211 protein-coding genes, 5 tRNA genes, 1 other RNA gene, 1 pseudogene and 1 other annotated feature (2 of these 219 only partly in view) are annotated in these 230,686 nt (G+C 47.5%); of the genes and pseudogenes, 32 read left to right on the forward strand and 186 right to left on the reverse strand.

Going from position 1 to position 230,686, the window contains the following annotated elements; translation table 11 throughout:
• The 9 genes from BFJ94_RS10050 to BFJ94_RS10085 form a co-directional block, all read right to left on the reverse strand.
• Positions 1–163: the 5' portion of a sporulation protein Cse60 gene (locus BFJ94_RS10050; protein ID WP_120462552.1), read on the reverse strand. 38 nt of this gene lie to the left of the window's left edge; 163 of the gene's 201 nt are visible here — the first part of the coding sequence; its start codon is at positions 161–163; the stop codon falls past the left edge of the window.
• A 75-nt stretch (positions 164–238) separates the two neighbouring features.
• A complete protein-coding gene (locus BFJ94_RS10055; RefSeq protein WP_120462553.1) occupies positions 239–652 on the reverse strand; it encodes a hypothetical protein in 414 nt (137 codons plus the stop codon).
• Positions 649–1,095 (reverse strand): ASCH domain-containing protein, encoded by a 447-nt coding sequence (locus tag BFJ94_RS10060; RefSeq protein WP_120462554.1) that lies wholly within the window; start codon positions 1,093–1,095, stop codon positions 649–651. Before BFJ94_RS10060 ends, BFJ94_RS10055 begins: the two co-directional genes overlap by 4 nt.
• Before the next feature lie 11 nt (positions 1,096–1,106).
• The gene (locus tag BFJ94_RS10065; protein ID WP_120462555.1) at positions 1,107–1,424 is read right to left on the reverse strand and encodes a hypothetical protein; all 318 of its coding nucleotides are present in this window, start codon (positions 1,422–1,424) and stop codon (positions 1,107–1,109) included.
• Positions 1,425–1,435: 11 nt separating this feature from the next.
• Positions 1,436–2,011, reverse strand: coding sequence for an HNH endonuclease (locus BFJ94_RS10070; RefSeq protein ID WP_120462556.1), 576 nt, complete (start codon positions 2,009–2,011; stop codon positions 1,436–1,438).
• 84 nt (positions 2,012–2,095) lie between these two features.
• Complete coding sequence (locus BFJ94_RS25365; RefSeq protein ID WP_162944229.1) at positions 2,096–2,272, reverse strand: hypothetical protein; 177 nt, start codon at positions 2,270–2,272, stop codon at positions 2,096–2,098.
• Between the two features lie 15 nt (positions 2,273–2,287).
• Positions 2,288–2,614, reverse strand: a complete 327-nt coding sequence (locus BFJ94_RS10075; RefSeq protein ID WP_120462557.1) for a hypothetical protein — start codon at positions 2,612–2,614, stop codon at positions 2,288–2,290.
• A 220-nt stretch (positions 2,615–2,834) separates the two neighbouring features.
• Positions 2,835–3,206: a hypothetical protein gene (locus tag BFJ94_RS10080; RefSeq protein WP_120462558.1), complete on the reverse strand. Its 372-nt coding sequence runs from the start codon at positions 3,204–3,206 to the stop codon at positions 2,835–2,837.
• A 121-nt stretch (positions 3,207–3,327) separates the two neighbouring features.
• Positions 3,328–3,555 (reverse strand): hypothetical protein, encoded by a 228-nt coding sequence (locus BFJ94_RS10085; protein WP_120462559.1) that lies wholly within the window; start codon positions 3,553–3,555, stop codon positions 3,328–3,330.
• A gap of 143 nt (positions 3,556–3,698) precedes the next feature.
• On the opposite strand from BFJ94_RS10085, the gene BFJ94_RS10090 reads away from it, so the two are divergent.
• Positions 3,699–3,920, forward strand: a complete 222-nt coding sequence (locus BFJ94_RS10090) for a helix-turn-helix domain-containing protein (protein ID WP_120462560.1) — start codon at positions 3,699–3,701, stop codon at positions 3,918–3,920.
• Between the two features lie 212 nt (positions 3,921–4,132).
• Here BFJ94_RS10090 and BFJ94_RS10100 read toward each other — a convergent pair whose 3' ends face one another.
• The 21 genes from BFJ94_RS10100 to BFJ94_RS10190 form a co-directional block, all read right to left on the reverse strand.
• Positions 4,133–5,887 (reverse strand): DEAD/DEAH box helicase, encoded by a 1,755-nt coding sequence (locus tag BFJ94_RS10100; protein WP_120462562.1) that lies wholly within the window; start codon positions 5,885–5,887, stop codon positions 4,133–4,135.
• A gap of 11 nt (positions 5,888–5,898) precedes the next feature.
• Positions 5,899–6,261, reverse strand: coding sequence for a hypothetical protein (locus BFJ94_RS10105; protein WP_120462563.1), 363 nt, complete (start codon positions 6,259–6,261; stop codon positions 5,899–5,901).
• A 3-nt stretch (positions 6,262–6,264) separates the two neighbouring features.
• Complete coding sequence (locus BFJ94_RS10110) at positions 6,265–6,570, reverse strand: hypothetical protein (protein WP_240431904.1); 306 nt, start codon at positions 6,568–6,570, stop codon at positions 6,265–6,267.
• On the reverse strand, positions 6,509–7,039 hold the full coding sequence (locus tag BFJ94_RS10115) for a DUF1064 domain-containing protein (RefSeq protein ID WP_120462565.1): 531 nt from the start codon (positions 7,037–7,039) through the stop codon (positions 6,509–6,511). Before BFJ94_RS10115 ends, BFJ94_RS10110 begins: the two co-directional genes overlap by 62 nt.
• 4 nt (positions 7,040–7,043) lie before the next feature.
• Positions 7,044–8,144, reverse strand: a complete 1,101-nt coding sequence (gene dnaN, locus BFJ94_RS10120; RefSeq protein ID WP_120462566.1) for a DNA polymerase III subunit beta — start codon at positions 8,142–8,144, stop codon at positions 7,044–7,046.
• On the reverse strand, positions 8,125–8,247 hold the full coding sequence (locus BFJ94_RS26070) for a hypothetical protein (protein WP_268238146.1): 123 nt from the start codon (positions 8,245–8,247) through the stop codon (positions 8,125–8,127). Before BFJ94_RS26070 ends, dnaN begins: the two co-directional genes overlap by 20 nt.
• A 4-nt stretch (positions 8,248–8,251) precedes the next feature.
• Positions 8,252–9,199 carry a primosomal protein DnaI gene (dnaI, locus tag BFJ94_RS10125; RefSeq protein WP_120462567.1) on the reverse strand — a complete coding sequence of 316 codons (948 nt, stop codon included), beginning with the start codon at positions 9,197–9,199 and terminating at the stop codon, positions 8,252–8,254.
• 6 nt (positions 9,200–9,205) lie between these two features.
• Positions 9,206–10,294: a replication protein gene (locus BFJ94_RS10130; RefSeq protein WP_120462568.1), complete on the reverse strand. Its 1,089-nt coding sequence runs from the start codon at positions 10,292–10,294 to the stop codon at positions 9,206–9,208.
• 5 nt (positions 10,295–10,299) lie between these two features.
• A complete protein-coding gene (locus tag BFJ94_RS26300; protein ID WP_120462569.1) occupies positions 10,300–10,632 on the reverse strand; it encodes a LexA family protein in 333 nt (110 codons plus the stop codon).
• Between the two features lie 14 nt (positions 10,633–10,646).
• Positions 10,647–11,003: a hypothetical protein gene (locus BFJ94_RS10140; protein WP_120465176.1), complete on the reverse strand. Its 357-nt coding sequence runs from the start codon at positions 11,001–11,003 to the stop codon at positions 10,647–10,649.
• A gap of 62 nt (positions 11,004–11,065) precedes the next feature.
• Positions 11,066–11,503 carry a single-stranded DNA-binding protein gene (ssb, locus tag BFJ94_RS10145; RefSeq protein ID WP_120462570.1) on the reverse strand — a complete coding sequence of 146 codons (438 nt, stop codon included), beginning with the start codon at positions 11,501–11,503 and terminating at the stop codon, positions 11,066–11,068.
• A 14-nt stretch (positions 11,504–11,517) separates the two neighbouring features.
• On the reverse strand, positions 11,518–12,552 hold the full coding sequence (locus BFJ94_RS10150) for a hypothetical protein (protein WP_120462571.1): 1,035 nt from the start codon (positions 12,550–12,552) through the stop codon (positions 11,518–11,520).
• A complete protein-coding gene (locus tag BFJ94_RS10155; protein WP_120462572.1) occupies positions 12,549–12,887 on the reverse strand; it encodes a hypothetical protein in 339 nt (112 codons plus the stop codon). The genes BFJ94_RS10150 and BFJ94_RS10155 overlap by 4 nt, the downstream gene beginning before the upstream one ends.
• A complete protein-coding gene (locus BFJ94_RS10160; protein WP_120462573.1) occupies positions 12,880–14,424 on the reverse strand; it encodes an AAA family ATPase in 1,545 nt (514 codons plus the stop codon). Before BFJ94_RS10160 ends, BFJ94_RS10155 begins: the two co-directional genes overlap by 8 nt.
• Positions 14,425–14,503: 79 nt before the next feature.
• Positions 14,504–14,704: a hypothetical protein gene (locus BFJ94_RS10165; RefSeq protein WP_120462574.1), complete on the reverse strand. Its 201-nt coding sequence runs from the start codon at positions 14,702–14,704 to the stop codon at positions 14,504–14,506.
• Positions 14,705–14,719: 15 nt separating this feature from the next.
• The gene (locus BFJ94_RS25370; protein ID WP_162944231.1) at positions 14,720–14,884 is read right to left on the reverse strand and encodes a hypothetical protein; all 165 of its coding nucleotides are present in this window, start codon (positions 14,882–14,884) and stop codon (positions 14,720–14,722) included.
• A complete protein-coding gene (locus tag BFJ94_RS10170; RefSeq protein ID WP_120462575.1) occupies positions 14,881–15,096 on the reverse strand; it encodes a KTSC domain-containing protein in 216 nt (71 codons plus the stop codon). Before BFJ94_RS10170 ends, BFJ94_RS25370 begins: the two co-directional genes overlap by 4 nt.
• Before the next feature lies 1 nt (position 15,097).
• On the reverse strand, positions 15,098–15,520 hold the full coding sequence (locus BFJ94_RS10175; protein WP_120462576.1) for an ORF6C domain-containing protein: 423 nt from the start codon (positions 15,518–15,520) through the stop codon (positions 15,098–15,100).
• Positions 15,507–16,631 (reverse strand): ParB N-terminal domain-containing protein, encoded by a 1,125-nt coding sequence (locus BFJ94_RS10180; RefSeq protein WP_439116393.1) that lies wholly within the window; start codon positions 16,629–16,631, stop codon positions 15,507–15,509. Before BFJ94_RS10180 ends, BFJ94_RS10175 begins: the two co-directional genes overlap by 14 nt.
• Positions 16,615–16,935, reverse strand: coding sequence for a helix-turn-helix domain-containing protein (locus tag BFJ94_RS10185; protein ID WP_120462578.1), 321 nt, complete (start codon positions 16,933–16,935; stop codon positions 16,615–16,617). The genes BFJ94_RS10180 and BFJ94_RS10185 overlap by 17 nt, the downstream gene beginning before the upstream one ends.
• Positions 16,936–17,001: 66 nt before the next feature.
• Positions 17,002–17,187 (reverse strand): helix-turn-helix domain-containing protein, encoded by a 186-nt coding sequence (locus BFJ94_RS10190; protein WP_120462579.1) that lies wholly within the window; start codon positions 17,185–17,187, stop codon positions 17,002–17,004.
• A gap of 217 nt (positions 17,188–17,404) precedes the next feature.
• On the opposite strand from BFJ94_RS10190, the gene BFJ94_RS10195 reads away from it, so the two are divergent.
• From BFJ94_RS10195 to BFJ94_RS10215, 5 genes are all read left to right on the forward strand, one after another.
• A complete protein-coding gene (locus BFJ94_RS10195) occupies positions 17,405–17,842 on the forward strand; it encodes a helix-turn-helix domain-containing protein (protein ID WP_120462580.1) in 438 nt (145 codons plus the stop codon).
• Positions 17,843–17,860: 18 nt separating this feature from the next.
• A complete protein-coding gene (locus BFJ94_RS10200) occupies positions 17,861–18,271 on the forward strand; it encodes an ImmA/IrrE family metallo-endopeptidase (RefSeq protein ID WP_120462581.1) in 411 nt (136 codons plus the stop codon).
• Between the two features lie 75 nt (positions 18,272–18,346).
• Positions 18,347–19,648 carry a tyrosine-type recombinase/integrase gene (locus BFJ94_RS10205; protein WP_120462582.1) on the forward strand — a complete coding sequence of 434 codons (1,302 nt, stop codon included), beginning with the start codon at positions 18,347–18,349 and terminating at the stop codon, positions 19,646–19,648.
• A gap of 113 nt (positions 19,649–19,761) precedes the next feature.
• The gene (locus tag BFJ94_RS10210) at positions 19,762–20,934 is read left to right on the forward strand and encodes a tyrosine-type recombinase/integrase (protein ID WP_240431905.1); all 1,173 of its coding nucleotides are present in this window, start codon (positions 19,762–19,764) and stop codon (positions 20,932–20,934) included.
• Between the two features lie 195 nt (positions 20,935–21,129).
• Positions 21,130–21,444 (forward strand): hypothetical protein, encoded by a 315-nt coding sequence (locus BFJ94_RS10215; protein ID WP_120462584.1) that lies wholly within the window; start codon positions 21,130–21,132, stop codon positions 21,442–21,444.
• Between the two features lie 54 nt (positions 21,445–21,498).
• Here the strand turns inward: BFJ94_RS10215 and BFJ94_RS10220 are convergent, their stop codons facing one another.
• From BFJ94_RS10220 to BFJ94_RS10250, 7 genes are all read right to left on the reverse strand, one after another.
• Positions 21,499–22,656, reverse strand: a complete 1,158-nt coding sequence (locus tag BFJ94_RS10220; protein ID WP_120462585.1) for an Ig-like domain-containing protein — start codon at positions 22,654–22,656, stop codon at positions 21,499–21,501.
• Positions 22,657–23,014: 358 nt separating this feature from the next.
• Positions 23,015–23,359, reverse strand: coding sequence for a hypothetical protein (locus BFJ94_RS10225; RefSeq protein ID WP_120462586.1), 345 nt, complete (start codon positions 23,357–23,359; stop codon positions 23,015–23,017).
• Positions 23,360–23,417: 58 nt separating this feature from the next.
• On the reverse strand, positions 23,418–24,032 hold the full coding sequence (locus BFJ94_RS10230) for a hypothetical protein (RefSeq protein WP_120462587.1): 615 nt from the start codon (positions 24,030–24,032) through the stop codon (positions 23,418–23,420).
• A 686-nt stretch (positions 24,033–24,718) separates the two neighbouring features.
• The gene (locus tag BFJ94_RS10235; protein ID WP_120462588.1) at positions 24,719–26,026 is read right to left on the reverse strand and encodes a phage portal protein; all 1,308 of its coding nucleotides are present in this window, start codon (positions 26,024–26,026) and stop codon (positions 24,719–24,721) included.
• Between the two features lie 21 nt (positions 26,027–26,047).
• Positions 26,048–27,676: a terminase large subunit gene (locus BFJ94_RS10240; RefSeq protein WP_120462589.1), complete on the reverse strand. Its 1,629-nt coding sequence runs from the start codon at positions 27,674–27,676 to the stop codon at positions 26,048–26,050.
• An 86-nt stretch (positions 27,677–27,762) separates the two neighbouring features.
• Positions 27,763–28,131, reverse strand: a complete 369-nt coding sequence (locus tag BFJ94_RS10245; protein ID WP_120462590.1) for a hypothetical protein — start codon at positions 28,129–28,131, stop codon at positions 27,763–27,765.
• 214 nt (positions 28,132–28,345) lie between these two features.
• A complete protein-coding gene (locus tag BFJ94_RS10250) occupies positions 28,346–29,800 on the reverse strand; it encodes a TOTE conflict system archaeo-eukaryotic primase domain-containing protein (protein WP_120462591.1) in 1,455 nt (484 codons plus the stop codon).
• Positions 29,801–30,246: 446 nt separating this feature from the next.
• Here BFJ94_RS10250 and BFJ94_RS10255 point away from each other — a divergent pair, with 446 nt between their 5' ends.
• The gene (locus tag BFJ94_RS10255; protein ID WP_016311143.1) at positions 30,247–31,440 is read left to right on the forward strand and encodes a transposase; all 1,194 of its coding nucleotides are present in this window, start codon (positions 30,247–30,249) and stop codon (positions 31,438–31,440) included.
• 144 nt (positions 31,441–31,584) lie between these two features.
• Here BFJ94_RS10255 and BFJ94_RS10260 read toward each other — a convergent pair whose 3' ends face one another.
• The 6 genes from BFJ94_RS10260 to BFJ94_RS10285 all read right to left on the reverse strand — a co-directional run bounded on the left by BFJ94_RS10260 (position 31,585) and on the right by BFJ94_RS10285 (position 42,145).
• Positions 31,585–32,910, reverse strand: coding sequence for a hypothetical protein (locus tag BFJ94_RS10260; protein WP_162944232.1), 1,326 nt, complete (start codon positions 32,908–32,910; stop codon positions 31,585–31,587).
• Positions 32,907–33,092, reverse strand: a complete 186-nt coding sequence (locus BFJ94_RS10265) for a hypothetical protein (protein WP_120462593.1) — start codon at positions 33,090–33,092, stop codon at positions 32,907–32,909. Before BFJ94_RS10265 ends, BFJ94_RS10260 begins: the two co-directional genes overlap by 4 nt.
• A gap of 290 nt (positions 33,093–33,382) precedes the next feature.
• Entirely contained in the window at positions 33,383–34,246 is an 864-nt protein-coding gene (locus BFJ94_RS10270) for an SU10 major capsid protein (protein WP_120462594.1), read from the reverse strand.
• A 26-nt stretch (positions 34,247–34,272) separates the two neighbouring features.
• Positions 34,273–34,686: a hypothetical protein gene (locus BFJ94_RS10275; protein WP_120462595.1), complete on the reverse strand. Its 414-nt coding sequence runs from the start codon at positions 34,684–34,686 to the stop codon at positions 34,273–34,275.
• A gap of 1,775 nt (positions 34,687–36,461) precedes the next feature.
• Entirely contained in the window at positions 36,462–41,954 is a 5,493-nt protein-coding gene (locus BFJ94_RS10280; protein ID WP_120462596.1) for an endo-beta-N-acetylglucosaminidase, read from the reverse strand.
• Positions 41,951–42,145: a hypothetical protein gene (locus tag BFJ94_RS10285; protein ID WP_120462597.1), complete on the reverse strand. Its 195-nt coding sequence runs from the start codon at positions 42,143–42,145 to the stop codon at positions 41,951–41,953. Before BFJ94_RS10285 ends, BFJ94_RS10280 begins: the two co-directional genes overlap by 4 nt.
• Positions 42,146–42,966: 821 nt before the next feature.
• Between BFJ94_RS10285 and abc-f the strand changes: the two genes are divergently transcribed.
• Together abc-f and BFJ94_RS10295 are read left to right on the forward strand one after the other, a co-directional pair.
• A complete protein-coding gene (gene abc-f / locus BFJ94_RS10290; protein ID WP_120462598.1) occupies positions 42,967–44,913 on the forward strand; it encodes a ribosomal protection-like ABC-F family protein in 1,947 nt (648 codons plus the stop codon).
• 78 nt (positions 44,914–44,991) lie between these two features.
• Positions 44,992–45,666, forward strand: a complete 675-nt coding sequence (locus BFJ94_RS10295; RefSeq protein WP_120462599.1) for a DNA-3-methyladenine glycosylase family protein — start codon at positions 44,992–44,994, stop codon at positions 45,664–45,666.
• Positions 45,667–45,680: 14 nt separating this feature from the next.
• Here the strand turns inward: BFJ94_RS10295 and BFJ94_RS25375 are convergent, their stop codons facing one another.
• Positions 45,681–45,833 carry a hypothetical protein gene (locus BFJ94_RS25375; RefSeq protein WP_162944233.1) on the reverse strand — a complete coding sequence of 51 codons (153 nt, stop codon included), beginning with the start codon at positions 45,831–45,833 and terminating at the stop codon, positions 45,681–45,683.
• Between the two features lie 355 nt (positions 45,834–46,188).
• Between BFJ94_RS25375 and BFJ94_RS10300 the strand changes: the two genes are divergently transcribed.
• Together BFJ94_RS10300 and BFJ94_RS10305 are read left to right on the forward strand one after the other, a co-directional pair.
• Positions 46,189–46,947 (forward strand): polysaccharide deacetylase family protein, encoded by a 759-nt coding sequence (locus BFJ94_RS10300; protein ID WP_120462600.1) that lies wholly within the window; start codon positions 46,189–46,191, stop codon positions 46,945–46,947.
• Between the two features lie 332 nt (positions 46,948–47,279).
• On the forward strand, positions 47,280–47,819 hold the full coding sequence (locus tag BFJ94_RS10305) for a DoxX family protein (RefSeq protein ID WP_120462601.1): 540 nt from the start codon (positions 47,280–47,282) through the stop codon (positions 47,817–47,819).
• A gap of 70 nt (positions 47,820–47,889) precedes the next feature.
• Here the strand turns inward: BFJ94_RS10305 and BFJ94_RS10310 are convergent, their stop codons facing one another.
• Positions 47,890–48,591: a PIG-L deacetylase family protein gene (locus BFJ94_RS10310; protein ID WP_120462602.1), complete on the reverse strand. Its 702-nt coding sequence runs from the start codon at positions 48,589–48,591 to the stop codon at positions 47,890–47,892.
• Between the two features lie 187 nt (positions 48,592–48,778).
• Between BFJ94_RS10310 and BFJ94_RS10315 the strand changes: the two genes are divergently transcribed.
• On the forward strand, positions 48,779–49,417 hold the full coding sequence (locus tag BFJ94_RS10315; protein ID WP_120462603.1) for a helix-turn-helix transcriptional regulator: 639 nt from the start codon (positions 48,779–48,781) through the stop codon (positions 49,415–49,417).
• A 78-nt stretch (positions 49,418–49,495) separates the two neighbouring features.
• Here BFJ94_RS10315 and BFJ94_RS10320 read toward each other — a convergent pair whose 3' ends face one another.
• The gene (locus tag BFJ94_RS10320) at positions 49,496–49,744 is read right to left on the reverse strand and encodes a YuzB family protein (protein ID WP_120465177.1); all 249 of its coding nucleotides are present in this window, start codon (positions 49,742–49,744) and stop codon (positions 49,496–49,498) included.
• A 178-nt stretch (positions 49,745–49,922) separates the two neighbouring features.
• Here BFJ94_RS10320 and BFJ94_RS10325 point away from each other — a divergent pair, with 178 nt between their 5' ends.
• Complete coding sequence (locus tag BFJ94_RS10325; protein WP_120462604.1) at positions 49,923–50,540, forward strand: superoxide dismutase; 618 nt, start codon at positions 49,923–49,925, stop codon at positions 50,538–50,540.
• 73 nt (positions 50,541–50,613) lie between these two features.
• Here BFJ94_RS10325 and BFJ94_RS10330 read toward each other — a convergent pair whose 3' ends face one another.
• Positions 50,614–51,639 carry a LacI family DNA-binding transcriptional regulator gene (locus BFJ94_RS10330; protein ID WP_120462605.1) on the reverse strand — a complete coding sequence of 342 codons (1,026 nt, stop codon included), beginning with the start codon at positions 51,637–51,639 and terminating at the stop codon, positions 50,614–50,616.
• A gap of 111 nt (positions 51,640–51,750) precedes the next feature.
• Here BFJ94_RS10330 and BFJ94_RS10335 point away from each other — a divergent pair, with 111 nt between their 5' ends.
• On the forward strand, positions 51,751–52,668 hold the full coding sequence (locus BFJ94_RS10335; RefSeq protein WP_120462606.1) for an ROK family protein: 918 nt from the start codon (positions 51,751–51,753) through the stop codon (positions 52,666–52,668).
• 49 nt (positions 52,669–52,717) lie between these two features.
• Entirely contained in the window at positions 52,718–53,662 is a 945-nt protein-coding gene (gene manA, locus BFJ94_RS10340) for a mannose-6-phosphate isomerase, class I (protein WP_120462607.1), read from the forward strand.
• Between the two features lie 74 nt (positions 53,663–53,736).
• On the opposite strand, the gene BFJ94_RS10345 is transcribed toward manA, so the two are convergent.
• The 16 genes from BFJ94_RS10345 to BFJ94_RS10420 form a co-directional block, all read right to left on the reverse strand.
• Positions 53,737–54,249, reverse strand: coding sequence for a DinB family protein (locus tag BFJ94_RS10345; RefSeq protein ID WP_120462608.1), 513 nt, complete (start codon positions 54,247–54,249; stop codon positions 53,737–53,739).
• 28 nt (positions 54,250–54,277) lie between these two features.
• On the reverse strand, positions 54,278–54,493 hold the full coding sequence (locus BFJ94_RS10350) for a DUF3006 domain-containing protein (RefSeq protein WP_120462609.1): 216 nt from the start codon (positions 54,491–54,493) through the stop codon (positions 54,278–54,280).
• 8 nt (positions 54,494–54,501) lie between these two features.
• Positions 54,502–55,437 (reverse strand): ComEC/Rec2 family competence protein, encoded by a 936-nt coding sequence (locus BFJ94_RS10355; RefSeq protein WP_120462610.1) that lies wholly within the window; start codon positions 55,435–55,437, stop codon positions 54,502–54,504.
• A 145-nt stretch (positions 55,438–55,582) separates the two neighbouring features.
• Entirely contained in the window at positions 55,583–57,802 is a 2,220-nt protein-coding gene (locus BFJ94_RS10360) for a hypothetical protein (RefSeq protein WP_120462611.1), read from the reverse strand.
• Between the two features lie 229 nt (positions 57,803–58,031).
• A tRNA-Lys gene (locus BFJ94_RS10365) sits at positions 58,032–58,104 on the reverse strand.
• Between the two features lie 171 nt (positions 58,105–58,275).
• Positions 58,276–58,348 (reverse strand) — tRNA-Lys (locus tag BFJ94_RS10370).
• 166 nt (positions 58,349–58,514) lie between these two features.
• Positions 58,515–58,600 (reverse strand) — tRNA-Leu (locus BFJ94_RS10375).
• 97 nt (positions 58,601–58,697) lie between these two features.
• A complete protein-coding gene (locus BFJ94_RS10380) occupies positions 58,698–59,138 on the reverse strand; it encodes an ASCH domain-containing protein (RefSeq protein WP_120462612.1) in 441 nt (146 codons plus the stop codon).
• Positions 59,139–59,728: 590 nt separating this feature from the next.
• Positions 59,729–59,802: transfer RNA gene (locus tag BFJ94_RS10390), tRNA-Ile, on the reverse strand.
• Between the two features lie 26 nt (positions 59,803–59,828).
• Positions 59,829–59,902: transfer RNA gene (locus BFJ94_RS10395), tRNA-Met, on the reverse strand.
• Between the two features lie 60 nt (positions 59,903–59,962).
• Positions 59,963–60,127, reverse strand: coding sequence for a hypothetical protein (locus BFJ94_RS25380; protein WP_162944234.1), 165 nt, complete (start codon positions 60,125–60,127; stop codon positions 59,963–59,965).
• 147 nt (positions 60,128–60,274) lie between these two features.
• Positions 60,275–61,762, reverse strand: a complete 1,488-nt coding sequence (locus BFJ94_RS10400; protein WP_120462614.1) for an ABC transporter substrate-binding protein — start codon at positions 61,760–61,762, stop codon at positions 60,275–60,277.
• Complete coding sequence (locus BFJ94_RS10405; RefSeq protein WP_120465178.1) at positions 61,759–62,649, reverse strand: ABC transporter ATP-binding protein; 891 nt, start codon at positions 62,647–62,649, stop codon at positions 61,759–61,761. The genes BFJ94_RS10400 and BFJ94_RS10405 overlap by 4 nt, the downstream gene beginning before the upstream one ends.
• Before the next feature lie 10 nt (positions 62,650–62,659).
• On the reverse strand, positions 62,660–65,560 hold the full coding sequence (locus tag BFJ94_RS10410) for an ABC transporter permease (RefSeq protein ID WP_120462615.1): 2,901 nt from the start codon (positions 65,558–65,560) through the stop codon (positions 62,660–62,662).
• Positions 65,560–66,672 carry an efflux RND transporter periplasmic adaptor subunit gene (locus BFJ94_RS10415; protein ID WP_120462616.1) on the reverse strand — a complete coding sequence of 371 codons (1,113 nt, stop codon included), beginning with the start codon at positions 66,670–66,672 and terminating at the stop codon, positions 65,560–65,562. The genes BFJ94_RS10410 and BFJ94_RS10415 overlap by 1 nt, the downstream gene beginning before the upstream one ends.
• On the reverse strand, positions 66,635–67,483 hold the full coding sequence (locus BFJ94_RS10420; protein ID WP_229717186.1) for an ABC transporter ATP-binding protein: 849 nt from the start codon (positions 67,481–67,483) through the stop codon (positions 66,635–66,637). The genes BFJ94_RS10415 and BFJ94_RS10420 overlap by 38 nt, the downstream gene beginning before the upstream one ends.
• A 255-nt stretch (positions 67,484–67,738) precedes the next feature.
• Between BFJ94_RS10420 and BFJ94_RS10425 the strand changes: the two genes are divergently transcribed.
• Entirely contained in the window at positions 67,739–69,325 is a 1,587-nt protein-coding gene (locus BFJ94_RS10425; RefSeq protein WP_162944235.1) for an S-layer homology domain-containing protein, read from the forward strand.
• Between the two features lie 129 nt (positions 69,326–69,454).
• On the opposite strand, the gene pyrE is transcribed toward BFJ94_RS10425, so the two are convergent.
• The 7 genes from pyrE to pyrR all read right to left on the reverse strand — a co-directional run bounded on the left by pyrE (position 69,455) and on the right by pyrR (position 78,222).
• A complete protein-coding gene (gene pyrE, locus BFJ94_RS10430; RefSeq protein ID WP_120462618.1) occupies positions 69,455–70,096 on the reverse strand; it encodes an orotate phosphoribosyltransferase in 642 nt (213 codons plus the stop codon).
• Positions 70,090–70,827, reverse strand: a complete 738-nt coding sequence (gene pyrF / locus BFJ94_RS10435; RefSeq protein ID WP_120462619.1) for an orotidine-5'-phosphate decarboxylase — start codon at positions 70,825–70,827, stop codon at positions 70,090–70,092. Before pyrF ends, pyrE begins: the two co-directional genes overlap by 7 nt.
• Positions 70,828–70,940: 113 nt before the next feature.
• Positions 70,941–74,156, reverse strand: coding sequence for a carbamoyl-phosphate synthase large subunit (gene carB / locus BFJ94_RS10440; RefSeq protein WP_120462620.1), 3,216 nt, complete (start codon positions 74,154–74,156; stop codon positions 70,941–70,943).
• A 5-nt stretch (positions 74,157–74,161) separates the two neighbouring features.
• Positions 74,162–75,295 (reverse strand): glutamine-hydrolyzing carbamoyl-phosphate synthase small subunit, encoded by a 1,134-nt coding sequence (gene carA, locus BFJ94_RS10445; protein ID WP_120462621.1) that lies wholly within the window; start codon positions 75,293–75,295, stop codon positions 74,162–74,164.
• A 95-nt stretch (positions 75,296–75,390) separates the two neighbouring features.
• Complete coding sequence (gene pyrC / locus BFJ94_RS10450; RefSeq protein ID WP_120465180.1) at positions 75,391–76,680, reverse strand: dihydroorotase; 1,290 nt, start codon at positions 76,678–76,680, stop codon at positions 75,391–75,393.
• A gap of 83 nt (positions 76,681–76,763) precedes the next feature.
• Positions 76,764–77,675 carry an aspartate carbamoyltransferase catalytic subunit gene (locus tag BFJ94_RS10455; RefSeq protein WP_120462622.1) on the reverse strand — a complete coding sequence of 304 codons (912 nt, stop codon included), beginning with the start codon at positions 77,673–77,675 and terminating at the stop codon, positions 76,764–76,766.
• A gap of 1 nt (position 77,676) precedes the next feature.
• Positions 77,677–78,222 carry a bifunctional pyr operon transcriptional regulator/uracil phosphoribosyltransferase PyrR gene (gene pyrR, locus BFJ94_RS10460; protein WP_120462623.1) on the reverse strand — a complete coding sequence of 182 codons (546 nt, stop codon included), beginning with the start codon at positions 78,220–78,222 and terminating at the stop codon, positions 77,677–77,679.
• Positions 78,223–78,719: 497 nt separating this feature from the next.
• Between pyrR and BFJ94_RS10465 the strand changes: the two genes are divergently transcribed.
• Positions 78,720–79,676: an IS30 family transposase gene (locus tag BFJ94_RS10465; RefSeq protein WP_120461597.1), complete on the forward strand. Its 957-nt coding sequence runs from the start codon at positions 78,720–78,722 to the stop codon at positions 79,674–79,676.
• Positions 79,677–79,793: 117 nt separating this feature from the next.
• Here BFJ94_RS10465 and BFJ94_RS10470 read toward each other — a convergent pair whose 3' ends face one another.
• The 3 genes from BFJ94_RS10470 to lspA all read right to left on the reverse strand — a co-directional run bounded on the left by BFJ94_RS10470 (position 79,794) and on the right by lspA (position 82,949).
• Positions 79,794–81,047, reverse strand: a complete 1,254-nt coding sequence (locus tag BFJ94_RS10470) for an LL-diaminopimelate aminotransferase (protein ID WP_120462624.1) — start codon at positions 81,045–81,047, stop codon at positions 79,794–79,796.
• Between the two features lie 469 nt (positions 81,048–81,516).
• Entirely contained in the window at positions 81,517–82,461 is a 945-nt protein-coding gene (locus BFJ94_RS10475; RefSeq protein WP_120462625.1) for an RluA family pseudouridine synthase, read from the reverse strand.
• A complete protein-coding gene (gene lspA / locus BFJ94_RS10480; protein ID WP_120462626.1) occupies positions 82,458–82,949 on the reverse strand; it encodes a signal peptidase II in 492 nt (163 codons plus the stop codon). Before lspA ends, BFJ94_RS10475 begins: the two co-directional genes overlap by 4 nt.
• A gap of 221 nt (positions 82,950–83,170) precedes the next feature.
• Between lspA and BFJ94_RS10485 the strand changes: the two genes are divergently transcribed.
• On the forward strand, positions 83,171–83,902 hold the full coding sequence (locus BFJ94_RS10485; protein ID WP_120465181.1) for a TraR/DksA C4-type zinc finger protein: 732 nt from the start codon (positions 83,171–83,173) through the stop codon (positions 83,900–83,902).
• Here the strand turns inward: BFJ94_RS10485 and BFJ94_RS10490 are convergent.
• From BFJ94_RS10490 to BFJ94_RS10675, 38 genes are all read right to left on the reverse strand, one after another.
• On the reverse strand, positions 83,889–84,197 hold the full coding sequence (locus BFJ94_RS10490) for a DUF5665 domain-containing protein (protein WP_120465182.1): 309 nt from the start codon (positions 84,195–84,197) through the stop codon (positions 83,889–83,891). The genes BFJ94_RS10485 and BFJ94_RS10490 overlap by 14 nt on opposite strands.
• 258 nt (positions 84,198–84,455) lie before the next feature.
• Positions 84,456–87,548 carry an isoleucine--tRNA ligase gene (ileS, locus tag BFJ94_RS10495; protein ID WP_120462627.1) on the reverse strand — a complete coding sequence of 1,031 codons (3,093 nt, stop codon included), beginning with the start codon at positions 87,546–87,548 and terminating at the stop codon, positions 84,456–84,458.
• A gap of 48 nt (positions 87,549–87,596) precedes the next feature.
• Positions 87,597–87,883, reverse strand: a binding site (T-box leader).
• Positions 87,884–87,980: 97 nt separating this feature from the next.
• Complete coding sequence (locus BFJ94_RS10500) at positions 87,981–88,529, reverse strand: DivIVA domain-containing protein (RefSeq protein ID WP_120462628.1); 549 nt, start codon at positions 88,527–88,529, stop codon at positions 87,981–87,983.
• 131 nt (positions 88,530–88,660) lie between these two features.
• Complete coding sequence (locus tag BFJ94_RS10505; RefSeq protein ID WP_120462629.1) at positions 88,661–89,446, reverse strand: YlmH family RNA-binding protein; 786 nt, start codon at positions 89,444–89,446, stop codon at positions 88,661–88,663.
• 6 nt (positions 89,447–89,452) lie between these two features.
• The gene (locus BFJ94_RS10510) at positions 89,453–89,734 is read right to left on the reverse strand and encodes a YggT family protein (protein WP_276145666.1); all 282 of its coding nucleotides are present in this window, start codon (positions 89,732–89,734) and stop codon (positions 89,453–89,455) included.
• Positions 89,735–89,741: 7 nt separating this feature from the next.
• Positions 89,742–90,191 carry a cell division protein SepF gene (locus tag BFJ94_RS10515; RefSeq protein WP_120462630.1) on the reverse strand — a complete coding sequence of 150 codons (450 nt, stop codon included), beginning with the start codon at positions 90,189–90,191 and terminating at the stop codon, positions 89,742–89,744.
• Positions 90,191–90,883, reverse strand: a complete 693-nt coding sequence (locus BFJ94_RS10520; protein ID WP_120462631.1) for a YggS family pyridoxal phosphate-dependent enzyme — start codon at positions 90,881–90,883, stop codon at positions 90,191–90,193. Before BFJ94_RS10520 ends, BFJ94_RS10515 begins: the two co-directional genes overlap by 1 nt.
• Before the next feature lie 7 nt (positions 90,884–90,890).
• Entirely contained in the window at positions 90,891–91,742 is an 852-nt protein-coding gene (gene pgeF / locus BFJ94_RS10525) for a peptidoglycan editing factor PgeF (RefSeq protein ID WP_120462632.1), read from the reverse strand.
• Between the two features lie 70 nt (positions 91,743–91,812).
• Complete coding sequence (locus BFJ94_RS10530; protein ID WP_120462633.1) at positions 91,813–92,148, reverse strand: YlmC/YmxH family sporulation protein; 336 nt, start codon at positions 92,146–92,148, stop codon at positions 91,813–91,815.
• A gap of 164 nt (positions 92,149–92,312) precedes the next feature.
• Complete coding sequence (sigG, locus tag BFJ94_RS10535; RefSeq protein WP_068782038.1) at positions 92,313–93,095, reverse strand: RNA polymerase sporulation sigma factor SigG; 783 nt, start codon at positions 93,093–93,095, stop codon at positions 92,313–92,315.
• Positions 93,096–93,221: 126 nt separating this feature from the next.
• Complete coding sequence (sigE, locus tag BFJ94_RS10540) at positions 93,222–93,944, reverse strand: RNA polymerase sporulation sigma factor SigE (RefSeq protein WP_120462634.1); 723 nt, start codon at positions 93,942–93,944, stop codon at positions 93,222–93,224.
• Between the two features lie 37 nt (positions 93,945–93,981).
• The gene (spoIIGA, locus tag BFJ94_RS10545; protein WP_120462635.1) at positions 93,982–94,971 is read right to left on the reverse strand and encodes a sigma-E processing peptidase SpoIIGA; all 990 of its coding nucleotides are present in this window, start codon (positions 94,969–94,971) and stop codon (positions 93,982–93,984) included.
• A gap of 316 nt (positions 94,972–95,287) precedes the next feature.
• Positions 95,288–96,397, reverse strand: coding sequence for a cell division protein FtsZ (gene ftsZ / locus BFJ94_RS10550; RefSeq protein WP_120462636.1), 1,110 nt, complete (start codon positions 96,395–96,397; stop codon positions 95,288–95,290).
• 61 nt (positions 96,398–96,458) lie between these two features.
• Positions 96,459–97,706, reverse strand: a complete 1,248-nt coding sequence (gene ftsA / locus BFJ94_RS10555; RefSeq protein WP_120462637.1) for a cell division protein FtsA — start codon at positions 97,704–97,706, stop codon at positions 96,459–96,461.
• 258 nt (positions 97,707–97,964) lie between these two features.
• A complete protein-coding gene (locus BFJ94_RS10560; RefSeq protein ID WP_120465184.1) occupies positions 97,965–98,732 on the reverse strand; it encodes a cell division protein FtsQ/DivIB in 768 nt (255 codons plus the stop codon).
• A 101-nt stretch (positions 98,733–98,833) separates the two neighbouring features.
• A complete protein-coding gene (gene murA, locus BFJ94_RS10565; protein WP_120462638.1) occupies positions 98,834–100,114 on the reverse strand; it encodes a UDP-N-acetylglucosamine 1-carboxyvinyltransferase in 1,281 nt (426 codons plus the stop codon).
• A gap of 16 nt (positions 100,115–100,130) precedes the next feature.
• Complete coding sequence (murB, locus tag BFJ94_RS10570) at positions 100,131–101,036, reverse strand: UDP-N-acetylmuramate dehydrogenase (RefSeq protein WP_120465185.1); 906 nt, start codon at positions 101,034–101,036, stop codon at positions 100,131–100,133.
• A 284-nt stretch (positions 101,037–101,320) separates the two neighbouring features.
• On the reverse strand, positions 101,321–102,439 hold the full coding sequence (gene murG, locus BFJ94_RS10575) for an undecaprenyldiphospho-muramoylpentapeptide beta-N-acetylglucosaminyltransferase (RefSeq protein WP_120462639.1): 1,119 nt from the start codon (positions 102,437–102,439) through the stop codon (positions 101,321–101,323).
• Positions 102,440–102,443: 4 nt separating this feature from the next.
• The gene (gene spoVE, locus BFJ94_RS10580; RefSeq protein ID WP_120462640.1) at positions 102,444–103,541 is read right to left on the reverse strand and encodes a stage V sporulation protein E; all 1,098 of its coding nucleotides are present in this window, start codon (positions 103,539–103,541) and stop codon (positions 102,444–102,446) included.
• 50 nt (positions 103,542–103,591) lie between these two features.
• Positions 103,592–105,016, reverse strand: coding sequence for a UDP-N-acetylmuramoyl-L-alanine--D-glutamate ligase (gene murD / locus BFJ94_RS10585; protein ID WP_120462641.1), 1,425 nt, complete (start codon positions 105,014–105,016; stop codon positions 103,592–103,594).
• Between the two features lie 2 nt (positions 105,017–105,018).
• Complete coding sequence (mraY, locus tag BFJ94_RS10590; RefSeq protein ID WP_120462642.1) at positions 105,019–105,984, reverse strand: phospho-N-acetylmuramoyl-pentapeptide-transferase; 966 nt, start codon at positions 105,982–105,984, stop codon at positions 105,019–105,021.
• 24 nt (positions 105,985–106,008) lie between these two features.
• The gene (locus BFJ94_RS10595; protein WP_120465186.1) at positions 106,009–107,403 is read right to left on the reverse strand and encodes a UDP-N-acetylmuramoyl-tripeptide--D-alanyl-D-alanine ligase; all 1,395 of its coding nucleotides are present in this window, start codon (positions 107,401–107,403) and stop codon (positions 106,009–106,011) included.
• Entirely contained in the window at positions 107,403–108,893 is a 1,491-nt protein-coding gene (locus BFJ94_RS10600) for a UDP-N-acetylmuramoyl-L-alanyl-D-glutamate--2,6-diaminopimelate ligase (protein WP_120462643.1), read from the reverse strand. The genes BFJ94_RS10595 and BFJ94_RS10600 overlap by 1 nt, the downstream gene beginning before the upstream one ends.
• An 86-nt stretch (positions 108,894–108,979) precedes the next feature.
• The gene (locus tag BFJ94_RS10605) at positions 108,980–110,947 is read right to left on the reverse strand and encodes a stage V sporulation protein D (protein WP_120462644.1); all 1,968 of its coding nucleotides are present in this window, start codon (positions 110,945–110,947) and stop codon (positions 108,980–108,982) included.
• Between the two features lie 81 nt (positions 110,948–111,028).
• Positions 111,029–113,266, reverse strand: a complete 2,238-nt coding sequence (locus tag BFJ94_RS10610; protein ID WP_120462645.1) for a penicillin-binding transpeptidase domain-containing protein — start codon at positions 113,264–113,266, stop codon at positions 111,029–111,031.
• A 24-nt stretch (positions 113,267–113,290) separates the two neighbouring features.
• Positions 113,291–113,674, reverse strand: coding sequence for a hypothetical protein (locus BFJ94_RS10615; protein WP_120462646.1), 384 nt, complete (start codon positions 113,672–113,674; stop codon positions 113,291–113,293).
• A complete protein-coding gene (gene rsmH / locus BFJ94_RS10620) occupies positions 113,675–114,658 on the reverse strand; it encodes a 16S rRNA (cytosine(1402)-N(4))-methyltransferase RsmH (protein WP_120462647.1) in 984 nt (327 codons plus the stop codon).
• A gap of 141 nt (positions 114,659–114,799) precedes the next feature.
• Positions 114,800–115,237, reverse strand: a complete 438-nt coding sequence (gene mraZ, locus BFJ94_RS10625; protein ID WP_120462648.1) for a division/cell wall cluster transcriptional repressor MraZ — start codon at positions 115,235–115,237, stop codon at positions 114,800–114,802.
• 235 nt (positions 115,238–115,472) lie between these two features.
• Positions 115,473–116,741 (reverse strand): adenosylhomocysteinase, encoded by a 1,269-nt coding sequence (locus tag BFJ94_RS10630; RefSeq protein WP_120462649.1) that lies wholly within the window; start codon positions 116,739–116,741, stop codon positions 115,473–115,475.
• A gap of 23 nt (positions 116,742–116,764) precedes the next feature.
• Positions 116,765–118,402 carry a bacillithiol biosynthesis cysteine-adding enzyme BshC gene (gene bshC / locus BFJ94_RS10635; protein ID WP_120462650.1) on the reverse strand — a complete coding sequence of 546 codons (1,638 nt, stop codon included), beginning with the start codon at positions 118,400–118,402 and terminating at the stop codon, positions 116,765–116,767.
• 147 nt (positions 118,403–118,549) lie between these two features.
• Positions 118,550–119,497: an ABC transporter ATP-binding protein gene (locus BFJ94_RS10640; RefSeq protein ID WP_120462651.1), complete on the reverse strand. Its 948-nt coding sequence runs from the start codon at positions 119,495–119,497 to the stop codon at positions 118,550–118,552.
• Positions 119,490–120,488 (reverse strand): ABC transporter ATP-binding protein, encoded by a 999-nt coding sequence (locus BFJ94_RS10645; RefSeq protein WP_120462652.1) that lies wholly within the window; start codon positions 120,486–120,488, stop codon positions 119,490–119,492. The genes BFJ94_RS10640 and BFJ94_RS10645 overlap by 8 nt, the downstream gene beginning before the upstream one ends.
• A gap of 11 nt (positions 120,489–120,499) precedes the next feature.
• Entirely contained in the window at positions 120,500–121,426 is a 927-nt protein-coding gene (locus BFJ94_RS10650) for an ABC transporter permease (RefSeq protein ID WP_162944409.1), read from the reverse strand.
• A 30-nt stretch (positions 121,427–121,456) separates the two neighbouring features.
• Positions 121,457–122,389, reverse strand: coding sequence for an ABC transporter permease (locus tag BFJ94_RS10655; RefSeq protein WP_120462654.1), 933 nt, complete (start codon positions 122,387–122,389; stop codon positions 121,457–121,459).
• A 214-nt stretch (positions 122,390–122,603) separates the two neighbouring features.
• Positions 122,604–124,301: a peptide ABC transporter substrate-binding protein gene (locus tag BFJ94_RS10660; RefSeq protein WP_120462655.1), complete on the reverse strand. Its 1,698-nt coding sequence runs from the start codon at positions 124,299–124,301 to the stop codon at positions 122,604–122,606.
• A gap of 230 nt (positions 124,302–124,531) precedes the next feature.
• Positions 124,532–124,918: a DUF3397 domain-containing protein gene (locus BFJ94_RS10665; protein WP_162944236.1), complete on the reverse strand. Its 387-nt coding sequence runs from the start codon at positions 124,916–124,918 to the stop codon at positions 124,532–124,534.
• Between the two features lie 55 nt (positions 124,919–124,973).
• On the reverse strand, positions 124,974–125,975 hold the full coding sequence (locus tag BFJ94_RS10670) for a ketopantoate reductase family protein (protein WP_120462656.1): 1,002 nt from the start codon (positions 125,973–125,975) through the stop codon (positions 124,974–124,976).
• A gap of 124 nt (positions 125,976–126,099) precedes the next feature.
• Complete coding sequence (locus BFJ94_RS10675) at positions 126,100–126,753, reverse strand: RsfA family transcriptional regulator (RefSeq protein WP_120462657.1); 654 nt, start codon at positions 126,751–126,753, stop codon at positions 126,100–126,102.
• A gap of 341 nt (positions 126,754–127,094) precedes the next feature.
• Between BFJ94_RS10675 and BFJ94_RS10680 the strand changes: the two genes are divergently transcribed.
• Both BFJ94_RS10680 and BFJ94_RS10685 read left to right on the forward strand, forming a co-directional pair.
• The gene (locus BFJ94_RS10680; protein ID WP_120462658.1) at positions 127,095–127,331 is read left to right on the forward strand and encodes a DUF2626 family protein; all 237 of its coding nucleotides are present in this window, start codon (positions 127,095–127,097) and stop codon (positions 127,329–127,331) included.
• Between the two features lie 108 nt (positions 127,332–127,439).
• Complete coding sequence (locus BFJ94_RS10685; protein WP_229716771.1) at positions 127,440–128,546, forward strand: coiled-coil domain-containing protein; 1,107 nt, start codon at positions 127,440–127,442, stop codon at positions 128,544–128,546.
• Positions 128,547–128,551: 5 nt separating this feature from the next.
• Here BFJ94_RS10685 and BFJ94_RS10690 read toward each other — a convergent pair whose 3' ends face one another.
• Entirely contained in the window at positions 128,552–129,814 is a 1,263-nt protein-coding gene (locus BFJ94_RS10690; RefSeq protein ID WP_162944237.1) for an extracellular solute-binding protein, read from the reverse strand.
• A 177-nt stretch (positions 129,815–129,991) separates the two neighbouring features.
• On the reverse strand, positions 129,992–131,323 hold the full coding sequence (locus tag BFJ94_RS10695; protein ID WP_120462660.1) for a PhoH family protein: 1,332 nt from the start codon (positions 131,321–131,323) through the stop codon (positions 129,992–129,994).
• Between the two features lie 130 nt (positions 131,324–131,453).
• Between BFJ94_RS10695 and BFJ94_RS10700 the strand changes: the two genes are divergently transcribed.
• Positions 131,454–132,134 carry a YhcN/YlaJ family sporulation lipoprotein gene (locus tag BFJ94_RS10700; protein WP_120462661.1) on the forward strand — a complete coding sequence of 227 codons (681 nt, stop codon included), beginning with the start codon at positions 131,454–131,456 and terminating at the stop codon, positions 132,132–132,134.
• Positions 132,135–132,173: 39 nt separating this feature from the next.
• Here BFJ94_RS10700 and BFJ94_RS10705 read toward each other — a convergent pair whose 3' ends face one another.
• From BFJ94_RS10705 to BFJ94_RS10730, 6 genes are all read right to left on the reverse strand, one after another.
• Positions 132,174–132,626 carry a pyridoxamine 5'-phosphate oxidase family protein gene (locus tag BFJ94_RS10705; protein ID WP_120462662.1) on the reverse strand — a complete coding sequence of 151 codons (453 nt, stop codon included), beginning with the start codon at positions 132,624–132,626 and terminating at the stop codon, positions 132,174–132,176.
• 137 nt (positions 132,627–132,763) lie between these two features.
• The gene (locus BFJ94_RS10710; protein ID WP_120462663.1) at positions 132,764–133,822 is read right to left on the reverse strand and encodes an LCP family protein; all 1,059 of its coding nucleotides are present in this window, start codon (positions 133,820–133,822) and stop codon (positions 132,764–132,766) included.
• A gap of 46 nt (positions 133,823–133,868) precedes the next feature.
• Positions 133,869–134,177, reverse strand: a complete 309-nt coding sequence (locus tag BFJ94_RS10715; protein ID WP_120462664.1) for a YlaH-like family protein — start codon at positions 134,175–134,177, stop codon at positions 133,869–133,871.
• Positions 134,178–134,221: 44 nt separating this feature from the next.
• On the reverse strand, positions 134,222–136,063 hold the full coding sequence (gene typA / locus BFJ94_RS10720; RefSeq protein ID WP_120462665.1) for a translational GTPase TypA: 1,842 nt from the start codon (positions 136,061–136,063) through the stop codon (positions 134,222–134,224).
• A gap of 206 nt (positions 136,064–136,269) precedes the next feature.
• Positions 136,270–136,764, reverse strand: a complete 495-nt coding sequence (locus tag BFJ94_RS10725) for a hypothetical protein (RefSeq protein WP_120462666.1) — start codon at positions 136,762–136,764, stop codon at positions 136,270–136,272.
• 139 nt (positions 136,765–136,903) lie between these two features.
• Positions 136,904–137,563 (reverse strand): TerC family protein, encoded by a 660-nt coding sequence (locus tag BFJ94_RS10730; protein WP_120462667.1) that lies wholly within the window; start codon positions 137,561–137,563, stop codon positions 136,904–136,906.
• Positions 137,564–137,690: 127 nt separating this feature from the next.
• On the opposite strand from BFJ94_RS10730, the gene BFJ94_RS10735 reads away from it, so the two are divergent.
• On the forward strand, positions 137,691–138,389 hold the full coding sequence (locus BFJ94_RS10735; protein ID WP_120462668.1) for a TerC family protein: 699 nt from the start codon (positions 137,691–137,693) through the stop codon (positions 138,387–138,389).
• A gap of 86 nt (positions 138,390–138,475) precedes the next feature.
• Here the strand turns inward: BFJ94_RS10735 and thiI are convergent, their stop codons facing one another.
• From thiI to BFJ94_RS10760, 5 genes are all read right to left on the reverse strand, one after another.
• The gene (gene thiI / locus BFJ94_RS10740; RefSeq protein WP_120465189.1) at positions 138,476–139,711 is read right to left on the reverse strand and encodes a tRNA uracil 4-sulfurtransferase ThiI; all 1,236 of its coding nucleotides are present in this window, start codon (positions 139,709–139,711) and stop codon (positions 138,476–138,478) included.
• Positions 139,712–139,717: 6 nt separating this feature from the next.
• Positions 139,718–140,866 carry a cysteine desulfurase family protein gene (locus tag BFJ94_RS10745; RefSeq protein WP_120462669.1) on the reverse strand — a complete coding sequence of 383 codons (1,149 nt, stop codon included), beginning with the start codon at positions 140,864–140,866 and terminating at the stop codon, positions 139,718–139,720.
• Between the two features lie 194 nt (positions 140,867–141,060).
• Positions 141,061–141,819: a lytic transglycosylase domain-containing protein gene (locus BFJ94_RS10750; protein ID WP_120462670.1), complete on the reverse strand. Its 759-nt coding sequence runs from the start codon at positions 141,817–141,819 to the stop codon at positions 141,061–141,063.
• A gap of 174 nt (positions 141,820–141,993) precedes the next feature.
• Complete coding sequence (locus tag BFJ94_RS25830) at positions 141,994–142,455, reverse strand: hypothetical protein (protein WP_229716772.1); 462 nt, start codon at positions 142,453–142,455, stop codon at positions 141,994–141,996.
• 33 nt (positions 142,456–142,488) lie between these two features.
• The gene (locus BFJ94_RS10760; RefSeq protein WP_120462671.1) at positions 142,489–142,716 is read right to left on the reverse strand and encodes a DUF1540 domain-containing protein; all 228 of its coding nucleotides are present in this window, start codon (positions 142,714–142,716) and stop codon (positions 142,489–142,491) included.
• Between the two features lie 192 nt (positions 142,717–142,908).
• Here BFJ94_RS10760 and BFJ94_RS10765 point away from each other — a divergent pair, with 192 nt between their 5' ends.
• Complete coding sequence (locus BFJ94_RS10765) at positions 142,909–144,819, forward strand: S8 family peptidase (protein WP_120462672.1); 1,911 nt, start codon at positions 142,909–142,911, stop codon at positions 144,817–144,819.
• Between the two features lie 122 nt (positions 144,820–144,941).
• On the opposite strand, the gene rnpB is transcribed toward BFJ94_RS10765, so the two are convergent.
• The 31 genes from rnpB to BFJ94_RS10915 all read right to left on the reverse strand — a co-directional run bounded on the left by rnpB (position 144,942) and on the right by BFJ94_RS10915 (position 184,654).
• Positions 144,942–145,345, reverse strand: an RNA gene (gene rnpB / locus BFJ94_RS10770) — RNase P RNA component class A.
• Between the two features lie 100 nt (positions 145,346–145,445).
• On the reverse strand, positions 145,446–146,561 hold the full coding sequence (locus BFJ94_RS10775; RefSeq protein WP_120462673.1) for a Nif3-like dinuclear metal center hexameric protein: 1,116 nt from the start codon (positions 146,559–146,561) through the stop codon (positions 145,446–145,448).
• Positions 146,537–147,295 (reverse strand): tRNA (adenine(22)-N(1))-methyltransferase, encoded by a 759-nt coding sequence (locus BFJ94_RS10780; protein ID WP_120462674.1) that lies wholly within the window; start codon positions 147,293–147,295, stop codon positions 146,537–146,539. Before BFJ94_RS10780 ends, BFJ94_RS10775 begins: the two co-directional genes overlap by 25 nt.
• Positions 147,296–147,551: 256 nt before the next feature.
• Positions 147,552–148,679 carry an RNA polymerase sigma factor RpoD gene (rpoD, locus tag BFJ94_RS10785; RefSeq protein WP_120462675.1) on the reverse strand — a complete coding sequence of 376 codons (1,128 nt, stop codon included), beginning with the start codon at positions 148,677–148,679 and terminating at the stop codon, positions 147,552–147,554.
• Between the two features lie 43 nt (positions 148,680–148,722).
• Complete coding sequence (dnaG, locus tag BFJ94_RS10790) at positions 148,723–150,543, reverse strand: DNA primase (protein WP_120462676.1); 1,821 nt, start codon at positions 150,541–150,543, stop codon at positions 148,723–148,725.
• A 151-nt stretch (positions 150,544–150,694) separates the two neighbouring features.
• Positions 150,695–151,147 carry a YaiI/YqxD family protein gene (locus tag BFJ94_RS10795; RefSeq protein WP_120462677.1) on the reverse strand — a complete coding sequence of 151 codons (453 nt, stop codon included), beginning with the start codon at positions 151,145–151,147 and terminating at the stop codon, positions 150,695–150,697.
• A gap of 21 nt (positions 151,148–151,168) precedes the next feature.
• On the reverse strand, positions 151,169–153,247 hold the full coding sequence (gene glyS / locus BFJ94_RS10800) for a glycine--tRNA ligase subunit beta (protein WP_120462678.1): 2,079 nt from the start codon (positions 153,245–153,247) through the stop codon (positions 151,169–151,171).
• On the reverse strand, positions 153,240–154,127 hold the full coding sequence (gene glyQ / locus BFJ94_RS10805; protein WP_120462679.1) for a glycine--tRNA ligase subunit alpha: 888 nt from the start codon (positions 154,125–154,127) through the stop codon (positions 153,240–153,242). The genes glyS and glyQ overlap by 8 nt, the downstream gene beginning before the upstream one ends.
• Before the next feature lie 201 nt (positions 154,128–154,328).
• The gene (locus BFJ94_RS25385; protein WP_162944238.1) at positions 154,329–154,496 is read right to left on the reverse strand and encodes a hypothetical protein; all 168 of its coding nucleotides are present in this window, start codon (positions 154,494–154,496) and stop codon (positions 154,329–154,331) included.
• 60 nt (positions 154,497–154,556) lie between these two features.
• Positions 154,557–155,306, reverse strand: coding sequence for a DNA repair protein RecO (recO, locus tag BFJ94_RS10810; RefSeq protein WP_120462680.1), 750 nt, complete (start codon positions 155,304–155,306; stop codon positions 154,557–154,559).
• A 47-nt stretch (positions 155,307–155,353) separates the two neighbouring features.
• A complete protein-coding gene (locus BFJ94_RS10815) occupies positions 155,354–155,500 on the reverse strand; it encodes a YqzL family protein (protein WP_120462681.1) in 147 nt (48 codons plus the stop codon).
• A 1,116-nt stretch (positions 155,501–156,616) separates the two neighbouring features.
• Complete coding sequence (era, locus tag BFJ94_RS10820; protein WP_120465190.1) at positions 156,617–157,519, reverse strand: GTPase Era; 903 nt, start codon at positions 157,517–157,519, stop codon at positions 156,617–156,619.
• Between the two features lie 144 nt (positions 157,520–157,663).
• The gene (locus tag BFJ94_RS10825; RefSeq protein ID WP_120462682.1) at positions 157,664–158,035 is read right to left on the reverse strand and encodes a diacylglycerol kinase family protein; all 372 of its coding nucleotides are present in this window, start codon (positions 158,033–158,035) and stop codon (positions 157,664–157,666) included.
• Positions 158,035–158,541 carry an rRNA maturation RNase YbeY gene (gene ybeY / locus BFJ94_RS10830; RefSeq protein ID WP_120462683.1) on the reverse strand — a complete coding sequence of 169 codons (507 nt, stop codon included), beginning with the start codon at positions 158,539–158,541 and terminating at the stop codon, positions 158,035–158,037. Before ybeY ends, BFJ94_RS10825 begins: the two co-directional genes overlap by 1 nt.
• Positions 158,531–160,807, reverse strand: coding sequence for an HD family phosphohydrolase (locus BFJ94_RS10835; RefSeq protein WP_120462684.1), 2,277 nt, complete (start codon positions 160,805–160,807; stop codon positions 158,531–158,533). Before BFJ94_RS10835 ends, ybeY begins: the two co-directional genes overlap by 11 nt.
• Before the next feature lie 18 nt (positions 160,808–160,825).
• Entirely contained in the window at positions 160,826–161,797 is a 972-nt protein-coding gene (locus BFJ94_RS10840; RefSeq protein WP_120462685.1) for a PhoH family protein, read from the reverse strand.
• Between the two features lie 19 nt (positions 161,798–161,816).
• Entirely contained in the window at positions 161,817–162,986 is a 1,170-nt protein-coding gene (gene yqfD, locus BFJ94_RS10845) for a sporulation protein YqfD (protein ID WP_120462686.1), read from the reverse strand.
• 4 nt (positions 162,987–162,990) lie between these two features.
• The gene (yqfC, locus tag BFJ94_RS10850) at positions 162,991–163,278 is read right to left on the reverse strand and encodes a sporulation protein YqfC (RefSeq protein ID WP_120462687.1); all 288 of its coding nucleotides are present in this window, start codon (positions 163,276–163,278) and stop codon (positions 162,991–162,993) included.
• 316 nt (positions 163,279–163,594) lie between these two features.
• Positions 163,595–164,038, reverse strand: a complete 444-nt coding sequence (locus BFJ94_RS10855; RefSeq protein ID WP_120462688.1) for a GatB/YqeY domain-containing protein — start codon at positions 164,036–164,038, stop codon at positions 163,595–163,597.
• Positions 164,039–164,053: 15 nt separating this feature from the next.
• On the reverse strand, positions 164,054–164,227 hold the full coding sequence (rpsU, locus tag BFJ94_RS10860) for a 30S ribosomal protein S21 (RefSeq protein ID WP_005547957.1): 174 nt from the start codon (positions 164,225–164,227) through the stop codon (positions 164,054–164,056).
• 233 nt (positions 164,228–164,460) lie between these two features.
• On the reverse strand, positions 164,461–164,826 hold the full coding sequence (locus tag BFJ94_RS10865) for a histidine triad nucleotide-binding protein (RefSeq protein WP_120462689.1): 366 nt from the start codon (positions 164,824–164,826) through the stop codon (positions 164,461–164,463).
• A gap of 259 nt (positions 164,827–165,085) precedes the next feature.
• A complete protein-coding gene (locus BFJ94_RS10870) occupies positions 165,086–166,234 on the reverse strand; it encodes an ABC transporter permease (RefSeq protein WP_120462690.1) in 1,149 nt (382 codons plus the stop codon).
• A complete protein-coding gene (locus BFJ94_RS10875) occupies positions 166,235–167,368 on the reverse strand; it encodes an ABC transporter permease (protein ID WP_120462691.1) in 1,134 nt (377 codons plus the stop codon).
• Between the two features lie 43 nt (positions 167,369–167,411).
• Positions 167,412–168,347: an ABC transporter ATP-binding protein gene (locus BFJ94_RS10880; protein ID WP_120462692.1), complete on the reverse strand. Its 936-nt coding sequence runs from the start codon at positions 168,345–168,347 to the stop codon at positions 167,412–167,414.
• 225 nt (positions 168,348–168,572) lie between these two features.
• Positions 168,573–169,706: a sensor histidine kinase gene (locus tag BFJ94_RS10885; protein WP_120462693.1), complete on the reverse strand. Its 1,134-nt coding sequence runs from the start codon at positions 169,704–169,706 to the stop codon at positions 168,573–168,575.
• A gap of 4 nt (positions 169,707–169,710) precedes the next feature.
• Positions 169,711–170,355: a response regulator transcription factor gene (locus tag BFJ94_RS10890; protein ID WP_120462694.1), complete on the reverse strand. Its 645-nt coding sequence runs from the start codon at positions 170,353–170,355 to the stop codon at positions 169,711–169,713.
• A 549-nt stretch (positions 170,356–170,904) separates the two neighbouring features.
• Entirely contained in the window at positions 170,905–174,363 is a 3,459-nt protein-coding gene (locus BFJ94_RS10895) for an AAA family ATPase (protein ID WP_120462695.1), read from the reverse strand.
• 3 nt (positions 174,364–174,366) lie between these two features.
• The gene (locus tag BFJ94_RS10900; RefSeq protein ID WP_120462696.1) at positions 174,367–175,545 is read right to left on the reverse strand and encodes an exonuclease SbcCD subunit D; all 1,179 of its coding nucleotides are present in this window, start codon (positions 175,543–175,545) and stop codon (positions 174,367–174,369) included.
• A 250-nt stretch (positions 175,546–175,795) separates the two neighbouring features.
• The gene (gene addA / locus BFJ94_RS10905) at positions 175,796–179,827 is read right to left on the reverse strand and encodes a helicase-exonuclease AddAB subunit AddA (RefSeq protein ID WP_120462697.1); all 4,032 of its coding nucleotides are present in this window, start codon (positions 179,825–179,827) and stop codon (positions 175,796–175,798) included.
• Positions 179,824–183,357, reverse strand: coding sequence for a helicase-exonuclease AddAB subunit AddB (gene addB, locus BFJ94_RS10910; RefSeq protein ID WP_120462698.1), 3,534 nt, complete (start codon positions 183,355–183,357; stop codon positions 179,824–179,826). The genes addA and addB overlap by 4 nt, the downstream gene beginning before the upstream one ends.
• A 247-nt stretch (positions 183,358–183,604) precedes the next feature.
• Positions 183,605–184,654 (reverse strand): 2,3-butanediol dehydrogenase, encoded by a 1,050-nt coding sequence (locus BFJ94_RS10915; protein WP_120462699.1) that lies wholly within the window; start codon positions 184,652–184,654, stop codon positions 183,605–183,607.
• A 249-nt stretch (positions 184,655–184,903) separates the two neighbouring features.
• On the opposite strand from BFJ94_RS10915, the gene BFJ94_RS10920 reads away from it, so the two are divergent.
• Complete coding sequence (locus BFJ94_RS10920; protein WP_120462700.1) at positions 184,904–185,944, forward strand: LacI family DNA-binding transcriptional regulator; 1,041 nt, start codon at positions 184,904–184,906, stop codon at positions 185,942–185,944.
• Between the two features lie 81 nt (positions 185,945–186,025).
• On the opposite strand, the gene BFJ94_RS10925 is transcribed toward BFJ94_RS10920, so the two are convergent.
• Positions 186,026–187,456 (reverse strand): aminotransferase-like domain-containing protein, encoded by a 1,431-nt coding sequence (locus tag BFJ94_RS10925; RefSeq protein ID WP_229716773.1) that lies wholly within the window; start codon positions 187,454–187,456, stop codon positions 186,026–186,028.
• A 191-nt stretch (positions 187,457–187,647) separates the two neighbouring features.
• Between BFJ94_RS10925 and BFJ94_RS10930 the strand changes: the two are divergent.
• Positions 187,648–188,507: pseudogene (locus tag BFJ94_RS10930) on the forward strand (DMT family transporter).
• 151 nt (positions 188,508–188,658) lie between these two features.
• On the opposite strand, the gene hpdA reads toward BFJ94_RS10930, so the two are convergent.
• The 8 genes from hpdA to BFJ94_RS10970 all read right to left on the reverse strand — a co-directional run bounded on the left by hpdA (position 188,659) and on the right by BFJ94_RS10970 (position 199,445).
• Positions 188,659–189,642, reverse strand: coding sequence for a 4-hydroxyphenylacetate decarboxylase activase (hpdA, locus tag BFJ94_RS10935; RefSeq protein WP_229716774.1), 984 nt, complete (start codon positions 189,640–189,642; stop codon positions 188,659–188,661).
• Between the two features lie 31 nt (positions 189,643–189,673).
• Positions 189,674–190,981 (reverse strand): MFS transporter, encoded by a 1,308-nt coding sequence (locus BFJ94_RS10940; protein WP_205571018.1) that lies wholly within the window; start codon positions 190,979–190,981, stop codon positions 189,674–189,676.
• A gap of 77 nt (positions 190,982–191,058) precedes the next feature.
• Positions 191,059–191,340, reverse strand: coding sequence for a 4-hydroxyphenylacetate decarboxylase small subunit (gene hpdC, locus BFJ94_RS10945; protein ID WP_120462702.1), 282 nt, complete (start codon positions 191,338–191,340; stop codon positions 191,059–191,061).
• Positions 191,341–191,343: 3 nt separating this feature from the next.
• Complete coding sequence (gene hpdB, locus BFJ94_RS10950) at positions 191,344–194,055, reverse strand: 4-hydroxyphenylacetate decarboxylase large subunit (RefSeq protein ID WP_120462703.1); 2,712 nt, start codon at positions 194,053–194,055, stop codon at positions 191,344–191,346.
• A 161-nt stretch (positions 194,056–194,216) separates the two neighbouring features.
• Positions 194,217–195,101, reverse strand: a complete 885-nt coding sequence (locus tag BFJ94_RS10955; RefSeq protein ID WP_120462704.1) for a response regulator — start codon at positions 195,099–195,101, stop codon at positions 194,217–194,219.
• A 10-nt stretch (positions 195,102–195,111) separates the two neighbouring features.
• Positions 195,112–197,118 carry a sensor histidine kinase gene (locus BFJ94_RS10960; RefSeq protein ID WP_120462705.1) on the reverse strand — a complete coding sequence of 669 codons (2,007 nt, stop codon included), beginning with the start codon at positions 197,116–197,118 and terminating at the stop codon, positions 195,112–195,114.
• Positions 197,119–197,127: 9 nt separating this feature from the next.
• Complete coding sequence (locus BFJ94_RS10965) at positions 197,128–197,835, reverse strand: LuxR family transcriptional regulator (protein ID WP_162944239.1); 708 nt, start codon at positions 197,833–197,835, stop codon at positions 197,128–197,130.
• A 239-nt stretch (positions 197,836–198,074) separates the two neighbouring features.
• Positions 198,075–199,445 carry a class I SAM-dependent rRNA methyltransferase gene (locus BFJ94_RS10970; RefSeq protein WP_120462707.1) on the reverse strand — a complete coding sequence of 457 codons (1,371 nt, stop codon included), beginning with the start codon at positions 199,443–199,445 and terminating at the stop codon, positions 198,075–198,077.
• Positions 199,446–199,644: 199 nt separating this feature from the next.
• Here BFJ94_RS10970 and BFJ94_RS10975 point away from each other — a divergent pair, with 199 nt between their 5' ends.
• The gene (locus BFJ94_RS10975; RefSeq protein WP_120462708.1) at positions 199,645–200,625 is read left to right on the forward strand and encodes a Na/Pi cotransporter family protein; all 981 of its coding nucleotides are present in this window, start codon (positions 199,645–199,647) and stop codon (positions 200,623–200,625) included.
• Positions 200,626–200,634: 9 nt separating this feature from the next.
• On the opposite strand, the gene BFJ94_RS10980 is transcribed toward BFJ94_RS10975, so the two are convergent.
• From BFJ94_RS10980 to BFJ94_RS11010, 7 genes are all read right to left on the reverse strand, one after another.
• Entirely contained in the window at positions 200,635–201,069 is a 435-nt protein-coding gene (locus tag BFJ94_RS10980) for an NUDIX hydrolase (protein ID WP_120462709.1), read from the reverse strand.
• Between the two features lie 124 nt (positions 201,070–201,193).
• Positions 201,194–202,534: a tRNA (N(6)-L-threonylcarbamoyladenosine(37)-C(2))-methylthiotransferase MtaB gene (gene mtaB, locus BFJ94_RS10985; RefSeq protein WP_120462710.1), complete on the reverse strand. Its 1,341-nt coding sequence runs from the start codon at positions 202,532–202,534 to the stop codon at positions 201,194–201,196.
• Between the two features lie 2 nt (positions 202,535–202,536).
• Entirely contained in the window at positions 202,537–203,301 is a 765-nt protein-coding gene (locus tag BFJ94_RS10990) for a 16S rRNA (uracil(1498)-N(3))-methyltransferase (protein WP_120462711.1), read from the reverse strand.
• Positions 203,302–203,412: 111 nt separating this feature from the next.
• Complete coding sequence (locus BFJ94_RS10995; protein WP_120462712.1) at positions 203,413–204,108, reverse strand: site-2 protease family protein; 696 nt, start codon at positions 204,106–204,108, stop codon at positions 203,413–203,415.
• 4 nt (positions 204,109–204,112) lie between these two features.
• Complete coding sequence (gene prmA, locus BFJ94_RS11000) at positions 204,113–205,081, reverse strand: 50S ribosomal protein L11 methyltransferase (RefSeq protein WP_120462713.1); 969 nt, start codon at positions 205,079–205,081, stop codon at positions 204,113–204,115.
• A 101-nt stretch (positions 205,082–205,182) separates the two neighbouring features.
• Positions 205,183–205,371, reverse strand: coding sequence for a YfhD family protein (locus BFJ94_RS11005; protein ID WP_120462714.1), 189 nt, complete (start codon positions 205,369–205,371; stop codon positions 205,183–205,185).
• Positions 205,372–205,450: 79 nt separating this feature from the next.
• Complete coding sequence (locus BFJ94_RS11010; RefSeq protein WP_120462715.1) at positions 205,451–205,813, reverse strand: hypothetical protein; 363 nt, start codon at positions 205,811–205,813, stop codon at positions 205,451–205,453.
• A 222-nt stretch (positions 205,814–206,035) separates the two neighbouring features.
• Here BFJ94_RS11010 and BFJ94_RS11015 point away from each other — a divergent pair, with 222 nt between their 5' ends.
• On the forward strand, positions 206,036–206,500 hold the full coding sequence (locus BFJ94_RS11015) for a hypothetical protein (protein WP_120462716.1): 465 nt from the start codon (positions 206,036–206,038) through the stop codon (positions 206,498–206,500).
• A 4-nt stretch (positions 206,501–206,504) separates the two neighbouring features.
• Positions 206,505–206,798 carry a YxcD family protein gene (locus BFJ94_RS11020; protein ID WP_120462717.1) on the forward strand — a complete coding sequence of 98 codons (294 nt, stop codon included), beginning with the start codon at positions 206,505–206,507 and terminating at the stop codon, positions 206,796–206,798.
• A 153-nt stretch (positions 206,799–206,951) separates the two neighbouring features.
• On the opposite strand, the gene dnaJ is transcribed toward BFJ94_RS11020, so the two are convergent.
• The 7 genes from dnaJ to lepA all read right to left on the reverse strand — a co-directional run bounded on the left by dnaJ (position 206,952) and on the right by lepA (position 215,739).
• Entirely contained in the window at positions 206,952–208,070 is a 1,119-nt protein-coding gene (gene dnaJ, locus BFJ94_RS11025) for a molecular chaperone DnaJ (RefSeq protein ID WP_120462718.1), read from the reverse strand.
• Between the two features lie 159 nt (positions 208,071–208,229).
• Positions 208,230–210,068 carry a molecular chaperone DnaK gene (gene dnaK / locus BFJ94_RS11030; protein ID WP_120462719.1) on the reverse strand — a complete coding sequence of 613 codons (1,839 nt, stop codon included), beginning with the start codon at positions 210,066–210,068 and terminating at the stop codon, positions 208,230–208,232.
• A gap of 87 nt (positions 210,069–210,155) precedes the next feature.
• Positions 210,156–210,755, reverse strand: coding sequence for a nucleotide exchange factor GrpE (gene grpE / locus BFJ94_RS11035; protein ID WP_120462720.1), 600 nt, complete (start codon positions 210,753–210,755; stop codon positions 210,156–210,158).
• A gap of 33 nt (positions 210,756–210,788) precedes the next feature.
• Positions 210,789–211,826, reverse strand: a complete 1,038-nt coding sequence (hrcA, locus tag BFJ94_RS11040) for a heat-inducible transcriptional repressor HrcA (protein WP_120462721.1) — start codon at positions 211,824–211,826, stop codon at positions 210,789–210,791.
• Between the two features lie 106 nt (positions 211,827–211,932).
• A complete protein-coding gene (locus tag BFJ94_RS11045; RefSeq protein WP_120462722.1) occupies positions 211,933–212,400 on the reverse strand; it encodes an N-acetyltransferase in 468 nt (155 codons plus the stop codon).
• A 223-nt stretch (positions 212,401–212,623) separates the two neighbouring features.
• A complete protein-coding gene (gene hemW, locus BFJ94_RS11050) occupies positions 212,624–213,832 on the reverse strand; it encodes a radical SAM family heme chaperone HemW (RefSeq protein WP_229716786.1) in 1,209 nt (402 codons plus the stop codon).
• Positions 213,833–213,921: 89 nt separating this feature from the next.
• Entirely contained in the window at positions 213,922–215,739 is a 1,818-nt protein-coding gene (lepA, locus tag BFJ94_RS11055) for a translation elongation factor 4 (RefSeq protein WP_120462723.1), read from the reverse strand.
• A gap of 882 nt (positions 215,740–216,621) precedes the next feature.
• Here lepA and BFJ94_RS11060 point away from each other — a divergent pair.
• The 3 genes from BFJ94_RS11060 (at position 216,622) to BFJ94_RS11070 (ending at position 220,546) form a co-directional block, all read left to right on the forward strand.
• Positions 216,622–217,812 carry an AGE family epimerase/isomerase gene (locus BFJ94_RS11060; protein WP_120462724.1) on the forward strand — a complete coding sequence of 397 codons (1,191 nt, stop codon included), beginning with the start codon at positions 216,622–216,624 and terminating at the stop codon, positions 217,810–217,812.
• A gap of 74 nt (positions 217,813–217,886) precedes the next feature.
• The gene (locus BFJ94_RS11065) at positions 217,887–219,062 is read left to right on the forward strand and encodes a glycoside hydrolase family 130 protein (RefSeq protein ID WP_120462725.1); all 1,176 of its coding nucleotides are present in this window, start codon (positions 217,887–217,889) and stop codon (positions 219,060–219,062) included.
• Between the two features lie 278 nt (positions 219,063–219,340).
• On the forward strand, positions 219,341–220,546 hold the full coding sequence (locus tag BFJ94_RS11070) for an MFS transporter (protein ID WP_120462726.1): 1,206 nt from the start codon (positions 219,341–219,343) through the stop codon (positions 220,544–220,546).
• Here BFJ94_RS11070 and BFJ94_RS11075 read toward each other — a convergent pair.
• The 4 genes from BFJ94_RS11075 to gpr all read right to left on the reverse strand — a co-directional run bounded on the left by BFJ94_RS11075 (position 220,543) and on the right by gpr (position 224,607).
• Positions 220,543–221,610 carry a LacI family DNA-binding transcriptional regulator gene (locus BFJ94_RS11075; RefSeq protein WP_229716776.1) on the reverse strand — a complete coding sequence of 356 codons (1,068 nt, stop codon included), beginning with the start codon at positions 221,608–221,610 and terminating at the stop codon, positions 220,543–220,545. The two genes, BFJ94_RS11070 and BFJ94_RS11075, sit on opposite strands and share 4 nt — an antisense overlap.
• 88 nt (positions 221,611–221,698) lie before the next feature.
• Positions 221,699–222,172, reverse strand: a complete 474-nt coding sequence (locus BFJ94_RS11080; RefSeq protein ID WP_162944240.1) for a hypothetical protein — start codon at positions 222,170–222,172, stop codon at positions 221,699–221,701.
• Positions 222,173–222,176: 4 nt separating this feature from the next.
• Positions 222,177–223,415: a stage II sporulation protein P gene (locus BFJ94_RS11085; RefSeq protein WP_120462728.1), complete on the reverse strand. Its 1,239-nt coding sequence runs from the start codon at positions 223,413–223,415 to the stop codon at positions 222,177–222,179.
• Between the two features lie 175 nt (positions 223,416–223,590).
• The gene (gpr, locus tag BFJ94_RS11090) at positions 223,591–224,607 is read right to left on the reverse strand and encodes a GPR endopeptidase (protein ID WP_120462729.1); all 1,017 of its coding nucleotides are present in this window, start codon (positions 224,605–224,607) and stop codon (positions 223,591–223,593) included.
• Positions 224,608–224,809: 202 nt separating this feature from the next.
• On the opposite strand from gpr, the gene rpsT reads away from it, so the two are divergent.
• A complete protein-coding gene (rpsT, locus tag BFJ94_RS11095; protein ID WP_120462730.1) occupies positions 224,810–225,082 on the forward strand; it encodes a 30S ribosomal protein S20 in 273 nt (90 codons plus the stop codon).
• A gap of 343 nt (positions 225,083–225,425) precedes the next feature.
• Here rpsT and holA read toward each other — a convergent pair whose 3' ends face one another.
• The 4 genes from holA to BFJ94_RS11115 all read right to left on the reverse strand — a co-directional run.
• Complete coding sequence (gene holA, locus BFJ94_RS11100; RefSeq protein ID WP_120462731.1) at positions 225,426–226,445, reverse strand: DNA polymerase III subunit delta; 1,020 nt, start codon at positions 226,443–226,445, stop codon at positions 225,426–225,428.
• Between the two features lie 295 nt (positions 226,446–226,740).
• Positions 226,741–227,985, reverse strand: a complete 1,245-nt coding sequence (locus BFJ94_RS11105) for an anti-sigma factor family protein (RefSeq protein ID WP_120462732.1) — start codon at positions 227,983–227,985, stop codon at positions 226,741–226,743.
• Positions 227,982–228,530: an RNA polymerase sigma factor gene (locus BFJ94_RS11110; RefSeq protein WP_120462733.1), complete on the reverse strand. Its 549-nt coding sequence runs from the start codon at positions 228,528–228,530 to the stop codon at positions 227,982–227,984. Before BFJ94_RS11110 ends, BFJ94_RS11105 begins: the two co-directional genes overlap by 4 nt.
• 292 nt (positions 228,531–228,822) lie before the next feature.
• Positions 228,823–230,686, reverse strand: the 3' portion of a protein-coding gene (locus BFJ94_RS11115; RefSeq protein WP_120462734.1) for a ComEC/Rec2 family competence protein. It continues 779 nt past the right edge of the window; only the last 1,864 of its 2,643 coding nucleotides appear in the window; its start codon lies beyond the right edge, outside the window — the gene reads right to left on this strand; its stop codon occupies positions 228,823–228,825.

A 230,686-nucleotide genomic window follows, 5' to 3' on the forward strand; every position in this document is an offset into this window, starting at 1 on the left:
CCGAACCCCAAAATCGCTGACCAACCAAAGTTGACGCATACTTTATATCAATGATTTCAAATTCGTTCATTTGATTTACGGCACGATTCACAGCTTCATCAACTCGACTATATTGATTTTCATATACGGCAATTGTCTTGATTTCGCTCGCTTTACCTAACATGTGGATTCCTCCTTGTATTTTCATCTGAAAACTAAGATTTAGAAGTTGACTATTCCGCAATCCTACCAAATCGGGTTAATTATTTTGTGAATAAATATTCCCAATCAGCTTGGAATCAGCTATCCAGTCATAAGCACCGTCGCTTTCAACTAATTCTGACATCCATACATATCCATCTTCGAAAGAGTCTGAGACAAGCACAAAGCCACATATACTGTACTCGATCTTACAAGTGATTAATTCATCTTCATATTTAAGTTCAATAATGTCTCCAGACCAAAGTTTGCTATATCCGTTGTCTGTTTCATGGCCATCTTCACATCCGGTAAACATTCCTGCTGTCTCTTTCTTTATCTCTTGCATCTTAATATGACCGCCGTCATCAAGATAAGATATTGCTAGAGATCCGCTTTTACTGACTTTTACTAATGAACCAAATATAAATTCATTAGTATCTTTAGGTATCCCTCGAAATTTAGTAGGAATCAACCCAATCCCTCCCAATTCCATAGTCCTTGTTGCCCTTTAGCCGGAATAGGCTCAGTTATCAGTCGTACCGTGCGCAGTTCCCAAGCGTAGCGCCCTTCCTCATACCAGCCAAAGGCGAATTCGTCTCCCTCAACGTGCATTGCTATTTCGCCATTCTGATTTACTGAGCCAGCAAAACTGTCTCTGGCAACTGTTATCTGATGCACTTCTTCCAAATTGCACACGGTCACTATTGCGCCAGTAGGAAGGTTATCCGCAGTGTATCCCTGCCGTTCCAGCGCTCTGCTGATCTCCGGCTGCATGCAAGCTTCCTTATCGATCTTCTTACCAGCGTGTATTGCAATCAGCCCTCTATATTTCGTAGGCCAACTCCGTGTCTCAAATCGTTTTTCCCCGAGCGCGATCAACGTTGCCCACGGTTGAATAATAGTAATAGCTTTCATAGTTTATCCTCCTAACTAAGCCCTGCGAGGGCATATACAAGATTTACTTGCTGCCAACCAACAAGCTCTTTCAACTCTTCTTCTGTCTTCTTGTTAGCCAACTCTTTGACCTTGGCCATGAATTCATCTTTATTAACATCAAGTCTATAGAACAAAGCTTTCAAGGATATCTCACACATTTCCTTATCCTTGATATATTTTCTGCAATATTCATCAAACATTACTTCATCGATCATTTGCTCAATATCTTTTGAAGAAAATCCATACATTTTAGCAGTAAAATAAACCATCGGATACTTGTTATGAAACTCCATATCAGTTCCGTGCATAAGATCACTCCTTAATCTTCGAATCTCTCTCCATATGCATAAGATGGTTTTATAGAATGAGTTGCTACCAAGTCAGAAATCATTGAAGCAAATACGGCCATTTCCTTATCATCAAAACCTTCAAGAAGACGCAATTCTTTGGCCTTTAGAGATCGACCAGCAGCTGTGGAAATCAATTCTGCTACCGGCTTGATTTGATTCATCCGCTCTCTCTTCTCTTCTTCAGCGGCCTTGATAGCTTCCTGCTTGCGGTTGTACTCTTCCCAATCTTGTTCATCAAACCAGAAATACTCACCATACTTGTCGCGGTAGACCGAAATCCAATGCGGCATAACATGATGTGTTGTTGTTGCTTCAGCAGCCTTACAATGCTGGCATACTCCGCTTGATTCAGTTATCAGTTCCGTGATAACTTCCTTTGGAAACTCACCGCGCTCCCTTGTGCTTGGTCTTGATGTGTGGTGAGAGAGAATGTCCTTCTTCCATTCTGGAACATCCCTCTTGGCTTTTGGTTTTCGTTGCTGAAGACTGTTATATACCTTCTTCTCTTTCGCCTGTTTCTCAGGCTTCCAAAATGTCTGATGCATTCTCACTCACCACCCTTCACGTTTACTTTGTTTATACTTATATTTTGAGCCTATTCCACTACGCGCCCACTACGGATTTTAGCTTTATGCCCCTAAACTTTCGATATAACCAGCTTGTTCCAATACTTTGTAATGATGCTCCCTTTCTGCCGCTGAGAAGCTTAATGGAAGAACGGTATGAGCCGCGTAAAAAGCGATTGCTTCTCGAAGCTCTTTTGGTTGATCATCAAGCTCTAGTAGATTGATAGACTTAGTAGACATTTGTTCCCCCTCCGATCAGTAATGTGATCTTTCATACGCCTGTTTTGCTTCTTCGATCGTTTTGAAATCGAACTCTCGATATACAGAATGAACAATGCTTGCTATCTGTTTGTCTGTGTAACTAATATTTTTTGCTCCAAGAATGACATATCCTAGACAAGCATTGTTACTCCATTCCACGCTAGAAAAAAGCTGAGCATCCTTATATCCGGCCTGATAAGCCTTGTTGAACTTTTGTTCAACTCTATCGAGGATCTTTATCTGCTCCGTATTCATCCCATCAGGGAATAATTCATCTTCCAATTCCATCCTTAATACCACTGCTAAGTTATAATCTTGCATACAGTTTCTCCCTTCACGTCAGGAAAACTTTCCTGACCTTGTTTTTGGATCGGATATCCGCGACCATCGCGCCGAAAGGCGCTAGGTTTCGGCTGGTATCCCTCCAGCCATCATCAGGCGGTTTATTTACGTCTAATCGTCCGGATCAGCACGACAATCGATAAGACCAATGCTGCAAAGGCGATAATAGTCGTTACTGTTTCCACGTTTATACCTCCTCTTATTTAATGAACCAGCATCCTAAAACCTCTACTACTTCGGTATATTCCCTCCCGGCGATCTCCTCCGGATGGGCGCAGTGTTTACCTGCTATAAATGTACGCCCATCATCACGGCGGTAAATTGCGCGATTCAGGTTCTTTTTCCACGGATTCATACCGGGCTGTTTTATGTTCGTTTTGCCGATCCGTTCCATCTCAAGTTCTTGCATTTTTGAATTAACTACATCGTGAAACATGAGATGCCAATTACTATATTTAAATCCTTTATAATCTTTCTCGGCACTTACTTTTTCGACTGAATAACCCAACGCCTTCATGGCGCTCTCTAGCAATATCACATTAGCCCTCGTCGCTCTATACTTTTTAAACATCTTCATACCTCCCATTTATATTTCGAATCATTTATGTTAAGATTGGGAGGAGAGGGGCGCTAACCCTCTCCAATGGAACCTATTTACGTTTGCCGCGCGGGCTGCGTTTTTTGGTTCCTTTTCATTTTGCCACGCCGACTAAACTATTTACTCCTAATCTTCGTCCCCGCACTATCCCATCGTTGCAGCTTTTAAGCATTGCCGTAATGGTTTTTCCTGTTTTGCTTACGATCACATCCACGACCTCAGATTTGTAGCCGAAGTTCCAAACGCATACATCCCCTACTTTTAGTTCTCCGGCTGATATAGCACTTACAGAACCGACTCCTTGCAAATTAATTGTCCCCATCTTTATTACCTCCCGTTAATTACACAATTTCGTTATTTCGTACTTTTATTATAATTCCGTTATATCGTAATGTCAATACTAAAATACGAAATTGCGTAATTATATTTCTTGTGATAATATTTAAGCAACGGAGGTGCGTGAACATGGTATCTATTGTGATTAAAGTCCAAGAAATATTAGATGAAAGAGATATGTCACAAAAGCAGCTAGCCGAAATGACGGGATTGCGTCGGGCTGCTGTAAGCGAAATATGTAATAATTTGCGAACTTCGATCAATCGAGATCATCTAGAAAAGATTGCCGAAGCGTTGAAGCTTAACGATATTAGCCAGTTAATAGAGTTAAGGGTGGAGCAAGAGGAATAGAATCCTCTATGCTCCGTTTTTATTTTTCTTGTCCTGACGACTTTTGAATTCGGGCGGCCTGATCGGTCGAGAATTAGTTTCCCAATATTCGTCTGGCGGCATGGCTCGATACTTTGCTAATTCTACATCCGAGAGGTAGTATTGTTCATATGTCCCGTAAGGTCCAGTAATCATTTTTCGTTCCCCAGGTTTTCTTTTAATCCCCATAACATTCACCCGCGTTTCTTCAATTTCTCGATTACTTTATCAAGGTGCTTGCCGATCTCCACCTGAGCTATAGCTTTGTCTTCTTCTGATTCCGTTTTTTCGCCCATGATCCCAGCAAACTGAGCCGTTTTAAACCCTAGAGCCTCCATCATTTGCTCATCACTACCTTGACCGCATACAAGGTAGTAGCTCAATACTGAATCCTTTTGACCCATACGATGCGTACGATCCTCGCATTGGCTATGAATGCCCGGCGACCAATCCAATTCCCCGAATACGTTGATATTTGCCCTATTTTGCAAGCCATCAATACCAGCAGCAGCCCGAAGCGATATGACAATTAAGTTAGTCCTTCCTTTGATAAACTGCTCTTTGGCGTATTCCTTTTGTGTATGTGTTTCTGCTCCAGTTACTCGAACTGGATTAAATGCCTTTAACTCTTCCACCCAAATTTCATATACAGAATGATGGTATCCGTATAAGACAACAGCTTCTCCAGCTTCAAGCAGCATCCGAACAAATGCTGCCACATAAGGAGCTTTAGCTACGCCAGTAGCTTGCCTTACCTCCTGGGCTATTTCCCGTTTGGCCCTACCTTTTTCAAAGTTATCCGCTATCGTGTCATAACGTTCTATCAATTCGAATACGGATTTCATTTCCCTTATGAATGTCTTCTCATCAGCATCGATCTCCTGGACGATTCGGCGTTTTGGCGGAAGCTCTGTAAGAACTTGCTCTTTTGTGCGCCGGAGCATAAGCCCTTCGCGCCGTAGATGTTCCCCAAGAAGCTCAGGATCGGTCACAGTCGTTTCTCCGTATCCATAGCACCATTCCCGTGTAAAACTGCCCCAATCACCAAGACATTGATTCTCTATGATGTTCATGACGTTCCAGATTTCTCCGCCCTGGTTGTAAACTGGTGTGCCTGACAAACCGATTGAATTACCAACGCTTTCTGACAAGAGAGAAGATGCACTATATTTCTCAGTACCGGCTCTCCGTAATTCTTGAATTTCATCAAAGACCGCAAATTCAAAATTGTAGCTAGGTAATACACTTTTCCAACCTCGAAGCAATCCATAATGGATAATGTAGAAGTTTGCTGGTGGAAGTTCGTATGGTGTCAAGCCTTTGATGATATGAACTGACTTATCTGGATTGGGAAATAAGGCTATTTCTCCTGTCGCAAGCTGCGGAACGATAAACTTAAGGATCTGGCTTTTCCATTGAGTTTGCACACTTGTTGGAGCTACTATGATACCTGGATAACGATTCTGGTGAGCTATCCAAGCCAGTGCTTCTACTGTCTTTCCAAGCCCCATATCGTCAGCCAGAAGAGTTGGAGCGTTGTTATTGAGAAATGCTACCCCTTCCTTTTGAAACTCTGCCAGAACTCCGTTAAAGTACATTCGAGACGGTTCGATTTTTTGGGGCCCGCGCCTGATCTCGTTACGCTTGAGAACATAATTAACTGCCTCATTAAATTGCCGATCCCATTTATCCTGATCGATGATCCTGAGTGGATAACGCATCATGAGCCAGTTCAGATCACCATTTGTACGCTTGTTGCTCTTAAACTTAGCAATTCCCTTGTATCTTCCTTCCGCTCCTGGAAATAGCCGTTTAGCTGCCTGACAAACTACTGGTTCGCCTTCGATTATCCAACTATCAGTTCTATCTTCATATCTCAAAGTTCCGTAGTAATAATCAGCCGCTCCAGGAGACTTAAGATAGGCAGGAATCTCTTCTAATGCTTCCAATTACAATCACCTCATTTACTCGATATTCCCCAAAGCTTTCGAAGTCCGATTGATACAACAGGTTTACCGTTAATGGTTTCAGGCAGGTCCATATACCGTTCGATTACGAGAATCAATCCTTTTACATCATCGAATCCAGCGTAGCGTTCAAGCTGTTTATAAACGCTAACCTCGTTTGGTTTACCCTTTTTGGCTTCAATGCCGATCCCATCACCAGTAAGAAAGTCAATTCGATTTCGTGGGGCCAGAGGGACTTCATGTTGAAATGAAATCCCTGCGGCAGTAAGCTGCTGTGCTATCATGTTGTGAAGCTTATATTCATCAGTAATGACATGACACCTAATTTTCTTGATAGATGAAATTACTTGTTCCATAACCTATCCTTCATGATCATTGAGAACTAAAGTATCATTCTCGATCTGAGCGGTAACTTGGTTGGGATCTTCGGAAAATCCCCAATGACCATGATCTTTCATGATTGCGATTACTTCTGGAGCATATGGTTCATCGGTATTAACAACCAGATAGGTATTCGCCGCATCCTTACCTTCTTCGTAGCGGCCTTGCTCAATCTTCCAGAGGATACGAGACAGTTCGCTTCTGTCACGATCATCAAGATATTTATCTACGTCCTCGTTTTTGATTACCGTGAATTTCATTTCCATTCCAAGAATTTCGGTCATTCTTCATCTTCCCTTCTGCTTGGTTTAATAGCTTGTTTCTGGCCCGTTTCCGAGCCGCTTTCTCTTTTTTGACTTGCTCCAACGGCACAAATTCGCCGCGCTTTTTTATTAGTATTTCGATGTGGAAAGTCGGATACAAGGCCTGAAAGAGCTTGAGTTTTACCATAAAGGTAGATGTTTCTACTCCTTTGATATCTATTACTCGTTTTGATCCGTCAAGATCGGTGATAAGGAAATCTGCGATATATGTGATTTTTGGCTGCTCCTGAAGAACGAACTTCGGCTGGCATGAGAAGTCTTTTATCTCTCCGTATTTCTTCTTCAGAAGCAGTTCTTGATAATACTCGCCTTCCATCTTGCTATCAAAGAGTATGCCTTGTACGTCAAGTTCATATTTTTCTACTAACCACGCTTCGAATAATGTTCCATCAGGGGTGACAATGACCTTAGTAGCGTTGTATTTACTCACGATGCTATTTACCCTCCGATATGCGATAAGGTAGGATCAGGTGGGTATCAGTTTCGTTTCCAACGCCCTTGAATACAATTGGACTCATCCTACCTGTATAGTTAATGGCTACTTCTTCCGTTTCTATGGTCTTAAGAGCGCTTAAAGCGAAGTTAGCGTTGAATGCAACCATAAATTCCTTTCCGCTTAATTCTTGTACCCCAACAAATTCGTTGGCTTTCCCTTCATCCGATTCAGATCTCAATTCGATTTCATCGCCCACGGACATTTTTACCAAGCCTTTTTTCTCTCTGGCGAAAATATTTACTCCCTGAAGCGCTTCGATAAAATCCTGAGTTTTTACTGTGGCTACAGATTCGAAGTTTGTCGGAGTGATCCTGTCAACGTCTGGATAAGCACCTTCTAGCACCCTTGACAAAAAGACAAACGATTCAGATTTAACGATAAATTTACCTCTAAACAAAGAGATGCTTATGACTTCTTTATCCGGTAATATTTTAATGAGTTCATTTAATGCAGCAGCTCCAACTACGGTTTCAAAATCGAATCCTTCTTCGGATTTTCCTGAAGTCTTTGACAGCCTGTGCCTGTCCGTTCCTGTGACTTCGATTTCGTTATCAATCGACCGGAGTCTTAAACCAGTGAGAATAGGAGCGTCCTCTTCCGTGTACGTAGCAAATGAAGTCTTGCTGACCAGTTCTTTTAAGGTTTGACCAGTAATTCGAACCGTCTTTCCCAATTCCTCTTCAAATTCTGGATATTCTGCCGGGTCCATGCCAACCATTTCAAACTTCGATCTGCCGCTCTTAATCTCAGTTGTCTGTCCCTCTGCGGATAGATCAACTACATCCTTAGCCTTTTTAACAACTTCCAGAAATCTCTTTCCTGGGATAGCCACTGATCCGGGGCTAATCAATTGGAAATCATCCGCTGGAATCTTAGTTCGAAGGAATACAGTGCCATCACCGCCAGTCAGGGATAGACCTTCTTCGTTTGCAATGACTAATATTTCGGAGAGTATTGGAATAATTGTTTTGCTGCTCAATACCTTAGATACTCGATCCAAAGCTTTAAATAGAGTAGATTTATCGATCGATATTTTCATTTTCAATTACCTTCCCTTCTGGATCTAATCCAAAGGACTCTAATCCCTTTCTGATAAAAAGGTCAAAATCTTGATCAAAAAGTTCGTAATCATCATGTTTCAAAGGGTTAATCCCTCCTTCTGTTTCGTCCGCCAACTGGAAGCACCTTAACAAATGGCTCAATTCGTTCGATGATACGTTCAGCCTTCTTCTCGTGTTGCTTTCGATCCGCATCCTTTGCATCCTTAACATTTGCAAGGTGATATCTAAGCTCATTGATAGTTAAGTTTGAGGTATAAATAGTTGGAAGTTCTTCCATCCGTCGTTGCAATATCGCCCCTAACACCTCGTCTCTTGTCCATGACGTTAGTGGTTCAGCCCCGATATCATCCAGAATGAGAACGGAAGCTTCTTTCAATGCTTCTAACTTAGATAGAACTCCGTTTGATCCAATAGAATCCTTAACTTCGGCGAGAAAATCAGGCACATAAACCATCAGAACATCTGTTCCACGCTTCGCAAGTTCCTGAGCGATTGCCCCAGCTACTCTGCTCTTTCCAACTCCCATATTTCCGTAAAAGTAAAGCCCCTTGACGGTCTCCCCAGGAGCAAATTCCGCGCAGAAGCGCATTGCTTCTACAATAGCTGCTCTTCTTGGTGGATCTGGTTCGATATCCTCAAACGTGGCATTGACAATACTTTTGGGAATGTGATGGCTCTTGATTAATCTTTCAATCTTTTGCTGCTTCTCATAGCCAATTAAAACGGGGCATTTCGCCAGTCTGAAATTCAGACATGATTTATCAGGATCAACATCAACAACGCTCATATGCCCCTTCTGATCGTTCTGACATCCACTTAAACCGGGGCATGACTTACAATGATCAAAGTATGTGAGGTGCTGTGATAAATCCCTATACATGATCGGCTTAAGCAGGTCGTTAGATTGGTCAGGATAATCCCTCAAAATCCTTCTAACCTCATCATGGTTAGTCATCTGCTTAATTATCTTTGCTTGTCGATCCGCAAAGTTTGAAGGGACTAGCTTTTTAAGCTCTTCTCCCAATGTCTGCACAGATCATCACCCCTTGCGATTAGCCTTTAGCTGCTCTAGCATCCGCTGCACATCATCTTCACTGTATTCGCTAGATTCGATTCGCTCAGAAGCGGCAGAAATCAAATCGCTTTCCGGTTTGTCATCTTCGGATGGATTGACTGCATGAAGTGAGTAAATCACTGGAGCGCAATAACTTAGGGAATGAACTTCATCACGCTTATGCTTTGGTTTGAACTTGTCAAAAGCTTGGTCAATGCCATCTAAAGTTGTTTGAAGCGGAACTCCGTCTTTAATCAACTCATCAATCACTTGTTCATCGGATTTCGTAATTTCTAATCCCTTACCACGTCTCCGAAGATATTTATCAGCTGTAGCCTGGCGATAATCGATATCCGAAGATGATATTTTGTCCTGAATAGAGTCGGTACCTGTTTCAGAAGTGACAGGATTCCATTCCTGTCGGGTAAACGGCATCCCCTCATCCTTCGTTTTCGATTCGCCGTCAGGCGTATTAAAACAACAACAATTGTCTTTAATATTGTCTTTAAACATGTCTTTAGACACCCTCTCCGCCTTAGAGCCGCAAGGGATTGAGTCACCTTCGACTTCATGTTTTGTGAAGTTTTCACCCTCTGAAACTTCATGTTTTGTGAAGTCGTACTTCATGTTTTGTGAAGTTTTATCATTCTCCCCTTGGTCTAATGGCTTGCTTTGATCATCCGAAAACTTCATGTTTTGTGAAGTTTTTCTTTTGAGATTTTGATGGATTAGATTATCAAATCTGTCCGAATCCCACCCCATAACCGGGCTAATTTGCCAAAGGTCATAATCCTTATTAATGGAGAATAGTTTTTCGCTATGTTGCCAAGTGATTACCTTGGCATTTTCAAGGAACAAGAGTTCTTTCTTGATGTGTGTTGCTGGTATGCCGCAGATTTCAAAATCCTTTAGCTTTGGGATATAAGCATCCTTTAGATTGCAGCCATACGATAATCTCCAGATAAATAGAAGAATATCTTTCTGCCTCTTGGTGAAATTACGCCTGATTAACTCATTCCAAAGCTCATTTGCCAGTTTCACATACCCGTTCTCAGGTTGAGGATTCTTTGCCACTCACCTCACCCCATCGATTCAAGCACATACCGATTACCACCGATCTCTATCGTTTTAAATGTGCCATCATCAAGAACTTCTTTTACATGTATGGATACTCTCCGCCTTATCTTAACCTCCATATAGGCCGGTTCGTCGGGAGGTACAATTTCGATAGCCCTACCCGAACCGTGAATACGGCGAATCAATCCCTTTTGCTCTAGTCGCTCTATGTGACCAGCAACCGTTGATGATGACTTAAGACCAACGCCAATACCTATTTCTCGGAATGTAGGCGAATAGCCATTTTCTTGTTGATATTGAGCGATAAAATCCAGTATTCTTTGTTGCGTTTTCATATAATCATCACCCGCTATCTTCGATCATTCGCTAGGTTGTCATACTCATTCAATAAAACCCTGAGACTATATTTAAGAGCGTTTATTACCTGCTCATTACTCGTTACAGCATTGGTCCAGCGTACCTTCTCTGCTTCTAGATCAGCTTCTTCAATCCTCAAATCTACTACAGCCAATTCAGCACGCTGGGCCTTATCCTTACTTGCCGATACATAAGCTTCTGCGTATACACGTTTTCTCTCTGCGTACTTATGCTTGTAATCTCTCACGGCATCAGCAGCTTTGCGCCCAATAATTATTTGTACCTCTGATAATATTTCAATCTTACGTGCAAGCGTTTCAGGGTACTCGTGGCTGCACTGATCCGCCATGTTATATAGCTGTCCAAGTGTATATTGCTTGTTAAGCAGCGCAGACACATCCCTTCAATGCGTTAGAATGGCAAGTCATCGTCTGAAATATCAATAGGTTTTCCGTCATCTGAGAATGGATCTGAATCATTACTGTGTGATGAATGTCTGGTACTATTTCCTCCGCTCGATCCATTGTCGCGGTTCGATTCTAGGAACCGGACGTTATCGGCTACAATCTCAGTAACATATATACGCCTGCCCTCGTTGTTCTCGTAATTTCTTACCTGGATGCGTCCTTCTACAGCAACCAGACGACCTTTACGCAAGTAATTCGCACACGTCTCAGCAAGCTGTCTCCAGGTTACAACTGGAATAAAGTCTGCTTCGCGTTCGCCACTTTGCGAGGTGAATGGTCTGTCAACAGCTACAGTAAATTGGGTAACAGCAACGCCAGAAGGCGTATATCGAAGATCTGGATCGCGAGTTAAACGACCGATCAGAATGACACGATTCAACATTTAAGTCACCTTCCTCATTTGATCCCCATGAGCTGGGCCAACGTTTTACATAACGGCCACTTATTCTTGGATGTAATGGATGCCGGCATTTGAAAGCTATATTCAGCAGCAAGTTGGAGAATCAAAGAGTTATCCGCCGCCATTAGCTCTTCAAGAGTTTTTGGACGATCAATTGCTATTTCATGTTGATTATTATGGTCCTCTGATTCAACTTCATTGTCGTCATCAGACCCTAATTGATCCTCTAACTTAAACAGCCATCCTTTAATTTCATATGCTTCTGCTTTTGTCAGATTTGCTGGATCATTGGTGATAGCACCCTCAGACCTAGTCTTATACCACTCTCGGAGCTTAATGTCCGAATTAAACCCCTTGACTCTAGCAAGATCCATTAGTTGTAGGTATCCTTTAGAGTCTATGACCTTATCGATCTTGCGGGGTCGCAAATCATCTGTAGGATCAGCACCAGTTACTAGATCGTCATCCAACGTTCCTAGGTATGCATCAGCTCCGACACCAAGGAATGAGGTTGCCCGTTTGATACCTTTAGTAAGCATCCCTTTACGCGCAGCTCCTTTTTCCCTGAAATGCTCATGATCAGTAGGTATTGGCGGTAAACTGTGAACTGTGATCCATTCCCATTGGTTCGTTTCCTCATTTAAAACTCGGTATCCAATAAGAAGCTCAATCTCAGCTGAATACTGGTGCTTTGTATATCCTCCGCCTGTTGTCAGGCTACCATCATATGTTTCGTTTTGGATTGCCCACGTCCAATTTGTCGGCCCGAAAACCCAATTCATACGGTCTACATGAGCTTGATAGGAGTAACCCGTTGTATCATACCCTTTTTTTGTCTCGCTCCCTTTGGACTCTTGAATAGCATCCTCATCCAGCGGTAAACGGAGAAGAGGAAGAAGCTTATTAACATCATCTGGCGTGAATGGAGATTTAATTGGAATCTCTACTCCAAACTCTTCAGCAATCTGTTTAAGATCTCCGAAGGTTTTAGGCGCTTTTGGAAGTTGCCTTTTCGTTTCGGTTGTGGTCATTTTCTCGCCTTCCTTTCAAAGCTCACATCATCCAGCCACAAACTAGCAAGATACGCACACCCGGCCATCTTATGCTCATGTTTAGGTTCTCTCGATGCCAATATTGCTCCGATGTGATAGAGAGCTTTCTGAGGGTTTATGCCGTCCTTTCGTTCGATCTCAAGATGGTCAACCCCGTCATAAAACCAGCTTGATATAAATTCATTCCATTTAGTGCGACGATTCATATCCTTAAACTCATCAGGGATATCCTCATATTTCGGCAACAGCTTGTTGACATCACCGCCGTAAACAAATTCAGTAGCTGTAACTTCTTGTGGTATCAACTCAGGCATTGACAACACCTTCCTTCACCTCAAGCTCAGTAAATGGGATCATGCGGGCTATGAATGTCTGTGTATGTTGTTCGGGTATTTCCTCTATTGACTCAGCCCAATCTATAAATACCGGGAAATCAGCTTTAGAAAATGTTCGGAACAATTTTGAAAATTCAAGGAAGCAAAGCATTTCTTCTGATGTGGACAATACCCTAATCGGTTTACCATCGAATTCAGCCTTAAATGCAGGTTTGATCTCTCCAGTGCTTCTTACGACTTCGAATAACCTAATCGAAGCGCGGTTAAGATGTTTTTGAACATCCTCCATCTGCATTTCGCAACGCTTGATATTAAATGCCTTAGCCGCCTTTATACGAGCCTCAGCTTTTTCTATAGCTTGAGCTATTCTGGTCTTGTCATCACGGACAGAATTCTGCCGCCCCTTCGCCTTCTTACGGTTTTCGTGAAGAACTTTAACCTCTAAGTTGTGCTTCTGAGTAACTTCAAGATTAGATTCTAGTTGCTTCAACTCCGCGCGAAGTTCGGCAAGCGAAGCGTCGTTGGCAGATTTAAATTCGTCTGCCGCTTTCTGATCCGCCGTCTGGATAGATTCAATTTCAGAAGCAATCTTCTTACCCTCGGCTTGAATATCAACCATTTTCTTAGTGATCTCTTCGTTTTTCTTGGCCTGCTCTGCATTTAAGTTGATCTCGTGACCGCAATTTTCGCAGGTTATGAAATGATCTTCTTCAAATACCAAGCCGGATTGAAGGGCTTTATACTCTCCTAGCAAGGACTGACGCTTATTCTGAAGATCTGAAATATTCGTAGGAACAGGCTTTAGTCCTTCAATTGCCTTAATGGCTTCTTTTAAACCGTTAATCTCTGTCATATCCACTGGAATCTCATCAGGTATTTCAGCTGATAGCGCTTCCCTTATCTCTTCCTCTTTACCTTCAAGCCTGATTAATTCTTCCTTCAATTGCTTTAGTTCCTCTGATTCCTTAGAGATAAAAACCCTTGGATCGATCAAAGGAACGCCTTTCAACACTTCAATTGAATCTGAATTCTCTTCCTCCAATTCAGCGTATACATCTTTATCCCGTGGCAAAGGAATTAATGAAACAAACTCAGTCTCCATTTCTTTATCAGACATTGTTAGAAGAAATTGGGGCAAGAACGAGATCAAGAATCTTCGCTTGTTGCCAATAATTTGATCGATTTGATCTTGAGAGCCTTGCAATCGGTTAATGTATATCCTGGTATCCATCTTTGATTTCATCCTCGTTACATGGCGTTCAATCTCGTATATTTTCCCGTCGGATTCAAGTTCGATGGAAATCACCATTTCATTTCCCTTGTCGTTCATAAGTCGGTCAGCGCAACGTTCCTTACCGTACTTATCAACCCCAGCTAATCCAAATGATATAGCCTCCATGATGGATGACTTTCCGCGTCTATTTCCGCCTTCTATCTCATTGATCATTCCAAATTCGAAATGACGATACTCTTGATAACCGCGGAAGCCCTTGACTCCCAAACTCCTGATGATCATTCACATTTCCTCCAAATCATGTTATTATGGAGGCGAAAACATGTTTTAGCGGACGATGTTTTCGCCAAAGTGTTATTTTTCATTGATGATCACGTTCTCCAGCGTGGTCATTTTTCGTTTCAATAACAGCAAGTGCGGTCTCAAGGTCATCTATAACCACTTGAAAATCTTGCTTAAAGAACCATCCTGCCGACTCCATCGCAGTTCCTATAGAAACACCCGTTGTCTCATTTTGAAGCTTCCTGAGCTTATCTAGGGCTTTCTGTACGTGGTATTTCATCTTTACATCTCACCCCTATGCAGAATGATTAATTAGTTCAAACTCATGCTGAAGATCGTCTATTTCCTTATCAAGCCAATCCTCGCCAGCGTCCAGAACTACTCCGCTATTTCTAAAGCGAATAAGGTTTTGGAGATGCCGCCATGCCTTCCAACCTTCCAACAGCCTGTTCTCACTCATGCTGTACCTCCCGCTGGATATTGTTTTTTGATATTACGAGCATAGAAGCTTCCTACTGAGTCAGCGTTAATCAAGTCGTTGTAGACTTCTTTCGGTACTTGGTGATGCTCATAAACCTTCTGACTGCTCTTAAACTGGATATAAAACACTTGCTTAGACTCATCGTAACCAACAGCAGCAACATTTGAAGATGCAACAGGTATAAGTTCCATATTAGATATAATCCTCCGGTCTAAAATTTTTAACGAAATCAATAGAATCATCAAAGTCTATTCTGCGAACATGGCTATATTTAGCCACTTCAAAGCGTTCCTTAAGCTTGCTCCAAATCATTCTGCGGTAACGTCCTACCATATCCTTAAAGCTATCGTCAGCCTCTCTGTACCGATGTTTTGTAAGCTCATTAGACTTGATCCGTACAGCTTGCTGTAGTTGATAGCACTCAGCATCTGTCAAAGTAACGCTATCCCTAACCTCCTGAACCATGATCTGAACTTCCTCAACCTTTTCTGTCATTTCAACATGCATTTGCTTCATTCCATCAAATAGCATCCTAATAGCAGCTCCTTGCTGCTCAGTTAGCTGTAACTGTCTTTCTATCACCGGGAAGTAATCGGCTTGCTCAATCATTGCCATGATTATTTACCACCTTTCTGCCGTTTACGGCTGGTCTTAATTGTTCGATGAATGACTCTAACATATCTAAACTCTCTGAGAGGCGCTTCTTTTCGCTGCTGCTGGCTCCAGAGACTGCTCCAAGCATAAGCGTTGTGATCCCTACCTTTTGGAGAAATTGCTTGATATGAATACTGACTTGAATCGTGTTACTGTCAGCTTCAAAGCGTAATTTCTTCATACGAGCTATTTCCTGCTGTTCGTCGAAATCATCAGGCTGCTGCAACTTCAAGGCTTCGATCTCTTCTTTGGCCCGTTGATAACCTGACTTCAGTTGTTCTACCTTAACTCGCTCAGATTCTATATCTTCCTTGAGTTTGTTCTTCCAGTATTCATCACGCTGTTTAAGTTGAGCCTCCGCTTCCTTCTCTTTTTGCTTGATAAACACCGTTGTTTCTTCCTCATGACGTTCAACCGCTGCCGCAATTGCATCATCAAGTTGATCTGCAGGAATGGCGTTCTTGTACTGTCGTTGAAGCTCTTGCTTCTCCTGCTCCGCCCGTTCAGCCCGTTCCTCAGCTTCCCTAAGCCTATTCCTAGTTTCGATAAAGGCTTTATGAGTGCTGATTAAGCCTGCATCAAGCTGCTGAATAATTTCAGGAGTAGCGTTTTCTGCGATGAATTTCGCTTTGTCATATTGCTTCCCAGAGCCGAATCCAGCTTGTTCCGCAACAATATCTCTTACTTGACCGGACTGCTCAGGAAAATTTTCCTTGCCTCCAGACATCCGTTCCTTGGCTTTGATACGTTCCACATCTTCAAGCCGTTTAGCCCATTCGATCCGTTCCGAGAAGGTGAATTCTTTACGGTGTTCGTTCTCACTGATCTCCAATCGGAGTTGATGCTCGTAATCTGTAATCTCCATTATCCGAGCAAGAACTTGTTTTCTGCCAAGGAACTCATGTGCCCGTAACCGCCGTTCTCCAGCGACTAATTGATAATCAGGTGTAACTACAATTGGATTTATAAGTCCGTTTTGTTCTATATCATGAGCCAACTCTTCTATGCCACCGAAATCTTTCCGAATGCGGTCACTGACTTTGATTTTTTCGATATCAATTAGCACTTTCATCCCCCTTTCTATGTCCCTTCTTATAATTCGAAGCCCTTTGTTCAGCTCTATAAGCCTCCAAGTCAGATAGCCGGATTATAATTTTTGGTTTGCGAGAACCAGGAACTCCGTATCTTTCATGCGGAATAATACCTTCTTGGCACAGTTGATACATTAATTTATCAGATATGCGGACATAATCTGCCGCTTCGTGAACAGTAAGACTACGATCTAACTGCTCAGGCAAAAGAGCTAGAATACGACTTTCAACTGCTGCTATCTCCTCAACTACGATTGCTCGAATTGCTTCTTCTAAACCAGTCATGGCGCTTCACTCTCCAACACTAAATGGAATTACATAAGGTTGAATCACTCATCTTATTTCGGGAGTTTATGACAAAAAATAATCAACGGTAACTCCGAAATAATCAGCCAAAACCTTTAACTTATCTGTTTTTGGTTTGTATTTACCCTGTTTCCAATTCGTCAATGTAGCCGTAGAAACGCCAGTGTCTTTAGAAACTTGATATGATGTTTTTCCGGTCTCCTCTAATAGAACAAGGAATTTCTCGTACAATTTACACACTCCTCCTTAATAATATGTTGACTATTAGCTAAGGTTTCTTATATAATCTAAGTGTCACCTAAGTTATATAAGATTTCTCAGCTACTTCTTTTTATTAGCTCAGTTTTCTAAGCTATGTCTGTATATTAGCATAGCTTTCTGAGTTAGTCAATGGATTTTAGCTTAGTTTTCTGACTTCATTTTTAATAAAAATTACGGAGGAAAACTAATGTACGAAATATTCGAAGAACTATTAGAAAAGCACAACGTTACAGCCTATCGTGTTGCAAAAGAAACGGGAATTACCACTGCTACTTTCACCAGTTGGAAGCAAGGTAAGTACACTCCGAAACAGGATAAACTCCAAAAGATTGCTGATTATTTCGGTGTGACTCTTGATTACCTCATGGGGAATAAGGACGGATCCGCCCTAATCTGTGAGGACAAAGCACCGTACTATACGCTTTCTGATAAAGATAATCGCGACATTGCCAAAGAGTTGGAACGCATGATGGAGGAACTAGACAGTGGAACGTCCTTAGCATTCATGGGTGAGCCAATGGATGAAGAGGATAGGGAGTTATTGAGGATATCACTTGAAAACACTCTTCGCATGTCTAAAGAAATGGCAAAGAAAAAATTCACACCAAAAAAATACAGAAAATAACCTTCCGGGGGTTATCAAATGGAGATTTTACTTTCTAAGAGACTGATCAAAACCCACGGAACCAACAACCCATCACGAATTGCATCTGAGACTAATCTAGTGGTTCTGTACGAAGATTTAGGAAAGAACACTTGGGGGTACTATTCTTGTATAAATAGGATTCCTTGTATACACATAAATTGCCGCTTGGATGGATTTTCGGCCACCTTTGCTCTGGCTCATGAATTGGGACACCATTTTCTTCATCCGGGTGTAAACACTCCGTTTTTAAGAAAGAGCACCCTTTTTTCAATAGAGAAGATCGAGCGGGAAGCTAACCGCTTTGCCTTGTATCTATTGATTGGTGAGGCACAACCAGAAATTAACGAAACTAAGTGCAACTTTTTGAAACGGTGTGGTATACCAGAGGAATTCCATGTTTTTTACTAATCTTTGCGCTTTCCAGCTGCAAGGCTGTTTAAATACAATTATAAATAGAACGTATGTTCCTGAGGTGGTGCAAAAATGGCAAAAGGCAGCATTGAGAAACGAGGAGTAAATACCTGGAGGCTAACGGTTGATCTTGGATTTAATCATGACGGTACTAGAAATCGTCCAAGAAAACGGGTCGAGGTGGATGATCCAGAAATTCTGAGGTCGAAGAGAGCTCTAGATGAGTATCTCGATGGTGAATTATTTAAGTTTAAACAGGAAGTTGAGTCAGGCGAGTACATCAAGCCAGAAAAAATGACCTTTGAAGCGTTTGTCTTGGATGAATGGATGGAAAAGTACGCTAACGACCCAAATAACCTCTCCCCCACTACACTCGCTACTTATGAAGGGATAATTGAATCTCGATTAATTCCGCAATTTGGTCATAAGCAAATCGATAAGATTAGCACAATGAGTCTTGTTACTTTTATGAAAAGCTTAGAAAAACCAGGGGCAAGAAGACCACCTGTCACTAAAAAACCACTTACTGAAAAGCAAAAGAAAAAACTTATGGAGCCATTAGAACCTGGTACAATTGTTTATATCTATAGAGTGCTTAAAAACATATTCAAACAAGCTTTTGATTGGAGAGTAATCAAAGTCAACCCAATGGATGGTGTTAAAAAACCATCCGAGAGAAATTCTAAGGAAAAAATAATAGCTCAACGTAAAAATCCACAATATTACGATGAGGATGAAGCGCAACAAGTTGTTGATGCTCTCTATAAAGAATCTCGAAAGTGGAGACTTCTTATTCTTGGCTCAATGATCGGTGGTTTCAGAAGAGGTGAATTATTAGGATTAGAATGGCCGCTAGTTTTTTTCGAGCGTAACTTCATCTCTGTGGAAAATAACATTCCTTATACTAAAAAAGGGAAAGCCATCGAGAAAGGTCCTAAATCATCATCATCTTATCGAGATACTGATATGCCGGAGTGGTATATGGAAGAGTTAGAGATTTATAAAAAGGAGTGGGAAGAAGAAAAAGAATTCTTAGACGACAAATGGGAAGGTGAAGATCGACAATTCGTATTTCATAATGGTAAAGGAAAGCCATACTACTATCAGCATCCATCAAAATGGTGGAAACGATTTTGTAAGCGACATGGAATTAGATACATTAAATTTCATGGCTTGCGTCATAGCTCAGGAACTCTTCTTTTGGAAGATGAGGATGAAACTAATTTTGACTCAATTTTGAAAGTCATTCAAGAGCGGTTAGGACACGCCAGATTATCAACTACTACCGATATCTATGTTCACGTTACCAAAAAAGTAATAAGACGTACAACCGGGAAATTTGATAAATTCGCGCGTGGTAGTAAAAAAAAATAAAAACAATGTGATTATGAATCATTTTACCAACTATCGATACGTTATTTTTAATGGGGACAAAACGGGGACGGAATACAGTGTTTTATATAGAATTCATTCAATATGAGAACAACATGCGAACACCTGAAAGCCTTGATATTACTGGTTATTCAGAAATTGTTCCATTTAAAATACGTTACCTATCCACCTTGACAGGGTGGGGGTCAGTGGTTCGAGCCCACTACAGATCATTATGCCTTATGGCACAAGGGTTTCCAGCGATTCATCCACTTATCAATAATAGGTGGTCGATAACTGACACGTTTATATCACAAAAAACCACTATCTTTAAGGACACAATCTCCTTGAAGGTGGTGGTTTTTTCTATGCTATTCAAATTCGCGTTGACTGAGTTTAAAGCAGACCGAGAATATCGAAATGTGAGTGATCGTACTCTAACTGCGTACATGAATCAGTTGAATGAATTTCATCAGTATTGTGTTAATCATGACGTGGTGAATCTGGAGGATTGTACAGCATCATTCATCAAACAGTATTTACTCCATTGTAAGGAGAAAGGCAACAACCCAACAACGGTAAATACAAAGTTACACATCTTAAAAATCTTCTTCAATTACTTTGAAACTGAAATGGAAGTATTTACTCCCAAGACTAATCCCACTAAACGGATAATCTTTGCCAAAGAAGAAATCAAAATCGAGGTATTTTCAGACGCACATATTAAACAGATGCTTAGATATTACCAATCCCTTAAATATCGGGATAAATCGCTTTACGCTTATCGAGATTACTTTATGATTATCTTTTTACTTGGTTCTGCTTGTCGTATCGGTGAAACTGCAAATCTTAGGTGGAAAGATGTTGATCTCGTTAATCAAATCATTACCGTCAACGGAAAGAAACGAATAGCTAGTAGTATTCCTATGTCGGACAAGTTAAAAGCAGAGTTTTTAGAGTATCGACTGTTTATTGATCAACACTTCCCTACAATGCCCGAAATGGTGTTTACAAATCGAGACGGAAAACCATTAACCGATAATGCAATTAAGTGCATTTTCAAGCATCTAAAGGCAATCATGAACTTTAAAGATGTTCGGCTTAGTGGGCATACGTTTCGCCACACAGCAGCGCATAGAATGTTGATCGCAGGTGCAGATGTTGGCACAATACAGAAGATGCTACGCCATTCTAACGTTAGCATGACGCTAAGATATTTCTCTTTATGGGGAACCGCATTGGCAGAGCAAAACGAAAAGTTTAATGCATTAAATTCATTTGACCTATGACAAATCACCATCCCATAAACGACAAAACATTAGTTTTACTCAAAATACTGTCTCAGCAAACCTCAACGCTACTAAAGGAGTATCAAAGCTCATCATTAGACCGCAAAAGGGCTATAATGTACGAAATTGAACGTTTGCGAATGAAACGAGAATCACTTATTCAAACCAAACTAATTTAAGAGGAGAGATTTAACTATGACAACTTTAAAAATGACGTTTGATGTAAAGAAAATGGATGACATGAACGCTGAGGAAATGAATCAATTACTCTTCAACACTTTAGACGAAGGGAAGCATGGATTACTCCTCTTTGTTTATCATATGGCTGGTAAGACAATGTTTGAGGATTATAATTTTTACATTCGTAATGATAAAGCTGCTAAAGACTTTATTGATAATATTTGGGACGGAAATTTTGAAGACTTTAAAGGGAATATGCAACGCTATGTTGATAAATACATCTATTCAGTCGATGAAGTGGAAGAGGATTATTCACACCTGATTAATTAACTCAAAATAAATTAGTAGAGGGTAGTCCATAATCGGGCTGCCCTCTTTCTACGCTTAATAGAGTCCCTTAATTCGTATCCGTTGCCATGTTGATATGCGTGGATCGTCTACAGATGTTGTGAGTAGTTGCATATAAAACATATCACTTTTAGCCGTAATTGTAATTGCATTGCCTGATATTGCAGATGTATATTTTGTTGTACTAACAGTAGATGTTTTATCGTCTGCGAAAACTTGGAATGTTACTGCATTGCTTGTAGAGACATCACCATCATAAATAGTTCCTGTAAATGTTACTGATGTATTAATAGTGATATAGAAATAGTCATCTGTCTTGTTGTTGGGTTTGCTTGATGTAATTACAATCGTCTTAACCTCTGGGATATCCTCAACACTAATATCGACTGTATCGTATATGAAGCCATTACTGGCATTTGTGACGGTTATAGTGACATTCCCATCTGCTAGTCCACTAACAACCCCTAAACCGTCTACAGTGGCAACAAAAGCGTCTGACGTTGTGAATGTCACTGGTGCATTATTTGTACTCGTCCAATTCAATTGAAACGTGCTCCCAACAAATACACTAATAGGGTTACTGTTCGTTACGTTAATAGGACATGCTTTCCCATTAGCAATATTATGTTCTACATCATCTAATGCGGGATTAATTTGTGTTCTCTCACAAGTCAGAATAGCAATCCCAGGTTGAGTAAAAGTGTCATTCGTAACTATTTTAAATTTGTTCCCCTGAATCATAAATTCATCACCACTTATGACACTCAATTCCATTGTATGAATAGGAAGATATACAACTATCTTGTCTTGGATGAGTGTTAATACGGTTCCGTTTTTAAACGATGGATTACTATTTTCTATATAAGCAAATGCAGACTCAAACACGCACTTGTGACTGAATGTAATCTCATGTGGTAAAGGGCGTATAAGCCCCTTGTAGTGTCCGTAGCGCTTATCATTGACCTCACTGATAACCATATACTTATTGCCGTTATAGTCAATCAGATCCCCCCGTTGAAGAGTCTCAATAGTAGATATCTTTCTATCATCATAATCTGTATTCAGATTCGTGCTAGTATTTGTTATTGTTGCTTTTATTGGAGTGGGGCTGTTATTAACAGTTACGCTGCGACCTACATTATCAAGCATAAATTGAAAATTGGATTCGTTGTCTATATCGAATAGATTGATCATATTGTTATCCTTTCTTATTTTGTAGATTAATTACAAAAGAAAAAGAAGGTCATCCCGTTACCTAGCGGATTACACTAGGACAATAGGACACCTTCTAAATTTAGTGTATACTGTTTAAAATTAATGCTTAGAATTGTTTTCTTGTTTTGTTTCTAACGATGCCCATGATACTAATGATAATAGCCCCAATAAGAGCCATAAAAGGCAGTGTGGACAGGTTACCTAGTGTAAGCATCATTGTAGTAGATGCCAAGATACAAAGAACGTATAGACCATTTTTAACCATATGTACCGCCCCCTTGAGGAATATTATGGATTTATTCAGTTGCATTATATCATATATAATAGTTACTTTATACTAATGATTAAACAACATAAATGTGCTCCCTTGTGTCCCTGAATCGCCATTAGAAGGTAACAGGCGTATCTTTTGATCAAGTTGATCAATTCGATTCTGTAGTGACTCTGCAAAGTCAGAAACAGTCATATCATCGAGTTTACGGCTTGCCATGAGTTGCGGATTATTAGCAATCGCTTCTAGGCAGGAAAGAGCCGTTTGATATATGTAACGTTTACTATTATTAAATGCTGGATTATACTCCTCTGTTGGTGATAGTGATGATTCTTCCAGGAAAATAGATAGTTCATCATCCGTGAACCCTGATTGTTGTATTTCGAGTTTTAAACGGTCGAGATTTGTCATGTTTAATTACTCCTTTTTGAATTCTTGTTAAAGAAAAAACCGCCTTAATTGGCGGTCATTAGTATGAAATATCAACAATTTGAAATTTCTTACTACTACGATTGTTATCGACAGTATAATATACTTTCTTATATATCTTTTCTCCAAGACCATTTGTTACTTCCATGTCATATAATAATTCAATTTGATCATACGTATCTCCATATGTAAATTCAAATGAATCAGTCGATTCTCTTAGGATTTTTATCTCTGAATCACTTTTCTCACGTTCCTTATAGTATTCTAATTCTTGTTTTAAATAATCATTGAAATCTTTATACTTTTCTTTTCCATTGCCATAATTAACATCAATTTCATACATATCGTGATCCTTGGTATACGTTTTTAAGGGTTTTTCTTTATCAATTACTCTAATAAATTTATAGTCCAATACATTAATAAAATCATTGACCCCACTTTCTACATAATCATATGTGCTCTTACCTTGCTGAATTGCCTTTATGTATTTGGCTACTGTAATCTTTGCTTTGGCTTGTGTGGTCATAAAGTTATAATAATAAAGTGATCCACCCACAACTAAAATAACTACAACCAAAAGAGAAATAATCTTGCTTTTATGCCTTATCAGTTTATCGATGGTACTTTCCTTAGTCTCTATAGTTTCGAAATCCACTTCCACATTCCTCCAATTCAATATTTCCCATCATTCTACCATTTTCGATAATATAGGTCTATGAGATTAGTAAAATATCAGGTTAGTGGTCTGAAGTGTTTTTATTAATTTTGGTCATCCAATTTTTATTTTTTAATTTTTCAAAATTAGTTCAGTTATGCAGAAATGGGTATGCTAGAGGCTCACTTTTTCGATTAGGGGTAGTCAACTTTCCCACTCATTTCACCCTAATTCCTCCACAATATCCCACGATTATCTTCAACATACCTCATCATAATATGTAGAATAGTGCAAACTTCACCCCGAAATAACCTATTTACTAGTGAATTGGATAATATTAGTCGATAATCAGACCACTAACTATATGATATAGTGGTCTAGTAGGTCTGATTTTCCTTGATATGACTAGGATTGAAGGGTAATTATATATAATGGAAGTAATATCCATAACTCGTGCATAACTGATATTATACACGGGTTTTTTATGCAGAAACAAAAAAGAAGAGGAGAAAAAAATTGTAAAAAAACGAGAGTTTAAAAATGAATACATTGAAATATGTATTAAAGAACACAAATTGGTACCCGATACTAAATTTATATAATAACAAGAGCGCATGATGCAACATAGTTCCCTAATTATTATCTCTAATGTTTCCTTACTCTTCCCTACTCATTAAGACTCTTGATTACTTAGCTTTATTCTTATATACTCCATTTCCCTCACTGATAATCAAATCCATCTCACTTGCTACATCACTCACATATGGATTGTGCTTCAACACAGACTCTAAACTAATGCTATTCATTTCTCTCAATGTCTGCATATTATCTATAATATCCTTTGCAGAAGAAGGCATTGCATACTGAAAAGTTATAGTTATGCTGTCCCATTGTTCATTTGTATACCTCATACCTTGTTTATCTAACAGCGTTCTAAACTTAGTCAATCTATCCTTTAATCCTTCTCTTATGTATCGCTCTGTCATCATGGCTTTAAGGTTAGCCACACTATATAGTAACTTCAATGATACTTCTGAAATGTTGGAAATCTCAGCACGTCCAAAGGCTACACTAGGCGTACCGCTCACATCCATCAATGACATAGTTAGATGGTTGTACAATGTTTTAAATGCTTCATGATCAAACTCATTATTTTCGAATTTGAAATCAGCATCGCTATCTAATGTTATCCCACCGCCTACAATTTCAGTAGGCAAAGCATCTTCACCAGTCAAACGTTGTCCTTTTACAACTGGAATACCAGTGATAAATTTGTAAAAGCCGTCCACTGACTTAGAAATCATGTCTTCCATACTGTCAATAATATTAATGTAATCCTCTAAATCACTACGTCCAAACACATCATCAATGGGGTTATCATTACGATACAATACAGGCAATCCAGTTAAATTTGTATATGTCCCTCTATGCTTAATATCTCCACCGTTGTTGTAATACTTCTCAACTCGATCATTATAGTAAACATTCCAAAAACTAACATTGTTAACTGTGTAACTCTCTACGAATCCAATGTATTCATTATCATCATCTACAACAGGATAAGAGTCCGCTGCATCAATCAATTTACTTTTGACTTTGCCATCCTTGATATATACATACTCCCAACTGTTACCGTATCTATATACGCTTTGGACAATATCAAAGTCTAGGTTCTCGTATCCATTCTTGTAAATGCTTTGAATTGCTGATACAACTTCCTTGTCTCCACTGTACGTAACGTTATTACCAACTAAATAAGCCGTAGCATAATCAATCAATCTGGAACCATATGAAAGCAATATCTTTCTGGGCATAAATGGTTTACCGTTGAACATCTCAGGAGGTCTATTATTAATCTTATGCTGTCCTGCTAAATAGAGTTTTTTATCTATGATATCGTTAATCCTCATTTGATTCCTGGCATCATTCACGAAATCAACAAACCAATTACTACTGTATCGATTTTCATTAATAAACTGTTCAATACTACTCATATAATTATCGCCCCTTATCGTCTATACGTACCACTTATTAGCCTTCTTAGCCTGAATACACAAACCATGAGAGATAACCAAATCATCATGATTGTTCCTGCCACCTTTATTGCCTGTTTTACCTTTTGAATCCTCTATAAACAATTGCATTTGCTGTAATGTCTCTTGACTGTTAATTAATATGTATCCACGTTCAAAGTTCTCTTTTAAATCGCTAATCATAATACTTTTGGTGACCTCAGTAGTGAGCCATCCTAGTATCAATTTGCGTTTACCTCTATTATCAAAAGTCTTATGCTTATATAAATTCATATATTGATAATCTTCACGTAATCTCTGGATAACTGGCAATCCATAACTATTCTTTTCGATTGCCAAATAAGCGTAATTATACAGTCTGCCTACTATATTCAGGAACTCGGCAAACTCATAAACGCTGATTTTATTATTATGAAAACTTAACACCTCTACACCTTCAGCATCCATTAAGGTCAATGTAGATGAATCACCGCCTGAACCACTTGATACATCTGAACCACCATAGAATTTTACATTATGCTTAGGTAAATGGTAGACACTCAAACCTTTTCCCAACCATTTATGTAATGTCTGCGGTAAACCTTTTTTCAATATTTCCTTATCAATAGGAGGGAAAAGGTTATTCAAGCGGTCAATTATTTTACCTTGATCAAATACATTCCTGCCACTTGTTTTAAACGCCTCAGTGTGTGTACTAGGATACTCTGTTTGAAAGTCCACTGTTGACATACTGGTTAGTTTCCACTGTCTCCAGCACAACATGGCGTAGGTTGCACCAGCTTTATGTAGTCGCTTATCTTCATCAGTTGTTAGATCACTCTTATTCATTAATTGACCACGATTAATAGACTTGTACCATCCAACCGCATCATTAATCTCAGTTTTAAATTGAGTTTTATGTGCGTCACTAATCCAACCGTAAAAGTATGCTTTAAAATTTGTATTACCTTTAAATGATTTATTGAACACCTCATAAAAATAATTACTTGTACCGTTGGCTGTACTTTCGATTACAATTTTACTGTCAGGATTTTTGGCTAGTGCTTGGGTAACACTTGTTAATAACTTAGCCTGATCAATCTCATAAAAAGCATACTCACTAAGTAATATGTATTGGTATGTAGATCCACGTCCAATGTGCTCGGCTGGTGGTGAAATCTGTATACGGCTGCCGTTAGATAGTAGCAATTCATCTTTGTTATCACGAACAGTTACAGGGAAGGTATATATATCCCTTGGTAGATTATCATTCATCAATTTTAAACGTTCAAACAACGTTGATACTTGCTTTCTATCTAACGAGACGATCATGTAACTACTGTTAGGACGATTAACCGCATTCCACAGACATATAGCAAGGGATACTGTAGAAAATCCAATTTGACGGCTTTTGAGGATTATATTGAACTTTCCCATAGATTCAACAAAATCTGCCTGCTCCTTGTTAAATTTAAAGGGAATCAATTCACCAAAGTTGTCAAGAATCTTCACAAAGTCAGTACAGAAGAGGGGGAAGTTACCCATAATCTCATTGAATCGTTCCTGTTTGATATCCTTTGTTTTCTTAATAGTTTTTTTGTTGCTTGTAAGTGGTTTAACCTTTAATGCCATTTCATTTCCTTCCTTTCACTTTTAACGCAAAAAAAGAGGAATCCTATAAATAAGGAATCCTCTGAAAATAGTTACTATTTGATTATCTACTCACCTTGAAAATACTTTTGCGCTTCTCTGTAATGCTCATTGATTTCCTTTTGCAATTTCAACATTAATTCAACATCTTTAGGTTGTGGATCATTGTTAACTCGTTCCTTGACCTTTATGTATATCTCTTCCAAGTCCTTACCTTGATTCATCTGAAGCACAAGGGAGGTTATATGCTTAAACTGTTCGCTATTTTCCCATTCCCTAAAACTATCTAGACTTTTAACCTTCATTTTCAACAGTAGTTCTTCTTCATTCGCTGGAACCTTATCCAATTGTCTCCAAAGATTGAAACGCCATTTCACATAAACTTTTCGCTTAATGCTCAGGCTCCGTATTACATCATATATACTTACATTTTCCATTTGCTATTCACTCCAGTTTAAAATAAGGGACAATAGAGATAATTCCAACTATTCCAATGTGTTACTACAAAAGATGTACGAAATCACTCATAATACATTATTTATTATTATATACGCACTTATGACCTATTCTCTTGAACCTAATCCCTTGATTTATAAGGTACTAGGTAGTATAAGGCGCAAATCGATAATTTTATTGTAAATTTATGTATTTTTATCTTATTAAAGCTTCATATTGTCGCCTAGGTAATAACTTTTTTAAATCTTTATTTGTGAAATAGAATGTCATACATAAATCGAAACTATTCAACTTATCCGTAGTAAATAAGTTATCACTTCGTTCTGAATTCGGAACTAAGTCTTCAATACTTATTCTATATAAATTGGGCAACTTCTTAGCCAATCCACCTATTTTAGGAATTCTGTTCCGTTCAACAATCTCAATAACACCAAGTTTCTCCAGTTTATTGGCTTGTTGCTTAACTGCTTGGTCGTATAGTCCCGTTGCTTCCTGTATCATCGTATAAGGCATAAAAAACACACCTTTACCGTCTGCGTGGCGTTTACTATGTATTAACATTGCATATGTAATTAATTTCTGGTTCTTCTCTGGACACTTTTCAATAATCCATTTCATTTCATCGTATGAAACTGTTAAATCTCTGTTACTGGCTGCTAAATTATAATTTTTCTCATACATATTTTTAACTGTAGCGTCAATTTCTTTGTAACATTCATTAAGTGGAGTTGAATATAAATTTGTATCCTGTCTCTCCATCCAGTTATATAATTCCAATTTACATTGTTCCTGATCAAATCCTTGATATTTTAAGTATAAACCAACCAAAAACATAGAATTATTACGGCTACCTTGCGCTTTTAGCCCGTTTAAAAACAAATTTTTTGCATGGTCAATTGAATAGTCCTCAGACTGATAATAACTAGGTAACGGTTTATGTGAACTAATAGCATTTTCTAGTTTAGGAATTTCCCTTTTAGCATTTTTGATTTCTATTTCAGCGGCTCCAATTAAATCTATAATCAATGTTTTACTCGTTTTCTTGATAGTGAACAGATATTCTTCTGATTCATTTTTATCCATAACCGCTAATCCAGTTTCAATCAAACAGAATCCGCAATAATTACCCGTTTTCTGATGAATACCTAAAGGAATCTTCACACCTTGTTTATCTGTTGGACGAAATTCAACTTCTCCATCAATAAAATGTTGCCTTATATCAGCTTCATCTAAGACAGAATCAAATAATTTTCTTGCGTGGGAAATTTGAATAGGTTCATCAGAAAATAATTCAATATGATATCCTTTGCCGCCACTAGAACTAATGTAATGATCATGTAATCCTAAATTGTTTAAAGTGTTACATACTGCGTAAGTCATCCATTTGGCTAGTTCAGGATTATTTCCAAAATCAACATCAAAAGTTATGAACTTAGTAAAAACCTTACCTCCAAATGTGCCAATTGTATGTTTCCCATCTAGATGATTTTGATATTGCCAAGGTTGAATATACTTTGTCTTCCTGCCGTTTCTAACTTCACCTTTTATGTATGTTCGGTATCCAATTGGTTCAGGATATTGGATTAAATAATGCCCCCATTGTATAAGATATAAGTCGTCTAGTTTTTCCTTGATTTTCGGTTTATCCAATTAAGGTTTATCCTTCCTATTCATTTTTCTTGTATTCGTTTATTGCGCTTGTTAATTCTTGCGTTTGCAGAAATAAATGAAATATTCGGTTAGTTTTAATGTGTCTTGCTTTTGTGATGAAACTAATGTCCTTCGTGAACCGTAGATATTTTGCTAGTTGCTCATTGTAGCAGTAAAATAATCCCACTTTCCTATTCCCTCCATTTCCTGAAAAATCACCCTACACATTAAGTCTATTTTTCAACCTTCTGTTTGTAAGGAGAATGACACAAAAAAGGAACAAGCCCAATCGACCTGTTCCAGTGCTGTTTTATATGTGAGCGTTTTGCAGTAATCTGAGGCCTTGAGCCGTAAGGATTTTCGGACATAAAAAAGGGACTTCACCCCAACTTGGAGAAGTTTTCAAGTGACCAAACCCAAAAACCTCAAGGATGGAGGAAGTCACTTTGTATATTCTCCAAGAATGTCTGTTTTCCTTCGAAGAACTTTTAAAAATTCAACCCAAGGAGAGATTGCCGATCTTCTTCAGTTCTCTCGATCTGAGACCGTATGCCAAGGAACTGAGAAGCCGTTCACCCCGAGGCGCTGAGGGATACTGCAGACAAGGTATTCTACGAGCACTCTTGGCTGCGCCGCTTGAAGGAATAAGTACCTTTTCAGGGTTGCATAAGCGTTTGGATACGGATCTCCGGTTTCGTTATCAGTGTGGTCTTCCGCTGGATCGAGAAGCTCCTTCCATATCCACATTAAGCCGAGTTTTCTCAGAACTGACGAGAAAGGACTTGGCAAAACGGCTTTTTGAGGATTTGGTCACACGCTGTCAGCAGGAAGGTATCATAGAAGGCAGTAACGTCGCCATAGACAGCGCCGCTCTCCGCGCTTACGAGAAAAAGCAGCCCAAACGCAAAAGCGAGCAAACGGGTAATGCGAACTGGGGCGCAAAAATTGATTCCTTCGGCAATAAAATCACATGGTTTGGTTACAAAATTCATCTGGCGGTCGATACGAAAAGTGAATTGCCGATCGCCTTGGAAGTAACGCCGGCGCATGTCAATGATGGAGAAATGGCGCCGGGCCTGATCGAGAAAACAGCGTCCAGGACGAGCACACGATTTTTCATACTCGATGCGGGCTACGACCAAATGAAAGTTTATGAGGCCGCCCGCAACGTCAAGGCACAAGCCATCATTCCCCTTAATCTGCGGGGGGAGAAGGAACCGCCTGCTGGCATGACCTCGAACGGAACACCGTGCTGTTCCATGGGTTATGCGATGACATACTGGGGAGTTGACGGCGATATGCATAAATTTCGCTGCCCGCATGCCACGGGTAAAGTCGACTGTCCGCTTGGCATGGCTGCCTGCTCGTCTTCAAACTATGGAATGGTCGTCAAAGTAAATGCGAAGGATGATCTCCGGCGATACAGCATCCCTCATCGGGATACAAAGCGTTGGAAGGAACTTTACAATGAACGAACCAGCGTAGAACGCTGCAACTCCCGATTGAAAACCTATTTGACGGCAGACGCCGCACATGTCCGGGGCATTCAGAAAGTCACAACTCACCAGTATTTGAATGCCATTGTTCTGCTTGCATCTGCGCTCGCCGTTTCTCATCATTCAAAACGGGCTGCCGCTTAAAAAACGAGCTGTTCTAAAATTCTGCAAGTCTGCCCTTTTCTTCACCCATATAATACCATTTTCGAAAATTACCCCTTAACGACAGTGAATATGCTATCGCTTCTTCTCTGAAACGGAATTATGCAAAACACTCATGTAGTTTAGTTATGTAAAATCGTAACCATTTGGAGCCGATACAGTTACCTTATTCGTACCAACAACATTTATATCTTTACCTTCGATAGTTACAGTACCATTATCATGGGCTTTAATAGTGATTCCCATATCATCTAACTTAACCTCACGAATTGCCCCTGTATTACTCCTGTGATATGTAATATTGAGATTATCTGGTTCTTTTTTGATAAAAGCTTTTGCAGACTCGGAAGTTTTACCGTCACCTCTGCCTAACTGCATTACTGGATAAGAGTCAACTCCCTGACCTTCGAGATAGAGTTTAAACTTTTCAACTGGTTCATATGTAAGATTATAAAATGGATATGATGTTGTCTCAGTGGTCAATTGTGATTTAGCAGCATCAACCCAATACAAAAGATTACCATTACCATCCTTTGCGTGTTGACGGTCTGTAATCGTACCTGTAACGAGTTTAAAATAATTATCACGTGCGTAGACATAATCAACACTGTCACCAATAGAATCCGATTTATCCAACGTTTTCAATGCATTAACAGTAAGGTTATTTATAAATCCATCTTCAGCAGTTAGCGTTCCTGCTTGAATAAATTGAGCGTCAAGGGCTCCAACGCCAACTATATCCCAATTATTCATATAAAATTTTCGAGTTGTGGAATCCAATAAAGCGGTATTGTTTCCGTCTGTAACTTTAACCTTTTTAAATTTTGCTTGTCCAGACATATCGGCATGTGTTCTTAATTTGCGTAATTTCTTTTTGTCTTGAATCCTATACTCAAATTTGTTGATTTTAATATGATACTTGTCAGTTGCATCTAATTGATACAGTATACATTTTCCGCCTACTTTTTCATCAACAACATGGTTATAAGCTCCTAGTATGGCTTGGTGAGGGCGAACACTTAGCTTGAATTGTTGATATATATAATCTATAGCGTCATCGCTATTTGCTCCTGCTGCCCCTAGATCATTATTTCTGATTATGTCTGGTAGAGTTTCAAAATTAAGCAAATTGCTAATTGTGTACATGACATACCTACCATTGTTATCAACTGTTAGTACGTAAACGCCAATTTCACCTTTATATTTGTCATATGCGTCCTTGGTGATTTTTTTAATATCGGAAAGTTGCTGATTACTAAATTCAATTTCCTCAAAAATTTGCTCAACTGCTGGTAAGTATCCCATACCAAAAACAATCTTATCACCAAAGACTCTGGCTTTCTCGCAGTTGTCATGTATGTGATAACTAAGACCATTTTTTTCGGTGGATACTCTTGTATCACTGTAAATCCACGCTTTACCTTCATATCCTAGATAAACGATCATGCTCATATAGTCACCTTAAGATACTCAATTTGATCTGCTTTAAAACTAACAGGTTCCTTTGTGTCAAAGTTAAAATTTAACTCATATCCCTTAGATAATCCGTCAATTACTTGTTGTACCTGTTCGCTTGTGTACTCTGCCCATCCATTTGCCTGAGTTCCATCAGTAAATTTAAATGATAGTTTCATTTTATTATTATCTCCTTTAATTTCTATTTTTTAGTATTATCATGTGTCAAAATATAATTACAGTAACTTGCATAATGATCACTTGTTAGTGTGTTTCTTCCGTTTTCGTGAGCGCAAACATATGAGATTGATCTATCAATATGCTTTGCAATTTCTGTTAGTGTGAGTTTTCTAGAAATGCGTTCAAGTCTCCATTTAGTCCTATCGTCCATTATATAAACACTCCTTTAGTTCCAGTTCAAAATTGAAGATAAAAAAGAGAGTAGGAACCCCTACCCTCTGGTTATGTATTAGGCAATTGCAAACGATGCGGCAGCTTTACTATTAAGTAGCTTCAATCCGAATTGAGTTTCTAAGTAAACTGATTGTTTAGAACCGCTAACTGGTTCTACTTGTCCGTGAAATGGAATCAAGATACCCAACTCTAAATATTCAGGATTAACTACAAACAGTTTATTTGTGATTTTCTCTGTTAATACGAACCGAACACGACCAAATGGGGAAACATACTCCTCCACATCAACACCTGCTAGGCTGTCTTTAGCAAAATACTGGAAGTTTTTGAAGTCATTAAGTTTAAGTTTCATTTGTGCTGGTAAATAGCAAAGCATATTATCACCGCTACCAGCGTTATACATCTTCTCGATAGTTTCAAGAAACTTTGTTTCCGTGAATGTTGCATTTGTCACCTGGTTAGCCGTATTAATTTGTTCGAGAATTCCATCTGTCTTATATGTTTTCGTTGCAGATTCAAACCCTTTAACCCCATTGATTAACCTGTCTTCAATAGCTAACTTGATAGCCTTAGTTTTATTTGCAATATCCTTTGCCAAAAGATCACCAATACCAACCGCCGAACTGTGTTGTGCCGTATTTGATACTGCCGCAGTAACCCCAATCAATTCGCAAAAATTTGACATAGGTTCGAGTGAGTCATCAACACGGTCTGGTGCGTCTGCTGATTCTGCTAAAGTTACGGCTGCCGCCTCATTAATAGCTTCTTCAATCCAATTCATAGTTGGTGACGTTGCTTTTACAGTCTTATTTAGTAAAAGTGTAGTAAAAGGGGTTTTAACTGGTGTTGTTTGGATGAGAACATCCTTCATATCAATGTTTTGACCTGGAACAAAATTATCAGTTGTAAAAGTATTCATTATTTCAACATCTCCTAAAATTTGTATTATTTAAACAAAGCCTTGATCATACCAAGAGTATCCCCTTTAGCTGCTGACCGTTCGTATGCACTCGTTTGTTTGTGATTATCTGGTACGAATGACTTATTTACTGTCCGTGCTTCCAAAACTGTAGAAAGGTTATCAATTTTACTTTGCATTTCACTTTCATCATCAGCACTAACATAGTCAATAAAGTCAATTAGGTTTGCCTTTTCCAATGCAGACACAAGTCTTTGATGATTCAACTCAGCCTGTAGTTGTTTAATCATCTTTTCCTGTTCGCTTTCTTCTTTGGGCTGAAACTTGAGCAATTCATCCCGTTCAGCAATCACTGGGGCTAATTGTTCTGATTCCCAAGTCGCCTTTTCATCAGCAATAATTTGATTGATATGAGTTTGTTGTTCTTCTGTAAATTCCATTTAAAACACCTTCCTTTTGATTAGATTTGAAGTTCAATTTTGAAATCAAAGAATAGGAAAGAAGCCTAGCCGAGTGACTAGACTTAATTCCATCATCCACTAATGAGATGATAAGTTAGAGGAGATAAATAATATTAAATTGAAACTAAAATTAAAGCACTATTGACCGAGTTGACTGGACTTAGTTAGGTTCAACAAACTAAATCATAATAATCAATCCTCTCAATAATGTAGAAGGCTAAAGCCCTCTATGAACCGTATATCAACCCCAAGGAAGGTATAAGCAAGGATATACGGATTATACAGGGATTTATACTCTCTATCTATATATAAAAAATATTATTTTTATTCTCTCTTTGCTTTTCTGTCTTATAATTTCTTCTGTGTTCCTTCCAACACAGCTCACAATATTTCCTAATTTTACCTCTGTTTTCGATCTTGTTAGGTTATTGTAGTGTCCTCCATAGTAGACACTTATCTTTTATAGTTAATAATATTATTAATTCCTTTGAGACGACTAAAATAATCAGTTAAATCAACGTATTATTAGAATAATGAGCTAAGGTAGTTTTACTATTAGAAATAGATGACATACAAATTACGTTGATTTTATTGAGTTTTATGATGATTTCTAAATGTCGGATTTTTGCCTATTTCTATTAATTCTATCCCATTCTCTCTGTTTCTCTAGTCTATTTTCCTTCCTACATGACTCACAGAATTTAGTACGATTGGATTTCTTTTCTGTTTTCGATCCTGTTAGGATTATGTAGTCCCTCCATTAAAGACGTTTATCTTTTCATGTATTCATATATTTCACGTTTTAAAATTCACTAAAAAACACAATGAAATCAAGTGATTTTAAAATTACTTATAGAAATTATTTTAAAGATAGCAAATATAAATATGTAAAAAAACGTTGATTTTATTGAGTTATTTATTGTTTTCTAAATGCTAACAGATTCATCTTGCTCCCAATTTTATATTCTCCCTTTAATTTTAGTTTTGATAAGAAAAGTACCCCTTATCATATGGGAACCTTTGATACCATTAAAAAACCCTTGTTATATATGGGAATTTCACTATATTTATTTTAAAAGTGTGTCGTTTTTGGTGAAACCCCCTATACTTTGGACATTAGGTTAGGATATGCTCTCCCTTAAAGACCATTATGTTTTTAGTACATTTTAATTTCGATTTGTAAAAAATCCTTTATGTATAAGGGTTTTTGGTTTCAAGTAAAGATTCATTTGCGATGTTATATGTATATAAAGATTAAAATATCCAATGTTTATATGGATTTATACAAGAAAGCTATTTGCTAACAATCTTTTGCCCTTCTTTTGCGCATAAGCTCCCTTTGATATTCTTTTCTATGTATATCGCGACACGAACTACAATATTTTCTACTGACCACTTTACTTTGTTTCTCGAACACTTTATAATAATACCAAGTTGTTTTTAAAGTTAGTGGTTTATTGAATATAGACGTATAATAACCCTTTTGGGACGTACATTTGACCTCTGTTTATTTGACAGGGTGGGGGTCAGTGGTTCGAGCCCACTACAGATCATTAAGAAAAACCCTTGCATAGCAAGGGTTTTTGCTTGTTCTAGGAGATTTGTTTGTATACAACGTGCTACAAACTAGGCCTTTTGGTCAAACGGGTATCGATCATTGTTCAGATTCGGGAAAATAAACCTAGAAATTCGGACAAACGAAAACAAGCACACCTCCACAGTTAAGCATAGGTGTGCTTGTAAGTCAGTACAATTTACTTAATCATAATATTGTAAAGTATCTGCGCAAATTCCGCTCTGGTTGCTTTATCTACTGGTAAGATGTTACCGTTAGATCCAGATATAACTCCGGCATTTACAAAGAATGTCATAGCATCCATTGCATAAGCAGAAACTGTACCTGCATCTTTAAAGTCTTTCAGTTCCTTTACAGCAGTTCCGGTCGGCAATTCATTAATGCTCTTAAGCGTATTGTATGTCAATACAAACATTTCCTGCCGTGTAACTTCTTTTTCAGGTGTAAACATGTTGTTACCCACACCATCTGTTATACCCAACCGTTTTGCCGCTGCTAGATAACCAGTATAGTATGTGTTTCCTGCGTCACTGAAATTGTTTTCAGAGCCTTCATCTGGTTCGATACCAAAAGCTTTCATGATCATAACTAGACTTTGTGCTCGGGACACGTTGGTCTCAGGACCAAAGTGTCCATTGCCTAATCCATTTGTTATGTCTCTTGCTGCTAAAAAGCTTACGGCATCACTGTACCAAGCACTGGCTGCAACATCGGTAAATTCAATATTGTTGTACCCTACAGCATATTGCGATAACATAGGTACCCTGAAAGTTATTGTTTTGGTTGTCACATCATACTTACCAGTTCTTACTGCTTCAAGCTGACCTGCAGTATTGATATAATATGCTACAATTGCATTTGGTTTCTCATCGGACTTAAGCGTATAAGGTATGGTTACTATTACGCTTCCAGTAAACTTCGATATAGTCTTGTCTCCGCTGTTAATATCGAAATTCACAACAGGTCTGTCTCCCACTTTGTGCTGGTCATCTGCATCTAATATCGATGTTCCAAGCTTTGTAACAGTAATGGTAACAGTTCCTGTTGCTTGCTTGGAAATACTCGATATCGTGTTTCGATCAAATGTCATTGTTCCGATTGGCGTTGATACTGTCAAAGTATCCGCCATACTAGCTACAAATTTCATCAATGAATCATTTGACAGCGTCACTTTGATTGTTCTAGCATCCGATGGAGCGTCAGCATCCAGTTTGATGGCTACATCTGAATTTGTGCCTTGCTCAGCAGCTTCAGCTGCAGCTGTTGCGAGAGCCTCATCAAACTGCTGTTCAGATACAGTAGTGACCGATGTAGCTTCACTGCCACCTGTTGGAGGTGTGACTGGAGGTGTTGTCGTACCTGCACTACCACCGTTGCTGCTACCACCATTACCACCAATGTTTCCATTGCCATTGTTGCTACCGCCGTTATTGTTCCCGCCTTGGTTGCCACCATCTACGGGTTCCTTTGCTACGGTAACTTTGATGCTTACGCTCAACGGAATATGATTGGTATTTACCACATCACCAGGCAATGTTACTACGCCACTTACTGTAAATGTTTGTTCCGTCTTTACTGAAGGATCATAATTTGCAGAATCTACATCCCAATCTACAATTGCGTCCATAGTCCCGTTATCAGTTACGATTTCAACGGTAGCAGGCAGCTTAAGATCAGCGACTGTTTTTGCAGTTCCATTTGTTAACCCGCTGATTGCTGCAAGATCCACGATACTCAAGAGTTCCTTGGATGTTACAACTTCTGCGTCTACTGCCACTTCAATACTTACGGTCAATGGGATATTATTCGGGTTTAGTACCCCGTTAGGAAGTGTTACAGTTCCCTCTACGGTAAATACTTGATCCGACTTTGAGGCAGGTTCGTAACTTGATGCATCAACGTCCCAAGTGACATCTGCAAGTATACTATCTGTATACGTAACCAATGTTACACTAGCTGGTAGTTTAAGCGCATCTGCTGTCTTTGCGGTTCCGTTAGGCAACCCCGTTACTGCCGATGGTGCGTCGATACTTACGAGTCCTCTCGTAGTGTCCTGCTCAAATTCAGCAGTGATTGTTACAGGTTTAGCTGGCATTGTAAACGTGTCCGTGAAGATTGCTTCACCGTTTACTTTCAAAGAACCCGGTTTAAGCTGATATCCAACATCAGGTGTTACTGTCAACGTAACAGTCTCACCTGCTTTTGCTGTTGCCATATCCGCTGTTACAGTACCGTTAAGCATAGCATCAATTGTAATATCGCGTTGTTTGTCTAAATCTTGCGCTACCTTAACCGTTTTAGTGGCGAATTTTGTAGGATCTACAACAGATGTTGCTTTAATTGTAAGTTGATCCGCTGCTTCATCTTCGTTCACCATCAACAAACCGTTGTTAACGATAGTACCCACGTTTGTAGCACCTTCAACTTCCCAAGTAACTGACGTGTCCGCATTATTTTTCACTGCAACATTTGCAGTAAATTGCTGATTCGTACCCGCTTTAACAGAGTCAACTTGGTCAGGAATTACAACACTAATTATTTTTGGAACAAGTTCACTTACTACTAACACTTGTGCTGTTCCTGATTTTGTTGTATCTATCGTTGAAGTTGCTGTAACTGTCAGTACGCCATCAACTTTTTCGTCAGCAGCAATGGTTAGTACTCCGTCACTAATTGTAGTATTGTCACTTGAATTTCCATACACATCCCAAGTAACTGTATCAGGTGCAGTACCTCTAACCTCCGCTTTAAATGTTAGTGAAGTTCCAATTAAACCATCCACATCATTAGGCGTTATGGTTACAGACTCAACCTTTCCAACCTGAATGTATACGGTCTCGGAGATGTTCCCAGAGTAATCTTGAATAGTTACACCCAGTGTGCCGCTTGTTGTTGGAACTTTAACCGCATTTAGGCGAGCCACACCGCGGATGCCATCGCTCACTCTGTTGTTGTATGGATACTTGTTCGGGATGTTCAACTCCTCCCCGTTCCAGGTTAAGCGCATCTTCCACCAATCGGTTGCCTTGGGCGGATGGACGAGGAGAGTGTTGCCGCTGATTTCTACCTTGGAATCAAACGGAGCGCAATAGGTGTCCTTCAAATATCCAGTATACCAGACAGGTATTCCGTCTATACCATCTTTAACAGGGGTTATCTTCAAGGAATACTGGTTGCCTTCATTGACTGGTACCGAGACGCTTCCGCTCAGAGATTGGGTTGTGGCAGAATACACCGTCTTATCCAAACTATTATTCAATGTGACGTCTAACTTGTAGCTGTCGGCGGTGAACAACTTTGGAGCGTTCCACGAGACCCGAACCTCCTCTGCTACTGCGCTTTGTGTAAAGAAACCAGTGGAGGTCTGCGCTTCCTCGACGGAAACGTTAGATACTGTGCTATCGTAGGAATAGAAGACCTTGGTTCCCTCGCTCTCGGAGCCATCCGCACCGGTGGCGCGTACTTCAATACTAGTAAGGCCATTATCCACCGACTTCACATAGTATTTGCTGCCATAGATACCGCCGAGGAACTCACTGTGCCCATCGGCATAGTTCGCGTATACATGGTATTCCTTAACCAAGTTGTAATTCGCGATTTCCCAGGAGACAATCATTTCCTTTGTGTTGAATGCTTTTTCAATCTTCACATTCTGGGGTGCAGCAGGGGTATAGTTCCCATTGTCGGAAACAGACAGACGGCCCAGGTTGACTTGGAACTTATCAATGGGAGAGCCGGCATAGTTAACCTTCAGGGTGATAGCTGCAATGTTCTTGTTTGCGAACTGACTAATTGAGATATCTTGTGTGACCCAGCCATCTGTTGCCATGTCCGAATTGGGGATATCAATATACTGGGTTGTATTGGGCGAATCCTTGAAAATTAGGCCGATGCTCAAGGGAGCCAGATTATCGTTGGGAACATTATAGGTCAACGAGAGGGACGTTTCCTCCTTGACTGCGATATCAGTCTTATATAAGTGCATCTCGTTATCGGCGTCTAATCGGCCGTAAATCGCAAGAGAGCTGCCGCCTTCATAAGGGTCGATCTGTTGGTAAGGAATCACCATAGGCTTGCCATCTACGCTGTATTTCTTTTCCTTACTGCCATAGTCATAGATTGCCTGAAGCTTGGTCCCGCTTGTATCCATCCACCACTTCCAAGTGGGAAGAATGGATTGGAGGTTTATGTTGGACCATTCTTCGTCGTTTACAGACTTGCCGTTCATCCGGTATTCCAGGCCATGACCGGTGTTGAATGTGGTCATGAACATATTGCCACCCGCAACGGAGCGCTCGGACATGTAATCCGCTACACCAACCCAACCGCCGATATCTGAAAGACCGAGATCCTCCCTTGATACACCGGGCGCCACACCGGTCTTGGTAGGATCACCCATCGGACCAGAGAAATAAAGGTGTTCCCGATCCGATACCATCCACTGGTATTCATTCTTTGCTCGATTATTTTCCTGTCCGTTTCTAATTGCATCTTCAATATTGTCATGGATAAAATTATCGGGGGTAAACAGAGCGATGCTGCCCACTGGGTTTTTCGACCCTTCGAGGCGTAAAATAGGGAAGTTATAAGTGGAATTATGACCCTTTTGGGACATTTTTCCCTGGTCGGCCTCAACGCCGAAGAATACCTTTTCGTACATATCCGCTTGGCTCATCTCCTGCTGCTCGGCGGTCTGGAGAGTTGCTGCCAGCTTGCCATTTGCAGACCAGTCGTAACTAATAAAGACGGAGTTGAGCACCTTCCCCAGTGTAGGGTCCTGCAAAAAACTGTAGGCATCCTGGTCAAGGGTGCTCTTCCAGGCGTCAATGTTACCTGCGTTCTTCAAGGAATCGTACATTTGGGTATACATACCGGCTTCACGTACCTGCTGCATTAGCGATTTGAGCATCGGCACATATTTGGCATTCATATTCTCTTCATAGTTGAAGAAATAACCGTCAAAACCGTACCATTTTGCAAACTCAACCAGCTTATCAACTAAGATGTAGCGCCCGTTTTCATCCTTATCAAGCATCAACTCCACAGGCTGACCTGGTCGGTTGTTAGGGTCGAAGTAGATGCAACCCATAGAGAGGACACCATTCTTATGTGCGGCGTTGGTATAGGCAGGGTTGGGCATATTGATAGAGCCGAATTCAAAGTTGCGCTGTGTTGCCCAACCGTTTCCTGTGGGGTCGTCCTTTTCATTGACGCCAGTCCAGATGTTCAGCGGAGTTCCTGCTACGGCAGCTCCATGCCATGAATAGTACTGGTCGATATACTGCCAGCTTTGCAGGTTGTTTTCACTGAACTTATTATTGTAAGCAGTACCACGATTAAAGGAGTTACCATAGTCGCCAGCCATGTAAAGAGTCTGCACCCGAGGGTCAAGCTCCGGGTTTGCCTGTGTAGGTTGATAAGAGGCAATCCTCGTTTGAAGTGGAACCTCCGCACGCATTAGATCCGCATAGGGATCGGTTTCAGGGCTCCATGTTTCTATATCATAGGCACGATGGCCCAGCATCAGCGGCTGGTTATCACCGACTTTGCCCTCGTCAGTGTAGGGCCAGGTGTCGGCTGCGACACTCCCCATGCCACCGAATAGTGTCGTTGCGGTAATTACTGATGCCAGGATGATAGATTGGATTTTCCTCGTATGTTTTGTCCTCATTCCAATTTTCCTCCTTCATGTTCATATTTTGAACAACCTTGTGTATTTTTCGAAAAATTTGTGTTGCTTTTCACTTGAATCTCATTGATAGCATCATCATTTGCTGCTAAATAGGCGACCCAAATGTGATAAATATCACTTACATTGATATTCTGCCACCATCGGTCCTGCCCATCAGCAAACCAGCGCATTTAAATCCCCCAAATTTAAAGCGCTTTCAAAATCCTCAACAGACCTACATTCCCTTTACTTCTACGTTCTTCGCTTTTTCTGATTCTAGAAACATGCATCAACTACTACATCTGTTGATATTTGTTACCTCCTCGTTTTAGTGATTACCCCTGTGACGTATTTGCTGATATTTTCCGATATCACATCCCTCGTGAGAATCTAATCTCTACAGCTTTAGTCTACCGATGCTTTGATATGATATCTACTAGACAAACAATAGAAAGCAGTCAACAAACTATAGATTAGCTAATGTTATTGACATCGTTTTAGTCTGTTAAATGGTTTGTTTTCAAAAAATGGACAGACCTATAGAATTTTTGTAACTTTCTGTATGCTCCGAATATGTAATTCGCTGTAAGGTAGGTCTTCAATCTAGAATTGCATCGTTCTACACTCGTACATTCGTTGTAGAGTTCTTTTGTGGGGCCCAAATGGGGGCCAATACTTGATTTTTCCATCCCCCCAGCATATACTTACAATAATTATGTTTTTTAAGGAGGTGGGTAGAGTGGATCGTAATTTTGTATGGAGTCGAGTTAGCCAGTTGCCGGTGGCAATTTCTGGCATTATCAATGAAGCAGTTCGCAACGGGATAAGTATGTCCATTTTCAGAAACTCGATATCTTATACAAATTGCGAAATGCCGCTCCTACCTTGACCTCACGGATTTGAATACGTGTGTTGAAGAAGGCTGCAGGTTTTTCCTGCAGCCTTCTTTTGTCTTCATAATAGGATGACTTTCGACAGGCAGCAGCGGCATAAGTCGAAGGAGAGCTAAACCATGATGATTCAATGTCAACATATACAGAAATATTACGGTGCCGAGCTGGTGCTAAGCGATATCTCATTTGAAATTAAGGAAGGCGAAAAGGTCGGCTTGATCGGACGTAATGGTACAGGCAAGACGACGCTGATGAAGCTGATTATCGATACAGATAAACCGGATCAAGGGCAGCTATCTGTCCGCCGCGGTGCCCGTATCGGCTCCTTGGCTCAAATTCCGGATTATCATAATGATGAGACTGTCTACACGGTGCTTCAATCGGCTTTTCGAGAAATACTGGACGCCAAGGAAGAAATGCAGCAATTAGAAGCGAAGATGAGTTCCACAGAAGCGATCGAGAATCCTTCTCTGTTGGAATCTCTGCTGCGCCAATACGGGCAGCTGCAAGATCAATTCGAGCGCGGTGGCGGTTATGAAATTGAAGCCTCGATCGATCGTGTCGCTGGGGGGCTAGGGATCTCGACCAAACAGTACAAGCGCCTCTTCTCTACCCTGTCCGGCGGCGAGAAGACGAAGATCGGCCTGGCCGTGATCCTGCTGCAAAGTCCAGATATATTGCTGCTAGATGAGCCGACCAACCATCTGGATATGGCCGCGATCGAATGGCTGGAAGAATTCCTTACCACGTACAAAGGTACGGTCATTATCGCTTCCCATGATCGCTATTTTCTGGACGGGGTCGTACGTAAAATTATAGAGCTTGAAGACGGCGAATCCTTCACCTATCATGGCAACTATAGCGAATACAAGAAAGGGAAAGAAGCAAAGCTGCTTCAGCAGTTCGCCGAATATCAAGAACAGCAGAAAAAGATTCAGAAGATGAAGGAAACCATCAAGCAACTGATTGAGTGGGGCAACCGTTCGAATCCGCCAAACCCTAGCTTCCACCGTCGCGCCGCCTCCATGCAGAAGGCCTTAGACCGGATGGTTAAAGTAAAAAAGCCGATTCTGGAACGGAAACGAATCGACCTGCAGTTGGAACAGACTGACCGCTCTGGTAAGGATGCACTCGTATTCATCGACGTAAGTAAATCCATCGAGGGAAGACAACTGTACAGAGGGATCACTTATACATTGCACTATGGCGAAGTAGCCGCATTAATCGGTGCGAACGGCTCCGGTAAGAGTATCCTGCTAAAAGGCATACTTGGCCTGACAGATATCGATGAAGGGGAAATTCGCCTTGGCTCACGAAGCGAGGTCGGATATTTAGCTCAAGAGTCCACCCCTGCGGATCAAGACCGAACGGTGCTAGAGTATTTCCGCGGTGAGATTGGAATGGAAACCGGTGAGGCCAGGAACCAACTGGCACGTTTTCTTTTCTACGGAACTGATGTATTCAAAAAAGTACACAGTCTATCCGGCGGAGAATGGACCCGATTGCGGCTTGCGATCCTGATGTATCAAAAGCCCAATTTGCTGCTGCTCGACGAACCGACGAACCATCTGGATATCGATTCAAGAGAAGCGCTTGAGGATGCTTTGGAGGACTTCCCGGGAACCGTTCTGGCCGTATCCCATGACCGATATTTTATCAACAAGATCGCCGGGCAGATTTGGGCGCTTGAGGACAGGCAGATGATCGTATCTCTAGGCAATTTTGAAGACTATCGGGCAGAGCTTGAGAAGAGGAAATCTATCGCGGAACCTCCTGCACCAAAGGATCAGTATAAAGAGAACCCTAATAAACAGCCATTTGCAGCACAGGAACAGATGATGCAGCCCGCCGAAAGGAACCGTACAGCAAAAACCAACCCGGCCACAATACAGAAGCTGGAACTAGATATCGCCAAGATCGAGAGGAGCCTGGAAATAATCAAGACATCTATGCTTGATCCGAAGATCGCTTATGATGCTCATGGATTGTCTGAGCTGCAAGTCGAACAAGACAGCCTTCAGCAACAACTAGACAGCCTGATCGAGAAATACCTCGAGCTGCTCTAGGACGTTGAACTTAAGTTGAACTTAAAAAGAGGCCAAGACTAGGCAAGAGGAAAAATGATTCTAAGAGGAGCCCAAACTATGAGTTCTGTAGCCTTTCATTTGCATACCGATGATCCGCGTGTCCAATCTCTATCTATAGCCGACCCCCGCATGGGGGCGCTAATTGCCTTGATCGGCGAAGTAAAGACCAATACGCAGGAGCCGCATTTTGCTTCCATCGCCCGATCGATCATTAGCCAGCAAATCTCTGTCAAAGCAGCAGCGACGATTCGCCGCCGGGTTGTCGAACTGGCCGGGGAACTATCCCCGGCCGCCCTCTCGGCGCAAACCGATGAGAAGCTTCGCTCAGCAGGTCTCTCCACTGCTAAGGTCGCCTATATCCGCGATCTATGCAATAAGGTGCTCGCCGGCGAAGTGAACTTGGAGCAGCTTCATCAGTTAAGCGATGAAGAGGCAGCCGCTAAGCTTGTCTCTATCAAAGGGATCGGCAAATGGACAGCGGAAATGTTCCTTATCTTCGGACTAGGCCGGGAGAACATTATGTCATACGGGGATGCCGGACTACAGCGCGCGGCCAAATGGCTGCATCAATTGGATGAGCGAAAGGACCGTAAATATTTGCAGCAGGTATCTCATTTATGGGCCCCATATAGCTCCATTGCTTCCACTTATCTATGGGAAGCGATCAATCAGGGACATGTCGATTCTGGCGAAACTCTTAGTCAACGAATGAGCAACTCTCAATCGGTATGACGCTCGACCGTGGTTTATACACCACCCATTTTCTGATCACCAATCGCTTGAAATTCGCCGTCAAGCAGCCGTTCCGAATTCAAACTGTCATATTGCATGGGGCGTATTGCATACACTAATTCAGCTCCCTCGGTATGCGGCATCACGATTCTGAGCCCCTTTCTCAACGGCCTCCTGGCGGCATAAATCAACGTTAGAACCATCCCCATTGTATAAACGGACCACATGGATGATTGGAAGCGCTTCGGCACGGTAAGTATTAAGAATCCGTTCCATCCTTGGCAATATTCCGAATGTCCCCTTAATTTCCGCCGGAGCCCCCGGCAACACAAAATCATTCTGCGTATCGATCGTAATTCATGCGGACGTCCTTCTCCTTTATCCGCTTGCTATTTCTTTATTCAGAAAGCCTTGGATTAGATTAAGAATATTTTATCAGAAAATTATCCACACTAAATGAATGCCAGACCTAGGGCTGGATCATCAAATTCTGAAAACATGCAGAGGGAGGAGCTTACGTTAATGCTTAAACCGAAACTGTTCTTGCTGCTCATTCTTTCCGTAGCTGTAGCCCATCTTCCTGGATCAGCGGAGGCACACGCCGTGCCCAAGAACAGAGCCTACTATGAGTCACGCGGTGACATCGTTTGGGAAGTCCCGACCCAGGATAAGTTTATTGCCCTGACCTTTGATGACGGGCCGGATGCCAAGCTGACGCCACAAATTCTGGAGCTGTTGGAGAAATACGATGCGAAGGCAACCTTCTTCGTCGTCGGTGAGCGCGTTAAGAGGTATCCTGAACTGGTCAAGAAGGAGCTGGCTGCCGGCCATGAAGTCGGTAATCACTCATTCCGCCATCCTCCCTTTGATCAATTATCGCATAGCTCCATTAAAGACGAATTAGAACAGACCCAGCAAGTGATTTTCCAGACGACAGGACATAAAGCGGTGCTCTTTCGCCCGCCCGGCGGGGTTTATAACGATAATATCATCCAGTTAACCAAGCAGAATAATCTGCAGCTAATTCTGTGGTCCTGGCATCAGGACACGAAGGATTGGGCTGCCCCAGGTGTAAATAAAATCGTACGCAAGGTACTGGACAACGCCCACAACGGAGATATTGTGCTCATGCATGATTTTGTCTATCACAGCTCTCAAACCCCGGAAGCGCTAAAAATTATTTTACCTGAGCTGAAAAAGAGAGGCTTCTCCTTCGTTACCGTCTCAGAGCTGCTCTCCCATAAGGCCTCGCCTAAACAGCATATCGAAGTAAACCATTAGGTTTTCCTCTATTTAATCCCGTTTTAACTGGTCATCCGCCGCTTCGACTCCTTTACAAACAGCATAATTATACATCAGCTTTTCCGTAATAAAGGAGTCAAGCGGCATGAACTATACAGCCTGATGATTAATAATAAGAAATTACTAATCATTAGGCTCCCCTTACTGTTCTATTCCGCTCGGAATAGTGCATATAATAGATCAAATTTAAATATCTTAACTTTAATTATTTGTGATTTAAATCACAATTGTTGTGAAAAAGATCACTTATAATAAATCCATCAAAGATGATCATCCAGAAAAAAACAAAACCATTTGAGGAGTGGTACTTAATGTTTAACAGTTTCCTGAGAACGAACAAAATTGCAATGTGGTTATTAACTTTCATCCGTATTTATGTCGGCTATCAGTGGATTACAGCCGGTTGGCATAAACTTACTGGCGGCTTCGATGCAGCCGGTTTCCTGAATGGTGCGATCGCTAACAGCACCGGTGACCATCCCGCCGTTCAAGCTTGGTGGGCCACCTTCCTGGAGCATGTAGCTCTCCCGGGAGTTAACGTCTTCAACATCGTCGTTCCTTTTGGGGAATTTCTCGTAGGTCTCGGACTTATCCTTGGTACTTTCACTACCTTTGCAGCTCTGATGGGACTTCTCATGAATACCGCCTTCCTCTTCTCGGGATCGGTGAGCACAAACGGGCAAATGCTCCTGCTTGAAGTGCTGCTCATAGCAGCTGCCGCAAATGCAGGGAAGATCGGTCTGGACTACTACGTACTTCCTTACTTGCGCGGCTTGTTCCACAAGAACCAGGAGGCAGCACTTGACATCGCTCCGAAGAATAAGGTGAAGGTAAAGAATTTGGCCCATTAAGTAAAAATAAAAATTGCAAAAAAGGCTGGTCTCTTCAATGTAAGAGATCAGCCTTCTTCATGCCGTTTAACTAAACCAGATCATCGAATATCGTCCGTTCTTGCTTAAGCGGATTTACATTTCCACGTTCCCAGACGAGCAAGAAGCACTCATCTGCAAAAGAACTCGGCCCCGCCTGCAGCAAATCACCGAACACCCGTTCAATGGACAAAATTTGCGACTCATGTGCCGCCAGTGCATCACGCTTAATTTTCCAATTCTGACCCAGACTAATACTCAGTACACCTGGCTTATCAATCGCATCTCCCCTTGATCTCACCTCATTATAGTACAGCTTCTGTACCGAGGGAGCCTGACCGCCCAGTACCACCTTATTCACAGCATGATGGATGACAATATGATCCGGATGCCCCGAAACCCCATCCTCTGGAAAAGTAACTACTACTTCAATTTGATGTCTATTCAGAAAATCAGCGATATGTGCAGCCAAAATATTTTGATCGACTTCCTTCAATTTTCCGTCGCCCATCTCCAAATGAGTGATCTCTGAAATACCGAGAATATCGGCCGCCTGCTGCAGCTCAATCCTGCGTTTGGCCGCTAGCTCCTCCGGCGTCATCGTCCCCAAACGTCCCGTCTTCCCCGCATTGCCGGGAGTCGCTGTCAGCAAAATTGGATTTCCTCCTTCATCGGCAATTTGCCGGATCAGAAAGGAACAGCCAAAGGTCTCATCATCCGGATGCGCGTATATGAAGCCCACGTTTCTTTTCATCCAATTATCCTCCTCCATGCACCTCTTAATATACTTACTATACTTTAATATTGACTAAGTCGGCAAAATTCTCTACAATGCAGTAGAATCTTAAAATAATCTACAACCGCAACAAGTGATGAAATACATGTCGCAATCGGCGAACGAATACCTTGAAGACTACTACTAACCCAAGGGAGGGGCTGTTATGAGTCAGATACAACCTATATCCACCAGAGAGCGGATTCTGCATATGATGAAGACGGTTGGTCCCCTCAGCGCCAAAGAGATCACCCATGAACTGCAAATTACGGAAATGGCCGTTCGCAGACACCTTGGTTCTATGGAACGTGATGGACTGATCGAATCGAAGATGATCCGGCAAACCCTGGGCCGCCCGACGGCAGTCTATGGCTTAACCGATACTGCGGAAGGGATGTTCCCGAAGAGCTATAGCACGCTGACACTCGACTTGCTGGATTCCCTGGCTGAAGAGAGCGGCGAGGACATGGTCAATCATCTCTTCGAACGCCGCAAGGAAAAATTAACTCAAAGATACGAATCCGAAATGCAAGGCAAAGACTTTAATGAAAAGGTGCTGCGACTTGCCGAGATTCAAAATGAGAACGGATATATGACGGAATGCACAGCCCAAGAGGATGGCAGCTTCGTATTAAAAGAGCATAACTGTCCGATCTCACAAATCGCCGATCAATTCAATCATGCCTGCGAATGCGAGCTTAAGCTGTTCGAGACTCTGCTGGATACAAAGGTGGAGAGAACAGAATGTCTCGTCGAGCAGGGCAAGCGCTGTGTCTACGTCATCCACAAACAACCAAAGCCTTGACCTAAAAAGTCTTCGGAAGCATCTGCCTTCGAAGACTTTTTTATCTAAAAGCATAATCCACCCTCATATTACACAACCTTATATATCGTAGAACGCCTTAAGCTCGGCTTCAATCGCCTGCTTAATCAACCGGAGGCATTCCTCTGTTGTCTTGGCGAATACCTTATTCCCGTTCACCATCGCATAGGGTCTTGCCCGGCACATGCCGCAGAAATTCAGGCAATCTGTCCGCATGACGGCAATCTCCGGGTATTCCTCCTCCAGCTGCTCCAGATCAAGCGCGCTTATCCGATTGTTAGTACATATCTCCACGACAACGATGCCCATTCCCACTTGTTTTTCACCTCTTCGACCAATAATTATGATGAACCGATCCAGCTTTGTCAATGGAGACAAGCAATTAATATACTTAACATACATATATGTTGACTAAGTGTCTGAATAGCTATATAATAATAATTGTCGGAAATGACGCTACATAATACAAGAGAGGATGATTTAACCCATGGCACATCAATTACCTGCACTTCCTTACGCGAACAATGCACTCGAACCTCATATCGATGAACAGACTATGATGATTCACCATGATCGTCACCACAATACGTATGTAACTAACCTGAATGCAGCACTGGAATCTGCTCCTGAGCTTCAATCCAAATCTGTTGAAGAATTGATCGCTGATTTGGACAGCGTACCTGAAAGCATTCGTACTGCAGTTCGCAACAATGGTGGCGGACACGCTAACCACTCCCTGTTCTGGGAAATTATCGGACCGAATGGCGGCGGCCAACCTTCCGGTAAGCTTGCTGAAGCCATCAACAATGAATTGGGCGGCTTCGACAAGTTCAAGGAAGACTTCTCCAAAGCGGCAACCACTCGCTTCGGTAGCGGCTGGGCTTTCCTGGCCGTTGACAAGAACGGCAAATTGTCCGTATACAGCTTGCCGAACCAAGATTCACCGATTATGGAAGGTAAGACTCCAATTCTCGGCATCGACGTATGGGAGCATGCTTACTACCTGAAATATCAAAACAAACGTCCTGACTATATCGCAGCCTTCTTCAACGTTATTAACTGGGCTGAAGTTGCGAAACGCTACGAAGCTGCTTTGAACAAGTAATAAATCAATTCTCTTTCAATCTCGTAATATACAAAAGGACCGGTATCTCCATGGAGATCCGATCCTTTTTTATTTAACCCAGCTTTCTTACGGAGTCCCGTATCACCAGCGTTGGCGGCACAAAGACACGAATCATATCGCGATTGCGGCCGGATAGGGAGAGAAGCAGGTCTGCTGCCGCATGGCACATCTTTTCCTTTTCCACATGAACCGTGGTCATCCTCAGCTCCGGCATCGCCGAATACTGCAGATCGTCATACCCCACAACGGACACCTGCTGAGGAACCGTAATCCCCCGCTCCTTCAGAAGTCCAACCAAGATATAGGCAATCCGGTCATTTCCACAGAAAAAACCACTCGGAAGCTGATCCAGCTCATTCAGCCATAGCGCTATTTCCCGCTCCGTCTCATCATATCCGTTCGACTCGGTCAAACAGTATTTATCGTAGATATGTACACTCTGCTCCCGCATCGCCTTCCAAAAACCGAACCACCGTTCCTCATGACTCGTTGTCAAGTTCGTCGGGCCGATGAAGCCAATTTCCCGATGTCCCGCCGCGATCAGCACTGAGGTTGCTTCATAGGCTCCTTCGATATTTGCAGAGGTCACCACTGGACATGGTAAATCTCGATAATAGGAGTCCAGCATGACCAGCGGAAGCTCCATATCCCATACAAGCCGCGCATATTCCTTATCTACAATTCCGAATAGAATAATTCCGCGGCAAGGAAGCTCCGACACCAGCCCAGGCAGCTTCAGCCCGGACTCCATCTCCCGATCAATCGGAGCCACAACAGCATTATAGCCTCTACCTCTTATGCTGCGCTCCAGTCCCCAGATCATGTCGTGAAAGAATTGAAAATGGTCATTATCCTGATAGCTCATAATCCGCTCCGGAAACAGGATCAATATGTTCATATTGCCAGCCTCTTTGGCCGCAAATTGTCCGTAGCCGAGCTCCTTAGCCGTTTGCAGCACTTTATAGCGTGTCGCCTCGCTAATTCCCTTTTTATTCATCAAGGCCAGTGATACTGCATTTTTGGATATATTAAGCTTGTCGGCAATATCCTGCATCGATATTTTCTTTTTTCTGGCCAATTGTTTTCATTCCTTTCGAAACATGTTAAACTAAACCTAAATATACTTTACAAAATATATTTTTGTCAAGTTTGTCAAGTTAATCACTACTCATATTATGGAGGAATTGCTTTGAATTACGCAATCGGTATTGACATTGGCGGAACCAAAACCGCCATAGGACTCATCGATCCGACAGGCCACGTGCTTGCCAAGACTGCGCTTCCTACCGATCACACGGTATCCCCTCATGTCATGGTGGATAGAATGGCAGCGGCAATCAAACAGATGATGGCAGAGCATCAAGTCACAGAAGCTGATATTCTCGGAATCGGTGTTGGCGCTCCAGGCCCTTTAAATACGCAAAAAGGGGAAATTACCGCACCGCCTAATCTAAAGGGCTGGTGGAACTTCCCTATCGTCGAATCCTTGAAACGACACTTCGACTATAAAGTCGCGTTTGAGAATGATGCGACCGCAGCAGCACTGGCAGAGAAATGGCTGGGTGCGGCGAAGGATGCGGAGCATTTCGTCTTTATCACGATCAGCACCGGCATCGGCGCAGGTATCTTCAGCCATGGCAAACTTCTGACCGGAGTAACGGGGAATGCGGGGGATGTCGGGCATTTCGTTATCGATCCTGCTGCGGGAACCTGTGTCTGCGGTCAGGAAGGTTGCTGGGAATACGTCGCTTCGGGTACGGCGATCGCTAGACAAGCCACTGATATACTCGGCCGTGAAGTCACATCCAAGGAAGTCTTCGCCCTCGCTGCTGAAGGTGATCAAGAGATGAAGGCGTTAGTCGATAAAGTGTTCCGTTATATCGGTGTGGGCTGTGTCACCTTGATTAATACTCTTGATCCTGAGAAGCTCGTCATCGGCGGAGGGGTATCTCAGATCGGTGAGCCGCTCTTTGCCGCGGTTAGAGATTATGTGTCCAAGCATGCGCTGAATCCATCCGGACGTAATACACCCATCGTTCCTGCCGCTCTATTGCAAGATGCCGGGCTGATTGGAGCCGCAGCGTTGATTCATGTTGATTATAAATAAGTGTTTATATACGCATCTACACACATCCAAGGAAAAGGAGAACATAACTATGAATGAACCTATTTTTCTGCAGCCTGTATTTCAAGAACGCATTTGGGGAGGACAGAAGCTAAAGCAATTGTTCGGCTATGATATTCCTTATGAACGTACTGGCGAATGCTGGGCTGTATCGGCGCATCCGAACGGGCAAAGCATCGTCAAGAGCGGCCCTCATCAAGGCATGAAGCTTGGAGAGCTATGGGGTTCCCATCCAGAGCTATTCAATTCTTCTTCTAAGGTCTTCCCGCTGTTGACCAAGCTGCTGGACGCCTCTGATGATCTGTCCGTACAGGTCCATCCTGACGACGCCTATGCAGGTGTTCATGAGAACGGGGAGCTGGGCAAGACAGAATGCTGGTATATCGTGGATGCCGAGCCAGGTGCCTGTATCATCTATGGTCATGAAGCGAAGACGAAGCAAGAGCTTGAAGCTATGTTCGCCGCAGGCGACTGGGATACTCTATTGACGAAGGTTCCTGTAAAAGCCGGAGATTTCTTCTATGTACCGAGCGGTACGATCCACGCCCTCGGTAAAGGCATCGTCGTGCTGGAGACACAACAAAGCTCAGATACAACCTATCGCGTCTATGATTATGACCGCAAGGACAAGGATGGCAACACTCGCGAGCTTCATCTGGAGAAGGCCATTGACGTGACTACCGTTCCGCAGTCCTATCAACCGCAAGCTTACGAAGTTAAAGAGCAAGAGAATGCCGTCATCACCTCCTTCGTATCCAATTCATTCTTCACGGTGGAGAAGTGGAATATCGACGGTGCGGCGATCTTCCCGCAGATTGAGAAGTATACGATCTGCAGCGTAATCGACGGTAGCGGCGAGCTGTCTGTCGGCGGAGATCGCTATCCGCTGGCAAAAGGGGATCATTTCATTCTGCCTGTCTCCTTCGATGCTTTCCAATTGAAGGGTAAGCTTGAACTGATTATCTCTCACGAATAACTCATATAATACAGTAAAAGAAAAAAGGCTAAGCAGTCCGTTAAACGGATTCCTTAGCCTTTCTCTATTGCCTTCTATAGATAACGTTCAGCAATGATGTTCAGATGATGGATCGCATGCCCTGCGACGATATAGCCAAGCGAGCGCGCCGAACCTTCTCCGCCCCCATAATGGCCCATACGCTGCCAAGCTGTCTCATCCAGCCCTCGTATCAGCGACAACGTTGCTGCCCGAACCGCGTTGAAATCCTCCAACAACTCCTTCATCGTAAATCGATCAAAGTTCGCATTGCTGACGAACAGCTGCTCTTCAAAGCTCGGCAGTGGCGTCACATCGCCTCTAGCAATGCGAAGCAGCCGATAGCTCATGATTCGCTCAGTATCTGTCATATGGCCTAGCACTTCTTTAAGGCTCCATTTACCTTCTGCGTAACGATATAGTCCCTGCTCCTCGGTCACGGAAGCTAGACGTTCGTATACTTGTTCAATCTGCTCCTTCAATACATGAACTATATCTCCATCCGGTACCAGAGCAATATATGGCTGAAAGTGTACTGGAAACTCCCCCGCCTGTGGTCTTGATAACATCCCATCATCCTCCCCTAGAATATAAGTCTCAATCTTCTTCCCATATTTCGTCCATCAATGCCTTGATTTCCTTACTTCTACTTTCCGTTTTCTGCCGATTAGTTACCCATTTGCAGTCTTTCCATTCTACGACATCCCCTGCCCTGACTTCCTGATCAACTTGACTGAGCGGTACATCCTGAACTCTGCCCTCTACTTCAATTCGGCAAAGCTCCCCTTCAAAGCCTTCAACGATCCCTAGCATGACAGCGTTCACCTTTCCGTCGTAATATAATACTTACTACCATCGGAGGCTATCTCGATATTTCCTTGCAGATCATTACGGTATACCTCTACATGCTGCTTCGCAAGCCGATCCAGAATCGTCTGCTTCGGGTGACCATAGCTATTATCCTCCCCGACCTGGATCACCGCATATTTCGGCCGGACCCGCTTCAAAAAAGCGGGCGATGTCGATGATTTCGAGCCATGATGGCCAACCAGCATCACATCTGCCTGCAATTCCCTCCCTGCGGACAGCATCGCCTGTTCGCTCTCTCTCTCCGCGTCACCCGTAAGCAAATAGGAGCTGCTTCCATATGTAACTCTAACAACCGCGCTCATATTGTTCGAATCATCACTCGCCGCCACCGGAGCTACCATTTCTGCATCTACTGCCTCGTCCCAATCCAATTGAACTCCAGCCTTGGCTGTCTTCACCTTGAGTCCTTTATTCTTGATGGATCTGAGCAGCGACTCATAGGTTTTCGTATTCGCCTGAATCTTCGGCATATAGATGTCCCCGACCTCGAAATGATCAATCACTCGATCAAGGCCACCGATATGGTCCGCGTCCGGATGGGTCCCGATCACAATATCGAGATGCTTGACACCATAGGCATGTAAATCATCGACCATTTGTTGTTCACGGTCATTATTGCCTGCATCGATGAGCATCGTCTTGCCAGACGGACTGATCAGCAGCTGTGAGGCGCCCTGACCAACATCCAGGAAGATGACACGCAATCTTCCAGCCTCGGCTCCAGTCTGTGTCGTGGTCGCAGAGAAAGAGGAGTTGTTCGGATCCACCCAATCTTGCCAGCCACCCTCCACCAAATAAAAACCGATAAAGAGTGTCAGCAGGACAACAATAATGCTGTTTCTTGGTGTGTTGCGCTTGGAATTTCGTTTCGTTTTGCGTTTAGCCATCGTTGAATTTCATCCTCTTGCCTAGTTCTTATTAACAGAACGTTTGTTCTTTAATTATATGCGAAGCATGAATTCGAATCAACTAAGATTATATAGATAAAGCCACCTTCGCTTTGACGAAGATGGCCCATCGATTAGATTTTATCTATTTAACGGTAACCCGTACAGATACTGTTTTCGTACCATACTTAGCTTTGATCACAGCTGTTCCTTTGCTGACGGCTTGGATTTTGCCGTTAGTAACTGTGGCTACCGATGCCTTGGAGGTCGTCCATACGGCCTTGTCAGTAACGGTGGCTGTAGCGCCGGTATCGAATGCTGCAGTCAGCTTAACCGTTTTTACATTACCCGGTGCAAGCTTCAGACTCTTCTCATCAATCGTCAGCTTCGTCAGTTTAGGAACTACGTTCACTTTAACGCTGACAGCATGTCCTTGATAAGAACCTTCCAAAGTCGCTGTTCCCTCGGCAATAGCTTTTACCGATGTTGAAGAAATTGTAGCAACCTTCTCATTCGAAGATTTCCAGCCCATTTTGCTGGACAAGGTAACTTTCTTGCCATCAGCATAATAACCGGTAACCTTAATCGCTTTGCTCTTCTTCACATTTAATTCAATCGTTGTAGGTTCAACGACGATTTTGGTGATTTTCTGTTCAATCGTCACGGGAATACTGATCGTTTTATTGGAATAGGTCCCCTTCAATGTAGCAGAACCCTTGGTTAGCCCTTTAATGGCCTTGCCAGTGCCCGTCGTTTTCACAACCGCATTTATACCCGTTACCGTCCATTCTACATCAGCTGATACATCCGCTTCTCCGCCATCTTCCCATACCGCTGTAACTGCAGGGAGTGGAGTCTCTTCACCGACGATAAGATTTAATCTTTCACTCGGCGCGATCAGGGTAAGCACTTTCTCCTTCACGGTAAGCTCAACGCTGACGACCTCTCCACGAATACCGAGCGGAGAAGTTACTGCTTGTTCAGGAAGCTTGGCAGTAAGCGTAACCTTGCCTGCTTCCTTGGCGATGATTTTATCATCCTCAATCTTGGCGATATCTTCATTGCTGGAAGTCCACTTCATATGGCTACTGAAATCGATCTTATCATTATCCAGCTTAGTACCCGTTATCTTAGGAAGAGCCAGCTTCTCATCCTTGTACATTTCTAATTCTGTCTTCTCCGTAGTCAGCTTCGTAATCGTAGGTGAAACCGTCACTTTAATGCTCTTGCTCACCCCAAGATGGCTGGCCTTCACAGTAGAAGAACCGGCGGTCATCCCGGTGATCAAGCCTTGGGATACGGTCACAGCCAACGGAGTCGATGATGACCATTGTGCAGATTGAGTCACATTCTCTGAAGAATTGGCGCGATTTCTCATTTCTGCTTCAAGCTTCAGGGTTTCACCGATAAACAACAGCTGATCTTCTGAAGGCTTAAGCAGAATAACTTCAAACGGAGCACGAACATATACATCAACCTCAGCTTTTACCCCGAGATATTCCACTTTAATCGTCGCCTTGCCGACAGCCTTGACCTTCAGCTTACCCTCTTTGATCTCAGCTACTGCGCTGTCAGAGGAGGTCCAGGTTGCCTTATCCGTAACATCCACTGTGGATTGGTCACCGCTTAATGTCGATTGAGCCACAAGCGCTACTTCATCGTCACCGATCAGCAGTTCAACATCTTCACCGGTCACACTCGACCCGTTGCGAAGGATATTAAGTTCAGAATACGGCGAGCTTACTGTAGCTTTAAAAGAAGCCGTCAATCCTTTATATTTGGCTGTAATTGTAGCGGAGCCTTCACCGACAAGCGTAATTTTCCCCTTCTCGATCGTCAGTACCATGGCATTCGAAGTAGACCATTCAGTATCTTCTGTTACATCCTTCGTCTCAGTTTCACTGCCTGCAATGGCAGCCAACGCTTTAACCGTCAAGTTCTTATCGTTCGCTCCCAGCTTATACTTCCCTTTTTGTGAATATTCCAGTGTCAATTCTTTATAGCTATCTACTGCCTTAACTTCAATCGTTGATACTGCAGCATTGTTGTATACAGCTGTAATAGTAGCACTGCCACTCTTCAATGGCGTTACAAAGCCGTTATTCACACTAATAATCTCCGGCTGATCGGAGGACCAATCCACCGCTCTGGTTAAGTCACGTTTCACAGAGGAACCTTCTACCGTCCCCCATACCTTCAATTGCTTCGTAGTCTTCCCAACGGTAAGCTCGAGTACGGAACCAGAGCCTTCAATATCAATTGAAACAACATCTCCCGTAGCCGCAAAAGCGCCCGTAGGAAATACGACAGCTAGGAGCAGCGCCACTGTAAGGAGCCATCCTGTCAGTTTCCTTTTTTGAGTCATTCATTTCTCTCCTTTTTGGTTGTCAACTCTGCCGGAATCCATATTCAGGCCTATAGGTAATATATCGACACACAGGTATAATTTCGTTACCCCATACCGGGAAATAATACATTTGTCCTACAAAAAAATTCTTCGTATACAAAAAAAGACACCCCGGCCGGCCATCCATCCATTCGCCAAGAGTATCCTGAAAAAACAAAGAAACGGCATCTCTGCCGTTTCTAAAGGATGGATCGTCAGGGACTCGAACCCTGGACCACATGATTAAGAGTCACGTGCTCTACCAACTGAGCTAACGATCCATATTATTAATGTCATCACCAACTCTTATATAATAACATAAATAATTAAGAGTTGCAAGACTTTTTAAAAAATCAATTGAACCTCAGCCTCAACTTCGGTAACCACATCCACCGCCCAGGCGGCTGATCCTAAAGAGAGAAAGAAACGGCATCTCTGCCGTTTCTAAAGAATGGATCGTCAGGGACTCGAACCCTGGACCACATGATTAAGAGTCACGTGCTCTACCAACTGAGCTAACGATCCAAATTGTTAATGTCATTAACAACTATTACATAATACCATACTCTTTTTTGAGATGCAACATTTTTTGTGATGTTTTTATCTGTTGATCTAGGGGATAGAAAAGACCGCAAATCACTCATGATCATGAGAGCCTTGCGATCTTTCCAATCTTCCTAAAAACATCCGATGCCGAGAGCGGGACTTGAACCCGCACGGTGGTCACCCACCCCAGGATTTTAAGTCCTGTGCGTCTGCCGATTCCGCCATCCCGGCCGATTGACGCATAATGCGCCTAGATGAGCAGATTTCCTATGTATAAGAAAAATCCTGCGTTTTTGATTATAGCATGGTTGTCCCCTAATAATCAAGCTCAATTCCTAAGAGGATGATCACAATTCCATAAACCGAGTCTCCCCACCACGCTCAGCGGTTCCTTCAGCAACCTCATATCCGTCATTTCCCAAGCATAGCGTCCTGCGCTAAAATCGCCAAATATGTATTCTGCACCGTCCACAAGATCCGCCTCTTCTCCCAGGATCGCAGCCGTCCCCAAATCCGCTTTGACGTTGTAGCACTGCTCCAGCCTTCCTACTGCGACAACTGCCCCTAAGGGCAAGCGTTCCGCCGTATACCCATGTTTCTGCAATATGGAGCGATAGGGTTCTTGCCTGCAAATTTTCACATCTACCTTCTTGCCAGCATGGATTGCGATTTCTCCACGATAATTCGTTCTCCAGCTTCGGGTCTCAAAGCGCTTCTCCCCAATCGCAACCAGAGTAGCCCAGGGCTGTCTAATCGTTATTGCCTTCATTCATGAACACCCCCTTGAAATGATGCATGCAACCTAATATGGACTCCTTCTACCATACAGATAGACAAACGTACAGGCATCCCGTAGTTATGCGCGTATAATGGTGTGAACCTAAAAACAAAGGAGCTGAAGAAAAATGTCAGAATGCCATAACAAATGTCCAGAACAAACCGTATTTGACCCACCAACATCAGTATATCAAGACTATTACCATCCACAAGTTGTGAACGTATTGCATCCTGTTGAGATCATCAGACGACATCACTGTGTACCCATGCCTAATCATCAATATTGCTTCTCTGTAAAAGACGTATATTGCGGTGGACCTGAACTGAGAGGCAAAAAACGCGGCCGCTAAGCAAAAAAAGTTCTCCACTCAACAATAATAGCTATCCCAAATATTGAATCACATGGATCCCCTATAAGGCCTTGCATTAGACATGATCATGTAAGCGCGATGACAAGCCAGGCTTCCCATTTGGAGGCCTGGTTTTCACCAGTTCAGGCTGTTCGAGTTCAAAATCTACAACTCTATCATCCCTATGAACAGCAAAAAACCCTTGCAAACAAAGCAAGGGTTTCTCGCGCTATGGGCCCTGAGGGACTCGAACCCCCGACCAATCGGTTATGAGCCGACCGCTCTAACCAACTGAGCTAAGGGCCCTTGCGACAAGTGACTAAAATTAAGTATTGCGGGGGCAGGATTTGAACCTACGACCTTCGGGTTATGAGCCCGACGAGCTACCGGACTGCTCCACCCCGCGACAATAAATAGCGACAAGTAATAATATACACTAAGGCACCCTAGTCTGTCAAGGGGCACTTTAAGGAATAAAGCGAACTCCGTACTTTCCGCGTCGAGAACGGAAGATTTCGATCTCGTTCATCCGGTCGAAGCCGTAGATCCAACCGTCTTGCTCCAATCTTTTGGCCAAGCAACCTGCTTGAAATTTAGTGCGGTACAATTTATTGAAGTATACCCAATGCATAGTTGCCGATCTCCTCCATAATCTAAATGATTTGTCGATATATAGATTGCCCCTTTTTGCATAAAAAAAGCCGCCGAAAAAATTTCCAGCGACTTGTCATTGATACAATTAGATTGAACGATCGAACTCATGAATATCTGGATCGATCTAACCTTCATGAGTTTCCGGGAGATATGGTGTTCCATCCTCCTGGAACTCTATCTTCGGATTGAGCTTGATCTCCTGCAGCATTTTATTGCCTTTTTCCGCCCAATCCTTCAACGCTTCTGTAACGGATTTCTTATTCTCCAATACCTCTTGAAGATAATTACGTCCGATGTTCTCCACGGAGTACAGTCCACGCTTCTCCTGTTTCAACTTATCATCCTTCGGATTGGCAGGAGGAACAGGTTTCAACGCATAGAAGGCCTCCAGATTATAGGATTGACCTTGTCTTGGCTGAAGGTAAGACTTACGGGCGATCATCTCATACGAGTTGCTCCGCGACTTTAACTTCGCCCAATCTTCCCCAGTGATGAACTTGATATAATCCCAAGCCGACTCTGGATTAGGTGCATTATTATTAATGGCAAATGTACTGCTCAAATAAACATTGCCCCCGATATCCGGCTTCTCGGGATGAACCGGTACTGTAACGACATCCCAATCAATTGGCGTATAATCTTTGATCTTGGCTGCATTGGCATTGGTCTCCGCAATTTCATTCACATAATTGCTCTCTGAAATCACCATCGCAACCTTGCCCGATAAGAACATATCATTGCTGACTGGAGTCCACGGCTCTTCAAAGCTATAATCACTGTTGTTCGGTATGACTTGTTCCTTGACCAGGGTAGACAGGGTATCCCATGCCTTGACCCATTGCGGGGAATTTACCGTCATCGTCTCGGCCTTCTCATCATACGTCCTCAACTGCAAAGGAGCCATATAAGTGTACTGCATGCCCCAGAACAGGTCATTGCCTCGATAGCGTTCAAAGCTAAATCCATAAGTCCGATCCTTGCCTGACCCTTTCGCTACCCGTTTGGCCAAGTTTAGCATATCATCCCAGGTCATTTTATCGGTTGGAGGCTCAACCCCTGCATCAGCAAATATCTTCTTATTATAGTAAAGCGCGGACGAGGTGAATGTAGGCGTTAGGGCATATATGCTGCCTTCTCCCAAATCCTTGATCCCATCGATTACTGCGGGGACAAAGTCACTTGTATCGAATTTATCCTCCTGAATCAACGGATCGAGCTGCTTCAGCATATTTTCCTGAATTAACTGCTTCAAGGAGCTTGTATCCGTCATTATAATATCGACCGGATTACTCCCGGTCATAATCTTCTTCATACTCTCCAGATAATCCGGCTCTTTAAAGTCCGATCCGTCATTATACCGCCATTCACTCTGATCGATGGCCGGGACAATTTCGATTTTCACATTTTTCCGGTCGTACTCATAGATATCTGTGTATTGTTGACGAAAATAGGAATCATCTGTACTCCCATACATGACGCCGATACGGAGTACCTTCTCTTGCTTGCTCTCTGGAGCCTTCGTTCCGGTACAACCGGCGAGCAGCCCTAAAGCCAATGTGGCTGAAAGAGATACTGCCATCATTTTACGCATTTTTCCGTGCTTAAGTTTCATGCGTTCTCCTCCTCTAATGATTTCGGCGCCGTAATTACAATCTTATCTCCGTCAAATTCCATACTCGCTCGCCCTTGAATCCCGACCGCATCAAGATATTCCTTAGGAACCTGCAATCTTCCGACTCGATCGACCACCACGAATGCCTCATGCACTTCCTGGAGCCCGCCTTGATGCAGGTTCTCCATCGATGCCAGATCCAGATTCGGATTACGCTTGAGGAATTCCGTACTCGTCAAGCCATCGCGAATGGCAACGACCCGGTCTACCTTACCTGCCAGTGTCAGGTCATGCGTGACGATCACGATCGTAATCCCCAGCTCACGATTCACGTTTCGAAATATGCTCATGATCTGATCGGAGGTCGAGGTATCGACCGAACCCGTCGGTTCGTCAGCCAGCAGCAGCTTCGGACGATTCGATAAGGAAATAGCGATAGCTACCCGCTGCTGTTCCCCACCTGATAACTGGTGCAGCTTGCTATGCATACGATCCTTCAGGCCAACCCATTCCAACAATTGCTTCGCATAGGCGCGATCTAATTTACCGCTTAACAGCATAGGCATCTCTACATTTTCCAGAGCCGATAAATAAGGAAGCAGGTTACGTCCATTGTTCTGCCATACGAAACCGACCGTATTGCGCTTATATTCCACCAGCTGATCGTCACGGATTTTCAGCAGATCCCAGCCGCCTACATTAACTTGACCCGCGGAAGGGCGGTCAAGACCGCCCAGGATGTTCAGCAGGGTTGATTTCCCGCTGCCGCTATTACCGATAATCGCCATCATCTCGCCCTGATGGACCGTCAAATTCAGACCTTGCAGGGCCACGACTTCAATATCTTCGGATTTAAAAATTTTCACTAAACCTTCGCAATGAATCATTTCACTCATATTACCGTTCCTCCCCCATCTTGACAGCCTGATGTACACGCAAGCGGCGGATCTGCCAGAATAAGAGTCCCGCACCGAGCAGCAGCATCACCAGGACGACAACATACAATTGCATCGTGTCCGAGGAATTAAAGATGATTCTGAACGGCGGAACCTGTGAGGTTACATTGTCGGTCGTCTGCAGGAACGGCAAATACAATTTGCCCGCCACTTTACCAATAACGATCCCTAGAACGATCGATAATCCCGCAGTTAGCAGCTGCTCTGCGAGCAGCATCATCGTAAGCTGTTTGCGCGATAAGCCCATCGCACGTAATATACCGAATTGCACGACGCGGCTCGATAAATTGAAGAACCAGTACATGATATAACCGATCAATGAGACGATCACTGAGACGAGGAAGCCCATACTCAGAATGCCGAATACTCCGCCGCGCGTAGGATGCTTCTTCTGTGTAGCCAGCTCGCTGCGGACGTCCCGAACCGAATACAGATCGATATTCTCCTCAGCCAGCTTCGTAATAAGCGGAGCTACCTTAGCATCCGGCTTCATCTTCAGCCATACCTCATAAGGCAAGATGGTGGCCTGATCATAGATATAGTCAAGATTGGCGATGATAAATGGAGACTCATCCGGATACAGACTCGGCCAATATGGCAGAATGCCGTACACAATGAAATCCACCGAGCGTTCCGCAAGCGAAACCGTAATAATATCGCCCGCCTTCAGCTGATATTTCTCCGCCAAATTAGACGGAACCAGCGCAGCGCTCTCATTCATCCCCAGCAAATTCAAATATTGATACGGCTGCGCCGGGAACAGATCATTACGGAACCAGGCTACTTCATAAAAATCAGCATTATCGATCCCCATAATATTCCCTTGGCCTGCTGAACGACCGGAAATGATCAGATTCCCGCGCGTCTGCAGCACCCGTGCGGCATGCTCTACACCATCCAGCTTACGGAATATTTCGAATGGCGGCTCGGTATAGATCGTCTTGCCTGGCTTATTGCCTTGACCATTCGGTCCTCCAGGACTACCAGGGCCCCCTGGACCTCCACCTGGATTCCCTCCTGACTTGCCACCACTTCCATTCTTTCCTTGACCCGATCCGGACGGTGGCTTTGTCGGTGTCTCGGTTGACTCATCCCACACCGCTTTCATAATCACGTCTGAACCGTACTTATACAGCGTACGCTCGGTCGAGTTCACATCGATCGTTCGGGCGGCAGAAGCATTATATACACCAAGACCCAAGGTTAGAACCAACAGGATCATTAACGGATAATAGGACGATGCCGAACGAGACAGCTGAGTAAGACTCAGATAATACGGAACCGGCAGCCATTTCTTGCCGATCCAGCCGATCAGTTTCAGAATCCACGGAAAGACCCGCAAGAAAAATAGCCCGATCGAGAAAATGGCCAAGGCTGGCACGAAGAACAGAAAAGGCTGTACCTGCAGTTCATCCGTCGTCATCCCCGTCTGGAATGTTAACATTTGGCGTTCATAGAACAAATAATAACCATACCCGGCGATCCCCATCAATGCGATGTCCAGGAACCAACGCTGCCAGGTCGGAAGGCGATCGGTCCGCGCCTGCTTGCGCTTCGCATTTACGATGGATGCGCGGGCATAGGAGACCGCTGGCAGTACCGTAGCCAGAATCGCAATGAGTACAGCTAACGCACCGAGAAGAAGCGCATCCATATTGAAGCCGACAGGAATCGATTTACGATTAACGAAGGTAAGGAATCCGTCGGCGGAGCCGATGCTCTTCGACATGAACCAGCCCAGCAAAGGCCCGAGCACCAGGGAAACCGCCCCTAATATAATCCCTTCCAGCAAATAAATGAAAATAATCTGCTTGGTAGAAGCTCCCCGGCTGCGCAGCACAGCGATATCACTCTGCTGCTTATCCAGAGACTGTCTTGCATTCATGACGATATAATAGAACACCATAGCAATCATCGGAGCTGCCAGGGTGAACAGCAAAGTCTGCATTTGCAGGCTCTGCTTGCGGAAATCATTAAGCAGATCGCCGAAGGATAAATCCACCTTCGTATCCTTCAGCTTCTGATACAGCTCTACATTCAAGCGGTCGAGCGTACTCGATAATGGAGACAATTGACTCGTCTTGATCTCGCGTAAATCAAAGGCATAATACCAGCTTGAATTATGAATAGGTAATGATAATTGCTTCATGAGGACATCATTGAACACTTTCTCGCTCACGTAGAAGCTGTTCATCATCCCTTCGAAGCCTTGATACCAATAAGGCTCCGTCCCGTCCTTCGGCTGGAATATACCAGCGATCTTCACTTGCAAGGTGACATTCGTACCGGAAATCGGATATTCCATCACATCTCCGACATGAAGATCTTGACGATACATGGCTTCTTCCAGCATCAAAGCCTCTACTACTTTACCGTCAGAGCTGTCCGAGGCCAGGTTCCCGCCCGTCACAGAGATATGATCCTGAAGGCCGCTCATCGAGTTAATCGACATCGTACGATTTCGGCTTGCATCGACCTTGCTTGGATCTAGAGGGTAGACCTCAGCACTTCTCAGAGCCCGATTGTTCACATAAGCATTGAACGGGAAATTTATTTCCCCGGGAATATCTTCAACAATATACTTATTTACCGCCTCAATCCCGGCCAAGTCGGTCTTTCTACCGCCCGTGGCCTGATAGCTCATCAACAAGGAGCCTGCAGGCAAGCCCTCACTTTGTTCTTTTAATGTGTTAGATACAACGCGCTTAAGCGCTCCGTCTGAATACATCGGGATGCTAACCGTAAAAGAGACTGCCACGATCAAACCAATTAAGGTGCTCAGCGTTAACCATTTCGTGTTCCACATTTTACGGAATAGCAAACGTAACATTGGCACTCCCATTAACGACCCACTACTTTCTGTCCAGGTGTGAGCCCCTTAAGGATTTCATACTCGGTTGATGTCTGCATGCCTACTTCCACATCAACTTCCCGCTTGGAACCATCTGCTTCAACAACCTGTACATAGGTACGTGAACCGATCGAACGCAGGGCGGATATCGGAATTAATGTTGCATTTTCCTTCCGGCTGGTCACAACCTTCACACTTAATTGGCGGCCACGCTCCAAGTCCTTCGGCCATTTATCCAATTCGACAATCAAATATTTATCGATGGAATCCTTATCAGGTGCATTGTTATTTCCACTGTTGCCGCTGTTTCCACTATTCCCGCTATTCGCGGAATCCGCAGGTGCTGGCATAGCCTTGATTTTACCGTTTACTACACCAATCCCGTTGATATCCACTTCAGCCTTCATACCGATGGACAGCTTCTGCAGATCTTCCTTACTGAAGGATGCCGCCACGACGAGGGAAGATGTATCGGAAATAATGCCCAAGGAATCATAAGCTTTGATGGTGCCGCCCTTCTGAGCATTAATAGAGATGACTGTGCCAGAGAATGGCGCTCTGAGTGTCCCATCGGCAATTTTCTGCTCCAGATCGGCCAATTCCTGACGCTGTTCCTCAAAGACGATCGAGGCCTTTTCAAATTCTATTTCGTCCATTTCATCCTTTTTACGCAGCGTTTCCTTCATCGTTAATTCCTGCTGACGGAAATCGAGCTGCTTTTTACGCAGATCCCTCTCCAGATCCTTCGTTTCAAGCTCAATCAATACATCGCCTTTTTTGACTTTATCTCCCGCTTTAACGAGGACGTTCTTGATATGAAGCCCATCTTCTGTAAAATAAATCGGTTCTTCGCGCTGGCTCATGATCTTGCCGACCGCATCTACCTTATTCTCAATCGCGCCTGACTTCACATCATACTCCGGTTTCTTCGAGATCGTCGGCGGAGTGATGACGGGCAGCACTTCCTCCTCTTCTTCATTAGGAAGCAACGAGCATCCCGTCGGCAGAAGCAATGCTGCACACAAAGACAAGAGGCCCAGTGATCGCATCACCCTCCCTTTCTTTCTAGTTAATGAATCTTCCATCCACCATTTCATAGACATGGTCTGCTACCTCCAAAATTGTTGGGTCGTGTGTTGTCATACATATTGTCACATTTTCTGTATGTATTATATTTTTGAATACAGCCATTACCTGAGCACCCATCTGGGTATCCAGATTCGCTGTAGGTTCATCCGCCAGCAGTAGCTTCGGACGATGTGCAATCGCCTTGGCGATCGCTACGCGCTGCTGCTCACCGCCGGACATTTCGAAGGGTCTGTGGAACATCCGCTTTCCAAGCCCTACCAATTCAAGACAGTGAGTTACCCGTGATTTCCACTCGCTGGAGGGCACATTCGCCATCCGGAGTGATAATTCGACATTCTCCCAAGCTGATAGAAGCGGAAGCAGAGCATAGGCCTGAAAAATAAAGCCGATCTGATCCCGGCGCAGCTTGGTACGCTGATTGTCGCTTAAGGAATGAAGAGGCTGATCCCGGAAATAGATTTCTCCCGAGGAAGGCTGGTCAAGACCGCCCAGCATGTTCAGCAATGTCGTTTTACCTGAACCGGATCTACCTTTTAGCATGACGAGCTGACCACTATGAACCTCCATATTAATTCCTTTAAGCACATGAAGCTCCCCCCCTCCTACTGGAAAAGAGCGGTGAACATCCTTAACAGACAAAACCAGACCTTTAGGTCCTTCCTCTGCTACCGGTGCTTGAGAAGATATTTCCACCGTAGCCTGCTCCTGCCCAGATGGGGAGTCAGCCGGCTCGGATTCAATTTCATCAATATGCTCAGTATGGTCGGCAGCTTTCTCATCACCGGGTTCAGAGGATTTAACTGGTTTGCGAAGCCATCGCATCATCTTGTATCGGTCTCCTATATGATCTATTTTTTTGGATTGCGTTATTGGAACGCGGCTTTCACCGTTTGACCTACGTATCCTATACGCTATGCATTATAAACGAAAATACATGGCAAAAAGTTACAAGATTTTTTACGAAATTGAGATTATCTTTTTGCAGGTTTAATTACCAAAATTTTAATGCTGATAGACGGACTCTTTTCTGATAGTATAGCAGAGATTTCTATTATCTACTGGAAAAGAGGCCCAACCAACATGAAGATTACTAGACTTACTCTTCTCCTGCTTGCATGTCTGCTGCTTGTAGAACCTCTAACCTTGGCCAAGAGCAGCTCGCTTCCGTTCCAGGATATCGGACAGAGCTATGCCAAGGAGGCCATACTCTACTTACACCAGAACAATATAATGAACGGGACCAGTGAGCACTACTTCTCCCCGAACAAAACGATGACCCGCGCTGAATTTGCTACTACACTTATCCGTCTTCTACATATGGAGCCAGTCGACGCTGCCGTCCCTACCTATATGGATGTGAAAAGAGAGACCTGGTACTATGAAACCGTGCAGGCCGCCAGCGAACTCGGCCTTGTTAACGGGAATGGGGGCGGAATCTTCTCCCCGGAAAGTTCTATAACTCGACAAGAAGCGGCAACCCTAATAGTACGCGCTCTGAAAGAGCAGCCAAAGACCTCCGGACTCGGACAATTCGCTGATCAGGCCTCGATCTCCTCCTGGGCACGGCCTTATGTTGCCACTGCTGTCCAGCAAGGATTAATGCAAGGAAGCGGCGGCTACTTCCATCCCTATCAGGCTCTGACGCGGCAGGAAGCGGCCATGCTGCTATACAGAGTGCTGCAGAACGGAAAATGGCAGGACATGATCAGCTCGAAAGCCCCCGCAACCATCCAGATCGGCTGGCAATACGGACAGACGACCGACGAATACAAGCGTTCGATCAAGAACTCCAACATCAATGTCCTGTCACCACGCTGGTTCTTTCTTAATCAAGACGGTACCATGGCTAGCCATGTGGACTCCTCTCTGATCAGCTGGGCGAAGCAGAATAACAAAGCGATCTGGGCGATGGTGGGCAACCGTTCTCTTCAAGAGGATACGCATGCGATGCTGTCCTCGAAGCAGGAAGCGACCGCTTTTATTGCCCAGCTTAAGGCTGCCGTCACGAAATATGGCTTGCAGGGCATTAATCTCGACTTCGAGAATGTAGCTCCGCAGGATCGAGAAGCCTTGACCGCCTTTACAGCTGAGCTCGCGGCGCAGTTGCACCGGATCGGTGCCAAGCTGTCCGTCAACGTCTCCCCGGATTGGAACAACGACTGGACAGCAGCATTCGATTATGCCAGCCTCGGCAGCAGTGCGGACTATATCATTCTGATGGGCTATGATCAGCATTGGTCCGGATCGCCTAAGGCCGGCTCTGTTTCCTCTCTGCCTTGGGTGGAGCATGGTCTGGATGCACTACTGAAGGAGGTTCCTGCCTCCAAGATTATACTGGCGCTACCGCTATACAATCGCGATTGGGTGACGGACAGCAAGACGGGGGCTGTTACCTCCGAGGATGTATCCTTGTCTGAACAGAACAAGCGACTGCAGAAATTCGGTGCCCGATATAATTGGAAAGAAGAATTAGGGCAATATCAAGCAGAATACACGACGAATGGAGTAACCCACCAGCTATGGCTGGAGGAGACACGATCACTCTCGACCAAATACGGACTGGGCGCCGAACGAGGAATCGCCGGCTTCGCCTATTGGCATATCGGCGGAGAATTCCCGGCTATATGGCCGAGCCTGCGCAATATGTCCAAATATATGGCATACTAAAAGAACAATGTGATTCAGCAGCTATTGCCGCTAATCACATTGTTCTTTTATTCAAGACTATTATCGATCTCCACCAACTCGGCTGTATAGTCCCCCACTAGCTAACGGAGGTCATGATATAAATGCATATTACTTGCCGAAGGACGCCGGGTCCTGTCTCCAGGACTTCAGTAACTCCAGATCCTCCTGCCTGATCACTCCGCGCTCCACAGCTACCTCGATCAGTGCAGAATAATTAGACAGCGTCTGCAGCGGGATGCCCGCTTCCTGGAAGGCGTTGACCGCCTTGTCCAATTGATAACTGAAGATCGCCAGCACTGCCAGCGGCTCGGCGCCGACACTGCGCACCGCTTCAGCAGCCTTGATCGAGCTGCCACCTGTAGAGATCAAATCCTCGATGACGATAACCTTCTGTCCCGGCTTAATCAAGCCCTCGATTTGATTCTCCTTGCCATGGCCCTTGGCCTTGTCGCGGATGTAAGCCATCGGCAAGCCCAGCTTCTGCGATACGAAGGCCGCATGAGGAATGCCTGCTGTCGCTGTCCCGGCAATTACCTCCGTATCGGGGTAGAATTTACGGATCACTGCAGCGAAGGATTCAGCGATCAAATCGCGGATTTCCGGATAGGACATGGTCAAGCGGTTATCACAATAGATCGGCGACTTAATGCCCGAGGTCCAGGTAAAAGGCTCACGGGGACGAAGAGCCACCGCTTCAATGTCTAATAAACGGCCGGCAATCTGATTAGCGATAGAATTTATGTTTACCATGCTTGCTTCATCTCCTCAATAATTTGTAGTGCAGCGTCTCTTGGACTAGGAGCGGTAATAATAGGGCGGCCCACCACGATATAATCCGTGCCCTGCTTCATCGCTTCCAATGGAGTAAGTGTGCGCGACTGATCGCCGACTGCGCTTCCGGCCGGACGAATCCCCGGTGTGACCGTCTTGAAGTCTTGCCCACAGGTCTCCTTGATCGCCCGCACCTCCAGAGGGGAAGCGACGACTCCATCAAGTCCCGCCTCCTTCGTCAAGGAAGCATAGCAGACAACGGATTCTTCCACCGTTCCGGGAATGCCCAGCTCCTGGTTCAGCATCTTCTGATCTGTACTTGTAAGCTGAGTCACTCCGATCAAAATCGGCTGTTTTAGCGATGGCGAAGCAGATAAGGCCTCCATTACGCCTTCCTTGGCGGCCTTCATCATCTTCAGTCCTCCGGCAGCATGAACATTGAACATGTCTACACCAAGCGAAGTGAGGCTATACGCGCCATTCTTGACGGTGTTAGGGATATCATGCATTTTCAAATCCAGAAACACCGAGTAACCACGTTCCTTCAACTCACGCACAAAATCGGGTCCCGCGCTGTAATAGAGCTGCATGCCTACCTTCATATAGCAAGGAATCCCCTCTAAGGTCTTGATAAGCTCTCTCGCCCGCTCTGCGGTTGGATAATCCAGGGCAACCATTAGTCTTCCAGCGGCCTGTTCGAATCTATTCATGCTCTCGCCTTCCTCCTGTCATACTGGCGGCTCCGAAGCGATGCATCCGGAGCCGCAGTGGTATTTCCAAAATCATTCATCCAATGATTATGAAGCCTTCATTCTTGCTTCGTTTATTGTATCGCTGGCATGGCCTGAGAGGAGAAATTGAGCGTCTCCAGCATTTCCAGCAGCGCCCGGACGGTGTCCAGCGAAGTCATACATACGATGCCATTCTCCACTGCCTCCCGGCGGATTCGGAAGCCGTCGCGCTCAGGCTCCTTGCCCTTGGTCAGCGTGTTGATGACGAAGTGAGCCTGACCATTGCGAATCAAGTCGAGAATATTCGGCTCTCCATCCTTCAGCTTGTTCACCGTCGTTACGCGGATGCCTGCCTCTTCAAGAGCCGAAGCCGTGCCCGAGGTGGCGATAAGCTTATAGCCGAGATTGTGGAAGCCACGCAGCAATTCGACGGCTTCATCTTTGTCTTTATCAGCCACAGTAGCGATAATCGCTCCGCTGACTGGTATCTTCATACCTGCTCCCAGCAAGCCCTTGTACAGCGCTTTGGCATAGCGTGGATCGCGGCCCATTACTTCACCAGTAGATTTCATCTCTGGCCCAAGCGTCGGCTCGACACGGCGCAGCTTGGCGAAGGAGAATACCGGTACCTTCACGGACACCTGCTCGCTCTCCGGCCACATGCCTTCTTCATAACCAAGCTCCTTGAGCTTCTGACCGAGAATACATTTCGTAGCTATATTCGCCATCGGGATGCCTGTTACTTTACTCAAGAAAGGCACGGTACGGGATGACCGCGGATTCACCTCGATGACATAGACCTCATTCTTATAGATGACGAACTGGATATTAACGAGGCCGACGGTCTTGAGCTCCTTGGCAATCCGAATGGTGATATCGCCGATCTTCTCCTTGAGCTCATCCGATAGATGCTGCGGTGGATATACCGCAATCGAGTCACCGGAGTGGACGCCAGCCCGTTCGATATGCTCCATGATTCCTGGAATCAAGACGGTATCGCCGTCGCAGATTGCGTCAACCTCTACCTCTTTGCCGAGCATATAACGGTCGATCAGCACCGGATGCTGCGGATTGATCTTCACAGCTTCCTCCATGTAGCGCAGTAGATCCTCGTCCGAATAGACGATCTCCATCGCTCGTCCGCCTAGCACATAGGATGGCCGGACCAGAACGGGATAGCCGAGCGAACGTGCCGTTCCTACGGCTTCATCCACAGAGGTCACCGTGCTGCCCTTAGGCTGTGCGATCTGCAGTCTCGATAAGAGCGCCTCGAATCTCTTGCGATCCTCCGCCTCATCGATGCTCTCCAGGGAAGTCCCGATAATTCGTACTCCCGCCGCTTCCAGTGGAGCCGCCAGATTAATCGCTGTCTGTCCACCGAATTGGACGATGACTCCTAGCGGCTTCTCTTGCTCGATGATGTGCATTACATCCTCGAAGAAGAGCGGTTCGAAGTACAGACGGTCTGATGTATTGAAATCCGTCGAGACCGTCTCCGGATTGTTATTGATAATGACTGCCTCATATCCGGCATTTTGGATAGCCCATACCGCATGTACCGTAGAGTAGTCGAACTCGATCCCTTGACCGATCCGAATCGGACCGGAGCCAAGCACGATAATCTTCTCTTTATCCGTATGGATGACCTCATTCTCCGTCTCATAGGTCGAGTAGTAGTATGGAGTCGATGCCTCGAACTCCGCTGCACAGGTGTCAACCATTTTATAGACCGGACGAATCCCTTGCTCTTTGCGGAACGCCGTTACACTAGCTTCGGTCACATAAGAGCTGCCTGGCTGTCCAGCGGAGCGAAGCTCAGCAATAGCGCGATCCGTGAAGCCCAGTCTCTTCGCTTCATACAGCGTTGCCTTGCTTAATTCGCTCTCTCCAGAGATGCGGCTCTCGAACTTCACCAGTCTCTCGATCTTATCGAGGAACCACCAGTCGATGCTGGTCAGATCTTGAATTTCCTGCAGCTCATAGCCGCGACGGAAGGCTTCGGCTATCAGGAACAACCGTTCATCATCCGCCTTGATAAGACGATGATCCAACGTCTCCTTATTAAGCTCTTCCGTTCCTTTCAGATAGAGGCGATGCGTACCGATCTCCAGCGAGCGGATCGCTTTATGAATCGATTCCTCAAAGGTCCGGCCGATCGCCATCACTTCCCCGGTCGCCTTCATTTGCGTGCCGAGCTTCCGGTTGGCATGGACGAATTTATCGAATGGCCAGCGCGGAATTTTGCTGACGATATAATCCAGGGTCGGCTCGAAGCAGGCGTAAGTCTGCCCGGTTACCGGATTGATGATCTCATCCAGCGTATAACCGAGAGCGATCTTAGCCGCCATCTTGGCAATTGGATAGCCCGTCGCCTTGGAAGCCAGCGCTGAGGAGCGGCTGACCCGTGGGTTCACTTCGATGACATAGTATTGATAGCTCTGCGGATCCAGAGCGAACTGTACGTTACAGCCGCCCTCAATATTCAGGGCGCGAATGATCTTCAGCGATGCCGAGCGGAGCATTTGATACTCGCGGTCAGATAAGGTCTGGCTCGGTGCGACGACGATGCTGTCGCCGGTATGAACGCCGACCGGGTCGAAATTCTCCATATTACAAACGACGATGCAGTTGTCATTGGCGTCCCGCATCACTTCATATTCGATTTCCTTCATGCCGGCGATCGATTTCTCGATCAAGCATTGTCCGATCGGACTATAGCGAATGCCGGAAGCCACGGTCTCTTTGAATTCTTCTTCATTCATACAGATTCCGCCGCCGGTTCCACCAAGCGTATAAGCCGGACGGACGATCAGCGGATAACCGATTTCTTCCGCGAAGCGCAGCGCTTCCTCCACCGTCGTAATTATCGTGCTCTCTGGTATCGGCTGCTCCAGCTCACGCATCAGTTCGCGGAACAAATCGCGGTCCTCCGCTTTTTCGATCGAGGTTAATTGCGTGCCGAGCAGCTTCACATTCTCGCGCTCCAACACACCTGCGCGGGCCAGCTCCACCGCCATATTCAAGCCCGTCTGCCCGCCGAGGGTCGGCAGCAGTCCGTCCGGACGCTCCTGACGGATAATCTGCGTGACGAATTCGAGCGTGATCGGCTCGATATATACTTTGTCAGCCATATTCGTATCGGTCATAATCGTGGCCGGGTTGCTGTTTATAAGCACCACTTCTACGCCTTCTTCTCTCAAAGCCTGGCAAGCTTGAGTACCAGCGTAGTCAAACTCTGCCGCCTGACCGATGACGATCGGGCCGGAACCGATGACAAGAATCTTCTTCATTTCTTTATTAATCGGCATAGTCATTATTCCCCTTTCGTTGCAGCCATTAGCTCGATTTGACGTGGCTTTCGCGGATGCTGTTTTTTATTTTCCCGGATCATCTCAATGAATCGATCGAACAGATAACTGCTGTCCTGCGGCCCTGGAGCCGCCTCTGGATGGTACTGAACCGAGAAGGCCGGATAATGCTTATGTCTGACGCCTTCCACGGTCTTATCATTATTGTTGATATGGGTCACTTCCAGATCTGTAGCTGCGATAGATGCTTCATTTACCGTATAACCATGATTCTGTGAAGTGATGTAGCAACGCCCCGTAGCCAGCTCCTGGACTGGATGATTACCGCCGCGATGGCCGAATTTCAATTTCTCCGTATCAGCCCCGCACGCGAGCGACAGCAGCTGATGTCCGAGGCAAATTCCGAAGATCGGATATTCCCCGAGCAACTCAGAGATCATCTTGGCTGCATAAGGCACATCTTTAGGGTCGCCAGGGCCATTGGATAGTTGAATTCCATCCGGGTTAAGGCGGCGGATTTCCTCTGCCGTCGTGTCATGCGGCACGATGATAACATCGCAATCGCGCTTGTTCAGCTCACGCAGGATGCCGCTCTTCGCACCGAAGTCAACGAGCACGATCCGCTCTTTGGAGCCTGGGCTGCTGTACACATGCTGCGTCGAGGTTCTCGCCACCTGATTGCGCAGCTCATCGATGCTGGCGGCGGCTACCATCTCTTGCAGCTCCTCAACCGACTTCGAGGAGGTGGTGAGAATTCCCTTCATCGTTCCATAATGGCGGATAATCCGAGTCAACATCCGTGTATCGATATCTGTAATTCCAGGAATGCCATACTCCTTAAGCAAGTCACCCAGACTGCGCTCCGCCCTCCAATTGCTTGGTCTTGGCTCATACCTGCGCACGATGAAACCATGAATCGAAGGGGCAATCGCCTCGAAATCATCGCGTGATATTCCGTAATTGCCAATCAGCGGGTATGTCATGGTAACGATCTGTCCACAGTAGGAAGGATCAGACAATACCTCTTGATAACCTGTAATCCCTGTATTAAAAACGACTTCACCGGTTTTTTCTACTTCCGCGCCGAATGATTTTCCGGTAAACAGTGTGCCGTCTTCCAATAACAATCTTGCCTGCATCCTCTTTGCACTCCTTTTTTGTACACTTCTATGTTTCTCCAAGATCAATCCATCATTTAAATAAAGCTTCTATATCTCATAAAAAATTCCTTTTTTTAGGCTTCGCTCCATACTACCTTGCCGCCAACGATGGTAGCTGTCGGCCAGCCTTTCAGCTTCCAGTCCGTAAAGGGGGTATTACGACCCTTGGATGCGAAGGTCTCAGGATCAACGCTGCGCTCTTGCTCAAGATCGATGATCGTCAGGTCCGCAGGGACTCCAGCTTCCAGCTTGCCGCTGGCTAATCCGAACACCCGCGCTGGATCAGCTGTCATCCGACGGACGAGCAGATCCAGGCTCCATCGGCCTGTTTCTACGAATTTCGTATAGAGCAATGGGAAGGCTGTCTCGAATCCGACGATGCCGAACGGTGCCAGCTGCATGCCCTTCGCCTTCTCCTCAGCGCTATGTGGAGCATGGTCTGTAACTACGATATCGATCGTTCCATCCTCAAGCGCCTGAATACAAGCTTCAACATCACGCTTGGATCGCAGCGGAGGGTTCATCTTCCAGTTGGCGTCCAATCCAGGGATATCGTCTTCGGACAAGATCAAGTGGTGGGGACATACTTCTGCGGTGACATGAATGCCGATTTCCTTCGCTTGGCGGATGAGGCGGATCGACTGCTCTGTACTGACATGGCATACATGATAGTGAACGCCTGTAGCTTCAGCGAGCAGAATATCGCGTCCGACATGAATCGCCTCCGATTCATTCGGAATTCCCTTCAGGCCGTGCTTCCTGGCGAACTCGCCCTCGGCAACCGGAGCGCCTTCCACCAGGGAATTATCTTCACAGTGCGCGATAACCGGCATTCCCATGGAAGCGGCGATTCGCATCGCATCCTTCATCATTTGCGCGTTCTGTACGCCTACCCCATCATCCGTGAAACCGATCGCTCCCGCTTCCTTCAGAGCTGCGAAATCAGTCAATTCCCGGCCTAATTCACTCTTGGTAATGGCCGCATAAGGAAGTACATTTACCAACCCTGCTTCTCTGGCTTTCTCCTGAACAAGCTTCACCGTTTCAGGGTTATCCGTCACGGGTCTAGTATTCGGCATACAAGCGATCGTGGTGAATCCGCCCTTCGCCGCAGAGCGGGAGCCTGTCTCAATCGTCTCTTTATGTTCAAAGCCCGGTTCGCGCAGATGGACATGCATGTCGATGAAGCCTGGTGTCACCAGCTTTCCTGCAGCGTCGATGACCTTGCTCCCTGCAGCGATATCGACATCCAGATCTGCACCATCCTCCATTTTGTCGATTACACCGTTCTGCACATAGATCGTTTTATTTTCCAGTTGGCCGTTCTCGTTCAGTACCTTTGCATTACGAATAATGAGTTGCATGGAAGATCCACCGTCCTTATCATCATTAAAATTACCCTGATTGCCTATCATATTTCAGTTCGTATATTATGAATTAGTCCTCGTTACCGCATCGCTCTTTCCATCACAGCCATTCGAATCGGCACACCGTTCTGCATTTGCTTGAAAATTCTCGCCTGCGCATGCTCTACCACCGCGTCGTCGATCTCCACATTACGATTAACCGGAGCCGGATGCATAATGATCGTATGCGGGGCCAGTCTGCTCGCCCTCTCCTCCGTCAGACCGTATTGCTCGCGATACGCTTGCTTCGACTTGAACAATCCCCCGGAATGCCGTTCCAGCTGCACGCGCAGCATCATGACGACATCGGCGCAGAGCGCTTCTTCCATCGGAACATAAGAAGCGTATTCGGCTAAGTCCGACGCGCGCATATTCTCTGGTGCGCACAGCTTCACCTCAGCTCCGAATTTCTGCAATGCCCACAGATTGGAGCGTGCCACCCGGCTATGCTCGATGTCTCCGATAATCGAAACCTTGAGTCCTTTTAACTCTCCGAAATGTTGCTTCATCGTATATAAGTCCAGCAGCGCCTGGGTCGGATGCTCGTTATTGCCGTCCCCGGCATTCACCAGAGGGATCGATATTTGCTGAGCCAGCTGTGCGAGCACACCTATCGGCTTGAGGCGGATAACCCCCGCATCGATTCCCATCGATTCCAGAGTGCGAACCGTATCGTAGATCGATTCTCCCTTCTCTACACTGGAAGCAGCAGCCGCGAAGTTCAGTACCTCAGCGTTCAATCTTTTCTCTGCCATTTCAAAAGAGAAACGAGTTCGTGTGCTATTCTCAAAAAACATGTTAGCCACGAATTTATCTTTGAGTACAGGAACAACTTTATCTGTCTGACTGTCCCAGAACGCAGCCCGTTCCAGAATCGAATTAATCTCCGCCGCGCTTAAATCTTTTAATCCGAGCAAGCTGTGTTCCTTCAAAGCCGATACGGTCATCGTCATCTTAGCGTCCTCCCCGTTGCTGCAAAATTCTGACTTCGTCTCTTCCGTCATTCTCCTGCAAGAGAACCTCGATCTCTTCTGCCCTAGATGTCGGAACATTCTTGCCGATATAATCCGGACGAATCGGAAGCTCACGATGACCCCGGTCCGCCAGCACCGCTAATTGAATGGATTCAGGTCTTCCACAATCCATAATCGCGTCCATCGCTGCCCGAATCGTGCGGCCCGTATACAGAACATCATCAACGAGGATGACTACCTTACTATGAATGGGGACTGGAAAATTGGCCTTTTCAGTTCCTCTCTCCTCACTGGAACGATCATCCCGATAAGAGGTCACATCAAGCTCTACCCAAGGGATTGAAGCCCCTTCGATATTCTCCAGCCGCTCTGCCAGCCGCTTCGCCAGGTATACCCCGCGAGTCTTGATTCCGGCCAGCACACAGTTCTCGATGCCTTTATTTCGTTCAATAATCTCATGCGCTATTCTCGTTAGCGCCCGTCTGATCGCAGTTTCATCCATGATGATATGACTTTCTGCTTCCATCTCATTGCCTCCTCAGGATTAGATTATCCGGTTCCGTGAAAGGCGCATAAAAAAACTCCTTGCCTGATCAGGCAAGGAGTCTCTTAGCCACAGTTAATAACCATGACTGTCATAAGGATTCCGGGCATAATCACTATAGATAGTGTGCCCAGCTATCCCATTCACGTTACCTTGCCAGTCTCACGGGACTGAATTAAAGGTGCTATTTCGTTCATGTGAATTATGACAGATTGCATCTGCTGTGTCAAGACAACCAGCCTAAGTAATCACAGGTTTCGGGCAAGGAAATTCCTTACATGTCAGTTGAGGTGAGACTGGATAAATACCATGATCATTATAAATATACATTAATATAAATATTTATTCAATGATTTTATAATTGACGGATTGTAAAATGAAGTGCGACACCTGCTGGAAATAAATAAAAAAGAGCCCATGGCCGGATTCGTGTAGAATGAAAGTTCCTACACCCTACATTCACACAAGGAGAATCCACCATGAACTACACACATCTTAGCATAATCGAGCGCAGCAAGCTAGAAATCCTCCACCAGCAGGGGAAAAGTGCCAGAGCGATTGCCAGAGAGCTCGGCAGACATCATTCCACCATCAGCCGTGAACTGGAGCGTCACGAGGGTCAGGAGACCTATGGTGCACAGCGAGCCCAGGAGAGCTATACCCAGCGTCGTAAAACCTCGGTTCCCGAAGGCAAGTGGACGCCGGAGCTGGCTAGAGTCATCGAAGAGAAGCTTCAGGCCACCTGGTCTCCGGAGCAGATCACACAGCGGTTTCGGCAGGAGAAGCAAGCCATCGTATGCTTTAAAACGATCTATCGCTGGCTGTACGCGGGCCTGTTGTCCAAAGGCATCCTCACCGTTCTCAGACACAAAGGCAAGCGGCAGAAGCCTGCTGAGACGCGTGGCAAGTTTACCGTGGGCAAGTCTATCTCTCAGCGTCCCAAAGAGGTACGGTCTCGGGAAACGTTTGGTCATTGGGAACTCGATACGGTGGTCTCAGGCCGTGGGAAAAGCAAGGGCTGTGTAGCTACGTTCATTGAGCGTAAAACGCGCTTGTACAAAGCCATTCGGATGCCAGACCGCACAGCGTTGTCTATGGAGATCGCTTTTGGTGTAGTTGCTTCTGAGTATCCTATCGGAGCCTTTCAAACCGCTACAGCAGATCGTGGCAAGGAGTTTGCTTGCTACACCAATCTGGAGGCCACCCATAGCATACAGGTGTACTTTGCTGATCCGTATTCCTCCTGGCAACGAGGCTCCAATGAGAACGCCAACGGCCTCTTGCGAGAGTTTTTTCCCAAAGGAACGGACTTCGCTCAAGTTACGGACGAGGCTTTACACCATGCTCTTGATCTGATTAACCACAGACCACGAAAATGTCTGGGATGGAGAACCGCTCGCGAATCTTTTTCAGAGGAACTGTCGCACTTGCCTTGACAATCCGTCAATTAAAAAAGCCCCTCTAGAGGCGAGACACTGAAAACAAACCCTTCAGCATTCCGCCAGTCAACGGGACTTCACAAATATAAATTCAATTTTTACAATTTAGTTATTTTAGAATCGGAACTTCACTTCACTTAACCGTCGCTTGATTTCAGCGATCACAGCTTGTTCCTTCTCTATTCCATGTGCTTCAAAAGTAACCGAGAACCTTACATAATGCCCCGCATCATCCCAAGGTACCGTTGAAATTAGCTTCTCCCGAATTAAATACTGTGAGAAATCCTCCGCCGATACGAAGCTTCTGCCCCCCTCGATCCCTTTGGGGATCGCCACGTAGAGGAAGAAAGAGCCTTGCGGCTTCGTCGCTTTGAAGCCTAGCTCACTTAAGGCCCCGACCAACAGATCATGGCGCCTTGAATATTTGGCGGCGATCGCTTCCGTAATTTCCGGATGAGCCAGGCCATAGGCCGCCGCCTTCTGAATTGCGATGAATTGGCCTGAATCATTATTATCTTTCACATCGCTGAACGCCTTGACGATCAAGGAATTGCCAGCTACAAAACCGATCCGCCAGCCGGTCATATTATACGATTTCGAGAGCGAATGCAGCTCGACCCCCACATCCTTCGCTCCAGGAACGGACAGGAAGCTTAACGGTCGCACCCCATCATAAGTTAAGGCGGAGTAAGGTGCATCATGAATAACGATTACGTTATATTTGCGAGCCCAAGCGACCACTTCGGTGAAGAATTCTCTGGTGGCACATGCTCCGGTCGGATTATTAGGATAGTTCAAGTACAGCAGCTTCGCCTTTAAGGCAATATGTTCAGGAATTGAGGCTAAATCAGGCAAAAAATGATTCTCTTCCGTCAAAGCTACTGTATAAACGATCCCGCCCAAATATTGGGTATGCGTGCCGAGAACCGGATACCCCGGCACCGTCATAATGGTAATATCGCCGGGATTAATGAAGCAGGTTGGCAGCATTGCCAGCGCGGGCTTCGAACCGATGGAATGCACAATTTCCGTAGCCGGATCAATTCCATCCACTTGAAATACCTGCTGCAAATAATGAGCTGCCGCGACTTTAAATTCAGGGATGCCATTATCCGCATAGCCCCGGTTCTCCGGCTTGGCCGCTTCCTCGGCCAGCTTCGCAACGATATTGGCATCTGCCATATCATCCGGCTCCCCCACCCCCATATCGATCAAATCCAAGTCAGGGCGTTCCAGTCTAGCAGCAGCCTTGGCCCTTTTAATTTTTTCAAATTTATAAATAGCGGTATCTTTGCCGTAATTCGCTCCACCGATGCGATCTGCAAATTGCTGTTGTATATAAGTTTCTTGATATCGTTCCACACTCACTGTCTCCATCTCCTTATGAACATCTCATGCCGTATTTAGCAATATTACTATGCTGGAAAATGAGGCCGAAGAGAATGGACTAATCATTTGATCGTTTGTACTATTCGATTAGTGCCCGTAGACCGCCTGAAAACGTAGAACGCCAGTAGTAGCTAGCTGGCAACCTTATTGAAGTTTATTGAAGAACTCAAAACTGCAAATATGCAGGCTTTTCACCGAAAATCACCTGTTCTGAGGAAATTCCTGCATATACGCAGGCTTTAGCAGCTTTTTCTGAGAAATCGGGCTTGAACCGAGAAAATACCTGCATTTACGCAGGAATTTACCGTTTGAGGTCGGTAGGGGGAAGGAATTCCTGCATATTTGCAGGCTTTACCTGGTTCGAGGCCGCAAAAAAACAGCATCCACAGTCAGGCTACTCAAAACTTACTAAGCCCTTACTGTAAATGCTGCTGTCTGATATGTCTCATCACCGACTGCTTAACGATTGAAGCAACATCTCCATGTCCTCCGGCATCGGTGCCGTAAATTCGATATACTTTCCACTGGAAGGATGCACGAAGCCGAGCACGGCGGCATGAAGCGCCTGCCCGTCCATCTTGATGCCCTTGCTGCGACCGTACAAAGGATCACCGACGAGCGGATGACCGATAAATTTCATATGCACCCGGATTTGATGCGTACGCCCGGTCTCCAGCTTCAGTTCCACCAGCGTATAATCCCCAAATCGCTCGACCACATGGAAATGCGTTACCGCATGCTTGCTATTCTTCTCGATTACTGTGTACATCTTGCGATCATGAGGATCACGTCCAATCGGAGCATCGATCGTGCCTTGATCATGACTTAAGTTGCCATGCACGAGCGCATAATACTTGCGGGTTACCGAATGTTCCTTCAATTGGGCGGCTAAAGAAGCATGCGCCTTGTCATTCTTGGCAGCCATCAACAGGCCTGATGTATCCTTATCGATCCGATGCACAATCCCCGGGCGCAGCTCGCCGTTAATCCCCGACAAATCCTTGCAGTGAAACATCAGGGCATTGACCAATGTGCCAGAGCCATGTCCCGGAGCAGGATGCACGACCATGCCGCGCGGTTTATTGACGACGATGACATCCGCATCCTCATAATAAACATCAAGCGGTATATCCTCAGGGGTGATCTCTACTGATTCCGCCTCTGGAATCGTTAGTGTAACCTGATCCCCTGTACTTAATTTATAATTTGCTTTTACCGATTCTCCGTTCACAAGGATATGTCCATCCTCGATCCAGAGCTGGATCATGCTGCGGGAATACTCATCTCCAAGCTGATCCTTTACAAATTTATCGATCCTGTTCTTCTCAGCCGCTTCCCATTCGAAGCTCTGAGCCTCCGTATCGAATAACAAGTTGTCTTCATTCAAATTCATAGCTGTTCCTCGTGCTCCTGGCCTGTACTCTGCTTCTCTTTGCGAACTTCAAGCAAGGAGTCAAGTACAATCATAATAACTCCGATCACAATGCAGGAATCCGCCACATTAAAGATCGGAAACGTATACGTTCCAAAATTAAACTGCAAAAAGTCTACAACCTCTCCGCTAACTGCCCGGTCCAGAAAATTTCCGACTGCGCCGCCGAGGACGAGTGAGAGAGCGATAGACAGCATCTTTTTGCCGGTATGTTTGATTCTTTGCATATACCAGATAATACCTACCACCACGATCAAAGTAATCACGATAAAGAACCAGCGCTGCTCCTGCAGAATACCGAAGGCAGCTCCGCGATTACGACTTGACGTAATGAGGAAGAAGTTGCCGATCACTGGAATTTGCTCACCGATCACTAACTGAGTGGCGATTAAATACTTCGTACCTTGATCAATTAAAAACATGACCAATGCAATCAAAAAATAAATCACGCGGGAATTCACCTCATTCTTTCATTTCCCTGCTGATCATTACCGGCAGGATTCACCACATGCAAGACCTGTCTATTGTAGCATAGCGAGAGGAAACCCGTCCATGCACGAAAGGATTTTCCTTAGGTAAAACGTCATGGTATTGTGCAAAATAAACTGCAAGAGGTTGTTCAAAAGTCCGCTTATGGAGCATGGAGCAAATCCAGAAAGGAGCTTCTGATATGTCTCATCTATCCGCACAGCAATTATCTGAGCTAAAGGCTCAATTGAATCATTCCTTGCATGACATCCAGCATCGGCTCACTGACAATGAGCATTATGGACTGGAGGATTCACTGCGCGATACAACTAACGAGCTATCCACTGTGGACAATCATCCCGCTGACCTCGCAACAGAGGTGTATGAACGCGGCAAGGATCTGGCACTCATCGAGCATAATGAACTGCAACTAACTCGTATTGAAGCAGCTCTGCGAAAAATGGATGAAGGGAATTACGGAATCTGCGCCACTTGCGGCGAGCCGATCAGCTACGAGCGGCTCAATGCTATTCCGGAAACCGCCTATTGCAAGGAGCATAGCCCGCAGACTTTCCATTCGGTATCCCGTCCCGTCGAAGAGGAATTCCTGACGCCTCCATTCGGCCGAAGCAGCTTGGATGAGCATGAGTATAGCGGCTTTGACGGCGAAGATGCCTGGCAGATTGTCGAGAGCTTCGGCAGCTCCAATACACCAGCTATGGCTGAAGGTAGTGACATCTCCGATTATAACGATATGGAGATCGAAGCCTCCTCCGAGCTGGACGGATTCGTCGAGCCACTGGAGAGCTTCATCGCCACAGATATTTATGGCCAGAATGTCTCCTTCTTCCGCAGTAAACGCTGGAAGCAAGCGATGGACGACGGTGATTATGTGAATGATGATCAGCTGGAAGGCGGTCCTAATAAGTATTAAGCTCCAGCTGGCGTTGAACAATCCGGACAATATCCGCAATATAGTCGCCGATAATCGGCAAATTCAAGGCCCCTAACAGCTGTAAAACATAAATAATCGTCGCGGCAAAAAAGGTAAAACCGACGGCGATCCCAACTCCTCGGGCTGTGCCTGACAGAATATTAAGCCAGATGAGACGCCATGGGCGATTCAGCAGCTCGGTATATTCAGCAATCCGTGATCTCTCGAGCTGCTGCGTCCATTTTAAGGTTAAGCGATATAAATCACTGATTTGTTCCTCGGTTGTTTGCGGCATCGCCTCAGGCGGCTGAGCCGGTTCTCCGGATTCCGTAGTTCTCTCCGGGCTGACATGGGGCTTATTTTTACGCCGAATCATTCCGGGCACCTCCGTTAAACGTAAAAGAAACGAGCAGGGGTACTACCATGTAGTATCGGCGTGCCCAAGCTCGTTCTGTTTATTATTGCCTCCCAACTCCTGCTTCATCCAACCTTCTCGGTACTGAAAACCGAACTTTTCGGACCTTTACTGAACTGGGAAGTTCAAAATTCCTCTTTAAGCTTCGATGTGAACTCCAATGGTCTTCGCTCCAACCTCAACGTTCTCTGCGCCCTCAGGCTTGCCGAAGGAAACATCGGTGATCAGCACATTTTCGCGAAGCACATGCTCGAAGGCCTGGATCGCTGCCTTAAGCTCATCGTCGACATCCAGAGTCAAATGCACTCTCTTCTCGATCGGCAGATCAAGCTTCTTCCGTGTATCCTGTACAGCGCGGACGACTTCACGCACCCAGCCTTCCTGTTCCAGTTCAGGTGTAATATCCGTATTGAGCGCCACCGTTAATCCGTAGCCCGAAGCGGAGGCAAAGCCAGATTTAGCCTGTTTCTCTACCAGCAGCTCTTCAGAGATAATGTGCAACTCCTCACCCTCAGGCGAGATGATGTTCAGATAGCCGTCGTTGACGATTTGACGAGTGTCCTCCGCGGCCAGATTTTTCAGATGATTTTGCAGGAAGCCGATATTTTTACCGTATTTCTTACCAGCAACTCGCAGATTCATCTTCAATGTGAAATCAACAAAGCCACTATCGCTATGCTCTACCTCGATCTGCTTCACGTTGATCTCATCCTTGATGATCTCCTCGTATTCCGCCAGTGCGAAGTCGCGATCCATCGATACGATCAAGCTGGAGAGCGGCTGACGAGTCTTGATGCCCGTCTCATTACGGACATTGCGAGCCAGCTCAACGATCTGCCTCGCCGTCTCCATATCCTGCTCAAGCGCCTCGTCGATCATCGCTTCGTCGCAGACCGGATAATCCGCCAGATGAACGCTCTCTCCGCCACCGAGATTCGTGAAGATATCCTCGGCAAGCATCGGTGTAAATGGAGCCATCAGCCTGGATAAGGTCAAGAGCACATGGGTCAAGGTCTGATAAGCCGACAGCTTATCTTCGCCGAGTCCGCTGCCCCAGAAACGATCGCGGGAACGACGGATATACCAGTTGCTAAGCTCATCGATGAAGTTCTCGATCGCTTTGGACGTATTCACGAAGTCATTCACAGCCACACCTTTATCCACCAGGCGGATCAGGCTGTTCAGACGCGACAGAATCCAGCGATCCAGCTTATTGCTGGAAGGACGGTAAGCATGTTCTTCCGGCTTGTAGCCATCGATTCCCGCATATAGCGTCAGGAAAGCGTGGGTGTTGACAAGCGTATCCACTACTTTTGATTTTGCCTCTGCCACAATCCCCTTGGAGAAGCGCTTATTGTTCCATGGCGCACTGTCCGACAATAATGACCAGCGGAAAGCATCCGTTCCGAGCTCATTGATGATCTCCCAAGGATCAACGACATTGCCCTTGGATTTCGACATCTTCAAGCCGTTCTCGTCCAGTACAAGCCCGGTGGCAATTACCGATTTATAAGGGGCCTTCCCGGTGAAGAGCGTCGATACCGCGAGCAAGCTGTAGAACCAGCCACGCGTCTGGTCGATTCCTTCGCAGATCATATCCGCCGGGAATTGGCTTGCGAACGTCTCTTCGTTCTCAAATGGATAATGATGCTGTGCAAATGGCATCGAGCCGCTATCGAACCAGACGTCGATCACTTCTGAGGTACGCTCCATGACGCCGCCTGTACAATGTGGACAGCTTACCTTGACTTCATCTACATAAGGCTTGTGGAGCTCCAGGTCCTCGCTAACTTCTCCAACCGCATGAGTACGCAGTTCAGCCAGACTATGCGGAGCAAATTGCCCGCCGCAATCCGGACATACCCAGACATTCAGCGGTGTCCCCCAGTAACGGTTACGGCTGATATTCCAATCGACCAATTCCTCGAGGAATTTACCGAAGCGGCCGTCCCGGATATGCTCTGGATACCATTGCACCGTATTGTTATTAGCGATCAACTGATCTTTGACCGCCGTCGTCTCAATGAACCAGCTCTCCATCGCATAATAGAGCAATGGGGATTTACAGCGCCAGCAGAATGGATAGCTATGCTCATATTTCTCCTTGCTGTAGAGCAGGCCTTTCTCAGCCAGGGCTTTGACGATGTCCACATCGCAATCTTTAACGAAGCTCCCGGCGAAGTCGCTGACGGCGTCTGTATAACGACCTTGACCGTTCACTACGCTGACGAAGCTGATGCCATGCTCACGGCAAGTACGATAGTCATCTTCCCCGTGGGCCGGAGCCATATGGACGATCCCTGTACCACTAGTATCTGTTACATACGAGGCACCAACAATGACATTTATCTTATCCGCCTTAATATAAGAGAATGGCGGAGTATAGGTTTTTCCGACCAGCTCGCTGCCCTTCAGGCTAGATTCAATGCTGTAATCGCCCTTCATTACGTTCTCTACCAGGTTCTTGGCGACGATATATACGCCGTCCTCCTGCTTCACCCGCACATATTCCATCTCTGGATTAACCGCCAGAGCGACGTGGGCCGGCAATGTCCACGGCGTAGTCGTCCATGCCAGAACATATTCGCCGCTGTCATCCAGCTTGAACTTGGCCGTCGCACTAAGATCCTTCACATCCTCATAGCCCTGCGCTACTTCATGCGAGCTGAGCGTCGTCTGGCAGCATGGGCAGTAAGGGCTAACCCGGTGACCGCGATACAGCAAGCCTTTATCATGAATTGTCGCGAGGATATTCCACACGCTCTCGATGTAACTATTCTCCAGCGTAATGTATGGATCATCCAGATCGGTCCAATAAGCGATCGCTTCGGTGAATTCACGCCACTGCTTTTCATAGCCGAACACGCTGTCCTTACACTTCTTCACGAATTCCTCTACGCCGTACTTTTCAATTTCCTGCTTGCCTGAGATTCCCAGTTCCTTCTCAACACCGAGTTCTACCGGCAATCCATGTGTATCCCAGCCCGCTTTACGAACGACGCGATACCCCTTCATCGTCTGATATCTGCCGATAAAGTCTTTGATGACCCGTCCCAGCACATGTCCGATATGCGGCAGACCATTCGCCGTTGGCGGACCTTCGAACAGAACATAATTCGGCCGTCCGGCCCGATTCTCCATACTCCGTTTAAACGTATTCTCTTGCGTCCACTTGTTCAAGATGCGCAAATCTCGATTTCGCGCTCCTTCTTTGACATCTACTTTTTGCATAATATAGCTTCTTCCCTTCTTCATGGAAAATAAAAAAAGCCCCATCCCAAAAGGGACGAGACTCTTGCTCGCGTTACCACCCTCGTTCCAATATCGCTACCGCCTATTACGAATTTCTTCCTGCGAATAGCCATATGGCACTCTGCTCCATACACTCATATGGGTTCGGTATAACGGCCGACTGCCGGCAAAGGCTTACTTGTTCGTCAAATGAAATTTCAGCCTTGCTTCTCCGGGATGATCTTCCGCTTGCGGCTTGAACATTGGCTCTCAGCAGGATGCCAACTCTCTGCAGATCAAATTCGCAACGTACTTGTTCCCATCATCAAATATCAGATTTAAGCTTGCGTGTAGCAGCTACACAATATGATATTATATATAACTTATTGTCATCTTCATGTCAACCTGCAGGCAAAGACAGGCAGGCAAGGTTTAATAAATCTCCTTCATCTCTCGCTCCCGCTCTCGATCACGTTCCCGCTCCCGTTCGCGCTCACTCTCAAACGACCGCTCCGATTCATGAGTCTCCAGCGTGTCCCAGCCATCAGCGCTAAGCAGATCAAGCTGTGCCTCCACCAAAGTGCGGAACCGTGCCCGGTAAATAGAGGCCTGCTTCTTCAGCTCTTCAACCTCCAAGGCAACTTTACGCGATTTTCCCAGTGCTTCGTTCACGATCCGGTCCGCATTCTTCTCTGCTTCCTTCACGATCAGCTGCGCTTCCTTCTTGGCGTTATTCTTCACTTCATCCGCAGCTTCCTGAGCTACGATAATCGTCTTGCTAAGCGTCTCTTCGATATTGGAAAAATGGTCGAGCTTCTCTTGCATGGAGAGCAATTGATTGTGAAGCTCCTTATTCTCCCGAATGACAATTTCATAATCTTTGATCACTTGGTCTAGAAATTCATTAACTTCATCCTCATCATAACCGCGAATCCGTCTGGAAAACTCCTTATTATGTATATCCAGCGGTGTTAATGGCATAACCGCACCTCCTATAGAATTCAATCCCTCCGTTAGGAAGAACCTTTATTTGGGTGTAAAAATATTTCATCGGACAAATGTTATACTGGTTAGTTATTTTCGACAGGAAGTGGCGATCTCCTGCAATACCCTCACACAAATTTGCCGATTTTTATACGGAGCCTGCCTTTTTTTGTCACTCCGTCCGTCTCCAGCACCTTAAAGCGCCCAAATCCTTGCAGGGCTACAATATCTCCAGCCTTCAACGGAGTGGAGGGGTCCTCCTCGGTTTTCCAGTTGACCCGGCAGCGGCCCGCCTTGATCGGTACTATGATTTTGCTGCGGCTTAGCCGAAATGCATCGCTGGCTATTCCGTCAAGCCTGAGCGAAGCTACCGTAAAATCCATCAGCTGCAGCTCCGCATTCGCCTCCCGCAAGGCCGACAGCTCAATAATCTCGGTCATCACCCCGACGCGATGCACCTGGCGTAAATGAAGATCCAGATAGTCTGCGATTTCTTCGGCAACCACGACATGACAACCATCCTCATGCACATGAATATCCCCGATCTTGTCCCGCTTGAGCCCAAGACCGAGAATAGCACCGAGATAATCGCCATGCTGCAGGGCCACGAACTTCTGATCTCCCGAAGTAATGCTCAGCACCTTCATTCTCATCGGCTCTTGATCCAGTTCCCTGTAATCAGGAGCGAGCAAGGCTCGGCATCGTTCGGCTCCCTCATATCCACCATCAATGCGAAGGCCTACATCTGAGTGACGATTGGCCAAAGACTCCAATATAAAACATTGCCGCGGATCCAGAAAGTCAGTCAACTTGACTTCATGGTATTCCCCGGCATGAACGACCCATTCGGAAGCACGGTCCACAAACTGACGTTCTTCTGGCTTAAAATGCTCATAAACCTCCGTCTTCTTCATAGCGAACTACCCGACAAAAATGTAATTCAAAACGCTTGTCAGGCCTCTTGCTGCTAACTGAAGTACGAATAATGCCACGATCGGCGAAATATCGATCATTCCCATAATCGGGGGAATGAATTTGCGGAACGGGGCCAGGAACGGCTCGACTAATTTCCCCAACAATTCACCGATAAAGCTGTCACGTGCATTAGGAAGCCAGGACATCAGAATATACACAAAAATCATAGTGAAATAAATATTATATGCTACCCAAACGATAGTATTGATTGTTGTTGCTGCACTCAAGCTGTAATCACCTCATCCTATTATAGTCTAGTTCCTCGGTTAGTATCTCCGTAATCGCTCCTTGTATTTCGACGGTATCTGGCGTACACAAGAATATATTGCCGCCGATCTTCGAAATACTGCCACTAAGCGCGTAGATCGTACCGCTCAGGAAATCGATGATACGCATAGCCTGATCGTTGCGAACGCGCTGCAAATTTACGACGACAGAGCGATGAGAACGCAAATGATCGGCGATCTCCTGAGCCTCATCATAGGATCTCGGTTCATACAAGACCATCTTCACATTTTTTTGCGAATGGATGCTAACCACATTATTTCCTCTTTGATTTTTACGGGTTTCAAAGCTCGGGGTTTCAAAATCAGGCTCTTCCAGGCTGGTAATTCCCTCGCGCTCCACAATTTCTTCTTCTTCCTGCAGACCCAAGAAATTCATGAACCGGTTCATTACTCCCATTAACTTTCCTCCCCTTTCCCCACTAGTATCGTGCCGAGGCGGACCCAGGTCGCCCCCTCTTCAATCGCAACCTCGAAGTCGCCAGACATCCCCATGGACAGTTCTGTCAATGGCTCGCTTGTCACCGCCTTTGCATTAAGCTCATCACGTAATTCACGAAGCCCGCGGAATACCGGCCTCGTGAGTTCAGGATCTTCCTCAATAGGAGCCATCGTCATCAGTCCGATAACCTTCACATGACTGTAGCTCTGCATCTCCTTCAAGAAATCCTCAACCTCAGCGGGTACAAGTCCTTGCTTCGAGGACTCCCCGGATACATTAACTTGTACAAATGCCAGTACCTCTTCACCGATGGCCGCTGCCCGCTTGTCCAATTCCTGAGCCAGCGAAATCCGGTCTAATGAATGGATATATTTAAATTTCCCTACGACATCCTTCACCTTTCTACTCTGAAGATGGCCGATAAAATGCCATGTTCCCTGACCATGCAGTGCTTCCCATTTCGGAATTGCATTCTGCGGGCGATTCTCGCCCACATGGAGGATCCCTTCTTCAAGTACAGACCGTGTCATATCAACTGACACGTATTTCGTGACGGCGACGATATTAACCTCGCTGCGATTACGTCCGCTGCGGGCGCACGCCGCCTGGATGCTCTTTTCTACATTCTGAATCCGATCTTGAAGTGACAAGAAAGGATCACCTCTCTTTCACGCCAATCCAGCTCGCCATTCTTCCGGTTACCCCATTATCTTTGCGGTAGGAGAAGAATTTATCATGATGACAGCTCGTACACCATGATGTACATTCGATATGAGTCGGCAATATTCCTGCTTTTATCATAATGATTCGATTCAATTCTTTCAAGTTCAGCATGAACTTTCCTTGTTTGAGAGACGCCTCAGCCACCTTCGCGATCGACTCCGCCCCTCCAATTGCTTCCAATGTCTCATGGACTCTAGCCATGACCATGTCATCCACCTCGTAGCAGCAGGCGCCAATACTTGGGCCTATAGCTGTACGAATATCGGTCGCCTTGGAGCCGAATTCGCTCTCCATCTTCCGGATCACCGATTCAGCGATGCGCAGTACGGTTCCCTTCCATCCCGCATGAGCCAGAGCGACAACCCGCCTAACCGGATCCATGAAGTATAGCGGTACGCAGTCCGCATAGAAGGAGGTTAGCAAAATCCCGGGCACATCCGTAACAAGGGCATCATCATCTTGAAAAGCACTCGCCATATCCAGATATCCCTTGCCCCGATCTGCCGCCTTCACAACAGCGACTAAATTCCCATGCACCTGCTGTCCGCAGGTCCAGGCCTCAGGCTGAAATCCCAGTGCCTCGGCGAGCAAGCTGCGGTTCTGAAGCACCGACCTTGGATCATCATTGACATGAAATGCCAAGTTGAGACTATCATAAGGGGGACTGCTAACCCCACCCCCGCGTCCGCTAAAGCCTGCGCTTAGACCGGACAGCATCTGCTGCCAGGAGGCTAGCTCATATCGCTCCGGCCCTTGTCTATTATCGTTCCTAATAAAAGGCTCCATCATCCATCCCCTCAATCATTCAAGACATTATGAACTATAAACTAGTGTAACACAGGCAAAGCCGCAGCTGTTAGCTGCGGCGCTCTGCTCTACCATCCCGGTCAATATAGACGGTAGTCTCATATTGTGTCTGCACTCGGGGCTCTCGCAATTCATCCATCTTGACGAGGACGACGTCAGAGCCGATCTTGACGATATTTTTCCACGGAATTACGAGATCCGATCCGCCTCCGAATAACCCCATGAACTTGGTATTTACCGGTATCACAATCGCCTCGATAATCCCTTGACGTAAATCGAGCTCCAGATCACTAATATGACCGAGTCTCTTGCCGTCAACGACGTTGATAACTTCCTTTGTCTGAAAGTCGGATATTTTCATGCTTGCCCTCACCACGTTTTCCATCGTGCCCCCGCCCCTTCACTACAGCCTCTCGCTCCTATATCATATGACCGGAAGGTAAGGAAAAGCACTGCTCGCCACGAAAGGTACAAGCCGCAAAAAGGACCCCTGACTCAGGGGTCCTTCACATAAGCTGAACGGACTTATGCATTCATGGCTCAACTTATTTATGACTTTACATGCTTCTGCATTTGTAAAATAGCGGATTTCTCGAGTCTCGACACCTGGGCCTGCGAGATCCCAATCTCATCGGCTACCTCCATCTGTGTCTTGCCTTCGAAGAAACGCATCGACAGAATCATCTTCTCACGGTTGCCGAGCCGCTGCATCGCTTCCCGCAGCGCAATCTCTTCGATCCATGATACATCTTTGTTCCTGTCATCACTGATCTGATCCATCACGTAGATGGGATCTCCGCCATCATGATATATCGGTTCGAACAGGGATACCGGATCCTGAATGGCATCGAGGGCGAATACAACATCTTCCTTAGGGAGCCCTAATGCCTCGGAAATTTCGAATATGGTCGGTTCACGGGAGTTCTGATTCGTGAGACTGTCACGCATCTGCAATGCCTTGTACGCAATATCCCGCAGACTACGCGAGACGCGGATCGGATTATTATCGCGAAGGTAGCGGCGGATCTCTCCGATAATCATCGGTACGGCATAGGTTGAGAATTTAACGTTCTGCGATAAGTCAAAATTATCGATGGCTTTCATAAGTCCGATGCAGCCGACTTGAAACAGATCGTCCACATACTCCCCCCGATTGTTGAACCGCTGGATGACGCTCAGCACGAGTCTAAGGTTGCCATTCACTAACTTTTCTCTGGCTGATCTTACGTGATCCTGCTGTAAAGAGTGGAACAATTCACGCATTTCCGCGTTGGTTAGAACGGGCAATTTCGCGGTATCTACGCCGCAAATCTCGACTTTGTTACGGGTCATCGTGTCTTACCTCCCAAGGAGAAACATTAATGATAAGTATCTCCCTGGACTGTATTTTTATTCCTCGATTCCTGTCATCCTTTGATCACAAAGTGGGACTAGCGGATCAGATTTCCCGGTACAAATCTAGACCATTTTATTGAACTCCTTACGCAGCCGCTTAATAATGCGTTTCTCCAGCCGCGAAATATAGGACTGGGAAATACCGAGGAGATCGGCGACATCCTTCTGCGTCTTCTCATCGCCATCGACGAGTCCGAAGCGCAGCTCCATAATCATCCGCTCCCGGTCGCTCAGTTTATCCAGCGCCTTATGCAGCAGCTTGCGATCCACCTGCTCCTCAATATTGCGATAGATCGTATCATTCTCCGTTCCCAGCACATCCGACAGCAGTAGTTCATTGCCATCCCAATCGATATTCAACGGTTCATCAAAAGACACTTCTGTGCGGATTTTACTATTACGGCGCAAGTACATCAAAATCTCATTCTCGATACAACGTGATGCATACGTGGCGAGCTTGATCTTCTTCTCTGGATCAAAAGTATTGACCGCTTTGATTAAGCCAATCGCCCCGATGGATACAAGATCTTCGATATTAATGCCGGTATTCTCAAACTTCCTGGCGATATAGACGACGAGCCGCAAATTCCGTTCAATCAGCATCGAGCGAATCGCCGAATCCCCCGAAGGGAGACGTTCAAGCAAATACTCCTCTTCCTCACGTGTTAATGGAGGCGGCAGAGCTTCGCTTCCGCCGATATAATAAATTTCTTCGCTCTTGAGTCCTAGTAAGAATAAGAACCGATAGTATTGTAGTTGCAAGATCAACTTCCACTTTACACGCATGCCTTTCGTTCCTCCCATATCCCGTTCCTGTTTATTACTAGAGCCCGCGGATCTCCGTCGAACTAGCCTCCGAAGTCGCCGCTCTAGCTGAACCTGCACCGCTCTCTTGGCCTTCTGTCAATGCCGGATGGATAATCGCCCGGTACATCCCATCTGAGGATAAGGTGCCTCCGTCGAGGCCGATCAGTACCCGGGTCGTCATTACCTCGCGCCCACCTATCGTAACGCTGACCTGATCCGGCTTAAGTGCGATCATAAACTGCGTGCCCTTGCCAACCGCCCGATAAGGAATAAGTCGTAGCCGATCACGCCATGGAAAAGCTTCATCATCACTCCACATTAAGATGAGGTTGTCCGCATGCTCCATGCTCCACTTCGCCTCCGAAGTTTCTGGCAGATGCTGTGCCCAGAGGGAGACCTCCATCACCATAACTGGCAGACGGCTGAGTGGATCATTGAGCTGATTGCCGGTGTCGATCAATCCTGTACAGGAAATGAGGGTCTCGTCGATGCGTACAGACACCTCGGCCAGACAGGTATCGATCCGCTCCAGCCTGCGACGTGCTGATATGACAGCTCTGAACCACCACAGCACCGCGAACAGAACAATCATGATGAATAATGTTCCTACCTTAAGTGAGAAGCTGAGACCTCCCGAGGTGGAATACCATATTCCGCTGAATACTTCATCCGAGCTTTGCAGCAAGTAATGAATTCCTAATATCCCTCCCGCCGCTACGAAATTGACAATATAGAACGCCCCCAGGTTCCGTAAATAGGATTGCAGACTTCCGAAGCCAAAAGCGATCCATAGCATCACGACAGAGAATAGGAATTTCACCAGGAAGGTATAGAGAAACGATAATTCCGGCAAGAACATCATAACTACATAAGCAGCCCCAAATGCAGCCGAAGCCGTGAGCCGCCAAATCACAATTCTTTGTTTTCTCATCCAGGCGGTGACGACGAGCAGGCTCGCATCGATCAGCAAATTGAGCAAAAATATTAAATCGATGTATACGACCAGTCCTATTCACCTGCCTGCTACCCTATCTACTTCTACCAAGCGGCTGATTATGAACACGCACTAGAAGTCGTCGGGTACAAACTATCTTCTAATCTCCAGGTACAAGAACACCTGTGACACGTAGATGGTTAACAGTATATAGGCAATGATCTGTGAAGTCTGTCTAAAATTGAATGAAAGTTCGCACTAATTTTGTCGAGCGTTAAATTCCACTAGATTTTGTTGCAGTAACGCATGAAAATGTGGAAAAGAAAAAGGTCTTATCCACTTATAGTAAGGGATAAGACCTTTGGGGAAGACTTATTGTCCTGCTGTGCTACTCTTTGCGGGAGCGATTGCGGAGAAAAGTCGGGATATCCAATTGGTCCGCGTTGTTCTGATGTCCGAATGGACGGAGCGAACCGCTCGAACGGCTCTCCTGAATCTCTGAGACACCTCCGGCCGGATTAACACGTCCTGGATTTGCAGCAGGCTTGCTCTCGAAGCCCGTAGCAATCACCGTCACTTTAATCTCTTCTTTCAAGCCCTCGTCAATAATTGCACCGAAGATCATATTCACTTCCGGATCTGAAGCAGAGATGACGATCTCGGCCGCTTCATTCACTTCGTACAGGGACAGGTTGGAGCCGCCTGTAATATTCATAATAACGCCGCGTGCTCCTTCAATCGATGTCTCCAGGAGCGGGCTCATAATAGCTTTACGTGCAGCTTCGGCGGCACGGTTCTCGCCTGTGGCTTCGCCGATGCCCATCAGGGCGGATCCGCGTTCAGTCATGATCGTCTTCACGTCGGCAAAATCAAGGTTAATCAAGCCCGGAACGGCGATCAGATCAGAAATGCCTTGTACCGCTTGACGAAGCACATTATCCGCCTCGCGAAACGCTTCCAGCATAGGTGTCTTCTTATCGACAATTTCCAGCAGTCGATCGTTCGGAATGACGATCAGGGTATCTACCTTCTCTTTCAGAGCTTCGATCCCTGTTTCAGCATGCGAGGAACGCTTACGTCCTTCAAAGGTGAAGGGACGAGTTACGACGCCTACCGTCAGCGCGCCGCATTCCTTGGCAATCTCGGCGATGACTGGAGCCGCACCGGTACCGGTTCCGCCCCCCATACCAGCGGTAACGAACACCATATCGGCGCCCTTCAAAGTATTAGCGATCAAATCGCGGGATTCCTCCGCAGCCTTCTTACCTACCTCCGGGTTAGCGCCCGCGCCAAGACCGCGCGTCAGCTTATCCCCGATTTGCAATTTATGCTCGGATTTAGCCAGATGCAAGGCCTGAGCATCGGTATTCACAGTAATGAATTCTACGCCTTGCACTCCATTCTCGATCATCCGGTTAACGGCATTGCTTCCGCCTCCGCCTACACCAATGACTTTAATTTGAGCCAAGCTCTCCATTTCAAAATCGAATTCTAACATACTCTTCCATCTCCCCCTCATTGTGCATGGATGGCTCGTCCATTCCTTAAGAACCAATCAATTATATGAATTCACTAAATAAATTTTTCAAACGTTCCATAATTCCTGTCTTACGCGCAGTTTCCTGAGCGGCTGCAGGCTTGGTCCGGTTCGTAGTTTTCTTAGGGCCCGCACTTCGAATGCGGAAATTCTTGATGACTTTATACAGAATCCCGACACCACCCGTAAATCCAGGGTCCCGCACACCGATATAATCGGGTACAGCAATCCGCACAGAGGTCGACAATTCGTCCTGAGCAACCTTTAATAAGCCTGGCATCGATGAGGTGCCACCCGTAAGAATGTATCCTCCGGGCATATCGCTATATCCGAGTCGCCTTACTTCATCGCGAATTAATTGAAAGATTTCCTGAACCCTAGGCTCGGCGATTGCGGCAAGATCCTCTTGCGTAAATTCCTTATCCACATTACTTCCGATCCTGGTTACTTTGAATGTGATGTCTGGGGCAGCATCCTCAATCGATGCACAGCCATACTTCAGCTTAACCTTCTCCGCCTGATCCGTCAGTGTGCGAAGTCCGTAAGCAATGTCATTCGTTATAAATTCTCCCCCTATCGGAAGCGTGGATGTCGCAACGATCGTGCCGCCTTCAAATACAGCGATCGTTGTGGACCCGGCACCGATATCTACCAGCACAGAGCCCATCGTTTTCTCGTCTTTGGATAAGGCAAGTTGACCGGCTCCGAGGGATAATAATACCAGATCGTGGATCTTCAATCCGGCCTTCTCAACACAGCGAAGCAAGTTATGTATCGCTGTCTTGCTTCCGGTAATAATCGTAGCCTCTACCTCAAGGCGGACACCGATCATTCCCCGCGGATCCTTAATCCCTTCCAACCCGTCAACTACATACTGCTTAGCTACTACATCGATGATCTCCCGTTCCGGTGGCAGAGCGATAACCTCAGCTGCCTTCAGGACCCGTTCAATGTCATCTTCACCGATTTCCCGGTCTTCATTCTGTACGGCTACCACTCCATGGCTCGTTTGGAGTCCGATATGGTTACCCGAAATGCCGACGTATACCTCCGATATTTGAATACCTACCATCCGTTCCGCATGATCCACAGCACTGCGGATCGATTGAACCGTCTGGTCAATATCTACAATCGCACCTTTGCGAATACCTTCCGAGTCGGCAGATCCAACCCCAATAATATTAAAGGATCCATTATTAATTTCCCCTATAATAGCACGAACTTTGGATGTACCGATGTCCAAACTAACAATGATGTCATTGTTGCTCAAGCCCTTGGCACCTCCTATTTCCAAATAAATATAATAGCATTAAATTTGCACTCTCTAAAGATAATTCAACGTCAGTTAACCTTTCCCTCTTTTTTCTACAAATTTTTTAATCTCCAACTTTTGCATGTAAGGCGAGCAACTTATTCGCCTATACCTATACTATACATAGACCTTTCGCTAACTCCAAACCTGCTGAAAGGAAGAGAAAAAAGAAGGAGAAAGGAAACTTGTCCATAAAATGTATTTTACCATTGATTTTCACGGATGAGTAGTATCATTTTCATCGTTTTCCTTGCCTTCATCCTGATTAAATGGGATATACGAGTCTGCTTCCAGCATTGTCAATGTTCCAGGGTCCTGCGCTTCCAATATCGTATTCATATATTCCACCTTGGCCGGAAGCAGCGAGATCGCCGAGATCACTTCAAAGTGAGATCGGGTATAGATCTTGATGCGATCAGGATAGGACAAGGTCGGTGAAGGCGTAATCTCGGAAATGTCCGAGGTCAATGAATCTGGAATTTGCGCCAGCACAGTGCACAGCTTGCCCAGATTAGGATCATCTGACGACCAGCCGGTCAAGATCGGCTTCTCCATCGGCATCGTCCCATTCTTCAGCGTGATCATCGTCCCATTCGCCAGGAACCCCCGGAGTGAACCATCCGAAGTCAACTGATAAGCGGCCAGCGGATACTCTTTGATCGTAATCGTGATCGATCCCGGAAAGGACTTCTTGACCGTAGCTTCTTCGATCGAAGGGAGCTTGGCCAATCTGGTCTCTACCTTGTCAGAGCTTGTCCCGAAGAAGGGAGCGCCAACCTCAAGCCCGCTAGCACTCAGCATTTCTGTCTCGGTAGCGAATACATTACCTTGGAAAGTTATATCCGAGATTTTACTCAACGAGGAGCGGAAGAATAGGACGCATAGTATGGCGATAAACAGTAAAATGAGAATCACCATAATTTTGCGGCTGCTCTTCTTTTTGGGTCTTGGCTCCTTGAGAGTAGGTACATTCACTTTTAGCATCATATTTTCTTTCTCCGCATAATACTATTCTTATTATAAATGACCTCAATAGGCCTATATCCCCTCCGCAGGAGGGGAATAATACCAGGCTTTCAAATCTATTAAGCCAGATCCAACTGCTTCAACGCTGTGTTCTCGCGGCGCATAACGCCGCCCAGCCGCCCGAACATCAATTCGATATGCTCATAGCCGCGATCGATGTGATGAATCTGCTCTACCACTGTTCGGCCTTGTGCGGCCAGACCAGCAATGACCAACGCCGCCCCAGCCCGCAGATCCGTCGCTTCTACCGTCGCTCCATATAGTCTTGGTACACCGCGTATGAACGCCGTATTCAAATCGACTGAAATATCGGCTCCCATTCGCACTAATTCATCGACATGTCTCAATCGGCCTTCGAAGACCGTCTCCTTCATGAGGCTAAGTCCGTCTGCCAGAGACAGCAGCACCATGATCTGAGACTGCAGGTCGGTTGGAAAGGAAGGATAAGGTGAAGTGATAATTTTCTCAACCGCCTTCGGCCTATGCGCGCTGCTCACGGATATTATATCATTGTATGCCCCTATTTGAACACCGGAGCGGCGCAGTACATGAATCAAGGACGTAAGATGAGCGGGATTACAGTGCGTCACAGTTATGCTTCCCCGCGTTGCCGCAGCTGCAATTAGCGCGGTTCCTGCTACGATCCGGTCAGGGATGATCTGATAATCGCAAGGCTCCAGCGAGGCGACCCCCTGAATCGTTATCGTATCCGTTCCAGCTCCGATAATTCTAGCTCCCATCGAATTCAAGAAATGCTGTAAATCCTGAATTTCGGGTTCGCGTGCGGCATTGCTAATGACCGTCGTCCCTTCGGCCAGCGCAGCAGCCATCATAATATTCTCCGTCGCTCCGACACTAGGAAAATCAAGATGAATATCATTTCCCATCAGCTTAGTCGCTCTGCACCAAATCTGATGATCATTCTCTTCAATCTTGGCACCGAGCGCCGCAAGCCCGCGCAGATGCAGATCAATCTTTCTCTCCCCGATCGCACAGCCGCCCGGCTGATAAATGCAAACCTCTCCGAACCGAGCCAGCAAAGGACCCATGAGGAAAATAGACGATCTCATTTGCTTCATTAAATCTTCCGGCACATGGCTGGAATTAGCACCACTGGCGTCAACGATGACGGTATCACCTTGCGTGACTACTGCGCATCCCAATCGGCTCAATATGCCGAGCATCACGTCGATATCGAGCAGGCGAGGGACATTGCCAAGCTGCACCCGCCCCTCGCACATCAGGCTGGCAGCCAGAATAGGCAGTGCGGCATTTTTCGCGCCATGGATACGTATGGATCCCGACAAGGGCCTCCCGCCTTCGATCACCAATTTGTCCAATGTATCACCTCCGAGTTTACCGATCGCCCACGAAGAAAACCTCTGGCACCAATTGAACTCCATATTTCGAAGCTATTGTGTCCTTGATCTGCTCGATGAGCGAAAGAACGTCCTCTGCTGTCGCTTGCCCGGTGTTGATGATGAAATTGGCATGCAGTCCGGATACTTCGGCTCCGCCTACACGCAGCCCTTTAAGTCCGGCTGCCTCAATCAGCCTGGCGGAATAATCCCCCGGCGGATTGCGGAACACGCTCCCCGCGCACGGCTGCTGCAACGGCTGGGTTTTCCGGCGACGGTCCTTGTATGCAGCCATCGCGGCGGCAATTTCCAGGCGGTCCCCCTTCTTCAGCTCAAGGCATGCGCGCGCCATAATAGCGGGTTGCTCCTGCAGTATGGAATGGCGATAAGAGAACCTCATCTCCTCTGCACTGCAAGTAACCAATTCACCTGTCTCCAGAACAATTTCAGCGGATTTGAATATGCGTGACAAATCGGACCCATGAGCGCCAGCGTTCATACAGACAGCTCCGCCTACCGTACCCGGGATGCCTCCGGCGAACTCAAGACCGGTTAATCCCTGCTTGCCCGCCATAATACTTAATCTGACGAGGGAAGCAGCACCACCAGCCCAAGCCTCGGTCCCTTGAAACCCGATCTCTTCAAATTCTCTCCCCAGCTTGATGACAACGCCGCGGATGCCCTTATCTGAGACGAGCAGATTGGAGCCTTTCCCGATAATCATCCAGGGAATTTGCCGCCGATGCAGTGCAGCAACGAGATTCGCCAGCTGTGCCGTATCGCCCGGGGTGATCATCGCATCTGCAGGGCCGCCTATCTTCCAGGTCGTGTACTTCGACAGCGGTTCGTCCAGCAGAATCTCTCCTACATCGAGCTGTGATAACTCCGCTAACCATTGCTGCATCATAAATTCCCCCTTGATCTTGTACATGGATAGGTCTGCCGGGAAACTGGATTCTGCCTGCGGCCGAACTGAACTTACCAAGAACGCTCACTCCTGTTAAGGTCCTTTTAAGTGCGTGTTCAAGAAGTCCGATTCTCTACCGAACCTCTTGAGTCTCCGCTTGAAGATCGTCACGATGTATAGGGTATCTTATGCCTCCCTGCTGGAGAGTGTGACAATCGCCCAGACGGCACTGATGCAAGCCCATCCTGGCTCGGCTTCAACGTCTTGTGACAAGCCTGTATTTATGCCTGCTTCTGCTTGCTGGACAATCTCTTCATCTCCGTGACGATCAAATGAGCCGAATCAGGCTTGCCAAGTCCGCGGGAGGCTGATGACATAGTCCCATGCAAGCGGGTATCCTTCATGATCCGCTGGATCTTCTCGAATAACCCTTGACCGCTAAGCTCCGGCTCCAGAATTACTTCCGCTGCGCCTGCCTTTTCGAGGGATCGGGCATTCTTCTCCTGATGGTTATTCGTCACATTCGGCGAAGGAATGAGGATCGACGGGATGCCCAGAGAAGTGATCTCCGCCAGGAAGGAAGCTCCGGCACGGTTCACGATCAGCGAAGTCGCGGCCAGCACCTCCGGCATGTTATGAACATAGGGCAGGATCAGCAGATTGTCAGGTAAGCGCCCCAGCTTGCTCTCTATTGTTTTTAACGTCGGTTCGTAATAATTGTTGCCTGTCACATACACAAATGTGATTTCCGGCAATTTATCCAGCTCCGAAGCCATTTGCACCATCGCTTCATTGATCGCTCTCGCCCCTTGACTGCCGCCAACCAGCAGCACAATCGGACGATTTCTCGATACGCCGAGCGACTCATAGCCTTTATTCTTGTCAGCAGAAACAACCGTCGTCGCGCGCGGATTGCCCGTATAGATGACATGCTTCGTTCCCGGGAATAAGGACATCGATTCCTCGAAGCTAACCGCTACCGTATCTACATATTTGCTCAAGAATCGATTCGTCAATCCAGGTACCGCATTCTGTTCATGAATGATTGAAGGAATGCCCAGCTTCGCTGCTGCATAGACTACCGGACCACACACATATCCGCCGGTACCGATGACAACATCAGGCTTGAATTCGCGCAGCATTTTCTTGGACTGTTGCACCCCTTTTAGAAAGCGCATCACAGTCTTCACATTTTCAAAGGATAATTTACGGCGAAAGCCGGTGATCTCAATCGACTTAAAAGCGATGTCCGCCTTCGGAACGATAGAGTTCTCCAGTCCTTTCTGACCGCCGATATATAGAAATTCTGAATTAGGCTCTTCCAGAGCGCATTCATTGGCAACAGCCAGCGCAGGGTAGATATGTCCCCCTGTACCGCCGCCGCTTAATACGACACGCATACTTTCACCTCGCAAAACGGGATAAATTAAGTAAAATACCTAGAGCTGTAAGCATCAGCGTCAACGAGGAGCCTCCATAGCTTATCAGCGGTAAAGTAATGCCGGTTACCGGCATCAGACCGATAACGACACCGATATTGATCACAACCTGCACCCCTACCATACCAACGATCCCCACCGCCAGTAAACTTCCGAACGTATCGTCCACCGTCATCGCTACTCTCATGCCGCGCCAGATCAGAATCAGGAACAGCATCAGCACGAGCAGTCCGCCGATGAAGCCAAGCTCTTCCGCCAGGATGGAGAAGATAAAGTCAGTCTGCGGTTCTGGCACATAGCTGTACTTCTGCCTGCTCATCCCCAGACCCAGCCCAGCCAGGCCGCCTGGTCCGATGGCATACAGAGATTGAATGATCTGATAGCCCGCGCCAAGCGGATCGGACCACGGGTCAAGGAAGGCTGTAATTCTCGCCAGGCGATATGGAGCCGCCAGAATAAGCCCGACGAACCCGACTGCGCCTACGGCAGCCAAACCCGCCAAATGCTTGATTCTGGCTCCAGCCGTGAATACGATCAGCATCGAAGCTCCTAGCATGACCGTACCGGTCCCCAGGTCTGGCTGCAGCATGATCATACCGAAGGCCAGGCCGATGATGCCCAACGGAGGCAGCAGCCCCCTAGTAAAATTGGTAATTCTATAATTCTCTTGACTAAGCAAATACGACAGGAACAGAATCATGCCGAGCTTCATGAACTCGGAGGGCTGAATGCCGAATGAACTGATGCCGAGCCAGCTCCTCGCTCCGCCTCGCACGACACCGATTCCAGGGATCAGTACGATCACAAGCAGACAGAAGCAGACGATTAATCCAAGCTTCGCATACCTCTTCAGCAAGCGATAATCGAGATTCATCATGAAGAACATCGCTACAAGGCCGAGAACAGCGAATAATGCCTGACGTTTTACAAAATAAAAGGAATCACCGTAATCATGAAAACCGAGCACGGAGCCCGCGCTATATACCATCACAATTCCGATCGTCAGCAAGGATAAAATGCTGGCTAACAGCCAGAAATCCGGCGCCTTTCGGCTCTTCTCCATCGTGGCAGCCACCTTTTTTAAAAGAAGTAGGGGCTTTTCCACCCCCCTACTTAAAGGGTATGCACCGCCTCTTTAAAAATGCGTCCACGCTCTTCATAGGATTTGAACATGTCCCAGCTGGCGCAGGCAGGAGATAATAAGACGATATCTCCGGGCTTGGCGAATTCAGCAGCCTGCGTAATCGCGTTGCGCAGCGTATCGGCGGCACTGTCAACAGTATCGACAATGGCGATATCGCTTAGACCCGCCAGTTCAGCTACCTTGGCGATTTTCTCCTTCGTCTGTCCAAGAGCTACCACCGCTTTGACCTTCTCCTTGAAGGCAGGCAATAGCTCCATATAGTCAGACCCCCGATCGAGACCACCAGCGATCAGAACGATCGGTTGATTCAACGCGCCCAGAGCCATCATCGTCGCTTTGCCATTCGTTGCCTTGGAATTGTTGTAATAAGTAACGTCATGCTTCACTTCGACAAACTCAAGCCGATGCTCTACCCCTCTGAAAGTACGTAGCGGCTCCGCCAGCGGCTCACATGGCGCACCAGCCGCTATGCAAGCGGCGACCGCAGCCAGCGCATTCCCGACGTTGAACCGCCCAGGCAGACCGATATCGTGGACAGCAATAATCGAATGGAGCTTCCCTTCCGAATCGCGGTATACGATGGTCCGTTCCCGTTCATCCTCGACACCGGAAATGAAGGCAGGCGTGACGAATACCCCCTCTTCCGTCAGTTCTTCCGTCATCGAGAAAGGGATAGGTCTCGCCTTCAGATGAGACACAAGCTGACGACATACCGGATCATCCCAATTCACGATAGCGATATCGGAGGATGTCTGATTCGCAAACAGCTTGACTTTTGAAGCGATATAATCGTCCATCGACCCATGATAATCCAGATGCGTCTCGGCAATATTCAGCAGCACCCCCACCTTGGGTCGGAAATCCTGCGTCCCCTTCAATTGAAAGCTGCTAAGCTCGGCTACGAGCCAGTTCTCCGCCTCTGCGCTCTCGGCAGCTACGCAGAGTGGAGTACCGATATTTCCCGCCACGATGGGCTGAAGCCCAGCAGCTTCCAGCAGCTTGCCAATCCAGGTCGTCGTTGTCGTCTTTCCGTTCGAGCCCGTGATTCCGATGATCGGGGCCTTGCTCAGATGATAGGCCACCTCGACCTCCGTCACGACATCGATGCCGAGCTCCAGCGCCTTCACGACAGGCGGAGCACTGTACGGTATGCCGGGATTCTTCACAACCAGCTCTACCGATGGAGAGATCAGTCCGTCCGGATGTCCCCCGCATACAACAGAAATTCCCAAAGCCTCTAATTCAGATGCTTCGGGACTCTCTTCGCGCGTCTTCCTATCGTTTACGGTAACTATCGCTCCATAATGATGAAGGATCTTGGCTACCTCTACACCGCTTTTTGCTAAACCGAGGACGACAACCTGCCGTCCCCGATATTGTTCTGGATGATTCATCTCTACAACCCCTTGTTCAAATAGAGTCCAACAACCGCTAATACTAGGCCGACAGCCCAGAATGTCACAACGACGCGCCATTCCGACCAGCCGGACAATTCAAAATGGTGATGGATCGGGCTCATTTTAAAAATACGTTTACCACGAGTTTTGAAAGAAACTACCTGTAATACGACAGACAGCATTTCAATCACGAATATTCCGCCGATGACTAGAAATAACAATTCACTCTTCGTGACGATGGCAATCCCCGCGATCGCCCCGCCGATTCCGAGCGAACCGGTGTCACCCATAAACACCTTGGCCGGATGAGCATTGAACACAAGAAATCCAAGCACCGCTCCGATCATAGCTGCGGCGCAAACCGCCGCTACCATCGAAGTAGCTTGCATCGCGATGATCGCATAGGCGCCAAAGGCAATGGCGCTGACACCGGATAAGAGACCGTCCAGCCCATCGGTAAAGTTCACCGCGTTGCTGATCGCCAGCATCATCACAATGATAAAAGGATAATAGAACCAAGGCCCCAGGTCGAATGAGAAGCCTGTTCCCGGAATGCCGATCGCTGTACTATGTCCTCCCGATATAAGCAATGCACATACAATACCGGCGAATATCAGTTGTCCAATCAGTTTTTGCTTAGGTGTCAGTCCCAAGGATCGTTTGAATACAATTTTAATGTAATCATCGAGGAACCCGACCAGCCCGAATCCGAGCGTTGCTACCAGCAGAACGTAGAAGTCCGTATTCACTACCGAGAATTTCAAATATGCAATAGTGAACGCTAAAATAATGACGACGCCGCCCATCGTAGGCGTGCCCGCTTTCTTCTGATGGCTCTGTGGCCCTTCTACGCGAATTTGCTGACCGAATTTCATCCGTCGCAATATAGGGATTAATATAGGGGCTGATATGACAGCTAAAATAAAAGATACTCCAATCGTTAATAAGATAAGTCCGTAATCCATGGGATCACCCTCCTCTCGCCGGTATTATTGATGTAATTCGCTATGTTTGACCGCTTCGACGACTTCTTCAAGCTTCATTCCGCGTGAGGCCTTCACCAGTATAATATCCTTCGGATGAAGTAGACTGATTAACTTATGAATAAGCTCGCTCTTGTCATCGTATGCATAAATATTGTCCGGAAGCAGATGCTTCTTCGCTCCGGCGGCGATTTCCCGGCCCAGCCTTCCGTATGTGAACAGTAGATCCGTATTCTCTGGTGTCAGAAATTCGCCCACTTCTTGATGGAATCGCACTTCGTCCTCTCCGAGCTCAAGCATATCCCCGAGTACGGCGATTTTGTTACGGTAGCCCTTCATCGTCTTCAGTACATCGATCGCCGCTTTGGCTGATGTAGGGCTTGCGTTATAGGCATCATTCAGAATCGTAACCCCGTTATCCCCTTGGACGATCTCGATCCGCATTCCTGTCAATTCCGCATGCTTCAGACCTTCCCGGATCGCGGTGTCCGCGATGCCATAATGTCTCGCCACAGCGATGGCCGCAAGACCATTGACTACATTATGCTCACCGAGCAGCGGCAGCTCAAAAGGCGTCTCGCCCTCTTTCAAGGTGAACATGGTGCCATGCTCCAGGAACATGATTCCACTCGGATAAATATCATTATTTCCATTTAAACCAAAAGTCAGTGTATGCAGCTGCTCCGGCTTCGGTGTATCCGAATCGGCCAATACTTCCTGGATCAAAGGTTCGTCCCCATTGTATACGAACAGCCCCCCTGCCTTCAGCCCGGATAGAATCTCCAGCTTGGCCCGGGCGATTTCCAGCCGGGAGCCGAGTTGTTGCAAATGCGACTCGCCGATATTCGTGACAATGACCGCTTCCGGTTCAGCCAGCTTTGAAAGGAACTCTATTTCATAGCGGCCGCTCATGCCCATTTCAAGCACGGCGATCTCGGTATCCTCCGGCATCGCCAGAATGGTTAGCGGTAGTCCGATATGATTGTTGTAGTTCCCCCCTGTCTTATGCACTCTATAAGTAGTTGCCAACAGGGAATAGAGCAGATCCTTCGTCGTCGTCTTCCCGTTGCTGCCCGTAATTCCGACCACCTTGGCCTCAGTCGCAGCAAGATAGCTCTTGGCAAGACGCTGCAGCGCTTCAAGGGCATCGTCGACCAGAATGGCAGGCCCAGGCGGATTTCCCTTAATCCTCTCCCACAACGTGGCGCTGGCTCCGCTCGCCAGACTATCCGCGACAAAGGCATGCCCGTCGAAGCGCTCGCCAGACAGCGGCACGAATAAGCAGCCCTGTTCAATACGTCTGGAGTCGGTAATAACTCCTTGAATGATTAGATTGTTATCATCGGCATTCGCTACCTGTCCACCGCACATCGCAGCGATGTCCGCTAATTTTCTTTTTATCACTTTGCTAAACCCCTTATCGCTTCTTTGGCCACGAGACGATCATCGAAATCATGCACTTCCTTGCCGATAATCTGATAGGTCTCATGTCCTTTCCCCGCAATCAATACTACATCGTCATGGCTTGCCATTTCAATAGCCTTTTGAATCGCTGCATGGCGGTCTACGATCAGCTCATAGCGCTCTAGTGGAACATGGTCCTCTACTAGTCCGGCCTCAATGTCCTTCAATATCAATGTCGGGTTCTCTGTCCGCGGATTATCCGAGGTTATAATGACATGATCGCCATATTTCGCAGCGATCCTGCCCATGATCGGGCGCTTCTTCCGGTCACGGTCCCCGCCGCAGCCGAAGACGCAAATCACCCGACCTTTAGCAAATTCATTCACCGTGCGCAGAACATTCTCCAGACCGTCCGGGGTATGGGCGTAATCGACGATCACCGCGAAGGATTGACCCTCATCCACGGCCTCTACCCGGCCTTCAACGCCCTTGATCGCCTCCAGGCTCGCCTTGATGCTCTCCAGAGGGATTCCTTCCAGCAAGGTCGCCGCTATGGCAGCGAGGGCATTGTATACATTAAACTTGCCGACCATCCGTAGCGTAATGTCCGCATTGCCACGGAAGGTCTCCACATGGAAGGAGGTGCCTTTCGCTGTTATCGAAATATTCGAAGCTCTGACATCAGCCGCATGCTCCACACCGTAAGTAATCGTCTCTGCGGACGTTTGCTTGGCGAAATAATCAGAAGCCGCATCATCCGCATTCAACACAGCATAGCTGCGTTCAGCCGGAGCCTGAGGGTATGTGTTGCCAAGACGGGAGAAGAACAAGCCCTTGGCTTCCATGTACGCTTCCATCGTCTCATGATAGTCCAGATGATCCTGGGTCAGGTTCATGAAGACGGCGGTACGGAAATGAGTGCCTTTCACGCGGCCTTGTTCAAGCGCATGGGAGGATACCTCCATCACACAATGGGAGGCGCCCCCCTGCACCATTTCATGCAAGTAGCGCTGCAAGTCGAGAGCTTCCGGGGTCGTGCGCGGCATCGGTACCGCCTTGCCGTCAAACCTCCGCTCGATCGTGCCGATCAGTCCGGTCTTCTTGTCTTGATCCAGCAGAATACGCTCGATCAGATAGGTCGTCGTCGTCTTCCCGTTCGTCCCCGTAATACCGATTACCTTCAAGCGATTGCTGGGATAATCGAAGAACACATTGCCCAGTACAGCCATAGCAAGTCGGCTATCCTTCACCTTCAATTGCGGCAGCGATACCTCTTCCAGGAAGCGCTGCACGACAAGCGCGCTAGCCCCTTGCTCCGCGGCTTGCTTGGCATATTGATGACCGTCTACCGTGTGACCCGGCAGACAGAGGAACAGATCGCCCGGCTTCACTTGTCTGGAATCGAAGCAGATTCCCTGGCAGTCTGTATGCTCATCTCCCGATATTTCCGATGCTATTAAATAAGTTGCTAAATCTTTAAGCAGCATAGTTCTTCCCCTCCGTCAAAATCTTCAACCGATGTTAATCCTAGTATCGCCAAAACTAATAAATTTCAGGATCGTAAAATCTAAGGCTACTCATGAGATTGTTTAAATTCATGCTCATGGTTCTGCTCAGCTTCAGATTCACTCCCCATATAAATTCGGATGGTCGAGCCGCGTTCAACTCTAGTGCCCGCTTTAGGAGCCTGGTTAATCACGATAGAGCCAGCGCCCGACTTCACCAGATTAAAATTCGTATTCATATCCTCATAGATATCCTGAGTTGTGTAGCCGATTAAATCTGGGACCGTCACGATCGGTGTCTCATTATACTTATATTTCTTCGCGACCTGCTCCTTGCGCGGCGGAATCTGTAAGTAATCGAGAGAATCCGCTAGAATCTTGCGCACGATCGGAGCGGCTACCACGCCGCCAAACTGAATTCCCTGCGGATTGTCCACGGCGGTATATACGACGATCTGCGGATCATCCGCTGGAGCGAAGCCGATGAAGGACACGATATGCTCATTCGCTGAATAGCGGCCATTGATGACCTTCTGAGCCGTCCCTGTCTTCCCTCCGACGCGATAGCCATCGATAAACGCATTGCCGCCGGTGCCATTGGCCACGACGCTCTCCAGCGCCTCCCGTACTTTCTTCGAGGCTTCCTCAGAAATCACCTGACGCACAAACTGCGGCTCTGTAGCATCAACAACCTGCCCCGAATCCGGGTTCGTCCAGGACTTGGCCACATAGGGCTTGTATAGCTTCCCGCCATTGATAGCAGCGGATACAGCGGTAATTTGCTGAATAGGTGTCACCGAGACCCCTTGGCCGAACGAGGTGGTCGCTAACTCCACTGGCCCGACATTGGCCAATTTGAACAGAATCCCGGTCGCCTCGCCGCTGAGATCAATGCCCGTCTTGCTGCCGAAGCCGAAATCTTTAATATACTTGAACAACGTCTCTTTACCAAGCCGCTGGCCCAGAGCGACAAAGCCTGGGTTACAGGAATTCTCCACGACCTGCAGGAACGTCTGACTGCCATGCCCGCCTCTCTTCCAGCAGCGGAGGGTAGCTCCCCCCACCTTGGTAAAGCCCGGGTCAAAGAAGTGATCATGCTGTAAATCTACCTTCTGTTCCTCCAGAGCGGCCGCGAGGGTAATGATTTTGAATGTGGAGCCCGGCTCATAAGTCATCCAGATCGGGAGATTCCGGTTATATATCTGAGGATCTACCTCCTGATAGCTGGCCGGTTCGTATCCGGGCCTGGCTGCCATGCCGAGGATTTCCCCCGTCTTGGGGTTCATCGCAATCGTAAGCGCCGAATTGGCATTAAGCCTGGCCATCGCCTGATCGAGCTCCCGCTCTATGATGCTCTGAATCGACTTGTCGATCGTCAGCTGCAAATTCAGCCCATCCCTGGGCTCCATATAGATCTCCGAGGAACCCGGCATCAATCTTCCTCCGGCATCGGACAGATAAGAGACACTTCCGTTCATCCCGCTTAATTCGCTGTCATATTTCTTTTCCAGACCAGTCAGACCCTGATTATAGCCGCCGGTGAATCCAAGAATATGGGCGGCAAGTCCTCCATAAGGATAATATCTTTTATTGTCCTCGGCAACAACAATACCCGGCAGATCCAAATCACGAATTTCCTGTGCTTTTTCCATCGTAATTTTGCGACCTCCGGGCTGTAACCTGACTATGGATTCTTTCTTGGTTATGATCTTCAGCACCTTATCCTCACTCATTCCGAGCAGCGGCGCTAAACTGTGTGCGGTCGTCTCCGGCGATTTCACTTGTACCGGAATGGCCATAACAGTTGGAGTGGTAACGTTATACGCGAGAACATTGCCATTGCGATCAGTGATCTCCCCGCGTTTCGCAGAATAAGGAATATTTCGCCGCCAGGAATCCTCTGCCTTTGCCGACAGCTCCGCTCCTTCGCCGAGCTGTACATAAGCAAGCCGGACAACTAGAGCCATAAACAGCACACATAGCATACACAGCAGCAAGAACAGTCTTCTTCTAATGGTAAGCTTGGAGATCTTCATTGAAAATTGCCCCCCTGTTTCATCCTGAGCATGATTGGTTTCATATCATAAATATTCAGGACAAACAGGGGTTAGAACAAGCTATGGGGAAGAACCCGAGCTTTCTCCGGCATTATCTTCAGGAACATCAGCCTCTTCATTCTGCTGCTCCTGCTCCGCTTCTTCCTCTTCTTCCTTAAGCGTAGGCTCCAGCACAAGGTCTATTCGCCGCTTGCCATTCTCCTTCGTCAAGGTCTGGGAGACGACATATCCCTCGCCCTCGATTCTCGCCTCCACGCCTATAGCCGAGAGCAGCTCCATCGCATCGCGTAGAGACTGTCCCTTCAGGCTAGGGATGTTGACCTTATCTCCTTCTTCCGTCAGCAGATACATATGCTGTCCGGTCTTGAGGATGGAGCCGGATTTCGGAAATTGCGAGACGACCTTGCTTCCTTTACCGAGAGTGGCGTAATTAATTCCTAATCCCGCCAGCTTATTCTTGGCATCCTGGGCCGTCAAGCCCTTTAAATCAGGGGCCTTGACACCGTTATTCGCGATATCTGTGGATGTCTTATTGTTGAATTTCTTAGGGACGCCCATATATTGCAGCGTTTGGTTAATGATCTTCTTGAACACCGGAGCCGCCGCCGTCCCCCCGCCAAGATGGGAATCCTGAGGCTCATCGATCAGCACCAGCATCGCAATCTTCGGATCATCCGCCGGAGCGTATCCGATGAAGGAGACGACCTGTTTATTGTAGTTGTACTCTCCGTTGACTACCTTAACTGCCGTACCTGTCTTACCTGCGACCCGATAACCATCGATATAAGCATGACGCCCACTACCGATCTTCAAATCCGAGACGACCTGTTCCAAATATTCGCTCGTCTTCTTCGCACTTTCCTGGGAAATAACTTGTCTTATGACTTTAGGCTGCGTCACTTCCTTATCTCCGGTAAGCGGGTCTGTAATCGACTTGACGATATGTGGCTCCATCAATTTACCGCCGTTGGCGATAGCCGCAACCGCAGCGACCTGCTGCAATGGAGTTACCAGCAGCTTACCATGACCATAGGTCATCGCCGCATAGTCTGCAGGCTGCTCTGGAGACACGACGCCCTTGGCCTCGCCTGGTAATTCTATGCCCGTCTTCTGACCGAAGCCAAAATTATCGACATACTGCTTCATAAGATCAGGCCCCAGCAGCTCATAGCCCAGCTTAACGAAGGCTACGTTACTGGAACGCTTAACCCCTTCCAGGTATTTGATACTGCCCCAGCCCGAGCGCCGAATGTCACGGATCGTCTGTCCAGGTACGCGGATGCTACCGGACATATAATAATCGTCAGGATGGAATAGCCCTTCCTGCACCACAGCGCCCAAGGTCACAATCTTAAAGGTTGAACCCGGTTCATATACCGACTTGATCGCATGATTATAGAAATTCTTCAAGCTTTTTTGATCGGCATCCACCCAATACTCATTTGGATTATAGCTAGGCAAATTAGCCATCCCGAGAATCTCCATCGTCTTCGGATCAGCCGCGATTACCGTCATACTGATCGGCTTCAGCTGATTGAAGGCCTCTTGCATCGCATCCTCAATATAATACTGTATCGTATCATCGATTGTTAACTGAATTTCTTTGCCATCTTTTGCCGGGGTGTATACTTCACTAGCTTTCGGAATCTCAATCCCTCGGCCATCGCTCTTGTATTCGATCGCTCCATTCTGACCCGTCAGTTCTTCATCATAGTAAGCTTCAATTCCGGCAACGGCTTCTCCTTCACGACTCGTATAACCAAGCACATGCGCCGCCAGACTATTTTTCGGATAATAGCGTTTTGTTTCCTTAATCAGTAGAATACCGGAGTCCTGAATGTCATGCTTCTTTTTAAGCTCCTCGGAGAATTTCTCGATCTTGTCGCGAAGCTCCTGGTCAATCTTCCAGCCCTCATTTCTTACTTCACGCTGTGGATAGAAGCTACCATCCTCTCGCTTGGCATTTACAAGCTTTCTTAATTCACCCTCATTCTTGTTGAGCAGTTCGTGTAAGCCTTGAACGATCTCCTCCTGCAATCCATATTTATTGATAACTTGCGGATTAACCGCAACAGTATAAGCTGGAGCATCCACGGCCAGTACATCGCCATTCCGGTCCGTAATCATCCCTCGCGTTGCCGTGAGGACCTTCTTCTTGGACCATTGATTTTCGGCATAGCTCTGCCAGAAATTCTCTTCAACCACCTGAACCCAGAACACTCTTATCATCAAGACAGCAAAAAAGAGGGTGATGACTCCCCCTATTAGCAGTGTGCGAAGCTTTATTCGTTTTATCATAATAAAAACCTCTTAATTACTTTTTTATCGGATGGAAGCGGTCGGGACCTGAACATGGACTCCTTCGTTTTGCGGTTCAACATAGCCCAGCTTAGCTGCTTCTTCAGGAATGCGCTCCTCCAGCTTCTCCCTCTGGATCGACAATTCCTTCACTTGAGCACTAATGCTTTGAATATCTGTATTCAGATTGAAAACCTGGCGTTTGATATCATATAATTGTGAATTTTGCCATAACAGTCCGGCCGCTATAGCAACACAAAATATAATCGTCGCCATGTACAGCAGCTTCTCGCGGACGGGAAGCGGGGAACGATGTGTGACCACCTTGGTCGTTTCACGGTAGCGAGGATTCTGTCCACGTGCCGCCGTATTCTCTTTAACTGCTAAATTTCCGCGTGTATACGCCATCTACTTTCCCTCCGCTGTTTCTACGTTATATTGCAGCTTCTCCGCCACACGCAATTTTGCCGAGCGTGCCCGAGGATTAAATTCCAGTTCCTCTTCCGAAGGAATAATCGGTTTACGATTGATCAACTTCAGTTGTCCTTTGCCTCCGCATACACACATTGGGAAATCAGGCGGGCAAGTGCATTTCTCCACATAGCTGGCGAAGATTTGCTTGCAGATCCGATCCTCTAAGGAGTGGAAGGTAATGACCGAAGCCCGACCACCCGGAGCAAGACAACGGACCGCCGCATGCAGCCCTTCCTCAAACGCTCCCAATTCATCATTCACCGCAATACGCAATGCTTGGAAGCTGCGCTTGGCTGGATGTCCTCCGGTTCTTCTCGCCGCCGCGGGAATCCCTGCCTTGATTAATTCGACCAGCTCACCCGTTGTCTCAATCGGAGCCAACTGGCGCTGGTCTGCTATAACCTTGGCAATTCTCCGTGAGAATTTCTCCTCGCCGTACTGGAACAGAATGCGGGCGATCTCACGTTCAGGCCACTCATTCACAATATGTCGAGCCGTGAGTTCAGCAGACTGATCCATCCGCATATCGAGCGGAGCATCTGCATTGTAGCTGAATCCACGTTCACCCTCATCGAACTGGGGAGAAGATACTCCCAAATCGAATAAAATACCATCTACCTGGGGTAGACCTTCATATTTTGGAACAAAATCAAGCTCTAACAATTTCTCCTGCAGATGGCGAAAATTACTCCTTACCAAGGTGAGGCGATCTCCATAGGGAGCAAGCATCTCCTTGGCATTCTCATGCGCCCAATCGTCCTGATCGAAGGCGATCAACCTGCCTTCCGCGTTAAGCTTCGACAATATGACTGAGCTATGGCCGCCGCCACCCAGCGTACAATCTACATAAATACCGCCTGGCTTAATGCTCAGCCCTTCTGTCGCCTCTGCTTTAAGTACCGTGATGTGATGGAACAAGACTGCAGCCCTCCAGACTGTTTTAAAATGTAATTCAAAAAGTCCGATTTTCAGCACCGGAAGGCCCGACTGAATTCAAGATTCGATGTCGAATAGCTTCCTGATTAACATCGTGATCAAAAGTGGATTTTTTGAATTTCCCTACAAATCGAAATTGAAGTCTACTAGCTTCTCTGCGATTTCATTGAATGACTCCTCCGACTGCTCAAAATACTGTGTCCACGTCGAACGGCTCCAAATTTCAACACGATTCGACACGCCCAGTACAACACACTCCTTCTCCAGCCCAGCATACTGCCTTAAATTGCCGGGTATATTTACCCTTCCCTGTTTATCCCACTCACATTCGGTGGCTCCAGAGAAGAAGAAACGAGTGAACGCACGAGCATCGGATTTCATTAGTGGCAAAGTCTTGAGCTTCTGCTCCAGCTGCTCCCATTCTTGCATGGGATAGACAAACAGACACTGATCAAGACCCCGGGTAATGACGAAAGAGCTACCAAGAAGGTCGCGAAACTTGGCCGGAATGATGATACGGCCCTTCTCATCAATGCTATGTTGGTATTCCCCCATAAACATCGGCTTCGCTCACCCCTATCCTCTTTCCCCCACATTACACCACTTTACACCACAATGATGGTTATATTCAACATATTAAGGAAAAATCCTGCTAAAAGCAAAAAAAATATTTGGTAATTGGATGAAAGAGAAAAGAATAATAAAAAGAGCAGGCTTCGAGGTTAAAGAACTTCGAAATCCTGCTCATTGAAATCGCTATTATACCTAGAGACCGTTCAAGTCGGCCTGGTGCTCTTTAATGCTCCTGCCAGCTGTCCAAATACACGCGCTGTTCCTCTGACAATGAATCAATATTGACGCCCAGGCTCTCCAGCTTGAAGCGAGCCACCTGTTCATCCAGCTCATAAGGCACGTTGACAACCATCTTGCCTATTTGCTTATATTGCTCATTTACATATTTAAGAGATAACGCCTGCAGAGCGAAGGTCATATCCATAATTTCCGCCGGATGTCCATCGCCTGCCGCCAGATTCACCAAGCGGCCTTCCGCAAGCACGTAAATCTTACGGCCATCCTGTAATTGATATTCTTCTATATTACGGCGAACCGTCCTGATCGAAGTAGAACGCGCGGCAAGCTCCGGCTTGTTCACTTCTACATCGAAGTGTCCAGCATTGGACAGGATCGCTCCGTCCTTCATAACATCATAATGCTCCCCGCGAATCACATCGCGATTCCCCGTTACCGTGACGAAGAAATCGCCGATTTGGGCTGCTTCTGTCATCGGCATGACCCGGAAGCCATCCATATAAGCCTCGACCGCCTTGATCGCATCCACTTCGGTTACGATTACGTTAGCGCCGAGACCTTTGGCGCGCATCGCCACGCCCTTACCACACCAGCCGTAGCCAACCACAACGACGGTCTTACCCGCGACGACCAGATTCGTCGTGCGGTTGATGCCATCCCATACCGACTGCCCGGTTCCGTAGCGATTATCGAATAGATATTTACAATATGCATCATTCACAGCGATCATCGGGAATTTCAATTGTCCTTCTTTGTCCATCGCCTTCAGGCGCAGAATCCCGGTCGTTGTCTCCTCCGCACCCCCGCGAACCTGCTCGAGCAGATCCGGACGTTCGGAATGGAGGATCGTCACCAGATCTCCGCCGTCATCGATAATCAAATCCGGCTTCGTCTCCAGGGCCCGGATCATCAACTGCTTGTACTCAACCGGATCTGGATTGTACTTGGCATAGACTGTAACTCCATCCTCAACCAGCGCGGCGCATACATCATCCTGCGTGGACAGCGGATTACTGCCCGTAATCGTCACTTCCGCACCACCAGCCTGTACAACCTTGGCCAAATAGGCCGTCTTCGCCTCCAAGTGGAGAGATATCGCTACCTTTAGTCCCTTGAATGGCTGCTCTGCTTCAAACTGCTTGCGAATCCGGGATAGCACAGGCATATGGGCTTCCACCCAATCGATCTTCAAGTGGCCCTCCGGAGCAAGCTGCATATCTGTAACAATACTGTTCTCAATCGCCGCTTTATTCATTTCAATTCCCTCCCGAGCTCATATTATAAATAAATGATACGATGCTTTCCCGTTATATCATAAGGAATTCCCAGCAGGTTATCAATCCAGCTGCTTCCGTAACGGTTCAAATAATAGAATACATTATAGACGCGTTCCTGCGGTTTATGCTGCGGGAAGAGCGAAAATTCGATGCGATCGAAATGCCTGAGGCCCGCAGAATTGGCCTTACTGAGCGCATCCTTGGCACGGCCGCGCAAATATTCCATCTGTTCAACGATCTTCTCGCGATTGGCTGTGCCCAGCTTGATCAATCCGGCTTGAATGTCGCCGAGTTGCTCGATCAGCGGATCGTACAGCTCAGTGAAGGTCTGCTTGATCTGCTCGAAGCGATCATCCAGATGCAATCCATCCTGCTCCGCCAGCCAGGCCTCTCTCTTTTGCCCGAATACCTCAGGATTGCTTACATCATTCCAGCTCAGATTATATTTATCCATATGCTTATGCAGCGTTCCTTCTATTACAGTAAAAGACTCCCGGTTAAGCAGTAGCGGCATCCGCAGCCCGAATGCCTTAAAGGCCGATCCAGTCAAGGCCCAATAGGCGATCTCCCCCGTACCAAGCACCGTACCAAGCACAGGCAGCAGACTATCCTGCATCAGCGGTCTCGTCAGCACATTATTACTGAACCGCTCGGGGTGCTCCTTCAATTCGGCCTTCAGCTCATCCGCAGTAAAGCTCACTTTCCCTTTGCGATCACTGAATCTCCCATGATGCTTAAACAGCAGAAGCCGCTCGCTATCATGAATATAGAACAGGTTCGCTCCATCCTCCGCAACATCCGCTTGCATCTGGTAGCCGAGAGTCTGACAGAGATCAGCTGCCGCACGGTACGCCGCTCCCAGTCTGTCATTGTCGTCGATCATCCGCTCAAACACAGGGGCTTCAAGCTCTCTAAGCACCGGATCCGCCGAATCAAGCAGTACTAATCCGTATTTGCCGAACCAGCTTCCCATCAGCTTCGCAAAAGCATCGCTTAACGAGGCGACACCTTCCGTTACCTGCCTGAGCAGTTCCATCAAGCCCGGTCTGAACTCCGTCTCCGGTAGCAGCTGCTCGAGTTCGGAAATCGCCTGCTCCCACTCTTCACTGGCAATAGGATTCAGACTGACCGGAAGCCGCTGCTCTGTCTCGCGTGCGATTCGGACCCGTGTTACGGACAATTCCGGAGACAATACATAAGTGTGATTCACTTCATCCCAATCATGATCCTCACCAGCGATCCAGAACACCGGGACAACCGGATGATCCAGCTGCTGCGAAGCCTGCTGCGCGGCCTTAATAATCGTGACCGCTTTATAAATGACGAGCAATGGCCCAGAGAACAGGCCACTCTGTTGTCCGCCCACAATAACCACTGTTCCCGGCTTCTCCAGAGTATCCAAAGACGCAGCGACAGCCTCATGCGGATTATGCGCCCGATTATATTCACGAAGCCTCTCAACCAGCTGTTTGCGGGGAATCCGCAAATGCTCCGATTCCTGCAGCCAGTTCAGTCTCTCTCTCCAGCTTGCCTCGGCCATAGCATCATATTGATATAATTGCTCAACGCTCGAAAAATCATTAAGATAAGCCTCTGAGAGCGGTTTATTCAACGCTAGCGACTCTTGCACAATATTCATCAGGTTGCAATCCTCCGTTCTATGTGATCCTCTGATCCCTTAAAAATATATCATAAGCCATCGAGTAAATGCATGCTTCTGCCCAAAATAAAACTCTCACCCCAGTATACCAGGTGAGAGTTCATTCTTATTATAGTTGACATCGGATCAGCCCTTCTTAGGCATGGAGACGAAATGGCCCTTCGAAACCTCGACCAGCTCGGAATTCTCCAAATCATAGGTTCCACCGCTGACCGAAGCATCCTTGTCGGTGTGGATCGGTCCATTACCATGATCTTCATGAATGATCCGCTTCTTATTCGCTTCAATCTCGGGATCGGGAATCGGGATCGCAGATAACAGTGTTTTCGTATAAGGATGGAGCGGGTTGGCGTACAATTCTTCACTCTCTGCCAATTCCACGATCCGGCCCAGATACATTACGGCAACGCGATCACTGATATGCTTAACCATCGAGAGGTCATGCGCAATAAATAGATAAGTCAGTCCGAGACGGTTCTGCAAATCCTCCAGCAGGTTGACAACTTGAGCCTGGATAGATACGTCGAGCGCAGAGATCGGTTCGTCACAGATGATGAACTTCGGATTAACAGCCAGCGCACGGGCAATCCCGATCCGCTGCCGTTGACCACCGGAGAATTCATGCGGGTAACGGGTCGCATGGTCAGGGTTAAGTCCGACCATATCAAGCAGTTCCTCAACCCGCTTCTTCCGTTCTTTGCGTGAGCCGGCCATCTTATGAATATCCAGCGCTTCACCGATAATATCTGTAACCGTAAACCGCGGATTCAGAGATGCATATGGATCCTGGAAGATCATCTGCATATCGCGGCGCATCGCCTTCATTTTACCTGGAGAAAGCGTATTGATGTCTACGCCGTTAAATCTTACACTACCGGCAGTCGGTTCATACAGGCGCAGAATCGTGCGTCCTGCTGTAGACTTACCGCAGCCTGATTCACCAACGAGACCTAGCGTTTCCCCCTCGGCAATCGAGAAGCTGATATCATTAACAGCCTTGAGGACACCCCCGCCGCCGACATTAAAATACTTCTTCAATCCTTCAACTTCAATTAAAGTCTTGCCTTTACTCATTCGGATGCACCTCCTTAGCCATCGGATGCAGATTCCAGCAGCGTGCAAGGTGCGTATCGCTGAATACAGTAGCTTCCGGATCGATACGTTCGCAGACCTTCATCGCTTTATCACAGCGCGCTGCAAAAGGACAACCGATCGGCGGCTTAATCAAGTCCGGAGGCGTACCGATAATAGGAATAAGCGGCTCGCCTTTCTTCTGATCGAGACGCGGCATCGATCTCAGCAAGCCTTTGGTATAAGGATGCTGTGGATTCTTGAATATCTCCCATTTCGTACCGCTCTCTACGACTTCCCCTGCATACATGACGATGACGCGGTCACACATCCCGGCAACGACACCAAGGTCATGCGTAATCAGGATGATCGAGGTACCCAGACGTTCCTGCATGTCCTTCATAACATCCATAATCTGAGCTTGAATCGTAACGTCCAGCGCCGTCGTCGGTTCATCGGCAATCAGCAACGACGGACGGCAAGCCAGAGCAATAGCGATCATCGCACGTTGGCGCATCCCGCCGGAAAATTCATGAGGATATTGGTTAAAACGGGCTTCAGCATTCTTGATGCCGACCAGCTTGAGCATTTCGATCGCACGCTTCTTAGCTTCACCCGCTGACATTTTCTGATGTTTAATGAGTACTTCAGTAATTTGCTTACCTATACGAATCGTAGGGTTCAAGGAGGTCATCGGGTCTTGGAATATCATGCCAATATCTTTACCACGAATAGCTTCCATTTGCTTATTACTTTTCTTCAATATATCTTGTCCCTGGAACAAGATTTCACCTTGCTTAACAATTGACGGAGGGGACGGAATCAGACGCATGATCGTTTGGGCCGTTACGCTCTTACCACTTCCGGATTCACCGACAATCGCAACCGTTTCCCCTTTACCCACTTCAAAGTTCATACCGCGAACAGCCTTTACTTCGCCGCCCTTAACCTGGAAGGAGACATGCAAATCTTTGACTTGTAAAATCGGCTCCATCATTCCACCTCCTAATTTTTCAGATTTGGATCGAGCGCATCCCGCAGTCCATCGCCGAGAATGTTAAACGACAACATAATCAAGCTGATCAGTACCGCCGGGAACAGCATACGCCAAGGATAATACAACCAACCGGTCAATGCATCATTGATCATCGAACCGAGTGAAGCGACCGGCGCTTGAACACCGAGACCGAGGAAGCTCAGGAACGCTTCCGCAAAGATCGCGTTCGGTACGGATAAGGTAACCGTAACGATGATAGGTCCAAGTGCATTCGGCAGCAGATGGCGGAACAATAGACGTCCCGAGCCTGCACCCATAGAACGGGATGCCAGCACGAATTCGCGATTCTTGAGCTGAATAATCTCGCCCCGAACGATCCAGGACATATTAATCCAGCCGGTAATGGTCAAAGCGATGATGATCGTAACCAAACTTGGCTCCATAACGACCAACAGCAGAATTGTTACGAGCAAATAAGGAATAGCATACAAAATTTCAGAGAACTTGTTCATAATCGTATCGACACGTCCGCCGAAGAAGCCCATAATTCCTCCGTACACAACACCGATACAAAGGTCAATCAAGGCTGCAACCAAGCCTACGACCAGCGAAATCCGTGCCCCATACCAAGTACGTACGAACATATCACGACCGAAATCGTCAGTACCGAACCAATGCTCCGAATTCGGTTTCATATTTCCGCTTAGCAGATCATTTGAATAGTAATTAAATTTCGACATTAATGGACCGAAAATTGACATAAGCGCGATAGCGATAAGTATAAACAATGCGGTCATGGCCAGCTTATTGGAGAGCAGTCTTTGCCAAGCGTCCTTCAACGCGGAAACACTCTCCCGCTGAATGATTTCAGCCTGTTTCTCATCCGCACCAATTCTTGCAAAATCATCCGCTGTAAGATCCGCCGGTGACGGCATCACTTTAATTTGTTGATTAGCTTCCAAAGATTAGCCCTCCTTCCTAGCATTAAGCTTGATCCGCGGATCGATTAATCCGTAAGCGACGTCGGTAACCAGACGAGCAATCATGAGCAATGCCCCGTAGAAAATCGTGATCCCCATAATCATCGGGTAGTCACGAGATGTAATCGCTTGAACGAACTGTTTACCGATACCACCAATACCGAAGATCTGTTCAATAACAACTGAACCAGTAACGATATTCGCGGTCATTGGCCCCATGTAAGTTACAACCGGCATGATACCGTTGCGCACGACGTGACGGGTCAAAATCGCAAACCAGCTTAAGCCCTTCGCCTTAGCTGTCTTGATGTAGTCGGCATGCAGCACTTCCAGCATACTCGATCTCGTTAGACGAGCTATAAAGGCTATAGGCTGCGCCGAAAGTGCAGCTACAGGCAGAACATAGTACAATGGCCCCTTGAAGCCCATCGTCGGGAGCCAGTGCAGCTTGGAAGCAAATACATACTGTAATAATGATGCGAGTACAAAGCTAGGAACCGCGATCCCAAGCACCGCCAGCACCATCGTAATATTATCGATAATCTTGCGGTGATATAATGCCGCCAGAAGGCCAAGCACTACCCCGATGATTACGGATACGACGATCGCGACAAGCCCAAGCTTGAGCGAAGCGGAGAAGGTTTGTCCAATGATGTCAGACACTTCCTGGTTAATCTTCTTCATTGAAATTCCTAGATCACCTTGGACGATATCTCCAAGATATTTAATGTACTGTTGGAAAACGGGTTTGTCCAAGCCATATTGTTCCATGAGACGCTGTCTGATCTCCTCAGGAACTTTCTTTTCCGACATGAAAGGATCACCCGGTATTGCTTTCATAAGAAAGAAGGTGGCGGAGATTAAGATGAACAGCGAAATCAAAGTGTAGAATAGCTTGTTTGCAATGTAGCGCACCATACCCGTTAACACCTCCTCTTATAATTTTCGACAAAAAACGATATAAATCGATTTTAGGGCAAACCTTTTCATTTGTCTATTCGATATATTTACATATGACCACAGAACTTGGGAGAAAGTTGCAAAAAAAAGGGGATATATATGGAATACCACATATATATCCCAACCCCAATATTCAGTTCATTGTCACATATTTGTTAAATTCTTTTCACAATTATTCCTCAGTCAAGTATGCACGAGTATAATCGATAGCTCCGCTATAGTCGAGAATTACACCTTTAAGGTTTGGTTTCTCAAGTGCAACGTTGCTGTAATAGTAGATTGGCATATAAGCCATATCTTGTTTAATGAAGATTTCTTCCGCCTTCGCGAAGATCTCATCACGTTTCTTCAAATCAGACTCGGATCTCGAAGCCTTAATCAGTTCATCATACTCAGGATTGGAGTAACCCAAGTCATTGTTACCTGCGCCAGTCGTCCACAGATCCATGAATGTCATCGGATCGTTGAAGTCAGCAGACCAGCCGCTACGAGCGATTTGATAGTCGAGGTTTTGACGATTCTTCAAGAATACGCCCCACTCTTGGTTTTGAATCTTCACATCTACGCCGAGGTTCTTCTTCCACATATCGACAATAGCTGTAGCTACTTTCTTATGGCCTTCACCATTATTATGGATCACAGTAATTTCTGGAAGCTTCGTATATCCTTCTTCCTTCATACCTTCTTCAAGCAACTTCTTCGCTTCGTCGACATTTTCCTGGAAGTAATCCTTGTCGTTATGTTCCGTACGGAATTGATCATCAGAACCAAGAATACCTTCTGGTACCATACCAAATGCAGGGATTTGTCCGCCTTGGGTAATTCTCTCTACGATGGCTTGACGATCGATAGCCATGGAGAAGGCTTTACGAATCTTAGCGTTCTGGAATGGTTCCGCTTTAGAGTTGAATTGATAGTAGTAGGTACCTGCGATACCTTTTACTTTATACTCATCAGGCATTTCTTGTTGTACAATCGGAATTTGGTCAGCTGGGATTTCACCGTTAGGTGCACCTGCACGATGAAGCTCGCCATTACGGTAAGATTCAAGCTCAGTAGCTCCGCTCTCTACCAAAGACATGGAGATTTTATTCAATTTGATGCTGTCTTTATCCCAATATTGTTCGTTCTTCGTTACTTCAAGGCTTTGACCCGTTGTCCAAGCCGTTAAAGTAAATGGACCATTGACGATCATTTTGTTAGGATCTGTTGCCCATTTTGCATCATCCTTAACGGATTGATGAACTGGATATAATGTATAGAATGAAGTCAAACCGAGGAAATAAGGAGTTGGATTGTTTAATTCCACTTCCAGCGTTTTTTCGTCAACCGCTTTTACGCCGACTTCGCTGAAATCCTTGATTTTACCTGTGTTGAACTCTTCTGCGTTCTTGATATAGTACAATTGATAAGCATAAGGTGGAGCCGGTTGTGTATCCGGGCTAAGCACGCGCTCCCATGCAAATGCGAAATCATTCGCGGTTACAGGGTCGCCGTTGCTCCATTTAGCATCTTCACGGATATGGAAGGTATATTTAGTGCCATCAACTTCCCAGGATTCAGCAGCACCAGGAAGTTCTTTGCCATCAGCATCCAGACGCACAAGACCTTCATACATCATCTTGAGCACTGTGTTCGCTTGGCTGTCCTGAGCCTGAGCTGGATCAAATGTTGGAGGTTCAGCACTCAAATTGATTTTGAGCGTTTGGTCCGCTGCCAACTTCACGTCACCTTCATTAGCAGCATTATTCGCTGCTTTGTTGCCATTTGATGCACTGTTCTTGGCCTCGTTCGATCCGCAAGCAGATAATAGCGTACCGACCGCAAGAACGAGTGTCAAAAGAAGCAATAAACTTTTACTCTTCTTCATCCTTGCTGTGTCCCCCTTAAATGTTGTTTGTGGTATATGTTTTTAGATTATACAACCAGCGGTCAAAAAAATCCAACAAAAATTTTCAGAAAATGAGGGGATATTGAAAAAAACGACATGTTTTATTAACAAAAAAGTCAGATATACATTATTGACTTTTTCCATTTCATATAATTAACATTTGATGTCATATTTCTATGTAAAGCCTTTTTCTTCTCCCTTAGCTTGAACTAAATGGCAGAAATATATGTAATGAAGCTAATGAGAAACAATACGATATACACGATTCCAGTCCCGGCAAAAGCAAGGCGCCAGACGGCGCGGAGCATTCTGCGAACATCGACCTGCCCCTTCAGCCTGGTCTGGGCTCCGCCAATCAAACCCACTACTATCAGCAGGATTAGCAACATTAGATAAAAGCCAAATTTGGAGTTGAACACATTATTGAATAGCGCGGAAACTGATAAAATAAGGAAGAATGTAGTTACATCCATCGCGAGGAGCAGCGAAGGCCGCTGTTCTTTCTTAAGAAAAAAGATGCAAATAAAATAAACCAGAAAAAATGGAATAATTGGCAAAATTGCAAAGACAGCCACTGGCGCCATCAGTATGTTCAAGTCGAGCCCTCCCCATAAACCTTAATTTTCAGGCCTAAAACAAAATTTTATATCTTCAACCGGATACAGCTTGCATTCCTTTGATTAAATTCCATACAATCTCATGTCCAGGAACCGTTATACCGGCAGCTTGAGCCATTGCAACCAGCCGGCCATTTATGGAATCAATTTCAGTCGGCGCTCCCTTAAGCACATCGCTCAGCATCGAAGAAGTATTCCCCGCCGTCGAGCGGCAGACGGATACGATCTGTTCATACATATCGGAGGGAACAGAAATCTGATGCGCCTGATAAACCTGCAATCCCTCTTCACATAACTGCTGGAGCATCCCCCTGCGCGGCTCCGTATCCAGCAGTTCCCCGTTCGGTATTCTCCATAACGCTGTTAACGGATTAATGACCGCATTGATGAGCAGTTTCCTGTAAATTTCTCTATCGATGTCTTTCGACAAAAAGGCTGCAAATCCTGCTGATTCAAGCATATTAACCAAATCTGATTCCTTTGTCGCATACTTCTCTGCTTTCTCGGATAATCCCTCTTTAAATAGAAGATATTCGTCAGTACGAGGGATGCCGATCTGCGTACTTCCCGCGCCAGAACGGATGACATAGCGGGAATTTTGACGCTTGGCCCCTTCGGTCGTGATCGCCACATAAACGCCATGAGCCTTGAATGCACTGCGGAATAATTCAATATGACCCATCCCGTTCTGGAAGCAGATGATTCCTGTCTCGGGTCCAGCGATCTTATGCACCGTTTCAAGTAAAGAGCTGTCGACGCTCCGCTGCTTCGTCATCACGAATATCCAATCAGCTGCTCCTTCCGCAAGCCCATCAACCTCGCCCCCCATTAAATCAGCTGCCGGATAAGCCCTGACCATGGACGGAGCAACACTAAGCACGCCGGAATGCGGCTCTTCAACGTTAATTCCTTCTTGTTGCAGCAATCGGGACTGCTCTGCCGTCCTCGTCCAGAAGCGCACCTGCACCCCCGCAGCCGCCAGCTTACCACCGAATAATAATCCGAGGGCACCCGCGCCAATGATATCCACTTTCATGCGAACTCTTCCTTTCGATCTCATAATCATCTACTATTTTTATAACAGACCTTGCCCTATAAATACAAAAAAAAGAAAATCCCGCCGCTTAAAGCGACGGGACGGGTGATGCTAGTTTCTTCACTTATTCAATCCGTTCCAGATTACCGTTAGCATCCATTTTGAATCTCGTCTTACTCTCATCTTCCTCTTCATTCAGAAACGCAAGCCGTCTGGCCCGATCCATAATCTGAATCAAAGCTTTATAGTCGTCATTAACGACTCTGTAATCGCTTTGAACCTCGTTCACCTGCGCGAACAAGCGCTTGTTCTCTTCCCGTAAATTCTGCAGTTCTTCATCCTTCATGCGCAGCTCTTTCTCCAGCATTTTAACGTGACGATTGCTCTCCTGAACTGTATTCTTCCATCCACGCAAGAAACGAATGACCGCATCAATCGAAATAGTTTCTTCAGTTATCCCGTCATTTTTGTAGATTCCTTCTTCCATTTCCACTGAAGTAAGCGAAGCTACAGCCGGATTACCCGCCAGCGATCCCTGCTTTTTCATATAATTTCTCTTTTGCCGCTGGGCCTTGGCGATTCCAATCGCCGCTTCATATCTTTTGCGGACACAACTGTTCCATCGGAAGCCGCAGGCTGCTGCAGTTCTACCGATCTTCTCTCCTACTTCTTCAAAGGCAGTCAACTGGGTGCTGCCCTCACGAATATGGCGCAGAGTCACTTCAGCCAGAATCAAATCATCCTCCGCACTCCACGCATCTTGTCTCACTGCTGTCATGCAATATAAACCTCCTAACGACATCCTAAATATACCTCTTCAGCCTTTACCCCGGTTAGGCGAATGGGTGAAATTACTTCTTACTCCATTTCTATGCCTCTCATAGAGTTCATAGAATCTATTTGGTATTAAAATGTATTTCCATTTTCAACCTTGTCCATACCTATCTCTGTAAAATACAAGATAACTCGGCCTAGATTTGCGCTTTACCATAATAAAAATCACAATTTATCGGTTATATCGTTATTTTTAACGACTTTCCGTTTACACTTGCTGAGGTTGCGGTTATAATAATTGTAGAAATTGGATGAAGCGTATACATAGGAAAGGGGGATTTACGCTTGGCGCGAATGTTCCGTGTCCTCGGCTTTTTCACACTCTCCATCGGACTTATGGCTTTTGCCGGGAACCTCATTGAGATGGCTTTGTTATTCTTTTTTCAGACCGCTTTCTTCATGCTATTCGGTTACTTGAAATTCACAGAGAAGACGTATATTTTATTATTCTGGGGATATATGATCGTGGCCTTCACGGGCTTCAGCTATTGGACAGTCTTCGAGATGGGATTGCCGCTTTAAATTACAAAGACGATTCGATATTTATCGAATCGTCTTTTTCTTATATTTACCCTGCTTGTGTCATATATATCGTAGGTATAAGGATCATTGAGCAGGGAGAGGGATGCATTGAATTTGAAAAGATGCCTGAGCAGAGCCGTTGCTTCGCTATGTCTTTCACTCACTCTTGCAGCGGGTCCGTTGTTGCAGGGGACCATCTATGCCACTCCAATCTCGGAGATGGATTTGAAGGTTATGGAGCAGAGCCTCTCTATCATCGAACTGGATCGCGATATTCACAAAATTACGATCCAACAGCAGGAGGCCAACATCAAGGCAGCCGAGCTAACCGAGCAGCTTGCCGATAAGAGCCGCCGGATCGAGGACAGCCGCGACCGCGCCGGTAAGGTCATCGCCGCCTACTATATGGGAGAACGAGAAAGTCTGCTTACCGCTCTTCTGTCCACTGACAGCCTGAGCGACTTCTTCACAGTTCTCGACTATTATCAGCTTATTTCAGAACGGAATCAGGATATTTTAAATACATATACCAAGGAATACACCGCCCTCAGGGCGACGAAGGAAGAGTTGGACCAGACAAGCCGCGAGCTGGAAAATATGAAACAACGGCTGATCCAGCAGCGAGATCGCCTTGTCACTCTGCAAGAAAGCGTAGAAAGCTCCATTCGTACCAGCGCCGATCCCGAAAAATTAAGACAAATGATTCAGGAACTGACGAATTATTGGAAAAATATAGGATTCTATGAGGTAAGACGTTATTTCAAGGCATTATCCCAGGCGATGGCCGATTTTCCCGAATATTTGCAACAATATGACGATAGTCTTTCTTCATTGCAAGGAGGATATACGCTGACCATCCGCCAGGAGGAGCTTAACCAGTTCCTAAGAAGCAAAAATCAGTTGCTCAGCGATATGACCTTCGAATTCTCCAATCAACGCATGATCGTGCAAGGCAGTCGAGAAGAGCTAAAGCTGGGGCTTGAAGGCCATTATACGATTGAGAGCAAGCCGCAGAACGCCTTGATTTTCCATATTGATAGGCTGGTCTTTAACGGTATGGAGCTACCGGACACTACGAGAAATGAACTCGAGCAGGAGTTTGATCTCGGCTTCTACCCACAGCAGCTCGTTCCCTTCATAGAAGCGACCGAAGTAGCAATCCGTGACGGCGAAATGACGGTTAAATTGAAATTATCCCTAAAATCAAGCCGTTAGAGCAGTTATGGATTCAAACCGTCCAGTTGCTTCAAATACTGCTTGGCTGTGAGTTCACTCCGTAGATAAGACTGGGATGCCTCCTGCAATTGCTGCATAAGCTCCGGGAGCTTGGCCATGACCGGCTGGACGAATCCCTGACCTTTCACGAATGAAGCGGATACCCAATCCGGCAGCCCATTTCGCACCGTTTGATAATATAAAGTTTTGATCGTTGGCAGATGATTGGTCTTCTCATACCATTGGCGCTGCTGGATCGGCGAAGTTATCGCCGAAATCCATAATCCCGCCGTCTCACGATTACCAGAACGGGCCGTAACCGCGAAGCTTCTGCCAGCAATCCACATTTTATTGCCTGAGTCCGTAGGCTCCGGGAAATACACCTTCATCTCACGATACGGGTATTTCCTCGTCTCGGTAGACGGGATAAGCTCGATCAGCGCGTTCTGGCGGCTGCCGCCGAGCCATTGATCGCTTGTCCCCGTCTCTCCCGTATTTATTATATAAGGCCTTAATTGCTCCAGTAATGCTACTGCCTCATTCAAGCCTTTCTTGTTAAAAAAAGAATCGGATGCCTCCGTCTTACCCTGCCCTTTGGCTCCTAATTGCCATAACAGCGACATGACTGCATAGGGATCTCCATAATCGAGACCAAGTAAATAAGGCGGGGAATCAAGCTCGCCCCAGGCTTCGATGATCTTCTTCCACCCCTCCGGCGAAGCCGGGAAGGAATGCCCCATCTCTTTTAACGATTCGTTCTGATATACCCAGACATAGGGATCCGCATCCAGAGGTACACCCCAGACATAGCCGTTCCATTCATCCTGGGCCAAGGAAGCGCTTAACATTTCCCCGGTTATGGAGCCGGAGTAATAGCTCTCTGTCGGCAGCAAGAATCCCCCCGCCGCATAATGGCGAACCCAGACATTGTCCAGCAGGACGACGTCAGGCGACTCGCCCAGCTCGAACTGCTGCTGCAAGGAATAGCTCCCTTTTATCGGCAAATTGACCAGATTCACTTCGGCGTGATGCTCCTGCATGAACGCTTCATTCATCGCCTGCAACTCATTGAATTCCGACTCTGGAAGCCGCACGACTACTCTAATCTTGCCGTTGTCCCGCATTGTCTCCTGGCTTGGAGGTATTACTGGTTCTGGCGTTCGACCTTGATCCTTGGGGCCTACCACCGCTGATTTCTCATTCGGTGACAAATTAATCAAGGCGAGCAGCAGGATTGCAAAAAGTACCCATTGGTTTCTTCGCTTCATACCTGTTCTTCCCCTCCAACATGTCAAAACCATTTAACACAGGAATCCAATTCATATCAACTAATCTCTATTGTAGCAAACTCCCTAGTACCTTGTCCCTAAATTATAATATAAAAAAACACCGGAGCAACCCGGTGTAAGTCAGTTCTCTAGTCTTTAGCCCATTTTCTGGTAGTCTTAGAGTAGATCCGCTGCCAGTTGAGCCAATTTGGAACGTTCTCCTTTCTCGAGCATGATATGTCCGCTCAGCCCTTGCTCTTTGAAACGCTCCACCAAATAGGTCAAGCCATTGCTGGCTGAATCCAGATAAGGATGATCGATCTGCTCCGGATCACCGACGAGGACGATCTTGCTGCCTTCACCGACCCTGGAGACGATCGTCTTCACCTCATGCCGCGATAAATTCTGAGCCTCGTCAATAATGATAAATTGACCTGGGATGGAGCGCCCGCGAATATACGTCAGCGCCTCGACTTGAATGCTTCCCAGTCCAAGCAGAATTTTATCGATATCTCCGGACTTCTTCGTATTGAACAGAAATTCAAGATTATCATAAATCGGCTGCATCCAGGGCCGGAGCTTCTCATCCTTCTCCCCAGGCAAGTAGCCGATATCCTTTCCCATCGGAACAACCGGACGAGCGATCAACAGCTTCTTGTATTTATGCTCATCCTCTACTTTCATGAGACCTGCCGCCAAGGCGAGCAGCGTCTTCCCAGTTCCCGCCTTCCCCGTAATGGTCACCAGCGGAATATCATCATGCAGCAGCAACTCCAGCGCCATGCGCTGCTGCGCATTCCGGGCGCTTATCCCCCAGATCGGCTCATTGCTTAGAAATAAGGGCTCAAGTCGGCTCGCATTCTCATCCACCTTCAACAGCGCCGATTTACCTCGCCCCATCTCATCCTTCATGATGATGAATTCATGCTGATAGAGGGAATAAGTCAAGCCAAGGGATTTAACCGGCAAGGAACGGAAGGTGTAGAATTCATCGATGGTGGACGGATGGACTTGAATCGGCAAATACCCTGCATACATCTCACTGAGGTCGGCGGTCCGGTCCGTCAAATAATCCTCGGCGGTTAGTCCAAGCACATCAGCCTTGATCCGCACCAGCACGTCCTTACTGACGATAATTACCGGACTCGGCTCTTCCTTCTCCTGCTCTTCCAGATAATAATTCAGAGCTACGGCCAGAATCCGATTATCATTGCTGACCTCTCCGAACATTTCCTGTACCTTGGCAAAGCTGCGATGATTCATCTCTACTTTGAGGACACCACCATGCTCCAGCACAACGCCATCATGCAGATGACCTTGCTCTCGCAAGCCGTCAAGCAGCCTGGATACCCCGCGCGCGTTCCGTCCGATCTCATCTGCATTACGCTTCTTCGAATCGATTTCTTCCAATACAACCGCCGGAATCACTACCTCATGCTCCTCAAACGCAAAAATCGCATTCGGATCATGCAGCAATACATTCGTATCCAATACAAAGATTTTTTTCACGGATATCCCCTCCACCGCAATTACAGCCTAAATTCACATAATACATAATTTTTGTTGTCCGGGAAATGTTATAGATACCAGCCGGAATTCTATCTGGCAAGAGATCATTCCCGAAAGGACGGGTCGAATCATGCGAATTTGGCTATGTTTATTATTAACGGCCTCACTGCTAACTAGCTGCCAAACAGCATCTAAAAAGGCATCACCCTCTCCACAGACTCCATCGGAAAAGACCACCCGGGCACAAAGTGAACAGCGGCAAGGTCCCAAGGGTCTGAGCAATACAACAGGCAAGTCAGTGCAGCAGAAGAATACAAGCAGCAATACCAATACCAGCAAAGCAAGTAATCAGAATCAGCAGAAGAACCGACAAGCTCATCTGGAATCACTTGCCAAGAGAGTACCCGGTGTTAAGGACGCCCATTGCGTCATTATGGGGAAGACAGCTGTAGTCGGCATTGATGTCGACGGGGACCTCGAACGGGCCCGTGTCGGCAGTATTAAGTACACGGTAGCCGAAGCGCTACGTAAAGATCCGCAAGGCACGGGCGCGGTCGTCACAGCCGACATCGACCTGAATCATCGCATCGCCGAAATCGGTAAGAAGATTTCCGCAGGGAAGCCGATCTCCGGCTTCGCTACAGAAATGGCCGATATTATCGGGCGGATCGTACCGCAAATGTCGAGCGACACTCGTCCTCGCACCCAGAGCGTGCCTGCCAAGCAGAACAAGCAACAGCCTATGAAGCAAGAGAAAAGTAAAATGAAGTCGAAGAATCATACCTCAGGCAACTCTGGCAGCAAATATTAGTCTGTCCCAGGTTGAAAAAAAGCCCAGCGAAAACATTCGCTAGGCTTTTTGCATTGCAGTAAATACTTGATTGTCCAATTTCTCCATAGCACGCTGATCATACACCTTGCTATAGGTCGGAGCAGATGCAAGCTGAGCTCCATAGAACAGGGCATTTCGGACCGCATCAATCTTCATGTCGAAACAGCACATCTTGAAAGGAACCCCTGCGAGAGGATCCTGTGCCACCTCAGCAACACCATTGATGGCATAAATCGTCTCCGCACCGAACACGGTCATCGTAATTCGCGGATGAACCTTCATATTGTTGACCAGCCTTGATCTGTGATCCACCGCAAAGCGGAGCGTGGAAGGATTCAAGGCATAAACCCAGGAGATCGCACTGGAGGTCGGCCCCCCGGTCTCAGCATCCACTGTGCTGAGCAGAACGAATGTTTCGGACTGGAAGGAATTGAATAATGGTTCGGACAATTGAGTAACGAGCTCGGACATAGACACCAGCCCCCCTGACTATACTTTTAAAGTACATGTGTAGAGCTTCCTCTGAGAGAACTTCATTACACTATCTCACTATCTAATTGTATTATAGCACGAGCCAAAACTTGCCTTCAATTGATCAATGGCCCGCCTTATTCCGCTTGGCCGTTAGCCTGCGGGATTCCGGCAAGCTCGTCCTTCAATGCCTGCTTCGCTTTATTAAGCTCGCTGTCATCGATGTAGACATAAGGGCTCTTCCATTCCCCCGTTACCGGGATAAAAGCGACATTCTCCTTGGAAATATTCCAATAAGCAGCAATGACATTCTTGATCTGCTCCGCTTCCAGATCGGTCGTCATATTATCGCCGAGCGATTCAATCGCTTTACCGGCCCCCATGACGCCATTCAGCGACTTCGTCTGATCAATCAGCGCATGCAGCACTTCATTCTGCCGCTGGTTGCGCTCAAAGTCATTCGAAGGCTTCGTCTTTGTTTTGCAGTTGGATTTCCGGTAACGAACAAAATCCAGAGCCTTCTCGCCATTGAGATGCTGCGGCCCCTTCTTCAGATCGATATTCGTGCCGTCTGCATTATCCTTATAGCACATATCCGCATCGACGGTGACATCCACTCCGCCAAGCGCATCGACGACATCGCGGAAGCCTTGGAAATTAAGCACTGTCGTATAATCGAGCGGGATGTCCATATATTTGCTAAGCATCGTCTTCATTTCCTGCTTGGCCGAAATACCTGATTTCTTCTCAGCGACCAGGAATTTAGGGTAGAAAGCGTTAAGCTTATTCGTCTTATACCCCTTCATCTGAAACCGTGTATCCCGCGGCAAGGAAACGATAGTTGCTGATTTCGTCTTCGGATTCATGGCCACTACCATAATGACATCACTTAGATGCGTCCCGGTCTTCGGTCGATAATCCGTACCGAGCAGCAGCATGGCCAGAGGCTTGACCTTGGCGGAATTCTCCGGCGCCACCTTGCCTGATGTCCCTGTCTTGTTGATCGTATCATTCAGGGTAAGCAGCAGATACCCTCCGACTCCACCTGCCCCGAGCACTGCGATAATAAGGATCGTCATCAGCAACTTGAAGAAGCTTTTTCCGCCAGAGCGTTTCTTGTGCTTCTTCGATCCTTTGGCAGAGGGTCGTCTGGAACGATCATCCCGGGGAGGCAAGCCTTTGTTGTAAGAACTCATAGAATCAAACACCTTTTCATCTGGATTATGCTATTGAACGACAGGCTTATTCGCTTTGGTCACCAGTTACAGGCATTGACTTCTCTTTCTTGCTCCGTCGCCCTTCCACAAAATAACGGATACGCACCATCAGCATCAGCACGACGGCAACGAGCAAGCATTGAATAATCGGCAGTTTGTCGATTTGAAAAATAAGCAGAAGGAATGAGCCGATCGCCATTAAAACATACAAAATGATCTCTTTCAAAAGCGGAAGCTTCTGTTGGGAACGAAACACCTTGTTGTATACAAAGATGACAAGCACATAAATCAAAATATAAGAAATGACCGGATTTTGCGCGAACCAAGCCTGCATGGCCAGCTTCCTCCTTCGCTCACATCATAATGAATATATTACCATTATAGATTAGCTTCGGACATTTTGCGATGTTTTTCAGCCCGCTCCCGTTCGCCCTTGTTCAAGATCTTCTTGCGCAGACGAATCGACTTCGGTGTAACTTCGCAATATTCATCATCATTTAAATATTCCAGCGCTTGCTCCAAGGAGAATATACGCGGCGTCTTCATCTTCACTGTCTCATCTTTCGTCGCGGAGCGCACGTTGGTCAATTGTTTCTCTCTGCAAATATTAACTACGATATCATTGTCACGGTTATGTTCGCCGACGATCATACCTTCGTAAATCTCTGCACCCGGTTCAACGAACAAGATACCGCGATCCTCGATGCCGAGAATACCGTATAATGTCGATACGCCATTCTCACTCGACACCAGTACGCCCTCATGACGCCCACCGACATTGCCGCCAGCGAACGGACCATAGCTGTCAAAGGCATGGTTCATTACGCCATAGCCGCGGGTTAAGGTCATGAAATTCGTCGTATAACCGATCAAGCCGCGGGCAGGAATCAGGAATTCAAGACGAACCTGTCCATTACCGCTGTTCGTCATATTCACCATTTCAGCTTTACGGGAGCCCAGGCTCTCCATAACAGCGCCCATGCTCTCCTCAGGTACATCGATCATGAGACGTTCAATCGGCTCCATTCTGACACCGTCGATCACCTTCACGATAACCTCTGGTTTCGATACTTGCAGCTCATAGCCTTCTCTACGCATATTCTCGATCAGGATACCGAGATGAAGCTCGCCCCGGCCAGAGACGATGAAGGCATCCGGGCTATCCGTCTCATCGACGCGAAGCGACACGTCCGTCTCCAATTCCTTGAACAGACGCTCGCGCAGCTTACGGGAAGTCACCCATTTCCCTTCGCGTCCAGCGAATGGACTGTTATTAACCAGGAAAGTCATCTGTAAGGTAGGCTCGTCGATCTTGAGCACCGGAAGTGCCTCAGGATGGTTAGCATCCGCAATCGTCTCACCGATATTGATATCCTTAATACCAGAAATCGCCACGATATCCCCAGCGCCTGCTTCTTCGATTTCTACACGGCGCAGCCCTTGGAAGCCGAATAATTTCTCAATCCGGGCCATCTTCTTGCTGCCGTCTCGCAGCATAACAGCTACAGATTGACCTTCGCGGATAACTCCGCGGTTCACACGGCCGATCGCAATACGTCCCAAATATTCGTTATAGTCCATCAGCGTTACAAGAAACTGCAAAGGTTCATCAACTTTTTCCGTTGGGGCAGGGATATGATCGATAATCGTCTCATAAAGGGCGAGCATATTGTCATCCTGCTTCTCTGGATCAAGACTCGATGTCCCATTCAAAGCAGATGCGTATACAACGGGGAATTCCAACTGCTCATCACTTGCTTCCAGTTCGATGAACAAATCCAACACTTCATCGATTACTTCAGCCGGACGAGCTGCCGGGCGGTCAATTTTGTTGACGACGACAATCGGGGTCAAATCATGTTCCAGTGCTTTGCGCAACACGAACTTCGTCTGTGGCATACAACCTTCATAAGCATCGACGACGAGCAGAACACCATCGACCATCTTCATGATCCGTTCAACTTCACCGCCGAAGTCAGCATGCCCTGGAGTATCGACGATATTGATCAAATATTCTTTATACGTGATTGCCGTATTTTTAGCCAAAATCGTAATTCCGCGTTCCCGTTCCAAATCATTGGAGTCCATCGCGCGTTCCTGAACAGCCTCATGCTCTCTGAAAATGCCGGACTGCTGCAGCAGCTTATCGACGAGCGTTGTTTTACCATGGTCTACGTGAGCAATAATCGCAATGTTGCGAATGTGATCTCTTTCATGCATGTTGTTTTTCCATATCCTTTCGTTTTCTATATCTGATTAAATTGCCCGGACATGTTCATCTAATTCATCACAACGTATAGGCAATCTATTCCCTGGCACCAAGTGAAAATAGAACCACAAAACAAGCGTCGGGCAAATTAGACCGACGCTTGACCATCCCTTATATTATACGCGAAAATCTCAAAAAATCAATAACCCACCTTAATTTACCAACCGCGCCGGGTTTTCCCCCGTGTCACGATCAAGACGATGCCTGCAATGATCAATACGATCGCCAGCAAGTAGAGCACCGACCAAGTGAATAGGGTCCAGCCAAGCAATGCCACGGATAGAATGCCGATGACCAAGGCCCCCGCAAATACCCCCTGTTGTCGCTTAGGTGAGCAGAAGTCATACTCGAACAGTCCAACTGCGATGCCAAGCAGGAATGCTGGCCAAATATATTTCAAAGTCTGCCAGCCGCCAAAATTGCCGATGAAGAAAATAAGGCTGTAAACGACCAGAATTCCACCGGGAACGAGCAGCTCTACAGGTCCCTTTCTCCAGAAATACCACATATGTAGCAGGATGCCCGGTATCAGGAGAAGTAAAGGCCAGAGCGCTCTACCCAGGAAACTGAATACGCCGAGCTTCCCAAGCAGGATAATGATTCCGGCAGACAGAATCAAAATTCCAGTCGTCAACTTGTTGTTAGCGGACATGTAATCACACACCTTCCAAATGACAATGAGGGACATGCCGCAGCAAAGTACGACATCCTCTTTCTACAAGTTTATATGAATTCGGCATAAAAAACCACTCTCTGATACTTTCAAGAGAGCGGTCTGGGATTTTACCAGATTAATTGCGACGTGCTTTATATTTGGACACCCAACCGAACATAATGACCAACGCTGCCAGCAATATGGGCAATAAATCGATCAGGTTTGGAAGCAGCCCACTCAATATAACGCCAAATTTAGGATCATGGATCAGCATTCCTCCAGCGGTATACCCTAATATACCAGCCCCCAGATACACAAGAATCGGTAGCCTCTGAAGCAGCACCGTAATAATATTACTGCCCCAGACCACAATAGGAATACTGATGGCAATCCCAATCATCAGTACAGCCAGATCTCCGTCAGCTAACGCAGCAATGGCCAGCACATTATCAAGACTCATCACAAAATCGGCGATCAGGATCGTCTGAATCGCTTTCCATATTGTGGAGGCCTTCTCTGACCGAGTCGATTCTTCATGGGGCATTAGCAGTTTAAAGGCGATTCCAGCCAGCATGAGGCCGCCAATGGCATGAATAAATGGAATTTTTAATAGAACCAAGGCGATCCAGGTCATAATACAACGCAGGACCACTGCTCCTCCCGCCCCCCACCAGATGGCCTGTCTGCGCTGTTGTCCGGGTAAATCCTTACTGGCCATGGCTATAACGACTGCATTATCGCCGCTAAGGACCAAGTTAATAATCAGTATTTCCGATAGTAAAATAATCTGTTCCACGGCTCACCCCTCCCTTACAACTTGTATGAGAAAAAGAGCCAAGCTATGCCTGTTTCAAAAATCGCTGGACAAATGAATCTTTTATATGAATTAATACGTATATACATCTTTAGAGGAAGTGACAATAGTGGAATGGTTAAGTGCATCATTTTTTCTCTCACTGATCAACATCGTATTTATCGATTTAATCCTTGCCGGAGATAATGCGATTGTCATCGGTATGGCGGCTAGAAGGCTGCCTCATAACGTACAGAAGAAAGCGATTATCTACGGGACCGGCGGTGCTCTGATTCTGCGTATTGTTGCAACGCTACTGGTCGTGTGGCTGCTTAGGATTCCTTGGCTGCTAGCTATCGGCGGCGTGCTGCTGCTCTTCATCGCCTATAAAGTGCTGGCCGATGAGGGCTCCCATGATTCCATCGAAGCGAAGGATTCATTATGGGCGGCCGTACGGACGATCATAGTTGCCGATGCAGCGATGGGACTCGATAACGTTATCGCCGTGGCTGGTGCCGCTGGACAACATATGATTCTCGTTGTCATCGGCCTTCTGATCAGCGTCCCAATCGTTGTCTGGGGAAGCACGCTCTTCATCAAGCTGATGGATCATTTTCCCTGGATCGTATACCTTGGAGCAGGGGTTCTAGCTTATACAGCGGCCAAAATGATTACGGAAGAGCCACATTTTCTGCCTTTCTTTGAGGACAAGCCCTTCTTACGTTATCTGCTAATTGCAATTGCGATCATCGTCATCCTTTATGCAGGCTATCGCAAGAAATCGGCAGCAGCGAAAAACCACAAACAGAAACCTAGAGAACAAATGTAATACCAACGAAGCAAAAAAACGGAATCCCTCTTTCGCCTTTAGCGAAAGAAGATTCCGTTTTTTGATCTTCATTGAGAAAATTCAGCCTAGAACCACTGCTCCTGAACAACCTCCGGCTCATCCTTCGGCTTCTTGCGGATGATTTCATCCGGCTTCACGATCACCGTCTCTGTACCCTGAACAGCCGCATCAATCATATTCTCCAGCTCGGTCAAGCCGTTCTCAATATTCTCAACAATCCGTAAATTTGGATTCGTCGATGGAGATTTCGGAACGAACAAGGTACAGCAATCCTCGTAAGGCAGAATCGATAAATCATAAGTCCCAATCTTCTTGGCTAGAGTGATGATATCCTCCTTGTCAGTCATAACGAGCGGACGTAGTAGCGGCAGATCGGTAACCTTGCCTATTACATTCATGCTGGCCAACGTCTGACTGGCTACCTGACCGAGACTATCCCCGGTAACGAGGGCAAGCGCACCATTCTTCTCAGCGAGCTTGGTCGCAATGCGAAGCATAGACCGTCTCATCAATGTAATGATCAGATTATCCTGTCCGCTCTTCGCCAGAGCGGTCTGTATATCCGTGAACGGGACAAGATGCACCTTGATTCTTCCGGTGAAGCCTGATAGCACCTGAGCCAGGTCAAGCACTTTTTCCTCGGCTTTCTTGCTCGTAAATGGATAGCTGTGGAAATGCACGCATTCAATTTCCAAGCCACGGCGCATCGCGGAATAGCCTGCTACCGGACTGTCGATCCCACCGGATAATAGCAGCATCGCCTTTCCGTTCGTTCCCCGCGGGAAGCCCCCGGCCGCCGGAATCACTTCACAGAACAGATAGGTCACATGTTCACGAATCTCCACTCTCAGCTCAATATCCGGATGATGCACGTCCACCTTCAATTGAGGACAAGCGCTAAGTACCGGACTGCCCACCAGGTGATTCATTTCATGAGAAGAATGGGGAAAGCCCTTGAAGACCCGGCGAGCATGGACCTTGAATGTAGTATGCTCCTCTTGAGGAAGCTTCTTGACGAAATCCACCGCAGCCGCAACGATCTCTTCCAGGTTGGAAGGCACGACCTTGACCGGGCTGATCGAGGTCAGTCCAAAAATATTTTTGAGCGATGCGATCACTTGATCTGCAGGCTGCCCATTTAATTTCACATAGATTCTTCCATATTCATGAATCGCTTCAGCCTTCGGAAAGAAACGAAGCAGCGATCTAACATGCGCTAATGCTGCCTTTTCAAATTTCGCACGGTTCTTGCCCTTGACTGTAATTTCTCCAAAACGGAGCAACAGCATTTCATAATCCAAATTCATTTAGCCTCTCCCTTTCAAATCTTCCATACGCGCAACTGCTTTACGCAGCGCTGCCAGAAACTGTTCTATATCCTGCTCGGTATGCTCCTCACCCAAGCTGATCCGAATCCCTGTAGATGCTTCCTCCATGCTTCTGCCCATCGCCAGCAGTACCCGGCTCGGCTCGCTCTTCTTAGAGGAACAAGCCGACTTGGTTGACACGAGGAAGCCTTCCTCCTCAAGCATATGCAGCATAGCTTCCGCCTTCATTCCCGGGTAAGAGAAATGAATGATATGCGGCGCCCCCTGAGGGGTTGAATTCAGCATTAGCTTTGGTAAGTCTGATATTCCGCGGATCAGAGCGGCTTGCAAGCGCCGCAAACGCTCAGCCAGCTCTCTTTGTCCCTCGTTCGCCAGACGCAGCGCTTTGGCCATCCCTACGATATAAGGGATATTCTCGGTGCCCGATCTTCTGGCTGCCTCCTGCCCCCCGCCAGCCAGCAAAGGCAGCAGCTTGATGCCCTCACGGATATAGAGCAGACCGATCCCTTTCGGGCCTCTAAGCTTATGCGCTGATAAGCTATATAGATCAATCCCGGAGTCCTGCAGCGACAGGCTCACCTTCCCGAAGCCTTGTACGCCGTCAACATGAAACAGTACGCGGGGATGCTCCTGCTTGAGTCGTCGCCCAATTTCCTCGACAGGCTCTATACTCCCGACTTCATTATTAACATGCATGACGGAGACGAGCACCGTATCGCTTCGGACAGCAGCACATACCTGCTCAGGGGTCACCTGACCTCGCTCATCGACTGGCAGATAAGTAACCTCCCAACCCAAACTCTCGAGCTGCTTGCAACATTCATACACAGAAGGATGCTCGATTTCAGTAGTGATCAGATGCTTGCCCCGGTTCATGAATTGCAGGGCCGCTCCTTTAATCGCCGCATTATTACTCTCCGTAGCCCCTGATGTGAATACGATCTCGGCAGGCCTCACCTGGAGAGCTCCCGCGCAAACCTCCCGCGCCTTTTTAAGCAATTGTTCACTCTGCTCGCCCAGAATATGCAAGGAGGACGGATTGCCATAATGCAGGCTCATTATATCTGCGATCGTGCGAGCTACCTCGGGATGAGGAGGGGTAGTCGCGGCATAGTCCATATATTTCATGATTCCACCTGATTTCATTTCATTCTTTAAACCTTATTATCATAATACAATCCGAAAAAAAGACCAAAAGAAAAAACGCAGATTACCGGGAGACCGGTGCGTTTTCCCATTTGATCTTAATATATATTAGCTTTGTTGCCAAGCGGTCTTAGTACAGCCTTAGTCATGCGGGTTATGCTGATTCAGCTCCAAGACTAGACTTCTGCCACCTCATATTTACTGCGCGCGTTCATGACCTTGAATACATAATTCTGCGTCTCACGCGGCAATAATTGCAGCTTCTCCATCAATTGCTGATCATTCTGGATTCCTGCTCTCTGCACACGGCCTGGGCCGGCATTATAAGCAGCTAGAGCCGTTCTCTCGTTCCCCCCGAAGCGCTTGATCAGATTGGCAAGATAGCGTGTCCCCCCATCGATATTCTGAGCAGGGTCGAAGGAATCCGTAACGCCAAGACCACGGGCCGTTCCATCCATTAATTGCATTAAGCCCTTGGCTCCTGCTGAGGATACGACCTGCAGATTGAAGGAGGATTCCGTCTCAATTACCGCCTGAATCAAGCTGGCGGATACGCCATATTTCTGTGAAGCATCGGTAATCAGCTGCTGAATATCCGCGGCGATCTCTCGACGCGGCGTCGCAGCCGTCTTCGCAGAAGCCAGGGCAGCCGTAGCTTCAACAGCACCTGTATCATAATAATCTGCGCTATCGGAGCCCTGCCAGTTCATGCTGTTCAAATAATCATTTAACTGAACCTTAATATTAGAAATCTGGTCTTCGTAGTTATCCGAAGTTAAACTCCCCTCGGCCATCATCATTTCCTGCAGCAAAATATCAAACAAAGAACCATCTATGTCACTGGAAGCAGCCGCTGCTCCATTTCCTTGCAAATCAATATTATTCTTCACCTGGAGCGAAATCAGCTGTTCCATTGTACGCGAATCAATTTGCATGTCCGTCAAGCTCCTCTACTTGTACCAAAGATATATGTATATTTTACACTCCACCGCCCCTCATGACCACCTCTTTTTGGCAAATTCATGCATAATAGGACAAAAGGCCGACGTCACCATGACGTCAGCCTGAAAGAGGTTGTTTAGAAGTCCGCTTATTGAACTGGCAACAAATCAGCGGCTAAATGGGATTAAGAAGAAATAACTCAACGTTGCTACGATACCTAGACCAATCGCCCAAGCCCCCGATGTTTTGCTGCCTTGACTATACGCATAGAAGCCTAGTACAGCGGCAAGCGGTCCAAGAACGATACTCCACAGGAAGAGAGAGGCAATACCCAGGCCAACCCCTACATAGCCTATAGTACGGCCAACGCTATTATCCGCCGTGTCAGCGTCAGAGCGCTCCACATCCGTAGTCCCTTCCGGGCGATCATTGCGGTGATCAGTGGTATCCCAACTATTCCTGCCTACTGGAGTCGTTGGAGATATTTCCGAGGCGTATTCTTCCCGATTCAAATTATTATTGTTGCTATTCGTACTTGTGGAATTCTCGCTTTGATCTTGACGAGGGAAATCCGTACGCCTTCTCCCTCCGTAGAAATTATGCTGGTCATTATTAAATCGATCATTCATTCTTAACAGCACCTCCTATAGTGTGTGAGCTTCTTAAGATGACTTTGGCTTGAAGGTATGACAGCAAGTAGCGGATGAAGTCGCAGCTGTCGCCTGATTCTCTGAATCGAAGGACTCGCCGGCGAATTCCGCCCGATACTCCCGATTCGCATTATGATCCACATCGATCATGATCGCATCGGCCTGACAAATATTTTTCTCTCCCCAAAAAGCACAATTGGCTACGCTACATTTTACGATGGGTTTATTCCCGTTTGTCATAATTAATCACCTCGGAATCAGTGTTCCCTCTCCGGTGCTCGTTATGCCTTCAAAACAGCTGTTAAACCAAGACAAAAGCTGGAGCAGATGGCAGACTATTGCTGGTCTATAGTCGATGATCATGGAATAAAAAAACAGCCTCGATAGCAACCTAATTCATATCCGCAAACTGCTGGACAAGGAGGCAATGAGATGAAATGGTTCAAATGGGCCATAGTCGGGATAGCTTGCATAGCAGCCGCTGCTATCATCCGCCTGTATCCCTTTAACGAGAAAGCACCGCAGCAGGCCGCAGAACAGGCTAGACCTGTGCCCGGAAAGCAAGAAGAGCAACGCCTGAAGCAAATGATGCTACATCGGGATATGACCGCGACCGAGCGTTTAATTCGAATGGATACGAAAGGGCATCTTCGCTCTCTGGCTGAAGCTTCCCACAAGATTCCGGTGGACAAACAGACAGCCAAAGCCACGGAACTGCAAAAGGGTCACCGCCAATTTAAATCGATCATTTGGTATAATGATGCAAATGGTGGGACAAGAGAGGTAAGGGCTGCTCATTATAAACCGGATGCTGAGGAACAGCGGCAGATTGCGAGCTACATCAGCTTTGCTAAGAAGTCGTTGCACAAGGGGAAGGCTTATGAATCCCCTGCTTTTCCGCAGAAAGATCCAAAATTCTATATTACCGCAGAGCCAGCCAAAGAGGGCCGGAATGGTGTCATCGCGATCATGGACCTAGGGATTCTGGGGAAGGTCAAGGAGCATCAGCACAAGAATCTGCGGCTGATCCCCTATCCTAAGGAAGGCAAATACAAGATTGAATCGGTGGAGACGGACACGCTGCGGGATATGACAGTCAAGACAGGCCATGATAACGAAAAAGCAAGTCATTATTATGAGAATGAGATCGTGGTCACATTTAAGCGAGGTTTAACGACAACCGACCGTAAGAAAATAATGAACGACCTGCATTGCAGGCCGCCTCAGAAGATTGTCAACACCTATATTTTCCGTTCCGATACGATGAGCATGAATGAGCTTAAGGCTTATTTCCTGAAAAATTGGAAGCCAGACTATGTAGAGCCGCATTATCTCTATATGACGAATGAGACGGGCATTGATATGGGCCTGGATACGGGGCTGGATACGAGCCTGGATGATACTCCGCTGATCCCGAATGATATGCTGTTCTCAGAATATCAATGGAATCTGCCCATTATCGAGACGACTCGCGGCTGGAAGCTGGCAAAGGGAAATAATGATGTGATCGTCGCTGTCGTAGACACAGGCGTTGATCTGCAGCATCCCGATTTAAAGGGACGATTGCTCAAAGGCTATAATGTTCAATCTCCTGATGATGATCCAACCGATGATGTTGGGCATGGCACCCATGTTGCCGGAATCATCGCTGCGAACGTGAATAATAACGAAGGCATCGCAGGAATGACTTGGAATGGTAAAATACTTCCGGTTAAAGCGCTGGACCAAACGGGGGCCGGCACCACCTATTCTGTCGCACAAGGCATCATCTGGGCGACCGATAACGGCGCCAAAGTCATCAATATGAGTCTTGGCAATTATGCCGATGCCCAGTTTCTGCACGAAGCGATCAAGTACGCTTATGATCGCGACGTCGTCCTCGTCGCCGCGACGGGAAATGACAATACGGAACGCCCAGGCTACCCAGCAGCCTATCCTGAGGTTCTGTCCGTATCCGCTACCGACTATAATCTGAGGAAGGCTTCCTTCTCGAATTACGGCGACTACGTGGATGTGATGGCTCCGGGCGAGAGTATCGCCAGCACCTATCCTGACAATCAATATGCGGCCCTGTCAGGAACGTCTATGGCCTGTCCGCATGTCACCGCCCTGGCTGCCTTGATCCGTTCGATCAATCCGGACCTGAAGAATACGGAAGTGATAGATATTATCCGTAATAACGTGATTGATCTTGGCGATGCAGGGCATGACAAATACTACGGCTACGGACAAATCGATGTCTACGCCGCCCTTGAGGCCGCCGGAGGCGGAGATGCATCCCTGCAATTCTGGCCGCAGGCAATTGAGCGCAAGCTGGACAGAGCGATCGAAAGGTTGAAATAGCGCATTAAAAAAGACGGCTGAGTCAGCCGTCTTTTGATGCTTTGAATATGTATCTCGAGGCGATCACCGCAGCACGGTGCACGGTATGCCTCTGAACAAATAAACAAAGGTGTTGCTAGTGTGGTGAAAGTCTGACATAAGCCGGGTTCTGTACTCGTAGCGGTATAACGGGAACTACCCTCCCGCTGTAAGTGACAATCATCTATCTAGACCGCATATTACTATGCAGTTCCAGCGACCAACCTAGACGCGCCTCGGGCAAAGGCTGCTTCCGAAGAAGCTGCGTCCCATTAGGTCTTGCTCCAGATGGGGTTTACCAGGAACGAAGTCACCAGCGTTCCTCGGGGTCTCTTACACCTCGGTTCCATCCTTGCCTGTGCACGCCTTGCGGCGGCCATCGGCGGTCCGTTTCTGTGGCACTATCCTTCGACTCGCGCCGACTGGACGTTATCCAGCATCCTGCCCTATGGAGCCCGGACTTTCCTCTCGCGGTATCGAAACCGCCAGCGATTGTCTGTCAAACTTTCAAAATGCAACACTAGTTAGTATACAAGGTTAATCCATTTAACTCAAGTCCAATTAGAGGAAGTTCAGAAAGTCCTCATGTGAAGATTAGTCATTCAAGGTTACATGAACATAAATGGTTCGGTATTGATCTGGGAAATATGCACCTTGGTTTCATATTTATGTTCATCCAGCTTGCCCGTCAGCCACTCAGCCACTTTGGTCTTCATGATCTTCTCGGCATTATGTCCTGGATCTACAATAGTTATCCCCGCCATCAGCGCATCCTGTGCGGTATGATAATCCACATCTCCCGTCACAAGCACATCTGCTCCATGGAATAGTGCATGCTTCCAGTAACGGCCGCCTGAGCCGCCCAGCACGGCAGCCTTCTTGATCGGCCGATTCAGATCGCCGACGACGCGAACGGCTGGCACGTCCAGCTTGTCTTTGACACGCTCCACGAACTCTTTTAATAGGATCGGCTCTGCAAGTTTACCAACACGTCCTAGCCCCAAGGTACGGCCCTTCAGATCCATCGGATACAGATCATAAGCGACTTCCTCATAAGGATGATTCTTCAGCATCGCCTGAATAACCTGACTGCGGATACTGGCTGGCACGATCGTCTCGATGCGGATTTCCTTCACTCTCTCCAGCTTGCCCTGAGAGCCGATATAAGGATCTGTGCCTTCCCCTGGCTTGAATGTGCCATAGCCTTCAATATTGAAGCTGCAATGGCTGTAATTGCCTATAGCTCCAGCCCCGGCATTCAGCATCGCATCCAGTACGCGCTGGTGCTGCTCCTTAGGAACGAATACGACGAGTTTATACAGATGATCTGTATGAAGATCCTCCAAAGAGGCGCTAGGCTCGAATCCAAGCGCTTCAGCCATCCAATCATTCATGCCGCCTTCTGTAATATCGAGGTTCGTGTGCGCGATATAGACGGCGATATCATGCTTGATTAGCTTCTCATAGACTTTTCCCATCGGAGTATCAATCTGTATGGACGGAAGCGGTCTAAAAATAATCGCATGATGGGCAATAATCAAATTCGCCCCCTGCTTGATCGCCTCATCGACGACTTCTTCATTCACGTCAAGCGCTACAAGAATACCTGTGATTTCCTTGTTCAAGCTACCCAGCTGCAAACCGATCTTATCGCCTTCTACAGCCATATGCTTGGGAGCCAGCTGCTCCATATACTGAATTACGGTCTGTCCTTTTGCAAGCATGCCCATACCTCCTTAAGCTGTTCTATTTCCTGTCTGAGCTCGCTCTTCCGCTCACGGGAAGAGGCCTGGCTAGACAATCCTACCTGACGATGAATTTTCTCCAGCTTCGCGATTTCTCCCTGCCATTTCTTCAGCAATACTTCCGAAGGCTGGGCGATCAGTCTTGGTCCGATCTTCAGTAGCAATGCCTTGGAAGCTACAACACCTTCGCCTAAATTACGCTCCTGATACAATTCTTCGTTTAGTACAGCACTTTCCGGATCGGCTGTAGCCGTCAAGATCTCATAGATCTTACCGTCTTCTTCTAAAATTTGTTCCTCGATCAAATACCAGCCATGCTCGATCAGCCAGCTGCGTACAAATTCTTCTCCGACATTAGGCTGCAGCACTAGACGCTTCACTCCAACCAGTTTGTCTTGTCCACTTGTCAGAATGGATACGATTAAGGCCCCGCCCATACCGGCGATCGTAATCGTGTCGACCTCGCCCGCAGTAATCACCGCCAGGCCATCCCCCTTACGGACGGAAATGCGGCTCTGCTCTCCGGATTCGGCCACCTGCCTGCGAGCAGCTTCATACGGCCCCTCATTCACTTCACCAGCCACGGCGAATGAGGCCTTCCCCTGCTTCACAGCATAGACCGGTAATAACGCATGGTCTGAGCCGATATCTGCTAGCCTGCACCCCGGCGGTAGCTGATCCGCAATGAGCTGCAATCTTGCTGAAAGTTTCATTTAGTCAATCACACCACCCAATTCTTTAGCTGCTATAACTCCATTTATAAGAAAACAATTTACAATGCTTACAGCAATTTGCATTAGCCCAGAAAAAAAGTTAAAATAAAGACCAATAACAATGAAAAACAAGGAAGGGCTTCCAGAATAGAGGAAGATAACACGATCCTTGATGTAGTGTCTGGAGCCAATACAGCTGACAGCAGCGGATGAAAAAATAGACCTTGCTGCCTGGCTGCAGAAGGTCTATTCGATGCTATTCCAGGAAATCCTTGAGCCGTTTGCTGCGGCTAGGGTGACGAAGCTTACGGAGCGCCTTCGCTTCAATCTGGCGAATTCTCTCCCGTGTAACGCCGAACACCTTGCCGACTTCCTCCAGTGTTCTGGTCCGACCATCGTCCAGGCCAAAACGAAGACGAAGCACGTTCTCTTCCCGCTCGGTGAGCGTATCAAGGACATCCTCCAGCTGTTCCTTAAGGAGCTCGTAAGCAGCAGCGTCCGCAGGCGCCAGCGCTTCCTGATCTTCGATAAAATCGCCTAAGTGAGAATCATCTTCCTCACCGATCGGCGTTTCCAGGGATACAGGCTCCTGAGCGATCTTCATGATCTCCCGGACCTTCTCAACGCTCAGATCCATCTCAGCTGCGATTTCCTCGGGAGCAGGCTCACGTCCAAGCTCCTGCAGCAGCTGGCGGGATACCCTGATTAATTTATTAATGGTCTCAACCATATGCACAGGAATCCGGATGGTTCTGGCTTGGTCGGCGATAGCGCGCGTAATAGCCTGACGGATCCACCAGGTTGCATAGGTACTGAATTTAAAGCCTTTTTTGTGGTCAAATTTCTCAACCGCTTTGATCAGGCCCATATTACCTTCCTGAATCAAATCGAGGAACAGCATACCACGACCGACATATCGCTTGGCGATGCTGACGACGAGACGAAGATTCGCTTCAGCAAGACGGCGCTTGGCTTCTTCATCGCCGTTCTCGATACGTTTCGCGAGCTCCATTTCATCCTCTGCCGTCAATAGGGGAACACGGCCGATCTCCTTCAAATACATCCGTACCGGGTCATTAATCTTGATCCCCGGCGGCAGCGATAAATCATCATCGTAATTGAAGTCATCCTTATTTTCATGCTCTTCATCATCACTATGATTCGTCAGTTCTGCGTCACTATCTCCGTTCACATCAATTCCGAGATCCCCTAAATGTTCAAAAAATTCATCCATCTGTTCAGGGTCCTGCTCAAACGGAGAAAGCTTCTCCATGATTTCTTTGTAGGTCAGAGAAGATTTCTTCTTCCCTTGTTCAATCAAGCGTTCTTTGACTTGATCTAATGTTAAATCCGTTTCTAGTTCAGTATGTTGATCATTCGCCATATCGGGCTCCCTCCTCCCTAGAAACATCCAAAGTCCAAACCTCTTACTGTCTCTCTAGGGCAATAATCTCACTTGCAATTTGTGCCGCGCGTATAAAGTCACCGGCTCGTTCAGACGAGACCATCTCTTCTTTTTTGCGCTTGATTTGTTCCATTAACGGATACCGCCGGATTTCCCGGATACAATCGTCCAGTTCCTGAAAGCTCCATTCTCGTGGAATGTCCATCATGGCGATCGCCACCACGGTCTTCTCCAGACGATCATCCTGTAGCGAGGATACGAACCGACTCGTATCGGGTTCTTTCCCCTGCGCATAGTAGGCGTATAGATAAGCAGCAATCGCCGCATGATCATCGATGTTAAAATCATCTCCAAGATGCTCGTTCACATAACGGGCAACCTCTTCATCCTGAAGCATATAGAAGAGCAATCTTCGCTCTGCGACCTGATAGGCAGGCAACAAGATCGGCATGGATGCTTGCCCCGTTTTATGCCTACCATTATTCCACCTTTTGGCCTTATTATCCCCGGTGACAGCCTTTTTTTGCATGGTCTGCCGCAATTCATTGCATTCCTGCTTCAAGCTGTCAAATGATACCTGGAGATCCGTAGATAAATCCTGCAGATAGATCTCCCGCTCTGTCGGAGAAGACAAAGGAGCTATAATTTCCAGAGCATCTTTGATATAAGCGATCTTTCCGTCTTCCTCTAGCAGTATATGGTTTTTTTTCAGATATATAAGCTTAAATTTGACGGAAGTAACAGCTCCATCCAACACCTGAGACCTGAAGCGCTCGGCTCCGTATTTCTGAATAAAATCATCCGGGTCCAGGCCTTCGCTTAACAGGGCAATTTTCGTATTGAAGCCGACTCCCTCTAGAATCGGTATGCTCTTAAGGGCTGCAGCTTGTCCCGCATTATCACCGTCATAACAGACGATGACCTCATCAGCCAGACTTCTCATTATATTCGCATGGCTCTCGGTTAACGCCGTTCCCATCCCGGCAACTCCGTTATGAACTCCTGCATCCCAAGCGCTGATCACATCACCATATCCTTCGAAGAGAACGAATTGCCTGGTCTTGCGAATCTCCGTCTTGGCCTGATGCAGATTGTACAGCGTACGGCTCTTGCTGAACAACCGGCTCTCCGGTGAATTCAAATATTTCGGCTGCCCGTCGCCCATAATCCGTCCGGCAAAAGCGATCACTTTCCCGGTCCGATTATGAAGCGGGAATATAACCCGGTCGCGGAAACGATCTACAAATCCTGTGCCATCCTGCTTGGAGGAAATCAATCCGCCCTTCTCCATCACAGACAGATCAAAGGAGCGTTTGTCCAAAAACTGGACGAGTGTGTCCCAACGTGCAGGTGCATAACCAATTTGAAAGGTATCGATCGCTTTATCATTAAACCCCCTCGACCTTAAATATTCCAATGCCGGTTTGCCATGCTCTGTATTCTTCAATAAATAATGATATAGCTTGGAAGTCCACTCATGAGCCTGCAGCAGCTGCTCAAGTTCCTGATCCCGCGGTGATACGCCCTGTCCCCCCATCCGATCTTCGAATGGAATATGGGCCTCTTCCGCCATCACTCTTACAGCTTCAGGGAAAGTTAATCCTTCGATTTCCATCCTGAATTTGATGGCATTCCCGCCTTTGCCGCAGCCGTAACAATGGAAGATCTGTCGTTCGGGTGTTACCGTGAATGAGGGCGTCTTCTCGGAATGGAATGGACATAGCCCTTTCATATACTTACCCTGCTTTGTCAGATGAACGTGTCTGCCAACCGTGTCGACGATATCATGCTGCCGCAAGACTGCCTCGATGACTTCCTCCGGAATTCCTCTTCCGGTACTCATCTAAACCACCTTCATCTTTTCAAGAGGTAATCCAAAACGTCTGTGCATATAGCTGACCTTCTGAACTCACACCTAAGCTAGAAATGTTTCCCACAGCAGGACACCCACCATAAAAAACAACTTCTATCACGTAAATATAAATTCGCTAAAATTAGTTATTCTCCTGCAAATCTTGCAAAAGTTTTGACAACATATCTTGGAAGTGAGCGCGATCCGTGTCCGTAAAAGGCTTGGGGCCCTTGGCGTAGCGCCCTCCCCGCCGCGCTTTGGCATGATAATGCCTGCGTTCAAGCAAATAATCAATATTCCCCGGGTGAAATAATTCGCCCCGGGGAGACAAGGTTCTACAATGTTTGGCAATCGTCAAGGCAGCAAGTCCGTAATCCTGAGTCACTACGATATCATCCTTGACGATATGGTTGGCAATATACATATCTGCACTCTGGGAGCTGCGGTCCACATGGATAATTTGCACTCCTTGCTCTTCCCTCAGCTCATGATCATAAGAAGACACCATTAGCACCTGTGCATCAAAAGCGTGAGCTGTTTCAACAATCTCCCGTTTTACCGGGCAGGAATCCGCATCCACGACAATTCGAGCCATCTGCCGAAGTCCTTCTGTCATTTAAGCCCAGACCAGCTTGCCAAAATCGGCAAATACCTTAAGATCTTCATCGATAGCGGCCAGCAAAGCCAAGCGATTTGTGCGAATCTCTTCGTCCTCAGCCATAACCATAACCTTATCGAAGAAATTCGTAATCGTTGCTTGCAGTCCACCGATCAGATTCAGTGCTTCTGCTTCGCGTCTTTCCGCCAATTTGCTATGGTACGACTCTGTCACGGATCGCCATGCATCATAGAGCTGCTGCTCGGCAGGGTCGCTCAGCAAGTCGAAGCGAACCTTCATCGCTGAAGCTTTGGCAGCTAGATTGCTTACCCGTCCAAAGGATTCCACCGTCGCTTTGAAATCCGCTTGATTCTGTACCGCATCCATCAGAGCGGAGCCGCGCTGGACAACAGATACAACATCATCATAGCCTGCCGCGATAACCGCATCCACTACATCATAACGCAGACTGTCGGAGAGGGTCTTCTTCACACGCAGACCGAAGAACTCCAGCAGGTCGCGCATAATTTCATCCTCCGTGCGTTTTAAGCCATGGAAATTCTCATGGGTCTCCAGCGATATTTTGAAAATATCGTTCAGGCTGACCGTTAGTTTATGCTCGAGAATGATCTGCACAATCCCTGCCGCCTGACGGCGAAGGCCATAAGGGTCCTGCGATCCCGTCGGAATAATGCCGATCGAGAAGCAGCCGGTAATCGTATCTATTTTGTCCGCAATGCTGACAATTGAACCAACCTCCGAAGCCGGAACCTGATCCCCGGCAAAACGTGGTTGATAATGCTCGAACACCCCTCTGGCTACCGCTTCAGGCTCTCCAGCCTTGCGCGCATAGTCCTCACCCATCACACCTTGCAGCTCAGGGAATTCATTCACCATTTGGGTGACTAGGTCAAATTTACAAATTTCCGCCGTACGGCTGATCATCTCTGCTGCTCCGGATTCTACATCAAGCAGATGAGATAGCTTCTCGGCATTGCGGCGGATACGGCGAACCTTATCGCCAACCGTACCGAGCTCATCATGGAAGACAATGCTCTCCAGCTTGGACAGCGCATCCTTGATCGCCAGCTTCTGATCCTCTTCATAGAAGAACTTGGCATCGGATAGACGTGCGCGCAGCACCTTCTCATTGCCTCGAGAGATGATATCCAGATGCTCGGCATTCCCGTTACGCACCGTGACGAAATAAGGAAGCAAGCCGCCCTGCTCATCCAATACCGGAAAATAGCGCTGATGCTCACGCATGGAAGTAATCAGCACTTCCTTCGGGATATTCAGGAAGGATTCCTCGAATTTACCGAACAGAACGGTCGGTGTCTCGACCAGGAACAATACCTCTTCCAGCAGATCATCCTGAACCGCGATATTCCAGCCTTTCTCAGCAGCCAGCGCAGCGATTTGCTCTTCGATCATTTTCTGGCGTTCATCGACATTAACAATAACATGCTGTGCACGTAGCGCCTCAACATAATCAGCCGGTTTCGAAATCACCGTATCCTGCCCAAGGAAACGATGTCCTCTCGTTACGTTCCCGGATTTAACCCCGGCAATCTCAAGTTCAATAATTTGCTGTCCGAAGAGGGCGACAAGCCAGCGGATCGGACGCACAAATTTGAAATCATGGTTGCCCCAACGCATGTTTTTGGGGAAGTTCATCGCCTGCATAATGCCCAGCAAGCCTTCGGCTACGATCGAAGCAGTCTCAACACCCGTGCGACTCTTGCTGACATAGACATACTCGGTTCCGCCCAGAGCTTTGAAAGTGAACTGATCTGGAGTCGCTCCTTGACTGCGGGCAAATCCCAGCGCTGCTTTACTCCAATCTCCGTTCTCATCCAGGGCGATTTTGCGGGAAGGCCCTTTGACTTCTTCATGAACATCTTCCTGCTTCTCAGCTACATCCTTAACCAGCACAGCCAGACGGCGTGGCGAAGCGTAGCTCTCAACGGCACCATGCTTAATGACGGAATCATCCAGCCATTTGACTATCCGTTCTGTCAACTGCTCCATCGCTCCACGAATAAAGCGGGCTGGCATTTCCTCTAAACCGATCTCGAACAATAAATCCTTAGACATGAGCAGCGCCCCCTTTCTCAAGCATCGGGAATCCCAGCTTCTCGCGTTCCTCTAAATATGTCGCCGCTACTTGACGGGCCAAATTACGAATCCGGGTAATATAGCCAGTACGCTCTGTAACGCTGATGGCGCCTCGGGCATCCAGCAGGTTGAAGGTATGCGAGCATTTCAGCACATAATCATAAGCCGGGAAAACAAGATTCTGCTCCATCGCTTTGTTCGCTTCCTGCTCATACATATTGAACAGGGTGAACAGCATTTTCACATCCGACATTTCAAATGTATATTTAGAATGTTCGAATTCAGCCTGATGGAATACATCGCCATAGCTTGTGCCATCTACCCACTCTAGCTCGAACACATTCTCCTTATCCTGAATGTAGGAAGCAAGACGTTCCATACCATAAGTAATCTCTACCGCCACAGGATTGGCTTCAATGCCGCCGACCTGTTGGAAATAAGTAAATTGGGTAATTTCCATCCCATCCAGCCACACTTCCCAGCCGAGTCCCCAGGCACCTAGCCCTGGATGTTCCCAGTTATCCTCAACGAAGCGAATATCATGCTCCAGCGGATTAATGCCGAGACGCTTCAAGCTTTCCAGGTAGATCTCCTGAATATTGTCAGGGGAAGGCTTGATAATTACTTGAAATTGGTGATGCTGGTACAACCGGTTCGGGTTCTCGCCGTAACGTCCATCGGCCGGGCGACGGGAAGGTTCCACATAAGCCACTCTCCACGGCTCTGGGCCGATCGAGCGCAGGAAGGTCATCGGATTAAGCGTTCCCGCTCCCTTCTCTACATCATACGGCTGAACGATGATGCAATTTTGCTCTGACCAGAACTGTTGCAGGGTCAGAATCATTTGTTGGAAATTCATGGACCACAACTCCTTTGTGTCATTAATAGATAAGCGAATCAAGTCAGATCAACTTAACTTCCAGCGTCCGGAAGAGTACGCAAAAAAGCTCCCTTCCTCCACGCCTGCAACCAGACGTAGGGACGAGAGCAATATTCCCGCGGTTCCACCCTACTTGACCTGCCAAACCTTTAAAGAGATTGTTCAAAAAATCGCTTGTAGTCACGAAGTGAATCTTTGAACATTCACTTGAAAAAGTCCGGCAAATCCGCTTTTCACGAACAGTTCTCCATGCTCCTGGGCCGCCATTTCATGGGCCAATCCGTCCGGGCTTGCACCCTCCCCGGCTCGCTTGTACGGACCTGAAACACCATTACTTGTCCCATTCAACACATGTGTCTCCATTATAGGAGAAATTCTTATAAATTATAATTAATTATAAGAACTTTGTCAAATATTATACTTGTTCAACTGATCCAGCACTTGCAGAGATTTCAGCTTGAGCCCCAATTGGATATCCATAAAAGAACGCATCAAAACTTTTAGTTCCTGCTTCGTTTGATCCTTCACATTGATGTTACCCAACCTTCTTAAGTCCATCCGCTCGAACAAGGTCAGAAGCTTATAGGTCCCCGCTGAAATTTGCTGCGCCCCGGGGTCATGGTGGCGGCATTTACGACATAGCTTGCCACCAAGCCGCGGGCTCATATATGTAGAATCATCTTCAGCTCCACAGTTCACACAGGCGCAGAAGGAAGGGCCGTATCCGGCTGCCTGGAGCACCTTGATTTCATAGAGATGCAGGACGATTTGCGGATCTTTACCTGAAGACAACGCATCGAGACAAGCCTTCAACTGAGTGAACCAGAAGCTCCCGACCTCCTCATCCTGCAAGGTACGATCCAGCAATTCACAGGCATAGGAAGCATAGGCGGCCAGGAATAAATCCTCACGCAAAGAAAAGTGAGATTCGATGATCTCACCTTGATTCAGCGTTCCCAGTCCGCTATTTTGGCGGAAGAACACATATTCACCATAAGTAAAAGGCTGCACCATGGCGGCCAGGCGACTCTTGACCTTCTTGGCTCCGCGCGCCATAACACCGACTTTTCCGGAATTTTCGGTGCACAGCGTGACGATTTTATTTCCTTCGCCATAATCCATACTGCGGATGACGATTCCTTCCACCCTATATAACATGCCTCTTCCCCCAACTTTACCGGCGCTAGATAAAAACTAATCCGCCTTCATTCAGCTGCCGCTTCTTCCTCCTCATAACCCAGCTCCATGATCGGACCTGCTTCCTCCCCAATGTTTCCACCAGCTGCTTTATACAATAAATAAGCATCGACATCTCCAGTCATTGCAAAATACTTCCACGAAAAATCTCGCATTCGTATTCATCCTCTCTTCGGAAATGACGTCTGCATCTACAAAGATAGGATGTGCTAGATGATCTGATCTATGCGTTGCAATTCCTCCCAGCTTAGAGGTAGTTCAAAAAGTTCGCTTTTGATTACGATGTTTTCACTGTAAGCCTACTCGACGTCGAATCTTGGATTCACCCGGGTTCTCCGATGCTCACGTACAAACCACGTACGCTCCGCTTCTCCGACCCTAAGCTTCATCCAACCTTCTCGGTACTGAAAACCAACCTTCTTGAACTTCCATTTTAGAGCGGTAGCTCAAAAAGTTCGCTTTTGATTACGATGTTCTTACTGTATGCCCATTCGACGTCGAATCTTGGATTCACCCGGGTTCTCCGATGCTCACGTACAAACCACGTACGCTCCGCTTCTCCGACCCTAAGCTTCATCCAACCTTCTCGGTACTGAAAACCAGGCCAACAGCTTGGCGAAATTTCGCGTAACGTACAGCCTTCGAGCAACAAAAGATGCAAAAATGCAGGCTTTTCAGCTCAGAAGCCGTTGTTTTGAGGAAATTCCTGCAAATATGCAGGCTTTTTAATGCTTTTCTTCGAAAACAGGCCGTTGTGAAGAAAATACCTGTATTTTAACAGGAATTTGCCCCTTTATCGCAAAATACGAGTGAAATTCCTGCAAATATGCAGGCTTTTGCTGACCGAGTAAGACCGAGTACCGACCATGTTACCGAACCGAGTACCAGAGACCGATAGAACCAACTTTACAGCAACATCACATCCTACAAGCCAGCCGCCCCCAGCGAAAAACGCCAACGAACTAATAAACTAACCATGACGCTACAGCCAGTGAAACGGAATTAACTCTAACGAAACGGGGTATCGCTATTCGCATCAAAAAGCGCCCTAGAAAAATGTAGCGAAACTGGGTAACGTTATCTCCCCGAAATAGCTGCTTAAAGACTCATTCTGGCTCAAATAGCGATATGGTGTTTCGTTAGAGTCGAAATGGCCTTGTTTTGGAGCAAATAGCGCTCTGTAGTTTCGTTAAAAGTACCGACGAGTAAACACAAGGGGCTGGCTTTCTAAATTTAGCCATCGGCCTCAAATCGAGAGCCTTAAAACCAGATCAGGCGTCTTTATGGAAGCCCAGATCCCTCAGAACCCGCTCCTGATTGCGCCAGTCCTTCTTCACTTTGACCCAGAGCTCCAGGAAAATCTTCGAGCCAAGCAGCCGCTCAATGTCCATTCTGGCTAATCTGCCCACTTCCTTCAACATCGCGCCTTGCTTACCGATAATGATACCCTTCTGAGAATCGCGCTCCACGAAAATAACTGCCCCTACGTAGACAACGCCATTATCCTGCACATACATATCTTCAATCATAACGGCGATTGAATGAGGAACTTCTTCCCGGGTCAGATGCAGGATTTTCTCACGAACCAGCTCCGCGATTACGAATTGCTCCGGATGATCGGTAATTTGATCTTCAGGATAATACTGCGGACCTTCCGGCAAATATTTGCCAACCTGCTCTAGCAGAGTATTTACATTATTGCCCTGCATCGCCGAGATCGGGACGATTTCTGCGAAATTATAGAGCTTGCTGTATTCTTCGATCAGCGGAAGCAGTTCCTCCGGCTGCACACGGTCGATCTTATTCAGCACCAGAATAACCGGCGTGGATACACTTTTGAGTTTCTCGATAATAAATCGGTCGCCCCCGCCAAGCCCTTCCGCTGCATCAATGAGGAATAGTACCGCCTCCACCTCGCCCAGCGTATTTAACGCAGTCGTGTTCATGAAGTCTCCAAGCTTCGATTGGCGTTTATGAATTCCCGGTGTATCCAGAAATACGACCTGCATTTCATCCGTCGTGTAGACCCCATGAATTTTGTTCCGCGTCGTCTGCGGTTTATCGGACATAATAGCGATCTTCTGGCCGATCACATGATTCATCAAAGTGGATTTACCTACGTTTGGACGGCCGATAATAGCTACGAATCCGGATTTAAATTTTGATTTTGACATATATGCAACCCTTTCATCCTTCTTGATCATGAAGAATACTCTTCAAGTCTTATATGATTAACCCCTACCTATTCCTATTTAAGTTGCCTCATTCTTCAATCCCCAATGCACAACAACAGCAGCAATCGCTCAACAAATCCAGGCTTATCCTAAAAATAAGTTCATCATCGGTTGATAGAATAGAAGAATAGCGACAATGACCGATATAATCGCTGCCACAAGCACCGCTGCCGCCGCAGCGTCCTTGGCGAACTTGGCCAGCTCATGCCAATCAGGGCTAATGAGATCAACGGCCTTCTCAATCGCTGTATTGAGCAGCTCCGCGCTGATAACAAGTGCGATCATAACAAGCAAGAGAGCGATATCCCTTGGCGGAAGCTGGAAAAACAACGCAGCCAGCATCACCAGGATGCCGGCCAGTAGATGAATGCGCAAATTGCGTTCAGTTCGCAAAGAATGGATAATCCCCTCGATCGCACAACGGAATACATCGCTCCATTTACGCATGGACTTCATTAGCGGATCAGCCCTACCTGCGCCAGAACGGCTTCCTGCTTGCCCATCATTTCCGCCTCGCTGGCTTCATCCTGATGGTCATAGCCAAGCAGATGCAGGAAGCCATGTACGAACAGGAAACCAATTTCCCGTTCCAGAGAATGACCATAGTCCTCACTCTGCAGCTTAGCCCGCTCCACGGAAATAATAATATCACCGAGTACATCGGTCAAACCACCGAGCTGTTCAGCTTCCTCGTCATCCTCCACTTCGTACACAATCTCCAGTTCATCATCCAAAGATTCCTGCATAGCGAAGGATAGCACGTCCGTCGGGCGATCGATTCCCCGATAGGTCCGGTTCAGCTCATGAATACTCTCATCGTCAACAAAAGTTAAGGCTACCTCTCCTTCTGTGACGCCTTCAGCTTCTCCTGCTTTTTGCAATAATGTATTCAATAAAGCGATCAATTCATCGCTAATTTCCAGCTTGTCCTGCTCGTTACTCCATTCTAAATTAAGCGCCATTTCCTTCCTGCCCCCTGTTATTCTCTTCATCCGCCTCTTTATTCTTCTTTATTTGCTCTGGATATTCGATCCGGGAATGGAAGATCCCCATCACCGTCTCTTTCAGTGTCTTGGCGATCACGTCAAGCTCACGCATCGTCAAATCGCACTCATTAAACTGGTGATCGTCCAGCCGACTCTTGATAATCTTCTCGATCATCGTCTCAACCTGCTCCACCGTCGGCTTACGAAGCGAACGTACCGCCGCCTCGACACTATCGGCAATTCCGACTACAGCCGCTTCCTTGGATTGAGCCTTCGGACCATGATAACGGAAGTCTTCTTCGGTGAAATCCGGCTTGATCCCTTGCTCCTCAGCCAAAGCCAATGCTTTGTGATAGAAATAATGCAGGCAAGTCGTCCCGTGATGCTGCTCGGCAATATCCCGAATCGGCTTGGGCAGCTTGTATTCCTTCAGCATTTCAACTCCATCCGTCGTATGAGCAATAATGATCGACTTGCTCAGCTTCGGATCGATGAAGTCATGCGGATTCTCCATATTGTTCTGATTCTCGATAAAATAGCTCGGACGCTTCGTCTTGCCGATATCATGATAGTAAGAGCCCACCCGGCAGAGAAGTCCGTTCGCGCCAATCGCCTCGGCAGCCGCTTCGGACAGATTGCCCACCATCACACTATGATGATAGGTTCCCGGCGTCTCAATCAGCAGCTTGCGCAGCAGAGGGTGGTTCGGGTTCGATAGCTCTACCAGCTTCAGCGCTGACAGAATGCCGAATGTCACCTCGAAGAACGGCATCAGCCCGATCACGAGGATCGTCGTCAGCAGGCCCCCAGCAACAGCGAAGCCGATCGTATATAGCGTGCTGGATTCCGTCCAGCCGTTATTGTCCAGCAGGATTAGTGTAAAGGCCGAGAAAGATCCGAACAGGCAGATCATGATGCCCGCTTTGAGCAGCGTTGAACGCTGACTGGCCCGGTGAATCGCGAATATAGCAGCAAAGGAAATCACGATGGTGAAAAATCCGAACCCAAAGTCGAAGATTTGCCCTTTATGCACATTCAGAATGACACTAGCCAGAACGCTGAACAGGATCGTACAGATATATGCAAGCTGTACATCCAGCAGCAATGTAATCAGCATCGCACCTACAGCAACAGGAGCAAGATACCCTACATAGATTCGCTGCTCATTCTGTAGAATAGCCGCTAAATGCAGTGAAATAATCGTAATCACGATAATCATCAGCAGCATAATAAACTGCGAATTGTTATATTTGAAGCGGCTGGCTCCTTCCGTCTGACGGATGTACATGATTAATCCTAATGCCAGTAAGGAAGACAGCATAACGAGCGCGAATTGCGGCCAATAATTGACCTCATTCTTGAGCAGGCCGTTCTTCTCAAGCAAGCTGTACATCTCTTCGGTGATCTTCTGGCCTTTGGCCACAAGCACATCGCCCTGCTTGATGAATACCGTCGGCGTATTCTCCCGCGCTTCTACCTTGGCGGTCTTGGTCGCCTCTTCATCATAGAATTTATTCGGCGTGATGACGAGACGGGCCAATTCCTGTACGACCTCGCGCGATACCCGCTTGCTCAAGGAGCTGGTGCTGACCATTTCAGCCACCTTCGCCCTGGCCGTCTGAGCATCAACGATCTGATCTGTCATCAGCCGCGACACGATATCCGCCGCCACCGGTTTCATTTCATTAATATCTTCAAGCGTCAAACGCGGAATCTTAATGAAAGTCTCTTCGGAAATATGGTATTGCTGCTCATTAATCCGTTCAGTAGCTTCCTGTAACAGCGTCGTCGTATACTCGGTCGAATTACGGTTATTCTTGATGAAGTTCTGGATATGATCCTTCACCCGTTGAGGCAATTCATCACGATAGATCTTCGTCTTCTCCTCAGTAGATACCTGATCATCCTGATTCAGCCTGACGATCCGATCCAGAATCTGCCCGATAAGAACCTCATTGCGCAGCGGCAGGATCGTATAGACTTGTCCCACCTTCTCCGCTGCTTCTTCCTGAGCCTTCAGCGTCGCCTTGGTATCGGGAATTTCCATCGGAGCCAGAATCTCTTTGTCGCTTGGTAAGCCGACCACAATATCATAGGTTTCCGGCAATAGCTTGGACGCCATGCTCACATACAGGATAACAATCAGCAATACATACAAAATATAGCGCACGGACGCGCTATATCTCCATCCAGCTGTTTTTGATTGAAACTTGATCTTTTTTTGCAGTTCATTTGAGGTCATAGAGACAGCCCTCCTATACTAGGCCTGATTTTCAGTAGCGCGGTCATAAGCGACAATGATCTTCTGAACAAGGGAATGCCGTACGACATCAGATTCTACAAAATCAACAAAGCCGATCTCTTCAATATTTTGCAAAATAGATCTTGCCTCAATCAACCCGGACTTCTTCCCTCTCGGCAGGTCGATCTGTGTCACATCCCCTGTGATCACCATCTTCGAGCCAAATCCGAGCCGGGTCAGGAACATCTTCATCTGCTCAGGCGTCGTGTTCTGAGCCTCGTCCAGGATGATAAAGGAATCATCCAGCGTCCGGCCACGCATATAAGCCAGCGGAGCGATTTCGATCAACCCCCGCTCCAATGCCTTGGCCGTCTGATCCGGTCCCATGACGTCATACAGCGCATCATACAGCGGACGTAAATAAGGGTCTACCTTCTCCTGCAGATCTCCCGGCAGAAAGCCCAGATTCTCTCCAGCCTCCACCGCCGGACGAGTGAGAATAATACGCTTAACGGATCCTTCCTTCAGCGCTGCGATAGCTAATACGACGGCAAGATAAGTTTTGCCTGTCCCGGCCGGGCCGATCCCGAACACAATATCATTCTTCTTAATCGTCGTGACATAATGCTTCTGTCCGATCGTCTTGACCCGGATCGGCTTCCCTCGGAAGGTCACGGCAATTTCACCTTTATATAAATCAAGCAATTGATCAGCTCTGAAATCCTGCGCCAGATCAATCGCATAAAGAACATCTCTTTCGGTCAATATATATCCATTACGTACTAGTTCGAGCAATACTTCAAATAACTGCTCAAGCCGCTCTACATCGCCATGCTGACCACGAACAGAGATTTCCGATTCTCTCAGGACGATGCTGGCTTCGAAGTTCTTCTCAATCAGCTTCAGGAATACGTCTTGGGGTCCGAATAATGATAATCCCTCAGACGCGTTTTGAAGCGCTATTTTGGCACTGACAAGTTGTTCTGACAAATTAGCCTCATTCTCCTTGCTATTGTACGATTGGTAGTTCTTTTACTATATCCTGATCTACTTCAAAATGCACTTTCATATAAACTTTACCATTCTCAGACTTCTCATGCAAAATTTTTTGCGATAATATCGTACTATTTGTCCCATACTTGTTCATAATATCTCGTTTTGCCGCCTCTATCCCCTCATTTTTTGCTTTTTCCTCCGAAATTGTCATTTCGATGTATGTCGTCTCCAGGATCTTCTCACTCATCCAGCCGATCGGCAGCTTGAAGCTTCTCCAGGTAAGCGGGTCCAGTGTCGTCATCGTGTGAGATTTCTCGAAAGGAACCTTACCGTATCCCGTAATTTGAATCGCCGTCTTGCCAAAATATAAATAACCGCGCTCCTTCTTATCTCCGGTATATACCTTCTGCTTGCGCAGCAGCGGAGCCTCGATATTGTACTCATGCCATACAATCCCTCTGACCTCTCCCTTGGCTACGATCCTCTGGCCCCCCTGTTCGCCGGAGATGAGAATCTGTCCCCTGCGGACGCGGTCATTCTTCTTTACCTGGGGCTGCCCTCTTTCCGCATAAATCCTCGTCACCACCGCATCCGAGGTACTGATAAAATGGCGCGGATTCATCAACTCCTGCTCCTTCGGCTTCGTCGCCTCCACGATCTGAATCGTAATCTTCGTCCCCGTCCGCGAAACCCCGACCCAGGATATGCCTGGCAGCTTCCGCGCCAGATCTTTGGAGAGCTCGTCCTGCTTAGGCAAGCGATGTATCCATTGGAACGGAAATAGCCCCTCGCTGCGTGCCGCTATTAGCACATCCTCCTTAGGAATCTTCACATTCCCCTCCACTTCAATATCCCATACTAAAGAGGATAGAGCGATGACCGCAGCGAAGAACAAGGCGAAGCCGAGCGCGAACCATTTGCGCTTCCATAATCTAGCCAGCATAAAGGGCAAGCCCGATCTGCGCTTCACGCTGAGACGGCAGCCTGTCCGCTTTAACAGCGGACGTAATTTGAAGAAATCCGCTAATTGGATATTCATTTCCACAGTCCCGTTCGGAAGCGGCTTCACATCCCATACCTGCATTCCTTGCTGGGTCAACTCATTCACCAATAATTCAATCGACTTACCGCGGACAACTATCGTTACAGCGCCGCGCAATTGGGCAAAGACGGGTGATTTCACAGCGTTACTCCTCCGTTCCGCGATATTTGATGCCTTCGATCTTTCCTTCAATGACGATTTCCTGCGGTAAAATTTCCTTTATGACAAGTCCGCTCCCCTCGACCTCAAGAGAACCTTGGCTTAACTCCAATTGAAGCTGTTCCGGAGAGAAGAACACTACCCCGCGATGATTCTCTATATATAGCTGCTTACCTCCGATCAAGGTGAGCCTGGGCAAATTAAAAACAAGATCTCCTGGCAAGTCGAGTGCATCGACCGTCCATTTGCGAAATTTGCGGACAAACCGGCTCATATGAGGCAATCCTCCTTCCCCTACTGTACAAAATATGCGCGGAGGCCCTGATTTATGAAAACAGCAAAAAATCCATTCTTGAGGTTGAGAAGCGGTGAAGCTGTGACAAGCTATTGGATCATTTCATTGATAACGCGAAACTAGCTGCTGCCTACTGCCTGAATTTAACTTAAACAGGGGATCGTTATTTCGGAAAAAAAACGCCGAATGGCGAATTTTTACTCAAATAGCGATATATAGCGATATGGAGTTTCGTTAGAACTCTGGAGACAGAAAAAACACCTTCTACATCGTAGAAGGTGTTTACCTCTATCAGCTATTGCAGAAACTGTTGCACTGCCTGATTAATAAGCTTACCGTCAGCCCGGCCTTTGACCTTGGGCATAAGTGTGCTCATCACTTTCCCAATATCAGCTTTTGAAGAAGCACCGGTTTCCTGGATGGTCTGCTGTACAATGACTTTAATTTCTTCTTCAGTTAACTGTTTGGGAAGATATTCGGCAATGATCTCGACTTCCGCTCTGGCATTCGCGGCAAGATCTTCGCGTCCCGCTTTTTCAAATTCTTGGAGGGCATCTTTGCGCTGTTTGATCTCACGACTAAGGATATCAAGCACTTCATTATCTTCCAAAGTTCTTTTCAAATCTATCTCAAGATTCTTCATTGCAGAACGTACCATTCGTATGGTGGAGAGTTTGAGCTTGTCTTGACTCTTCATCGCTTGCTTCATATCTTCGTTCAATCGCTCGCTAAGATTCATGGTAGCTAATTCCTCCTAAAACTTTCTCTTACGAGCAGCCTCGGACTTTTTCTTGCGCTTTACGCTTGGCTTTTCATAATGCTTGCGTTTCTTCACCTCAGCCAATACGCCATCTTTAGCAATGGAACGTTTAAAGCGACGAAGTGCAGCATCAATTGTCTCGTTTTTGCGAACTTTAGTTTCAGACACCAGTTTTCCCTCCCTCCGACCAGACCGTCCAAGAGCATAACAACACGGTTCATCAAGCTACATTATAGGGGAAAAATAAAGAAGGTGTCAACCTGACACCTTTGTTTTCCTACTTAATATTTATTACTTTCTTACAAATAAACAGCTTATGCCTTGTTGCATAAAGCACCGTTTACCTGCTCTGCGCCCCTAATTTCAGGCGGTTTCAGGCATCTGCCAATTGCCAAGAACCGTCAAATCGCGTGCGAATCCGAAGATTCTACCAAGGCTCCCAGTTTCGTTCCACCGATCAGATGGTAGTGAATATGGTATACAGCTTGACCGCTATCCGGACCGCAGTTATTGATCAGTCTGTAGCCTGTCTCAGCGATGCCGAGCTCCTTGGCTACTTTCTGGGCGACACGGTGCAATTCACCGAGCATAGCAAAATCTTCCTCGCCAACATCATTCATCGTCGCGATATGTTTCTTCGGAATAATGAGCACATGGACCGGCGCCGCAGGCTGAATATCCTGGAACACCAGGAATGTATCGTCTTCATACACTTTTTTGGAAGGAATCTTCCCTTCAGCAATACCACAGAATAAACAATTTTCCATCTTGAATCCCCCTTACAATAATAGCTAATCGATCCCCTTAATCATACCGAACCTAGCGAAAAAAGACAAAAAAAAGAAGCACCCTGCCCTACTCCATTGAGAAGGCGATTCTACGGACGTATTGGAATCAAAAATAAGCATTCCTGCCACCAATACGTCCGCCGGGGTGCATCTATAAGATGTCGGCTAACTGTAGTATAACAGCCGCTTGAAGCTGTATCTGTGATCTACATCACGTTTTGAACATTCCTTTAAAATTTTATGCGAAGCTCCTCGTATCGTTCATCCGCTTGAATTTATAAGTGGCCAGCAGGAATAAGACGACGACAAAGGAACTCAGCACTAATATATTAAATCCTATATCCTCCAGACTTGCGCCTTCTTGCAATTGTCCGATCGTCTGCAGCAGCCAGTGCTGTGGCATGAAATCAGCGATACGCCGCAGGAATGATGGCATAATATCAACCGGGAAGAAGCAGCCTGCCAGCATACAGCTCGGAGTCACGATCAGATTCTGCAGAGCCCCTGACATCCCGCTGCTTTTGGAGAAAGCTACGATCACCAGGGATACGCCTACGGAAACAAGGGCGAACAAGGCCAGTAAACCAATGAGTTGAAGCAGTGAAATTCCCATATCCATCTTGAACACATATCTGATACAGATCACGGTGAAGGCGATTTGCACCAGCATAACGATAAAATTAGCAATGATATTCGAAATTACATAGGTTCGAGAACTGATTGGCGAAGACATCACTCTGAAATAAGTACGGTCCTCTCTTCCTACTATGATTAACTCGGACAGATTGACCGCCGACATCATCATGAACATGATCAGAAATCCGATCGACTGATTGGACATGGCTACCATAACAGAGGTATCGTTCACCGATGACGTAGTCAGTTCGAAATCGATATTCTGATATTCATCGTACAATTGCTTGAATTTGGCCGAATCACCCGCTGCGATTTTTCCCATTACGCTAAAATTATCAATATAGTTATACAGCATGGCCTTGACATATGCTGTCACCTCAGCGCCCTTCAAGGACTGAATAACGATGTGACCTGGCTCGCCGGCTAACACACTGTCCGAATAGCCCTTCTCCAGAATGAGGCCGCTATCAAGCTTACCTGCCGCGAGCTGCTGCTGCAGCTCTGCCTTCGTCACACCCACAACCTCTACCTGATCCAGACTTTCAAGGAAAGAGACGGTATTAGCCGCCATCTCCATTCCATCCTCATTCACGACACCGACATGCAAGCCTCCCTGACCATGCCCTGAATATAACAGTAGAGAGAACAGAACACCTGCCAGGGGCAAACCGAGATAGATGAGCAGATTACTGCGCTTGCGAAAGTTCGTCCGTAGCGATGTAATGACCAGCCAGTAAATATCCTTCACCATTTATAGCCCCTCCTTACGTCTCATTATCAATGCCGCTATAGTCAGCATCACGGCAGCAAGCCCGATATTAACCGTAAATACCGGCCAGGCCTCCCAGATTTCATTCCTGTAGACGATACCGGTTAGCGCTGAATTCGTCCAGTGAACTGGTGATAACCCGACAATAAACTTGAGCAGCCTGGTCATTTCGATCCCTGCTTCCTCGAACGGGAAATAAGCGCCGCCAAATACAGCCCCAAGCTGTGTAATGATGAGTAGTATCGCACGGCTCGCCGCCTCTTGGAAGATGTAGCTAACCGCCAGCCCCAGGCTGACCGCCATAATGACCTGAGACAAGAGCAGGAGGATGACGACCGACAGATGATCGCCCCAGTATGCGCCGAAAGCGTATTTACTGAAAAAAATAATGATTACCACACACAGCATATTTACAACGAGATTGCCAAGTACCTTCCCGGCGAAAATTTCTCCTTTATTAATCGGGGCCGATACGAGCCTATAGGCTGTTCCTTGCCTGATCTCAGTGGTGATCAATTGCCCCGCCGACATAGCTCCCCACAGGGCAACCACCGCCGTCATAGCCAGCGCGTAATAGTCTATCGCCCCCGGCTTGCGATTAGGTATTAACGAGGTCTCCTGAATATAGTTATGATCTGTTGAACCGGAGGTCAGGACCTCCATTTGGTCCGGTTGCAGCATCGCGATCGTGCTCCCAACCTTGAATTTCTCTGCAAAGGCCGTTAGCGTCCCCTGCAGAATTTGATGCTCCAGTTTAATGAAATTACTGCTATATAACAGAATCCCATTTCCCGTCAGCTCCACATAATCGGCATATTTACCTTTTCTGACCTCTTCCTTGCCATCTACACCTGGCTTCAGTTCCTCGAACAGAATGCCGGATTTGGATACTTCAGCGGAGAAGACGGAGAAGCCTTCGGACAGCGCCTTATTCTCCCCTGTATCCTTCATCAGCACATGAATTTTATCGATCGTCTGGGTGCTCTCAAAGGCATTCCCTAGCGCAAATCCCAAGATCATCATCAGCACAATTGGAAAAGCGAGCATAAATATGAGCGTCCAACGGTCACGCAGATCCTGCAACAGCTCTTTACATGCAATGCGTAAAATATTCATCGATCTTCCCTTCCTCCGTTCATTAGCTTCACCTGTTCCATCCTTAATCGCGGAGCGTCCGTCCGGTCAGCGTCAGAAAGACCGTCTCCAGATTCGGCTCCTGCTCTTCAACGGAACGGATATCTGCATCCTGATCGATCAATGCCTTCAGAATCAAACCGAGATTATCCACTTCCAGATCGCAAAAAATACGGATCGTCTGCTCCTTCATATCAACGTTTCTTACCCCCGGAATACCTCGCAATATACCTAGCAGATTATCGCTGCCCTTCTTCAATTCGATACGAATCTCTTTCACATCCGTAATTGTAGCCACCAGTTGCTCCTTCGTCCCCTCGGCGATGATCTTGCCATGGTCGATAATAGCCAGCCGGCTGCATATCTCTTCGACCTCTTCCATATAGTGACTTGTATAGATAATGGTACAGCCCATCTCATTCAGCTTCCGTACGGAGTTCAGAATATAATTGCGGGAATGCGGATCGATCCCGACCGTCGGCTCATCCATAATGATCAGCTTCGGACGATGGGCGATGGCGCAGGCGATGTTCAAACGACGCTTCATCCCGCCGGAGAAATTCTTCGGATAGCCCTTCATTTTATCCTCCAGTCCGACGAATTTGAGCGCTTCCTCTGTCCTCTCTCTTAGCTCCGCTCCACGAAGTCCATATAATCCGGTGAAGAAGCTGACATTCTCATAAGCGGTCATATCCTTATAGATCGCCAAATCCTGAGGCACGATCCCCAGATTCATTTTGGTAAATCGGCTATGCTTCGCAATATCCCGGTCCAGGATGCGAATATCCCCGCTGCTGGGCCGCAGCAAGGAAGCGATCAGGTTAATCGTCGTACTTTTTCCTGCCCCGTTCGCTCCGAGGAATCCGAAGATCTCCCCCTCCCGAACCGTCAGCGACATATTGTCCACCGCGATGAATTCGCCGAATTTTTTGGTCAATTCACGAATTTCCAGTACATTCATTCAAGACACGCTCCATTTCGATTTATGGATTTCCATTCGTCTTTGGTAAGCTTATTGTAGAAAAAAAGGACGCCCCTATGTCAGTGCATAAGTTCATCCTTTGGGTATTAGAAATTTCATGTTTTATGTAGTCGTTGAAGTTATCCGCTATTGAAAACTACTGAGCAGGCGTATTCTTTTAGAAGAGTATGAATTCAGGGATGAAATTTCTCATGCTCCTCACATTTAGTCTTGTGGAGTCTCTCCCGTTATCGGAATTAGGGTCGTTACGCTGAAGCCCTTGGCTCCGTCTGCAATGATCGTACCATTCACCGCTGCCGTCCGCTCCTCCATCCCGATCAATCCCAGCCCCTTCACAATCTTATCTTTGCCCCGCCCATTATCATGGACCACCGCTTTAATCATTTTACCCAGCACCCGAATCTCGACATGAACGATCGTCGCCTCCGCATACTTCGCCGTGTTCGTAAGAGCTTCAGTAACATTCTCGTGAATGATCTTCCAATGCAGTGGTGTAATCAGTTCCAAATCGCCACTATGGACGACTGATGTAACGAGACCGGACTGGCTGCCGAACGCCTCTACCAATGTCTTCAAACGCTGGATTCCTAATTGCTGCAGCGTAGGTTTCATATTTTTCAGAGTATGCCGGATTTGCTCGATCGCCTCTTTGGAGATACCGATGGCATTCTGCAGCAATTGCTCCGCCGAGGCCGGTTCGGCATGCAGCACACGCTTAGCTGCTTCCATCTGAATAAGCGATCCTGTCATGGAGTGGCCCACTCCATCGTGAATTTCCTGGGATAGGCGGTTACGCTCCTCCAACTTATAGGTATATTCCGATACGCGGATGAATTCCTCATTCTCGTGCAGCTTCCTGCGCAGCTGGTCCTGGGAATGACGCAACTGGTCCAATTGCTCCTCCTGCTTATTCACCTTCGTACAGAGCCTGCCGAGAAGCAAGTAATTAAAAAGGCTGAGCAGCACGATCAGACCATACTGCAGCAGCAAGGTTACCCCATCTGACTTATGCACAACCCATAATGGCAACAATAGCAATAGTAGATATCCCCGCCGCCTTCGCCCTTGATCCGCTGCCAATTCGAAAATATTAAACGGGAGCAGCAAAATAAAGCTGGGGCCGATATAAATCGAACATACCAGTAAATAAGCGATGGTGAGCCAGATTAAGAACTGTCTGATATAACGGCTTCTAATAATTTGAATTACTAGATTCACAGCAACATAGACGAGAAAATAGAATATCAACCACCTTGAAGGCTGATCAATCGTGAAATATGTCAAGGCAACGACGAATAGTAACACGACCAGCTTATTGCCTATATTCCATTGCTCCATATCCTTAGCGAGTCCTTCCCGTCAAATAATAGATAGCGATTTGCGTCCGATGCTCAAGTCCGGTTTTGTTCAACAGAGAAGTGATATAATTGGCGACCGTTCCTTCGGAAATAAATAGCTCCTTCGATATTTCCTTATTGGACAGCCCTTTGGCGATGCCAGCCATCACGTCCAGCTCCCGTTCCGTGAACAGGCTGACATCGATCGGCGGCTTATTCACAGGCGGCGTAGGGTCGCCGAGACTTAGCTTCAATTTATCGAGCACTACATTTTGCAGCACATTATGACCATGATAAATGCTTCTGATCGCATCGCGGATCCGCTCCGGATCGTTATTTTTCAATAGATATCCCTTGGCTCCGAAGCGGATCGCATCATTGATATATTCATCATCATCGAAGGTGGTCAGGATCAGCGGCTTCGTCTCCGTCGCTTCCGTCAACAGCCGCGTGGCCTCTACCCCATTCATCCGGGGCATGCGGATATCCAGCAGCGCTACATCCACTTCATGCGTCTTACAGAACTCTACCGCCTGAGTTCCATCCTCCACCGTAGCTACGACTTCGAACTCATCGAAGGAATTCAATATAATGCGCATGCCCTCTCTAATGAATGAATTATCGTCAGCGACCAACACTTTAATTTTCATACATCCGCCCCTTCCCATCTTCTATGTAAATTGAACTCTTATAAAAAGCGGTAAACGAGAGGCCCCGTGGCTCTTACTCTTACTAGAAGAGCCCTGCAAGCCTCAAGCTGTTGGAGCTCTAACGAAACACCGTATCGTTATTTGGGCAATAATGAGGGGAATGGGAATCTAACGAAACACCAGATCGCTATTTTGGTCAAAACGAAGGTTTAAGACAGAAAATTGCCCTAATAGCGATATCCAGTTTCGTTAGATTTTAAATCACCCTTTTTGGACGTAAATAGCGATGCCTAGTTTCGTTACAAATGAGGGCGATGGTGCGACATCGCCTGCATAATTGCAGAACATACATCTAATCTTCCGAATTATGGGGAAACCGCCCCTTTAGTTGCATTCTCTACACTTCATATCATCGAATCCTACAAGACCGGATGACTTCGTAACTCTAAGTGTAAGTTTTACAATTAATCGAGTGCAAGGAGCGATTACCTCTTATTTAGTTGTACTTTATACAATTAGATTAGTCGATGGGATGGTCACGTCCTGTCGCTACATGCGTTCAAAGACGACCTTGGAGCCTTCCCCGCCATTCTCTGCAGGGATCACGACCAGCTTGCGCACCAGTCGCGCCCGCAGCTCGGCAACATGGGTAATAATGCCGACCGACAGATGGTCATGATGAAGATGCTCCAGGGATGTAATTACCGTATCCAGTAATTCAGGATCGAGGGTCCCAAATCCTTCATCCAGGAAGAAGAATTGCAGCGGATACTTGCCGCGAAGCTGGATTTGCGCCGACAGCGCCAAGGCCAGAGCAAGCGAGGTGAGAAATGTCTCACCGCCGGACAGCGTAGCGACCGGACGCTTGACCCCGCCGTTCGCATCATCACAGATCACAAAGCCTCCGCCGGAATCCGTCTCCAGGGAATAGCGCTGCTTCGTCAAGGAACGCAGGCGCTGGGAAGCGGCATGGCTGACGTTCATCAATTGCTCCTCTGCGACGTATTCTACGAAGGCGTTGCCGCGAAGCGCCGACTGCAGCTTGCTCATCAAGCCGGCCTGATGCTCAAGCTTGGCCCGCTTCGTCTCAAGCTCCTGCCAGCGCACATGCCGTGTGGCCAAATCCTCCAAATCCCGCTCCGCACGGGCCTTCCCTTGCAACGCAGCCTCATCCAGCTCCTTGGCCGTCGATAGAGCCAGCTGGCAAGTCTCCCATTCGGCCTGGCTCACGATTCGGCCATTAAGCTTGGCATCGAGCTCCTGCAAACGGAGCTCATGCTCGCGCTGCCGCTCCCTATGCTCCTTAATCTGCTGCGCCATCGCTTCCGTCTGCTCCCGGGCGAGCAGCGCTTCCGCAGCCTCCGCTTCGCTGGCAAAAGGCGACTCCGCCAGCTCTTGGGCACAGCGCGTCCCCCAATATTGCTCCTGCTCCCGGGCTGAGGCGGCCGCCTGGGTGGCTGAAGCCGCCTGAGTAGCCGCTTCATTGCTGCGAGCCGCTGTCTCCGACTGTATGCGGCGAGTGTCTTCAGCCGTCTGACGCAGCCTGTTCAGTGAGCTCTCTGCTTCAAGCAGCAGCACTTCTACCTGCCCTTCCCCGATCCAGGCTGTTAGACGCGCCCGCTTCTCCTGCAGCAAGGCTTGCTTCCCCTGCTCCTGCGTCTCCCACTGTAGCAGCTGCTTGTCCAGCTCGACAGACTCCTGTGTTAATACGGCAATCCGGGCAGTCCTCTCCTCGATAAAAGGAACACTGGCTGCCAATCTCTGCTTAATATCATCGGCCTGGCGTTCCTTCGCCTGCATTTGCTCATGAGCCGCGCCAACCGAATCCAGCGACAACTCGACATAAGTCTTCTGCCAGGATGTCAGCTTACCGCTTAATTCCTCGTGCATAGCGGCATGCCGGGCGCTCGATTGCTCCAGCAATCCGATAGCGGCAGCCGATTCGGATTGTGCCGAGCTATGCTGTGGCAGCAAGGCCGTAAGATCAGCCTTGGCCTTCCGGGCATCACGCTGCAGCTGCTGCAATTGCGAGCGTAGAAGCCCCTGCTGCGCCTCTAATTCGGCGATAGACTCTTGGAGGTCACTTGGCTCCAGCCCCCTGCCTGACGCAGCAGATGGCGACTGTCCATCCGCAGACGACTCTTGGGAAGCCGCCGTCTCAATCCGGCCTGAGGCCGGCGACTCTTCCAACAGATTCTCCAGCTCGCTCTCCCCTGCGCCAAGCAGTTCAAGCAAGCTGGTTCCAGCCGCAATATCCCGTGACAGCTCGAATTGAAGCTCCTTGATCTGCACGAGCAGCGCGGTGACCTGCGCCAGCTCATGTTCCGCATTCGCCGCATGCTCTTCTTCCGCCATGCCGATTCCAGGATGATGCTCCGATCCGCATACAGGACAAGGCGAGCCCTGCTGCAATTGCTCGGCCAGACGGCGCGACCAGATATGTAGCTCCCGCTCCTTCAACGATCCCTTCAGCCTGGCCTCGGATTCTATCAACTGCTGCTGATAGAGATGGGCCGCTGCGCTTAAATGCTGCACTTGCCGCAGCTGCTCCAGCGCTTCTCCGGCCAGCTCCTGACAGCCTTTCTCGATCAGTTGCTTCGCCCGAACCAGCTCCTGCAAGCGAAGCGCCGCTTGCTCCGCGCTGGCCCGGAATTTCCGCTCTTCTTCCGCAGCCGCCGCTTGCTGCTGTCGCAATCTAGCGATCTCCTGCCCGCTATGGAACGCGGCTTGAAGGCGCGCCCGCTCGTCCAGGCTGACCTCGCAGCCTGCCCGCTGCTGCTCCAGCTCACGCTGGCGCTGCTGCGCCTTGGCAAGAACCTGCTCTTCCTTAGCCTGTTCTTGCCCCAATCGCTCCCGCTGGCGCTGCGCGTCCTCTCGCTGCTCCTGGAGCCGCTTCAGCTCGGCGAGCAGCGCATCGCACTCCGCCTGCAGCAGCTTGGCCTGCTCCAGCTCGCTTATGCGCAGCAGCAGCGCAGGCTCCTTCGCGGCAAGCGCCAGCCTTGCCGCTTCTGCGGCCTCCGCCGCCCGGCCGGCGGCCTGGGCCGCTTCCGCTGCCGCCCGCTCCGCGCTGGCAGCGCCCTGCTCCCGCGCAGCCGCCTGCTGCTGCGTCTCTTTCCAGGCGGCCAGCGTCGGCCGGAGCGCCTCAGCGGCTGCGGCCCGGGCCAGATCGGCCTCCAGCTTCGCGATGGCCGCATCCCCTGCGCGCAGCTCCGCCAGCTGTGCCGCCCGCAGGCTGCGCTCCTCGCTGAGCTCGCGCTGCCTGGACAGCTCGGCCGCCTGCTGCTGCGCTGCAGCCAGTGCTTCCCGCCGCTGCGCAGCAAGCTCAGCGGCCTGCTGTAAGGCGCTCTCAGCCTGCTTCAGCGCCTCCTCAGAGGCGTTGCCGAGCCCCTGCTGCTCCGCCTCCAGCTGTTTGAGCGCCTGCTCCGTCTCCTTGACCTTGCGGCTGAGTTTCTGCACCAGCAAATCCCCATACTGCTCCAGATGGAACAGGCGCTGCAGCATTTGACGGCGCTCCGCTCCTTTGAGCGACAGGAACTCGGCGAATTTCCCCTGCGGCAGCACGACAGCCCGCGTGAAATCATCCATTTTCAATCCGATCTTCTCTTCAACAGTACGGGTGACATCCGCCAACTTGTCGGCGAGCACCACGTCGCCTTCCTCGCGGATTTCCACGAAGCGGCTGAGCGTATTGCTGATGGACAGCTCATTCTGCCGTTTGAAGCGCCGCTCTACCCTGTACCGTTCAATCCCCTGGGCCGAAGCCAGCTCGAATGTGAACGAGACGAATAGCGCGTCCTCAGCCTGGTTCATAATCCCCTGCGTACCGCCGGAAGCGCGGCCTACCTTCCCGTACATCGCCAGATTGATCGCATCCAGAATCGTCGATTTTCCGCTGCCCGTCGGGCCAAAAATACCGAACAGCCCCGTTTCACACAGCTCGGTAAAATCAATCTCCTGCATCTCGCGATAGCTCTGCAGCCCGGCCAATTTCAATGTGATTGGCTTCATCCTCTATTCCACCTCCTCGCTGTCCTGCTGCTCGTCCTCGGCGACGAGCGACATGAATAGTTCAACCAGTTCCGTCTCCGGCTCAGCTCCACCGCTCTGCCGCTGGTAGAAGCGGCGGAACAGTTCATCCACCGGCATCCCGGCGCGCGAGAAGGCCTGCTCTTCCTGATCCCGACCAGGATATACCGGGCGAATATGAATAATCCCTTCATGCGCCTTGCGCAGCGCCTGAATCTCGCCCATGGACATCGCCTCCGTCAGGCTGATCTCCAGATCGATGAAAGCATTCGCATCCCGGCCTTCATCTAACCAGCGCTGCACCTCCTCCAGTCCGCCGCGGCAACCCCAGCGCACCAACGGCTTGCCGCTCGTCAAATACAGCTCGCTAGTCTGCGGCTGCCCACCCGGGACAATATCGAGCAGCATGACCGATTTGGCCTGTCCTGCTTCCGAGAAGCTGTAGGCCAGCGGCGAGCCGCTGTAGCGCATCATGCTGGCGGCCTTAACCGCCTGTGGACGATGCAGGTGCCCGAGCGCCGTGTACTGGGCTCCGACTTCAAGAGCGGACGGGTCTACCGTATAAGCCCCGCCGACCTGAATCGGCCGCTCGGAATCGCTCTCCAGCCCCCCGAGCACGTAAATATGGCTCATCGCCAAATTGACAGTATCCGCACGGAAGGCTCCGGCCAACTGCTTCATCAAGCGCCCTACCTTGGCGCTGTATGCAAGGCGCAGCTCTGCTTCGTCGCTCTCCCCGGCCAATAGCTCGGACAGGCGGGATTCCGAAGGGTAAGGCAGAGCGGCGATCGAAGCAATCTCTCCCGTACGCGGCACCTGCACCTTAACCGCTTCAGCGGCTGGCAAGCCTACCAAGCTGATTCCCCGCCGTGACACCAGCGGAGCCACAGCCGCGATCCGCTCCGGCTGATCATGATTGCCAGCGATGACCACGAGCTGCCTCCCCTTCTCAGACAGCCGGGCAGCCGCATCATAGAACAGCGACTCCGCTGCGGCAGGCGGATTGACGCTATCATAGACATCGCCTGCCATCAGGATGACATCGACCTGCTCCTCCTCCGAAATCGCCACCAGCTCATCCAGGAATTGCTCCTGCTCCGGCAGACGGCTCCTCCCTTCGAGCGTACGGCCCAAATGCCAATCACCCGTATGCAAAATGCGCACTCTTCTTCTCTCCCTTCCAACTCTATTACTCTAAATCGCTCTAACGAAACTGGAGCACGCTATCCCCCTTAGAAAAGGACTATTTTCATGCTAACTAAACTCCATATCGTTACCTCGATGAAAACATCGCCCTTTCTAGCCTTTGAAGCCTAATAGCGATGCCCTGTTTCGTTAGATCTTATGGAAGCCTCTTTTGGCTCAATAAACGATACCAGGTTTCGTTAGCAATAAGCGCCAGCACTTACCGCATTCATAGCCTAACAGCATCGCCGCTATCGATGAAATATAGCCACTTCTCGGCGATGGGGACACCTGTAATATCTTCGATCGCCTTCGCATATAGTTCCAGCTGGAAACGGTAGGATTCAGCCAAGGCCTTCACGCCGCCGCGATGCTCCAGCACCCGGTCACTCTTGTAATCCAGCAAATACTGCTTGCCGTCTACGAAGAATAAACAGTCGACCACCCCTTGGATCAACACTGTCTCTCCATCCAAGCCAGGAATCGCTCGTCCCCCGTTAGTGCCCACGGCCAGAGATAGACTCATCGCACTATCAGGAACTGCTGTTTCTCTCGAATCTACCGCTATAGCAGAATCCGCTGCCCGATCACTACCTTTAACCGCCGCAGTATACTGCCCCTCTAACGGGGCCAGTGTCGGGAAGGCCTCTGCCGCCGATAGGCCGTAGCTGAACGGCAGCTCACGCTTGACCCACTCGGCGCGGTCGAGCAATTGCCCTACCGGGCTATTCCAGAACTCGGCGATGCGCGCGGGATCGATGGCCGCAGCCTGCTCCTTCGTCATAATCTGCCGCTCGATCAGTGATTCTAACAGCTCGGCCACTAGCGCCTCATCGCTGCCTCTATCAAAAGGCAGATGCTGCATAACCATATGATAGGCCGTACCGCGCTCCGTCGGCGTCAATCTGGCCTGCTCCATGAAGCGAGGTCTGCGCAAATGCAATGTAAGCTCTAACTGCTCTGCACTCTGATTCAACTCCTGCTTCAGCGCGGTCTCCGCGAATAAATTGGCGGCGGCTTCCTCTACATGATGCATCGTCTTCATCTCGGTCACCGAGGTCTTGGCCGCGAGGTGCGTAGCTCCGCTATGCGGATACATCCAGTTCAGCCGCTCTGCGGTCAAACGGTCAAGCTCACTCTGCCCCTCTGCGCCTGCACCTTCAACGCCCGCCAGCAGGCTTAAGCCGGTCTCTTCCACGGCTTCTCCCAGCCCGGTCGCGGCTGCCTCGGCCTGCCCTGGCGCAGCGACCTCCTGTGCGCTTACCAGCCTGATCGTCCAGGCGGATGCATCGTCAGTCAGCGCAGCGCTCACCGTATCCGGCAAGCCACCGAATTGGCGCAGCTCTGCCGCCGCTGGATGACGGATCAAGCCCGGGCCGATCCAATCGAGATAGCAGCGGCCGCGTACGAGCACGTAATCCGGCAATCTCTCAGCCTGCACCTCAAGCACCCCGCCCCAATTCTGGACGGACTTGGCCAGATCTTTGACCGTGGAGACGAGAATCAGCTTCTCCTTCGGCCGCGTCAGAGCTACGTAGAGCACCCGCATCTCCTCCGCGAGCAGCTCCATCTGCGCCCGGCGGCGGATCGCCAGATTGGGCAGAGTCGGATAGCTAACCCTAAGCTCACTGTCCACGAACTTGGGGCCGAAGCCCATCTCTTTATGAATCAGGAACGGGGCGTTCAAATCCTGACGGTTGAACTGCCGCGACAGCCCCGCCACGAAGACAACCGGAAACTCCAGCCCCTTGCTCTTATGAATCGTCATAATCCTGACGGCATCTTCCTGCCCTTCGTTAGAGGCCGCTGCCCCCAAATCTCCCCCATTATCCTTCAGTCGCTGAATATAGCGCAGGAAGCGGAACAAGCCTCTCGACGAGGTAGCCGACTCATACTGCATAGCCCGGTCATAGAGGGCCCGCAGGTTCGCCTGTCGCTGCGTGCCTCCCGGCAGACCGCCTACCCAGTCGAGATAACCGGTATCGCGGTAAATCCCCCAGATCAGCTCGCTAAGCTCGCCTTCCCTTGCCCGATCACGCCAACCCCTGAGCTGCCCCAGGAAACGCTGCAGCTTAGCCGCAAGCTCAGTCCGTCCCTCAGTGGAAGTTGCCGTCTCCGGATTGTCTATATCTCCGTTCTCGTGCTCCCCTTGCACAGCCGCTCGCAAGACAGCTTCATAGAAATGACCGCGCTCTGCCGCCAGGCGGATCTCCGCAAGTTCCTCTTCGGAGAAACCGTATAATGGCGAGCGAAGGACAGCAGCGAGTGGAATATCCTGCAGGGGATTGTCGATGACCTGGAGCAGCGACAGCATCGTGTCTACCTCAGAAGCCTGGAAGTACCCCTGGCTTAGCTCCGCCACAGCCGGGATACCTTCCCGCCGCAATTCCTCGATCATGACAGGCGCCCAGGACAGCGCCGATCTGAGCAGAATCGTCATATCCCGGAAGCCTGCCGGACGCATCGCCTTCGTCTGCTTGTCATAGATCTGCAGCGGCGGCTGTCCGCCTTCTCCCAGCAGCTTGCGAATCCGTCCCGCGATCGCCCGTGCCTCCAGTTGTACCGCCTCCAGCTCGATAAGCTCCTCCGCCTCGCCGCCATCCGCAGCTTCAGCCGTATCGTGCTCCGCAGCAGCGGAGTTATCCTTACTGCGGTCAATCAACAGCAGCTCGGGATGATACTCATCTCCGCGATGATCCGGGAATCCTTCTCCATATACAAGCTCTGCCCGCGTATCATAGTCGATCTCCATCGCGTTCTCACTCATCGTCTGTCTGAACAGCATATTGACCGCATCGACCACCTCTTGACGACTACGGAAATTGCGGGCCAGATCGATCCTAAGCCCCGACTCGCCGATTTCATCGCCATAGCTGCGATACTTCTGCAGGAACAGCCCCGGCTCCGCGAGCCGGAATCTGTATATACTCTGCTTCACATCACCGACCATGAAGCGGTTGCCAGGCTCCGTCCTAGCAATCAAGGAAATGATATCCTCCTGCACTGTGTTCGTATCTTGGTATTCATCCAGCAGTACCTCATCGTATTGCGCCTGATACTCCAGGGCCGCCGCCGAAGGCAGTAAATTGCCCGGGCTTGAATCTGGATGCCGCAATATCTGTAGACAGTAATGCTCCAGATCAGCAAAATCTAGCCAGCCCCTGGCCGTCTTCTCCGTACGGTAACGGGCTGCGAACTCAGCGATCAAGTCCGCAAGCTCCTTCATCAATGGAGCCGATTGATGCAACTCATTCAAATAAGCATCGGCTGTACGCCCGAATAACTGGGTCTGCAGCTCGCTGACCAGCTTCTTGGCTTCCTCGCGCAATGCTTTTGCTCTCTCCTGAAGCAGTGGATCGGTCTGATCCTTCTTACAGGGCTTCAGCTTGCCGAAGCTGACCGTCTGGAAAACATCATACAGCTCCGACCACGGACGCTCCTGCACCGCAGTCAATAAATGCCCGATAACGTCCAGATCCTCGCTAAAGGTCAGCGCATAAGGCTGCGGACCGCCCGGCGCCTCAGCGATGGAACGAGCCTGGCGGAGCAAATCCGCCGCCCCGGCCAAGGCCAGCTCCGTATCGCGGATAATGCTCTTCACCCACAGGCTGTCCTCCAGCGTAGCGAGGTCCGGCGCAGTGAAGGCTTCCGCTGCCTGGCTCAGCCAATGCTCCGGCCAGGAATGGCTCTGCGCGAAATTGTACAGCTTCAACACGAGCGAGAAGACAGCATCATCACTCCGTTCACCGCCGAACCAGTCGACCAGGCCTAAGAAGCGGTTCCCTTCCTCCGCCGAAGCATATTTGTCTTCGAACAGTTGCTCCAGCACCTCCTGTCTGAGCAGGGCCGTCTCGCTCTCCGAAGCGATCCGGAAGCCCGGATCGAGCGGAATTAAGGTATAGTAACGCTGGATCACCTCCATACAGAAGGAATGAAGCGTCGTAATCGAGGCTCGGCCAAGCATAGCCAGCTGCCGGGTCAAATGCTCATTGCCCGGGTCCTGCGCCAGCTCCTTCTCCAGTGCCTCGCGAATCCGCCCCCTCATCTCCGAAGCTGCCGCTTTCGTAAATGTGGCGACGAGCAGACGATCCACATCCAGTGGATGCTCGCGCGAGGACAGCTTGCGGATAATCCGCTCGACCAGAACCGCCGTCTTGCCTGAACCGGCTGCCGCCGCGACGAGAATATCCCCGCCGGTCAGCGTTATAGCCCGCCACTGATCATCGCTCCAGAAGCTTCCTTGCGGCTTCGGTATCATCATTTTCGCTCATCCTTTCCATCCAACTCATCGAACAGCTCCCAAATCTCATTCTTGCCAGGCTTACTCAGCAGCTGATAGCCGCCACTCTGCTCCTGATCACTCTCAAATCTGCACACCGACCGATACGCGCAAAAGGTACAGGCCGTCTCCGTCCCCAGCCGATAAGGAGCGATATCTACATTCCCATCGGTAATCCGCGTGCCGATATCCGCTATAATCCGGCGCACGGAACCAAGCAGCGCTTGCCACTGCTCTAATGTCGCCACCGCAGCACTGCTATAGAAGCCGCCATCCGCCTTCACCGCAACCGGCAAAATATCGGAATATCCCTTCTCCAGCTCATTATCCATCTTGGAAATGACTTCCCGGTCGGCGAGCAGCAGGCCTTTCATTTTGAATCGCTTCAGCATTTCAAGCTGCGCCTGGTCTGCACTCATTCCGTTGCTGCTCTGCAGGAGGGGGTTGTGTACGTGAAAATACAGCGTGCCCGCCGGCAACGCAGGACGTCCGAGCCAAGCCTCAGCCGAAGATAGGAGCACATCAAGATAAGTCAGCATCTGCAGCGACAGGCCATAATAAACCTCATGCAGCCTTAGATCAGTCTGACTCGATTTATAATCGATCACGCGCAGCAGCAGGCCCTGATCGCTCTCCGCCATATCCACCCGATCGATTCTGCCCACGATCTCCATGATACAGCCGTTAGGCAATTCAAACGTCAGCGGTGGCAAGGTACGCCCCGGTCCGAAGTCCATTTCCAATCCAATCGGTTCAAAGCTGCCGCGGCGCGATTGCTCTCCCAGAATAACCGAGGCTCGTCCAACGATATTCTTCAGCTTGCGCGTGATATACCCGTAACGATGCGAGCTGAGCAGAATCTCACCCTGCAGTTTCGGCGCGAGCTTGTCTACCGCCGACTCCGCTTCATGCAGACATTCCTCCGTCGTCAGGCTTCCCCAGCTCCGGCCCTGATCCTTAAAGCTGACCGCCATCATGCTTAATGCGGCGTGAAATAGCTGGCCGATATCCGGCGCCTGTAGACGGTAGATCTGCCTTTCCCTCAGTTTCAGGCCGTAGGCCGCAAAATGCGAGAATGGACAGGCCGAGAATTTCTCCATTCTCGACACACTGGTGCGCAGTCTTTTGCCATATAGCTTATAACTAGTCGCAGCAGTAAGGGTGCTCGCGCGATTCCGATAGTTCAGAGAGTCTAGCAAAAACCTCGTATTGTCCTTCCACTCTGGCTGCGCTTGATACCAATCGAGCACATGCCACCAGATCGGCGAGATCTCATAACCCGATTTCCAAGATCTTAGCTGGGTGATCAGATTCGTCAAAGTAGGCAGAGGCCGAGTCACATGCTCAAGCTGATGACTCAGCGGCTCGCTGCCATTTAGAGCTCCGCTCAAATACTCTTCACGAAGATGCGGGAAGATCCTCTTCACCTGGCGAATCAGCTCCGATGGAAGCAGGGTCTTGCCCTCTTCATCCGCAGCAGGGTAGCTTAGCCATAAGGTATGACTGGCAGCCGTAATCGCACCATAGATCAGAAATCGCTCGTCCAGCAGTCTGCGCGTCATTCCCGGGGCGAGCTGTAGCCCGAGCTCACTCAGCCGCTCCCGCTCCTGATCGCTAATTACCCCTTCCTCCTGCAAATTTGACGGCATAACCCCTTCATTAATGCCGAGCAGGAAGGCGTGCTTGACATGGCTTGTACGAGTTCGATCCGTGCTTCCGACCAGCACCTGATCCAGGGCAGGCGGAACCATACCGAGCTTCAAATCCTTAAGCCCCGTCTCTAAAATACCAGCGAACAGCTCCGGCTCCAGCGTCTCATCGCCCATCATCTCCACGATCTGGTCGAGTAATCCCAATACAGCATCCCAGAGCTGACGATGCTCCATCGCCTGCTGCGGATCGCCTTGGCGAAGCGCGGAGTGCGCCATATAATCGAGTCGCTGTGGTACTTCTATCTGCTCTAGCAGATGATAAACCGCCGCGCACATCTCACGGACGTTTTCCGAGCGTTTCATTCTTTTCTCAAAAGCAGACAATGGTGTACTGACGAGGCTCCTACATTGCTCCAGACGATGGAGCTTCTTGCTATCCGATGCTTTCAAACCATCGCTACTCTGTTCCGGTTCCAGTGACAGGCTCGGAGCATTCTTCCACGGACGTCCATCATACCAGCGATACCCCTGGATTCCACTGGCCAGCACATAGTTCTCCAGAATGTCCATATCCTCCCGGGTGATGCTTCCGTCCAACGGCAGCAGGAACTCGCTCTTTACGCAGCGGAACACATCCTCATAGCGCCAGAACCGCAAAATAACATCCAGCGCACCGCGAATGAACTCCATCAGTGGGTGATGGAGGATACCTGCTTTTTTATCCATAAAGAAGGGGATCTCATAATCGGCAAATACCGGACGGATTACATGCTCATAATCTTGTAAATTGCGTACAAAAATAGCCATATCCCGCCAACGCGCACCCTCATCTCTGGCCAATCGCACCATCTCACGCGCTGCGCCCTCCACCTCGGCCAATCTATTAGCCGCTCCCTGGAGCCGTAGTGACTGATCGATGTCCTTGGGGGCTGATTCCTGCGGCCACGGTATGCGCCGTTCATAGGCATACTCAAGATAGGAGAGCGTCTCGCTGTGCTTAAATCTGGGATAAGGTCTGGTATCGAGCCGCACGGTATCCTTGATCTCTATGCCTGCCGTCAGCGCCAATTCGCGAAGCTTCATATATGTAACCGCCGTCGGATAGAACAAATTCAGATCATGCGGAGGCAAGCCTTCGTCATAAGCCCGATCCAGGGTTAACGCGACAGTGACCTGAGCCGCCGTCTCCATCAGCGCCTTCAAAGCCAAATATTCCTGCGGGGTAAAGGTCTGGAATCCATCGATCCAAATGCTCGCTCCCTGCAGATAGGACGAATCCTTAGCCCCTTCTGCAAGCTTGAATACATGATCCTCGGCATCGATATATAGCTTGGACAGCTCGGCATCGAATTCATGGAATAGAATACTGAAATCACTCAGCTTATCTCTGAGCAGTGATGAAGTTCTGGAGGAAGTCTCCAGTAAACCTATATATTCATCCAGGCGGGAGAAATCAGCATTATGCTTCTTCAACTCTGTATAGAAATCATTCATGCGCTCGATAAGACCGAGCTGATCCGCTGATTTCCCGAACAGCTTGAGATCGTCCTGATGCCGTCTGACGATTTTATAGAGCAGCATTTTCTTGCCTTCCTCACTGATCGGCACGACCGCCGATCCCCCGGTCTCCTGCATCACCCGCAAGGCCAGACGGCGAAAGCCGAGAACCTGAGAGCGTAATGTGCCCTTGATGCCCGGTGTGTTCAGAATCGCCTGCTCGATCTGGAAGGTCCCCTGTTCAGGCGCAAGCAGAATAAGCGGCGGCCCCATCGGATTCTTCCGCAGCTCGGTTGTGATCGAATCCAGAATCATGCTGCTCTTGCCGCTGCCTGACCGGCCGATAATGAATTGAAGTGACATAAAATTCCTCCTAACGCTACTTGGAGTCTATTTCAACCTGTAATAGCTAAATGAATCGTAAGCTGATTCGTATAATTATGGGTATGATTCAGTATATCATATCAAAAGGAAATAAGAATGTACGTTCCTAGATATAGGTAATTGCGTATATAAAAAGACGATGGCCCCCCCAGCCCAGAGCCAGGAAACCATCGTCAGTTCATTTTATTCTATTAATAACGGCTATTCAGCCTTTAATTGCTTATGCTTATTCTGCCTTCACAAGAATCTTCACATGGTTCTTCTCTTTCAGAAGAGCTTCGAAGCCTTCTTCAATGACATCGTCGAGCTTGATCCGCTTCGTGACCAGCTTGTCCGCCGAGAAGTATCCTTGACCCATCAAGCTGATGACAGCTGGGAATACGTTGCGGTAGCCGATAATACCTTTGATGCTGCGTTCGTTCATAACGACATGGTTCGGATGGAGCGCTGCTTCCTTCTCGAAGATGCTGACGATCATCAATTCGCCGCCAATTCTCGTCGAGTTCAGCGCTTGGGTGAACACGGGTGGAACACCAGTAACTTCAAATGCAACATCTACACCGCCATTCGTGCGTTTGCGGATTTCTTCAACAACATCATATTCTTTAGGATTGATGACGATTGCACCGAGCTCTGTTGCTTTTTGTTGACGTTCAGCAGATAGCTCAACTGCATAGATTTCTGATGCACCGGAAGCTTTCAGAGCTTCGATAACGAGCAAACCGATCGGGCCTGCGCCGAATACTGCTGCTTTGTCGCCAACCTTCAATTTGCTCTGGCGGACAGCATGCAACGCAACTGCGGAAGGTTCCACAAGTGCGCCTTGCTCATAGGAGATATTGTCTGGAATTTTATGAACCATCGCTTCATCAGCAGCTACATATTCGGAGAAGCCTCCTCCGCCACCGGCAAGTCCAAGGAATCCCATCGAGGAGCACAGGTTATAGTAACCAGCTTTACAAGCTTCACAATGACCACATGCGAAAATAGGTTCGACAGTGACACGGTCGCCAGTCTTGAACTTCGTTACTCCTTCACCTACTTCAACAACTTGTCCGGAAAATTCATGCCCCATAGTAACTGGAGCTTTCTCCCCGGTAAGTGGGTGTGGTGTACCTTCTGGAATGAAGATCGGCCCTGCTGTATATTCATGTAAGTCGCTGCCGCAAATACCGCACCATTCGACCTTGATTTTAACTTTACCCGGTTTAGCAGCCGGTTCTTCAATATTTTCCAAACGCAAGTCTTTTTGACCATGCCATCTTAGTGCTTTCATCTATTCCATCCCCTCAGATGTATTAAAAATTAAATAAAATTCAGCCTATATCCGGAAATTTTTTTATTTTTTTCGGAAACGTTTCCTAAACAAACTCTAGCACTTTGCTAACGCACTGTCAACGGATATACGGATATATTGTTTTTAGCTATGATTTTATTCACACAAACTAGGTTATGTTATAATAATTTCGTAGATATTCCGTAGACATTAAGTTAACTTTGTGGAAATGATTTCGAAATAGCAAGGATGGGATCATATTTGGAGAACGAGAAGGTTACGATAGAAGTCGTCGCTGCCAAGGCAGGGGTCGGGATCGCCACCGTATCCAGAGCGATTAATAATATGGGCGGCATCAGTCCCAAGACCAAGGCCAAGGTGATGGCAGCCGTTGAAGAGCTTGGATTTATTCCCAATTCCAATGCACAGAATCTGAAGCTGCGGCAGACGAAGCAAATCGCACTGGCCGTGCCGGATATCCGCAATGCTTTTATCCCTGAAATCGCCTATGCCGTCGAGCAGGTCGCGAAATATTATGGGTATCGTGTCGTTCAGATCAATACGTTGGGGAATGTGCGGTCAGAGCTGGAGGTACTGCGTGACATTAAGAAGCTGCATGCGGACGGACTCGTTATTTTACCGCTGGCCTACCCCAAGACGCTCAAGGATCTGATTAACAAATCCAAGCTTCCCATCTCTATTATCAATTACGGCAAAAAATTAGATCCCGACACCAAAGCCGACATCGTCAGCCTCTCCACACAGGAGGGCAAGCTGGTCATGGAGCATCTGATCAATATCGGAAGAACGAGAATCGCCTATGCTGGCGCTCAGAAGGAGATCATTGAGGAGAGATTTTTCGCCTATGAGGATGCCGTTGATCATTTCGACTGCTCGCTGGTCTATTTCGGGGATGACTTCTCCATGCAGACCGGGGCCAAGGCGGCGGATCATTTCGTGAATCTGGCGCATATGCCGGATGCGATCTATGCCGGGAATGATATGGTGGCGATCGGACTTCTGAACCGCTTCAAAGAACTGGGGGTTCGTGTGCCGGAGGATATCGCTATCGTCGGAATCGACAACAATATATTGTGCACCATTACCACGCCGAAGATCAGTTCCGTGTCGATCATGGGCTCGGAAGTAGCCAAGGTAGCGACAGAGCTGCTGCTGCAACGGATTCAGGAACAAAAAATCGGCCTTTATGAAAGGGTTCAGTTCGAACCGCGCCTGTTCGTCAGGGAATCCAGCCTAGCCCGTACCCATACTACCCAGCATATCGATTGACCTATCGCGTTCAGAGATCATATGGGAGACTAGCCTTAGGAGCTTTAAGCTTCTAGGGCTAGTAGTCGCTGTTGCCACAGCTTACTCGAACATCTCTTGATAGAGGCCGATGAATCGCCTCATCCCTTCTCGCAGCTGCTGCTCATTTAGATAGGAATAGCTCATCCGCATCCAGGAATTCATCTCCCTCAGCGGGTCGCAGATCGAGCCGGGTACGAAGGTGATCGATTGCTCGCGGCAGCTTGCAAGCAGCTCATCCATGCCTGCGGATGCTGATCCCGGCAATTTGATCCACAGGTTAAAGCCACCATCTGGGCTATTCCACTGCCAGCCAGTGCTTTGCAGCTCCTCCTCCATAATACCTTTGCGAATCGAGAGCGCGGTCCGCAGCTTATGTAGATGCTGCTGCATGCGTTCCGAGAAGAAATAGTGGAGGAAGATCTTTTGATTCAACAAGGGGGTTCCGCTATCCGTCAATGATTTGGCCTTGAGCAGATATTTCATAATTCCGGGGCGGCAGGCCACCATAGCTATGCTTAAGCCTGGAGCTATATATTTGCTGAAGCTGCGGATGTAGATCACATGCCCGGAGGTATCATAAGCGAAGAATGGTGCAGGCGGAGCCGCCCCAAAATAAATATCCGGATAAGAATCATCCTCCACCAGTAGACAGCGATATTCCGCCGCCAGATCGACCAGCCGCTTCCGCTGCTCCGCTGGCACGGTGTACCCGGTTGGATTTTGGAAGGTAGGATTCATATAGAACAAGCGCGGTTTATATTTTCGCATCAGCTCTTCGACCTGCTCCAGGCAATAGCCGTCCGGAGTAATCTCGGTGGGAATTAGGTTCGCTCCCTGTCTTGTGAATATATCGATTGCCGGGCTATACGTGGGCCGCTCCAAGATCACATAATCCCTGGGCTTGACCAGAACTCTGGCGATCAGATCGATCGCCTCCTGCGAGCCGGAGCTGATCAGGACCTCATCCTCCGTCAGCTCAAAATGATACCGCCCCGTAAAATATCCTCTTAACGCTTCTCTAAGCTCCCTATCCCCCTGCGTAGTAGAATAGGTTCCGAGCACCTTCGGATACAGATCGAACACTCTTTTGACATATTCAGAGAAATAACGATTCGGCAGCAGATTAGGGTCCAGCAGTGCCTTGGAAAATTGATAGACCGCCTCGACCTGATGGATTTCGGATAGATGGCTGTCATGAACATATGCCGAGATGATCGGGTCCTGCTGCACTGCAACTGGCGGCCACGTACTCCCAGGCTGCACATAATAGCCGGACTTATCTTTTACATATACCTTCGCGTTCTGTTTCAGTAATTGGTAGGCTTTGAAGACGGTCAAGCGATGCACCCCGAATTCCGACGCCAATGACCGAACGGAAGGAAGCCTCTCATGGGCTTTCCATTCTCCGCGTCTGATTCGCTCAAGAAGATAATCATAGACCTGTTCAAACAGTTTATCGGAATTCGCATTTAGAAAAATAGCCTTTTTCACGGCCATCCCTCCTTCTCCCCACATTATATATGATATATTCTCTAGCTGGAATCTGTTCTATGTTTAATAATCTGTTCTATTCCTTTCCCTGTAATATAAAACAATACTAAGGAGGAATAGACATGATACTAGTAAATTATTTGCTGATGTGCCTAATTTTTGGGACGACCTTTCTGGCTATTAAAATAGGAATCGATGCAGGGGCGCCGCCCTTCTTCTCAGCGGGAATTCGCTTTCTGACGGCAGGAAGCGTTCTATTGTTATGGATGGTTGGCAAACGAAAAGCAAGTTTCTCCCTTTTGCTGCGCAAGGAAATGCTCCTGACAGGAACGGGGTTAACCTTCGGGGTATTCACGACTCTTTATTGGGCCGAGCAGTATTTGAGCTCCGGGATTGCAGCCATCCTGTCGGCAACGGCCCCCCTAATGATTTTGCTGCTGCAGACCGTCATCGCCCGGCAGCGGCTGGCGCTTAGCTCGTTGACAGGCTGTCTCATAGGTTCTGCTGGCCTCGTTTTGCTGTTATTGCCCGGCATCAATGTAAGCTTCAGCAAGCTGTGGGTGCTTGGATGTGCGGCCGTTTTATTGGGCCAAGTTTTCTATTCGGCTGGTACCGTGTATTCGCGCCGTGTCGTGCAAAGGTTTCAAGATGTATCTCCCATCGCCCTGAATGCGGCACAAATGATGTATGGCGGCGCGCTGTTGCTTATTTTATCCTTATTCACCGAGAAGATTCATATTGGGACAATGCTTGCGCCAAACGCGATTTTATCGCTCTTATTTTTAATCATTGCCGGATCAATGACGGGACATACAATTTTTTATTGGCTGATCGCCAAAACCAATCCAGTGTTTCCATCCACCTGGCTTATATATCGCCTCTAATCGCCCTTTGTCTTGGCGCTGTTTTGTATGGGGAGCCGGTTTCGCTTGTATCTGTAGCTGGCGGAATTACCATTATCATCGGCATCATCTTCATCAACCTGGACAATTTGAAGACCCTGGTGTTCAAAAGCAAACCTGCGGGGAAAAAGACTGGGGAAACGGTGTGATTGGTCTATAGCGTTTCTCAGTTTCGTTAGCGAATTCAGCATGCAAGAAGCCGACCTTAAAGGATCGGCTTCTTGTACATCGCGGCCGCTCATCCTTGAAGTGGCCTCGATTGGAGGTTTTCATATCAAAAGCGGACTTCTGAACAACCTCTTAAAACGGCGTATTAGAGCCTATATAGCAATGAATCCCTCTCTCTTCAAAGACAGAAATGTACGGAATAAGCTCTGTTGGATCCATGCTCTCTAGTTCAGTAAACGGATAAACCACGCCAAGCTGGGTCCACTTGCTATCACCCATTCGGTGGAAAGGCAATAAATTGATTTCTTTCAGGTTCAAGCTGGCCATGAAATCAGCTGTTTTAATCATATCTTTCATATTGTGATTGAAGCCTGGAATGACAGGTTTCCGAATGATCAATCTCCCCTTAAATTCAGGACCTGCTGCGATTGTGATATTATCGAGAACCTGTTTGTTAGACATTCCCGTTTCTTCAATATGCTTCTCATTATCCATATTTTTCAAGTCCATAAACATAAAATCAATGTATGGAATAATCGTGCGGAAGGTCTCACTTGGTACACAGCCGCAAGTTTCTATCGCCGTATGAATATACGCCTCTTTGCAATATTTCAATGCCGCTAATAGAAAGTCTTTCTGTACCATAGGCTCCCCGCCAGTAAAGGTAACACCGCCATTGCCGCTCCAGAACTGCCTGTCTCTAGAGACAATATGGATGAAGTCATCTAGTGTAAACTCTTTCCCGCTGACTCTAATAGCCTCATCCCTGCACGCTTCAGCGCATTCATAGGTGTTACAGCCTGAGCATATATCCCGATTGATAACGACCTTATTCTGATTGTTAATATGGATCGCATTGCGGGGACATCTTTCTATGCATCTTTCACAGTTGAACGCTTCATATTTGCATTTCTGTTCCGCATACATTAATCTTTGACGTACTTTCCAGCCTTCTGGATTGGCACACCAGGTACATTTAAGTGGGCATCCTGATAAGAAGAATAAGGTTCTACAGCCTGGACCATCATGAACAGAATAAGCCTGTACATCAAATACGATACCTTTTGCCTGTTGTCGTTCTGCTCCAATTGGCATACTTAGATTCATACGACTCATGCTCGGATCTACCTCTTTTCATCTTATGAATTTAAGCTTGCGAGCTGCTTGTCACATCCTCTTCATTGCTCTGCGATTTTTTCTTCTCGGCAGTGAGCGGGAGCAAGCAGGCAAAGCCAATCGATACGGCAAAGGAACCAAGGGCAAATAACATGGAGCCCAAGTATGAACCAAAATTATCGTAGAAGAAACCGCCCATATAGGTTCCAACTGCTGGACCAATCCCCATGACCACCAGGGTAGCTAACCCCCAAATTTTGCCGATACTTTTTCTACCGTAAATTGCTCCTGCATAGCCCGCGCATCCACCTGGCTCGATTGCCCAATATATGGAGAAGAGAACACATGCGATGATTCCAAAGAATATATGGGTTTTGGTCAGCAGCAATAATGCACAAGCAAGTACCCCAATCGCCGGTCCGAAGATTAGCATAATCTTTCTACCTTTAGCTTCATTATGGTATTTTATGACCAGCTTATCAGCGATAACCCCAAGTAAAGGCATTGTAATAATGCCGCTGACCCCAATCACGATATACAAATTGGTAGCTGTCCCCAGATCCAATTTAACATCTTGAACAAAGAAGTTTACAACTTGTGACCAAACTAGAAATTCTGCCAGCATACTGGTCAGAAAAGCGATGATTGTCCCCCACACCGGGAAAGTCTTAAATGCTTCCTTTACAGTCCAGCTTCTTTGCTCTTGTACAGCCCCGTCAGCAGCATTTGGCATTTCGCCAAATGGCTTGACTCCATAGTCCTCAGGATTCTTGCGGGCAAATAGAGCCGCTATGATTAATGCGATGAACACAACGACTGCCAGGATTTGCATGGCCACGCGCCAATCCATACTCTTCAGAATTCCTTTGAGGCCGAGACTTAAAACAACTTGTGCCATTGGAGCCCCCATAAAGGCCCAGCCCCACATTTTTGCATAGCTGGTACCAACATACCATTTCCTTACCGAAACCGTGGAAGAGACCCATAGCATCCCCGTCCCAATTCCGGCGAAGAACGAATATGTAAATAGGTATCCAGCATAGCTGCTTTGCAAGCTTGTTAAATAAAATCCCAAAGCCCCGAATACAGCACCTAGCACAAAAGCTGGCCTTGTCCCCCATTTATCGATAATCATACCGCTAAAGAACGCTGTAACGGCATAGATCGTCATCATTAAGGAATAACCTAATGAGGTGGCGGATACGGTAAGGCCCATTCCTTCTGACATTGGACCTAATAATATGCTAAAGGTCGACCGGTATCCAAACAAACAAAATACGGCTAACCAAGAAGCGATGACCACATAGATCCCTGTTCTGCGAGCTTGTTGATCATTCACACTCATTCCCCCCATTCGACTCATCCATTAATCGGAAAGGAAGGGTACGTACCCTTCCTTTGTGCAATTTATCCTAGTTATTTAACCTCTGTATATTCCTTCTTAGCCGCAAAATCTTCACATTGGAATGCCTTCAAATCTTCGTATGTCCAGAAGCCCTTCTTAGAAGCTTTACATTCCCCTAAGAAAGGTGTTTCACCAGCAGCATAGTTGGAGCAAAATTTACATTTAGGAATAGCAGAGCATTCCGGACATACAGGAGTGTCAATCATGACCAGTTCATTCGTTAATTTGCAAATGCCTTTGGCAACATCCACAGGAATAAAGTTCCGGCAATCATCATGTCTTAGTTCACACATTGTCTACACCCCTTCATATTCTGTTCTAGCAATTACTTCGTCTTGAATTGGCTTACCGATCTCACACCAATATTGCGTAAAGCCTGCAACACGTACTAGCAGCTCACGATAATTTTCTGGTGATTTCTGCGCATCGATCAACATCTTAGAGTCAACGATGTTATATTGAATGTGATATCCGCCTTTTCTCATGTAAGCTCTAGTCAAGTCAAGCAGCTTCTTAGATCCTTCAACGCCAATAACAGCATTTGGATGAATCTTCATATTCATTTGCGAGTTTTGAGATTGGGAATGATCCCAACATGTAGCAGACTCAAACAATGCGTATGGACCATTTCTGTCTGTGCCTGGATATGCGGACATCGAGCCATCTGCATAGGTTGTTCCAGCTAGACGTCCATCTGGTGATGCTAAAGTAACCGCACCTTGTGCACCGTGTGTAGAAACCGAGATTTGACAAGGATACAATGGTTTCGCATATAAGGATTCATAGTCTCCACACATTTCACAGAACCATTCCTCATAGGCTCTCAAGATTTCATCTGCATATGGATCGTCATTTCCATACTTAGGTGCTCTTAGGCAATCCGAGTGAATATCATCGTATTTGTCGATACCATCCTTTTTCTCTTGTGTGCCGAGCGAGAAGCTTCCAACTTCTGCAGCGGTTTTGAAGCCAAAGTTATTGAGAAGAGCTTCTTTCATCTCATCGAACGTATATTTCTTATCATCGTATACAAGCTTCTTCATCGCGGCTAACGAGTTGACCATATTGATCGTTCCGCAGCTTTCAATATTATATGTGGCATTGAAGCGATAGCCCATATTACCAATATGCTGGCCTTTATCCAAGCAATCTGGCTTCAATAAGGAATTGAAGATCGCCATATTATGCTTGCGCCAAATATCATGCTGAATATTGTTCGTAGTGGTCAAGCAATCACAAGTCATCGCATAGTATTCCTGGAATGTCTCCCACAGTTCTTCGTAAGTGTCCAGTTTTTTATTATGTGGAGGATATACTTGTTCACCTGTACGGTGATCAAAACCATTGGTTAACACTAATTCAAGCACCTTTGGATTGGCAATGAAGTGGACGCCAACGCTTGTAGGCTGTCCTGCACCGCCAGGAATCCAGTATTTGCGGTCATTCAAGACGAGCTCTTTCCAAATGCCCGGCGATGTTTCGAGACAACCGCCGATAGAGAATGCTCGTGCATTGGTCAAATCCATGCCTTCCTTGGCATAGTTCTTCATCATGAACTCAATGCCTCCGCGATTGTTCATCCAGGCTGGATATCCGGCTCCCATCTTGTCACACTCGATTGCTTTCAACAAGAATTCTTCCGGCAGCTTGTCATCATACAGAACAGAAAGTGTAGGTTGTGTGGAATCACAACGGATACCTGCTTCAAGAATCAACATCTCCAGACGGTTAGCTGCTGATTTTCCATCTCTTGTTACACCGCCCAGAGCGAGGTTGTTGAATGTGTTACCTGCTAATACGCCTCCAACTACACCGGCACAAGCGAAGCAGTCAATCAAACTGAATTTCACGCGGTGGCATTCCAATAGCTCAACAACTTCATCCTCGGTAATTCGGCCTGCTTCCATATCTTGTTCGAACCAAGGCCACAGAATTTGTCCCACTCTCCCAGGTGACATACCGGAGATCGCATCTTCATTAATAACAGCAAGATGAATGAAGGTTGTTAATTGCAAAGCTTCTCTGAATGTACGCGGCTGTTTATGTGCAATATGATAGAGTATGTCTACTAAATCACCATATTCTTTCCGTTCTACTTCTGTTTTGGCAACCTGCTGTAAACGAGCCGCTTCTTTAGCATAGTTTTCGATCCAGCCGCTAACGCCTTCTAATATTGTTTTGGCAGCTTCATAGAAATAAAGCCTGTCCATACCGGTAATGCCATCTCCATGAGCGCGTCCTGCAACTGCATCCTTGCATTCATTGCACATCTCAATCAAGCTATCAAAGCCATACTGCAATGGATAGTAGTAATTGATTACCTCACGGCCTTGCGGCAGTGTATAACCGGAGTCGAACATACAGATTACAGATCTCATAATCTGTTCTTTCATTTGGTATTCAGGAACCATTTGTTCGTATTTGTGGCCTAAATCATCAACGGATTTGCCAACCCACTCCCTTGCCAACTTCACAAGTGCCGGAACCTCTTCAGCACGCATACCAAACTTGCCGGCAATAGATGTCACCTTACCAACGGATTGTGTTACGTTACCGCCGCCAGTACCGAAGGTACTCACTTCACCCGCGCTCGCGGAACCGCTCTTAAGAGCCGCCTGGAACAGTTCATCCTCTTTGGCCATGTAATAGGATTCTGACATCCAGGGCATCGGGAATGAACCACGATAATGATATGTCTTACCTCCAACTAGCAGCTCACCTGGATAAATCGTAGGTGTAATGTGAAGAAAAGCACTTTTCAATGCTTCAGCTCTTCTCATAATGACAAGATCGCCCTCAGTCTCCTGGAACTTTCTCGTGTACCAGTAAGGAAATTCACAGGATGCAGATGATAGCGTTTGCAAAAATAAATTTTTCAGCTTTTTAACTCTTGGATGGGGATCCTTCTTCACTTCACGTCCAACAATTTCATCAGGAGCGGTACCGCCATACTGAAAACTAATCGGAACCCCTTTTTCCTTTAGAATGTCTTCTAATTTTAATGACATGGTATTAAAACCTCCCCTAAGCTTAGATAAGCTTGATTTACTTATAAGTATAAAGAAGGGGCCCCCGTGTAAGTAATTGTCCGATCGTATGATTTAAGTATGATTAACTGTATAAAAAAGATGTAAAGATAATTATCTTTACATCTAAAGTGGTAGGGCAACTATCCGTTTAAGCCATGATATTGATTCTTCTGGTAGAATATTTCATCATTCAATACTTGTTCCAAAATGTTTATAGTGTTCTTCGTGTGTTTATTTGTGACCATTTCCTTCTTGAACTCGTCCAAAGCCAATTTTTTATCTCCCAGCCGCTGGTATACGTCGACAAATCGCTTGACGGTTCGGACTAAAGCCACCTCAAGGGATTCATCCGTCATCCTTTCTTGATCATCCATACGATGCAAGATGTACCCTATTTTTTTCATTACACTCAGAGGCTCTAAAACCTTAATCCAATCCTTATGTTCCCTCTCATCCAACAATAAAGATATACTGGATATTCCTGCTGACCAATGGATCTTCTGAATTGTTTCATTGGATACAGGCAGCATATTGGTTACCTTTTCACAATACTCCATATAGAGCAATGCCTTCTGGCATTGTTCTTCGTCTTTGAGCTTGAGCATGTTCAGAAATACCTGAATAATACTATCCAAATCTTCCTTGTGCTGGTCTGTTTCTTTCTTTTTCATTTGCAAATGAATAACACTTTTTAATTCTTGCATATCTACAGGCTTTGATAGAAAATAATTCGCTTCTACTTCAATGCTGCGTAATCTGTCTGCCACATCACTTAGTACAGTCAACATGACAATTCGGATGTCTTTCGTTTTTCTATTGTTTCTTAGTCTCTGACATACCTCAAATCCATTTAGACCAGGCAGCATAACATCCAGCAATATTAAATCCGGCAAATAATGCTCTGCCATTTGCAAAGCTTCCATCCCGTGGAACGCCTGCAGCACCTCATAATTCCAGGCCTCGATAATATCCTTATACAATTCACAATTTTCCCGGTTGTCATCTACAAGCAATATCCTGTTCATCTACTATCCCTCATTTAAGATTTACGTTATTCTTCTTTGGTATAAAGATTGTAAATTCTGCTCCTTCTCCTAAAGAGCTCTTTAAGCTAACAGCGCCCTGATGCAATTCAACCATTCTTTTTACAATCGGCAGACCAAGCCCAGTACCGTCATATTGCCGGCTATAAGAGCCATCAACTTGTTCAAAAGGCTCAAATATCCGATCATGATCCTGTTCATCGATGCCGATCCCGAAATCCCTCACCGTAATACTGTGGTAAGACGGATTTTCTATACAGTTAATATGAATTTCCCCATTGTTGTAGCTGAATTTAATCGCATTTAACAGCAGATTCAAAATAATTTGCCGAAATTTGTTCCCATCCACATACAATCTCATCTGCTCTGGCTCAACCTGCAGACGGATTTGTATATTTTTGTTCGAAGCTAAACCCGCGACATCAAAGATGCAGGCACCGATCAGTTCCTGGGCAAGAAACTCGTTTTTCATCAAATACATTTTTCCGGATTCGATCTTGGAAATGTCTAATATATCATTAATCAATTTCAACAAATGACCTGCATTATTGCTAATAACCTGCAGATATTTAATTTGCTTCTCATTCAGCGGTCCAAAAACTCCATTTTCTAAAGTTAAAGAACTGCTAATAATGCTATTAAGCGGTGTTTTCAGTTCATGACTCATATTCGCCAAAAACTGTGATTTGACATCATCGCCTCTCTTCGCCTCGAACATAGCAACTTGCAAATCCCTTGTTCGAATGGCAACTTGTTCCTCTAATTCGGTTTTGTATTTATTCAGCTCCAGCTCATAGCTCAAGCGTTTCTGTTCACTTAGATCCAGATTCACCGCCAGCTCGTGGATTAGCTGCAATAGTTGAATCCCTTCATCTTCAGTTTTGGTAAGCCACTCTGACTTGACGGTTATATCCCTCTTCCCTGCAGTGATTTCCTTCAAATAATTCATCGATTCTTTAAGCGGGCGAGTGATCTTATTAGCAAAATAACGGCCAATAAACAACAGTACGAACAGGAACAAGCAGGTAATAATCAATATCAAGTTGTTGTTGGCATTTACTACCGTATTGAATTTATATTTTGGAATGCCGACGCCTAACTCACCAACAACATCACCATCTATATTCTTGATACCACTATCCAAATAGTAGTGAATTTCTGTACCTATTAACACCTTCCCGTATGTATAGTTCCCCTCTACACCCATCGACTTGTCCTGCAAAGCGTTACTGTCCTCTAAGGCAACCGGATTTTTACTGCCAATATAATTGCTGCTCTCCTTGCTCTTAATGTTGGAAGTCACGCGAATACCATCCATCCCAATAGACAAGAAGGACTCTGAGATGCTGTTTGTGTACATTTCCGGAAAATATGGATCGTTATTGATGATATCGGCAAACAGAATATACCCTAGCAATTGATCATTTGTACCATACACAGGTGCTATAACGATTCCCATCAACATATTTTTGTACAAACGGTTATTCTGTTCTGCGCTGCTTACCTTCACACATGACTCTTGATAAAGAGTGGAGTCTGAATAAAATATGTCATCAACATGCTGTCGATCCATAGTAGCTATAGAAGCTTTCCTCATATTAATTCTCTCAAGGTAACTCTTCTTCAACAGCATCTCCGGAGCTTTTAGTTCCTTGTTGCTAAAGAGCACACTCCCTTTAGGATCGAAAAAAAGGATCATATCTACATAGTTTAATACCTTGTTCAAATCCTCTAACTCTGATTCAATTCCTGAACTGTTCCTCTCGTATGCTGCATTCTGCAGCCGCTCCTCAAGGCTTAAAAAATCAGCAATACTTTGCATTTCATCCATTCGGGAGGAAATAATCGACTGCGCGTTTCGAAGTCCATTTTTCAAATATTCAGCCGCACTTGAATCATTCAATTTAAACATAATGATGTTTGAAATGATTAAAAACAGAAACATAGGCATAATAATCGTACCAAAAACCAATAAAATGGTGCGTTTTTTAATCGACATAGCTGCTCCTCACAAATCCAGTTCATTCTGCTTCAGGAAGATAATAAGCTCGATACGATCTTTCAATCCCAATTTATTCAATATATTAGTGATGTGAGTTTTCACAGTAGCTTCGCTGATGTTGAGCTTATTGGCAATCTCTTTATTGGAAAGACCCCTGTATAGCTTATTAATGACTTCTATTTCACGTTTCGTAATTTTATTCTCTAGTAAGAATAATTCTGATGAACTGTGGACGGGCTCCTCCTCGACAACTTCTTCCGAAACAGGCACTTGATTGAGCAAAGCGAAGCTGTTTAATAGTAGCTCGATCAGCATATCCAATTTATCATTTGCCCTCTCAGTACCATAACAATAATCATTGAGCAGCGATCCCATTCCTATAGCAATAACCTGCTTGTTAAACATGATCGGAACTACAAAATTGCATCTTCCCATATAGCACGAGTAAATATATTGCTTTTGATTCAGCAGTACATGAGAAATTACATTCTGTCTTTCCATTTGACAGCGATGGTTGTTCTGTTGGTAAATGTCGTAGCAAAATAAAGAAGAGTTGGACCACACCGTCAATGGCTTCCCTTCCAGATTCAAGATACATAAACTTATATCAAACGCTTTCGCAAAGCTGTCCTGAAATGCTTGAATTTTATTCTTACCAATCTTGAATAACCATTTCTGACTATGATCAATATTAGGTTGTTTATCCTCTTTCATTGTTCTCATAAACATCCCTTTCTTGCTATAGACTTCACTTCTCGCATAATAAGGAATGCGCTTTCATTTCTAAACACTATGGGACTCGTTCAGCGCTACTATATACGTTATTAGAAATCTTATCTATCATTTCAGTCACACTGCCATAGCTATTCAAAAAAGCCAACCAGACATGTCTGGTTGGCTAATACTCTTCAAACCAATATTTTCTTGAACGTACCTTATTAAACCTAAGATCATTAAAACGTCTTGCTGCGAACCTCAAAGATCGCAAATTTCAGATAGTGTCCCTCATCTACGCCGAGGATTTGCGGATGGTCCTTGCCAGCCGCACGCCATTCGACAAGACGTAATACTTTGCCTGCATCGGCAGCGGCATCCTGGATTGTCTGCAGGAATAAATCGGGACGCATATGGTATGAACAGCTGGCGGTAACCAGATAGCCGCCTTCATTCACCAGTTTCAGCCCCTGTAGATTAATCTCCTTGTATCCACGACAGGCACCCTTGACTGCCGATCTGGTCTTGGCAAAGGCCGGCGGATCGAGAATAACGACATCCCAGGTACGCCCGCCGCCCGCGGTCATCTTCACGGATGTATCGACCTTGCCATCCTGCGCTCCACGCCGATTCCGATCGTCCAGCCCTTTCACCTGACTGCGGAGATAATCAAACGCATCCGCCACGACAAATTCTACGCGATCCGTAAATCCGTTCAACTCCACATTCACTCTGGCGCTCTCAATCGCATGCTCGGAAATATCGAGACAGGTTACTTTTTTGGCGCCGTATTTGCATGCATGAAGTGTAAAGCTGCCGGTATGAGAGAAGCACTCCAGCACAGTCGCCCCATCCCAATAAGGGAACGTCACTACCTTACCGTTGGAATTAACCGGCATAAGCTTAGGCGCTTCCCCAGGCTCAGCGACCTCCTTCAGCTCAATTCCACTGCGTTGGCCCCAGCCGGTCATCAGCGGCGCAATCGAAGCCCGGTTTTCACGCTGATCGAAGAAATAGCCCGTCTTCTGCCCTTGCTCGATATCCACCTTAACCTTCAATCCATTTTCGAGGATCGTCACATAACGTGGCGCTTCCCCGTACAATGGTCCTTTTACCTGCTCCAGCCCTTCCATCTCACGGATGGACACATCGCTGCGCTCATATATGGCTGTCGGCCCAACTACCTTCACAAGCGCCTCGACGATCTCCTTGCGGCATTGATCCATGCCGAGCGTCAACAGCTGCACAACGAGCACATCCGCGAAACGGTCCACGATCAACCCAGGCAGGAAATCCGCTTCCCCGTAGACCAATCGATAGGCATCGCCTGGTACGAATCTCTCTCTATGATGCAGACACTCGGTGAACCGCTCCGTGAAAAACTCCACATCCATCTTGTCCAGCGGACGGTAGGACACAGCGCGTACCGTTATTTGCGAAGCCGGATTGTAATAGCCCGTCGTGAGAAACTTGCGACGATGATCATAAATCTGCACCAGGCTACCTGGTTCCGGCTCCCCCTCCACCAGCTCGATTTCATTTTTGTATACCCAAGGATGGGCTTGTTCCAAGCGCTTCTTGCGACTTTTGTGTAATATAACGGATGCCAATCTATCCACTCCTTCATCATTTCCATGTTATAACTTGCTCATATGCCAATATCAGCCCTTATAGGCTCCCTGCGGGCATGGATGTCCCACCAGCAGCATATAAGTAACTTGTACACCTATATGTCGAGCTTAATTCCTGAGCATCCTCGGGATCAAAGCTGGACTCTTGAAACGACCTCTAAAAAAAGGGGGAAGACGGATGTTGCATGATCTTATACTCCCGGTCACCTTGGGACTCGCCCTCTTCCTGTTCGGCATGAAGCTGATGGAAGCGGCGCTTCATGCCTGGGCCGGGCCCAGGCTGATCAAGCTGCTGCATACGTCTACCAAAACGCCGTGGGCCGGGCTCGTATCAAGCACCTTCATTACCGCAGTTCTCCAGAGCAGCACCGCCGTAACTGTAATGACGATCGGGCTTGTTAACGCTGGACTATTGACCTATGCCAGAACCCTCGGCATCATTCTCGGCGGCAATATCGGCACCTGCCTGACCACCGAGCTGATCGCTCTGGATATATCCAGCTTCGGACTTCCGCTCCTGACGATATCATTGCTGCTATGGGCAGCTGCGGTCATAGGTGAAGAGTATTTCCCCGGCGGATACTCGAGCCGCCGTCCTCATTTGTTGCGTCCGCTCCAGTATGGAGCGCTGGCCTTAACGGGCTTCAGCCTGATCATGATCGCCATCCGCTGGATGCAATCGATCGGGCCGGAGCTTGAAGCTTACGGCATTATCGATAAGCTGCTGAACCATGCCGGAGACAGCCTGCTATGGGGCGCCCTCGCCGGAGCTGCGGTGACCGCCCTGATCCACAGTAGCGCAGCGGCCATCGCGATGACGATGGGACTGGTCTCCACCGGTGCCCTGCCCGTCTCGCTCGGGATCGCTATGGTGATCGGCTCGAATGTAGGCACCTGTGTGACGGCTCTGATCGCGGCCATCGGCGGCACAAAATCAGGCCAGTTCGTCGCGTACTCCCATGTTATTCTCAACCTGCTCGGGGCCTTATTCTTCCTGCCGCTCATGCCTTTGCTGGAATCCACCGTCTCCTGGATGACCGCCGATCCGGCGGCGCAAATCGCTCATTCCCAAACGCTGTTCAACGTCATATGCTCACTTCTGGCTCTGCCCTTCTGCTATTTGCCAGTATGGAACAAGCTGGATCTGCAGCAATCATAAGCCGCTATGTTAGATACCCGCGACACCCAGCAGCTTTAATGCTTTTTCCAAAATAAAATCATTGTTGTCATAGCCCTGTCTTTGCTGCTTCTCCCAAGCTTCCAGCGGCTCATACCATGCAACATCACGGATCTCCTCGACCTGAGGACGAAGCTCCCCGCCCTTGCTCTCAACCAGATAATAATGCACCTCTTTGTCCACGGGGCCCCGAGCGGGGTGGGGATAGGTGTAGGCGATAATGTCGATTAACTGATCGATCCGGCCAATGATGCCGGTCTCCTCGCGAATTTCCCGGAGTGCAGTCTGTTCTACGGTCTCCCCCTTTTCCCGCTTCCCTTTGGCAAAAGACATCTTGCCGTACCGATCGGTGATCAGTTGAACCTGCAATTGTCCGCCGTCCCTTCTATATACGACGCCTCCAGCGGATATTTGTTTATATGGCATCCTTGAACCTCCTCGCCCCACAACCCATAATCATTCCATGCTGAATCCACAACAAGGATTTCGTCCCTTCCATTCGGGAGAAATCCTTGTCTACAATGCTATATAAGTTAATATTGGCAAAATACTAAGCCAGAGCTTGAATCGAATCGTCGAGTACACGCACCAATGTACCTTCACTCGTATTCGCATCCGCACGGTCGAGCTTGACTCTACACAGCTTGCCGATCATATCCTGCGAGCCCGGGAAGCGAATCTTCAAATAATTATCGCTAAAACCGGTCAGATGCCCATCCACTGCCAAGGCTTCCATATCCCGTTCAGGAATAACGTCGAGCACTTGACCGACGAACTTCTCCGCATAAGCCTGTTGCATCGTCTCCGATAACTCGATCAGTTCTTGTACACGAGCATGCTTGATCTCCTCGTCTACTTGATCTTCCATCTTCGCAGCCGGCGTACCTGTCCGAGTGGAATACGGGAATACGTGCATTTCCGAGAAGCCGATCCGCTTCAAGGTCTCGTAACCGTCACGGAACATCTCCTCCGTCTCGCCAGGGAAGCCGACGATGACATCGGTCGTGATCGCTACATCCGGCATAAACTCGCGGATTTGCTTGATCTTCTGTTCGAATTCCGCCACCGTATATTTACGGCGCATCCGCTTCAATACATCGTCATTCCCGGCCTGGATCGGAATATGGAAATGACGGCACATCTTCGCAGAACCCTCCAGTACCTCGAGCATCCGGTCATCGATCTGGCTCGCTTCAATCGAGCTGATACGAATCCGGCCGAGGCCTTCGATCTTATCCAGATCCCACAGCAGATCAGGCAGCTTGTAGTCTTCCAGATCATCGCCATATCCGCCAGTGTGAATCCCGGTTAATACAATCTCATTATATCCGGCAGCGACCAGCTGACGTGCCTGGTTAACTACACTCTGCGGATCGCGGCTGCGTGATAGTCCGCGCGCCCACGGGATAATACAGAAGGTACAGAAATTGTTGCAGCCCTCCTGAATCTTCAAGAAAGCCCGGGTATGATCGGCGAAATTCGGAACATCCAACTCCTCAAACTCACGGGTCTTCATTATATTACGCACCGCATTGATAGGTTCACGCTGTGCTCTGATTTGGTTCACATAAGGAATAATCTTTTCTCGATCCTGGTTGCCGATCACGAGATCGACGCCAGGAATATCCATAATCTCTGCAGGAGAGGTTTGGGCATAGCATCCGGTGACCGCGATGATCGCGTTTGGATTACGCCGTACGGCACGCCGAATAATCTGCCTGCTTTTTTTGTCACCCGTATTCGTCACAGTACAGGTATTAATGAGATACACGTCCGCCGTATGTTCGAAATCGACTTGCTCGTAGCCCTCATTTTTGAACATTTGCCAGATCGCTTCTGTATCGTAGAAATTAACTTTGCAGCCCAAAGTATAAAATGCAACGGATGGCATTCTCAAGCTCCTCCCATTTCTCCAGATTCATACATGATGCAAGTCAGGGCGGCCATCGCCGCCGTCTCCGTACGCAGTATGCGCCGTCCCAAGCCGATCGATACGGCGCCAGCCGCTATCGCCGCCGTCACCTCAGCCTCCGAGAAGCCACCTTCTGGCCCGACGATAACTGCTATCTTGTAGCTTCTATCACTCTCAAGCCCGGCGACAAAAGGCTGCAGCGCATCGCGCAGCCCCTGGCCGTTCTCCTGTTCATAGCATAAGCATACCAGATCAAAGCCGGCTACCGCAGCCAGCAGCTCTTTCCAGGATACGGGCGACTCCACCATCGGAATTTTACTGCGATGGGCCTGTTCAGCAGCTTCCTTGGCGATTTTACGCCAGCGTATCGTCCGCTTTTCTTCTTTTTTCATATCATATTGGACAACTGTCCGCTCCGAAATGAAGGGCAAGAACGCCGCCGCTCCGATCTCGGTGCATTTCTGAATCACAGTCTCCATCTTATCGCCCTTCGGCAAACTCTGAGCAATCGTCACCTGTAGCCAGGCTTCTCCCCCCGGTTCCAGATCATTCACAATCTCCGCCACCACTTCACCAGGCTCGATCGAGACGATCTTAACCAGCGCTTCGCGTGAGATTCCGTCACTGACGATGAATTCATCTCCGGGCTTGGAACGCATCACTTTTCCAATATGACGAGCGTCCTCGCCTGTAATCGTTACCTGCTGATCAATAAATTGCTCAGATTCAATGAAATAACGCTGCATTCTCGTATCATTCCTCAGCTTAAAATACGTGTACTAACTCAAAATCAACATGGTCCATCATACAACTTTTGCTGCAAGCTTTCCAGTCCATATTCAGCTTAACGGCAGGCTCTATATGCTGTGAAGAAGCATATTAAAGAAAGAGATAATATTGCCCGACCACAGATAGGCCAGATCATATAGAGGCGCAATCGTATAGCGCTGCAAGGCAGGGACAACAAGGATGATAAGAAAGATAATAATAGACCAATTCTCAAATTGCTGCAGCTTGCCTAGCATCCGGCGCGGTACGATATCCTCCAGAATACGGTATCCGTCCAGCGGAGGCAGCGGGATCAAGTTAAACAGGAACAAGAAGAAGTTCATGTAGATAAACATCCCGAAGAAGGTATGAGCGGCTATAGTGTACTTGCTGTTTCCGTCGATGGCCAAATGCGGAATTACGCCGGAGCGCAGCAGAAGTACGTAAATAAAAGCTCCAAAAATACCGAGCAGCAAATTGCTGAGCGGCCCGGCGATCGAGACGACAACGCCCATCGTGCGCGGCTTGCTGAAGTTGTCCCGATTGACCGGAATCGGCCTTGCCCAGCCGAAGCCAGCGATCAGGAGCATAATAACCCCCAGCAAGTCGAAGTGGACCGCAGGGTTCAAGGTGACTCTTCCTAGCAGCTTGGCTGTAGGATCACCAAATTTATTAGCGAAATAAGCATGTGAAAATTCATGTACCGTAAAAGCGATTAATAATGTGATTAGAAAAAAGGGAAGCTGGCTTAACGGGACACGCAAAATTTGATTCAAAAAATCCATAAATCTACCTCTTTCTGGCGACAAATGCGACCCAGTCTTCTTCCCGTGCCGCTTCTACAATTTCGAAACCAGCCGACACGAGCGCTTCCTGTACAATTTGCTCCTTATTCTTATAAATTCCTGATGCGATATAATATCCGCCCGATTGCAGTGCCTCATATACGTCCTCGATGAAGAGCAGTATAATTTCGGCCAAAATATTCGCAACCACCACACGAACCGGTAGCTTCACGTCAAGGGCGAGCTGTTCCCCCTGTTTCAACACGGATAGCAAATCGCTCTCGACGACCTGAATCCGGTCTTCCAGACGGTTCAATTCTGTATTCTCCGTGGCGCTGGTCACCGCGATTGGATCAAGGTCAAGCGCAAGCACTCTTGAAGCCCCCAGCTGGCAGGCGCCGATCGCTAATATCCCCGAACCCGTCCCGACATCGATCACTTCATCGCCCTCCTGGATGACTCCTTCCAGAGTACGCAGACAGAGTGAAGTCGTCGGGTGAGTTCCTGTGCCGAAGGCCATCCCGGGGTCAAGCTCGATAATTTTCTCCGCCGGGGACTGCGGCGTATAATCCTCCCAGGTCGGCTTGATCGTCAGCTTCTCCGATACACGCAGCGGCTTGAAATATTGCTTCCAGTTATTCGCCCAGTCATCTTCTCTTACGTCTCGGACTGTGATCTCTGCCTCGCCTGGATCAATATTGAAGTCACGGAGCTCTTCAGTACGCTCCTTAACCTGTTTGATTACTTCATCCATATCGCTACCTTGCGCAAAATATCCACTGACCTTCGCTTCCCCTTCAGGAATGTCATTAGGTGGAATTTCAAACCACTGGCCCAGCGAAGTGTCTCTCGGTTTGCTATTATCGACATGCTCTTCAATCGTCACACCGCCGGCCCCTGCTTCATGCAGAAAGTTTGAGACCATTTCCACCGCTTCCTCAGTAGTATGTATAGTAAGTTCTTTCCAGATCATCGTATGATTTCCTCCTTAACATCCATGCATAAGATTTATTGTACTATATTTTATTGCAAGTTGACAAAAAAGCCGCATAAGCGGCTTTTCTGACAAATCATTTATAGACGTTTGTGATTTTTAAGCTTATCGTGCTGCATGCGGGCATCCGCTCGTTCACTTCGTTCTAACGCTTCCCAATCCTCCTGATCCGCCTGGTCCCGGGAGAACTCGACATCTTCAAATCGGCCATCTGATAGGGATCTAGGAGTGGACTTCTTATGTTCATGGTTGGATTTTGAATGACTCAAACTTCATCTCTCCTTCTCGTATTCCTTCTCTTCATGTATGAAGCTTCTCTACTATCGATCTAATTTATTGAACTGCGGCTTACATCATACCTCCGGCTTCCTCAACAATACGAAGCGCCTGATGATGAATCCCCTCATCAACAACCGCTGTCAGCAGAATATCATGTCCTGTAGGGCCACCCTGTCCGCCATGGCTCATGCCGCTATTCGATGGATCTGCCGCAGACAGAACCCCGCTGGAGCTGGCCAGATCAGAGCCATGCAGCATCGCCGGCATCCCCGTACGATCAGCGAGGGATTGAAATAAACCGGAGTTCTGCTCCGAGTAACGCGTGAATCGGTCGATCGACACATCGAGCGCCCTGAGCGCATTCAGCTTACGAGCCGCGCCTTCAGCCTCTTCCGGGCTTTTGAAATAGGCTAATATATTTTTCTCACCCATATCATAACCTGCCTTCCCCTATTCCGGTCGAACCGGCTTGATCAGGAGTTTCTGCAAATGCAAATACAGATGCAGTTTCCTTGAAGTTTTATCATGTATGCTTCGAATCTTTTTTATACAATGGTTTAATTAAAATTTGAAACCCTAGGACAGGTTCTACGTATTACTTAAATAGCTAAAGCAATTCAAACGAATAGATTACAGGAGGGTATTTACAGAACAATGCTGAAGAAGATGATGTTGATCGTGATGGCGTTTACTTTACTGATCGCCTTCACCAATCCCGATTATGCCGATGCTAGACGAGGCGGCGGTTTCAGATCCGGACCTAGAAGCTACACACCTACACCCAAGAAGTCAACGACCAACAACAATTATAAAAAATCGGATACCACGACCAATAATAAAATGTCCGGCACTACAGCTACCAGCGGGGCAAATACCAAACGCGGATTCTTCAGCGGTGGCAGCTTCATGAAGGGCCTGATGGTCGGCGGCTTGGCCGGAATGTTATTCGGCGGCCTGTTCGGCAATATGGGCTTCCTCGGCAATATGCTGGGAATGGCTGTGAACTTACTGGCGATTTACTTCGTTATTATGATCGTCATGTCGCTGTTCCAGCGCTTCAGAAGAAAGCCGCAGCAGCCAAACGGTCCTAATGATTATAACCGTGGAGGAAGGTATTAATCACATGGTTCTTAGTATGGATGAAATTATTAACGCCATATGTCTCCATACCGCAGAGAGAACCGGAGTCCGGCCCACCGACGTTCAAGTTGAGCTAAGCTGGGATGAGGAATACGGCTACACTGGAGAGATATGGGTGAACGGACGCAGCCGATACATTGTCGAGCTGAACATTATTGAAGCGATCATGCAATATGTATACCGGGAATATGGAATTCGCGCTTTCCGCGATGATATTACTCTGGATTTGGACGAGGAGATCACGGCCATCATCCAGGAGCCGGAGCAAGCCTATTGACCCATGGATACGAAGATCGAAGGTCGAGTTCGGGATATGTTTCTGCCCGAGCTTGGCCTTTTTGCTTGGAACGAATCTAAAAAAGAGGATATCCCCCCATCACCATAGATCTGGTTCATAGGGAATATCCTCTTTATCTTTTATAGAAACGGATCAGTCTCCACGAAATGCCTTCTTCATGCGGTCAAAAAATGATTGCTCATTCTCATGGGTTTGCTCCCCGCTAAGTGAGGCGAATTGACGCAATAGCTCCTTCTGCTCATCGCTCAGCTTGCTAGGGGTAATGACCACCACTTTGACATGCTGGTCGCCCTGGCCAACTCCCCGTAATTTAGGCACACCCTTGCCTTTCAAGCGGAAGAAGGTACCGGTTTGCGTACCAGCAGGAATCTTCAGCTTGACCTTCTCGCTCAGCGTCGGAATCTCAATCTCGTCACCCAGCGCCGCCTGAGCAAATGTAAGCGGGACTTCGCAATAGATATCGTCGCCCTCACGCTCAAAGAAATCATGCGATTTCACATGAATGACAATGTACAGATCACCCGCAGGGCCTCCGCGAAGTCCGCCTTCCCCTTCACCGGCCATGCGCATTTGTGAACCGTCATCCACCCCCGCAGGAATGCGGATGTGAATCTTGCGCTGCTTCTTCACCTGACCGTTGCCGCCACAGGTTGTGCATTTCTCCTTGATGATCTTGCCCTTACCGCCGCAGTTGCTGCAAGCACGACGATTGACCATACGGCCAAACGGCGTATTCTGCACAACTTCCTGCTGGCCGCTGCCGTGACAGACGGAGCAGGTCTCCGGCTTGGTTCCTGGTTTGGCTCCAGAGCCGAAGCAGGTGTCGCAGCTCTCCGTTCTAGGGATGCGAATATCCATCTCTTTTCCGAAGACCGCTTCCTTGAATTCAATCGTTAAATTATATTGCAGATCGCTCCCACGCTGCGGTGCATTCGGATCACGGCGGCCACCGCCACCGAAGAACATATCGAAGATATCGCCGAAGCCGCTGAAGTCGCCCCCTTGGAAGCCGCCGCCCATACCCTGGTTCGGATCGACATGTCCGTATTGGTCATAGCGTGCCCGTTTGCCACTATCACTCAGAACATCGTAAGCTTCCTTGACCTCTTTAAATTTATCCTCCGCATCGCTCGCCTTGTTCACGTCCGGATGATATTGGCGCGCCAGCTTGCGATATGCCTTCTTGATCTCATCCTCATTGGCGCCCTTGGAGACACCAAGCACTTCATAATAATCTCGCTTCTCAGCCATCCTTCCACCCCCGTTATCGCTTGATTGGCGTGCCGAAAGTAAATCCTTCCCTTAATCCGGCAAAAGGAAAGTCAAAGCGCGTCAAATGCCCGACACTTTGACCTTCCCATTCACCAAAGCCTATTTCATATCAAAATTGACCTATGAGCAGGCGTTATTTTACTGCTTATCTTCATCCACTACTTCGTAATCTGCATCAACGACATTGTCCTTCTTTGCTGCACCGTCAGCTTGCCCTGCATTCGCATCGGCACCTGCTTGCGCTTGTGCTTGCTCATACAGCTTCACGGAGAGCTGTTGAACGATTTCCGTCAATTTCTCAGTAGCAGCCTTGATCGTGTCGATATCATCGCTTTCCACTGCCTTCTTCAGTTCTTCCTTAGCAGCTTCTGCTTTATCCTTCTCAGCGGCCTCGACTTTATCGCCGAGCTCTTTAATCGTCTTATCAACGCTATAGATCAATTGGTCAGCCGCGTTCTTCGCTTCAACCAACTCTTTACGCTTCTTGTCTTCCTCAGCATGCAATTCTGCATCCTTCATCATGCGGTCGATTTCTTCATCGTTCAAGCCGCTGGAGGAAGTAATCGTGATCTTCTGAGTCTTGCCAGTGCCTTTATCGGTTGCCGATACATTCACGATACCGTTGGCATCGATGTCGAAGGTAACTTCGATTTGTGGCACACCGCGTGGAGCGAGTGGAATATCGCCCAGCATGAAGCGGCCCAGCGTCTTGTTACCAGCGGCCATTTCACGCTCCCCTTGCAGTACGTGAATTTCTACGCTCGGTTGGTTATCGGCATAAGTCGAGAAAATTTGTGATTTACTGGTTGGAATCGTCGTGTTGCGTTCGATCATCTTCGTAAACACGCCGCCAGCCGTTTCAATCCCAAGGGAAAGCGGAGTAACGTCAAGCAATACAACGTCCTTCACATCACCAGTCAATACGCCTGCTTGAACGGCAGCACCGAGGGCTACTACTTCGTCCGGGTTAACACCTTTATGAGGCTCTTTGCCGGTAACTTTCTTGATCGCTTCTTGTACGGCAGGAATACGAGTCGAACCACCGACAAGAACGACTTTGTCGATATCCGCAGGCGTCAAGCCAGCATCGCTAAGCGCACGGCGAGTTGGGCCCATCGTACGTTCAACGAGGTCTTCAGTCAATTCTTCGAACTTGGCACGAGTCAGGTTCAGCTCCAAGTGTTGTGGCACGCCATCAACGACCGTGATGAACGGCAGGGAGATCGTCGTCGTAAGTACGCCGGACAATTCCTTTTTCGCCTTCTCAGCAGCATCCTTCAGACGTTGCACTGCAGCTTTGTCCTTGCTCAGGTCGATGCCTTGATCTTTCTTGAATTCTGCAACCAGATAATCGATAATCTTCTGGTCAAAGTCGTCGCCGCCCAGACTGTTGTCGCCGCTCGTCGCTTTAACTTCGAAGAAGCCGTCGCCAAGCTCAAGGATGGATACGTCAAACGTACCGCCGCCCAGGTCATAGACGAGGATCGTTTGATCTTCCGATTTCTCCATACCATAAGCAAGCGCAGCTGCTGTAGGTTCGTTGACAATACGGAGCACTTCAAGACCGGCAATTTTACCGGCATCCTTCGTCGCTTGACGCTGGCTATCGTTAAAATATGCTGGAACCGTGATAACCGCTTGGGCTACCGTTTGTCCAAGATAAGCCTCAGCATCGGATTTCAGCTTCTGCAGAATGATAGCCGAGATTTCTTGTGGAGTGTAGTCTTTGCCATCAATCGTCTCTTTATGGTTCGAACCCATATGTCTTTTGATCGAAATAATCGTGCGGTCCGGATTGGTGATCGCTTGACGTTTTGCTGTTTCACCGACGATCCGTTCGCCATCCTTCTTAAATCCAACTACCGAAGGGGTAGTGCGTGCGCCTTCCGGGTTAGGAATGACAACAGCTTCGCCGCCTTCCATTACCGCCACGCAAGAGTTTGTTGTACCAAGGTCAATACCAATAACTTTACTCATAGAGATACTTCCTCCTTAAAAAGTTCAAATCGTAAATTACAAATTTGTTAGCGACTACAGCTTCGCTGTTATAATGCTGTTGCCGATTTAGCCGCTGACTTTAACCATAGCTGGCCGGAGCACCTTATCTTTAAGAAGATACCCTCTTTGAACTTCCTCAACGACGATACCTTCCTCGTATTCATCCGATTCCACCTGCATGATCGCTTGATGGAATTCAGGATTAAACACTTCGCCGACAGTCTCCATCTTCACGAGACCCTCAGCCTGCAGCACAGTCTCGAACTGGCGGATGATCATCTCGACGCCTTTGGCGTACGCCGCGACCTCCTCGTTATCACTAACTGTGCTCAAGGCTCTCTCGAAGTTATCAATAACAGGAAGCAGCTCGGAGATCAGCTTGGATGAAGCATATTTAGCCAGATCTTCCTTTTCTTTTACCGTACGGCGCCGGAAATTATCATAATCAGCCTGGACACGCAAGAGCCGCTGCTGCTGCTCCAACAATTCAGCCTGAAGCTTCTTCAGCTCACCGTTAGCATTCTCCTCAGCGGCTGCTTCCGCTGCTTTCTCAGTCTGTTGTTCCTTCGGCTCCTCCGCCTCATGACCATGATCTTGATTCACATCCACGCCATTCAATTCTTCCTCGATATTGATATTATCTTGAACCGGCTGTTGTTCTTTCAAGATGTCACCTCCTTGACTTTCCCTTACTAATGATTATTTCTCATGCATTCTGGTAAAAAACTGGGTTAAGTTCTTGGACAATATATCCAAAATCGGTATCACCCGAGCATAATCCATCCGAGTTGGTCCCAAAATACCAATCGTTCCAACCGATTCGCCTTCAATCGCATAAGTTGCTGTAATCAGACTGCAATTGGCGAAGGCATCATGATTAATCTCGGAACCGATGCGCACTTGAATTCCCGTGCCTGCCGAAGCAGTAGCCAGCATCTTCATTAATGTCGGCGTCTCCTCGAACAGATCAAGAATGCCTTTAATCTTGTCGACATCCCTGAATTCGGGCTGTGTCAGCATGTTGGTCGCTCCGCTAAGGATTAGCCGCTGGCCCTCCTGACCATTGTCAAAGGCCTCATCCAGCACCTTCATCAATTCCTCGAAATGCGTAACATAACGCTGCATTTCCTGGCCAAGCTCATTGTACAGAGCGGATTTCAATTTGTAGATTGGAACTCCTGTCAATTTGTAATTCAGTAAATTGACGACCTTCTCCATTTCCGAAATCGAGACGCCGGCTGGAATCGTTACGGTCTTGTTCTCCACCTGTCCGGTACTCGTCACGATAATCGCTACCGCCGTATTATCCTTCAGCGGAAGCAGTTGGAAATGCCGCAAAGACGTATGAAAAACTTCCGGCCCAAGCAGGATGGAAGTGTAATTCGTCATATGGGATAGAATCGTTCCGGCATGCTGCATAACCTGTTCAAGTGCATTTAGTTTTTCCGCAAAGAACATTTTCATTGTAGCTACTTCTTCAGGAGCAAGCAAATTTAATGGGGATAAATGATCCACATAGTACCGATAACCTTTATGGGACGGGATACGTCCGGCCGAGGTATGCGGCTGCTCCAGAAAACCAAGCTCCTCAAGATCAGCCATCTCATTACGGATCGTAGCGGGACTATACCCGACATCGCCGCGTTTGGAGATGCTTCGGGACCCCACCGGCTCCGCCGAGCGAATATAGTCATCTACAATAGCATTCAATATCATTCTCTGGCGTTCCGTCAACATGGATATCCCTCCTAGATCCAAGATTTTGATGCGGTCGTTAGCACTCGACCGGGTCGAGTGCTAAACCCTATTACAAAAATACCAAACCAACCTGACCATTGTCAAGTCAGTCCAGTATCTTGAGCACAGCTATTTCATCACAAGCATGCTGCTTGGCGCAATTCACGCAATCCGTCCATACTTTCTCCGGGAAAATATTTTTCTCTACAACATCGAAGCCGCTCTTCAGAAAGAAGGAAACCTCATAGGTCAGTGCCATCACCTTCGGGATACCTAGCGCTCTTGCCTCTTCTACCAGCTGTCTGACCAGCATGGAGCCGAGCCCTTGCCCTTTGTAGCCTTCAGCGATGCCGAGCGAGCGAATCTCCACGAGTTCATCGCCCAGTTTGCATAGTGATCCGCAGCCAACGATCGTTCCGTCCACCTCAGTTACTACGAAATCATCGATCAGCCGTTCCAGCGCTTTACGAGAGCGCGGCAGCATGATTCCTTTGCGTGCATAATCATCAATCAGTAGGTATAATTGCTCCACATCCTTAAGTGTTGCTCTTCTGCTTACCGCGACGGCTGGCATAGCTCTCCCCCTCAATCTCCATCTTGATTTCCAATATTTAATACGAATAAATATACATCATGACGTATAAAACTTCAAGAGAGAAAATTCGTTCTGCTATGGGAGGGAGAAACTATAGGTGAACTAAGGCTAGTGCGAATGCACACTTTAGTCCTGTATATAATGAAAGAACAAAGGATATCGCCGGAATGGCGACAGCTTTGTTCTTCATTCGAGTTCATATTTATTTAGGTTCCGTGAGGGTGTCGATAAATTCGGCGAACACCTCGTTACCGAACAAGAGTCCTTTCTCGCTAAGGCGATAGCCGCCTCCATCCTCATGGCGTTCAAGTAAGCCGGCCTCCAGCATTTTGCGTAAATGGCTGCCAAACATGTCCTCAAGCTTCACGGCAAATTGAGCCTCGAAATCAGCATCACGGATCCCGTCCAGCATGCGAAGGCCGACCATCATGAAGTCCTCCATCGCTTCCTCGCGCGGTACGACAAATTGCTCCAGACGCGGGAGCCTTGAGCTCGCCGCTTCCACGTAAGGATTCACGCCCTTGATATTCATATGGCGCTGATGGCCCACATAGCCGTGGGCTCCTGCACCGAACCCATAATAATCCTCATTTCGCCAATAAGTGATATTATGACGGCTCTCATAGCCCGGTTTAGCAAAATTGCTGATTTCATACTGCCTATATCCGGCTTCCTTCATTCGTTGCATCAACAGCAAGTACATCTTCAGCTCATCCTCTTCATCCGGAAGCGGAAGCTGATTTTTCTTATATAACGTATGGAATAGCGTATTCTCTTCCACCTTCAGACTATAGATCGAGTAATGAGGCAGATCCAGCTCAAGGGCTTTTTGTACGCTGTAATCAAGCATTTCCACGGTCTGATTCGGCAGACCGAACATTAAATCGATCGAGAGATTATGCAGTCCTGCCTTATGGGCATTCTCCAGGCTGCGATATACATCGACGGTATTGTGAATACGGCCAATTCCCGAGAGCAGCTCATTCTGGAACGCCTGGACGCCGAAGCTAACCCGGTTTACACCGCCTTCATGCATCACCTTCAGCTTCTCAAGATCGGTCGTACCCGGGTTGGCCTCCATGGAGAATTCAATATCTGCTGCAAAATTCGGGAAATGCTTGCGTATTGAAGCGAGGAAAAATTCCATCTCCTGTGGATTTAATACGGTAGGCGTCCCCCCGCCGACGAAGATGCTGCGAATTTCCCCTGGAGGAGCATCGCGAACTGTAAGCTCCATTTCGTGGTCCAAAGCCCGTAAATAGTCCATGACCGGCTGATCCTTCAATACATATGAATTGAAATCGCAGTAGAAGCATTTATTCGTACAGAAGGGAATATGAATATAGATCGCCTTCGGAGCAGATGATCCTGCTTCAATGATCTGTTCAGGCATTCCCTCATTATTTGTCATGTCGTTCACGGCAATGCCTCCTTAAATATACATTATAAGTCAAAAGGAAAGCCCGAAGGCTTCCCCTATTGAATATGAAGATATCTCTTCTATTTATCATCAATCTTGAGTACAGCCATAAATGCTTCCTGCGGTACTTCAACACTGCCGACCTGCTTCATCCGCTTCTTGCCTTCCTTCTGCTTCTCGAGCAGCTTCCGCTTCCGCGAGATGTCGCCGCCATAACATTTGGCAAGTACGTTCTTGCGCATCGCCTTGACGGTCTCGCGGGCGATAATCTTCGTTCCTACCGAAGCCTGGATCGGCACCTCGAACATCTGCCGCGGAATCAGTTCACGCAGCTTCTCGCAGATGACCCGTCCGCGATGGTAAGCCTTCTCGCGGTGAACGATGAAGGAGAGCGCATCAACCTGTTCGCCATTAAGCAGAATATCCATCTTGACCAGATTGGACTTACGGTAACCGGAAATTTCGTAGTCGAAGGAAGCATAGCCCTTCGTGCTTGATTTCAATTGATCGAAGAAATCATAGACGATTTCCGAGAGCGGAATCTGATACGTAATCGTTACGCGAGTTGTATCCAGATACTCCATGTTCACGAATTCACCACGCTTGTTCTGGCAAAGCTCCATCACAGTTCCGACGAAATCATTCGGTACAATGATCCCTGCCTTCACATACGGCTCCTCTACATATTCAATCTTGCCAACCTCTGGATAATTAGACGGGTTGTCGATTGTAATCAGCTCGCCATTGGTCAGCATGACATGATAGATAACACTCGGTGCCGTCGTAATTAACGGAATATTGAATTCACGTTCAATCCGTTCCTGGATAACGTCCATATGCAGGAGACCGAGGAATCCGCAACGGAAGCCAAATCCGAGAGCGCTCGATGTCTCCGGTTCGAAGCTGAGCGAAGCATCGTTAAGCTGTAGCTTCTCCAGCGCCTCACGCAGATCATTATAGTCCGAGGATTCGATCGGATAGAGACCGCAGAATACCATCGGATTGATTTTGCGATAGCCCGGCAGCGGTTCTGTTGTAGGATTCTTCGCATCCGTCACCGTATCCCCTACTCGGGTATCCCCCACATGCTTGATGCCAGCCACGATAAAGCCTACATCGCCGACGTTCAGTTCGTCCACAATGGTCATGCGCGGTTTGAAGGCCCCTACCTCAATAACCTCGAATACTTTGTCGGTGGCCATCATTTTGATTTTGGAGCCTGCTTTGATATGACCATCTACCACCCGTACATAGACGATAACACCTTTATATGGATCATAATGAGAGTCAAAGATCAGAGCCTTGAGCGGCTGATCCGGGTCGCCTGTCGGCGCCGGTACCTTCTGCACTACTTGCTCCAGAATCTCTTTAATCCCGATGCCTGCTTTCGCAGAAGCGTGCACAGCTTCACTGGCATCGAGCCCGATCACTTCCTCAATCTCTTCCTTCACACGTTCCGGGTCCGCACTTGGCAAGTCAATCTTATTGATGACCGGCAATATTTCCAGATCATTATCCAGAGCCAGATACACATTAGCCAGCGTCTGCGCCTCAATCCCTTGAGCAGCGTCCACTACGAGCAGAGCGCCTTCACAAGCCGCAAGGCTACGTGATACTTCGTACGTAAAATCCACATGCCCCGGGGTGTCAATCAGGTTGAGAAGATATTCCTCACCGTCATCCGCTTTGTAAACTAATCGAACGGCCTGCAGCTTAATCGTAATACCGCGTTCCCGTTCCAGATCCATTTTATCGAGCACCTGCTCCTGCATTTCGCGGGAGGTGAGCGCACCGGTATATTCCAGAATCCGGTCGGCTAATGTCGATTTCCCATGGTCTATATGTGCAATGATACTGAAATTACGAATTTTTTGTTGTCGAAGCTTAATATCTGTCATCCTTACCCCCACCACAAAATCCTTTTGAGTATAATCAATTCATTATATCAGTTGCAGAGACAGACAGCAATTATACATTTAAGGAAGTCGGTATGCTGCCTGCTCCTCGTTTAAATTACCCCGTTCATATCTGAGCATATTCGTGCCCAAGTATATCCCGCTTATCTGGCCTCAGCAGGGCGATTTCTATATACCTGATTAGTTAACAGTGATTAAGCTATATTCGCACGCACATATATCGCACACCTAGCGCACCGCCCCACGTTCATACACTACTACTACAAATTACTCCAGAAAATGCCCAGGTTATTGCGGCACTATGCTGTAACGAACCTACGTATCGCTATTTGCACCAAAAGGAGCGATTTCAGAATCTAACGAAACTGGGCATCGCTATTGCGGCAAAAAAGGGGTGAAATAGCGGGTTTTTACCGAAATAGCGATATGGTGTTTCGTTAGATCTGAGTTGAGGCTGAGGGGGTATGGGAGAGCATTGTACACAGACCGGACGGAACATAAGTGCTATATTGCAACTATTTTACTCATTCTTACCCTCTTTAGAGAAAATAACTGCTTTTATACAATTATTCAGATGGTTTTCTCCCCAAAGAGGCTTATATGAAGAAGATAGTTGCACATAAGCAGCTATTCCCCAGTACACAGCGCCATTTCACGGAAATAAGTGTATTTTTACAACTATGCAGCCTACTATGACAACCAATCGCACATACAGAATTAATTTTTACAAAACAGCCCGGATCGCTCTTGAAATAAATATAGACTCGAACTATATTGAATATATGATTTGTATTTTGTTATTTTATTATATAACAAATACTAACAAGACATTGATTACTCCGAGAGAAGGAGGTTCAAACGACGATGGATTCTGGGCGCTGGAGAAATGAGTTACAGCAAGAGCTTCAGAGTAATATTCTGCAGTTCTGGATCGACAAGAGCATCGATTCTGCACACGGCGGCTTCTACGGGGCGATTAGTCAACCTCTACAGGTAATTCCTGAGGCGGATAAGGGACTTGTCCTCAATGCGCGGATCCTATGGTCCTTCGCAGCGGCATACCGTTCCTTGCAACAACCGCAATATCTCACAATGGCAGAGCGGGCTTATGAGTATCTGATTGCTCACTTTCTGGATCAGGAGTATGGCGGCTTCTACTGGATGCTCGACTATAAAGGCAGGCCGATTCAGGACAAGAAGCAGGTATATGGGCAGGCCTTTGCTATTTACGGCTTGGCTGAATATTATCGGGCTACCCAGCGGCAGGAAGCACTCGACCTAGCGATTGAAACCTATAATCTGCTGCAGAAGCACAGTTATGACAGCGTTCACAAGGGATATATCGAAGCGCTGACCCGCGACTGGAGAGAGACGGACAATCTGAGTCTCAGCCGCAAGGATCTGAATGAGAAAAAATCGATGAACACCCACCTCCATGTCCTTGAAGCGTATACCACCCTGTACAAGGCATGGAAATCTCCTGGGCTATCTATAAGTCTGGCTGAGCTAATCCAAGTTATTTTGGAGCATATTATCGACTCTAGCGGCCCGCGCTTCCACTTATTCTTTGATGAAGCCTGGAAGGTGAAGGGCGAGCATATCTCATATGGCCATGATATCGAGGGCAGCTGGCTGCTCGTCGAGGCCGCAGAAGCGCTCGAAGACAGCGAACTCGTGGAGCAGGTCACACCTATTGCGGTGGCCATGGCCGATGCTGTGTTGACCGATGGCGTCGATAAAGACGGCGGTATCTGGAATGAGGCTGCACCGAGTGGACTGACCAATATGAATAAGGATTGGTGGCCGCAGGCAGAAGCGATGGTCGGTTTCTTCAATGCCTATCAATTAACAGGCGAACGAAGATTCGAGCAGGCTTCCAGGCATTCCTGGGATTTTATCCAGAGACACATCGTCGACCATACTTATGGCGAGTGGTATTGGGGAGTAGGCCCGGACGGAGCGCCGCTCCAGCGCGGGCCGAAGATCAGCCCGTGGAAATGCCCCTATCACAATAGTAGAGCTTGTATGGAAATGCTGAAACGCCTGCACGACTGAAATATTATGCACGGACTCAAAATCAATATCAACATCATCATCCAACATCTATAACTTACCTGGAGGAAATGAAAATGAACCTGTTCGCAGAACGCAAGCAAACCCTCACCGAGCATTATGAGCAGTTGATCAGTCGCTCGAATGAGAAGCTTCCCAACGGAAATGGAATCTATGACCGTTATAAATACCCGGTTTTGACCGCCGAGCATGCCCCACTGATATGGAGATATGATTTCAACCCGGCCACGAATCCTTACTTCGCGGAAAGACTTGGCATTAATGCTGTGCTTAATCCAGGTGCTATTTTACTTAATGGAAAATATTATCTGGTGGCACGTGTGGAAGGCTATGACCGCAAATCCTTCTTCGCTGTCGCTGAGAGCGAGAATGGTATCGACCATTTCCGCTTCTGGGACCACCCGGTCGTTATGCCTGAGACGGAGGAGCCTGACACTAATGTCTATGATATGCGTCTTGTACAGCATGAGGATGGCTGGATATATGGCCTGTTCTGCACCGAGAGGAAAGACCCTGACGCCCCTGCCGGAGACATCTCCAGCGCGGTCGCGCAATGCGGCATCGCCCGCACTAAGGATCTCGTCAGCTGGGAACGTCTCGCCGATCTGAAATCCAAATCTCCGCAGCAGCGAAATGTCGTACTTCATCCAGAATTCATCGATGGCAAATACGCCTTCTATACTCGCCCGCAGGATGGCTTCATCAGTACCGGTTCCGGCGGTGGCATCGGCTGGGGATTGTCTGCATCGATCGAGCAGGCCTGCATCGAAGAGGAATTAATAATAGATGAGCGTTGCTATCATACCATTAAAGAAGTCAAAAACGGGCAGGGCCCAGCCCCGATCCGCACAGACAAAGGCTGGTTGCACATCGCTCACGGGGTACGCGGCACAGCAGCAGGGCTGAGATACGTGTTATACGTGTTTCTCTCCGATCTGCAGGAGCCCTACCGGATCACCCATCGTCCAGGCGGGCATTTTATCGCACCGCAGGGTGAAGAACGGGTCGGCGACGTGTCCAATGTTGTCTTCTGCAACGGAGTCATTGCCAAGGAGAATGGGGAAGTGTTCATCTATTACGCTTCCTCTGACACCCGCATCCATGTTGCTACAACTACCATCGATCGTCTGCTCGACTATTGCATGAATACACCGGAAGATCCGCTCCGCTCTTACGCCTGTGTACAGCAGAGGATTCAATTAATCGACCGTAATCTGGAATTTATCAAGTAAATTCATATAATCCCTACCTAGTAAAAGAAACAAGTGCCTCCGGTAGCTCAACCTGGGGCACTTGTTCTTTTGTTTTTCACTACTAATTCATTCGAGCTGGTGATTAATTTTTCCAATTGAAGTATCATAGAAGCTGACTGACTATTTGTGCGGAAATGATTCCTGGCATGTGTTTTCTGACATGATGAGTATGAGACTACAATCTATGCTGATTCTCAATGGAACCTTAACAGGCATCAGTCACTCTATTGAGCAATCGTCAACAGGAGTGATGAACAGTGGAAACTTGGAAGAAAAATTTATCAGTATTATGGATCGGATCTTTTATTGTATCATCAAGCTTCTCGATGGTTATCCCCTTCTTGCCACTCTTTCTGATCGATCTGGGTGTGAGCAAAAACATCGAACTCTGGTCGGGCATGCTGTTCAGCAGCGCCTTCCTGGCCGGGGCCATCTCCTCTCCCTTCTGGGGAGCCGTAGGCGACAAATATGGACGCAAGCCGATGATCATTCGTGCCGGCTTCGTCTTATGCGTCATCTATCTTCTGACTGCATTCGTCACGAACGAGTACCAGCTGCTTGGACTGCGGATATTGCAAGGCCTGTTGTCCGGCTTCATTCCCGGTTCCATAGCCTTGGTTGGGACGAATACCCCGGAGCATAAGGTGGGCTACGCCCTCTCTATGATGTCTACAGCTACAGCAACCGGCAGTATTATGGGCCCGATGCTTGGCGGTATTCTCTCCAAACTATTCGATAACCGCATCGCCTTTGGCAGCGCCGGGGTGCTCTGCTTCGTGGCTACGATTCTGATTATATTCATGGTTAAAGAAGAGTCCTTCGTGCCGAGTAAAGATTCGGGCTCGGTTGTGAATACTTTCAAGCTGGCGGCGCATAACCGCCCTCTCGTTATTATTTTGATCTTGTCGCTATGCACGCAGTTCTCCGTCATGACGATCGAACCTGTGCTGTCCTTATATATCGTAGACCTTGGACATAATGCCAAGGATGCTTCGCTCGTATCCGGGATCGTCTTCTCTCTGGTCGGCGTGGCCAGTATCCTGTTCGCTCCGCGCTGGGGCAAATATGCGGATAAAGTCGGTTTTCATAAAATATTGCTGATCGGCTTATTCGCCGGCGGAATCGGCACCCTACTGCAAATACCGTTTCATAACATCTACTGGTTCTCGGCGATCCGCTTCCTGTATGGCTGCTTCTTCTGCGCCGTATTCCCTGCCCTGAACGGCCTTGTCGTACGCACGACCAATCCGGATTTCCGCGGCCGGGCCTTCAGTCTGAACCAGACCGCCAACCAGCTCGGCGGCATGCTTGGCCCGCTCGTCGGCGGTGCCATCAGCGGCATCTGGAGCATTCATACGGTCTTCTGGGTTACCGGCATGCTATTGCTAGGCACCATGAGCCTTGGCTATTGGTCACAGCGCTTTGCCAAGCAGAAGCCTGCTGCAAATACAATGGATGCCTAATTAACGGAAGATGATGGAGCCTTGGTCGAGTCGCGGAGGACCAGCTCGGTGGACATTAATATTTTCTCGATGGTCATATCCGGGTTCTCGATCCGCTCCATCAGCTTCTTCACAGCCCGGCGGCCGATCGCCTCTTTGGGCACATTTACAGTCGTCAGCGAGATCGCACCTCTCGTCGCATCGTCGATATTATCGAATCCCGAGACCGAGACCTGCTCTGGAACAGAGACGTCAATCTCTTGCAGTATGGCGATCACCTGCAGTGCAATCAAATCATTCGCACAGACCAAAGCTGAAGGGAGCTTGTCCTCTCTCTGCTTAGATCTGAACAATTCAGTCAACTCTTCAGCGTATTCGCCGGACTCGACTCCTTTGAGACAGAGCATAGGGTCATCCATCTGCTGAGGCTCTAGTCCGCTTCGTTCCATTGCATCCCGAAATCCAAACCAGCGATCACGGAAGCTGCGCGAGAAGGATAAGTCGCCGATGAAGCTGAGCTTCCTGTGCCCAAGGCCAATCAAATGGGTGCACAGCCGGGCGATACTATCCATATTGTTCGCGAACACGGTATCGGTCGGAATCAAGGCGTCCTCATGATCCACCAATACGGTGGCAATCCCAAGACGATGAACCTCTAGCAGCAAGGAGGAATCGATCTGCCCAACCCCGATCATCCCCAGGATCCCCCCAGGATTCAGAATATGAAGGATATTGTCCACCCGGGACTCCGATATAATCACCATTCCCAGCCCGCGCCGTTCTAACTCCCCGGAGATTCCCTCCAGAATTCTTCCCCAATAGAGAGACTCTCTCGTCTGAAATCGTATATTAGGCATTAGCACAATCACCGATTGCCTGCTACTTGTCTCGGAATATGAATGTGGATCTGCCTGATTTTTGATGTAAGCATTCTTTTGGGCAAAATAACCCAGCTGTGAAGCCGCCTCAATCACCCGATTCTTAGTGGCCTCATTCACCCCGCCTTTGCCGGATAGCGCCTTGGATACAACGAATTTGGATACTCCCAAATGATCAGCGATCTGCTGCATCGTAATCTTCTTCAACTTTATAATACCCCCGGAACAAACAATAACAGTTTGTGTTTTTAGTTAGTATTATTATAACAAAGCTGTCTGCGGGGATAAACAGCTGTTATTCCTTGTCAGTGCCGAACCAGGAGGCGAACCAGCGGATTCCCCGTTTGGACATTTGCTGCAGCAGATTAGCTGTTTTATCGGCGATCTGGTCCACTGCCGGGGCTTCTGCCGGAGGCATGAGCAGCTGGCCTGGAGTCGGCATAGCTCCCGTTCCCGGAAGCTGCTGCTGATGCTGAGGAGAGCCTGCTTGAGACTGGGGATCGATATAATAGCCATTACCGGGGTAGCCAGGGGCAATTCCTTGATAGCCGGGACTCCCGTTCCCGTTCGTCCAGGCCGGCTGATTTCCCGTAGAGCCATACTCATATCCATTCGACCATACTCCACCATGTCCGGTATTCACCTGGGCATAGCTCGGATTATAGGCTCCGGATGGGCTTGTTCCTGGCTCGCCCATTTGCATCCCCAGAGTCACTCCAGCCGCAAGCAGAACCATGTAAAATACCGCTCTCCTCATTTTTCTGCTCATTCGGTTAACGCTCCTTTCCGGCTTTCGCCAGCGTATCCACCTTCTCCGTCGCCTGGCTCTCCCAATAAATATCAGCGATAATATCCGCCAGCACTTTGGCCGTATTATTCAGTTCTTCCTCTGAACTATCTACACCGCCAATTTCAATAAGTATACTGTTAGGCGACAGGGACTGATTATATTCTCCATTGCCTTGCGCTGAAGTTTTCCCCCATACGCCACGGGATATGCCCGGATAGCTCTTCTTCATCCGCTCATGAATCGAGTTGGCAAACTCCTCATTCTGTCGCCAATTCTCATTCTTATGCCCGATAATGAAGTACACCTGCGCATAATTGACGCCATCTATCGTCGCTGTCGTATTCTTATGGCGCGCGGAATCGCGATGAATATCGAAATAGTATTGCAGCTTGCCATTCTCCGACATCGCCTGTTTAACTGTCTCTCTTGAATATTTATATGAACGATAATAGTTATAATCACTCTCTGTCGCCTGATAATTCACAAAAGAGTGCAGCGTGGCTACGCCCTTCTTCTCTAGCGCGCTGGCCAGCAGCTTGCCGACAAATCCAACATTCTTGCTCTCGTCTGAAGAGTTCGGACTGGCCACATCCGTACCAAGTAACGGATTAAATGATTCATGTGGGTGAGAATGATAGATCATCACGATATTTTTATTGCCCGGTTTAATAGAAGGCTCTTGGTCCTGTGTTGTCTGATTGCCTCCCTTATGCTGTGAATCCGGCTCTGGGAGACTCTTATCCTCTCCCTCATGGTCCGGAGCGCTGCCATCCGCACCTGCACCGGGCCTATAATCCTCAGGAGCTGTCGCAGTATGATTATCGGAGCCGCTGCGCAGCAAGATCGGGCTGTCTGCTCCGAGGCCAGGGACCTCGCGGGCAATCAGGCTCTTCGGATCAGAAGGATTCACATCCGTGAGCAGTTGAAATACGAAGTTCGTCACCTCCTTGCCATTGAATGCCGGCGACTGCTTCTCATTCACCGAATGGGGAAGCTCCATCCCTACCATATCAATAAAGAATCGGCTCGATAACGAGGCGGCAAGCCCCCTCATTGAAGATACCGGGGAAGTGTTCAAGCTCTTCTCGGCGATGCCCAGAGTACCCAGCAATACAAAAAATATGGCCGCCAGCACCGACAATAACAAGAAGGTTCGTCCCATCGCCAGGATGTGCATCATGCTTCGTTTTATTTTTCCGATATTCCACGCTTTGAATTTCATGCTTCCGTCCTCCCTAGCCCGTTGGTCTGTTCATTCCTTTACTCCAAATCTATGAATCTATTCAATTGAATAGAACCTGCAATTCTCACAAATAAAAAGAAGTCCGCTAGATTTGCGGACCTCGTGTATTCACGGTTTATTTATAGGGAGTGGGAGAGGGATTACCATCGATATATCAATGAGTATAGCTCGCGACATTATCCGGTGTTATTGCTTCATGCAGCGACAGGTTGAGCCCGCTGGCGATCACATTGGCGATATCCTCGATAAATTCGTCGATTTCCTTCGGTGTAACGATCAGATCATGTCCTAGCGGCTCCAGAACTTCCTTGACGAGTCCCAGTCGCTCGCCTTCGCTCAGATCATTCAGCAGTCCCATAATCTGCTTCGTCTCCGTACCTTGCCCGTTATCGCTCTCAGCATTGAAGTGGGATTTCATCAAATCGAGCACATTGTTAACGATCGTCGAGGCATAGCACACCGTAGGAACACCGATTGCAATACAAGGAATCCCCAGTATCTCTTGCGTCAGCCCACGCCGCTTATTGCCGATGCCCGAGCCCGGATGGATGCCGATATCAGCAATCTGAATCGTCGTATTCACTCTCTCCAGCGATCTGGAGGCCAGCGCATCGATCGCGATGATCAGATCCGGCTTCGTGCGTTCCACGATTCCCTGCACCACTTCGCTTGACTCGATCCCGGTAAGACCCAATACGCCCGGAGCGATGGCGCTGACCTCTCTGTAACCAGGCGCAACCTGATCCCTCGCCAGCTCGAAAAAATGTCGGGTAACGAGCACATTCTCGACCACTAGCGGCCCAAGTGCATCCGGCGTCACATTCCAGTTACCCAGCCCGACAATTAGCACCTTGGCTCCAGCGGCGATGCCTATTTTATTGAGAAATTCACCAAACTCCTTCGCGAAGGCTGCGGACACCTTCTCCTGCAAATCGGTATCATGGCTGCGCAGCCCCGGTACCTCTATCGTAATATAATGTCCCATCATTCTCCCGAGCTGGCGTGAAGCATTCTCATCGGTGACATCGAGCCGGGTAATCTTGATCCCGTCCTGCTCCTCCACCTGCTCCTGAACCCCAGATAGCGGGCCGCCATGCACAGTCTCGGCTATTTCCTTCGATTCAACGGCCAAATCAGTTCTGACCGCGTAATTGCGTAAATCCAGATTCATCAGATCCAGACCTCCTTTTCCTCTCTTGCCTATACCTGTTATTGTGCAGGAAAGGAAATGCGATTATGCAAGCAAAGTGAATCTTGTTCACTTTTGTTAATTCACTTTAGATGAATTCATTGCAATTTGACGGGTCGCGTGATAAAATATTTTAAGTTGTGAATCATCTGGCTTGATATATGCTTTACAGGAGGTGAATGCAATGCCAAACATTAAATCCGCAATCAAACGTGTTAAAACTAACGACAAACGTCGCCAACTTAACGCTTCGCAAAAATCTGCACTGCGTACTGTAGTTAAATCTGCCGACACTGCGTTGGCGAACAATGATGTGGAAGCAGCTAAAGCCGCTTTCGCCGCTGCTACCCAAAAATTGGACAAAGCCGTTACTAAAGGCTTGATCCACAAGAATGCAGCATCCCGCAAGAAATCGCGCTTGGCTAAAAAATTGAACGCCCTTACGTCTCAAGCGTAATAGGCGACATTTTAATAAACTGAAGCCTGAAGAGACCTGAACGATCATCGTTCAGGTCTTTTTGGATGCATTTTTAGTTTGATTCGGGAGCCTTGGGGAGAAATTCCTGCAAATATGAGAGTGTAACGAAACTACATATCGCTATTTGCGTCAAAAGGAGTGATTTGGAAATCTAACGAAACTGGATATCGCTATTAGAGTAAATCAGGGGCGAAATGGCGGAATTTCATCCCAATAACGATATGGTGTTTCGTTAGATTTGAGTTGGTGCTGTTTTCGCCGAAATAACGTTATGGAGTTTCGTTAGAGCTCCAAAATGTGCAGATTCATTTTACGATTCACTCTACGCCCCGAGCTTCAGCAGGAACATCTCCAGGCCCAGCACCTTGTCGATGCGTCCGCTCTTCATTTTGTAATCGAGCTCAGCCAGCTCGGACAAAATGCTGCGCAACATAGCCGCATCGAATTTACGCGCTTGCTCGCCAGCGATCTTCACCGCATAGGGATGCAGGCTTAGCTGGGAAGCGATCTGCTGCTGGGAATAGCTCTGCCGGGCCAAATCCTTGACCTGCAGCATAATTCGGAACTGACGGGCGATTAACGCGGCAATTTTGATGGGCTCCTCACGCTGCTTCAACAGCTCGTAAAATATGTCCAGCGCCTTGTCCAACTTCAAATTAGCAATATTCTCGACCATGACGAACACATTCTGCTCCGTGCTCCTCGCCACCAATTGCTCCACGGTCGCTGGCTCGATCTTGCCGCCCGGGCCGGCATACAGACATAGCTTGTCCACTTCAACCGCCAGTGCGGACATTTGCACGCCAGCGGAAGCGATAAGCGCTTCGGCCGCATCTGTACCAATCCGGCTGCCCCGGCTCTCTACCTCGCGGACGACCCATTGCACAAGCTCAGCTCCGCTAACCGGCAAGAAGGAGAGGGCTATCCCCGCACTCTTTATCGCTTTGACCACCTTCTTGCGCTCATCGAGCTTCTCACTGTTCACAACAAAGACAATCACACTATATTCAGCCGGATTCTTGCTATAGTCCAGCAATGTCTCAACCTTATGCTCGATTTTACTGCCGTCTCTGCCAGCTGTAAACAAAGCCGAATCCTTGGCGATAATCAGCTTACGCTCTGCCAGAAAGGGCGGGGTCTCCGCTTCCTCAATGACCACCTCAACCGGGGTCTCCGTCAAATCAAAATGGGCAAGCGCGAAATCCCGCTGATCCGGGTCCACCACTTGCTCCTGCAGCAAGGCAATAAACTGCTGTATCTGGTACTTCTCTGTACCATAGCATAAATATAAAGGGGAAATTTTCCCTTGTTTAATCTCTTTGATCGCAGTCTTTACATCCACCGCTTCCCCCTCCTTATCCAACTAATATCATATCCCGAAAAGCATCGCTAGTCCAAGCCGGAATTTCCCGCACCAATCCCAAGCCCCGAACTTCGTCCGATCCATCCGAGACATTCTCCATAAACGCAACAAAGGGACCCGGCTTAATCAGCATGCAGGTCCCTTTGTCCCAGAGCATCTATATAAACGCGGGCTGAAAAGCTCTAGAAACTTTTCCGCCGGCGGTCATACGACGATCAGGGTCAGTTATCTCTCTAATCTATATAACCTATTCCATATCTCATGAAAAGGTGACTCATTTATTTTTCGGGGCGTGATCCGTATTCTCAGATGCATCCGCGCCAGAATCCGCATTGGTCTGCATCGTATATGCGGAGGTCACCCCATCCTTCTCTATCTCATATTGAAATTCTGTGCCATCCTCCGACCAATTGCCCTGTACCCAGGTGCCATCGAATTCTGTATCCGCGATCAGCTTGCGGCTATCGCCGCTGTCCGAATGATTCTGATACAAGTAGAGATGGCCCTCGTTCACTTCGACGGTGAACCCTCCATCCGGTGAAGTCCATGGATCAAAGGCCATAAACCCGATAATGCCCTTAACATCTGCCTTGAAACGGTTATCCTCCAAGCCCCCGACCTCTACTGAATCCGCTACAGCCCCGTCGAAACTTCTGTTACTTGAGTTACTATCAGCCGCGGGATCTGTCGCGTTACCGCCTGAAGCTGGTGTTTGCCCCTGTTTCGACTGGTTGGAGCCGTCTTTCTGCTGATTTCCGGTCTGACCGCTCTTAGTAACAGCAGGCGTCTTACCCCCTTTGGCATCCTTAGCCCCAGCAGAATCTGGCTTACTTGCCTTTGGAGTAGCATTACGCTCCTGACCGATAGCGGTATCACCATCACCATCACCCGCAGTATTCGCATCTCCTTTACCGGCATCCCCGCCCGGCTTCGCTGCATTATCCTGATCATTCAAGCTACCTTCTGCGGGCTGATCTCCTGTCGGTGGAGACAATTCACTCTTGATGCCTTCATCCGCATTGGGGCTGTCTGTATTTGCACTGGATTGTTCCTGATCGTTGCTGCTGGATAGGGATTGGGCCACCATCTCTGCATCCGACATCGTACGGGGTTGGTAATTGTATATGAATATACCGAGCACCAATGCCGCGGTAACGCCCATCGTTCCGAACCGGAAAGCACGATTCCGCCACGGACTCTGCCGGCGGCTGCGACTTGCCGATTCGTCAGACTTGGCAACCAATGGCTCCCTAACTGGAATCATTTCAGAAGCGCTGCCTTCCTCACGGCGTGCCCGGTCAATCTCCTCAAGCTGAGGAAGAATCGAATCGACCAGACTGATCTTCGGAGTCACCTTGGGAAGCTGCTCCAACCGGGAATTCAACCTGTTCAATATCTCAAATTCTTCGGCGCAATCTCTGCAGCTACGAATATGCTCGAACAATTGAGATCTTTCCTCTTCGTTCAAGTCATGGTCTAAATAACGATGCATCCATTCCACCGCCTCCGAACATTTCATCCTGACACACCACCTTTCTGATAATCTTGGAGTAAGTGCTGAAGCTGCTGCCGCGCTCTAAATAAATAGGATTTCACCGTATTGAGCGGCAAATTCAAGCAGTCAGCGATTTCATTGTACGAAAAGTCCTGCAAGTATCTCAGAACAACAACAGAACGGTGATGTTCCGGCAGCTGATCGATCGCTTCGCGAATGTCCTCGGCTATGTAGCCTGACATCACTTCTCTCTCGACACTCTCTTTTCCTTGAAAAACAAGCTCATGCTCTTCAATGGAAACCGTCGGTTTACTCCTACGGAACTTATCGATACATATATTAGTCACGATGCGCTGAACCCATGTTTTAAACTGCGCCTTCTCTTCATAGGAGTTAATCTTCGTATAGACCCGGATTAGCGCCTCCTGAGCTGCATCCAGCGCGTCCTGTTCATTATTCAAAATATAGTAGGCCGTTCGGTACACATGTGTTTCTATTTCACGCAATAGGGTGATTAGAGCGTCGCGATCGCCCTGTTGAGCGGCTCTGATGAGTTCCTGCTCTACCACTAAGGCTCCCCCTTCCTTGCAACATTACAGACGATATCGGGTAGCGATATGTTGCAATGTTGATACTCTATTTTTTTGGACAAAATGTTAGAATTCACTAATCTTAAAATTTCATATAAGTTCTCAATCTCACCTAAGAATACCAAAAAAAAGAGACTGCGTCATCCAGCGCTCCTTGTATACGTATACCAAGCAGAAGCCTCTATGGCAAGCTCCTGACGGAATCCGTCGTTGTATGGGACGCAGGAACCAGTGAAAAGTTTCTAGCCGGATGGCGAATTTTTTGTGGACTTTATTGCGATTGGGCCAGGCCATATTTAGGTCTTGCTTGAATAGCGCCCTTCCGTACAATAATCTGGATTTCCCCCTGTTGGTCCGTACGGAAGATCATGCTGCCCGACTGTACGAGACGATCCACGACATCTGCATGAGGATGTCCATAGATATTGTTAACTCCCGCTGATACGACCGCAGTTGCAGGACGATATCGTCTGACCCATAGGGCTGAGGTCGAGGTCTTGCTGCCGTGATGCGCCACCTTGAGCATATCGACCGGCTTCATATCGGGATCCGTTCCCTCTGGGGCGTCCTGATTTTCCAGGGCCAGCATTTTACGCTCGGTTACCTTATCAGTATCGCCAGTGAACAGGAAACTCGCTTCCTCCATCTCCAGCTTGAAAACGATGGATTCAGCATTCTGATCCTTAATATGCGGCAATGAAGAACGGGATGCATCCCAAGCGGTGATTGGCGCTAAAAATTCTAGCTTCGTCCTGGAATCAGGCTTCAAGACCATACCGCGCGAGACAGCATAAATCGGGATTTTCTTGCTCACTGCCGTCTGCATCAGCTTAGCGAGCGTCGCCGACTCGGAGAAGCTTCCATTGAATAATAGCGCACCGACCGGAAACTGTTCGATAATCGCCTGCAATCCCCCGATATGATCCTGATCCCCGTGCGTAGCGATCATGATATCAATGCGATGGACCCCTCTTTTTTTAAGCAATGGAGCAACGGTCTTGGCCCCTACCTCGAACGGATCACGCCGTTCGCGCCAGCTGTCCCCTGGTTTACGGAAGGACACCGTTCCTCCACCGTCTACCAGAATGTTAATCCCTCTCGGGGTCGTAATCAGAGCACTATCCCCCTGACCCACATCGATAAATTGAATATGGCCGCTTCCTCCAGAATTCAGCGGACGGTATCCGTAAATAAGCAGGGCTGTCAAACTGATTACTAGACTAGACAGGAGCACATAATGTCTGATTCTCCCGCTGGTTACACTGTAGTAGCTCTTGCGTGGCGGGGAAACAGGACGAGAGGGCAAGGGAGCTGTATCATCCATCGCAGCTTGAAGCGGATGACGGAGCAGCAGCTTCGCACTTAATCGCAGCATGGTATAAATAATGAAATAGTAGACGAGAATCCACAGCAATGCCGGCGACTTCCAGTAAGTCATAAAACCGCTGTGACTGGTTAGCCAGCCAGTTGCCAGAAAAGTTAGCTTATTCACGATGATTACCGGATAGGCGATCCACGTACCTAGTTTGATCCAGATCCAGCTTGATAATAAAGCCGTTGTACCGAGCGGCAATGCGATAAGACCAATCACAGGCACGATGAATAGATTCGCTGCCAGAGAGAGCAGTGAGAGCTGATTGAAGTAATAGATGGTTAATGGAAAGGAGACAAGCTCTGCAGCAACAGTAATCGCCACGGTACTGCGTATTTTGGATGGCAGGAAGCGAAGTAGAGGGAGAAGCTGCGGCACGAAAATAATCAGCCCGGCGGTAACCGCAAAGGATAGCTGAAAGCTGATATTAAGCAAATAGTTCGGCTCCCACAGAAGCATGAGCAGCGCCGCGGCTGACAACACATTCAGACCATCCTTCAGTCTCCGCTGCCGTAATAAATATAAGCCCAGCATCGTCATCATTCCGGCCCGGATCACGGAAGGGGAGAAGCCGGTCAGCAATACATAGATCGGCACGAAGCAGAATACGATGATGATCGAGGTCTCACGTGTAACCCGGCAAAGACGGAGCAGGCCGAATAACAAGCCTACATTGATGGCTACATGGCTGCCGGAGATCGCTAGGATATGTGTCAGTCCCAGCTGCGTGAACTGGATGTACTTATCTGGCTCCAGCTCATCC

Source organism: Paenibacillus aceti, assembly GCF_003614185.1.
Lineage (GTDB): Bacteria > Bacillota > Bacilli > Paenibacillales > Paenibacillaceae > Fontibacillus > Fontibacillus aceti.

Excerpts from the sequence above, each read along its gene's own strand:
- BFJ94_RS10410 (WP_120462615.1), bottom strand. The coding sequence starts at position 65,560 with ATGGGAGTGCCAATGTTACGTTTGCTATTCCGTAAAATGTGGAACACG.
- BFJ94_RS10515 (WP_120462630.1), bottom strand. The coding sequence starts at position 90,191 with ATGGGAGTAATGAACCGGTTCATGAATTTCTTGGGTCTGCAGGAAGAA.
- BFJ94_RS10360 (WP_120462611.1), bottom strand. The coding sequence starts at position 57,802 with ATGACTCAAAAAAGGAAACTGACAGGATGGCTCCTTACAGTGGCGCTG.
- BFJ94_RS10310 (WP_120462602.1), bottom strand. The coding sequence starts at position 48,591 with ATGAAAAGAAACGTGGGCTTCATATACGCGCATCCGGATGATGAGACC.
- BFJ94_RS11085 (WP_120462728.1), bottom strand. The coding sequence starts at position 223,415 with ATGAAATTCAAAGCGTGGAATATCGGAAAAATAAAACGAAGCATGATG.
- BFJ94_RS10300 (WP_120462600.1), top strand. The coding sequence starts at position 46,189 with ATGCTTAAACCGAAACTGTTCTTGCTGCTCATTCTTTCCGTAGCTGTA.
- BFJ94_RS10630 (WP_120462649.1), bottom strand. The coding sequence starts at position 116,741 with ATGAATAAAGCGGCGATTGAGAACAGTATTGTTACAGATATGCAGCTT.
- BFJ94_RS10175 (WP_120462576.1), bottom strand. The coding sequence starts at position 15,520 with ATGGCAATGATTGAGCAAGCCGATTACTTCCCGGTGATAGAAAGACAG.
- BFJ94_RS10325 (WP_120462604.1), top strand. The coding sequence starts at position 49,923 with ATGGCACATCAATTACCTGCACTTCCTTACGCGAACAATGCACTCGAA.
- addB (WP_120462698.1), bottom strand. The coding sequence starts at position 183,357 with ATGTCACTTCAATTCATTATCGGCCGGTCAGGCAGCGGCAAGAGCAGC.
- BFJ94_RS10345 (WP_120462608.1), bottom strand. The coding sequence starts at position 54,249 with ATGTTATCAAGACCACAGGCGGGGGAGTTTCCAGTACACTTTCAGCCA.
- BFJ94_RS10610 (WP_120462645.1), bottom strand. The coding sequence starts at position 113,266 with ATGATAAAACGAATAAAGCTTCGCACACTGCTAATAGGGGGAGTCATC.
- prmA (WP_120462713.1), bottom strand. The coding sequence starts at position 205,081 with ATGATCTGGAAAGAACTTACTATACATACTACTGAGGAAGCGGTGGAA.
- sigG (WP_068782038.1), bottom strand. The coding sequence starts at position 93,095 with ATGACCCGTAACAAAGTCGAGATTTGCGGCGTAGATACCGCGAAATTG.
- BFJ94_RS10660 (WP_120462655.1), bottom strand. The coding sequence starts at position 124,301 with ATGAAGAAGAGTAAAAGTTTATTGCTTCTTTTGACACTCGTTCTTGCG.
- BFJ94_RS10615 (WP_120462646.1), bottom strand. The coding sequence starts at position 113,674 with ATGGCGTATACACGCGGAAATTTAGCAGTTAAAGAGAATACGGCGGCA.
- BFJ94_RS10210 (WP_240431905.1), top strand. The coding sequence starts at position 19,762 with ATGCGAACACCTGAAAGCCTTGATATTACTGGTTATTCAGAAATTGTT.
- BFJ94_RS10885 (WP_120462693.1), bottom strand. The coding sequence starts at position 169,706 with ATGGAGCAATGGAATATAGGCAATAAGCTGGTCGTGTTACTATTCGTC.
- hrcA (WP_120462721.1), bottom strand. The coding sequence starts at position 211,826 with ATGTTGACGGAACGCCAGAGAATGATATTGAATGCTATTGTAGATGAC.
- dnaN (WP_120462566.1), bottom strand. The coding sequence starts at position 8,144 with ATGAAAATATCGATCGATAAATCTACTCTATTTAAAGCTTTGGATCGA.
- BFJ94_RS10760 (WP_120462671.1), bottom strand. The coding sequence starts at position 142,716 with ATGACAAACGGGAATAAACCCATCGTAAAATGTAGCGTAGCCAATTGT.
- ybeY (WP_120462683.1), bottom strand. The coding sequence starts at position 158,541 with ATGGCGCTTAATTTAGAATGGAGTAACGAGCAGGACAAGCTGGAAATT.
- BFJ94_RS10995 (WP_120462712.1), bottom strand. The coding sequence starts at position 204,108 with ATGGATTTTTTGAATCAAATTTTGCGTGTCCCGTTAAGCCAGCTTCCC.
- carA (WP_120462621.1), bottom strand. The coding sequence starts at position 75,295 with ATGCAGGCAAGATTGTTATTGGAAGACGGCACACTGTTTACCGGAAAA.
- murB (WP_120465185.1), bottom strand. The coding sequence starts at position 101,036 with ATGCAGCAATGGTTAGCGGAGTTATCACAGCTCGATGTAGGAGAGATT.
- BFJ94_RS26300 (WP_120462569.1), bottom strand. The coding sequence starts at position 10,632 with ATGAAAACGCAACAAAGAATACTGGATTTTATCGCTCAATATCAACAA.
- BFJ94_RS10855 (WP_120462688.1), bottom strand. The coding sequence starts at position 164,038 with ATGAATCTTAGCGAGCGATTGAACGAAGATATGAAGCAAGCGATGAAG.
- pyrR (WP_120462623.1), bottom strand. The coding sequence starts at position 78,222 with ATGGAAGCAGAAAGTCATATCATCATGGATGAAACTGCGATCAGACGG.
- mtaB (WP_120462710.1), bottom strand. The coding sequence starts at position 202,534 with ATGCCATCCGTTGCATTTTATACTTTGGGCTGCAAAGTTAATTTCTAC.
- BFJ94_RS25380 (WP_162944234.1), bottom strand. The coding sequence starts at position 60,127 with ATGCATTGGGTATACTTCAATAAATTGTACCGCACTAAATTTCAAGCA.
- BFJ94_RS11105 (WP_120462732.1), bottom strand. The coding sequence starts at position 227,985 with ATGAAATGTTCGGAGGCGGTGGAATGGATGCATCGTTATTTAGACCAT.
- BFJ94_RS11010 (WP_120462715.1), bottom strand. The coding sequence starts at position 205,813 with ATGGGTGAGAAAAATATATTAGCCTATTTCAAAAGCCCGGAAGAGGCT.
- BFJ94_RS10780 (WP_120462674.1), bottom strand. The coding sequence starts at position 147,295 with ATGAAACTTTCAGCAAGATTGCAGCTCATTGCGGATCAGCTACCGCCG.
- BFJ94_RS10700 (WP_120462661.1), top strand. The coding sequence starts at position 131,454 with ATGCGAATTTGGCTATGTTTATTATTAACGGCCTCACTGCTAACTAGC.
- BFJ94_RS10080 (WP_120462558.1), bottom strand. The coding sequence starts at position 3,206 with ATGTTTAAAAAGTATAGAGCGACGAGGGCTAATGTGATATTGCTAGAG.
- pyrC (WP_120465180.1), bottom strand. The coding sequence starts at position 76,680 with ATGCAACTCATTATTCGTAATGCAAAGGTACTGAACGAGAACGGCCAA.
- BFJ94_RS10060 (WP_120462554.1), bottom strand. The coding sequence starts at position 1,095 with ATGAAAGCTATTACTATTATTCAACCGTGGGCAACGTTGATCGCGCTC.
- BFJ94_RS10195 (WP_120462580.1), top strand. The coding sequence starts at position 17,405 with ATGTACGAAATATTCGAAGAACTATTAGAAAAGCACAACGTTACAGCC.
- BFJ94_RS10090 (WP_120462560.1), top strand. The coding sequence starts at position 3,699 with ATGGTATCTATTGTGATTAAAGTCCAAGAAATATTAGATGAAAGAGAT.
- BFJ94_RS10980 (WP_120462709.1), bottom strand. The coding sequence starts at position 201,069 with ATGCCATATAAACAAATATCCGCTGGAGGCGTCGTATATAGAAGGGAC.
- BFJ94_RS10220 (WP_120462585.1), bottom strand. The coding sequence starts at position 22,656 with ATGATCAATCTATTCGATATAGACAACGAATCCAATTTTCAATTTATG.
- rpsT (WP_120462730.1), top strand. The coding sequence starts at position 224,810 with ATGCCAAACATTAAATCCGCAATCAAACGTGTTAAAACTAACGACAAA.
- hpdA (WP_229716774.1), bottom strand. The coding sequence starts at position 189,642 with ATGAGTCGTATGAATCTAAGTATGCCAATTGGAGCAGAACGACAACAG.
- BFJ94_RS10675 (WP_120462657.1), bottom strand. The coding sequence starts at position 126,753 with ATGACAGCAGTGAGACAAGATGCGTGGAGTGCGGAGGATGATTTGATT.
- BFJ94_RS10465 (WP_120461597.1), top strand. The coding sequence starts at position 78,720 with ATGAACTACACACATCTTAGCATAATCGAGCGCAGCAAGCTAGAAATC.
- BFJ94_RS10955 (WP_120462704.1), bottom strand. The coding sequence starts at position 195,101 with ATGAACAGGATATTGCTTGTAGATGACAACCGGGAAAATTGTGAATTG.
- BFJ94_RS11080 (WP_162944240.1), bottom strand. The coding sequence starts at position 222,172 with ATGAGCAGAAAAATGAGGAGAGCGGTATTTTACATGGTTCTGCTTGCG.
- dnaJ (WP_120462718.1), bottom strand. The coding sequence starts at position 208,070 with ATGGCTGAGAAGCGAGATTATTATGAAGTGCTTGGTGTCTCCAAGGGC.
- BFJ94_RS10990 (WP_120462711.1), bottom strand. The coding sequence starts at position 203,301 with ATGCAGCGTTATTTCATTGAATCTGAGCAATTTATTGATCAGCAGGTA.
- BFJ94_RS10215 (WP_120462584.1), top strand. The coding sequence starts at position 21,130 with ATGACAACTTTAAAAATGACGTTTGATGTAAAGAAAATGGATGACATG.
- BFJ94_RS10500 (WP_120462628.1), bottom strand. The coding sequence starts at position 88,529 with ATGCCATTAACACCGCTGGATATACATAATAAGGAGTTTTCCAGACGG.
- BFJ94_RS10315 (WP_120462603.1), top strand. The coding sequence starts at position 48,779 with ATGAGTCAGATACAACCTATATCCACCAGAGAGCGGATTCTGCATATG.
- BFJ94_RS10400 (WP_120462614.1), bottom strand. The coding sequence starts at position 61,762 with ATGAAACTTAAGCACGGAAAAATGCGTAAAATGATGGCAGTATCTCTT.
- BFJ94_RS10835 (WP_120462684.1), bottom strand. The coding sequence starts at position 160,807 with ATGACCTCAAATGAACTGCAAAAAAAGATCAAGTTTCAATCAAAAACA.
- BFJ94_RS10960 (WP_120462705.1), bottom strand. The coding sequence starts at position 197,118 with ATGTCGATTAAAAAACGCACCATTTTATTGGTTTTTGGTACGATTATT.
- BFJ94_RS10415 (WP_120462616.1), bottom strand. The coding sequence starts at position 66,672 with ATGTCTATGAAATGGTGGATGGAAGATTCATTAACTAGAAAGAAAGGG.
- BFJ94_RS10705 (WP_120462662.1), bottom strand. The coding sequence starts at position 132,626 with ATGTCCGAGCTCGTTACTCAATTGTCCGAACCATTATTCAATTCCTTC.
- era (WP_120465190.1), bottom strand. The coding sequence starts at position 157,519 with ATGTCAAAATCAAAATTTAAATCCGGATTCGTAGCTATTATCGGCCGT.
- hpdB (WP_120462703.1), bottom strand. The coding sequence starts at position 194,055 with ATGTCATTAAAATTAGAAGACATTCTAAAGGAAAAAGGGGTTCCGATT.
- BFJ94_RS11065 (WP_120462725.1), top strand. The coding sequence starts at position 217,887 with ATGAACCTGTTCGCAGAACGCAAGCAAACCCTCACCGAGCATTATGAG.
- dnaG (WP_120462676.1), bottom strand. The coding sequence starts at position 150,543 with ATGAGTACCGGAAGAGGAATTCCGGAGGAAGTCATCGAGGCAGTCTTG.
- BFJ94_RS25365 (WP_162944229.1), bottom strand. The coding sequence starts at position 2,272 with ATGTCTACTAAGTCTATCAATCTACTAGAGCTTGATGATCAACCAAAA.
- BFJ94_RS10875 (WP_120462691.1), bottom strand. The coding sequence starts at position 167,368 with ATGAATATTTTACGCATTGCATGTAAAGAGCTGTTGCAGGATCTGCGT.
- BFJ94_RS10275 (WP_120462595.1), bottom strand. The coding sequence starts at position 34,686 with ATGGAATTTACAGAAGAACAACAAACTCATATCAATCAAATTATTGCT.
- manA (WP_120462607.1), top strand. The coding sequence starts at position 52,718 with ATGAATGAACCTATTTTTCTGCAGCCTGTATTTCAAGAACGCATTTGG.
- ftsZ (WP_120462636.1), bottom strand. The coding sequence starts at position 96,397 with ATGTTAGAATTCGATTTTGAAATGGAGAGCTTGGCTCAAATTAAAGTC.
- BFJ94_RS10715 (WP_120462664.1), bottom strand. The coding sequence starts at position 134,177 with ATGCAGGCTTGGTTCGCGCAAAATCCGGTCATTTCTTATATTTTGATT.
- murG (WP_120462639.1), bottom strand. The coding sequence starts at position 102,439 with ATGCGTGTCGTATTAAGCGGCGGCGGTACAGGGGGACATATCTACCCT.
- hpdC (WP_120462702.1), bottom strand. The coding sequence starts at position 191,340 with ATGTGTGAACTAAGACATGATGATTGCCGGAACTTTATTCCTGTGGAT.
- BFJ94_RS10880 (WP_120462692.1), bottom strand. The coding sequence starts at position 168,347 with ATGAATGTACTGGAAATTCGTGAATTGACCAAAAAATTCGGCGAATTC.
- BFJ94_RS10285 (WP_120462597.1), bottom strand. The coding sequence starts at position 42,145 with ATGCGCTGGTTTGCTGATGGGCAGGACCGATGGTGGCAGAATATCAAT.
- murD (WP_120462641.1), bottom strand. The coding sequence starts at position 105,016 with ATGAATCATCCAGAACAATATCGGGGACGGCAGGTTGTCGTCCTCGGT.
- BFJ94_RS10865 (WP_120462689.1), bottom strand. The coding sequence starts at position 164,826 with ATGGAAAATTGTTTATTCTGTGGTATTGCTGAAGGGAAGATTCCTTCC.
- BFJ94_RS11060 (WP_120462724.1), top strand. The coding sequence starts at position 216,622 with ATGGATTCTGGGCGCTGGAGAAATGAGTTACAGCAAGAGCTTCAGAGT.
- BFJ94_RS10645 (WP_120462652.1), bottom strand. The coding sequence starts at position 120,488 with ATGGAGCCGATTTTACAAGTCAAAGATTTGCATGTCTCCTTCCAGGTT.
- BFJ94_RS10870 (WP_120462690.1), bottom strand. The coding sequence starts at position 166,234 with ATGGTGAAGGATATTTACTGGCTGGTCATTACATCGCTACGGACGAAC.
- BFJ94_RS10975 (WP_120462708.1), top strand. The coding sequence starts at position 199,645 with ATGTTGCATGATCTTATACTCCCGGTCACCTTGGGACTCGCCCTCTTC.
- mraZ (WP_120462648.1), bottom strand. The coding sequence starts at position 115,237 with ATGTTTATGGGGGAATACCAACATAGCATTGATGAGAAGGGCCGTATC.
- BFJ94_RS10295 (WP_120462599.1), top strand. The coding sequence starts at position 44,992 with ATGAGTTCTGTAGCCTTTCATTTGCATACCGATGATCCGCGTGTCCAA.
- BFJ94_RS10070 (WP_120462556.1), bottom strand. The coding sequence starts at position 2,011 with ATGCATCAGACATTTTGGAAGCCTGAGAAACAGGCGAAAGAGAAGAAG.
- BFJ94_RS10965 (WP_162944239.1), bottom strand. The coding sequence starts at position 197,835 with ATGAAAGAGGATAAACAACCTAATATTGATCATAGTCAGAAATGGTTA.
- BFJ94_RS10920 (WP_120462700.1), top strand. The coding sequence starts at position 184,904 with ATGGGATCATATTTGGAGAACGAGAAGGTTACGATAGAAGTCGTCGCT.
- BFJ94_RS10640 (WP_120462651.1), bottom strand. The coding sequence starts at position 119,497 with ATGAGTAAAGGCAAGACTTTAATTGAAGTTGAAGGATTGAAGAAGTAT.
- BFJ94_RS11045 (WP_120462722.1), bottom strand. The coding sequence starts at position 212,400 with ATGCCAGCCGTCGCGGTAAGCAGAAGAGCAACACTTAAGGATGTGGAG.
- BFJ94_RS10890 (WP_120462694.1), bottom strand. The coding sequence starts at position 170,355 with ATGAAAATTAAAGTGTTGGTCGCTGACGATAATTCATTCATTAGAGAG.
- BFJ94_RS10265 (WP_120462593.1), bottom strand. The coding sequence starts at position 33,092 with ATGAAACTATCATTTAAATTTACTGATGGAACTCAGGCAAATGGATGG.
- gpr (WP_120462729.1), bottom strand. The coding sequence starts at position 224,607 with ATGAATCTGGATTTACGCAATTACGCGGTCAGAACTGATTTGGCCGTT.
- BFJ94_RS10485 (WP_120465181.1), top strand. The coding sequence starts at position 83,171 with ATGTCTCATCTATCCGCACAGCAATTATCTGAGCTAAAGGCTCAATTG.
- BFJ94_RS10280 (WP_120462596.1), bottom strand. The coding sequence starts at position 41,954 with ATGAGGACAAAACATACGAGGAAAATCCAATCTATCATCCTGGCATCA.
- BFJ94_RS10560 (WP_120465184.1), bottom strand. The coding sequence starts at position 98,732 with ATGCTAAAAGTGAATGTACCTACTCTCAAGGAGCCAAGACCCAAAAAG.
- BFJ94_RS10815 (WP_120462681.1), bottom strand. The coding sequence starts at position 155,500 with ATGCGAGATTTTTCGTGGAAGTATTTTGCAATGACTGGAGATGTCGAT.
- pyrF (WP_120462619.1), bottom strand. The coding sequence starts at position 70,827 with ATGAATAGATTCGAACAGGCCGCTGGAAGACTAATGGTTGCCCTGGAT.
- BFJ94_RS10185 (WP_120462578.1), bottom strand. The coding sequence starts at position 16,935 with ATGACTGGTTTAGAAGAAGCAATTCGAGCAATCGTAGTTGAGGAGATA.
- BFJ94_RS10765 (WP_120462672.1), top strand. The coding sequence starts at position 142,909 with ATGAAATGGTTCAAATGGGCCATAGTCGGGATAGCTTGCATAGCAGCC.
- BFJ94_RS10775 (WP_120462673.1), bottom strand. The coding sequence starts at position 146,561 with ATGCTTGCAAAAGGACAGACCGTAATTCAGTATATGGAGCAGCTGGCT.
- BFJ94_RS10670 (WP_120462656.1), bottom strand. The coding sequence starts at position 125,975 with ATGAAAGTGGATATCATTGGCGCGGGTGCCCTCGGATTATTATTCGGT.
- BFJ94_RS10260 (WP_162944232.1), bottom strand. The coding sequence starts at position 32,910 with ATGAGCATGATCGTTTATCTAGGATATGAAGGTAAAGCGTGGATTTAC.
- bshC (WP_120462650.1), bottom strand. The coding sequence starts at position 118,402 with ATGAATATTGTGCAAGAGTCGCTAGCGTTGAATAAACCGCTCTCAGAG.
- glyQ (WP_120462679.1), bottom strand. The coding sequence starts at position 154,127 with ATGAATTTCCAACAAATGATTCTGACCCTGCAACAGTTCTGGTCAGAG.
- BFJ94_RS10305 (WP_120462601.1), top strand. The coding sequence starts at position 47,280 with ATGTTTAACAGTTTCCTGAGAACGAACAAAATTGCAATGTGGTTATTA.
- rpoD (WP_120462675.1), bottom strand. The coding sequence starts at position 148,679 with ATGGCGAATGATCAACATACTGAACTAGAAACGGATTTAACATTAGAT.
- BFJ94_RS10795 (WP_120462677.1), bottom strand. The coding sequence starts at position 151,147 with ATGGCTCGAATTGTCGTGGATGCGGATTCCTGCCCGGTAAAACGGGAG.
- BFJ94_RS10650 (WP_162944409.1), bottom strand. The coding sequence starts at position 121,426 with ATGCCGTCACCGGCGGATCTTACAGCGGATGATTTTGCAAGAATTGGT.
- BFJ94_RS10180 (WP_439116393.1), bottom strand. The coding sequence starts at position 16,631 with ATGAAAGTGCTAATTGATATCGAAAAAATCAAAGTCAGTGACCGCATT.
- hemW (WP_229716786.1), bottom strand. The coding sequence starts at position 213,832 with ATGACAAATAATGAGGGAATGCCTGAACAGATCATTGAAGCAGGATCA.
- lepA (WP_120462723.1), bottom strand. The coding sequence starts at position 215,739 with ATGACAGATATTAAGCTTCGACAACAAAAAATTCGTAATTTCAGTATC.
- ileS (WP_120462627.1), bottom strand. The coding sequence starts at position 87,548 with ATGCAAAAAGTAGATGTCAAAGAAGGAGCGCGAAATCGAGATTTGCGC.
- BFJ94_RS10725 (WP_120462666.1), bottom strand. The coding sequence starts at position 136,764 with ATGTCCGCTAACAACAAGTTGACGACTGGAATTTTGATTCTGTCTGCC.
- BFJ94_RS10170 (WP_120462575.1), bottom strand. The coding sequence starts at position 15,096 with ATGGAACTTATACCTGTTGCATCTTCAAATGTTGCTGCTGTTGGTTAC.
- BFJ94_RS10350 (WP_120462609.1), bottom strand. The coding sequence starts at position 54,493 with ATGCTAGGGATCGTTGAAGGCTTTGAAGGGGAGCTTTGCCGAATTGAA.
- BFJ94_RS25370 (WP_162944231.1), bottom strand. The coding sequence starts at position 14,884 with ATGAGTGAGAACAGGCTGTTGGAAGGTTGGAAGGCATGGCGGCATCTC.
- BFJ94_RS10475 (WP_120462625.1), bottom strand. The coding sequence starts at position 82,461 with ATGAATTTGAATGAAGACAACTTGTTATTCGATACGGAGGCTCAGAGC.
- BFJ94_RS10085 (WP_120462559.1), bottom strand. The coding sequence starts at position 3,555 with ATGGGGACAATTAATTTGCAAGGAGTCGGTTCTGTAAGTGCTATATCA.
- BFJ94_RS10240 (WP_120462589.1), bottom strand. The coding sequence starts at position 27,676 with ATGGCATTAAAGGTTAAACCACTTACAAGCAACAAAAAAACTATTAAG.
- carB (WP_120462620.1), bottom strand. The coding sequence starts at position 74,156 with ATGCCGATTAATAAAGAAATGAAGAAGATTCTTGTCATCGGTTCCGGC.
- BFJ94_RS25830 (WP_229716772.1), bottom strand. The coding sequence starts at position 142,455 with ATGAATGATCGATTTAATAATGACCAGCATAATTTCTACGGAGGGAGA.
- BFJ94_RS10600 (WP_120462643.1), bottom strand. The coding sequence starts at position 108,893 with ATGCTGCTTAAAGATTTAGCAACTTATTTAATAGCATCGGAAATATCG.
- typA (WP_120462665.1), bottom strand. The coding sequence starts at position 136,063 with ATGCATGAAAGAGATCACATTCGCAACATTGCGATTATTGCTCACGTA.
- BFJ94_RS10150 (WP_120462571.1), bottom strand. The coding sequence starts at position 12,552 with ATGACCACAACCGAAACGAAAAGGCAACTTCCAAAAGCGCCTAAAACC.
- dnaK (WP_120462719.1), bottom strand. The coding sequence starts at position 210,068 with ATGAGTAAAGTTATTGGTATTGACCTTGGTACAACAAACTCTTGCGTG.
- BFJ94_RS10110 (WP_240431904.1), bottom strand. The coding sequence starts at position 6,570 with ATGACCGAAATTCTTGGAATGGAAATGAAATTCACGGTAATCAAAAAC.
- yqfC (WP_120462687.1), bottom strand. The coding sequence starts at position 163,278 with ATGAGCCGGTTTGTCCGCAAATTTCGCAAATGGACGGTCGATGCACTC.
- BFJ94_RS10915 (WP_120462699.1), bottom strand. The coding sequence starts at position 184,654 with ATGAAAGCACTAAGATGGCATGGTCAAAAAGACTTGCGTTTGGAAAAT.
- BFJ94_RS10750 (WP_120462670.1), bottom strand. The coding sequence starts at position 141,819 with ATGCAAATTGATTCGCGTACAATGGAACAGCTGATTTCGCTCCAGGTG.
- BFJ94_RS10405 (WP_120465178.1), bottom strand. The coding sequence starts at position 62,649 with ATGATTCATTGCGAAGGTTTAGTGAAAATTTTTAAATCCGAAGATATT.
- BFJ94_RS10605 (WP_120462644.1), bottom strand. The coding sequence starts at position 110,947 with ATGAAGATCTCCAAGCTTACCATTAGAAGAAGACTGTTCTTGCTGCTG.
- BFJ94_RS10690 (WP_162944237.1), bottom strand. The coding sequence starts at position 129,814 with ATGAAGCGAAGAAACCAATGGGTACTTTTTGCAATCCTGCTGCTCGCC.
- BFJ94_RS10455 (WP_120462622.1), bottom strand. The coding sequence starts at position 77,675 with ATGACGATGACCGTATCGGCTTTGAAGGAACACAGCTTGCTCGGATTA.
- abc-f (WP_120462598.1), top strand. The coding sequence starts at position 42,967 with ATGATGATTCAATGTCAACATATACAGAAATATTACGGTGCCGAGCTG.
- pyrE (WP_120462618.1), bottom strand. The coding sequence starts at position 70,096 with ATGGTAAACATAAATTCTATCGCTAATCAGATTGCCGGCCGTTTATTA.
- BFJ94_RS11015 (WP_120462716.1), top strand. The coding sequence starts at position 206,036 with ATGCTGAAGAAGATGATGTTGATCGTGATGGCGTTTACTTTACTGATC.
- BFJ94_RS10200 (WP_120462581.1), top strand. The coding sequence starts at position 17,861 with ATGGAGATTTTACTTTCTAAGAGACTGATCAAAACCCACGGAACCAAC.
- BFJ94_RS10165 (WP_120462574.1), bottom strand. The coding sequence starts at position 14,704 with ATGAAATACCACGTACAGAAAGCCCTAGATAAGCTCAGGAAGCTTCAA.
- BFJ94_RS10140 (WP_120465176.1), bottom strand. The coding sequence starts at position 11,003 with ATGGCGGATCAGTGCAGCCACGAGTACCCTGAAACGCTTGCACGTAAG.
- BFJ94_RS10825 (WP_120462682.1), bottom strand. The coding sequence starts at position 158,035 with ATGAAGTCCATGCGTAAATGGAGCGATGTATTCCGTTGTGCGATCGAG.
- BFJ94_RS10155 (WP_120462572.1), bottom strand. The coding sequence starts at position 12,887 with ATGCCTGAGTTGATACCACAAGAAGTTACAGCTACTGAATTTGTTTAC.
- BFJ94_RS10065 (WP_120462555.1), bottom strand. The coding sequence starts at position 1,424 with ATGCACGGAACTGATATGGAGTTTCATAACAAGTATCCGATGGTTTAT.
- addA (WP_120462697.1), bottom strand. The coding sequence starts at position 179,827 with ATGATGATACCGAAGCCGCAAGGAAGCTTCTGGAGCGATGATCAGTGG.
- BFJ94_RS10105 (WP_120462563.1), bottom strand. The coding sequence starts at position 6,261 with ATGGAACAAGTAATTTCATCTATCAAGAAAATTAGGTGTCATGTCATT.
- ssb (WP_120462570.1), bottom strand. The coding sequence starts at position 11,503 with ATGTTGAATCGTGTCATTCTGATCGGTCGTTTAACTCGCGATCCAGAT.
- BFJ94_RS10530 (WP_120462633.1), bottom strand. The coding sequence starts at position 92,148 with ATGGAAAACGTGGTGAGGGCAAGCATGAAAATATCCGACTTTCAGACA.
- mraY (WP_120462642.1), bottom strand. The coding sequence starts at position 105,984 with ATGGATTACGGACTTATCTTATTAACGATTGGAGTATCTTTTATTTTA.
- BFJ94_RS10355 (WP_120462610.1), bottom strand. The coding sequence starts at position 55,437 with ATGGCTAAACGCAAAACGAAACGAAATTCCAAGCGCAACACACCAAGA.
- BFJ94_RS10425 (WP_162944235.1), top strand. The coding sequence starts at position 67,739 with ATGAAGATTACTAGACTTACTCTTCTCCTGCTTGCATGTCTGCTGCTT.
- sigE (WP_120462634.1), bottom strand. The coding sequence starts at position 93,944 with ATGCGTGTAAAGTGGAAGTTGATCTTGCAACTACAATACTATCGGTTC.
- BFJ94_RS10655 (WP_120462654.1), bottom strand. The coding sequence starts at position 122,389 with ATGGTGCGCTACATTGCAAACAAGCTATTCTACACTTTGATTTCGCTG.
- BFJ94_RS10320 (WP_120465177.1), bottom strand. The coding sequence starts at position 49,744 with ATGGGCATCGTTGTCGTGGAGATATGTACTAACAATCGGATAAGCGCG.
- glyS (WP_120462678.1), bottom strand. The coding sequence starts at position 153,247 with ATGTCTAAGGATTTATTGTTCGAGATCGGTTTAGAGGAAATGCCAGCC.
- BFJ94_RS10225 (WP_120462586.1), bottom strand. The coding sequence starts at position 23,359 with ATGACAAATCTCGACCGTTTAAAACTCGAAATACAACAATCAGGGTTC.
- spoVE (WP_120462640.1), bottom strand. The coding sequence starts at position 103,541 with ATGGAGAAGAGCCGAAAGGCGCCGGATTTCTGGCTGTTAGCCAGCATT.
- BFJ94_RS10895 (WP_120462695.1), bottom strand. The coding sequence starts at position 174,363 with ATGAAGCCAATCACATTGAAATTGGCCGGGCTGCAGAGCTATCGCGAG.
- BFJ94_RS10420 (WP_229717186.1), bottom strand. The coding sequence starts at position 67,483 with ATGATGCGATGGCTTCGCAAACCAGTTAAATCCTCTGAACCCGGTGAT.
- BFJ94_RS10380 (WP_120462612.1), bottom strand. The coding sequence starts at position 59,138 with ATGAAGGCAATAACGATTAGACAGCCCTGGGCTACTCTGGTTGCGATT.
- BFJ94_RS10710 (WP_120462663.1), bottom strand. The coding sequence starts at position 133,822 with ATGAGTTCTTACAACAAAGGCTTGCCTCCCCGGGATGATCGTTCCAGA.
- BFJ94_RS10235 (WP_120462588.1), bottom strand. The coding sequence starts at position 26,026 with ATGAGTAGTATTGAACAGTTTATTAATGAAAATCGATACAGTAGTAAT.
- BFJ94_RS10245 (WP_120462590.1), bottom strand. The coding sequence starts at position 28,131 with ATGGAAAATGTAAGTATATATGATGTAATACGGAGCCTGAGCATTAAG.
- pgeF (WP_120462632.1), bottom strand. The coding sequence starts at position 91,742 with ATGGAGCCTTTTATTAGGAACGATAATAGACAAGGGCCGGAGCGATAT.
- BFJ94_RS10160 (WP_120462573.1), bottom strand. The coding sequence starts at position 14,424 with ATGATCATCAGGAGTTTGGGAGTCAAGGGCTTCCGCGGTTATCAAGAG.
- BFJ94_RS10205 (WP_120462582.1), top strand. The coding sequence starts at position 18,347 with ATGGCAAAAGGCAGCATTGAGAAACGAGGAGTAAATACCTGGAGGCTA.
- recO (WP_120462680.1), bottom strand. The coding sequence starts at position 155,306 with ATGTTATATAGGGTGGAAGGAATCGTCATCCGCAGTATGGATTATGGC.
- BFJ94_RS10270 (WP_120462594.1), bottom strand. The coding sequence starts at position 34,246 with ATGAATACTTTTACAACTGATAATTTTGTTCCAGGTCAAAACATTGAT.
- BFJ94_RS10505 (WP_120462629.1), bottom strand. The coding sequence starts at position 89,446 with ATGAAGAAGACGGAGGTTTATGAGCATTTTAAGCCAGAAGAACGTCAG.
- BFJ94_RS10075 (WP_120462557.1), bottom strand. The coding sequence starts at position 2,614 with ATGCAAGATTATAACTTAGCAGTGGTATTAAGGATGGAATTGGAAGAT.
- BFJ94_RS10490 (WP_120465182.1), bottom strand. The coding sequence starts at position 84,197 with ATGCCGCAAACAACCGAGGAACAAATCAGTGATTTATATCGCTTAACC.
- BFJ94_RS10745 (WP_120462669.1), bottom strand. The coding sequence starts at position 140,866 with ATGAAATATATGGACTATGCCGCGACTACCCCTCCTCATCCCGAGGTA.
- BFJ94_RS11020 (WP_120462717.1), top strand. The coding sequence starts at position 206,505 with ATGGTTCTTAGTATGGATGAAATTATTAACGCCATATGTCTCCATACC.